The following is a 230,686-nucleotide window of genomic DNA, read 5'->3' on the forward strand; positions in this document are numbered from 1 at the left end:
CCAAAAGTAGTATATGTATGCGTATAGGTATAACTGTTATTAGTTGAAGTTGCAGTCTCTACAATGTCTTCGGTTAGTAAGTTGTTTAAAGCAAAATTTAAAGCATAGCTGTTTTCAGAATTAATTGTTAGTAAAATATCCCTATTAGCTATGTTCTTAAAAGGACCATTCTTACTGTCATAGGTGTATGTTGAGTTGTAGACGCCTCCTTCATCAAAGCTTACTATATTACCATTGTTGACTGTATGTTTATCAGGAGTGCCATTAGTATATGATGTTGTAATTACTGAGTTATTAGCATTGTAAGTTACAGTATAATCATAAACTCCTATGCCTACTATATTCGTTGAAATTGTTGCTATTCTTTCTTGAGCATCATAAGTGTAAGACTCTAAAATCCCCGGGTTTGGTGAGTCATAGTAATTAATTTCAGTTAACTTATTATCCTCATAGATATAATCTGTATAGTAGCCATCTGAAGATTCTTCTTTTATAAGTGTCATACCACTATAAGTATAGTGTAAAGTTTCAGTGGCGCCATTAGAATAGGCTATATCTACTTTAGTTGTTAGAATATTATTTGATGTATCAGGTGAACTTGATTCATCGTCAGAATTACTTTCACAAGACATTAATGATACTGATAAAAGAACAAATGTGTAAAATACTTTTTGCATAAATTAAAATTATTATTGATTAAATGGATTTTTTGAAAGGCAAACTTAGTTGTTTAGTTTTTTAATTGAATATTTTTAATACAGTTTTTTATAAAAAATCCTACGTTTATGTAGACTGCTTTGTTTTTAATAATGGTTACCGATGGTTTTACCAAGTTTGAAAGTGCTAAACAATTATGTAGTTATGTAGGTGTAACACCAACAATAAGAGAATCATGGAGCAGTGTAAGAGGTAAGAGTAGGATAAGTAAAGTTATAAGTAAGGTAGGTAATAAGAAGTTGAGGGATTTATTGTTTTTATGTGCTTTTTCAGCATGTAAACATAATAAAGCCTGTAGAGAATTGTAGCTAAAGGAAAAAGTAAGAAATTGGCATTAATTGCAGTGTCAAATAAGTTATTAAAACAAGCGTTTGCCATAGCGAAAATCGGATTGCCTTATGATGAAAATTTTGATTCTAAATTAAGTTAAAAAGACTTGTTTTTTAACTCAGTTCTTTGTTGTGCAACGTTTTTTATTTCTTTTTAAAGTCAAATCCTAAATTCAATTGCAACATTATTGGCCAAATATTTCCATTTCCATTTGTGTCAAAATAGTATTGAGGTCCAACGTCAAAAAGTAAGTGAAAATTCTTCCCGTATTTTCTTTGAACTCCCCAAGTTGGTCCAATTGCGAAATCAAAGTCTGATGTTCTGTTTACATTTTCAGTGATTGAATTTCCACGAGTTATAAATCTTAAAGAGACAAAGTTTCCAGAGTTATTTTCACTCGTTCTATTTTTGTTATTCCGCTTATTCAAATTGTAAAACCATTTTTCTTGAACATCTAAAAATGGGCTGATTATGTAAATAAATCCATTACCTTTAAAAGTCAAGTCAGGATATCCGCCACCATATCCGATTCCAAGCCCAGCAGAGAATGTTGAGTAAGTCCCAGTTGGTAATTCCAATTCAACTCCGGGATTTAAAAAATTCACTCTCCAAATTTTTTCCGTTGTAATATTGTTGTTTTCTTGAGCGTAGGTTAGTGTAAATATAAGTCCAAAGAGTAAAGTCAGTAAGTTTTTTTTCATTCTTTAAGTTTTTTTGATTTTTAAATGTTGTCAAGAATTCAATCAACAATTGTACCGTTCTTTGGGAAATGTTGCACAACGGTTACGTATAAGAATAGTGCGGTTTTGTGTCCGAGGATTTTCCGCAGGAAAATCGGAGAGACCAAATACGCACTATCCTTTAGATTTAGGATTAAACTTACGCATTATTTTTAGCATCGATGAAAAAGCAGTAAGTCGAGTATCTTTAAAGTTCACCATAAACAATTTAAGATATGAACACTCAATTACTGCCTCCTCTAAATTATACATAGGAATTGACATACACAAGCGAAGTTGGAAGATACATTGTAGTACAGACCTGTTTTCGGGAAAGACCTTTAGTATGTAACCTTGTCCCGAACAATTAAAAATCTATGTAGAGAAGTATTTTACAGATTATGAAGTAAGTACTGCTTATGAGGCAGGCTGTTGTGGCTATTATGCACATCGTAGTTTTAAGAGTTACGGGTAAACTCTTTAGTAGTAAACCCTGCAGATATACATCGCAAGGAGAAAGGAAGACATACTTTAGCAAGTGACCGGGTTATTATAACTTATAGTCATACAGATGCTGGTGACAATCAAGAATCGATCACAAATAGGATGTCGAGCAAGTTATATCAAAAAAAAATGGTTTAAGTGAAAATTAAAATATTAACCTTGAGGAATTGGGCTAGTGCTTTTCATAGGATACATTGTTGTGCTTAGTTTTTTATTATCCAAAACCTTTAAAATCAAATCCATTAGCTCCATTCTTTTCAAGCAATTTTATGTTTTCTTCAGTCGAAAAATGCATAAAAGGAGTTGATATTCCTTTAATCTTAAATAAAACGGGAAATTCAATATCCTTCAATATCACATTCCTATAGTCATATTTTTCGGATTCTTGATTCGGGATTGGTTCACTCGATTCTTTATCGATACAGTCTAGATAGTTATTTATATAAACAGCTGAGAAATTATTATTAACGTTCTCTTTGTTTTTTGAATCATATACAGTTATTGGATAAGTTTTGAAGTCCGTTGTCCCCAATTCTTTTAATATTTCGATTAATCTATTATGGAGTATTGGAATCATAAAATCAGATTTTGCCCAGTCCAAAGAGTCCAAATCTTTAAACTTACATTTAGAGGTCGTAAACTCCAAATTTATAGGTAATGATAGTTCAGAGCAGTTAATTATTTCATTTTGTATTTTCCTCCAGTTATATTCTTTAGAACCATCCAGCATGAATGAGATATGTTCGTCGTAATATTTTAGTTTTCCTCTCTTAGCTCTTGCTGTAAAGACTTTCATTTAATTTATTTATTAGGTGGCGTAATTAAGCACAACGTTTCGGCTATGGTTAGTGCGGGAATTAAAAGTAGTGAACTTTCGATTAAGCACTTAGCCAAAACTTTTTATTTTGTTTTAATTTTTCATTTTTTAAAGCCAAATCAAAAAGATTTGGCGGACATCATAAAAATACACTAAACTTTGGATTAAGGACTAAAACCCGTATTAACTATAGCCATTGTTACCCACTGGCTTTTTCTAATGGATTTCATACTCCAATCCTTTAAATTCTTTAGACATTTTTTCAATGAACTGACCTATGTTACCAACTCCCCAATTCCTCACGATATAATATTCATTTCCATTGTACATCAATTCAGGTTCTTTACTAACACGATATCTACCATATTTTTCCTCTGTTGCGGTCACTTTATTTAATGTTTTCAATAAATTGTGGTTGGCTGTTCTGTCTGATTTTAGAAACTCAATTGATTCTTCATTTATTAATCCATGTCTTTCCAATATCTTGACTGTTGAATATCCGATGTCAGATTTTCTGATTTTTTCAACTTCTAAAGTTCCGTTAAACTTTATTGAACATAAACTGCGGTCTTTATTACTTGTCGATAAGTTGTTTAATGCTTGGTTTGCACTATCTCTTGTGTCTTTTTCCTGCTCTGGGTCAGAACTGATTGCGTAAAGGGTAGCTAAAATTAGTTTTTGATTTTTTTTCCAGAATTTAGTCAATAAATTTCTCTCGTCACTTCCTAATGCCATAATTAAGCCTTGTTTATAAGTTTCTTCATCCTCGTCCAATGTCGGTTGACTCAAAGATTGAAGATATTCTTTGATTATAAATTGTGTCTTGTCAGTTATATTTCTGTTGAGTGCTGGCTCAAGAATAAAATCGACTACTGATTGATAGTTGATTTGAATATATTCATCACAACTACATTCGGGAAATTCCAAGTCCATTAATTCAAGACTGGGAATTGGTGTCAAAAACACATAAAGATTGATGTCATTTTCCTCTTTTTGACTCTCATAGTAATCAAAGTATTTTGTTGTTTGGTCACTATGTTCTTTAGTTCCCACTTTGTTTTCAACGATGAGCCTTAATTTTCTTTCTTTATCAAAATACTTGATGTCAGTTTCTAGATAAATATCAAGTCTCCCAACATTCTTTATGCTCCTTTCCGTTTCTGTATAGATGTTGTCCAATTCAAAATCCGAAATGATAATTGAATCGTAAAGTTCCTTGTGTTGGCTCAATTGCTTGTCCTTACTATAGATGACTAACAGTTCTAGAAGTTTTCTAATTGCAAAATCTCCTAGTAGATGACTTTCAGAATTGTTTAAAATCCAAGCAACAAATCCGCTGTGTGCTAGTTCTTTTCTACTTGCTCCAATTATTTCGGGTAGTGATTTTGAGCGGTAGTAATTTTCTAATTTACTGACGTTTTGGTCGTTGTTGAATTTTCGGATTTCTCTCCTAAGTTCTTCAATTGTAATATTGTCAAATTCACTCATTCAGTTCGTTTGGTGTTTGCTTGTGGGTAACGGTTTGTGTAAGGATAGTTGCGTGTTTGTGTGCGAGGATTTTCCGAAGGAAAATCAGAAGCTAGCAAACAAAGCAACTAACATTGATTAAGCACAAAATAGCAATTTTTTATATACAATGTTGTAGGTAGTTTTATTTAATTAATTTGCTAATATTTTTTAAATCCGAATCTTTAACGTTAAAAGATTTGTCTTCTGTCAAATAAATTATTTCACCAGTAATGCTATGAATCACAGAAAGTATTTTATAATCATTAAATTGAGTATACATAAAATAATAGAAGTCCTCTCCATCTAGAATTTTTGAATTTAATTCAATGTTTGAAATAACTCTATATTCATAATCATATTTCTTAAAAAGCTCTTCGTGAGTGACAATTTCTTTTAAATCCCTAGTGATAAAGCTATATTGTTTTAAAATCCAATCAGGTGCAAAAAGAGTTTGGTTATTCAGGTCTTTTAATTTTAATTTATTTTTAACACCATCTCTTACTTTAAAATTTTCACCTTTCAACAATTTTTTATTTAAAGCTTGAAAATAATTTCTAATATATCCTATGTTAAAATTATATGAGTCTGGTTCTTTTGTCATATCAAAATCAGCATTTCTTTTTTTCCAAAGTAATTTTGTTGCTCCGAATGCATTAATTCTGTATTTTATGCTAGGAGTGAAATAAATTTCTGCAACACGAAACGATTTTATTTTTATTTCATCTTTTTTATCCTTTTCTACATTTTGATAATAAAACATAGCAAATTTAAAATTGAGTCCCAATTTAATTATTTGCGTTGAAGTTCTCTGTGCTGGAGTTCCAAAATTAGTGGTTTTTGTTCGTTCTATTCCATGAACTCCATCTCCTTTAACTATTCGAATAATTGAATTACCAGCTGACACATATTCATATTTGTTTTTTTCATATTCATCTTGTGAAACAAATATAATTTCATTTAAGGTCCATATTTGTTGAATATTTTTTTGTACATCTTGGTAATCAAGTTGATTTGGAACAATGAAATAAGTAGTTGAGTTTTTAACTAAATCAAATTGACTTTCTTTAAGGCTAACCATATATGTATTATGAAGAGATCTACTTTGGCCTATATTAACTTGAGAATATAATTTTATAATTGATAAAAAGCTAAAGACTATTAGTATTGTTTTTTTCATTTCTTAGTTTAATTTTCTGTTAGTTCTAATTTTTTTGAGAATTACCTACAACAATAGAATAAACACACTAGTGTGTTTATTTTTACTATATATACACCCAAATATATGCAAATACTTACAAATTTAAAGAATTTTCTATTTGGTTTGTATTTGCTAAATTAGGTGCCTGAACTACACAACCTATATTATGTAAACTGTTGTGCAATATTATTTGAAAATGAAAAAACGCTTACTTTTATTAACACTTTGTATTTCCTTCTTCTCAAAGTATGGAAATGCCCAGATAAACGAGGACAAAATGGGAGCATGGTATATGTACTTCTTTAATACCACATTTAAAGAAAGTTCATGGGGTATTCAGGGCGATATTCAATACCGTAACTGGAATCTTGCCGGAGACCTTGAGCAATTATTGTTACGGGGTGGGATAACCTATAAACCCAAGGATGCCAATATTAAACTAACACTGGGTTATGGCAATATAACTACCGGAGGCTTTGGATCTGATAATTCAACAACTTCTGAAAGTAGAATTTACCAGGAAGCTCTGTTTCCGGTTAAATTTGGAAAGCGTTTCTATACCGCTCACCGGTTTCGCTATGAGCAAAGGTTTGTTGAGAATCAGGACTTCAGAACACGTTACAGGTACAACTTGTTTTTAAATATACCGTTGAACAAAGCAGCTATGGAAAAGAATACAGTCTACCTGGCGTTGTATAATGAGCTATTCATCAATGGGGAACGACATATTGGAAACGGTAATACCGTGGAAATTTTTGACCGGAACCGTTTCTATACGGCTTTAGGGTATATGATCAGAAAAGGACTAAAAGTTCAGCTCGGTATAATGAAGCAAAGTACAGATCATTGGAGTAAACACCAGTTACAATTAAGCCTGCATCACAAAATTTAATAGCACACTATAAACCTGAATAGAATAAAATAGGGGTTATGTCAGTCTTTGCTTATTGGTTAATATGTTGCCTATTAGTAAAAACTAATCTAAAGCATGCTTTGTAACAAACCATCTCCAGCCAATAATGATCATTTGGAATTTACTGGCCTTGGCTAGGTCCAACCTCTTTTTAGAATAGCTTGGTAAAATAGCTTTATTAACTTTTGCGAGGATCTTAAATAATTGCTTTTTCATAATGTTAAAATTACAATTAACATTTTGAAATGTACATTACCCAATCCTTATTTTCTTCATTAGGAAGAAAACCCAAAGATAGCTGCCTTATATTCTTTTAATTCGCCCTTAATATTTTGAGTTGTTAAGGTGTTTGAAAGTAATAATAGGATAAAGAAAACCAAAGGTTAATGTGTGGATTTGTTGAGTGATTAACAGGGATCTTATTTTTTGTAGCTGTACTGGTTTTAACCGGTAAAGGAATGATTTTAATTTGTTTTTGATAATTGTAAAACTTATTCTAGACTAAGTCTTACAATTTTTGAAGTTAAATAAGTGAAATGATGAATAAAATCAAATCGACTAAAAATTTGGCAAGTGTAATCATATTTTTTCGGGTTTTTAAAAGTTAGTAAACAGGTTTTTATTTCAATGTTTTTTGAAGATATATATTTACTAATATGCTTGCCAAATGTTTTAATGGATATTTATGAATTTGAATACTAATGTGTAAGTAAAAAGATAAAATTGGTTTCGGAATTTATGTGACTTTCTTTGTTTAAGTTTTATTTTTAAACTTAATAGGTTTGTTTTTGTTTTAAATTAAAACAATTGTAGGGGGTTTTTAAGCGGTTTTTTTAAAGTCAAGGGGCATTTTGTTTTTAAAACCCCATTTTTTTACAATTTCATCTTTTTCATGTATCATCTAGAAATAAAAAAAGCACCCTGAAAAAGAGTGCTTATAGTTTATTATGGTTGTTGGTTTATTTCTCTTTTTTTGTTTTTATGTCTATAACGCCATTTTTTCCTTTATCACCATATTTTTTTATAGCCGCATCACCTTTTAAGACATTTATAGATTCAATAGCTTCAGGAGAAAGTTCTTTTATGCCTTGTTTTGCTTCTTCACCATCAATAATATAAAGAGGTTCTTCATCATCATCAGATACTATAGTTATTTTATCACCTTTATGTTCTTTTTTTGCCTTTCTAATGACCATTTTTTGGGGAGTAGCTTCACCTTCTTCTTCTTTTATGATTATAATATCTTCCTCTTTACCCAGACCTTCTGTTTCTACAATAACCTCAATAGTATGCTCTTCATCATCATGCGAAATAATTTCAATCTCTTCTTCTGTATGGATATCGTGATTCTCGTCATCAGAATGAATAATGACTCTTCTGGCTTTCCCCGGTTTGATGATTCTATGCTCTCTTTTTTTGTCTTTAAATTCTACTACATAATCGCTTTTATGAGAAAGATGACTACCTGAACTACCTATGGTAATATTTTTACCATGATCTTTAAAGGTTATTTTTATAGGTTTTATAGCATCGTCTGAACTAATATTGTAATTAGCATTTGAGTGTTTAGAGTTTAAAGTGATTTTTATTGCAATAATTTCATCTTTATCATTGCGTTTAATCCCTTTAAATCTGGCAGTAATGCCTTTTTCTTTAAGTGTATTGACAATCTTATTTAATTCTGATTCAGTAAAGTTTTTAGCGATTATAAAGACTTCAATATCTCCTTTGTTTTCAACTGTCCTTAAATCATTAGAAGCACTTTGTTGTTCCATGTGCTCAGAACTACCTTCATGTGAATTTAATGCAACAGACGGATCTTCATAAAAAGGATCTTCAGGGTTAATAAAAATTTCTTTAGTGGCAAAGCTCATTATAAATAGCCCGAGTAACGGAAGTATTAATAAATACTTTAGCTGGTTTCTTTTTTTTGATTTTGATTTGTGTAACATAACGATTCGTTTTTTGATTAATGAATTGTAAAAATTATTGGTTAAAGCCAATTGATGAGTTGGCATACTTGTTTTCAATAAGGTATACTGGTAGCTCTTTTTACAGCTGGTTTTGCACTGCGCATTTTGATCAGCAATAAACTCCAGGTTTTGTTTTAAATCTTTGTTATAAAGCCACATAAACGGATTAAACCAAAGGACAATGCAAGCTAATTGAGTTAATAGAATATCAATAGAATGGTGTTGGTACGCATGTACCTTTTCATGAGTTAGTATTTGTTCCAACTCACTTTTATTAAATAAATCAGGATTGTAAACTATCCAATTAAAGAATGAGAACGGAGATGAAGCACTGCTGGTCTTGATATAGGTATAACGTCCTCTTTTGGTGCCTTGATTCTTAATCAATATAGTTAATAATGAAATTAGCTGAATCAAAAACTTACCTAAAAAGAGTATAACTCCGGCAATATAGATGTAAAATGCAATATCAATTAAGCTTATTGCTCCTCCGGTAGTTTGTGTAATAGCATTTGTAGTATCTAAAGGAAGGTTGTCAAACAAAATAGGAGAACGTTCAACATAAACAGGTATAACAATAAAAGGAATTAAAAATGCTGATATTAGACCTGCCAGTAAAAAGCTCCGGTTAGAGACAAAAAAGGTATCGCGTTGTAAAAACAGTTTATAGCATAAGTAAAAAATAACGACAACAGCACTGGCTTTTAATAAATATTCCATGGTTATTTGTTTTTTTCAATTAATGCAATAATTTCCTTTAGCTCTTCAACACTAATCTTTTCTTCCCTGGCAAAAAACGAGACTACATTTTTATAAGAATCGTTAAAATAATTACTAATGGCGGTATTCATAAACCCTTTTCTGTAAGCTTCTTTAGTAACAATAGGGAAGTACTGATGTGTTTTTCCGTATGCCGTATAACTCACATAGCCTTTGTCTTCTAAGTTTCTAATGATAGTAGAAAGCGTGTTATAATGTGGTTTGTCTTTTGTGATTTCATTAAGTACATCTTTAACAAAAGCCTTTTTTAGCTTCCATAAAATATGCATAATCTCCTCTTCTTTATTTGTTAGTTTTTCCATAAAATTCAGATAATTATTTTAGCGTTACCTTTATCCTGAAACGCCTTGTCTATCGGTTGACTGGGTTCAGGAACAGGTCGGGCTATACGTTTCAATCTTTTTTTATGTTCAACTTGATTCAATATCTCATCAAGATGTTATTAATAGGGTTAAATCGTAATTCTATTTAACTATAACCTGGTAAAAAAAGGATTTTCACTACTATCCCTAACGCGATTCAAACTTATAACTATTTTTGTAGTTATACAACTAAAATAATAGTTATTTAACTATATTTTAAGTTTTCAAAAAAACTTTTCACTTTTCACTTTTCACTTTTCACTTTCATTTATCTTCGCAAAAAAATAGTTATGAGTATAGTTTGGGTCATTTTGGGATTTATGTTATTGGTAGTAGGCGGGGAGTATTTGGTACGTTCTTCTGTAGCCTTATCATTTAAGTTCAATATCTCCAAAATGGTAATAGGGATGACGGTGGTGTCATTTGCTACTTCGGCACCAGAGCTATTGGTAAGTGTTCAGGCAGCCTTATCAGGGTCTCCTGCCATTGCAATAAATAACGTAATAGGCTCTAATATTGCAAATATAGGTTTGGTACTGGGTATTACAGCAATAGTAACTAACATAGAAGTAGATAAATCTTTTTATAGGCTTAACTGGCCGGTTATGATGATGTTTTCAATAGTGCTGTACTATTTTTTAAAAAATGACTTTTTATTTTCAGCATTTGAGGGAGGTATGGTGTTTACTGCGCTTCTGGTTTTTCTGGTTTTGGTTATGAGAACAGCAAAGAAAGATGCTGTCACAGATGAGGTAGATGACACCTTGTCTATAGTTTCTAATTTTAAAATAATTTTATGGTTGCTTATTGGTGCAACGGCGCTTTATTATGGTAGTGTGTGGCTGGTAGATGGTGCAAAGTCAATAGCACGGTCTGTTGGTGTGAGTGAAGCTGTAATAGGCGTGTCTTTAATTGCTATAGGAACAAGTGTTCCCGAATTGGCAGCATCAGTTATAGCAGCTGTAAAACAGGAAAAAGCCATTTCATTGGGTAATTTAATAGGATCAAATATTTTTAATATAGCATCGGTATTGGGAATAACGGCATTAATAAAACCAATGCCGGTTACTGATGAAGATATACTTTATAATGATATATTTTGGATGATTGGGTTTGCAGCTATTTTAATTCCACTCATGTTGCTTCCAAAACGATTTCAAATAAGTAGGTGGAAAGGTTTAATGTTGGTAATAGCTTATGGTGTATTTATATTTTTATTATTTACATCAAAGTAATTAAGATAAAAATATCAAAGTGGATAAAAATAAAAGGCTATCATTTTAAAATGATAGCCTTTTATTATGAACAAAAACTTGTTGCTGTTATTATTAAATATTTGCAGATTTAACAGTTTTAATAATTCTTGCAGCAATTTTATATGGATCACCGTTAGAAGCAGGTCTTCTGTCTTCTAACCATCCTTTATAACCTTTTTCTACAGTTGCAATTGGGATACGGATTGAAGCTCCTCTATCTGAAACACCAAAAGAGAACTGGTCAATAGACTGTGTTTCGTGCTCACCCGTTAAACGTTGATCGTTAAACTCACCGTAAACAGCAATGTGTTCTTTTACTACCGGACGGAAAGCTTCACAAATAGTATCGTATATCGCTTTATCACCACAAGTTCTTAATGTTGTGTTAGAGAAGTTAGCGTGCATACCAGAACCATTCCAGTCCATGTCTTTTCCTAGTGGTTTTGGGTGGTACTCAATATAGTATCCGTATTTTTCAGTTAAACGATCTAGTAAATATCTGGAAACCCATATTTCATCACCAGCTTTCTTAGCACCTTTAGCAAATAATTGGAATTCCCACTGTCCGCATGCAACCTCCTGGTTAATACCTTCAAAGTTTAAACCGGCAGCAATACATAAATCAGCGTGTTCTTCAACTAAATCTCTACCGTGAGTGTTTTTTCCACCAACAGAACAATAGTACTTACCTTGTGGAGCTGGATAACCACCTATAGGGAATCCTAAAGGTAATTCTGTTTTTGTATCCATTATAAAATACTCCTGCTCAAAACCAAACCAGAAATCATCATCTTCATCATCAATGGTAGCTCTACCATTTGATGCGTGAGGTGTTCCATCGGCATTCATAACTTCTGTCATTACTAAATAACCATTGATTCTATCTGGATCAGGGTAAATAGCAACAGGTACTAATAAACAGTCAGAAGATCCGCCTTCAGCTTGTTTTGTTGAAGACCCGTCAAAAGACCAGTTTTCTAATTCTTCTATAGTACCTTGAAAGTTTTCATGTTCTTCTACCTTGGTCTTACTTCTCAAATTTTGAGTTGGGTAGTACCCATCTAACCAAAGGTATTCTAATTTAATTTTTGCCATAATGAATATTTTATAATTGAAATATTGATAATAATGTCACAAATATAATTTTTTATGTATTTACTTTAAATTAATAGGGGGTCTTTTAATAAACAGATAACTTATTTTTATTCATACCCTATTTTTTTTGGGTTTATTTAAAAAAAAGTTGATTTTTTTATGTAAAAACTGCAAAAATGTTAACAAGAAATTTTTAAGTTGTAGGGTTTAATTGATAAAGCTGATTATTTTTGCTTAGTAATTCATTTTCAAATTGTTTTAAAGAATGTCAACATTAAGATTTCATGCCATAAAAGAATCTCTGGCTTATAAATCAGTGATTGTAGAAGAAAAAGAACGACGCTCTGATTTATTTGGTAAAAATGTATTTAATGAAAATACAATGCGTCAGTATTTGACTAAGGATGCTTTTATAGGGGTAATGAACGCTGTTCAATATGGTAAAAAAATAGATAGAAATATAGCAGATCAGGTGGCATCTTCTATGAAAGACTGGGCGTTGTCAAAAGGAGTTACGCATTATACGCATTGGTTTCAGCCTTTAACAGGAGCAACTGCCGAAAAACACGATGCTTTTTTTGAAACTATAGGGAATGGTATCTCTATAGAAAAATTTGGAGGAACACAATTAGTACAACAAGAACCGGATGCATCCAGCTTTCCAAGCGGAGGAATAAGAAATACTTTTGAAGCCAGAGGATATACGGCCTGGGACCCAACGTCTCCGGCATTTGTTTATAGAACTACGCTGTGTATTCCAACTATTTTTGTGGCCTATACCGGAGAAGCTTTAGATTATAAAACACCGCTTTTAAGAGCACTACATGCTGTTGATGATGCGGCCACTGCAGTGTGTAAATATTTTGATAAGAATGTTAAAAAAGTAACCTCGTCCCTAGGGTGGGAGCAAGAGTATTTTTTGGTTGATAAGATATTGGCTGTAAGTCGCCCGGATATTACATTGACCGGTCGTACGCTGTTGGGGCACTCCTCGGCAAAAGGACAGCAATTGGATGATCATTATTTTGGTTCAATACCAAATAGGGCATTAAATTTTATGCGGGAATTGGAAACAGAATGTATGCTTTTGGGGATTCCGGTAAAAACAAGGCATAATGAAGTAGCTCCAAATCAATTTGAGATAGCACCAATTTTTGAAGAAGCTAATTTAGCTGTTGATCATAATTCTTTATTAATGGATATTATGGGGCGTATAGCCTCTCGTCATAATTTTAAAGTGTTGTTCCATGAAAAACCGTTTGCAGGTGTCAACGGGTCCGGAAAACATAATAATTGGTCGCTTTCTACAGATACCGGAATTAATCTTTTAGCACCGGGAAAAACCCCAATGAGTAGCCTTCAGTTCTTAACATTCTTTATCAATACCATAAAGGCGGTTCAGCAACACGAAGCACTTTTGCGTGCAGCAATAGCTTCAGCCAGTAATGATCATAGGTTAGGAGCAAATGAGGCGCCTCCAGCTATTATTTCAGTGTTTATTGGAGAGCAGCTCACCAAAGTTTTAGAAGAACTTGAAGGGGTTACAAAAGGAAAATTATCACCTCAGGAGAAGACGGAATTAAAATTAAATGTAGTTGGTAAAATTCCCGATGTGTTATTAGATAATACAGACAGAAATAGAACATCGCCATTTGCTTTTACAGGCAATAAGTTTGAATTTAGAGCTGTAGGGTCTATGGCAAATTGTGGAAATGCCATGACAGTTTTAAATACTATTGTGGCAAAACAATTAACAGATTTTAAGGAAGAGGTTGATGTGCTAATAAATAAAAAGGATTTAAAGAAGGATGAGGCTATATTTAATGTATTGAGAGAATATATAAAGTCAACCAAGTCTATCTTATTTGACGGAAATGGCTATGATGAAGCCTGGGAAGTGGAAGCAAAAAAACGAGGGTTGAGTAATAACAAGACTACTCCTGAAGCTTTAAAAGCAAGAATCTCTAAAGAAAGTATAGCGCTTTTTAAGGACATGCAAGTTATGAGTGAAATTGAAGCCAAAGCGCGTTATGAGATTGAAATTGAAGCTTATATTAAACATATTCAGATAGAGAGTAGAGTACTTGGGGACATAGCCAGAAACCATATAGTTCCAACGGCCGTAAAATATCAGAATGTGTTAATAGAAAATGTAAGAGGGTTAAAAGAGATTTTTGAAGAAAAGCATTATAATGTATCAAAGGAACAAATCAATTTAATAGAAGACATTTCTAATCATATAGAAGGTATAAATGTTAATGTTACCAAAATGATTGAAGAACGAAAAAAAGCAAATGGTTTAAGAGATATAGAAAAGAAAGCAGAAGCCTATTGTAAAAAAGTAAAAAATCTGTTTGATGATATTCGCTACCATTGTGATAAATTAGAGCTTTTGGTTGATGATGAACTTTGGCCGTTAACAAAGTACAGAGAATTGCTATTTACAAGATAGTGTTTAAAACTTATTAAATCCTGCTTTAAAAAGCGGGGTTTTTTAATTCAAAAAAGTAAATTTGCAACACAAAATAACATTATGAGTCAAGAAGTTTCAAAACGATACGCACAACGGGGAGTTTCAGCATCAAAAGAGGATGTACATAACGCTATTAAAAATATAGATAAGGGATTATTTCCAAAGGCTTTCTGTAAAATAGTGCCGGATTATTTGACCAATGATGACCAGTATTGTTTGATCATGCATGCAGATGGTGCAGGTACAAAATCATCTTTAGCTTACATGTATTGGAAGGAAACCGGAGATATTTCAGTATGGAAAGGAATAGCACAAGATGCTTTGATAATGAATATTGATGATTTATTATGTGTGGGAGCTACTGATAATATTATGCTGTCTTCAACTATAGGGAGAAATAAAAATTTAATACCGGGAGAAGTACTTTCAGCTATTATAAATGGTACAGAAGAACTGCTTGAAGATTTAAGGGCATTTGGAGTAACTATTCATTCTACAGGAGGAGAAACAGCTGATGTTGGTGATTTGGTAAGGACAATAATTGTAGATTCTACGGTAACAGCCAGAATGAAAAGAAGCGATGTTATTGATAATGCCAATATAAAAGCGGGAGATGTTATTGTAGGCTTAGAAAGTTTTGGACAAGCCACCTATGAAAAAGAGTATAATGGCGGTATGGGAAGTAATGGGTTAACTTCTGCGCGTCATGATGTGTTTAATAAATATTTAGCAGAAAAATACCCAGAAAGTTTTGATGCCTCAGTACCTGAAGATCTTGTGTATTCCGGGGGAGTGAAATTAACAGATAAAGTAGAAGGAGCTCCAATAGATGCAGGTAAGTTGGTATTATCTCCAACACGGACATATGCTCCAATAATTAAAAAAATGCTATCAAAATACAGCAGTGATACCATCCATGGTATGGTGCATTGTTCGGGAGGAGCACAAACTAAAATTCTTCATTTTGTAGATGAATTTCATATTGTAAAAGATAATATGTTTCCCATTCCTCCATTGTTTAAATTGATACAGGAGCAATCCAAAACAGACTGGAAAGAAATGTATCAGGTTTTTAATTGTGGGCATAGAATGGAGCTGTATGTAAACCCGGAAATAGCTGAGGACATTATAGCAATTTCAAAAACGTTTAATGTTAATGCCCAGGTGATTGGTAGAGTAGAAGCATCAAAATCTAAAAAACTCACAATAAAATCAGAGTTTGGAGAGTTTAGCTATTAATATTTGATGTTTTTGTTAAAATGGAATACTTTTTGATGAATGAGGTAATTTGTAAAATAAATCTTTGTAACTAACCATGAGAACCTTCGTTTTACTACTACTTTGCTTTATTTTTAATTTTTCCTATGCACAACCAGACTGGCTTTTTCTAAAAGAGAAAGAAAAAAAGTATGTAGGGCCGCAATGGACACAGGAAAATAAAGCAGCTTTAGATTTGAGTGAAGCTGTTTTTGTGAACTGGAATGCAGGGGGTAGTAATTCAATATCAGGATTAGTAGATTTAAAGTCGTTATATAATTATAAAGACAAATTTTTTGTTTGGAATAATGATGTTCATGTGCGTTATGGTATAAACAAACAGGCAGAACGGGAAACCAGAAAAACAGAAGATCTATTTGAATTAAACTCTAATATGGGGTATAGGTCTGATGATAAGTCACATTGGTACTACATGGCAAGGCTTAATTTTAGAACCCAGTTTACAAATGGGTATAAATACCCGGATAAAGACAGTCCTATTTCTAAATTTATGGCACCGGGTTATGTCTTCTTTGGGGGAGGTATGGAGTATGGCAAGGATATTAAATCGTTATCATTTTATTTCTCGCCCATAACTTTAAAAGGGACCTTTGTTTTTGATGAAGACTTAGCTAATGCAGGAGCTTTTGGTGTTAAAGCTGCCGTTTATGATGAGGATGGTAATTTACTTGTACCTGGTGAACGGTTTAGAAAAGAGTTTGGAATGCTCCTTACAAACAGTTATGAAACAGAACTTGTTGAAAATATTAATGTGAAGCATAGGGTAAGTCTTTATTCAGATTACCTTAATAAATTTGGTAATGTTGATATTGACTGGAGTGTGGATTTTACTTTTAAAGTAAATAATTTTGTTAGAGCTACTTTTGGGTCTCATATACGATATGATGATGATGTAAAAACCAAGGTTCCGTCTGAAGATGTAGATGGGGAGTTTGACGAAGCAGGAGCAAAAGTCCAGTGGAGGCAGTTCCTGGGGATTGGCGTGGCCTTTGATTTTTGATTTTTTTCTTCAAAAAATTTGTTAACTTTTTTATGTTGATAAATTTTTAAATATCTGATATTTATATGATTAACTGTTTTTGCTTGTAAACTTTATGATTTTTGTCATGTTTTAAGTTGTACATTTGTTGTTTATTGAAGCTTCGTTATTACTCAAACCAGCTTAAACATTAATTAATCAATGAATGCAGAACTAATCAAGAAACCAACCAAAACTTTTACTCAGGAAGAAGCTTTTAATGCTTCACTTAACTATTTCAAAAATGATGACCTGGCCGCTCGTGTATGGTTAAATAAATACGCCCTTAAAGATTCAGAAGGAAATATTTATGAATTAACACCAAATGATATGCATCAACGTATTGCCAAAGCCATAGCAAGTGTTGAAGCCAAATATGCTAATCCATTATCAGAAGATGATATTTTTAGCTTAATAAAAGACTTTAAATATATTGTCCCCCAGGGGAGCCCAATGGCAGGTATCGGTAATCCGTTTCAAATAGCTTCACTATCTAATTGTTTTGTTATTGGCAATAATGGAGAGTCAGATTCCTATGGAGGCATTATGAAAATTGACCAGGAGCAAGTTCAGCTTATGAAGCGCCGTGGTGGTGTTGGTCATGACCTGTCACATATTCGCCCTAAAGGTTCTGCAGTAAAGAATTCAGCATTGACTTCAACAGGTATTGTGCCCTTTATGGAGCGCTATTCTAATTCTACAAGAGAAGTGGCGCAAGACGGACGAAGAGGGGCGCTAATGTTGTCAGTATCTATTAACCATCCGGACTCTGAAGATTTTATTAATGCAAAATTAGAGCAGGGAAAAGTTACCGGAGCTAATGTTTCGGTAAGAATTGATGACGACTTTATGAAAGCCGTAAAAGAAGGAGTTGATTATAAACAGAAATATCCAATTTTTAGTACAGAGCCTAAAGTAACTAAAACTATAGATGCTAATTCGCTTTGGAAGAAAATTGTTCATAATGCATGGAAATCAGCAGAACCCGGAATCTTGTTTTGGGATACCATTATAAATGAATCATTACCGGATTGCTATGCAGATTTGGGGTATAAAACAGTGTCAACAAATCCATGTGGAGAAATTCCTTTATGTCCCTATGACTCATGTAGGTTACTGGCCATTAACTTATTTTCCTATGTTGATGACCCATTTACCAAAAAAGCTAAATTCAATTTTAAATTATTTAAAAAGCATGTTGCTGTTGCACAGCGTATCATGGATGATATTATTGATTTAGAATTAGATAAGATTGATAATATCTTAAAAAAGATTGATGAAGATCCGGAAATGGGTGAGGTAAAAGCTACTGAACGTAATTTATGGCTCAATATAAAGCGTAAAGCTAAAGAAGGAAGAAGAACAGGCGTAGGTATTACGGCAGAAGGAGATATGTTGGCGGCCTTAGGCATTCAATACGGAAGTGATAAAGGCAATGCTTTTTCTTTAAAAGTTCATAAAACTATTGCCATTGAAGCTTATAGAGCTTCAGTACATCTGGCTAAAGAACGTGGAGCTTTTGGGATTTTTGATGCAGAACGCGAAAAAGATAACCCATTTATCCAGCGCTTGAAAGAAGCAGACAGTAAATTGTATTATGAAATGCTGGAGTATGGTAGGCGTAATATTGCCTTATTAACTATTGCTCCTACGGGAACTACAAGTTTAATGACACAAACTACCTCCGGTATTGAACCTGTGTTTATGCCGGTATATAAGCGTAGAAGAAAGGTAAATCCTAATGATAAAGAAGTTCGGATAGATTTTGTTGATGAAGTGGGTGATTCATGGGAAGAATATGTAGTATTTCATCATCGTTTTAAACAATGGATGGAAGTCAATGGTATTGATGCCTCTAAAAACTTTTCGCAGGAAGAAATTGATGATTTAATAAAGCAATCACCTTATTATAAGGCGACTTCAAATGATGTAGATTGGTTGAGTAAAGTGAGTATGCAGGGCGCTATTCAAAAGTGGGTAGACCATTCCATAAGCGTAACGATAAACCTTCCAAATGATGTCTCGGAAGCGTTGGTGGGTGAGTTGTATTTAAAAGCATGGGAAGTAGGGTGTAAAGGTGTTACGGTATATAGAGATGGTTCTCGTTCGGGTGTTTTAATATCAAATGATAAGAAGAAGGAAGATAAAAAAGATGATAAATTAACAGCATTCCCTACCAAGCGTCCACAAACCTTAGAAGCAGATGTAGTGCGTTTTCAAAATAACAAAGAAAAGTGGATAGCTTTTATTGGTTTGATTGATGAGAAACCTTATGAAGTGTTTACAGGTCTTGCAGATGATGAAGATGGTATTTTAATCCCGCGTTGGGTAAATAAAGGGTTGATTATTAAAAACCGTAATGAAGATGGTACGTCGCGTTATGATTTTCAATATAAAAATACCAGAGGTTATAAAACAACAATTGAAGGGCTTTCTCATAAATTTAATCCGGAGTTTTGGAATTATGCTAAACTCATATCCAGTACATTACGTCACGGGATGCCCATAGATAAGATTGTTGATTTAATAAACAGTTTACAATTAGACAGTGAATCTATAAACACTTGGAAAAATGGTGTTGGGCGTGCGTTAAAACGTTATGTTGCAGATGGTACTAAAGCTAAAGGGCAGCAATGTGATAATTGTAAGTCGGAAAATTTAATTTATCAGGAAGGGTGTTTAACTTGTAAAGACTGTGGGTCTTCAAAGTGCGGTTAACATCAAATCTGAAGATAAAAAAAAGGAAGCCAACCGGCTTCCTTTTTTATCTCATGCTTAAATATTTGTAGGTTTCCAATTCTTTTAGGTCTTTAATTAGCTTAGAATGTCCGCCCTTTATTAGATAGAGGTCATCAGACATATCAACAATGTGTTGGTACATGTGGTCTGTAATTATAATAACCTTTTGCTTTTGTTCAACGGTAATCAGAGCTTTTATGGTTTCAATATATAATGGAGCCAAATGAGAAAAGGGCTCATCCAGTAAAATAATTTCTCTGTCGCTTTTTAAAATAATATAGGTCTCTACTAAGCGGCGCTCACCACCGGAAAGTTTTCCGAATCTAAAATTCTTAAAGGGTTTAAAATGTTCAAAGTAAATAATAAAGTCGTACCAATTGAGGTCAAACAGTTTGAAGACCATGCTTAATTTCAATGATTTTGGAATGAAATTGTATTGAGGTAAATAAGCAACCAGTTTAGTTTGGTATAGTGATTTTAAAACAGGTTTATTATTAATCCTAATTAACTTGTATTTTGGTTTTAGGCTGCCAAATATAATGTTAAGTAAGCAGCTTTTTCCACAACCGTTACTTCCAAGTATTCCTGTAACTTTTCCGGTTTCTCCTTTTAAATAGATACCGTTTAATATGCATTTTTCCTTAAAGTAAAGTTCAACGTTGTCTATCTCTATGGTCATACAAACGCTTTCATGATGAGTAGGAAAGGTAAAGAAAAAATGATATCAATAATAAACACCAATGAAAATAATTTTAAAGTTGAAATGCCTAGGTTTTTATAAAAAATAAGTTTCCGTTTACCGTGGGTTTCATTCAATATATACCAAAGAAAAATAATTAAAAGTAATTTTACAAAGAGAATGGCAATGATATGGAATTTTACAAAAGAGAAAAATGTATTTATGCATATGGACCAAACAATAAATGGCCTGTAAAAAACAAATATGGAAAATAATTGTTGCATAAGTGTTTTATATAACGCTTCAAGTTTTAAATTATTTTTGAAATTGACTTATAAGGCCTACTTACAAGCATTGAAAATTCATAAATTATCGTATTTTTGGTTCCCAATTAAAAAAGGCAGATGTTAGAGAAATTACAAATAGTTAAGCAGCGTTTTGATGAGGTTAGTGATTTGATCATTCAACCGGATATTATTTCTGATCAAAGACGTTATGTGGAGCTAAACAGGGAATACAAGGACTTACGGGTTTTAATGGATAAGCGAGAACAGTATATTGAGCTTACCAATAATCTGACTGAAGCCGAAGAGATCATTGCAGATGGTAGTGATGCTGAAATGGTGGAAATGGCCAAAATGCAATATGAGGAGGCTAAAGAAGGTATTCCTAAATTAGAAGAGGAAATAAAAGTACTATTAATACCAAAGGACCCGGAAGATGCTAAAAATGCAGTGGTAGAATTAAGAGCGGGAACAGGAGGAGATGAAGCTAGTATTTTTGCAGGAGATTTGTTTAGAATGTACACAAAATATTGTGAAGGTAGAGGTTGGCGAGTAGACACAGTTGATTTTAGTGAAGGAACCAATGGCGGATTCAAAGAGATTCAATTTGAAGTTTCTGGCGATGATGTTTATGGAACCTTGAAGTTTGAAGCGGGTGTGCATCGTGTTCAACGCGTACCGCAAACAGAAACTCAGGGTCGGGTACATACCAGTGCAGCAACGGTTATGGTATTTCCGGAAGCTGAAGAGTTTGATGTGGAAATCAATCCAAAAGATGTAAGAATAGATTTTTTCTGTTCTTCCGGCCCGGGAGGACAGTCTGTGAATACAACGTATTCAGCTGTACGGTTGACCCATATTCCAACAGGATTGGTGGCACAATGTCAAGATCAGAAATCGCAGCATAAGAATAAAGAAAAGGCCTTTAAAGTATTGCGTTCACGCTTATATGATATGGAGTTGGCTAAAAAGCAGGAGGAAGATGCTGCAAAGCGAGGTAGTATGGTGTCATCAGGAGATAGAAGTGCTAAAATTAGAACTTACAATTATCCGCAAGGACGTGTTACCGATCATAGAATAGGCTTGACACTTTATGATTTACAAAATATTGTAAACGGAGATATTCAAAAAATTATTGATGAATTGCAATTAGCCGAAAATACGGAGAAACTAAAGGCTAATAGTGATGAGATATAAAAGTTAAAAGGTGACTACAAACCAGCTTATTCAAGAAATAAAGAAAAAGAAATCCTTTTTGTGTATTGGATTGGATGTGGATTTAAATAAAATTCCTGAACATCTTTTGCAGGAAGATGATCCTATATTTGCTTTTAATAAAGCTATTATAGATGCCACGCACCATTTATGTGTAGCCTACAAACCCAATACGGCATTTTATGAAGCTTATGGCATAAGAGGATGGAAAGCTTTGGAAAAGACTATCAGGTATTTGAATGAAAAGCATCCGGATATTTTTACTATTGCAGATGCGAAACGAGGTGATATTGGTAATACCAGTACCATGTATGCTAAGGCATTTTTTGAAGACCTGGCTTTTGATTCCGTAACGGTAGCGCCATATATGGGAAAAGACTCGGTAGAACCATTTTTGGCTTTTGAAAATAAGCATACGATACTTTTAGCATTAACCTCAAACCAAGGTGCTTTTGATTTTCAAACTAAAACCGTTGATGGTAGAGAGGTCTATAAGCAGGTGTTAGAAACATCAAAATCCTGGAAGAATTCTGAAAATTTGATGTACGTTGTTGGAGCAACAAAAGCAGAGTATTTAGCAGATATAAGAACTATAATTCCGGATAGTTTTTTACTGGTGCCTGGTGTTGGAGCGCAAGGAGGAAACCTGCAGGAGGTCTGTAAATATGGAATGACTGAAAACATTGGGTTATTAATTAATTCATCAAGAGGTATTATTTATGCTTCCAACGGACCGGATTTTGCTAAAGCAGCAACCCAAAAAGCTCAAGAACTTCAAAAAGATATGGAGATTCAATTGAAAGGCATTTAGAGGAACCATAAAAATGATAGCTAAGGAAGCCCATTCTTATGACCTTCAAAGATCAACTTAACAGAAGCATTTATTTAAAAGGCGTTCCTAAGCGCATTGTCTCATTAGTACCTAGTCAAACCGAGTTACTTTGTGATTTGGGGCTGAAAGGCTCATTAGTGGGAATAACCAAGTTTTGTGTACATCCTTGTGACGTAAAAGCAGAAACGACTGTGGTAGGAGGGACAAAACAAATACATTTAGATAAGCTTAAAGCGCTCCGGCCAGATATCATTTTATGTAATAAAGAAGAAAATACTAAAGCCATTGTAAAGGCTTGTGAGTTAATTTCTGTAGTACATGTATCCGATATACTTTCTATTAATGACAGTTTAGAGTTAATTGGCCAGTATGGAGAGATTTTTAACAAAGAAAGAAAGGCTGCAGTTCTAATAGATACTATTAAAAATGAAATTGAAGAATTTCAAAACTTTATTAAAAATAAACCGGTGCTGAAGGTGGCTTATTTTATTTGGAGAAGTCCTTGGATGGTTGCAGCCAATAGCACATTTATAAATTATTTACTGGAACTGAATAGGTTTGAAAATATATACAAGGATAAAGAGCGTTATCCTGAAATTGAATTTAAGGCCTTAGATTCGGGAAAAAAAGTAGATCTGGTTTTATTGTCTTCAGAACCTTTTCCTTTTAAGGAATCACACAAAAAAGAAATAAAACAATACTACCCTAATGCCACAATAGTATTAGCAGACGGAGAAATGTTTTCCTGGTTTGGCTCCAGACTTTTAAAAGCATTTAAATATTTTAAAATGCTCCGATTAAATCTTTAGGCAATTTAACAAACAATTATTTAAAGAAGAAAAGTAATATTTAAGCCTGGTAAAAATAATTAATAAGAGAAGCCAATACCTTTTTTTACAAGTTCTAAGTATTTGGATTTATTAAAACTATACAAATAAGGGGCTTTATTAGCCGCTCCTGTTAATTGTTTTTCCAAACGAATAAATATATCAAGTTTTAACATTTTTCTTTGAAAATTACTGCGTTCTAATTTTTTATTCAAAAAGGCTTCATATAATCTTTGAAGATCCTGCATTGTAAACTTATTCGGAAGCAGAGAAATTCCAATCGGTAAATAATTTAACTGAATGGCAATATGTTTTAAACATGTATTAATAATATGATTGTGATCATATATTAATACAGGCAACTCATTAACAGAAACCCATTCGCATGTATCACTCAAAACATCTGGTATTGGTTTTGCTTTTTTAATATCAACCAGAGCAAAGTATCCCGTAGTAATAAATCGCTGTTCTAACCACTTGGCAAGTCTTGGATGTTCTTTTATTGTATTTTTTTCAAAGGACTCGACTTCCTTAGGAATATTTTGGTTAAGTAATTCCCGACGATTCTTATTTCCAAAGGTGTGAAATTGATTTAAAAACACATTGTCTAATCCAGATCTGTCTTTTAAAATACGATGCGCAGCTTTATCCATATCTTCATTTTTTAAAATGAAACCACCGGGTAAGGCCCACAGATCAATAGTTTTCCATTTGAGGAGTAATATTTTTAAAAGCTGATCTTCATAACCAAATATGACACAGTCTATAGAATTCCCAGGAATTAAATAATCAACAATACTGTCATTATAAAGACTCATTGAATTTTTTTTATTCATAGCATAAAACTAATGTTTTTCAAGTTTAATGTGGTATTAAATATACGGTTTTTTTATTAATGTGTGAAATTAACACATTAAAAATTGGTTAATTAATATTTTTTATTTACTATTGTATCATATTAACACAATAGGATGAAGAAAATTTTAAAAATAACCGGAATTGTACTGATTGGTATTTTAATACTATTGGTAATAATTGGAAGTGTATTTCTAATTAAAGCATCAAATTTTTCTAAGAAAAACATGAGTCTTTTAGGTAATGAGGCACCATTGATTAAGAAAGATGGAATTGGTTTTAGAGATTTAAATAAGAATGGACAACTCGATGTTTATGAAGATGTAAATGCAACTTTGGAGGATAGGGTTGATGATTTGATAAGCCAAATGAGTATAGAAGAAAAAGCAGGAACCCTTTTTGTTACCATGATTGGGGCAACTCCAAAAGGAGAACCTGTTGAGGGGCCAATATTGTCTACTGATATGCTGAGTGTGGCTATGTCTCTTATGCTGCCTACAAATTCAGAAATGATTGCAAAAAAGAAAATGAACAGTTTTAATATAATAAGTTCATTAGAAGCTAATTTGATGGCAAAATATAATAATGCTATTCAAAAAATGGCTGAACGTACCCGGCTTGGAATTCCAATAACTATTGCAACAGACCCAAGACACGGTACAGAAAATAATCCCGGAGCTTCTATATATACGCCCTCTTTTTCACAATGGCCAAGTTCATTGGGTTTAGCCGCAACAAGAGATACGGTTTTAGTACGTGAATTTGGTGATATCGCCAGGCAAGAATATCTGTCTGTTGGAATCCGGTTAGCATTACATCCTATGGCAGATCTAGCCACTGAACCACGTTGGGGAAGAAATAATGGAACTTTTGGAGAAGATGCTAACCTGTCTGCAATTATGACAAAGGCATATGTTTTGGGTTTTCAGGGAGATTCATTAGGGAAGACCAGCGTGGCATGTATGACAAAACATTTTTCCGGTGGTGGCCCTCAAAAAGACGGAGAAGATCCTCATTTCCCTTATGGAAAAGAACAAATATATCCTGGTGATAATTTTGATTATCATGTAATCCCCTTTACAGAAGGTGCTTTTAAGGCAAAGACAGCTCAGATTATGCCGTATTATGGGATTCCTATGGAGCAAACTGACGAGAATGTTGCGTTTGCGTTTAATAAATCGATTATAACGAAATTTCTTAGAGACTCTTTAAATTTTCAAGGGGTTGTATGTACAGATTGGAACTTAATTAGTGATAGTAAATTGGGAGAAGCCCGTGCTTGGGGAGTTGAAAATTTAACTCCAAAGCAACGTATGAAAAAAGTGTTAGATGCAGGCTGTGACCAATTTGGAGGTGAAAACAACCCCGAATTAATTGTAGAGTTGGTAAAAGAAGGTGCGCTTAGTGAAGAACGTATAGATGTTTCTGTTAAAAGAGTATTGCATGATAAATTTAAATTGGGATTGTTTGATAATCCCTATGTGAGCGAAAATAAAGCTTTGAAGATTGCAGGAAGCAAAACATTCAGAGATAAAGGAAAAGTAGCGCAACAAAAATCGGTTGTTCTGTTAAAGAACAAATCATTATTACCTTTAAAAAAAGGAGTTAAGATTTATGCCGAAGGATTAACTAATCCTAAAGTATTAATGGGCTATGGTTCATTAGTAAAAAGACCTGAAAAGGCAGATGTGATTTTAACTCGAATTCGTACCCCTTTTGACCCCAGATCAGAATATTTTCTTGAAGGATTCTTTCACCAGGGGAGGTTATATTATGATGAGGAAGAGAAAAAAGAATTATTAGAATTAATAACCCAAAAACCCGCTATAGTAGTAGTCAATTTAGAACGTCCTGCCATTTTAACCGAAATAGAAAAGGAAAGCAGTGCCCTTTTAGCCGAGTTTGGAGTGACCGATGAAATATTGGTAGAACTGCTTTTTGGAAAAGTAGCACCTACAGGTAAAATGCCTTTTGAATTACCATCTTCGTGGGAGGCTGTACAAAAACAATTGGAAGACCTGCCTTATGATTCTGAAAACCCATTATACTCCTTTGGGCATGGTTTAACTTATAAATAGAAGGTCTTTATAATTAATCAAATATTACTAATCAATAAACTAACTAAACAAATAACTTATGAAACTAATAAGCACAATTAGACATTGCTCTGTTAAAAAACTACCAAGAGTCTATTTGAAACTACAATTCACAGTATTACTACTAGTGGTAGTGCAAATACATGCCATTACTAACACATCTGCTATATATTCCTATCTATATCTTGTAGAAAGTACCTCTGAAATAAATGAGTTCAGCCAGCAAAATAGTATTTCAGGGACGGCTAAAGATAGTAATGGGGAGCCTTTGATAGGTGTAAATATTATTATTGAAGGAACAAGCAATGGAACGACGACAGATTTTGACGGGAATTTTGAGCTAAATAACATAGATGGTGCTAATATAACTTTAGTTGTATCATATACCGGGTATTCTACTATTAGGCAAGTAGTTGATTTTACAACTACTAATAGTCATGTACTCAATATGGTTCTAAAAGAAGAAATTATGTCGTTGGATGAAGTTGTTTTAACAGGTACAGCAAATCCAAGAAAAAAGATTGAATCCAGTGTAGCCATTACTACCATGAATGCTGTACAAATGGAGCAAAGAGTTGCCCGTAATAATGCCGATTTATTAAAAGCAGTCCCTGGCCTTTGGGTAGAAAGTACCGGAGGGGACGGGCCTGCAAATGTTTGGGTAAGAGGATTTCCGCAGGCTGGAGGTTACGGATTTGTAGGCTTAATGGAAGATGGCCTGCCGGTTTTTCAATCAGGGTATAATTCCATGCCGTCGCCAGATCAGTTTTATAAAACAGATCTTACTTTGAAAAATGTTGAAGCAATTAGAGGAGGAACTGCACCAATTGTTATGCAGGGCGCTTCAGGTGCCGTTATAAATAATATTTCTTGAGAAGGAACAAATACTTTTAACGGAGATGTAAAACTATCGTATAACCCTAATAAAAACATGAAGCGTATTGATATGGATTTTGGGGGACCAATAAGCGAAAATTTAAATTATAATATTGGAGGTTTTTACAGAGATGATAAAGGAATTTACGGATATGATTATTCAGTAAACAAAGGAGGGCAAATAAAAGGGAATTTGGTAAAACATTTTGAAAAAGGCTTTTTAAAAGTATACGGGAAGTTTATAAACGACCGTGTTAATTGGAATTTGCCCTCTCCATATATATTTAACAAAGATGGAAGCCTGGGAGAAATTCCCGGTTTTGACTTAAAGACCGGAGGAAATGCTATTGCAAAAGATGATGTTAATTATAGTTACACATTACCTGGCGGGCAAACTATAAACAGAGATCTAAAGGATGGGTTTTATACTGAATTGGCCTCTTTTGGTTTAGAGTTTAAATATGATTTAGGAAACAATTGGAGACTTAACAATAAGTTTAGAATTGATGTCATTACTCATAATAGTGATTTTGATCTCTCCACAGACGTTAGCGAATTAGATCCTTCCAGATCATATTACTATACAGATGGAAGTGCAGTAGATAATGTTGCAAATCTTAATGGAAATGGGCTTTCACAAGGAATATTTTTATCTGCTAATGATAATGAATATGACAATTTAATAAACCGTCTGGAATTTGTGAAAAAATCGGAAAGGAACGCACTTACAATTGGTTTTGAATACTTTAAGTTTAAACTAAAAACATTTAGTTCGTCGGCATTGAGCTCAAAAGAAGTAACGCAGTCACCAAGAATTTTAGTCGCAGATAATCCTGGTTCCGGAATTACATCATTGGCGTTGTTTGACCCCACTGGAGTTTCAGATGCTTATGGGGATGAAGATACATTTTCTATGTATTTATCAGATGAAATAAAGGTGTCAGATGAATTTAGAATAGATCTGGGCTTCCGTTTTGATAATAAATCACTTAAAGGAGCAAGGGCCATAAAAGAAGGAGGGTCTGTTATTACAGGGGGTAATGGCTATACTTTAGGAGCATTTGACCCATTTGATGATAAAGGGAGTAATTGGGCAGCCAGTGTAGGTTTTAACTATAAATTGAACAAAACCACAGCGTTATTTGCCAGAGGGAGCCGGGGGTACAGCGGCATAAAACTAGGTGACTATACCAATGATGGTGTTGACATTGATGCATTAAAGGAGGTTGAAGATCGTTTAATTTATCAAGGAGAAATAGGTCTAAAATATGGAGCTAGTAGTTTTGCGTTGTTCACATCATTATTATATGCATCTGTTGATAATGCATCAAGCCAAATTTTTATTCCTGCAGTAAGTGGCGGATTAATTCCTCAAAATGTTTTTTTCTCTACCAGAACCATCTCTGCTGAGATTGAAGCACAGTATAAGCTTTCTGATAATTGGTTGCTTAAATTAATTTCTACATATCAAGATGCGGAATACACAGACTTTAATTTTGTTGCAAATCCAGGAACCATTGTAGAGGGACAAGCATTTGATTGGTCAGGGAATGTTGCAGAACGCGCACCAAAGATCACAGGAGACCTTACAGTGTCTTATAACAGTAAAAAGTTTAATGCATTTATGAGTTACCGTTACTATGGAAGCCGTTGGTCAACACCGGCTAATAATGTTAAAATAAAAGAATTTGGAGAAGTGTATTGTGGAGCAGGGTATAATTTGTCTAAAAAGTTAAGTGCCAATATTAATATAGCGAATTTGTTTAATAAAGTGGCTTTGACGGCAGGTAATACCAGGGGAGATCAATTTGCTGATATTGATGCTTCAGATGGAAAACCTAGAATAGGAAGAAGGAACTTCCCATTTTCATTATTTACAAGCTTGAAGTATAATTTCGGCAAATAATTTTTAATTAAAAAACATAAGCCCTCACTGAGTAGATATGAATTGAAAGAAGATTTATATCTGCTGAGGGTAATGTAAAAGAAAATGAAAAAGCATTAAAAACACTTCTTAAAATATGGAATGTATTTATTAAAAGTTTAGGTTATATAATTGCTATTGTTATAGTTATTGCTCTGTGCTTCTTTTATATTTGGATTCCGTTTAAAGTAAATGCATACAAACCTGCAACTCCTACTCACTTAACACACAAGTTATCCTATTTAAAATCTCTTAAGAAGAAAGGATCTAAGCGACCTAATATTATCATTATTTTGTTTGATGATTTAGGTTATGGAGATTTGAGTTGTTATGGTAACCAACTTATTGAAACACCCTGTATAGACAGTATTGCCAGTCATAGTGTGAAAATGACTAATTTTTATTCAAGTTCGCCAGTCTGTACACCTTCAAGAGTAGGGTTGCTAACAGGAAGATTACCTTTAAGAGCAAAGGCAGGAGACCATGTTTATATGCCGGAAGGTCATGTGGGATCAAAATTTAGAAAATTTATGGGGAAAGCAAATGAATTGCCAAGAGATGAAATACTTCTTCCTGAAATTTTTAAGGCAGCCGGATACCAAACGGGGATGCTAGGCAAATGGCATTTAGGAGATGTTAAAGGGCATTTACCCAATGATTTTGGTTTTGATTCATATTATGGTGTTAGATATAGTAATGATATGCTACCACTTCATATTTATAGAAATGAAGTTATTGAAGAAGAAGATAAAACTAAATTAGTAAGTGGGGCTTCTTCTTATTTTGATCCGGAATCTCCATTGAAAATAGCAGGGATTGATCAAACACAGTTAACTGAAAAGTACACTAAGGAAGCTGTTAAGTTTATATCAAAGCATAAGGATAAGCCTTTTTTCCTGTATTTTGCTCATTCATTTCCACATGTGCCACATTTTGCATCAAAAAATAATTCAGGACAATCAAGAGGAGGGTTATATGGAGATGTTGTTGAAGATTTAGATAGGAGTGTACAGACCGTAATGGAGGCTATAGCAGATAATGGGCTTGAAGAGAATACCTTGGTATTCATAACCAGTGATAATGGGGCTGATTATAATGGAAGTTCAGGAGGTCTAAGAGGGAGAAAAACCCAAAGCTATGATGGAGGTCAAAAGGTCCCAATGATAGTCAGCTGGAAGAATAATCTACCAAGAGGTTTGGTTACTGGAGAAATGTCTATGAATATAGATGTATTTCCAACAATACTCAACTTACTTGATCTTCCGTTACCTAAAGACCGTGAAATAGATGGAAAAGATATCATGCCGGTTTTGAAAGGCAAAAATTCTCCGCATCAAGAGCTATATTACACGAGTGCATGGACTGGAGAAGTAAAAGGAATTAGAAATAAAAGCTATAAATATCATACAGGAGGCTTTAATGCTGTTCCAGTATTTAAAGGCTTTGGAATGGTGCAAACCGTGAAACCACAATTGAGTGATATGTTATTAGATAATGAATCTCATAATTTAATAAAAAAATATCCTGCTATAGCCAAGAAAATGAAAGAGAAGTTAGATCGGAAAACAGAAGCGTTAAAATTGAACCCAAGAGGATGGATTGGGAAATAAGATATTGTGTGTGATGATGATACATACATAGCATGCCGTAGTTTTACGTGCTACATGCTTACTTTATCAAATCATATAAAGGTGAATGAAAAAAGCATAAGAAGATGGCTTCCAATACTACATTTATACCTGTAGACGGAGATTATATTTGAGGTTTGGATTTAGATTTAATAGGCGTTGTTTAAATCTTCAGAATAATCAACTTTTGTAGTATCATCTACAAAGTTTGTGATTCTGTTTTCCAATTCTTTTAAACTTAAAAGTTTGCTTAGGTTGGGCTTAATTTTTCCAACTCTACAAAATTGAGTGTTCATAACGTTCTTTTTCTTTATATAAAGTACGGGTAAATACCTTATTTAGATGTCATTAAAAGGTTAAAAAATGATAAATTTATATGGTAACTACGGCTACCTCTCTGTGTAAATATTTTAATCCATTAAGCTTGTTAAGTAATTTCATAGCCTGATACTCTAAAATATCACTTAAGGCAGCATCTATTTGCCTGAAATTATAAGCTTGCTCTATGAGTTGCTTATACTTTACTTTAATTTTGTTTTGTTGAATTTTTATATGTGTATCCATATCATTGATTTTTATATATAAAATACGTGGGAACTCTGGCTTACAGACTTCAACAAAAGGTTAAAAAAATGATAAAAAATTAAATAACAGATTTGAGCTGTTCTCTGTATAGGTATTTAAATCTATTAAGTTTATCCAGTAGTTTAATGGCGTTATACTCAGAAATATCGCTTAGAGCAGAATCTGTTTGACGAAAATTATAAGCCTGTTCAATAAGGGATTTATATTTCTTACTGAGTAAGTCATGGTTGTTTTTTATGTCGTCAATTCTTTCCATTTATGACTGATAAACAAGTATTTAAATATACATTTTTTATTTGAATTTTTAAAACAAAATGCTAAGGAATTATATGGTTAGTAAGGCGTTTATTACTTTATTTTGATAATGTTATGTTAATCAGCATGAGAAATTTGTGAATTTTGTTAGCTTTAGATACTAACCAAACCGGATTTTATTATGAGGCAATTTTTGAACTTAATATTAATTTTATTCATTGTGTTTATTGGAAGTGCTCAAAATGATGATTGTAAATGTTGTACGGTAAAGCATGGCGAATTTGACTTTTGGATAGGAAAATGGACGGTTACAAAACCTGATGGTAGTTTGGCTGGAACCAATACCATTGATAAAATTCAAGGGCAATGTATTTTAAGAGAAAATTGGGTAAGTGCACAAGGCCATTATACCGGTACCAGTAATAATTTTTATAACAGTTCCTCCCGGCAATGGGAACAAATTTGGATTGATAATCAGGGCGGAAATTTACATCTAAAAGGAAATAGAAAAGGCAACCAAATGATACTAAAAACGGCTGTCTCAAAGAATAAAGATGGAAACCCATATTTTCATAAGGTTACATGGACTTTAAATAATGACGGTTCAGTGCGTCAATATTGGGAAACAATCACCAATGACACAGAAGTAACGGTAGCTTTTGATGGCTTATATAAAAAGACCGAATAACAGATGTTTTTTTATCTCTATTAATCCTGTAAAGCAAAGACCTTTTGTAATAACTCGGTTGTCCTTGAGGATAGTTTCGTTCTGATTTCTTTTTCTTCAACGGCAATCATGGTATACACCCCTTTTAAAGCTTCATCCGTTACATAATCTGTTAGATCAGGATTAACCTTGTTTGTAAAAGGAATACTGTTGTATTTGTTAATTAAGTTGGTCCAAATTTTATCGGCACCAACTTTATTGAAAGAACCTTTAATAACAGGATTAAACTTATTGTAAAGCGCTGTCTGTGTTTTTGAGGTTAAGTACTGTGTTGCCGCATCATCATCTCCAATTAAAATGTTTTTAGCATCAGAAAAGGTGATACCCTTAACGGCATCAATAAAAATAGGAGTTGCTTCTTTTACGGCATCTTCAGCGGCTCTGTTAAGAGCTTTTAAACCTTCATCGGCTAAGCTTTCTAAACCAATATCTCTTAAAGCTTTGTCTACTTTGCGTAGCTCTTCCGGTAATAAGATTTTTACCAAATCGTTCTTATAAAAGCCATCGGCTTGGGTAAGTTTGCTTACTTGTTTTTCAATTCCAAAATCCAGAGCTTGTCTTAACCCGGAGGCAATTTCATCATTACCAATAGCTATGCCTCCTTGAGGTAGTTGGTTAACAACTTGTTGTAATTCTGCACATGAGCTAAGGCTAAAAATTAAGAATAAGGTAAAAAGTTTACGGACCATAGGTATTGGGTTTTAGGTTTATCAAATGTATTATTCGTCTATTAAGACACGAAACAAATTGTGGTTGTCACAATATTAAGTATATTAATTTGTTCTTCAGGGTTAATATTAAGTGAAAATTACGGTTTTATTATTGTATACCATCACTTTTCTGTCGGCATGTAGTTTAACAGCATTGGCTAATACGACTTTCTCCAGATCTCGTCCCTTTGTAATTAAATCTGTGATCTCATGAGCATGGGAAACACGAGTTACGTCTTGTTCTATTATTGGACCGGCATCAAGTTCTTCTGTGACATAATGGCTTGTAGCTCCTATAATTTTCACACCACGTTTGTACGCAGAATGATAAGGCTTTGCACCAACAAAAGCCGGTAAAAATGAATGGTGAATATTTATAATTTTATTAGGGTATTCACTAATCAGTTTTTCTGAAACAATTTGCATGTACCTTGCCAGAACAACAAAATCTATTTGATGTTCTTTTAACAACTGTAACTGCTTGTTTTCTGCTTCCTGTTTGGTGTCTTTAGTCACCGGAATATGATAAAACGGAATATTGAAACTATCGGCAATAGATTTTAAATCATTATGGTTACTGATAATAAATGGAATTTCTAAATTAAGCTCTCCTGAATTATATCTGCCAAGTAAATCATACAAACAATGATCGTATTTAGAAATGAACAAGGCCATTTTTGGTTTTTTTTCTGAGGAATAGACCCGCCATTTCATATTGAATTTTTCGGCTAAATCACTTTTAAACATCGCTTTAAAAGCGTTGGTTGAAAATGACTCAGATTGAAATTCACTTTCTAAACGCATAAAAAAGATATTCTGCTCTCTGTCAACGTACTGGTCTATGTAAACAATATTCCCCCCCTCTTTAGCAATGAAATTGGTGATAGAGGCTATAATGTTTGGTTGGTCTTTACAGTGTATAAGTATTGTAATTTTATTCATAAGAATATGATAACTTTAATCGCTCAAAATTAGCTTAAAAAAGTCTAAGACGGGATCTTGATAATAATTTTAGATAATCATAAGTAAATGATTTATTTTTTTGAATATTTCGTAAATTGCAATGCAAAATCTGAATAATATTTACGAATGATACAACAAAAACCTTATAAGTCTGAGCATAAAGTTCGCATAGTTACCGCAGCTTCACTTTTTGACGGTCATGATGCTTCAATAAACATTATGAGGCGTATTATACAGGCAACAGGGGTAGAAGTGATTCATTTAGGACATGATAGAAGCGTTGAAGAGGTCGTAAATACAGCTATTCAGGAAGATGTGAATGCCATTTGCCTGACTTCATATCAAGGGGGGCATAACGAGTATTTTAAATATATGTTTGACCTTTTAAAAGAAAAAGGAGCAGAGCATATTAAAATTTTTGGTGGTGGTGGTGGCGTCATTCTTCCCTCAGAGATTAAAGACTTAATGGATTATGGCATTGCACGAATTTATTCACCAGATGATGGTCGTGAAATGGGGCTTCAAGGGATGATCAATGATTTGATAAAGCAAGCTGACTTTGCTATTGGCAATGCATTAGATGTTGATTTGGTTGATTTGAAAAATCAGGATTTCGGTAAAATAGCCCGGGTGATTTCTTCAGCTGAAAATTTTCCGCAAGTTGCTAAGGAAACTTTAGAAAAAATCCATATTAAAAACAAAAACTCAAATACGCCGGTATTGGGTATCACCGGAACTGGCGGAGCAGGTAAGTCCAGTTTGGTAGATGAATTGGTTAGGCGGTTTTTAGTTGACTTTCCTAAGAAAACGATAGGTATTATTTCTGTTGATCCTTCAAAAAGAAAAACTGGAGGTGCTTTGCTAGGAGATAGGATTAGAATGAATGCTATTAATTCTCCCAGAGTGTATATGCGAAGCCTGGCAACACGTCAGTCTAACTTGGCCCTTTCAAAGCATGTTAATGAAGCTATAGAGGTTTTAAAGGCAGCTGAATTTGATCTTATAATCTTGGAAACTTCCGGCATTGGACAGTCTGATACTGAAATTATCGAACATTCTAATGTGTCACTTTATGTTATGACCCCTGAGTTTGGTGCAGCTACGCAATTGGAAAAAATTGATATGCTTGATTTTGCGGATTTAGTAGCCATTAACAAATTTGATAAAAGAGGCGCGTTAGATGCCTTGCGTGATGTAAGAAAGCAATACATGCGTAATAATAACCTTTGGGATGTGCCCCAGGATCAATTGCCAGTGTTTGGTACTATAGCTTCTCAATTTAATGACTCAGGAATGAACATGCTTTATAGGGCGGTTATGAATAAGTTAGATGAAATGCCTGAGATTGATTTAAAATCAAGTTTTTCCGGTTCTAATGAAATGAGTGAAAAGATTTTTGTTATTCCTCCTTCCAGGTCCAGATATTTATCAGAAATAGCAGAAAATAACAGAACCTATGATAAAAAAGCCAAAAGCCAGATTGAAGTTGCACAAAAACTTTATGGTATATATAAAACGATTTGCCTAGTTGTTGATATTCCAAAAGAAGATGAACACATCTATTTAGGGGAATCTGGGTTAGGTCAAGATGAGATTTTGAAACAGGTTAAGGATGACAGAAAGCCATTTTTAAGCCTTCTCCTTTCAGAATTTGACCAGATGAAAAAGCGTTTGAAACCAGGTAATTGGGACATTATTACAGTGTGGAATGAAAAAGTTGAGAGGTATAAAAACCCTATTTATACATTTAAAGTCAGAGATAAAGAAATAAAAATAGATACACATACGGAGTCTTTATCACATACACAAATCCCTAAAGTTGCTTTACCTAAATATGAAGCCTGGGGAGATATTCTCAAGTGGAGTCTTCAGGAAAATGTACCTGGTGAGTTCCCATTTACATCGGGGCTGTATCCTTTTAAAAGAACAGGAGAAGATCCAGCCAGAATGTTCGCCGGTGAAGGTGGGCCGGAACGCACTAATAAGCGATTTCATTATGTAAGTACCGGTTTGCCGGCAAAACGATTATCTACAGCCTTTGACAGTGTGACCCTTTATGGTAACGATCCGGATTACCGTCCTGATATATATGGTAAAATTGGAAATGCTGGTGTGTCTATTTGTTGTTTAGATGATGCAAAAAAGTTGTATTCCGGTTTTAATTTGGCAGATGTTATGACATCGGTTAGTATGACCATAAATGGCCCGGCTCCCATGCTATTAGGGTTCTTTATGAATGCAGCTATTGATCAGCAATGTGAAATTTACATTAAAGAAAATAACTTAGAAAAAACCGTAGAAACAAAAATAGAAGAAATTTATAAGGGCAAAAAAAGACCACAATACCAAGGTAAATTACCGGAAGGGAATGACGGCTTGGGGTTAATGCTTTTGGGTGTTACGGGAGATCAGGTATTGCCTGAACAGGTTTATGAAAATATTAAGGAAAAAACGTTAACCCAGGTTAGAGGTACAGTACAGGCTGATATTTTAAAAGAAGATCAGGCACAAAATACCTGTATATTTTCAACAGAATTTGCCTTGCGTTTAATGGGAGATATACAGGCGTATTTTATTGAAAACAACGTTAGGAATTTTTATTCGGTATCCATTTCAGGGTACCATATAGCAGAAGCTGGAGCCAATCCGGTTACGCAATTGGCATTAACTTTATCAAACGGATTTACTTATGTTGAATATTATTTGAGCAGAGGTATGGATATTAATAAATTTGGTCCTAACCTGTCTTTCTTCTTCTCAAATGGTATTGATCCGGAATATGCTGTTATTGGACGTGTAGCTCGTAAAATTTGGGCTAAGGCAATGAAATATAAGTATGGAGCCAATGATAGAGCCCAAATGTTGAAGTATCATATTCAAACATCGGGACGTAGCCTGCATGCTCAGGAGATTGATTTTAATGATATTCGTACTACACTTCAAGCACTATACGCTATTTACGATAATTGTAACTCATTACATACTAATGCTTATGATGAGGCCATTACTACACCAACAGAAGAATCTGTACGCCGGGCGATGGCTATTCAGCTTATTATTAATAAAGAATTAGGACTAACAAAAAATGAAAACCCTACTCAAGGTTCATTTATTATTGAAGAACTAACTGATCTGGTTGAAGAAGCGGTATTATTGGAGTTTGATAGGATTACAGACAGGGGAGGTGTATTAGGGGCAATGGAAACTATGTACCAGCGTAGTAAGATCCAGGAAGAAAGTCTGTATTATGAAACCTTAAAGCATAATGGTAAGTTTCCTATTGTTGGCGTGAATACGTTTTTAAGTAGTAAAGGCTCTCCAACGGTTTTGCCTGCTGAAGTTATTAGAGCCACAGAAGAAGAAAAACAATTACAGATCAACACCTTAAAACAACTTCATGAGCATAACAATACAGAAGGGCTGTTGAAGCAATTACAGAATAAGGCTGTTAATAATGAGAATATCTTTGAATCATTAATGGAAGTGTGTAAAGTCTGTTCTTTAGGTCAAATTACCAAGGCTTTATTTGAGGTAGGTGGGCAATACAGGCGGAATATGTAAATTGGTTATTCAAGTTTATTAAACATAAAACGTTCTCTTTTAGGGTTTTGATGGTGTTTTATCTTGTTTTTTTACAAAATAAAACACCTTATAGACGTATATATCCCATTAAACTAGTTTTTTTTACCATTTTTTTAATTCAGGGAATCTAGGTGTAAATTGATATAAGGCAAGGCGATAATTTGGCATTGCTTATCCCAAAAATTAAAAATTTAGACCTATGAAAACAAAGCTCAAGTACAAGTTTAAAAGAAAGTCTAAGAACTATTTAGACTGGCTGGTAAATACGGTTAAATCTGAAAAGTATTATTTATCAGAAGGATGTATAATTAATATAAAGACCGGTTTATTAATGTAGTAAATGAACTGGATAAATAGCAAGTTAACCTCAAGACTTTATAATGTGCCTTGGGGTTTTTTTATACATGGATTCTAAAAATTTAGCTATTGATTTTTATAAGGTTAGCATCCAGGAACTTTGAAGCTTTTTGAACTTCTTTAGTTCGCTTCTTAGAATAGGTAAAAAATCTTTACCATTACTATTAGAACGCTCTAATCTATAGGAGTTTTTGTAAAGCCTATTGGTTAAACGTTTTAAAGATGCAATGTGTTTATACTTTCTTTCAGAATGGCGTTCTAATTCAGCATTTAAAATTTCCGGGGCAAGCGAAACAGATTGCTGTACTATGTCTCCTGAAAAATAAATATTATTATCTTCAGAGCCATCTGGTTTTAAGGGGGCTAAGTCATTACTTAGGTACAGGGAAATGTTTTGCGATAATGCAAAAATCTCCAGTGCTTTTTGATAAATCGGTAATTCCGATAGGTTTGATGGGGTATTAGTTAACATGTTATTTTTCTCTAAGCAATTTATTCAAAATTACACACAAGAGATGAAACTCAACTTTTGATTTTAAAGTAATATTGTATATTTGCTTTAAAAAGTAAGTATTTAATGTTAAAATTCTTTTAAATGAGCGTTGATGCCCTTAATGTTAAGATTTTGAAGTGTTTACAGCAAAATGCTAAGCTCTCTAATGCTGAAATTGGAAGGCAGGTAGGCATAAGTTCCCCTGCCGTATCAGAGCGTATAAAAAAAATGGAAGATATGGGGATTATAGAAGGTTATAAGGCTATTGTGTCTCCGTTTGAAATTGGATATCAATTAAAAGCAATCATCACTTTAAGAGCTTTTATGGGAAAACTAAAACCTTTTTTAGAAAAGGTTAAAACCTATGATGAGGTAATAAATTGTTATAGAATTACCGGAGATGAGAATATAGTTATGGAGGTGGTACTAAAAAATCAAAAGCATCTAGAGACATTCATTGACCAGCTCATAACTTATGGTGAATCAAAAACTCAAATTGTATTATCCAGAGTCGTTAAGCAAAAGGAAGTGATTCCTATTAAATAAAGTTGTTTTTTTATTGAAAAACTACCCCCAACCAGTTATCAGTACTCTCCATGATTAATGGATTCGCCATGGCGGATTTTTTCGGTTTTTACCGGCGTGATATATAATGATGTGATTTCCATCAAGGTCATACAAATGTGCTTCGCGCCATAACCAGGACTTATCTTCAGGTAATTGGTTGAACACAATACCTTTTTTTTGTAACTCAGCAACATAATCGTCTAAATTTTCTTCTTCAAAATAAATAGTGATGCCATGGCCTTCTGCCAGGTTTTCAACTTTATGGATAGAAAATGTAGCATCGCCATTAGGGCATTCAAACCTAACGTATCTGGGCAGAGCATCAACAATTAAGTGTAATCCTAAGTTTTTATAAAAGGCCGTTGCTTTTGCAACATCTAATGACGGTATGGTGATTTGGTTTAAATTCATATTAGTTTAAATTTTCAATATGTTCAGCAATTAATTTAGCGTGTATTCTGGAATTCTCAATAAACCATTTATGTGTTTCTTTACCGCCACATATTACACCTGCAAGGTATAGTCCCTTTATATTAGATTCCATAGTGTCTTTGTTATATTCAGGACTGTGTTTTCCTTCCTGTGATAATTGGATGCCACTATTTTTTAATAATTCAAAATCAGGTAGGTACCCTGTAAGTGCAATTACATAATCATTTGGTAATGTTTTAATGTCATCAGCAGTTTTAATAATGACCTGATTTTTGGTGATCTCAATAATTTCAGAATTAAAATAAGCTTTTATACTACCTTCTTCAATACGATTAATAATATCTGGCCTTACCCAATACTTTACCCGTTCTCCAATTTGTTCTCCACGAACAACCATGGTAACTCTTCCTCCTTTTCTATAAATTTCCAAAGCAGCGTCAACAGCAGAATTACTGGCGCCTACAATAACAATATCCTGTAAAGTATAATTGTGAGCTTCTTTATAATAATGAGTGACTTTGTTTAAATGTTCTCCGGGTACATTTAAAAGCTTTGGGATGTCATAAAACCCTGTACTGATAATGACTTGATTTGATTGGTAATTGGATTTATTTGTGGAGATTATAAAATGTCCATGTTCCTTTTTTACAGAATTTACAGATTCATACAAATTAATATTTAATTGGTTTGATAAAACAACCCGTCTATAGTATTCTAAAGCCTCATCTCTATTAGGTTTAGGGTTGTTACTAATAAAGGGAATGTCATCTATCTCTAATTTTTCAGAAGTAGAAAAAAAAGTCATGTTTTTTGGGTAATTGAATAAGGAATTTGTTAACGTTCCTTTTTCAATTACCACATAATTCCAATTTCTTTTCTTACACTCTAAAGCACAGGCTATTCCTATGGGGCCGCCTCCAATAATGACTATATCCGTTTTTTCTATTTTCAAAGTATGATTTTTTTATGCTTCAATTTCTTTTTAGCGTTTAAGTATTGGCTTAAGAGAAACAGCAAAAATACACAAAGTGCCGCTAGTAAGGTAATGATGAACCATGTGTTATCAAAACCTAAATAATCGACCATTCTCATACCGGTATTATGGCCAAATATATGAGCTATAGAAAAGGCCATAGTGTACAATGCCATATACTCACCTTGATTTCCTTTTTTTGCTCTATCCATAGCAAATGCATTAGAAAAAGGAAAAGCAATCATTTCTCCAAACGTCATTAATAGCATACCAATAATTAAAATGCCACTCCAGGATGTAAGATTTAATATAAAAAAACTTAGACCTGTAAGTCCTGCACCAAATAGCATTAAACCAGATTTTGTAAATCTTGTGTTTTCCAGCCATTTAATTAAGGGCATTTCAAAAACAAAAATCAGAAAACCGTTCATTCCTAAAATGATACCAATATCCAGTTCGCTTAAATGATGAACATCTTTATAATATAATGGCATTGTTGAAAAATATTGTAGAAACACCACGCCAAAAAGTACCATAGCCAACAGAAAAATTAAAAACGCTTTATCTCCATAAGCCGATTTAGGATTTTTATTAATAACTTCATCCAGAGTTTTTGCCTTTTTAGGGTTTAAAACATTAATTAAAACTAAGGTTGCCAAAATACAAGTAATGCCATCTACCCAAAATAATCCGCCATAACCTAGTGTTGTGATAATAATTCCACCAATAGCAGGACCGGCAGAGAATCCCAGATTAATAGCTAATCGTATTAAGGTTACTGATCGTGTTTTGTTCTGTGGTTTACTATAGGCACTTAAAGCCACAAACATTGCAGGACGAAAACTATCAGCAACTAGCATAACCATAAAGATGCCAAAACAAAATGCTGCAAAGGAGGTTAAAAATTGCAAAACTATAAATAGAATTCCAGTTAAAACAAGACTGTAGCTCATAACCTTGTAATAGCCAATCTTATCCGTTAGTTTACCACCTAACCAGGACCCAACCACAGAACCGAGCCCAAACATACTCATTATCCATCCCACATCACTTAAAGTAAAGTCAAGGCTTTTTGTTAAATAGAGCGATAAAAAAGGAATTACCATGGTTCCTGCTCTATTTATAAGTGTTATTAATGCCAGCCACCATACCTCAAGAGATAGACCTTTAAAAGTGTTCAGGTAATTGTTGAATAACGTTTTCATTTGTTCTTATTTTACAATTTCAATTCTTATTTCGCACACTAAATTTTAATTCAAAGTTAAATTTGACCAAAAACAAAAAGTCCGACTTCTCAGTCGGACTTTTACATATTGTAATATATTATATTCATATCACCACAATACATAATAAGCCCAACTTCTTGTCTTTAAACAAGAGGTCCATTGCTTTCTATAAATTGTGACGTTATGACGCATTTTTATTTGTTTTGAAGTTCCAAAACTAGGCAAAATTTTTGGAAGTTGTACTTTTAGAATGCAAAAATTTAGAATTTAAATTTTTAGAAAAAGTTTTTATAGTATCAACTATACCTTATTTTAATATCTTCGCTTTGTAAAGTATGCGACTTTTTATTTGGTAGGTAAGGGGAAAGGTATGATGTAACAGTTTAGAACTTACTGTTTACCATTTAAGCTTGGAAAATAAATTGTAAAACAATGAAAATTAAATTTTTAGCCCTGTTTCTCATGATGTTTGTTTTGGCCTGTGGTCAGGATAAAAGGCCGCTAAAAGGCGAAACAGAATTTCAAAGGCAACTTAATGCGGAATATAAAGATGCTACAACATCTCCTTTAAAAAAGGAAGATAGAAAACATTTTGAAGGTTTAGATTTTTTTAAGTTTGATTCTATTTATGTGGTAAAAGCGACCTTAAAGCGTACTCCGGATTCTGAATGGTTTAAAATGAAGACCACAACTGATAGGGTTTCAGAAGAACGTATTTACGGGGTACTGTCTTTTACTTTAAAAGGGGAACAACACCAGCTAAACATTTATCAGGGTAAAGAGCTAATAACCCAAGAGGGGTTTGAAGACTATCTGTTTTTACCCTTTCTGGATGAAACTAATGGAATAGAAAGCTATGGAGGTGGCCGTTATATTGATGCTAAAATACCGGAAGGTAATATTATGATAATTGATTTTAACAAAGCTTATAACCCATATTGCGCTTATAATGATAAGTACTCATGTCCAATTGTACCCAGAGAAAATTATTTGAAAACCAAAATTGAGGCTGGAGTTAAAGTGTTTGATAAGCATTAGTTTAGAGTATCTGATTTATTATTTTTTACGGCATATAATTCCCAGAATAGTCCAAATATCAATAGGACTATAACAAATAGTTCTGAAAGCTGTGCGGTAGTGATCTTTTTATCACTTATTCCGTTATTTAGTAAATCCCGTATGTCAAGCCCTAAAAGGACTAACGCACCAAGTAAAATTAATATTAAGATTAGTTTTCTTTGTTTCTTAATAAAAGTCATAACTTTTTTTCTCATAGGTTATATTATATAAGCAAGGTAGAAATTACGTAGGTTAAAAAAATTACCATATGGTAACTTTTGTAGGTTTTTTTTTAGTTCAATTTATAGATATTAGGTACTTCTTTTTTGTTGCTAATTTTTCAATTGTAACATAGTATATAAAACAATTTAAGGGGCCAAGTTTTATATTTTATAACGAAGACTGTTCTTACAAATTGTGCTTAGGTATAATTATTTCAATAATTAAAAAAAGATGCGATTTTATATACAAGTTTTTATAAATGAATTAGAAATAAACAAACGAAGGTTTGTAGGGTTTTACTTAAAATATAAAATAGTGTTGTACTTCTGTTTTCTGATTTTGTCTTAAAAAACAAGAAGCTATTTTACTAAATACATTCCTGCAAAAACTGCAAGAAAGCCGATAATAAAACTGGCAATAGTGTAAATAGCAAAACTTAAAAAATCACCGGATTTTAAAAACACATGATTTTCATAAGCAAAAGTAGAAAAGGTTGTAAAACCGCCACAAAACCCTGTTGCTAAAAGCAGGGTATGGTTTGGAGTAAGCGCATCATTTTTTGCTGCAAAGCCCAAAATAATACCAATAAGTAAACTCCCTAATATATTAGCAGCAAAGGTGCCATAAGGAATGCCAGTTTCGCTACTATTAAGAAACTTACCAATAATATACCTCAAAACACTTCCAAACCCTCCACCAATGAAGACTAATGCTAATTGCTTCATATTATTTTATAGCAATATATATTTCTGTAACCCAACCTGCAGGATTAGGTGTCTTCATAGGATCTGTTAAATAGGTTTCAAGCATAGGAGCATTTTCTGCAATTTCTAAACCATTTTCAGGTATATATTTCATAGCAGTTTCCCAGGCTTCTTTTAAATTTTCATAATGACCATTTAAAGTTGTTTTAAGTGCTTTAAATGGTTTTAGCTGGCCGGTTAAAATTTCCGGATCAGATGATATGATTTTTTCAGTAGTAGGCACACAACAAGAAAACATTGCGGCATTATTTTCTTCATCCCATTTGTGATAGTATACATATGGAGCTCCTGCCATTTTAATATTATTGTTCATAGCATATGCACCAACTTTGGGTAACATATCTTGCATTTTATTAGCCAGATCAGATATTTTACAAGATGTAGTGTTGTAAATATAAAAACCGCCGCCATGCTGTGTTATACCATTAACATTTACGCTATACTTTTTCATGTCAACAGTTACAATACTGTCAAGTTTGAAAAGTCCCCTATCAAAATCAGGAGACGTATTTTCTTCAACGGAACCGGCAAAAGTAGTATACATTTTAGTCATAAAATCTTGTTTGCCTTTCATTCCCCAAGTGACTTTAGTGCCTTCATCTGTTTGTTCAAAAGCCCAATCAATATCAGATTCAGATTCAAAAGGTTTAATAAACTGAATGCGCTGTGCAATAGATTTATCAATTTCAATAGCAGAGGTTGTCATCTTACCTTCTCCAAGAATTTCTCCATTCCAGGAATAATAGCCATTTATACCAGAAGTTTTTTCTCCGTAGGTCAATTTTGCATTAGGTTCTTGCTCAATCCATGGTGAAAACCTTGGCCAGTTTTTAAAATCATTTACCTGATTAAATACTAATGAAGCAGGCGCTTTAATTACACGGCTTCTGGAAAAATTAAATTCATTTGGCTGAACGGCAATATAAATTGCCATACCTATTATAGCTATCAGTAATAAGAATAAAATATACTTAAACGCCTTCATTGTTTTGGTTTTGTAAAATTTTATAAATCAAAGATAGTCAATTTTATATTTTGATTGATAAATTATTACATTTGCACAATTATTAATGAGTATTTAATAGTTAAATTGTTGTTTTTCGTTTTAATTAATAATAACAATAATGTTTTTGACTAAATTTTTATAAGTAATTGAAATATATTTTAAATCCTATGAGACTAAAATCTATCTTAAGTTTAATACTAATTGGCAGTTTTTTATTGGCATGTAACAATGATAAAGCTAAAAAAATCAGTGAAAATCCAGTAAAAGAAATTCCTGCTTCTTTTAATTATAATGTAGAACAATTTGCAGATATCAAAATATTACGATATCAAATTCCCGGATGGGAAAAGTTAACATTAAAAGAGCAAAAACTGGTATACTACTTAACTCAAGCGGGATTATCCGGTAGAGATATTATGTGGGATCAAAATTACAGGTATAACCTCAAAATTAGAGAAGCTTTGGAAAATGTTTACACTAATTTCAAAGGCGATAAAACGTCTAATAATTGGAAAGCTTTTGAGGTATACTTGAAGCGTGTCTGGTTTAGTAACGGAATACACCACCATTATTCAAACGATAAATTAAAGCCAGAGTTTTCTTCAGAGTATTTGAAAGGATTATTAGCAGAGACCAATACTTCCTTAGAAGGTGAAGCTTTTGACGTTATTTTTAATGATGAAGATGCTAAGAAAGTTAATCTGGCTAAGGGAATTGATAATGTACTGTTGTCTGCAGTAAATTTTTATGGAGTTGATGTTACGAATAAAGATGTAGAGGCATTTTACAAAACAAAGATATCTCCTGACCCTGAAAAACCGTTATCGTTTGGTTTAAACTCTCAACTAGTAAAAGTAGATGGAGAGTTAAAGGAGCGAGTGTATAAATCAGGTGGGTTATATGGATCAGCCATTGATGAAATTGTAAAGTGGTTAGAGCTTGCTAAAAGTGTTGCTGAAAATAAAGAGCAAGGCGAAGCTTTAGGTTTATTAATAGACTATTATAATACAGGCGACTTACAAACCTGGGATGATTATAATGTAGCCTGGACTGCTGCCACAGAAGGAAATATTGATTACATCAATAGTTTTATTGAAGTCTACAATGATCCTGTTGGATATAGAGGGTCTTACGAATCTATTATACAGGTAAAAGATTTTGATATGTCACAAAAAATGGCTGTATTGTCTGAGAACGCACAATGGTTTGAAGATAATTCACCATTAATGGATGAGCATAAAAAGAAAAATGTAGTTGGTGTAACGTATAAAGTTGTTAATGTAGCCGGCGAAGCCGGAGACGCCTCACCAAGTACTCCAATTGGTGTTAACTTACCTAATGCGAATTGGATACGTGCCGCTGTAGGTAGTAAATCAGTTTCTTTAGGAAATATAACAAATGCCTATAATAATGCAGGAAGCACCGGGCGTTTAAAAGAGTTTGTTCATGATGATGAAGAATTAGAACTGGAAGAAAAACATGGACAGTTGGCTGATAAATTACATACGGCTTTACATGAAGTTGTTGGCCATGCATCGGGACAGTTAAACCCTGGTGTAGGGGAAACAAAAGAAACGTTGAAAAATTACGCCTCAACTTTAGAAGAGGGGCGCGCAGATTTAGTAGCTTTATACTACCTGTATGATACAAAACTCCAGGAATTAGGATTGGTTAAAGATTGGGAAGCTGTAGGTAAAGCCGCCTATGATGGGTATATCCGCAACGGTTTGATGATGCAATTAATTAGATTGAATTTAGGAGATGACGTAGAGGAAGCTCATATGCGAAACAGGCAATGGATCTCGGCTTGGGTTTTTGAGAAGGGGCAGGCTGATAATGTTATTGAAAAAGTAAATAGAGATGGAAAAACCTATTTTAACATAAAGGATTATGTTAAACTTCGTGAGCTTTTTGGACAATTATTACGTGAAACTCAACGTATAAAATCAGAAGGTGACTTTGTAGCTGTTGAAGCTTTAGTAGAGGGGTATGGTGTGAAAGTTGATCAACAAATTCACGCTGAGGTTTTAGAGCGTAATAAGCAGTTTAAATCTGCACCTTATAGTGGTTTTGTTAACCCCGTTTTAGTTGCTGAAAAAAATGAACAAGGAGAAATAATTAGTGTAAAAGTTACTCAACCGGATACATTTCCCGGTCAAATGTTGGATTATAGTACAAACTATAATTTTTTACCAGAGGTTAACTAGCACCCCAAAAATACATCGGATAAAGAAGCAGAACTCTAAATTATTTAGGGGTCTGTTTTTTTATTCACACTAAAAGCTAGTAAAATTAGGTTAACCACTATTAGAACACTAATGATAAATAGGATTTTCATGTTAGTTTAGATTTGATTAATAGCTATTCAATAGATGCAATTAACTATTAAAGGTTGCGTCCATTAGACTGTTTATTTATATAACAGTTTAATATTAGTTTTTCCCAGTGCTAGAATAAAAAACAATCAGTTCATTCTCAATAGCATATGAGTTATTTGAAGAAAAATTTAATAGCGGAAATGAATAAAATGAAGGCTATAAAGGCAATGAGTATCCATATACTCCCTTTATAAAAGCGTTTATGAAGTTTTAAATCTTTGCGATAAGTGTAGGCTATAACTATGGCAAAGCCTACAAAAAATAAAACTCCAAAAATGATTTGACCTTTACTAAACATATGGTTACTTTTATGCAAATTTAATGAAATAGGAAGAGATGAAAAACAAAATAGAGGCTGTTAAAGCTTTTCATACTGCATTTAAAATCGGACATAGAGAAAACCCTAAGGCAGACTTAGGCTTAGCAAAGAATATGCTGCGTTATAAATTAATGCGTGAAGAAAATGAAGAATATCTTGAGGCAGCTAATAATAATGATTTGGTTGAGGTTGCTGATGCCCTCGGAGATATGTTATACATTTTGTGCGGTACTATAATTGAGCATGGTATGCAATATAAAATTGAAGAGGTTTTTGATGAGATACAACGAAGTAATATGAGTAAATTAGGTGATAATGGGGAACCTATTTACCGTGAAGATGGGAAGGTGTTAAAAGGTCCAAATTACTTTAAACCTAACATTGAAGCTATTTTAAAAAAGTAATGATATAGTCTTCTATAATAATAAGGAGATAATAAAAAAGAGGAGCTATAGCTCCTCTTTTTTATATGATAGTTTTTTTACTATTTTAATTCATAACGCCACCCAAAAGGATCTTCGGCTTTATTGGTTTGTATGTCAGTAATACGTTTTTTCAAATATTCAGCATAGGTCTTATCAAGTTTAGGCAACTCATAATCTGTATCCTTATAACCAAACCCTGAAATAGGTGATACTACAGCCGCAGTTCCCGCACCAAACATTTCTTTTAAAGTTCCATTTTTTGCAGCTTCAACAACTTCACTAACCGTAATTTTTCTAACCTCTACCGGAATGTTTTCTGTTTTAGCAAGCTCAATAATACTTTTTCTTGTAATACCATCTAATATTCTATCACTGGTTGGCCCAGTAATTAATGTATCGTTAATTCTAACAAAAATATTCATGGCACCAGCTTCTTCAATATACTCATGGGTATTATCATCGGTCCAGATAACCTGTTGGTACCCTTTTTCAATAGCGAGTTGAGTAGGATAAAATTGCCCTGCATAATTACCGCCAGCTTTAGCAAAGCCAACACCGCCATTTGCAGAACGTGAATATTTTTCTTCTATCAATACTTTTACATCGCCAGCAAAATAAGCACCGGATGGCGCTGTACATATAATAAATTTATATTCATCTGCAGGAGAGGCATGAAACCCATTTCCTGAAGCAAATACAAAAGGTCTTATATATAATGAACTGCCCTCATTAGTTGGAATCCAATCTTTATCCACTTCAAGTAAAGCTTTTAGACCGTCCATAAAATAATTTTCAGGAAGTTCAGGAATAGCCAAACGTTTAGATGAAATGTTTAAGCGTTTAAAATTATCCACGGGTCTAAACAACCAAACATTCTTATCAGAATCTTTATAGGCTTTCATACCTTCAAAGACCGATTGCCCATAGTGGAAAATTTTTGCAGATGGATCTAAAGTAATTGGCGCATAAGGCACAACCTTTGGCGCTTCCCATTTACCATCTTTAAAATTACATTCTAGCATGTGATCAGAAAAAACATGCCCGAATTTTAAATTGTCAAAATCTACATCATTGATTTTTGTAGTTTTTGCACGTATAACCTCAATGTCTTTGATTATAGCATTCATCTCTAGTTCTTTTAGCATACAAATTTATAAAAATCATTCTCAAAAAATGGTATATTTACATAAATACATTAAAATTCAAATTTTTAAATTATGAAGTCCGTAATCCTACTGTTATTCTGCGTTTTAACCTTAAGTGCGTGTAAAAATAAAAGTCAGGAAATAAAAGATTTAACAGGCAAGGTTGAAAATGTAGCGTACAAATCGTTTGGGGAAAAAATTAATACTGACGATGTTATTACAGGACGTGTAATGGTAACAAAGTATAAGGTGATGAAAGTAGGGGATAGTACGCCCTCCAAATTAATAGCAAAAGTAAATGATGTTTGCCAGGCGAAAGGGTGCTGGATGCGATTGGCTATTGATGATGAGCAGGAGGTTATGGTGAAGTTTAAGGATTATGGTTTTTTTGTACCTAAAGATATCAAGGGAAAACAGGTAATAGTTAGTGGAAAGGCATATATCAAAGAAGTTTCGGTAGATGAACAAAGGCATTATGCTGAAGATGCAGGACAATCAAAAGAAGAAATAGCAAAAATTATGCAACCAAAACAAACATTTTCTTTTGAAGCTGATGGTGTTTTAGTAGCTCAATAACCAGGTTTGAAAAGAGAGATTATCATAACTTCAGACGGTTCTTCTACCATTCATTTACCGGACTGGAATGAGCAATATCATTCTAAGCATGGTGCTATTCAGGAAGCTTATCATGTGTTTATAAAGCATGGTCTTTATCACTTTTTAGAGACTGTTTTAATTTCTGAACCATCTGAAGAACACCCAAAAGCAACAATCCTTGAAATAGGTTTTGGAACGGGTTTAAATGCTTTTATTACCTTATTAGAATCCGAAAAAATAAATAAAAAAATAGACTATACAGGAGTAGAAGGGTATCCTGTGCTGATGGATGAAGTTAAACAACTAAATTATTCATCAGAGCTTCAGACTGATAAAAGTGAGTTGTTTTTTCATAAAATTCATAGTATACCCTGGGAAGAGAAAAATGAAATCACGGGACAATTTACATTGACGAAACAAAAGAAGTTTTTTAGTGAAATAGATGATGAATCTAAATATCACATTATATATTTTGATGCATTTGGAGCTAGGGTACAACCAGAACTGTGGACCGAAGCTGTTTTTGAAAAAATGTATAATGCATTAAAACCGGGTGGTATTTTAGTTACTTACTCAGCTAAAGGTAGTGTTCGTCGTGCTATGTTGTCTGTAGGGTTTGCTGTTGAAAAACTTCCCGGGCCGCCTGGAAAAAGAGAAATGTTGCGCGCACAAAAGTAAGAGTTAATCTGTCTAATATTAGTGTTTTAAGTAATTGTAGTAGCCTGTGCCTTAAGATTTATTTTTTTAATGATAGTCTAAATTTAATATAGAACACATAGTTATTTGTTTTGGTATTTTTTATTTGTTAAACCTAATATAAAACTCTAGTAAACAGGAGCCTGGTTTTGTAAATTTATAGAAAAAAGAAATGCGTGTTTTAATAACAGGAGCTACTGGATTGATTGGACAGGAAATTGTGAGGCTCTGTCACGAAAATGATATGCGGGTCAATTATTTGACTACCAATAAATCTAAAATTAAAAGTTCCGAAAATTACCAGGGGTTTTATTGGAATCCAAAATTAAGAGACATTGATACTAATTGTTTTAATGGTGTTGACGCTATTATTCATTTAGCCGGGGCTACAGCTTCAAAACGATGGACACCTAATTATAAACATAAGATTTTACAAAGTAGAATTGATTCTACAGAGTTACTAATAAATGCATTAAAAGGAGAATCACATACTATAAAGCAGGTTGTTTCAGCCAGTGCTATTGGTATTTATCCGGATTCATTAGTTAATTATTATGATCCTACTTTTAAAGAAACCAGTAGTTCTTTTTTAGGACAGGTAGTAAAGGTTTGGGAACATACAGTCGATGGTTTTTCAAAACTAAGTATTTCGGTTTCAAAAATTAGAATTGGTCTGGTTTTGGCAAAAAAAGGAGGTGCATTGCAGGAAATTATAAAACCTATTAAGTTTGGCTTAGGTGCTAATTTTGGCAACGGTAAGCAGTGGCAATCATGGATACATATCAATGATTTAGCACATATGTTTATACATGTTTTACAGCATAATTTAAGCGGAATTTATAACGGAGTAGCACCAAATCCGGTAACTAATAAAGAATTGATAAAAACCGTAGCGCAAACTTTGCATAAGCCTTTGTTTATGCCTAATATTCCTAGAATTTTAATGAAAATGATTTTAGGAGAGATGCATATTTTACTATTTGAAAGCCAGCGTGTGAGTTCAAAAAAAATAGAGGACAAAGGGTTTTATTTTCAATATAATTATATTGATCCGGCTTTAAATGACTTATTACAGCAATAGGGGGTATTAAATTTAACGCTTCTTTTATGTATTAATTTTTAAGAGCCTTAATTCGGGTTTTTATGGTGCTACATATTTTTCTCAAAATCAAAACTAAACTCATTGGAACGTACATGTTCACTCTTCATTATAGTCTTTATTTTTTCTATAACCTCAGGGTACTTTTCTGAAACATCATTTTGTTCCTTATGATCAATTGCAAGATTGTATAATTCAATATGAGCATTTGGATTATTTTTCATTTTCAAACGTACACCTTTCCAATCTCCCCAACGTACAGCTTGCTTTCCTCCCTGTTCATGGAATTCCCAGTATAAGAAATCATGGCTTTTTTGTTTTTCCCCTTTTAATTCCGGTAAAAATGATATTCCATCAAGATTGTCAGGTTTGTCAATTTTTGCAAGTTCACAAGCAGTCGGTAAAAAATCCCAAAATGCAGAAACATGATTTGAAATACTTTTTGGTTTAATTACGCTTGGCCAATAGGCAATCATAGGAATACGTATACCGCCTTCATATAAGTCACGTTTATAGCCTCTTAATCCTTTATTGCTATTAAAAAAAACCGGATCAGCTCCACCTTCCCGGTGTGGTCCGTTATCAGAAGTAAATATTAGAATTGTATTTTCAGCAATACCCAGTGCTTCTAATTTTGTTCGAATGTCTCCTACTTGCTGATCAAGTAAACTTACCATAGCGGCAAAGGCCGTATGCGGTTCTTTTTGAGAGGCATATCCTCCATTTTTATAACCTCTGCCATTATCAGTACCCACAAAAGCCTTCTCAGGGCTAAAGTCTGATCGAAATCTCTTCATATAGTATTCTGGTGCAGCAAGCTCAGCATGAGGAATAATTGAAGCGTAGTACATAAAGAATCTATTATCTTTATTCATTTCAATAAATGAGAGTACCTCTTGATGAATTAGGTCAGGAGCATACATGTCCGTTTGCCTTAATGCATTACCTTCAAGCATGACTTTGGTTTGATTATTCCAGAGGTGGTAAGGATAATAGTTGTGTCCTAATCTTTGACAGTTATACCCGTAAAACTTATCAAAACCTTGCTTGTTTGGATCACCCTCGGAACCTGGGGATCCGAGGCCCCATTTTCCAAAGACCCCAGTTGTATATCCATTATTTTTTAACAATTCAGCAACAGTAACTATTGAAGAGTCTAATGGATATTGCCCCTCTGGTTTAACTTCTTTATTTCCCCGAATAAAAGTATGTCCTGTGTGCTGGCCGGTCATCAACGATGATCGTGATGGAGCACAAACCGTTGAACCTGAATAATGTTGTGTAAATAAAATGCCATCTTCTGCCAGCTTATCAATATTAGGTGTTTGAAATTTACTCTGCCCCATAAGGCTCAAATCCCCATATCCTAAATCATCTGCTAGTATATAAATAATATTAGGCTTTTTAATGTTATCAGATTGTTTTTGGGCATTGCAAGCACTCAAAATAAATCCTGTAAGAATAATAAGTATGTTTTTCATGTTTTAGTTTTCAAATTCACTATTTACCTCTTTTGGAATAGGTGCATTTGTCTCTTTCCACCATGTCTCAAGATAATTCATCATTTCTAATGCTTTCTCAGGTTGTTTTTGTGCCAGATTGTTTTTTTCTCCTATATCATCTGTTAAATTATAAAGTTCAACTCCATCGTCTTCAAAATAATAATGCAGTTTCCATATTCCATGCCTTACAACCGAACCAGGACGTGTTCTAAATAAGGGATCTCGATTTTCATTATCATGAGCATTGTATGCCTGTAGATAGATAGGGAAATGCCAAAATAATGGACGATCAAATTGATCTACTTCTTCCTCTAAAATTGGCGACAAATCAATGCCGTCAAAATTTGAATGAGACTTTTGAACACCCGCATAGTTTAAAATAGTTGGAAACAAATCCAAATTAGTTATGGGTATATCATTTTTAGAATTTGCTTTTATTTTGTTTTTCATGACAAAGAAGAACGGCTCTCTAATCCCCCCTTCATAATAACTCCCCTTACCCGCTCTTAAAGGACGTTGTTTTGTAATACGGTATAAACCGCCATTATCTGAAGTGAAAATAATTAATGTATTGTCAAAAAGATCTAGTTTTTTTAATTTAGAAACTAATAATCCTATGTTTCTATCCAAATTTTCTACCATAGTGGCATATTCAGGATTATCTTGACCATTCCAAGCAGGTTTAGCTTCATATTTTTTGAGTAATTTTTTTACAGGATGTATTGGAGTGTGAACCGCATAAGGAGAGTAGTAAAGAAAGAATGGAGATTGAACATTATCAATAAACTCTAAAGTTTTCTCCATAATTAAGTCGGTTAGGTATTGGTCTTTATCATTGTCACCTTCAATAGTTACATTTTTATAAGGGGGATAATAGCTACTGGGGTGGCCATGATGACTCCCCCCAATATTTTTATCAAACCCATATTCTAAAGGGTTTTTACTTAAATGCCATTTACCGGAATGACAAGTTACATACCCATTTTGACTTAATACCTGCGGAATAATCTCATGTTCCTTAGATAATGTTTTTGTATTCTTAATAGGAATGAGTTTTCTATGCTTAGATTTACCTCTTGCAGAAGAACCAACGGTGTAAATACCGTGACGAGGCGTCCATTTTCCAGTCATTAGACAGGCTCTACTCGGAGCACAATTTGATGAAGCTGCATAGCCATTAGTGAACCTCATACCTAAACTAGCCAGATTATCAATATTTGGTGTTTCATAATACTCACTTCCCATAAATCCTACATCTCTCCAACCCATATCATCAATATTAATAAGAATTATATTGGGCTTGCTATTTTGTGCAGGCACATTGCAGGAATAACAAAAGAAAAAAACGAAAATGAATAGAGGAATCTGATATATAATCTGATATATAAAATGTTTCATCAACTAAAATTTAATTAAAGAGAAAGACGTATGGTTTTTATGATGTTCGTAAGTTTTGGTGTGTAGCACAAGAGAACGATTAAAGTCATAAAAAAGCCTTCTTAATTCTTATAAAAGAAGGCCCTAATACTTGGCTTATCTATAATTTAAGATTTTGAAGCTTTAATCGATATTTTTAATTCAATATCATTATTAATAAACTTATCACCCAAGTTATCAAAAAATGATTTAGAACCATACCGTACATCCCATTTAGATCTGTCAATAGAGAATGGCTCGCTGGTTAGAGCAATTTTACCATTATTTTGGGTGACAGAAACAGGAAAAGTAATATCATTTTTTATGGCTTTGATGATTAGATTTCCGGATAAGGTGGTTTTGCCATTTAATTTCTCTGAACCTGTAATAGTAAAAGTAGCGTTAGGGTGTGCTTCTACGTTAAAAAAATCAGGGCTTTTTAAATGTCCCTGTAGTTTTGCGTTCTTTTTGTCGTCTGCCGGTATATCCTTCACAACTATAGAAGTCATATCAATATTGAAAGAGCCACCAACAATATTGCCATTTGCAATTTCCAATGTACCATTTTCAATGGCTACAGTGCCGTGGTGGGTTCCTGTAGGTTTTGAACCTTTCCACTCAATAATGGATTCAGTTGCAATTGCAGTATAAGTTTCTGGGTTAATAGGTTTTTCAGTATTATCCGGCGTTGTTGCTTCAATAGTAGTTGCCTCACGGGCTTTGTCTTTGCATGCGGTAATTGAAACAATCAAGACCATTACAAGTAAAATGTATTTTAAGTTCCTTTTCATGGTTTTCGTTTTTAATATTCCTATGGCTAATTTACATAATTTGTTTCATGAAGCAGTGTGGAAGCTAAACAAAAGTTTTTATAAAAAAAATAGTGACATTATGACATTTTAACAATAATGGCAGTACTTTTGCCAACTAAATTTAAAGATTGCAAAAATTGAATTTACGATGAGTAAAAAAGATAAGACAAACGATATAGAAAACGAACAAATGGATGCTGTACAAAATGAAGCTGTTGAAGTAGAGGAGCAAACGGCTGAGGAGAAGCTTCAAGATGAATTAAAGCAGGAAAAGGATAAGTTTTTACGTTTATTTGCGGAGTTTGAAAATTATAAAAGACGTACTTCTAAAGAACGTATTGAATTGTTTTCAACGGCCAGTGAAGGGGTGATGAAAACGTTATTACCTGTTCTTGACGATTTTGAGCGCGCATTAAACCATATAGAAGAAGATAAAGAAGCCGAAGAATTACGCAAAGGTGTACTTTTAATTTATCAAAAACTGATAGGTACATTAGAGAAAGAAGGCTTAAAAGCAATGGAAGTTGAAAAAGGAATTGCTTTTGATGCTGACAGACATGAAGCTATTACCCAAATTCCGGCTCCTAATGACGAATTAAAAGGAAAAATTATTGATGTTGTTGAAAAAGGGTATGTTCTGGGAGAAAAGATAATTCGTTTTCCAAAAGTAGTGATAGGTCAATAAAAATAAGATATGGCTAAGAGAGATTATTATGAGGTTTTAGGTGTAAGCAAAGGGGCAAGTGCTTCAGAAATTAAAAAAGCTTACCGCAAAAAAGCTATAGAGTTTCACCCTGATAAGAACCCGGATGACAAGGAGGCTGAAGCTAAATTTAAAGAAGCTGCTGAAGCCTATGAGGTTTTAAGTGATGATAACAAAAAAGCACGTTATGACCAATTTGGTCATCAAGCCTTTGAAAACGGCGGAGGCGGTTTTGGTGGAGGCGGCATGAATATGGATGACATATTCAGCCAGTTTGGTGATATTTTCGGTGGTGGTTTTGGTGGTGGATTCTCCGGTTTTGGAGGAGGAGGCCAACGACGAACCAAAGGAAGTAATCTGCGTATTCGGGTTAAACTGACTTTAGAAGAAATTGCAAATGGTGTTGAGAAGAAAGTTAAAGTAAAACGCAAAACACAAGCTCCGGGAACGACCTATAAAACCTGTTCTACTTGTAATGGTAGTGGACAAGTTACCAGAATAGCCAATACTATTCTAGGTAGAATGCAAACATCTGCACCTTGTAATGTCTGTGGAGGAGCAGGTCAAACTATAGATAAAAAACCTGCTGATGCTGATGCCCAAGGTTTAAAAATTAGTGAGGAGACCGTATCCATAAAAATACCGGCAGGAGTAGTGGATGGTATGCAACTTAAAGTTTCAGGAAAAGGTAATGAAGCTCCGGGAAATGGTATTTCCGGTGATTTGATTGTGGTTATTGAAGAGGCTGAACATGATAAGCTACAACGGGAAGGAGACAATCTGCATTATGATTTATATGTAAGTTTCCCTGAGGCTGTATTGGGAACATCTAAAGAGATTGATACCGTAACCGGTAAAGTGCGTATAAAAGTAGAGGCAGGGGTTCAATCCGGTAAAATTTTACGTTTACGCGGAAAAGGTATTCCGAGTATAAACGGGTATGGTAAAGGTGATTTATTAGTTCATGTTAATGTGTGGACTCCAAAAACACTTAATAAGCAGCAGAAAGCGTTTTTTGAATCCATGCAGGAGGATGATCATTTCACGCCAAAACCAGAGAGTTCAGACAAATCTTTCTTTGAAAAGGTTAAAGATATGTTTTCATAAAAAAGAAGCTTTAAAAATTAAAAATCCGCATATTATGCGGATTTTTTTGTTTAAAAAGGGAAGATATCCAATAGTTTTGCCATTAGTATTGAAAAAAAAACTATATTTGAATATCACTAATTTTTAGTGATAATTTTTCTTTTTCATAGCAATTTTTTTCCCATCCTTAAATTTTTAAGGGTGGGTTTTGTTTTTAGTAAGGTTTACTAAAACAAAAGTTATTTAAAAAGATTAACCTTAAATTATACTAAAAGCATTAAATAGCTCTACATAACATTTAATATATTTACCATTCAAAAAAACACCTATGAGTAATCTGCTAGAGGTTAAAAATGTCTCTAAAAATTTTGGAAATTTTAAAGCACTAAACAACGTGTCGCTTTCGGTGCCTAAGGGAAGTATTTTTGGGCTACTCGGACCAAATGGAGCAGGGAAAACAACGTTAATACGAGTTATTAATCAAATAACCATGCCCGATTCTGGTACAGTACTTTTGGATGGTGAATTACTCAAAGAAAAACACATTCGGGATATAGGGTACTTACCTGAAGAAAGAGGACTTTATAAATCAATGAAAGTAGGTGAACAAGCTTTATATCTAGCTCAATTAAAAGGATTGAGCAAAGCCGAAGCCAAAACCCGGTTAAAGTACTGGTTTGAGCGTTTAGAAATTGGAGATTGGTGGAATAAGAAAATTCAAGAGCTTTCAAAAGGAATGGCTCAGAAAATACAATTTGTGGTTACCGTTTTACATCAGCCCAAGCTACTTATTTTTGATGAACCTTTTTCAGGCTTTGATCCTATAAACGCTAATTTAATTAAAGATGAAATTTTGCGTTTACGGGAACAGGGGGCTACCGTAATTTTTTCAACTCACCGTATGGAATCTGTTGAAGAGTTATGTGATGATATAGCGCTTATCAATAAATCAAATAAAATTCTTGAAGGTAAATTAGTAGATGTAAAGCGTCAATACAAAATTAACACCTATGAGGTTGGAATTAGAGCAAACAGCCATAACGTTTTAAAGCAGGAATTATCTGAAAAATTTAGCGTGTCCAATGCTAATTTTAAAACATTAGAAGGCGAGCTCAAATTAAATATTCAACTTCAGCAAAACGAAACCCCAAATAATTTATTGACTTATTTAACCTCAAAGGGGGAGGTGTCCCATTTTGTAGAGCTCATTCCAAGTGTAAACGATATTTTTATTCAAACGGTAAAGGATAATTAATTTATGAATCATCTACCTCTTATTATAAAAAGAGAATATTTAACTAAGGTTAAAAATAAGTCTTTCATAATCATGACTTTTTTAAGCCCACTGATTTTTATTGCACTTATAGCAGTTGTAGCTTATTTGTCGCAATTAAATAATGATAAAGTTAGGGTAATAACTATTTTGGATGAAACCAAACAGATCCAAGATGTTTTTAAGAACTCAGAGCATACTACCTATAATATTCTTGAAAACATGTCGCTTGATGAGGCCATAGTTTTAGTAAAAGAAATTGAGGCTACAGGATTACTTTATATTAAAAAAGAAAAAGCAAGTGATTTTGATTTTGAAACAATGACATTTTATTCTCAGGACTCTCCATCATTGAGTTTAATATCAAGTATGGAAAATAAAATAGAAAAGCAATTGACCAGTGTCAAGTTGAAAGAAAATGGTGTTGATGTTACCATGATAGATGCATCAAAGGTTACTGTTAATATAGCTCAAGAGAGCTTTGAAGGAGAAAAAACGTCTAAAGTAGATAGTGTGGCCAAACTAGCCTTTGGCATTGCTGCGGGGTATCTATTATTCATGTTTATCATAATTTATGGTAATATGATTATGCGTAGTGTTATTGAGGAAAAAACTAGTAGAATAATCGAGGTCATTATTTCTTCAGTAAAACCCGTACAGCTTATGTTAGGTAAAATTATAGGAACATCGTTGGCGGGTATTACTCAATTTATAATATGGATGGTTTTTGGAGGTTTTTTAATGACTGTAATATCATTGATTGTAGGGGTAGATTTATTTAATTCCACAACACCACAACAAGAACTCGTACAGTTAGCTGTAGAAGGGGAGGATTTTAATTTTTATTTCGAGACCGGGAAGCGGGCATTAAACAGCATGCCTCTAATTAATCTTATATTAGCTTTTATTTTATTTTTTATAGGCGGGTATTTAATGTATAGCTCCCTTTATGCAGCTATAGGAGCAGCAGTAGATAATGAAACAGATACACAACAGTTTATGATGCCCATTATAATGCCATTGATTTTGGCCGTTTATATTGGTATATTCACTGTTATTGAAGATCCGCATGGAACGGTATCTACTGTATTTTCATTTATACCATTAACTTCACCTGTGGTTATGCTAATGCGTATTCCTTTTGGGGTTCCAATATGGCAACAGCTATTGTCCTTATTGATATTGGTTGGATCTTTTATGCTTACCGTATGGTTTGCAGCTAAAATATACCGTGTAGGTATTTTAATGTATGGGAAAAAGCCCAGTTATAAAGACTTGATTAAATGGATAAAATATTAAAATGCAAAGCGTAACAGATAAAATAGAGAAAGAAGTTGAAAAGGTAAATGAAGCCATTACAGAAAGTACGGTGTGGGAAAAGATTGTTGATTTTCTGGAATATAAAATAATCAACTTTACATATGGTACCGGAGAAGAGGCACATATTGTTGTGCTAAAAGTAAAGTATGCATTGCTTGTAGCTTTGGTATTAATAGGCACAACTTATGTTTTGAGATGGGTAAAGCATTTGATTACTAAACACATGCCAAAAGAAGATAAGGCTAAATTTACTACGGTGTTTTCTTTTACCAGGTGGTTAATATATCTAATAGTAATACTTGTTGTTTTTGATTCCATAGGGATAAATGTAACAGCAATATTTGCAGCTTCAGCAGCTTTATTAATAGGTATTGGCCTGGCTTTACAAACTCTGTTTCAAGATATCATTTCCGGGATATTCATACTTGTAGACCAATCGGTTCATGTAGGAGATATTATAGAAATTGACGGTAAAGTAGGTCGTGTAGAAGAAATAAAATTAAGAACAACAAGAGCAGTTACTATAGATAATAAAGTATTGGTCATTCCTAACCATTTGTATTTGGAAAATATGCTGTTTAACTGGACTCAAAACGGAACAACAACCAGAGAGTCAGTACATGTTGGTGTGGCATATGGGAGTGATGTACAATTAGTAAAAAAGCTATTAATTCAAGCAGCAAGTACCCATCCCGATATTTTGAATTCACCGGAACCTTCAGTTGTGTTTACTGATTTTGGAGATAGTGCTTTAAATTTTAAGGTTGTATTTACTATTAATGACAGTTTTGCTGCCCAGTTTCCTAAAAGTGATCTAAGGTTTGAAATTGACAGGTTATTTAGGGAAAACAATATTAGTATTCCATTTCCCCAAAGAGATATTCACATTATCCAAAAGCCGGAATAAAAATTAGGTTAGCTATTAAAACTATCCAAAATATGATAAAACAAAAGCTCAGATTGACATTGGTGTTAGGTCTGTTTTTTGTTTTTCATTTTGCTCAAGCTCAATTAACCGACCTAGCCCGGTTAGAATATTCGCTAATTCCAAAAAGCAATTCTAATGATAGATATAGTAGGGTTAGGGCGCTTTTTAATTACCCCACTAAAATTAAAGCACATAATTATTTAATTGTTGGGGCAGCATATAATCTTGTTTTGCTTAGACTGGAAGATAATTATCCTTTTGATACAACAGGTTTAGATAGAATCCATGTTATAGATTTAAATATAGGGTATACGTTTAAATGGAATGATAAATGGCGTTTTGGTGTAAAAGTAAACCCCAGAATAGCATCAACCCTAACAAAAGATTTAACTTCTGATGACTATTTTATGAACGGTGGTTTGTATTTTGTAAGCGATAGAACAAAAGACTTAAATATTAAACGGCCATATCGCTTAATTTTAGGCTTAACCTATAATGCAACCACGGGCTTACCTTTTCCGTTACCTTTTGTGAGTTATTATAGAGAAATAAATAAAAACTGGAGTTTCAATGCGGGTATTCCAAAATCTAATTTAAAATATAAATTTAATTCGCATAATAATTTGCAAGCCTTTATAGGACTTGATGGATATATGGCACATTTGCAGGAACCAATAGTTGCAAATGGACAAAATGTAAATTATATTTCACTATCCGTACTAATTGGTGGATTTGGGTATGAATATTGCTTTACTAAACATTTAGTAGCTTATATGTATACCGGATATACCTTAAGGTTGAATAATGTATTACGAAATAAAAATAGAGAAGAAGTTTTTAAGTTAGACGATTTAGATGCGTTTTACTTGAGAACAGGGCTTAAATTTAAAATATAATTATGTCAAAGATTTTAGTAATAGAAGACGAAGCAGCAATAAGACGTGTGCTTGTAAAAATTCTTTCAGAAGAGAATGACACCTATCAGGTTGAAGAGGCCGAAGATGGGTTATTAGGAATAGAAAAAATAAAAAATGACGATTATGATTTGGTGTTATGTGATATCAAAATGCCAAAAATGGACGGCGTTGAAGTGTTAGAAGCGGTCAAAAAAATAAAGCCGGAAATACCAATTGTCATGATTTCCGGACATGGTGATCTGGATACAGCTGTTAATACTATGCGTTTGGGAGCTTTTGACTATATATCTAAGCCACCGGATTTAAACAGACTTTTAAACACAGTAAGAAATGCTCTAGACAAAAAAGAATTGGTTGTAGAAAACAAAATTCTTAAAAGAAAAGTGAGCAAAAAATATGAGATGATAGGAGAAAGCAAAGCTATTTCTCAAATAAAAGATATCATTGATAAAGTAGCACCAACAGATGCCAGGGTTTTAATCACAGGGCCCAATGGTACAGGTAAAGAGCTTGTTGCACATTGGTTACATGAAAAAAGTAGTAGAGCCAAAGGAAATTTAATAGAGGTAAATTGTGCGGCAATACCATCAGAGCTGATAGAGAGTGAATTATTTGGCCATGTTAAAGGCGCTTTTACAAGTGCTAACAAAGACAGAGCGGGCAAATTTGAAGCTGCTAATGGCGGAACAATTTTCCTAGATGAAATTGGAGACATGAGCTTATCTGCTCAGGCAAAAGTGCTAAGGGCACTTCAGGAAAATAGAATTCAGCGTGTGGGAAGTGATAAAGACATTAAAGTAGACGTAAGAGTTGTTGCAGCGACTAACAAAAATTTAAAAAAAGAAATAGAAGAGGGGAGATTTCGAGAAGACCTGTATCATAGACTTGCAGTTATATTAGTTAAAGTTCCGGCTTTAAATGATAGGAGAGATGATATTCCTTTGTTAGTTAATCATTTTTCAAAAAAAATAGCAGACGAGCAAGGTATAGCAAAAAAAGCGTTCTCAGGCAAAGCTATAAAGTTATTGCAGGAATATGATTGGACAGGTAATATTAGAGAACTTCGCAATGTTGTTGAGCGATTAATAATTCTTGGAGGAAAAGAAGTTAGCGAACAAGATGTAAAATTATTTGCTAGTAAGTAAAATAAGAGGCTGTCTAAAAAATGATTCATTTTGTCATTCAGAGCATTGCTTGAATGAAAGTATACTTTCAAGAGGGCACCCTGCGAAACAGATAAGAATCTTATTGTTTTAAAAATTAGTGAGTATAATTCCAGGAGAATCTTTATTTTCATTCAGAATGATATTTTTTAGACAGCCTCTTCATTATTAATTACATTTATTTAACTCAGATAGATAACTGGAAGCAAGAAGTTTCAAGTTATTGGTAAAGTGGCTTTTGATATCATCAATACTTTTAGAAGATAAACCTTCATTTGATTGAATCTCTTTAAAAACCTGATGATTACAACCACAAACCTTTAGGGTTTCATTATACGTGCTAATATGGTTTGTCAATACATGTTCGTAAGAAAGTATGAGATTTTTCTTTTTGAGAAGTAGTGCTTTTTCTTTTTGTTCAGCCAATTTACTTTTTATTTGAGCTTCCTTTAACCTTAATGCTTCCTGCTGTTGCCTTAGTTTCAATTGCTCTTTTTGTAAATCAGAGAGCTCACTATCGTTAGAAAGGGCAGATGTTTCTAATGTTGTTGAACTTACGGTTTCGCTATTAAAATTATTAAAAGCGCATTTATCAATTTCAATAACACTTTCTTTAGCAACTTCCCTACCGCGTTTTACAAAAAAACGGCCGTCTTCAAAAGTATCGGCGCCTTCAACTTTAGATAAGAATTCGATACCTTTATCAGTCAGGTCTAAAGCCGTTTTACAATTACAGGAACCTAATGCTGTTTTTGCTAGTTTGAATGATTCAACTGAGCGATTAGCATAATATTTTAAATGACTTATGTTATTAGCATCATAAGCATCTTTAACATGAGAGTAAGCATTAACTAAATACGAATTGGCATCATCACAATTGGTCTGCCCGTACATAACTAAAGCATTAAATAAAAAGAATAATAAGTAATAGTTTTTCATAAAATTGGGGGTTAAGAACATAAATAGGTGTAACGAATGTATTAAAAACATTAAACTTTCCGGTGCTGTTCATCGAAATTATGGATTTACTATATTTATGGAATAATATAATTTTAAAAGGAAAAGCATGCAAATAGAACATTACAAAGTCACCTCAAGCATATCACTCAAAAATTCAAAGACTAAAGAAGTCATAGACAATGCTGAGAAAGAATTAAAAGTAGTTAGAAAAAAGTTAGGAAAGCTTCAGGATACGCTTTATGCTCATGGAAAGTATGCTGTACTGGTTTGTTTGCAGGGTATGGATACAGCAGGAAAAGACAGTTTGGTACGAGAGGTCTTTAAAGATTTTAATGTCAGAGGTGTTGTTGTACATAGTTTTAAGGTACCAACAGAGTTGGAATTAAAACATGACTATTTATGGAGGCATTATATCGCACTGCCAGCACGAGGCAAATTTGGAGTTTTTAATAGAACCCATTATGAAAATGTATTGGTAACACGTGTACACCCTGAATATATTATGGGTGAAAATATTCCATCCGTAAACTCAGTTGAAGCCATTAATGACACATTTTGGGATCAGCGTTTTGATCAAATAAATAATTTTGAAAAACACATAGCGGAGAATGGGACACTTATCTTTAAGTTCTTTTTAAACATTTCAAAAGAAGAGCAAAAAAACAGGTTATTTCGCCGTTTGAATAAGCCGGAAAAGCATTGGAAATTCTCTCCGGAAGATTTAAAAGAGCGTAAACTTTGGGAGGCTTACCAATTCTGTTATGAAGATGCTATAAACAGAACATCAAAACCACATGCGCCATGGTATGCCATACCTGCAGATGATAAGCCTTCAGCACGTTACATCGTTGCAAAGATCATTTATGATACACTTAAAACATATTCAGATATTCAGGAACCAGAACTTGATGATGCTATAAAGGCAAACATAGAACAGTATAAGGAACAACTTAATAATGAATAGTTTTTGGGCGTTTAAACACGCTTTCCATTATATCTTTTTTTAGTGCCTCAAAAAAGGATGCCATTGCAATCGTTAACGCATTAGTATCATATATCTTAACACAAATTTATGTTTAGGTTGGATATTCAACTCTAAAGAAATAGTATATTTAGATCAAAAATTAATATATGAAAATTATAAAGCCTGCGCTTATTTTATGTTCAGTTTTAATGGTTTTAAATGTAAAAGCCCAATCAGATGAAAAGGTGTTTAAAACCATTTATACCCAATCATTGACCAATGGTAAAAGTTATGATTGGTTAGATCATTTATCAAACCAAATAGGAAGTAGGTTGTCAGGCTCATTAGGAGCGGCAAAAGCGGTTGTTTATACCAAAGAAGAATTAGAAAAACTAGGTTTAGATAAAGTCTGGTTACAATCAGTCATGGTACCCAGATGGATAAGAGGAACAAAGGAATATGCCTTTATAGAATCAGAACCGGGAAAAACTACAACTGTTAATATTTGTGCTTTGGGAGGCTCTATTGCTACTCCGGCATTGGGGATAAAAGCTAATGTTATTGAAGTGAAAAATTTTGAGGAACTGGAGGCTTATGGACGAGAAAAAATAGAAGGGAAGATAGTGTTCTATAACCGCCCTATGCAAGCAGATTTAATCAGCACTTTTGAAGCTTATGGAGGGTGTGTGAACCAACGGTATAAAGGAGCAGCTGAAGCTATAAAATATGGCGCTGTTGGTGTTATAGTGCGTTCTATGAATTTAAGATTAGATGATTTTCCACACACAGGAAGTATGACGTATGACAATATACCGGTTGAAAAAAGAATTCCTTCAGCAGCAATAAGCACTAATGATGCCGAGTTGTTAAGTACCATGCTAAAACTCAATAAAGACATAAAGTTTTATTTTAAACAAAGCTGTAAGCAGCTTAAAGACGTACAATCGTATAATGTTATTGGAGAGATTACAGGGAGCGAGTTCCCCAATGAATATATGGTAGTTGGCGGACATTTAGATTCCTGGGATTTAGGAGACGGGTCTCATGATGATGGGGCAGGAGTAGTACAATCTATGGATGTATTAAGGCTTTTGAAAGAATCTGGGATAAAACCTAAGCGTAGTATTAGAGTAGTATTGTTCATGAATGAAGAAAACGGTTTAAGAGGAGGTAAAAAATATGCAGAAGAAGCCAAACGCAAAGGAGAGAATCATGTATTTGCTTTAGAAAGTGATGCAGGAGGATTTACACCAAGAGGTTTTAGTTTTGATTGCAGTGAAGCCAGTTTTAACCAGATACTAAGTTGGCAGCATCTATTTAAACCTTATTTAATACATTATTTTGAAAAAGGAGGAACCGGAGCTGATGTTGGACCTTTAAAAACAAATTCAAATGTATTGGCAGGCCTAAGGCCAGATAGTCAGCGTTATTTTGATCACCATCATGCCAGTAACGATACGTTTGACGCTGTTAACAAAAGAGAGCTTGAACTAGGGGCAGCAACTATGACAGCTTTAGTCTATTTGTTTGATAAATACGGTGTGAACCCTATTGCTAATAAGGATAAGATAAAAAAATGATCAACGATGGATTGGAATGATAGGCTGAAACGGTATGATGAATTAATCGCCAAATGCCCCAGGTTTAAAAGAAAAGGTAAAACTATGCCATATACATCAGCTAATGGCTATATGTTTTCGTTGTTAAATAAAGCAGGAGAGATAGGTATAAGGTTTTCCAAAGACGTACAGGAAAAATACATTAAAGAGTTTCAATCATCAATATATAAATCTTATGGGGCTGTAATGAAAGGTTATGTCCTAATACCAGACCATATGCTAGAAGATATAGATGCTATAACAAAATACTTAAATGAAAGTTATGATTATGTCATGACTCTAGAACCTAAATAAATGAAAAAACTAATTATAATTTATACAGTATTATTATCCACAATAGTCATGGCACAAAAAGAAGAACACTTGCCTTATTATAAAATTCCTGAATACCCGGAAACCTATACAGCAGGAACAGTAGCTGCCAGAATGGTAGATGGCTTAGGGTTTAGATATTATTGGGCCACAGAAGGTTTAACAGAAGAGGATTTGATATATAAAGCCAGTGAATCAGGAAGGACCAGTGCAGAAACCATAGAGCATCTTTATGGCCTGTCAAAGTTTATAAGAAATAATGTTTTAAAAACAGACAAAGATGACACTAAGGAAACATTAAGTTTTGAAAATAAACGAAAACAAACCTTATTGAACTTTAAAGTAGTGGCTGATGTCCTAAGAAATACTGACAAACCATTAAACCTAGAGGATACAGAAGTACCTTTTTGGAATATGATAAATGGCCCTATAGCAGATGCATTATGGCATTGCGGCCAGGTGGTTATGCTCAGGCGGGCTTCGGGTAACCCGTTTAATTCAAAAGTATCCGTATTCCAGGGAAGATTAAGAGAATAGTTTACATATAGCTTAACCACCACTTATCTTTGTTAGTTGCTTTATAAATCATATACTTTTTACTAGGGAAGAAAAGTATGATAATAAGACCAATCCAAACTAGGTATACTATAAATAACGAATAACCATAGTCAATAAGTTTAGCATTTATAAACACATCCTGAGTTAGAATCATATCCCTCCAATTTCCTCCAAAAATTAATATACCAAGGATAGCCAGAATGTGTAAAACTAAAACATGCAGGAAATAGTAGAATAAAGGAACCCGTCCAAAAACAATAAAGAAATCGGTTATTCTGTTTTTAATGTTTTCAATAGCGTATAAAAATAACAAAGCAGGCCCCATAGTTATTAAAAGGTAAACAAAGGAAGGTGGGTACTTAGTTACACTAAAAAATGATAAAATGGTTTTTGTATTGGTGTCTTGTGCAGTCCATGGTACTAAATCACCGTATATATTCAACCCCCGGAGTATAAAAAACAGAACAGTTGCAGATATTCCTATACCCAATAAAATTTGTTTTCTTTTAATAACATTATATCCTTTTTTATAAATTGTACCAAGACAATACCCTAGTATAATAAGTCCAAACCAGGGAATAATAGGGTAAGCAAAGGCGTACATGGTGTTTTCAATAACCAGAAATTGCTGTTGGTGTAATATATACCAAATAATAGATTTTGTACTGGTGCCCTGCATTACAATACCGTCCAATACATTATGACCGGCAATTAATATTAACCCCAATGGAATGAGAACCTTTACGGGTAAATAAACAGCAACTGATAATAATATCATACACAAACCAATGGCCCAAATAACCTGAAGAATTATAAAACTGTATGAGATATCAAATTTCCAGACAAAATTATTGACTACAAATGCCAAAAAGATTAACCAAATACCTCTGGTTAGTAAGAATTTAAATAGGGCAGGTTTGTTTTTTTTGCTTCCATATAAGTACGCTGAAGTACCGGCAAGACATATAAAAACCGGAGCACAATAATGTGTAATAAACCGTGTGAAAAATAAAAAAGGTGTGGTGGTTTCTAAATTGGTAGGGTCAGAAAAAAAAGATCCATAATGAAAATAATCTCTTGTATGATCCAAGGCCATAATTACCATGACTACCCCTCTTAATATATCAATGGATTCAATTCGAGTTGATTTAATCATGATGATTGTCTTTCTAATTCAAGTTTCATAAAAAGACTTAGGGGAATAATATATAATATTAAATAAAACATTAGGGATTAACAAATATTTGGAAAAATACTCATCAAACAAACTTGAATATTGAAAGGTTATTGCTGTATATTGGACATCTTTTGTTGTTGCTTAACAGTGAGTGTACTTCCGTCATGACTCCATCCCGGAGGAGCAAATGCATACATGAATTTGTGATACCAGTTTTTTGATTTTTTCATATCGTTCCAAATATCTTTATATTCATGTGTCAATACTACCAATGGGTTGTATGAATTTGGAGCATGAGTAACACCGTATTTTATATCAATATCTTTGTCTAGTTCTTTCCAGGTTCCAAAGATTTTATCAAAAACATTTAAGAAGCCTCCATGATTTTTATCCATATACTCAATGTTTTGAGCATGATGTACTTGATGCATGGTATGCGTATTAAATATTTTTTCGAAAATGCCTAGTTTAGGTATAAAAATACTATGTAATTGAAATTGCCAGAGGGCTTCAATGCCCAAGCAAACTACAAGCATTTCCGGGGGAAAACCAAGGGCAGGAATCCACATGTAAAAAAAAGGTTTGTAAAAAATAGTAAACCAACCATTTCTAACAGCAGTACCTAAATTAAAATTATCTGAAGAGTGATGAACGATATGTGCTGCCCAAAGAAAACGTACATTATGATTTAGTCTATGAAACCAGTAGTAGCTAAAGTCATCAAGTAATTGACAGATTATCCATATATACCAGGCATACCCAAAAGATTTCCATCCCATTATATTGGTGCGTATGCCATCAATTTCGGGGTTGAATACTTCATAAACAAAATTAAAAAGAACTATGGCTGCAATAGTTTTAGTGAGCGGTGCAATAATTGTTGAACCAATTCCCATTGTTAGGCTTGTGGCTAAATCTTTCCAATTGTATAAATCCTTTTTTTCTTTATTGTGCTTACTGTATGTTAATTCTAGAAGTATTAAAGCAAGAAAACAAGGAATACCATATACTAATGGGTTAGTAAAATTCATTAAATATTATATTTGCCGTCAAAAATAGAAGGTATTTAATATTAAACGCTATCTATTCTATATTAATTAAAATAAAAAGTCCTCTTTCTGGAATAGAACCTTAAAGAGAACTTATTTTGTATGAATAAGGGTTTTTATTTTGTCAGAACAGCTTTCTTTTTTGGAGAAAAATCTAATTCGACTTGATTTCTAATGATATCGTCAAAAGTTTCACGTTGTCTAATAACATGAGCTTTATTATTATGCCATAAAACTTCAGCTGGTCTAAATCTTGAATTGTAATTACTAGCCATAGAGAAACAATACGCACCGGCATTTTTAAAACATAATATATCGCCTTCATTGATTTCATTAATGCGTCTATTATTTCCAAACGTATCGGTTTCACAGATATAACCTACAACAGTATAAAAACGTTCTCTTCCCTTTGGGTTTGAAATATTTACAATATCATGATGAGATCCATAAAACATAGGGCGTATTAAATGGTTAAAGCCAGAGTCTACTTGTGCAAAAACTGTTGAAGTGGTTTGTTTTACCGCATTTACTTTGGTTAAAAAACTTCCGGATTCACTTACTAAGAATTTACCAGGTTCAAAGGCTAAGGTTAAATCTTTACCATATTCTTTGCAAAATGCATTAAATCTGGAGGATAGTTTTTTACCCAACTCCTCAATATTTGTTTCTATATCCCCCGCCTTATAAGGTACTTTAAACCCGGAACCAAAGTCAATAAAATCTAAGTTTTTGAATTGTTTTGCGGTCTCAAATAAGATCTCACTGGCATACAAAAAGACTTCAATATCTAAAATATCACTACCGGTATGCATATGGATTCCATTGATAGTCATTTGAGTATTCTCAACAATTCTCAGAATATGTGGAATTTGATGAATAGAAATTCCAAATTTAGAATCAATATGTCCTACAGAAATGTTAGCATTCCCACCGGCCATAACATGTGGGTTTATACGAATACACACTGGAACTTTTGGGTGTTTAGTACCAAACTGTTCTAATATTGATAGATTGTCAATATTTATTTTAACACCTAATTTTGCAGCTTCTTCTATTTCATCTAACGAAACGCCATTAGGCGTGAATATGATTTGGTCCGGAGAAAAACCAGCTGCCAGTCCAAGTTGTACTTCTTGAATAGAAACTGTATCAATACCAGAACCCAGTGATTTAAATAATTTTAATATAGAAATATTTGACAATGCTTTAACAGCGTAATTAATTTTTAATTTTTTTACACTATTAAACGCATTAGTAAGTCTTTTGTACTGAGATTCAATTTTTTCAGCATCATAAACATAAACCGGGCTTCCAAAATCTTGTGCAATTTTCAGCAATTGATTTTCCAACATAACTTTCAAATTTTTGTCAAAGATATTTCTTTGTGGCATATAAAAAAGTAAAGCTTAAAATATTATACAAAATAAACATTATGTTAATTATTTAACAAACTAAATTTCTTATCTAAATGTTTAAAAGTTTTCATAATTAAATATTAGGGTAAGTAAAGGCTATTATTTACATTTGTGCTTCTTAATTTATTTAGCATATTATGAATTTACACGAATATCAAGGTAAAGAAATATTGAGCAGTTTTGGTGTACGGATACAAAGAGGTATAGTAGCACAAAATGCACAGGAAGCAGTTACTGCTGCAAAGCAACTAACAAATGAAACCGGAACAAGCTGGCATGTCATTAAAGCACAAGTTCACGCTGGTGGACGTGGAAAAGGTGGAGGTGTTAAGCTTGCCAAAAACTTGCAGGAAGTTGAAGAATTAGCAGGACAGATAATAGGTATGGATTTGGTCACGCCTCAAACTTCTGCTGCAGGTAAACGTGTACATCAAGTATTAGTTGCTGAGGATGTTTACTACCCGGGAGAAAGTGAAACCAGTGAATTCTATATGTCAGTTTTACTAAATAGAGGAACAGGGCGTAATATGATTATGTATTCTACAGAAGGTGGAATGGATATTGAAACTGTTGCAGAAGAAACTCCTCACTTGATATTTACTGAAGAAGTTGATCCTGCTGTTGGACTATTGCCTTTTCAGGCCAGACGTGTCGCCTTTAATTTAGGATTATCAGGTTTAGCATTTAAAGAGATGACAAAGTTTGTAACGGCTTTATATACTGCTTATGTAAAATCGGACTCTTCTTTATTTGAGATCAATCCTGTTTTAAAAACCAGTGATGATAAGATCATGGCAGTTGATGCTAAAGTTACTATTGATGATAATGCACTATATAGACATAAAAACTATGTTGACCTACGTGATGTTCGTGAAGAAAGTGCTATTGAAGTAGAGGCCGGAGAGCTTGGATTGAACTATGTTGATCTTGATGGAAATGTTGGATGTATGGTTAATGGCGCCGGATTAGCTATGGCAACCATGGATTTAATAAAACAAGCAGGTGGAGAACCAGCTAACTTTTTAGATGTTGGTGGAACTGCTGATGCGGCTCGTGTTGAAGCGGCTTTTAAAATCATATTAAAAGATCCGGCAGTTAAAGCTATATTGATTAATATATTTGGAGGTATTGTTCGTTGTGACCGCGTTGCTCAAGGCGTTATTGATGCTTATAAGAATATGGGAAATATCAATGTTCCAATTATTGTACGTTTACAAGGAACCAATGCTGATATTGCTAAGGAGTTGATTGATAATTCAGGACTAGCTGTTTTAAGTGCTACTGAATTTCAAGAAGCAGCAGATAAGGTACAACAGGTGCTTATTTAGACCTAAATATTAGTTATATAAAATAGAAAAGAGCAACTTTTTATGGGTTGCTCTTTTTTTGTACTTTATTTTTTGGAGGCATTGGCCCACGTAAGTGAATCACTAGTCCGTTTAAAAAGTTCCTAAGAATTTGATCTCCACATTCCATATACTTTGGATGGTCTTCTCTTCTAAAAAAAGCTCCGAGTTCACTTTTTGAAATTCTAAAATCAACAAGGGCTAAAATTTTTACAATATCATCATCACGTAGCTTTAATGCAACGCGTAACTTTTTAAGAATATCATTATTTGTCATAAAGATTTTAATAGGCTTTTTTAGGGTTGCATTTCATCGATTTACTTGAAAGCACACTCCATTATTAGCGTTTTTACCATTTTGTAAAGATACCCTAATTAACGCGTTTAAAAAAAAAGGTTTCTATGAGTATGAAAAATAATTAAAACCCTTTGTAAATCAATGGCTTATAGGGGTTTGCCTTTTGAGGTTATATAATAAATCAAAATGATAAAATGCAATTTTTTAAGTTGAATAAATTGTAACCTTTGATGAATTAAATAAAATTAACGATTAACGACGCGCTAGTTTTCGATAAGTGACATTATATCTACGATTATTAAAAGAGGCTTCTCCGTAACTTTATATTGTTAATAATTAATCCCTGTTAGACAATGATTAATAGAGTTGAAAAATTGAGTCTTTTATCTGAAATGATAGCGTTTGCTAAATATGATAAGGACATAAGAAGAATAGAATACAATTTTTTACTTGGAGTAGCAAAACAATTAGATATTTCACGCGAAGATTTTGAGTATTTAGTAGAGCATCCTGTTTCTTACACGCATTTAAAGTCGCATAGTGAACGTATTGTTCAGTTTCATAGATTAGTATTATTGATGAATATTGAGCAGGAATTTGAAGAAGATAATAATTCTAAAGGTGTTATTAAGTTATATAATTTTGGTTTGAGAATGGGATTAAGCCATGAATCCATAACCAAGGTACTGTATTTAATGGAGAGTTTTCCTAATAAAATAGTACCACCAGATGTGTTGATTGACATATTTAAAACACAGTATAACTAAAATCTCTGCTACATGTGTTTTTATATGTTACCTTAATTAGTAAATAGGAAAGCTAAAGGGTTATACTTTTAGCTTTTCTAGTTTATTTTGGTAACTTTTAATTTCATCACGTAGTTTTGCTGCTACTATAAAATCTAAGGCTTTTGCGGCTTCTTCCATAAGCTTTCTTTTTTCTCGTATTTTCTTTTCCAATTCAGGTTTATTCAAATACTCACTTTCAGGTTCTGCAGCTCTTGCCGCTTCAAGTTCATAGCTATAGGTGCTTACAGAATTTTTAGATAAAGCATTATCCAAACTTTTATTTAAAGGTTGGGGTTTGATATTGTTTTCTGTGTTATAAGCAATTTGTTTTTCACGCCTGTAGTTTGTCTCATCTATAGTTTTTTGCATACTGTTGGTGATTTTATCAGCATACATTATAGCCTTACCGTTTAAGTTTCTTGCGGCTCTACCTACGGTTTGAGTCAGCGATCGTGTAGAACGCAAAAAGCCCTCTTTGTCAGCATCCAGTATAGCCACAAGAGAGACTTCAGGTAAATCTAAGCCTTCACGAAGCAAGTTAACACCAACTAATACATCAAACAGTCCTTTACGTAAATCTTGCATAATTTCTACACGTTCTAAAGTGTCTACATCACTATGTATATACCTGCATCGTATTTGAATTCTATCCAGATATTTAGTTAGTTCTTCAGCCATTCGCTTGGTTAACGTAGTGACTAATGTGCGTTCATCTTTTTCAATACGTTGTTGAATTTCCTCTATCAAGTCATCAATTTGATTTAAACTGGGGCGAACATCTATAATAGGGTCTAATAATCCTGTAGGGCGTATAATTTGTTCTATATAAATACCATCCGATTTTTCTAATTCATAGTCCGCCGGCGTTGCACTAACATAAATGACCTGATTTTGTAAAGCTTCAAATTCTTCAAATTTTAAGGGACGGTTATCCATGGCAGCCGGGAGCCTGAAACCATATTCAACCAAATTCTCTTTCCTGCTTCTATCTCCACCATACATAGCATGGACTTGTGAAATTGTTACATGGCTTTCGTCTACAACCATTAAAAAATCATCAGGGAAATAATCCAGTAAACAGAATGGGCGTGTACCTGCGGCTCTTCCGTCTAAATACCTTGAATAGTTTTCAATTCCGGAACAATAGCCCAATTCACGAATCATTTCAAGGTCAAATTCAGTACGCTCTTTTAACCGTTTGGCCTCTAAATGTTTTCCGATATCTTTAAAATAATCATGTTGTTTTACCAGATCATCCTGAATGTCCTTTATGGCATTTTGTAAAACTTCCGGAGAGGTCACAAACATGTTTGCCGGATAAATATTTAATCTGTCATATTTTTCTATAACCTTATTGGTTTGAATATTGAAAGATTCTATATCTTCTATCTCATCACCAAAAAAATGAATTCTAAACGCATCATCTGCATAGCTTGGAAAGATATCAACAGTATCTCCTTTTATTCGGAAATTTCCATGATTAAATTCACCTTCTGTTCTTGAATATAAACTCTGAACCAGTTGATGCAATAATTTGGTTCTTGAAATTTCCTGATCTCGCTTAATTGTGATAACATTTTTTTGAAATTCAACAGGGTTTCCTATACCGTATAAGCAAGATACCGATGCAACTACTAACACATCCCGTCTCCCCGAAAGTAAAGAGGATGTCGTACTTAGTCGCATTTTTTCTATTTCTTCATTGATAGATAAATCTTTTTCAATGTATACACCGGAAACAGGAATATAAGCTTCGGGTTGGTAATAATCATAATAAGACACAAAATACTCAATAGCATTGTTTGGGAAAAATTGCTTAAACTCAGAGTATAACTGAGCGGCCAGTGTTTTATTATGGGCTAAAACCAGAGTAGGGCGTTGTACTTCTTCAATAACATTAGCTACGGTAAATGTTTTACCTGAACCGGTTACACCAAGTAAAGTTTGATATTTCTCATTGGAAGTTATACCATCAACAAGTTGTTTTATGGCTTGTGGCTGGTCCCCTGTTGGGCTGAACTCTGATTCAATTTTAAACTGCATGTGATTCTAAACGCCTTAAGTATTCAAAGTGTCTAAATTAGTTAAAGTTGATGGGATTAGAAATTTAAGTATTGAAAAATTTAACCTACCTTTTTAATGCGAAATGTCCGGAAAATGTTCTACCGTCTTCAAGCACAACCCTAAACCAATAATCATCTGAAGGCATTCTTGTACCATTGAATGTGCCGTCCCAACCTTCTGATTGCACTTGTAATTGCTTTAAGAGTTTTCCATAGCGATCATATATTAAAATAACACTATTGGGCTGTACATGTTCACTTAAACCTTTTATTTTCCAATAGTCGTTATAACCATCTCCATTAGGAGTGAAATATTTGGCATGCCCAATAACGGAGATGTCCAGAGAAGCTACACCACAGATTTTGTCTTTCACAAAGATGGTGTAAAACCCAGGGGCTACATTGTTAAAAAATGGTTCATCCTGGTATATAATAAAATTAGAATCTTCTCCTTTTAAAGCATACTCATATTCTCCTTGCCCCAGGTTACTGGGATCTATGGTTACAGAATTCGTTTCTTTTAAATCCACAATAGTTACGTCATCATGAGTAATATTTGCTAATTCTGAAGCATCAACAAAAACCGTATTTGTTCTTGAACAACCTGTGCCATCTTTTTTTGTAAGCGTTACGGTATATGTTCCCGGTTTTGATACTGTTATTTCCGAGTCAGCAGATTCAAATTGATCTGTAATAGTTCCGTCTAAACTTGTCCATAACCACTCATAATCAAAAGATTCAGTTATGTTGGTTTCATCCGGATCCAGAACTATTGAGAATGTTGGATCTGATGAACATACTATTCTGGGCGTTTCAATGGTAAATTCTGGTAATGGATTTACTTTTAACTCTATGGAGGTATTAGCAATACAAGTCAGGTTTTTAGGGTTTCTAACTTCAACTTGTATAATCTGATCTTTGGAATTGAGTATACCTGGTAACGTTTGACTTTCGGTAACAGGATTGCCATCTTCATCAGTATAACTGTAAAAGATGTCCATGGTTCCCATTTGAGAGCCTAAAATAGTACTGGTGAAAGTTGAGGTGTCAAATGGATAAAAACCGTCGTTGTCAGTATCACCCGCATCACCATCACAGACTTCCTGAATAGAAATGGAATTAGCAATTATAGGTTGTTGGTTCACTACAAAACTTATCACCGTAGGGTCGGAACAAGGACCATCAGGAGCAGAGGTAACGTTGTTTGTAACCACAACCGTAATATCCTGGCTTTCTGTCAGGAATGGATTTGGTAAAGGGCTTGGTAGCGGATCTCCATGCTCATCAAAATAGGTAATAGTAACATCTGCCGGGTTTTGACCTCCTAAAATTGTCGTTTCAATTTGAGAGGTGTCAAAGGGATGATTTATAACAGAATCACTGGTGTCATGATCACATTGTGCAGCTATAGTTACCGGGTTAGCTATAGGCAATGCTTCCACATTAAGTAAAACATGAGCTCCTAAACCTAAACAGTCATTGGTTATATCACTGTCTATTCTTACGTATATGAACTGTGATCCGGGATATCCAATGTTTCTATAATTAGAAATATTAGTGATCTCATTTTTTTCAGCCAGAGCATCTGCTTCATTTCTGTAATATTTTGGCAGTAAATTTTGACCTGGAAGTATATTTAAAATGTCAGATGTCACACTACTGAAATCAAAAGTAGCTATCCCATCTCGGTTATCATTATTAGCAGTATCATTGCCATCAATATCTAAAAAATCATCACATTGATTAAATGTTGCTAAAAACGTAGAAGGTATTATTGTGGTTGAAACATTGAGCTGAATTTCTGATACGGAGGCACAGCCAAATGATGATTCAATTCTGGCCCAAACCATATCAGAACTTACGGTCCTGTTAATAAAAGTAGTCGGATCACTGATGTAGTCAGAACTTATTATGTCTCCTGAAATGGCTGCTGCCTGTGTTAAAAAATAGGTGAAAGTTTCGTTAGCAGCATTAGAGGATATTTCATTATTGGCTTCAGTTAGATTGAAAGGACTATAACCTAAAGTAGTTAGATCATCATCATCACACTGTATTAATGTTACAGGAGAATTTACAATAGGCAATGGATTAATAGTTAATTGAGCATTATCTGAATAGATACCACAACTATTACCTGTGCGGTCTAGTTTTACACGATATAGATATCCGTTAAATGATAAAGGAACATTATTAATGGTTAAATATTGAGAAGTTGCCCCGGAGTAAGTTGCATCATCAGATAATACAGACCAATTTATTCCATCTGTACTTAATTCCCATTGATAGGTTTCTGCTTCAGGGGATTCAACTGAAATTATAGCGCCAGAAGCTTCGCAAACCGGGGTGTCTGCTGGTTGTGTAGTTATGGTAATTGGAGCAATAATTATAAAGTTATTGTTTGGTAGCACGGTATAACCATCTGTAGCACCAGCACCTGTAACCAAACCATTAGGATCTACATCAACGGGTGTTGGTGTGTTTCCTAACAGCCCATTGCCATTTAAATCAGTAAAGCCGGCTTCAATGACATCATTACAACCGTCACCGTCACTATCTAAATCTAAATATGAGAAGATACCATCATTGTCTGTATCATCTGGTGTATAGTTTATAAGATTACTGTCAGGAGCTGTTTCAGCCCGGTCTGTCCAGCCGTTGACACCAAAAACAGGACCATCATCAGTACCTAAGGTGCCTGTGTCTGATAAGACACTAAACATTGGATCTGCTTCATTTATATCAAAAATACCATCATTATCACTATCCAGGTCGTAAAAATCTAATACCCCATCATTATCCGTGTCAATTGGAAGGTTTGTAATATCATACACATCATCAAGCCCATTTAAGTCGGCATCTATACCAGACAGTATCACCAAAGCGCCTTGATTTTCTATAAAATCCGGAATACCATCATTATCACTATCTAAATCGAGTTCATCTTTAATACCATCTGAATCATTATCATTTTCAAAGCAGGTAAGAGAAATGATACCGTTAAAAGTGGATGTGTCCGTAGTATTGGCCAGTTTATGGGTAAATGTAAATCCATCTATTTGATTCGCCAAAAACTGATATGGTGTATTTCCTGAAGGGGATGGGTTTACTCTGAACCTGATTTCAGAACCGGAGATCATATTGACCCCGGTTTCAAATATACCGTCAAAATTTGAATCTACTAATAACCGGTTGTCTGGGTCAATAAGGGTAATGTTTTTATTTGCAGGAAAAACACTCACAATAAAGTATTCGTCTGCAGTAATAGTATGTGGAGTAACTGTTTCTTCTTCAAGTTTTATATTCGAAGATTGTGAGAAATTGAGGTTGTATTTCCCTTCACCATCTGTGGCCGGAACAACTGTACTGGTAAAACTTCCTTGGCTGGTTCCGGAAAATGTATTGGTGCCTCCAGAGCTGCTACTTTGAGTATAATTACCAGAAATTAAAGCTGCATTTGTAGAGCTGTCCTGAAAAGTTATTTCATGTGTGTTACTACCTCCTAATGGGTCAATTACAGATAAATCAATGATTGCATCTCCCTTTGATTCCGTACAATTTAAAATACCATCATTGTCGTTATCAATATCAATATTATCAATAATACCATCATTATCCGTATCATCAGGGCAAATACTAACAGGTATTATTGCAGATTCCAGTCGGTCCAGCGTACAGGTAATTATCCCTACTAATTTGTATCTAGCAGGAATAGTTGGTGTAATTGAGGGCACATTAGAAGCTAATAATTGGAACCCTGATCCATTATCATAAAACCATTCATAACTATCAAAATTTTGTGCATTTGCCGCCTCAAGTGTGACATTAGGAATACAATTACCTAAAGTAGCAAATTGAGCATCAAAATTAATTTCAGGAGCAGAGGGAAATCCGGAATAAAAACTACCAGAGGTAGCGGCATTATTTTCATTAAAATAGGCTACATATAGTTCGTCATCCCCCTGTACAGAGACATGGCCTGTTAAGCCGTTAATTTTATAAGTTATATAATTAGGATTACCACTTACTGTACTAGGGCCAATGGTTGAAAAACTGGTAAGCGGTAAATTATTAATTGTAACATTAGCACCCACTTTTGTAACTATAGTGACCCCTCCTGAATAAAGAATGTTTCCTACACGATCTATATTAGCTATATTATCAATGTTTCCTCTGGTTTCACAACTCAATGGCGGAACAAAAAACATACCTTGATTAGCTTCACTATTATTAGCACCAACACCCTGATAAGCAAAAACATCTTCAGAAGTTTCTACATACATATTGCCATTTGAGTTATAGGCATTGCCTTCAATAAGATGATATTCACCGGCATTGATAGTGGCAACAGGTGCATTTCCATTAATACTTATGGAGGTGTTATCCGTATGCCCTACAATGAGTACATTTTCCCAATCATTACTTCCTCCTCCTTTTACAAAAATATATTCCCGGCCTACTTTTGAGAGGTCAGCAATTTGATCAATACCATAATCTCTTCCACCTCCGTTATGAAAACTACCATTTGTTGAGCCACAGTTAACAGCTATCGGCTTATTTGACAGAACCAAACTACCTATTAAACCATCTCTGTTAATTGGTGTGTCAAAACTATTGGTTGCAATGGTATAGCTTTCTCCTTTATTTAGAGTGACTGAAATAGGAGTGGTTCCCGTATAGTTTTTTATAATAAGTCCGGTAGGGAGATTGCTAAAATCAACCTGGGTATTATCTTCGGAGGCCATCACAGAGACAAAATTCAGGTAATTGATTTGTGGGTTCTCATTGGTAAAAGAACCTACTCTAAATATGGTTCCCAACGCAGATATTCCTTTACTTACTAAAGCACCGGCCTGGGCGCCTCCGGCATTCATTCTAATGGATACATAAATGGGAGCTTCAGCTTCGATAATATATCCTTTGTCATTAGTAACCTGGCTGGTTTGATTAGAAGCCATAAAGAGTTGTCCGTTTCCAAATCCAATAGGTTCTACTTGTGGGTTTGTATTAGACACAACTCCTGTGATTGTAATGGGTTGTCCAACCGGAATTATAGTGTATCCTACATTAACATTGCTTGGCGTTGAAATATAAATATATTGATCTTCCGGATTAGCATTACCTATTTCTGCATTAGTTAGTGGTGGGATATAGTGTGTTTTACTCAATTGAGCAAAGGACGCATACCAGATAAAGGTAAAACATATAAAAAGTAATGGTCTTAAACGGATGGAAACACGCATTTTAATAATTAGTGGTCTTGAATTAGTCTATTTAGGATATATAAAAACTAAAAATATACATTTTACGCATATTAGACTTAACAAAAGATAAAAGGTTTACTGCTTTTTTGCTAAAATGATAAAAAAAACTGCTAAAATGTGTTGTTTTTATCGTTTTAGTGCAAAGTGACCTCTAATATCAAACTCATTGCCATTTTGAACAATTTTTGCCAGATACCAATAATCATCCGATGGCATGTTTTGACCGTTATAAGTACCATCCCAACCTGCTGAATTGTGAGGTAAGGTCTTTAGTAACTTTCCATATCTGTTATAAATGTAGATTACGGTTCCCGGTAATTGAGCCGCATCAACAAGATGCCATGTATCATATACGGCATCATTATTTGGAGTAAAAAATTTCGGGATATCAAAGACAAAAACATTTTTTGAAACATCCATACAACCATTTATGTCTCTAACCGTGACCGTGTGACTGCCAAAAGTTACATTTTCAAATATATTTGATGTTTGGGGAGCTCCATCATCTAAAACATAAACATAACGACCTATTCTGTTTTGGTTAATCTCTACGGTTATGCTATTAGGGTCACTAAAATCTACGGTTGAAGTGAAGTCTATCTCAGCCTCTTCTGATGCTATAACTTTAAAATGATGTGTGTTAGCGCAATTGCCAGAAATATAAGGTCTTGTTATTGTGATCCATAGATCCAAAGATCCTGTAATTAAGTCAGATGGTTGTATTATAATGGCAGGTGTTGTTTCACCGGTAGACCACTGATAAGTATCTCCGGGGAACCCTGTTTCCACATTTATACCTATGGGTTCATTATTACATAATGGAACAGTTTCTTCAATAGGAATTTTGGGAAGTGGTTTTATATTAAGAGCAAATTGAGTGATACTATAACAACCTGTGTCATTGTCTTCTATACGAACAAATATTATTTCTCCATCACTGCCTTCATATAGATTATTTAATGGGCTTTGTACATCCCTGGCATTCTCAACAGTTGTATAATAGGTTAACGTGTACTGGCTAGGTGCTTGAGTACCCAGAATAATATTATCATTTTCAGTTAGGTTAAACTCAAGGGTATCTGTTTCATCAGTGTTATTATCACAGTAAAATAACCCCGGAGGCGTATTTGCAATTGGATTTGGATTTATTTGTAGGTTGAATGAACTTGTAATATGGCATCCCGTGTTAATATCTGAAACTCTGACATAAAATACATGATTAGAAGCAGTATAGTTAAATATAGGGTTTAAAGGAGCAATGTTATCTTCGGCATTAGCAGGACTTGAATGGTATGAAATATTTACTAAAGAAGTATCATCTACAATCCTATTGTTTACTGATGTCAGATCAAAGGTATCAGTGTCATTATCACAAATAGGAATCGTACCAACAGTATTTAGTGGTGGCGGTAAATTTACTACAAGTTCCAGAGGGATAATGGTAAAGCATCTGGTTAATGTATTAGCTACTTTTATATAGACTGTTTTATTGTCTGAGATAAAAGAAGAAGGCGTTGTGATTTCATTTGAATTGTCTAGCCCGTCATCTTGATTAATATCAGATAGACTTTCAAAATAATTGGTAATCAGGTTGCTTTGTACCCGATCTAAGATCTGAAAATCAGCAGTTTCCAAATTGAAAGTGCCAATTCCTGAATAGTCCGGGGAACATGCTGTTAATGGGGCTGAAACCTCAGTAACATCAGGTGTAGCAATAATATTTATACCCAGTTCTTCTACGACATGACATTGTGAATCTGAGCTTTCTATCCTGATATAAATGGTTTGCGGGTTTGTAGCATTGGTATATGAAGTAGGTAACGGGTTGTCATTATTATCAGCGTTATCAAATGTTCGGTGAAATGAGATGTTTAAAACATCACCGGTTAATCCTTGTCTTATTTCATTGGCTTTTTCATCTAAATTGAATTCATGTTTACCATCGTTGCTATCATCATCACATATTAGATAATCATCAAAAGCATTATAAATGGGATCAGGAGAAACCTGTAAAATAAATGATGTGGTACCATAACAGGAAGCATCAGTAATATTTTCAACCCGAACATAGATGGTTTGCGGGCTTGATATGTTTTGATAGATATTGTTTTTATCAATGGCGTTTAATAAGTTTCCGTTAAGTGCATCAGGTTCATCAACAAAATAATAGACTTCTTTGCCTGTTTGTCCGTCTAGTATTTCGGCATCTTTATCAGCTAAAATGAAATCGGCAACACTGACTCCGGAAGGTTCACAAATTTGAAAGTTACTTATGTCTGGAAAAACAGGTTCTGTATTGATAATGGTTTCAAAAGGAACTATAGCATAACAGCCTGTTCCGCTTGCAATGTCTTCAACCCGAACATAAATAGTTTGGGTGTTAGTATTATAAGCATTTCTTTCAGTTTCCGGAATTTCATTGGTTTTATTATCTGCATCATCAAATGATGTAAAGAAATCAATATCAAGGCCTGCTGTACTGGTAACAATGTTGCTTATTTGATTGTTTAGGTTTACAATGGCAAATCCGTCAGCGGTTCCATCATAATTATCACATATAATAATATCTGGAGGAATGGTTGTTGTTGGAGCAGTAAGGACCTCAATTTTGAACTCATTAACAGTAGAACAACTTTGGGCACCGTTACTGGTAATACGGGCATAAAGCGTTTCTACAGGAGTTGTATTGGCATAAAATCGGGGTAATTGGTTAGATGTATTATTAATAGTAGCATCCGCATCATTATCAAAATAAGTTACAGTAAAGTTAGGATTACCGCCGGTTATGGTTTCATCCAGAGATTCCAGATCAATGCTTGTTATACCATCATCATCATCATCACAGTAAGGTATTGTTGTATTAGGGAATAATAGTATTGGGTTTATTAGTAAAGTCACTTCAGTATCTTCCACACATTCACCATCGTCTATACGTATATATAATGTTCTGGGGCTGGTTGTTGAAAAAGGTTGGGACTTATCAAGGATGATCCCGTTGGTTCTATCTTCCTCTGATTCGTAAAAGGTTACGTTTATAGGGTTTGGCAAACCATTTACCGTGTCCAAATCATTGGCAATGGAATTTTCTACAGTATTTAAGTTAAAATTTAAAGCATTAGTACTGTTTTCATCATTATCGCATAATGCAAAATCGCCGGTATCAGTTCCTGTTAATAACAGGTTGGTATGTATTTCAAAAGGAGCCACAGAAGCACATCCTGTAACATCATCTTCAATTCTTAAATAGAGAGTTGCTGAACCCGGCTCCTGGACAGCATTAGTATATTCATAGTTAGTTTCATCTGCAATTGGGTTTTCATTATTTACGGCATCATTATAGCTAATATGAAAGGTTGTTGAAACCCCCGTTAAACCATTAAGAATGGGGACTACGACTTCTGTTAGATCAAAAAAAGCATTGCCATCTAAATCATTATCACAGGCATTGAGGTATTGGGTATCACTACTTACTTGAGGGCTGATATCAATATTAATATTTAGGATTGTACTTGCGTTTACACAACCTGTATTGGTATTGACAACTCTGACATATACGAAATCTGTTCTTGAACGTGAATTTATATAAGGGGAGGGTAGCGGGTTATTGCCTGTTGTAACATCAAGCGCATTATCGTGATAGGTTACAAAAAGGCTAGTGTCTCCTCCGGTTATTTCATCATTTTTTTGCGTTAGGTCAATTATAGCAAAACCGTCAGGGTTATCATCGCCATCACAAACATCTAATGTTGTTGGTGGGGTTATATTTGGAATAGGGTTAACCACCAGATTGAAACTGGTATAAGCAAAACAATTACTGTCTAAATCCTGAACTCTAACAAAGATGGGTAACGGACTTGAAGGGTTATTTATTGGTGTAGTTATTGGGTTGGTATTGCTTCGGGCTTCTGCATCTGAATAATGATAGCTATAATCATAAGGAGGGGAAAATGGAATATTAGGAATAAGTTCTGAGTCTTTTGTAGTTAGGTCAAATATATTTCCTCCGGGATTATCACATAATTCATAGTCTGATATGGGAGCCATGGGTTCTTCTGTATTGAGTATTACTGTAATTTCATCATCTTCAACACAATTTGTTCCATTAACGGGAACCGAAACCTCTACTTTGTATGTACCATCCTGTACAGCGGTGTAAGTTGGGCTTGTAGCTCCTGTAATTAAACTGTTGTTTCTATACCAGGCATAGGAAGCCAGGTTATTTTGGATATTTGCATTGAGGTCAACGGAACCGGCACATGTTGAAATATCCGGACCTAGATCTAAAACCCTAAAACTATCACCTTCAATAAAAACGGCAGAATCAAAAGTGCCGTCTGTTTGATCAGCTATAATCAATTTTATATGATACGTCACATTGGGTTGTATGGTTCCGGAAGCCGATAAAACCGTTGTTCTACCATTATAGTTGGTGTCTCCTATATTATAACCATCAAAATACTGTTCATTTTGGGCAGCACATACTCCAAAAATTTCGTCATGAATGGTATTTGTATTTACAGGGGTAGTGGTGCCCGGTACAATGGCAATATTCTGATAAGGATCCGCAGTTCCGGCTTCTTTTATTAGAAATACAAAACCATCAGAAAATTGACATGGATTAATGCCAAAATACTCTTCTGAAGCTAATAAATAATTAAACTGAAACTGGTTTGATATGGATATAAAATCAAATTCTATAGCTGTGGCATTAACATAACTGTTGGAAGACCCTAAGGCAGCTTCCAGGTCAGGATCTGAACCCCAGGTATTAGAGCCTTCACTAAGAGTTGGGGTGGTTAACGCATTTCCTCCGGAAGTAGCTCCTCCGGTTGATAGCATTATCCCTCTTTCAAATGGGAAATTTGATCCATTTCTTTCAAAATAGGCATAGCTTGAAAAACCACTGGAATTACCATTAACAGGAGAACTGATATTACTAATGTCAACACAGCCATCTACAAGGTTATCCTGTATTAAAGACGGTAAGTCAACAGAATCATCTATTGAAATTTGTTGAGAAAACACAAGGTTATCACAGCAAAATAAAGTGAATATAATGAAGCAAACGAATCTCATCGTTCTGTAGGTTTATCAGTTTGGTTTATAGGCAAAAAAACAATCCTTAACATAAGGACTATTTTAAACGAAAATTAGATATTATTTGGATGAAACACAAAAAATATCGGCTAAAAACGATTTAATCAGTTCTTGAGCTTTAGTTTATCAATGAAAAATGTCCTTTAAAAACCCGCCCATCTTGCAGAGTTACTGAAAACCAGTAATCATCACTGGGCAATTTTAGTCCGTTTAATCGCCCGTTCCAACCTTCTTCCAATGGGCTAAGTTCCTTGATTAATTTACCAAACCTGTTAAAAATTAGAATTTTAGTATTGGGTTGAAAGGCATTAGATACACCGTAAACTTGCCAGGTATCATGATATCCGTCACCGTTAGGCGTAAAGAATTTTGGAAACCCAATAACAGATACCGTATTACTAACTACCCCGCAATCATTTTTTATATCTTTTACGAAAACGGTATAAAATCCGGGAAATACATTTTCAAAAATAGTACTATCCTGATAAGGTGTTGTTATATTACTGGAATTATTGACTAATCTGTATTGATAAATACCTTCCCCTGAAACCAGTACAGTAATTGTATTGTTTTCTGAAGCGTCATGAATTTGTATGTTTTCAAACATTGCGGGGCCTGAGTTCTCTATTGTAACGGTTCTTATTTTAGAGCAGCCAAAAGTATTGGTTGCCGTCACAATATATTTACCAGATTTATTTACTTCAATTTCGTAGGTATCTTGTCCGTCTGACCATTTATAGTTGTAGTCGCTGGGAACACCATTTAATACTCCGGAGTCTATAGTGATTGGGACAGGGAAGTTATTTATGCAGTAATATTTTAAATCTTCAGTTACGATATCTGGTAATTTGTTTACCGTTAGTGCAATTTCGCTAATACCATAGCAATTATTTGCATTTTCAACACGAGCATAAATAGTCTGGTTATATGGTGTTGTATTTGTAAAATAATCTCCTAGATTGTTTTTTTCTGTCAATGCGTCATTATAAGTTTCAAAATAAGATATATCCAAGCCGTTTGGTAAACCTTCAACTATTTGGCTACTTGCATTCTTGAGATTGAATTCATAAAACCCATCTTCAGTACCATCATCATCACAACTTATCAGGAAAGCATCTTTTGAATCCGTTACACTTACTCTTAGAGTCAGCTCAGAAAAACTATAACAATTAGTAAGGTCATCAATGATTTTGGCATAGATAGTTTGAGGGTTTTCAGTATTTTGAAAGGACTCGCCATTTATTTCATCCGTTCTTTCAATATTGCGATAAAATTCAGCAGAAGTACCTAATGCTCCTCCACTTAGCTCAATAAGTGCCTCGTTTAAATTGAATATGGTTATACCGTCATAAATACCATCATCGTCACATTGTAATAGTGTATAATCAACGGCATTAGGGTTTTTATTATATTGAACTATGGCTTCTCCTTCAATAGCACAATCACCGTTATTTGGATTAATATAAAGTTGATAATATCCGGGCTCAGTGATTTCCAATTCATGACTGGTCTCTCCCAGAGTTACTTTATCTTTCGTCCAGGTGTAGGTTGCTCCGGTTATTTTGTCAGCAGAAAGGAAATAGGTGTCTCCGTCACATAATGCTAAATTCCTATTACTACTTCCATTTTTAATAATATCAATTTTTGTATTAAAAAAAGATGAAATAAAAGGAGGTAAACCTTGTGATGACAATTTTGGAGATAAATCTATGGCATTATGAGTATAGTTACAGCCCAATCCAATTTGGTTGGGGTTATTTATTACTCCAAGAAAAGATGAGCCTTGTAAGTAGGTTATACTTAGAGCTCTATAGATTTTTCCATTAGGCCCTAATTGTAAAGCACCTCTATATAATTCCCTATTATCAATGACTATTGCTGATGCATTAATATTTGAAGCTGTAAGGTTGTATTGGGTTAATTTTGATTTGTGATTTGAAGGAATATTATTTTCTTCCGGGTTTTGGGAATCAAAGAAATCATTTGATGAATGTACGTAGAGCAATTTATTGTCCGGCGAAAACTCAATACCGTAGGGTATATTGTTAGGTCCAGGAATATTAATCTTAAAAGGGTTGCTTACTGTGCCAGTTCCAGGATCAAAATCATATAAAAATAAGCCATCAGTAGCGTTGGCACAAGCCATTCTTTTTCCATTAGGCGATAGTTTTAAATACCCTCTTTGATCAAACACACTATTTGAAAAAGGAGATTTAACAGCGTTTGAAACAACTCCGGTTTCATTAACTTCAAAGGCGTGAAAGGTATCAAAAACGTTTATGTCTCCATTTTCAGAAGCAAATGAAAGCACCCAAATAGATTCACTAATACAATCTTTAACTACTGCAGCTATTTTTTCTGAGCAATCTGCTAAAAGATTAATGTTTTTACTGGTTATAGCCCCTAAACCTCCGTCTAATGTTAGGTCTACAACAGAATAGTTTAATCCGTAATGTTCTTGTTGAAAAGTATAATCGTCTACTGTAAAAATATAAAAGATATTATCATCAGCTGGTTTTGGTACAATGATAGCTGATTGCGTACTTGATGGATCGCCTAATAAACCAAATCCATTAGTCATTACAGTATGGTTTTTATTCCATACAGTTATCCCGTCCGTATAGAATAACAAATTCCCGGTATCATCAGATATAGAAGCACACCCTTCAATAGTGTTTAGCCTACCATTATTAAGAGGAGTAACAGTATCACTGGTTGAATTGAATTGTAGCCCACTATTAAATCCAAAATACCAATTAGCAGCCTGATTTTGGGCACCAGTATTTAAGTAAATTAAGTATAAAACTAAAATTACGAGTTTTTTCATCTTTTTATAGCAAGGCTATCAAAGATATTATAAATCACGCTTTTTTAATAGTCTGTACGATAAAAATATAAATAAAGCCGTCCAGCATAGTACAATTATGATTTCATAGCCATGGGCCCCATAGTCATAAGCTAAATTTGCTTTATCGGGGAATTTGCTCATAGCAATACGCTGAAAGGGTTGATCAATAAGTTTATACATAGATTTTAGTGGAAAGAAATTTTGAATCTTTTCAGCGATGTCAGCATTAAACTTCCAGGTAATAAGCCCAAATATTATCCATTCTAAAATATACAGAATAAAAAGAAAGGCTAAGGCAAATGCTGATCGTTTTACCAGCATACCAAAAAATAAACATAAACTAAAGAATGCCGTTAATTTTACAAAATAGGCAAGGAGAAATTCTGTCTCTCTAAAAATGATAGAAGCTTCGGTATAACTGGAATAATATAAGCCTATACAGAATGAAATTAAGCTTATTAATACTGTAGATGCCAAAGAAAAGAATACGATGGTATAGAATTTTGATAATATAAATTCCTTTTTACTTAGGCCATCAATGAGGTTTTGTTTTATGGTTTTGTTACTGTATTCATTTCCTATCATACTTACTACCACAATAGCAAAGAAAAATTTAAATTGTGAGGCAAAAAAGGTAGTTAAATGCCAAATAACCGGAAAATTAAAAATTCCCAATTCACCTAATTCTAATGTGAAAAAACCAAATACATTGATCTTTAATGAAGACAATAGTATGACAAAAAAGGGTAAAATAAAGGATACAAATATTAATATTTTGCTTGTCCGATTAAGTAAAAGCTTTTGTAGTTCTAAGTTTAAAAGTCTTAACATTAGGATGGGTTTTGATCGAGTTAGTTATTGTCAGTTAGTTGTAAGAATTGTTCTTCTAAACTTTCTTTACGTTGTACTAAATGTGTGAGAATAATATTGTTTTTAAAGAGGTGCTTGTTAAAATCTTCAGATTTCATGGGTTCATTCAAGAATGCTGTTACTAAATGGTCTTGTACCTTGATTTTACCAAAGGACTTATGGTGTTCTAATAATTGAATTAATTCAGGTTCCTGATTCGATCTTAATTCAAAAAAACCATGGCTTGAAATCATCTCATCTACTCTTCCTGAATATAACTTTACGCCTTTTCTTAGCACTACAACATGAGAGCAAACCTTTTCAACTTCATCCAATAAATGTGAGGCTAACAAAATGGTAGTGCCTTTAGATGCTATTTGTTTAATAATTTCTCTGATTTGATGAATTCCTTGAGGGTCTAATCCGTTGGTAGGCTCGTCAAGAATCAATATTTCCGGATTATTTAACAGGGCAGAGGCTATAGCTAACCGTTGCTTCATCCCTAGGGAATATGTTTTGAATTTGCTGTCTTTCCTTTCCAGTAATCCAACAATTTCAAGCTTTTCATCTATGTTGCTAAAATCTACCCCCTTAATTTTACAGACCAACTTTAAGTTTTGTGTTGCGGTCATATAAGGATAGAAGTTTGGACGTTCAATAATAGCTCCTACCTTTTTTAGGGCATCATGGGTACTTATATTACCATCAAACCATTGAAAATCCCCCTCTGTTTTATTAACAACATTTAAAACTATGCCTAAGGTTGTAGATTTTCCGCTACCGTTAGGGCCTAAAATGCCATAAACGTTTCCTTTATTTATGGTAAAAGACAGATCTTTAACAGCAGTTAGGTATCCAAATTTTTTAGTAAGATTGTTAATTGTAAGTATAGGTTCCAAGCTATAGAGTTTTAATACTATTATAAAAATAGCATAGGTTAGTTATGAAGGTATGACGAGAGTGATTGGTTTTTGTTACAGCTTTAGTAATAAAAGCGTTAAATTTGGATAAGAATTGAACCTATGCAAGATTTAAAAATATCAAAGAGAAAGCCATCTTATCCTATTACATTAAAGTTGCACAATTACCTGTCTGAATATAACAGGAATATAAAGATTCCTATATTTTATGATGACTTGTTACGCTTTCAGGGTTCTATTGTGGTATATGACAAAGACGAAAATGATACATTATGGATCAGGGTGTATTATAATGAGTTTGAGCGAGAAGAAATAGAATTATCTTTAAAGAAAGTATATGCTATTTTTCATTCTGACGGGAACGAAAATATTTTACCCTTTTTAAGTGTAGATGCCATTGATTATTGCACTTTTGGGAATTCCAAACCTTTCAGAATAAAAATCAGAAACATTTTAAATGATAACTCAACCTATTTCTATATCAAAACGGCAGATGCCTCCAGAATTTATGGTTTGGAATTAGAACACATGTTGTCACCACATAATTTGAATTTTTTGGTGTATAAAAACACACTTATAGAAGAACATATTGTTGGTATTCCTGGGGATGAATTTATTAAAAATATGTTACCAAATTGTAGCAAACCTGAAAAGGCTCAGATAGCCAAAGAGTTTGTTAAGTTTAATGAGCGTTGTATGATACGGCTTTTAGGGGATATGAGATCTTATAATTATGTTATTGTACCTACTCATGACTTTGATAAAGTTGTATACAAAATCAGAGCTATAGATTTTGATCAACAAAGTTATGAGGGTAAGTTTAATATTTACAGGCCTCAATTTTTTAAAGAAAATTATGAAATGGTTCAATTGGTATCTAAGAGTATCCAAAAACTATCTATAGACCAATATAAAACAGAGGAGCGTTCTATTTTGGTAAAACGTTTAAAGAGTTTTAATGATAGGGTTATTAAATTAATAGATTGTATGGAGGCTGATGTGATTTCAAAAAAGGAACATGTGGAATTATTAAAAATGACTATTTTTAATTACACGCACGATGTTAACTTTAAGCGCAGTAAAAGTATGGGGCAAATTCTAAAACATGCTTTAGAATTTTTAATGCGTAATTATGAAAATGTAAATATTGAAAATTTAAAGTGAAAAGTGGCTAATTCCAATTTTCATCAAAATCTAGAGTATCATAGTCGTCTATATCTAAACCCTCTTCAAGTTCACCAAAGTCGTCCTCGGCGTCTGCTTCAAATAATTTATCAGGAGCAGTATCAGGAACCTGTCCCTGTACAAACATTAAGTTAGGGTAATCATGACCTTCAGTTTCATCAACAATCTCAGCCAACTCAACATAAAACGTCCACATACTTAAAAAATCATAAATATATATAAGTTTGGTTTGAGCTTCATGAACAACACTGTCTAAGGAGGTTTCATTCATCAAGCGTGCCGAGGCATCTTCACTTAAGTCAAATAAAGAAATTTCTTCGCCTTGTTCCCAGGCATCGTTACTAATATAGAACGAAGCCATTTCAGTACCATCAAAACCAAAAGACTGAGTGATTATATTGTGTAAATCTTCAAGAGTATCTGTTTCTCTAATTTCTAGATCACGAAAAATATCTTCCTCGGTATCATTATCTAAAATAACTCTAAACCTGTAAACCATGAGTTGAATAAATTGCGTTACAAAGGTAACTTTTTTTATGTTATTTTGTAAAGCGATGTAATGTAAATGTCATAGCACTTAGTAAGAAAAACGCACCAACTTGATGTGCTATACCCAGCCATAGGGGTACTTGCAATAAAATAGTAAATACGCCAAGCATAAATTGCACCAGGACCAAAATTAATAGCGCATTGACTCCCTTTTGTTGGTAAGACGTTAGAGAAATCCTTCTCGATCTTTTCCAGATTATGAATATAGAAAGCACCACCAGAAAGGCTATGATTCTATGTATAAATTGAATACCACTGGGGTTTTCTATTATATTTTTATAAAAAGGATCTAAAATGTAAACCGATGAATGTATAAATTTCCCTTCGTTCATCATTGGCCAATGGTTATGGAGTAAACCGGCTTTTAAGCCTGCAACAAAAGCCCCGTAAATGATTTGTATAATTAAAATGCCGTAACTGACCAGAATAAGATTCCTAAAGGAGGTGTTTACCGGCTTTTTGTTTGGGAATTTTAAATCTAAGGCTACCCATAAGGTTGCCGCAAAGGTGAGGAATGCTGTGGTTAAATGTGCAGCCAGTCTGTAATGACTAACATCTGGCCTGTCTACCAAACCACTTTTTACCATATACCAGCCCAAAAAGCCTTGAAACCCACCCAGAACTAACAAGATCAGACACTTTTTTATGGTACTTCCAGTGAGTTGCTTTCTAATTAAAAAGTAGATAAATGGAATGATAAAAATTAAGCCTATGGCTCGTCCTATAACCCTGTGTAGCCATTCCCAAAAATAAATACTTTTGAAGTCCTCTAAAGTAAAATGATTATGTAATTTTTGATATTCGGGGTATTGTTTATATAAATCAAATGCTTCCTGCCATTCCTGTTCTCCTATGGGAGGAATTGTCCCGGTAATTAATTTATAATTTGATATGGATAATCCGGAGTCTGTTAAACGGGTAATACCTCCAACGATGACCATTATAAAAATTAAGAAACACCCGGTTAGCAACCAATACATTACATTTTTGTTATCCTTTTTCATTTAATTCTTTTTTAAAGCAAAGACTATTGCTTATCCCTTGGTATTGGCCATAATTGGGAATGACTTTATAATTCATTTTTTTGTAAAAGGATACAGCTTCGAGTTGTCTTTTTCCGGTTTCAAGAACGCATGATTTATATAACAGTTCCTGGGCCCAATGTTCTAATTCTTTTATAATTTGTGATGCTATACCCTTACCACGAAGCTCAACAACCGTATACATACGCTTAATTTCTACCGTTTCTGTATTAAATTTTTTAAAAGCACCACATCCTGCGGGAATATTATTATAATAAGCTACAACAACGTGTTTTAAAACATCTATATTGTTATATTGGTTATAAAATTCATGCTCATCTCCATCAGTGACTTTTAGATAATCATTTAATGACTGTACCAGTTTAATAAAATCTTGATGATCAGAATTGGTTCTTATTAATTTAATCATGCTCTTGACTTAGTTTAAGTCCCAATTGTTTTCCCTTTTTTAGCATCAACTGATAAGCAGCATCATATTCATTGGGGATTTCTCCTTCCAGTATAGCTTCTTTTATGGCTTCCTTAATAAGACCTATTTCACGTGATGGTTTTAAATTAAATGTTGTAATAATTTCTTCTCCGGAGATAGGTGGCTGGAAATTCCTAATACGGTCACGTTCTTCAACCTCAACTATTTTATCTCGAACTATTTTGAAGTTGTGATGGTATTTTTTAAACCTTTTTGGGTTTTTTGTAGTGATATCAGCTTCGCAAAGTGTCATTAAATCATCAACATAATCACCTGCATCAAATACCAAACGTCTTACGGCCGAATCAGTAGCAATATCCTGAGCAAGCACAATAGGCCTAGAGCTCATCAAAACCATTTTTTGAACAAACTTCATTTTATCATTTAATGGCATTTTTAACCGTTTAAAAAGCTTGTAGACCATTTTAGACCCTACAAATTCATGCCCGTGAAATGTCCAACCTACAGTTTTGTTAAACTTTTTTGTAGGCGCTTTGCCAATGTCGTGTAATAACGCGGCCCACCTTAACCAAAGATTATTAGTGTTCTTAGCTATGTTGTCCACAACCTCCAGGGTGTGATAAAAGTTATCTTTATGGCGTTGCCCTTCAACTTCATCAATGCCTTTTAATGCCATTAATTCCGGTAAAATATACTTTAAAAGTCCTGTTTTTTCTAATAATAAGAAACCAATGGATGGTTTTTTGCTTTCCAGAATCTTATTAAGTTCGGTAACAATGCGCTCGTTGGTTATAATTTTTATACGGGCACTGTTATTGGTAATAGCCTGAAGGGACTTTTCCTCAATAGTAAAGTTTAGTTGTGTGGCAAATCTAATGGCCCGGAGCATTCTTAAAGGATCGTCACTATAAGTAATATCAGGGTTTAAAGGTGTTCTTATAATTTTGTTTCCCAGGTCCTTGACGCCGTTAAAAGGATCTAACAAATCACCAAAATTAGCAGTACTTAAATTTAAGGCCAGAGCATTAATAGTAAAATCTCTACGGTTCTGGTCATCTTCTAAAGTACCATTTTCAACAGCCGGATTCCTGCTGTCTTCACGGTAAGATTCTTTTCTGGCTCCAACAAATTCAATTTCAATATCGTTATGCCTAAGCATGGCTGTACCATAGGTTTTGAAAATCTGTACTTTAGGTTTGTTTGGTAGATTTCCTGCAACCTGCTTGGCTAGTTTAATGCCACCCCCTATAGCCACCACATCAATATCTTTGGCATTGCCACGTTTTAAAATAAAATCACGCACAAAACCTCCAATTACAAAAGATTCCATTTGAAGCTCTTTTGCAGATTGAGAAATAATTTTGAATATAGAGTGTTGTAATGCTTCTTTATAATTCATTAACACGATTTAAGGTTTTAGGCCCTAATAACTTTTACAATGCCATTGTTGCTCAATTTGATGATTGACGATGGTTTTGAGCAGATTTTTTCGTGGTGCAAATTTACAATATAGTCTACACCTTTTAAAACCTCAGGAACTATTTCTTTATAAGATTTGGGAGTTGGTTGTCCACTTATATTTGCAGAAGTTGATACTATAGCACCGTTAAACTTTCTGGATAGCCAATAACAAAACTCATCATCGGGAATTCTAATAGCTATAGTACCGTCATCGGCTATTAAATTTTGAGCTAAATTTTGAGCGTCATCATAAATTATGGTAGTAGGCTTGTCTGTCACCTCAACAATATTCCTGGCAGCTTCAGGGATTTGTTTGATGTATTTTTTTAACATTCTGTCATCAGCTACCAAACAGATTAAAGCTTTACTGTCTATTCTTTGTTTTAAGGCATAGACTTTTTTAACGGCTTCGGGGTTTGTGGCATCACAACCTATACCCCAAACCGTATCAGTGGGGTAGAGTATAAGTCCGCCTTGTTTTAGTACCTTAAGGGCATTGTTTACTTCTTCGTTTATCATAAATTCAAGTAGTCAGAAACATTGCCTGTAAATTTAAGCTTATAGTTTGAATTCCTATACTCCGCATTTACTTTATTTGAAATTGTTAGTTATAACGAATCTCTAAATCGTTTGTGAATTCTATATTTTCTGTAAGGAGACAATTTTCTTTTTTTAGGAACTCCAAATTTACTAATGTATTGCTCAATGGCTTCAATCATCCTTATTGATGATTTTCCATCTTCATATGGGTGATAGTTTTCAATAATAAATGCTCTTTCTTTTTTAAAAGAATCCTGTGTTAGATTTTCATGAACTTTATCAATAAGAGAATCAGAATTATTAATATCCTCCCAGTATTTATGTTCAGCTATATTATTAAAAGTTAATACAGGCTTATTTAATAGTAAGAATTCATATACAACAGATGAAGTGTCGCTAATCATTAAGTCTGAAATGACTAAGAATTTTGTGATGTTATTTTCTTCCTGATAAATAATATTGTTATACTGCGTTGCTAAATTCTTATAATGGCTAATTAATTCTTCATCCATTAATGGATGAAATTTAATCAGAATTAAATAATCTTGATTTATAGCAAGTTTGGCTATTTCATTTTTTAAAATTTCTGCACTGGTAAGGTATGGTGTGAAAGTTGGAGCGTAAAGTAAAATTTGCTTTGCATTGTGTTTAGAGAGTAAATCTTCTTTTTCATTCTTTAACAGGTCTCGTGTTTTATATAATTGATCCAGTTTAGACCAGCCGGTTTCCATAACTTCAAAATTCTTATGTACGGCTTTAAACGCTTTAAATCGTTCTGTGAAATAAGGCCCCTGAGTTAAATAAAGATCAAAATAATGACGAATTCTAAAGTGTGATTTTTTTTCTCCTGCCAAACCGTGAAAAATTTGAACTTTTACGCCTTTTAAATAATGTGGTACTTCATTACCAGGAACTATAATTGCATCACTGGGGTATTTTTTTAATTTTTTAAGAGAAGTTATATAAGAGTCCTTTTTAAAGGGGAAAGAGTCTACCAGCTTTTCTCTTAAAAACCAAATAAATTCATATTCCTTTTTTAGTGCTATTTCTCTTATTGGTTCAATTATCCCAAAAGCATAAGTGTTTTGGCAAAAAAAAATGAGTTTCACTATTCTTTAATTATTAAATTAGTTTATTGACACATTCTAAGTCTTCTTTAAAGTCAATTTCCATGCAGTTATACTCAGAAACATCTATAGCTTCAATTTTTAAATTGTTTTCTGAAATAGCCATTTCTAAACCTTTTTCAAAATAATCATTATCATCACATTTTTTTAAATGCTCTATAAAAATGTTAATATCTTGGGAAGAAATAAAATTGATACCAACAGCTTCCCCTAAGCCGTTTTTTACAACTTTAGATAGTTCATCAATATACCCGTTTTTGAGTGTGTATTTTACCTCTTCCTCTCCAACTTTACTGGTATTAACAGACACAAAAGATTTATCTTCATTTATATTGTTCTCAAAAAGATTTAAGATATTTTGATCAAAGACTACGTCTCCATTAAGCCATAATACAGATTCATTCTTACATTTGGTTAGAGCCTTTAAAAGGCTTTTCGATGTATTAGTTCTGTCAAAAAATGGATTATAAATGTAAGTGATATCCGGAAAGCGTTCCATGATCAAATCCTTTTTAAAACCAACAACAGTCAGAATGTCATCAATACTAAACTTTGATACTAAATTCTCTATTTGCATTTTCATAATGCTTTTTTCATTTTTCAAGGGAGTCAAAGGTTTGGGAAAGGGGTTTCCTAATCTTGATCCTATTCCAGCTGCTAATATTACGATTTTCATTATAGTGTAGAGTTAAAAAACAATGTTAGTGAATTAATAATTATAAATATTTTATTGTAAGACATCTTTATAGACTTGCAAATATTGTTTAGCGCTAATATCCCAATCAAAACTATTTGCTCTGTCAGTATATGCTTTGATATATTCATCTTTTTGGGCAAGGTATTTATGCATGCCCTGTTCAAAAACCTCAGACATATATTGGGGATCAAAGTTTTTCCAGTAAAATGCGAATTTACCTCCAATTTCCGGAAGAGAGGTATTGTTTGATAAAAAAACAGGTTTTCCAAACCGCATGGCTTCCATTGGGGGAATGCCAAAGCCTTCTCTTAAGGAGGGAAAGACAAAAGCACTACAGTGTTTTAGATAGTATTGTTTATCCAGATCGCTAATCTTTCCTGTAATAATAACTCTATTGGTAAGGTTTAACTTTTTAATAGTGTTTGCTAATTTGTTTTGTGCATAATCAGTTTTATTATTTCCGGCTATAATTAAATTAAAATCAGGTAAATACTCTAACATTTGAACCAGCGCATGAAAATTTTTCCGTTCGGTAAATTCACCAATACTAAATAAAAAAGGCCGCTTACTAGTTAAAGCTGGCTTATAGTCTGGAGGTAATGTTATTTCTCTAATAGGATTTCCATTATAAATAATATATTCGGGTACATTTGGAACTTCAAAATGCTGATGCGTAGATACTTTTGCAAAATTTGAGATATATGTAATGGCCGAACTTCTTTTAAGTTTATTTTTAAACCTTAAAAACCGCTCCTGATCATCTGGATTTTCTTCAACAAAATTCACATCATGAACCGTTAATACATATGGGATATTGTAGTAGGGCTCTATTTTGGTATTTTGATTCAAACTGTGCCACAGATCATATTTTTTTCGAACGCCAAGCTGTTTATACCTCCTAAAAGAATGATACTTTTTATAATTAAAATACGTTCCGAACTCTGACTTTAGATCTTTTATGTTTTTAGCATGTAGTGTAATATCTAAATCAGATGGGATATTGATGTTGTATAGCCCTTTGATTATGTGGTAGTTGAATTGCCCGAATCCAAAATACGGGTTCTTAATATTATGAGATTCTAAGAAAATATTGGGCATAATCCTTTTTGCAAAGTAACTAATAATTATAATTTAAATGCTACTTTTTTAATGATTTTAATAGACCATTTCTACTTAAATCAATTTTAGTAAAGACCTTTTTTGGGTTTGATCAAAAATAGTAATATACATCCACGCTAAACAATTATCTTTGGCTTTAATTAATATTTAAGATTGCTTTTCATGATAAATGTAACCAAATCCTTCTTGCCCTCTCAAGAGGAGTATCAAGCACATTTAAAATCCTCATGGGATAAGGTTTGGGTTACAAACCGAGGAGAATTAGTAAAATCCCTGGAGAATCAAATTAAAAGTAAATTCAATATTTCAAATATGATTGCAACTACCAATGGTACATTACCATTACAAATTGCAATTAAAGCCCTACAATTAAAAGGCGAAATTATTACCACACCATTTAGTTATATTGCTACAGCCTCAAGCATAGTTTGGGAGGGTTGTACGCCTGTTTTTGTAGATATTGATGAGGCTACGTTTAATATTGATGCTTCTAAAATAGAGGCACAGATAACAGATAAAACCACTGGAATTATTGCTACTCATGTATTTGGAAACCCTTGTAATATTACCGCCATTAAAAATATTGCTAATAAATATAAGCTTAAAGTTATTTATGATGCTGCACATGCTTTCGGTGTGAGTTATAAAGAACAATCTATATTTGAGTATGGAGATGTAAGTACCTGCAGTTTTCATGCTACTAAAATTTTCCATACCGGGGAGGGTGGAGCTATGTTTACTAGAAATAAGATGTTGCATGATATATTGTCTTATCATCATAATTTTGGTCATAATGGCCCTGAGAATTTTCATGGTTTAGGAATCAATGCCAAAATGAGTGAGTTTCAGGCAGCAATGGGGTTAACCATATTGCCTTATTTTGATAAAATTTTTGATAGAAGACAGCTTCTATATAATAGGTATTTAAGCCATCTATCTAAAAGTAAGAATTTAATTTTTCAAAAAATAAAGAAGCATGTTATCTATAATTATGCTTATATGCCTGTAGTTTTTAAAAATGAAAAGCAAATACATATGGTCAAGAAGGCCTTAAATAAAGCCGATATTTTTCCCAGGCGTTATTTTTACCCTGCTTTAAATACAGTAAACTATTTAAGTGGTCAAAAAATGCCCATTGCTGAATCTATAGCTGAGCGTATCTTGTGTTTACCGTTGTATTATGACTTGACCGAAGGTCAGGTAGATGTTATTTGTGAGATAATACTAAAAAATACCTAGTATGGGAAAAACTTTAAAATATGGCAATTTAAAGGAAGCTGAAGACTTTTCAACAAATGATTTATATGAGTTTATAAGTAGTCAAGAACATTATTTTGAACCTAATCTAAGTTATAAGGTTAACTTAAGGGATTATGCAGAAAAATTATCTAATTTGGCTACAGTTAATATTTGTTTTTATGAAAGTAAAATAGTTGGGGTTTGTGCGTTTTATTGTACTCCTGATATTTATGATTATGGATTTTTGAGTTTTTTATCTGTTGAATCCACTTATAGAAACAGAGGTATTGCAAAGAAAATGGTACAAGATATGATAGAACATTGTAGACATTTTGGTATGAAAACCTTAAAGTCCTCTACCTGGAAGAGTAGCAAGGCTATGAGGATGTATATGAATTTAGGTTTTAAGGCCACTTATAGTTTAAAAGATGAAAGTGTTCTTTTAGATTTAGAACTATAATGCTATCTGAACTAATTATAGAGTTTCCATAAAATTATATAATCTTACTTCATGAATATACTTTTAACCAGTGCAGGCAGAAGATCCTATTTAGTAGAATATTTTAAAGAAGCAGTACAAGGGAAAGGATATGTTATTGCAGCGAATAGTATTGCAGATACCCCGGCAATGCGTGCAGCAGATAAATCGTTTGTGTTGCCTTTTGTTTATGAAGAAAATTATTTAGATGCCTTGTTAGACATTTGTAAGAAAGAAAGAGTAGATTTTTTATTTTCCTTACATGATTTAGAAGGGCCAATTTTATCTCAGAATAAATTAAAAATTGAAGCCTTAAATGTAAACGTCGTAGTTCCTAATCCTGAGATTATAAATTTATGTTTAGATAAATTTAGTACCTATAAGTTTTTAGTAAAACATAATATTAATACGCCAAAAACCTGGTTGAAACCAAGTGATATAAAAACTAAGCACTTCCCTTTAATAGTTAAACCAAGGTTTGGATTTGGATCAATAAACCATTTATTTGTTAATGGTAGGACAGAATTAAACTTTGCTTTTCAGTATTTAGAGTCTAGAAAAAACCATAAGTTGCTTGATTATTTAGGAGTTAATGAAGAAGAGTCTGCTACAATAATTCAAGAGGTTATAGATAGTGATGAATATGGGATAGAAATTTTAAATGATTATCAAGGCAATTATGTAGCTCAATTTCAAAAAATGAAATTGGGGATGCGTGCAGGGGAAACTGACAGTGCAAAAATAATTAAGAATGTTTTACTATCAGAGTTAGGCGTTTTAATATCAAAAACAGTAAAGCATATAGGGATGTTAGATTGTGATGTTTTTTTTAAAAACAAAGTTCCTTATGTTTTAGAAATGAACCCTAGATTTGGGGGGCAATATCCTTTTAGTCATATGGCAGGGGCTAATGTACCAGAGGTGTTAATTTCCAATTTTAAAAAACAAGTTAGGTTTCCAGAAGTAGACACTATTTTTGTAAAAGATATAACTATAGTAAAATATGAATAATGTAGTCTTGAGTATTTGTTGCACCTCCTACAACCATGAACATTATATAAAGAAAGCGCTTGATAGTTTTTTAATGCAAAAAACTACGTTTCCTATTGAAATTTTGATACATGATGATGCTTCCACTGATAGATCTGTTGAAATTATTCAGGATTATGCTAAAAAAGATAGTAGAATAAAAACAATACTTCAAACAGAGAACCAGTATTCACAAAATAAAAAACCTTTTGGGAATTTTTTGTTTCCTATGGCTCAAGGAAAATATATAGCCGTTTGTGATGGTGACGATTATTGGATAGACCCTCTTAAACTTCAAAAGCAAGTTGATTTTTTAGAATCTAACAGAGATTATGTAGTAGCTTGGACAAATTATAAGATGTTTAATGGAATAGATTTTTCTGAAAATTATTTTGGTTTTAAAAACCCATATAGAATAATTGATTTTGACACCATTTTTACACCCTATTGTACCCATACGTCAACAATTGTATTTAAGAGGTCAGCCCTAAACTTAAATAAAATTTCAAATTTTAAACACTACAAGGATAATACCTTGTATGCTTTAATTTTAGAAAGCGGAAAGGGTGTCTTTATGGATTTTGTTGGTGCTGTATATAGAATAAATGAAGGCGGTGTATATGCTTTAAAATCTGATTATTTTAAAAATCATTCTTCATATTTAAATATAAAGGAAATCATAGAGCTTATTCCTGGGGCCAATACAAAAAATATGAGAAAGGTACGTAGATCTTTAGGAAATGCCACTGCCTTTGAAGTACTAAAATTAAAACAAAACGGGGAACCGGTCACTGATGCTCAGATTGACTTCATGAATGATTACTTTAAAAATGCCGATTTAAGAACACAACTAAAATACCTGAAAAGAAGGTGTTTAAAAAAGGCACCTCAGAAATAAAACCAGTTTATCTAAAGCAGGAATATATTTAAAGTAACCGGAGTCTTTTTTTAGATATCTTAAAAATGCTAAATCAGGATGGCTTGAGTTTCTTATGGTTCTGATAATAGTCCTGTTTATATGGGCTTCAAATAGGTCCTGATTGTAGTATTTTGTTTTTAAATTTTTTGACTTTAATGCTTTTGATGCTTCAATGGTAGATTTAATAATTGTTGTATTTAGTTTTCGTCTAAGCGATACTGAGTTTAAATAAAAATCAATATGAGGGTCTTTTTCCGATATTCCCAAATGTGTTAATTGTCTTTTTTTAATGAGGACTTCGGCCTTTTTTAGATTTTTTGCTTTGGTTTGGCTAATGTTATTGGGATGCCACCTGTATCTTAATAATGATTCGGGAATATTGTAAAATTGAGTAATTCCAATCAATTGGCTCCACAGGCCATAATCTTCAGCAGGAACAAATTGGTCTTCAAAGACTAAGTATCCTAAAATGTCTTTTTTGAGCATTACTGTAGAATTACCAATACCGCAACTTGTTAAAAACTGGACCTTTAAAGCATCATGGTTTATACTGTGTTTTATGATCTTCTCTTTTTTATCACCAAAAATAGTAAACCAGGTTCCGCACAGTCCTATTTCAGGGTTTTGCTCTAACACATTGATCTGCTTTTCAAAACGGGTAGGCAAGGCTATATCGTCGGCATCCTGAAGAGCCACATATTTGGTGGTTGCAAGCTTTATACCCTCATTGCGTAAATGTGCAGGTCCGTGATTTGTTGTTTTATGAATGACTTCAACCCGCTTGTCTTTTTTTAGGTAATTATTTAAAATGTCGAGGGTGCTATCATTAGAGTTGTCATTTAAAACTAGGAGCTTAAAATCTGCAAAGCTTTGATTCAAAATACTGTCTATAGATTCGGCTAAATATTTTTCGCCATTGTAAACAGGCATTATAACAGTAATTAATGACATAATTTAGTTTTAATTCTGGCAAAAGTAAGTATTTATTTAGCTTAACCTTATATTTGTAAACCTATAATTTCTACCATGAAAAAAATTCACATTGGTTTTTTATTATCATATGATTATGAGAAATTAAAAACTTCTATACCTCCGGTATATAAAGAAGCTGACGCCATTTTTATAGCTATGGATGAGCAACAACTTACTTGGTCCGGAAACAGGTTTGAAATTGATCCTGACTTTTTTGACTGGTTAGAAGCTTTTGATACAGATAAAAAAATTAGCATTTATAAAGATAACTTTTATATACCGGAATTGTCTGCCATACAAAATGACACCAGAGAACGTCATTTGTTATCAAAAAAAATGGGTATTGGTAATTGGCTGGTTCAAATAGATTCTGATGAGATTTTTATTGATTTTTCAAGCTTTATTTCTTCTTTAAGAAAGTATGATCATTATCTTGATTCTCCTGAGAAAAAGCCTATACAGTTTGCCGGTTTTTTAATTAATATTTATAAATATGTAAATGACGGCCTGTTATATATAGATAAACCGGCACCTACCAAGGTACTTTTGGCTACTAACTATCCCAATTATAAAGTGGCAAGAAAGACTAAGGAGAGAATCGTTTATATTAATAATATTTTACTTCATGAATGTCTGTCCAGAACTGAAGAAGAATTAAGATTTAAACTTAATAATTGGGGACATAATGTAGATGTAAATGAAGGCTTTTTTGAAAAATGGAAAATGGCAAACCAACATAATTATACTACTCTTAAAGATTTGTTTTATATGGAACCAGAAAAATGGAAAAAACTGGGTTTTTTTAAATCAAGAGATCTGGAAGAAATCAAAGAGTTAATAGCAAAAAAAAATAATTTAAATTTATCGACAATCTATTTATTCCGTAAAAATTTTGGCCAATGGTTTAAGCATTTCAAATTGGTAAAAGGGAAGCGGTCACATGGTTTTGAAAGTTATTTTAATTAAATTTCCAAGATAATAGTTTACTTGTATAAAAATATATATGAATGAAATTAACTAATAAAGTTTTAATTACTTTATCTAGAACAACAAGAAAGTTACCTTACCATCGTAGACTAAACCAAATATATAAACATTTTAATAGACTACTGTTGGCCTTAGGGGCAGAACCTGTTGTTGAAGCCAAAATGCAAGATGGTACAACTCTCCTTGTTGATTTGAGCACTAAGACAGAGAGAATATCTTTCTATACGGGTAAATATGACCCTGAATTAATAGCTATAGTTCAATCACTCTATAACCCCGATACCTGTTTTTTAGATGTTGGTGCTAATATTGGGTTTTATTCGGTTTCTATGGGTAATTTTATTAGATCAAAAAAGGGATCAGGTAAAGTTGTGGCTTTTGAACCCTTTGAAGGGAACTATTTGAGATTTTTTAATAATTTAAAGATTAATGAACTTTTAGGAATTTGTGATGCCAATAAGTTTGGACTCTCTAATAAATGTGAGGATACTGAGATTACCTTACGAGAAGACTTTAAACATGGTTCCAGCACCGGAAACGCAGCTATTCGCACTAGCGAAGCTATGGATAAGGGTTTTAAAGTATCCCCAATAAAACTAAGAATATTGGATAATGTTTGGCAGGAAAAATATAGTGATTATAATAAAATTGATATTATAAAAATGGATATTGAAGGGCATGAAGATTTTTGCCTTGCCGGAGGAAAAGAAACCATAAAAGAAAATAGACCTATCATACTCATGGAGGTTAATAAACCGTATTATAACGCCAGGCAGGTTAAGTTGGATGAATTGTTTTTTCCTCTTATTCCTGAGAATTATAATATTTATGGAAGAAATGGTACAAGCTGGCGCCTTATTAAATCTTTAGAGGATTGTAAGACCATTGATAATGTATTTTTGGTTCCTGTTGAAAGACTAGGTTTAAAGGGGTATGAGGTTTTTGAAAATTAAATAGTAATCATTTAAATGAACAAACCAATTAGCTCAACATTAATTATATCTACCTATAATTGGCATGAAGCACTGGAGCTGGTTTTAATGAGTGTAAAAAATCAAGAAGAGTATCCAGCTGAGGTTATTATTGCCGATGATGGTTCAACTATTAAAACTCAGGAAACTGTAGCACGGTTTCAAGATAAGTTTCCGGTTCCGTTGGTACATGTTTGGCATAAAGATGATGGGTTTACAAAGGCAATTATTTTAAATAAAGCTATTGCCAAAGCCAAAGGAGATTATATTATCCAGGCCGACGGCGATTGCATTTTGCATCCTGCTTTTGTAAAGGATCATTTGAACTTTGCAGAAGAAAATACGTATTTATACGGAAGCCGTGTAAATATTCAAGAGAACCATTTGGAAAAGCTGTTTGGCAAAAAGCAGGTACGGTTTTCAGCATTTTCTCAAGGGATTAAAAAAAGAACCCGTGCATTGTATATCCCGTTTTTGGGTAATTTTTATAAAAAGAAAAACGCTTTTTCAAAAAAGTATAGAGGCTGCAATACCTCATATTTTAAAAAGGATTTTATAGCAGTAAATGGTTATAATGAGGAGTTTAAAGGATGGGGTAGAGAAGACTCTGAACTGGCCCTACGTTTTCATAATTACGGAATTGCAAGTCGCAGATTAAGGTATGGAGGTATAGTTTATCACATATATCATAAAGAAAAGCCCAAAGATGGCCTACATAAGAATAATAAAATAGAGCAAACCACCATAGATAAAAAAGTGGTTTGGTGTAAAAACGGAATTGATAAATATTTAAGTGAAAAGTCATAAAACCATACATAAGGATTTTTTTAAGCATAGCACATTTTTTGATGATATCATCAAAAATTTTGATGTTAAAGGAGAAGATTTTGGGAATCAGGATAGAAATTCCTTAAAATTATTTCAATTAAAGAATGTTACGGTTAATGTAAAGTCTTTTCGGGTGCCAAATTTTATAAATCAAATAGCTTATAGGTTTTTTAGGAAGAGTAAGGCTCAACGCTCTTACGAATATGCAAACCGGTTAAAGGATTTAAATATTGGTACGCCACAACCCATGGGATATTACGAGTTTAAAACACCTTTTTTGTTTAAAAAAAGCTATTATATTAGTGAGCAGTTACATTGTGAATTAACCTATAGAGAACTAACTACAGACTTTGAAATCCCAAATTACGAAGCTATTCTCAGGGCATTTACAAGGTTTACTTATCAATTGCATGAACATGGCGTGCATTTTTTGGATCATTCTCCTGGTAATACCTTAATTCAACTCAATAATGGAGATTATAAGTTTTATTTGGTAGATTTAAACCGTATGGAGTTTAAGCCGTTAGACTTTAATACGCGGATCAAAAACTTTGCACGGTTAACTACCCATAAATCCATGGTAGAAGTGATGAGTGATGAATATGCTAAATGTTATGGAGAAGATTATAACAAGGTTTTTGATTTAATGTGGACTCAGACCCAGGCATTTCAGGAAAAATACCATAGGAAAAGAAGACTAAAAAAGCGATTGAAGTTCTGGAGGTCAACCCAATAGTTTTTTAAGCTCTTTATACCTGAAGTAAACTCCATAAGCACTTAAATAACATATACTAAACCCTTCTTTGCCATCTAAAAATCCAAGCCTTAAAAAGTAGTTTACCATGAATTTGTAGAACGGCCTAAAACAAAAATGGAAAATATTTGGCTTTACACCTTTTTTTGAAAGCTCAAGAGCCTTAAGTGATGCATAGTGTTCCATTTTACGTTTATAATGTTCAGCACTATCAAAACAATAATGTATCATATTATGTTTTAAGAGTTTGCTGTCCCCAGATATTTTAGGCATTTCGTGGACTATTTTGTCTTCAATATATTTAACACAATCTTTTTTAAATAGCCTATAGGTTGTATCCGTTTGAAAACCACTAAACCGGATTCTTTTTTTATTAAAGAAAAAGAGCCGTTTAACCATAAACGCAGCAATATTTTTTGGATTCTCAATTTCAGAGATGATTTCGTTTTTTAACTCAGGTGTAAGGCGTTCATCAGCATCAATAAATAAAACCCAATTAAAGCTAGCTTGTTCCAGTGCAAAATTCCTTTGGTCGGCAAAATTTTTAAACTCACGGCAAATGGTTTTTACATGCTCTAACTTTGATAATTTTTCAAGAGTTCCATCTGTGCTAAAGGAATCTATAACAATGATCTCATCAGCAAAACTTACATTATCAATCACTTCTTCAATATGATTGACTTCATTATAAGTAATCATTAAAGCCGATATTTTTTTGGATTGTGCCAACAACGTTATATAGTCAGATAAGTTTAATTAAGTTCTTTTTTTACTTTTTGGAGCGCAGAAGCTATTATTTGATGCATATCGTAATATTTATATTCTGCTAACCTGCCTCCAAAGATAACATTAGACTCTTGTTGCGCCATAATTTTATATTGCTGATATTTTTCCTGATTTTTTGAATTGTTAATAGGATAGTAGGCTTCTTTTTTAGTTGTCCATTGTTCCGGAAATTCTTTGGTGATAACCGTATGTGCCTGTTTGCCAAATTCAAAGTGTTTATGTTCTATAATTCTGGTATATGGGACTTCAGCATCATTGTAATTTACTACGGCATTACCTTGATAGTTCTCCTTTTCAAGCCTTGTGTTTTCAAAGCGTAGAGATCTGTATTCTAAATTTCCAAACTTATAATTATAAAACTCATCAATCTTACCAGTAAATACTATTTTATCAGCTTGTTGACTGAAAGCATTTTTGTTTTCAAAAAAATCAACGTTGGTTTTTACTTCAATACCTTCAAGTAAACCATCTATAATTTTGTTGTATCCGCCAATAGGAATGCCTTGATATTTATCATTAAAATAATTGTTGTTAAAAGTATAACGTACAGGTAGTCTTTTTATAATAAAAGCCGGAAGTTCAGTAGCTTTTTTGCCCCATTGTTTTTCTGTATATTCTTTAATTAGGGTCTCATAAACGTCCTTTCCAATTAAAGATAAGGCTTGCTCTTCCAGATTTTTCGGATCTTCACAACCGTATGTTTTTATCTGACGTTCTATAATAGACTTTGCTTCTTCAGGGGTTTTTGTTCCCCATAACTGGTAAAATGTATTCATATTGAACGGGAGGTTGTACAATTTACCTTTTGATATGGAGACGGGAGAGTTTATATAGTTGTTAAATTCCGCAAATTGATTAACATAATCCCAAATATGTTTATCGTTAGTATGAAATATATGAGCACCGTATTTATGTATGTTAATACCGTCAACATTTTCACAATATACATTGCCTCCTAAATGAGGGCGTTTGTCAATAACCAAACATTTTTTTCCTTTTTTTGTGGCCTCATGCGCAAATACACATCCAAATAGTCCTGCTCCTACAACTAAATAATCATACTTTTGCATACATTTATATTTTTAACAAAACTAGGATATAAATCTCCTAAAAAAAACTTTTCAGGCTAATGTATTATATTTCCAGAAATTATAAATCTCTTTTTAACGCTGCAGGAAAAGCTAAGACTGATTGTGAGATTTCTTTAGAGCATTTAGGATTTAAAAATTTAGGGTTTAAACAGTCATCAATACCAAGTTCTGCTCTAGGAACGATTAAAAACTTTTTTGGTATCTCTATAGCTCTGTTGCGGTTGCCCTTTAAGTCCGTTTTATGTACACAATATCCTAATAATAAATTTAGAAAGTTAATCGTGTTTGGGGCCAAATTAAAACGCTGTAAAATTATAACCATTGTACATGATGTAAGGAGTTTAAAGGGACGGGTTAAAGATGTAAAGGCTGAGTTATCTAAAATTATTTGTTCAGATGTAATCATTGTACATAACGAGTCTATGAAAACATGGTTTCTGGAACAAGGGACAAAGATTCCCATAGTGGTCTTGGGTATATTTGATTATGTTTCAGATAAAAAACCAATACAAAATGAAGCGATTAGTGAAGAGAAGGTTTATAGAATAGCTTATGCCGGAGGATTTGGAGCTGGCAAGAATGCATATATTTTTGATTTTGATAAGATAGATAATAGTGCTTATAATTTAAAATTATATGGTATTGGATTTGATTCCAATAAGCGAAAGGTGAGTGAAGAGGAGTCTGTTATTTTTTATGAAGGTGCTTTTCCATCTGATCAGATAGCGTATAAAATTGAAGCCGATTTTGGATTGGTATGGGATGGCATATCTATAGAAACTTGTAGCGGGCAACTAGGAGAATACTTAAAATATAATAACCCTCATAAAACATCTTTATACCTTTTATGTGGGCTCCCTGTAATAGTTTGGAATAAAGCAGCAATAGCACCTTTTATTATTGAAAATAATATAGGTGTTGGAGTTGCTAATCTGGCAGATTTAAATACCATTTTAAAAAACCTGAAAAAAGAAGATTACAAGCAAATGAAAACTAATGTTTTAAAGGTTCAGGAGCAATTGATGTATGGGAAATTTGTAGAAACAGCAGTTAAAACAGCTTTTGGAAAGATGAAAAATTGAACCTTATGTTTTGTTTAAAAAAGCTTTTAAACTATCAATAAATAATTCAGGTTTGAATGTTTTGTATAGTTTAAAAGCTTCTTTTTTATATGTTTTTTCCGGTTTAGTATAAATTTCCGGTTTAAAGTCTTTTAAGTGTACGCTAACATTGTTCTTATTTTCAAATAAGTTCCAGGTGGTTTTATCAATCCATGGAGAAAAAACAGAAAATGTTTTTATGTTTAGAGCCTTTGCCATATTTATAGCACCGCCTTCATTGCCAATAAGAGCATTACAATGATAGGTTATGGCCAGGAATTCACGCAGGTTTTCTCCAAATACATCAAAAAAGATATGCTTTTGTGTTTCAGGTTTGCACAATTCATAAATGGCTTTGGCTTCTTTACCTTGTTTAGGAATATAATTGAACAGGATTTGGCATTCTGCTTTCTCTAAAACAATGGAGTCAATAAGAGTAGCCATATAAGGGGCAGGGTAGGTTTTATTTTTACCGCTTCCTAAGACACTGATCATGTATAGAGGTTTATTTAGAGATATACCATGATTTTCTAAAAAACGCTTTGCACTTAAAATTTCATCTTGAATTAAATAGATCTTGGGAGCAATATTTTGAACATTAATATTAAGAGGTTCCAATAATTGCATTCTATGTATTATAGCCAAATGGTCCTTGATACCATCCGGTTTTAGCCTTTTTATGTTATGATGATATAAAAAGGATGTATAATATTTATAATATGAAATTTTGGTTTTAGCCTTTGAAAAACTACTGATTATATTACTAGATAACTTTGAGTAAACATCTATGACAATATCATATTGTTTTACTTTTATGTGTTTCGCAAATTTTAATAAGGCTTTTTTACTGGTTTCTTCGTTTTTAGTAAAGAAAACAAAATTGTTTATAAAAGGGTTGTTTTTAACAACAGGGAAGGTATGCTCATTAATAAGATAATCCAATTGAGCTTTAGGATATTTTTGGCGAAGTGCCTCAAACAGAATACTGCTTGTTAGCACATCGCCAATCATTTTTTGTTGAATAACAAGAATTTTCACTTACTATACAGCTACATCATGCTCACGAAGCGCATCGTTAAGCGATGTTTTTTTATTGGTACTTTCTTTACGCTTTCCAATAATTAAAGCACAAGGTACATTATAGGTTCCGGAAGGAAACTCTTTAGAGTAACTTCCCGGGATAACCACAGAACGGGCAGGCACAACACCTCTACGTTCAACAGGTTCATCACCGGTTACATCAATAATTTTTGTACTCATTGTCAGAGTAACACCGGCACCTAAAACAGCTTCGGTTTCAACACGAACGCCTTCAACAACAATACAGCGGCTTCCTATAAAAGCATTATCTTCAATAATTACGGGAGCAGCTTGTAATGGTTCTAAAACACCACCTATACCAACACCACCAGATAAGTGCACATTTTTGCCAATTTGGGCACAACTGCCAACAGTAGCCCATGTATCAACCATAGTACCCTCATCTACATAAGCACCAATATTAACATAACTGGGCATTAATATAGTACCACTGGAAATATAAGCACCGTGCCTAGCTACAGCATGAGGCACCACACGGATTCCTTTTTCTGCATAACCGGTCTTTAACGGAATTTTATCATGAAATTCTAAAGGGCCAGCTTCAATAGTTTCCATTTTTTGTATTGGAAAGTATAAAACAACGGCTTTTTTTACCCACTCGTTAACCTGCCAACCTCCTTCTATAGGTTCAGCGACTCTAAGTTCTCCCTTATCTAATAAATCTACTACGCTTCTTATAGCTGAAGTAGTACTTTCTTCGTTTAATAGCGCTCTGTTATCCCATGCGCTTTCTATGATCTGTTGTAATGCTTTCATTGAAATTTAAATTTTGAACAAATATACTAGCTATGATTTAAATAGCTGATTAAATGAACATAATTATAGACCAATTTATTTGAGATTTCTTCAATTTTAGGGTGGCTTTTAATGGAAAGAAATGTGCGTTTTATCTTTTAATCCTATTCAAAATTAGACGAAATGCATTTTTTTACGTATTTCATCGATGAAAAATACTGTTAAACTATTTGTCGATAAAAAAACGTAGCTTCTCTAGTAATCGAGAATACTGAGTTATACAACTATTTTTTTACGACTTAGCCTTCATCTGGATATATATTTGAACCATCAAACAATGACAAACAGATGAAAACAAATTTTTACATATTATTAGTTTTATTACTTTCTTTCTCTTTTGGAAATGCTCAAAGTACAGAATTAACTGTAGAAGTTGAGACTACTAAAACTGTTTCTGTTTCTAATGAAGATGATAATATGACTGTTACAGTTGCTACTGAAGCTAATACTGTAAAAGAGAATGAGTCATTATTGATTGATACTGCAAAACTTAAAGAAACTCTTGCTCGTACTAATAGTGATATCAGGATTTATTTAAACCGTAAGAGAAAAGCTGGTAATATTAGTTTTGTATTCCCAAAGATTAATAAAGCTGTTAAGGCTTAATTCAAATATTAATAATTTAAGGTTAAACTAAAGGTTGTCCGAATGGGCAACCTTTTTTGTTTTAATATGCTATTTTTGTAAAAAGATAATATGGCTCGCATTTTAGCAATAGATTTTGGTACTAAAAGAACAGGGATAGCAGTTACTGATGAGCTACAAATTATTGCATCAGGATTAACTACCGTAAGTACTAAGGATTTATTACCGTTTTTAAAAGACTATTTAAAAAAGGAGGTTGTAGAATTATTTATAATTGGAGAGCCAAAGCAGATGAATAACACGGTTTCAGAAAGTGAAACACATATAATCCCCTTTATTAAAAAATTAGAGAAAGCTTTTCCCGGTATTCCGATTAAGCGTGTTGATGAGCGTTTTACCTCAAAGATGGCTTTTCAGACTATGATAGATAGCGGTTTGAAAAAAAATCAACGCAAGAATAAAGCATTAGTGGATGAGATTAGTGCAACGTTAATTCTTCAAAGCTATTTATATTCTAAATAAAGAAAACATCCAAGAGAATATTTTGTATTAAACTTAAGGCATAAATTATAAGAATTGTATTTTTGCAAACTAATATAAGCATCACATGATTTTACCTATTGTAGCCTACGGCGACCCTGTTTTAAAAAAGAAAGCTAAAGATATCACTAAAGATTACCCTAATTTTGAAGAGCTTCTGAAAAACATGTTTGAAACCATGTACAATGCTTATGGTGTAGGATTGGCAGCGCCTCAAATAGGTTTGCCTATAAGAATATTTTTAGTGGATACTTCTCCTTTTTCAGAAGATGAGGGATTATCCGAAGAAGAAAAGGAAGCTTTAAGTGGATTTAAGCAGGTTTTTATTAATGCCAGAATTATTGAAGAAGAAGGCGATGAATGGGCTTTTAATGAAGGCTGTTTGAGTATTCCGGATGTGAGAGAGGATGTTTTTAGAAAACCTCAAATTACCATTGAATACCTTGATGAAAACTTTAAAGCTCATGCCAAAACTTTTAATGGGTTGATTGCTAGGGTTATTCAGCATGAATATGACCATATTGAAGGGGTTTTGTTTACAGATAAGCTTTCCAGTTTAAAGAAACGTCTGATTAAAAGTAGGCTTACAAATATCTCCAAAGGAAAGATAAATGTGGATTACAGAATGCGCTTTCCAAATCAAAAAAAGAGACGATAATATTTGCAATACATCATTAAACAAATGATATTTGCGCCTTTCAAAAAAGATAATTTATGAGTTTAGATAAAGTTATAGCTATTTCAGGAAAACCAGGATTATATAAGTTAATTACTCAAACGCGTGGTGGTTTTGTGGCAGAGTCGTTAATCGATAATAAACGTTTGTCTGTAAGTGTACAAAACAATGTAAGCGTGTTAAGTGAAATAGCTATTTACACGTTGACCGAAGAAGTGCCTTTAAAACAAGTTTTTGAAAATATTAAGAAAAAAGAAGACGGAGGGATTACTTCTGTAAAACCTAAAGATAGTAAAGATAAGTTAGAGGAGTACTTCTTTGATGTATTGCCCGATTATGATGAAGATAGAGTATATGCCAGTGATATTAAAAAAGTGATCCAGTGGTATAACTTATTGCATAAGCATGATATGTTAAATGGATTAACTGATGATGAAGATCATGCTGAAGCTATAGATGAAGAAGAATAAACAGTAAAAAGCAAATTAAGCAAACCTCCTTATTTAGGAGGTTTTTTTATGTCTTTTTTGTAAGTATCAAGGGTGTTTTTCGACATTATAACTTAAACAAAACAACTATTTTTATGAAGTCTCTTTGGTTTTTTGATGATGTTAATCTATTCAAAATACTTTGCCCGCATAAGTTTAAAGCTTATAAAGCAAACCATGATTTTGATGCTTATAAAAAGAAAGATTATATCTATTTTGAGGATGATTCGGCTAATAAGGTGTATTTAATAGAAAAAGGAAAAGTTAAAATTGGTTATTATAGCGAAGAAGGCGATGAAGTGGTTAAGGCTATTTTAACACGTGGAGAATTATTTGGAGAAACAGCTATTTTAGGAGAATCTAAAAGAAAAGAATTTGCACAATCTATAGATAATAGTACTAGTATTTGCCCGGTAGGGGTAGACACTATGCATGATTTAATGAGAAATAATCAAACGTTTAGTTTAAAGATCTATAAGGTCATTGGGTTTAAATTGAGAAAATTGGAAAGACGCTTACAACTGCTTTTATTTAAAGATGCCAAAACACGTTTACTGGAATTTCTTGACGAATTATGCGCTGACTATGGTTATGATTGTGAAAAAACCGGAGATAAGGTTATTCAGCATCCATATACACAAAAAGATATTGCCTCTTTAATAGGAACATCAAGACCAACTTTAAACATCCTTTTAAATGAATTAAAAGAGGAAAACATCATTGAATTCAACAGAAAAGAAATAAGAATTTATAAAAATATTGCATAATGTTAGGTAGCTAACATTTTAAAATAATTGTGAGATATATTTTTGAAGTATTAAAATACTTAAAAAAAATACCATGATTAAAAAAATGTTTTTAGCAATCTTAGCAATAAGTGTTTTTGCTAGTTCTTGTAGTAATGATGATGATAATAACGCTCCTAACTTAGCCAGTATAAATTTAGATTTAGCTGGACTGGAAGCTTTGGGAGATGATTATGTTTATGAAGGATGGATTATTGTAGACGGATCACCTGTGTCAACAGGAACGTTTACCTCTGTTACATTCCCACAATCTTTTACAGTTGATGCCACACAATTGGCAGCGGCTACCAAGTTTGTATTATCCATTGAACCGACAAACGATCCGGATCCTGCACCTGCAGATACTAAAATTCTTGCAGGCGACTTTTCTGGAAACAGTGCCAATGTAAATTCTTCTGCAATTGTAGCAGATTTTAGTGCTGCTTCAGGTAAATATATTCTGGCTACACCTACAGATGATGATATGGACAATGAAGAGAGCGGTGTGTGGTTTATAGATAATTCCGGAGGTGATCCTGTTGCAGGATTAGATCTGCCTGAGCTATCTGCAGGCTGGAAGTACGAAGGCTGGGTCGTTTTTGATGGCACACCGGTAACAACAGGTACATTTACGGATGTTAATATGGCTGATGACAATGCTTCTACGTCACCGTATAAAGGTGCTGAAAGAGATGGTCCCGGTTATCCAGGTGAAGATTATGTAATGGGGACTGCAGCAGGAGTGGATTTTCCTACAGATTTAAAAGAAAGAACTATTGTAATTTCTGTAGAACCTAGTCCGGATAATAGTCCGGCTCCATTTACCTTGAAGCCTTTGGCTCATATGGTTCCTGATAATGCCGAAAACCATATGGCAATTTCTATGGGAACCGGTCCGGTAGTTGGACTGTCCGGAACGGTAACAAGATAACGGTTAATGTTTATTAAATTTGAGGCATGGTTTCATTATGAAATCATGCCTTTTAATGTTTAATGAAAATGTTTAAATCCAGAATAAAGCATATTATTTTTTTAGTCATAGTAGCATTGCTGTTAATTCCTCAAACTAGACTCCCCATACAAGTAGCATTAAATAGGGGATTGGCTTTATTTAGTCCATCAAAGATTGATAAATCAAAACAGCGTGTTTTAACAAGTTATAATTGGAATCTACAAGGAGTAAATAGAGAGATATTTAATTTTGAAGCAACAAAAGAGCAGGTAGTATTGGTTAATTTTTGGGCTACCTGGTGTCCGCCTTGTATTGCAGAAATGCCAGGTCTAGAAGCTCTTTATAAAGACTATAAAGATCGTATGGTGTTTGTCTTTGTTTCCAATGAAGACCATGGAGTAACCACTAAATTTTTATGTGAAAAGGGGTATGACTTTAACTCCTATGTACCATTAACTCAATATCCGGAAGTTTTTGATGTGTCCAGCATTCCAAGAACATTTTTAATTGATAAAAAAGGACGTATTATAATGGACAAAACAGGAGCAGCAAATTGGAACAGTAATACCGTAAGGCAAACCATTGAAGGACTGTTGAATGATTAATAACTAGAGCGTTTTTAAAAAAGCCTTAATAAAACTCCAGGAAAACAGAGACCACATAATTTTTAACTCTTCAAAAAAATTAGAGTCTTCATCTAAAAACCTAAACATGGTTTGAACTGAATTCTTATTATAAAACTGTTGAAATATCCATTCACCTTTATGGTTTTCGTCTTTCAGAACTTTAATAAAAATGGTATCGTAAAATTTAAATCGATGCTTAAATAAGTTACTTGAAGGTTGCTTATTTGACTTTAAATTATTTATAATTTTGGCTACTTTTTTCTCAGTATGTTTAAAAGAATATCCTGTGGAACCTTTAACCCATCCGCCACCGGTTCCAATTTTGGTTATACGTTTTGTATTGTAATTCCTAAAAGGGAAATTGGTCATAGGTATTTGCCCCGTTTCGGTATCAATAATTGAGTAATTCTCAATGTTCAGATAATCTTTTACATAAGTGTCTATATAAGAATCATATGTTTGACTATCTACCGTTAGCGCCGTAAAATAAGTAAATTCAACTAAGGCCTCATTTTTTGAAAAGGGTAGGACATAGGTGAAAGAGGTCTGTTTACCATCTTTTAGCCGATAGTCCATCATTGTTATTGTGTGTTCATCAAAAGTATCGGTTTCAGTTTTAATAACCCAACCTTTAAAATGCTGAAGAATAGAAATATGGTGATTAGAATTCAATGAAAATGTCTCAGGAACTCTGCTGTCAAAAACATGAGCAGCCGTGTAAGAATTCTTGTTGGTTTTTACAATAATGATATCGTTTTTTTCAGCTGTAGATTCTACATGCTCAACTATAAACGTTATATTCCTTTTTCCTTGAAGGATTTCTTTAGAGGTTTTGTAAAAATCTATGGATCGTATCGTTTTATAAGAATAGGGGGCAAGTTTTAAATTGATATGTTTTTTAGAAGTTACTATGGAAGCTTTGCGCCATGTATGCTTGGCTATATCATCCCATTGTGACCTACCGGTTTCCCAAAAACTCCAGGTTTTATCATTCTTGTTTTTTTCGGAAGAATCTATCAAAGCAATTAATTTATCATCAAAAAAAGAATCAGAGGCCATTTTCATAGCCAGTTGAAAACCTGCTAATCCATTTCCTATAATAACATAATCAAAATGGAAATTATCTGTCATAAGTCACTATAAAAGCTATTTCTTGAAATATTTAAATGGAACGAATAACATACCAAAGCATTCACCATCTTCTTTTCCTAAATGCTTATGATGAATTTTATGGGCACGCCTAACACCTCGCGCATACCAATTGTTAGTATTTCTAAAGAGTTTAAAACGCTGATGTATAAAAATATCATGTACTAAAAAATAAGATAACCCATAGGCAAAAATACCAACTCCTATAGGTAAACCTTCCCAGAAATCAGCAAACTTCCAAAGTAAGAAGAAACCAATACTAACTATGGCATAAAAAATAAAAAATGCATCGTTACGCTCAAACCAACTGTTGTGGTCTTTATGATGGTGATCTTTATGTAAACTCCACAGGATACCATGCATAATATATTTATGGGTAAACCAGGCCATAAACTCCATGGCGCAATAAGTACCCAAAAAAATCAATATCCAAAATAGAGTTTGCATAATCAAAATATTACAATAAATTTAATTGATATTTTACATAGCTGCGCATCAAAAGTTCAATTTTTTTAGGGTTTGAAACCCTGATCCTGGAATCCTTTATTTTTAATGCGGGTGTTTTTTTTAATTTTTTAAGGAGCTGCCTGTAATACCTATAAGCCATAAAAACTCCAAATTTAGCTTCTATAGGCAGTTTTTTTATACCACTTAAGCCTTTTTCAAAATCAGTTTCAATGTCATCAATAATCTCCTGTTTTGAAGTCTCATCCAAATTTTTCAAGTCAGTATTAGGAAAGTATGTTCTGTTCAATCCTTCAAAATCGGCTTTTAAATCTCTTAGAAAGTTTACCTTTTGAAAAGCTGAGCCCAAAGCCATGGCGGTATCTTTAAGTTCATTATATTTATCTTGGTTACCTTTAACAAATACTTTTAAGCACATCAGGCCAACAACATCAGCAGATCCGTAAATATATGTATTATACTCTTCTTGTGTAAGGTAATTAGTTTTATGTAAATCCAAACGCATACTATTCATAAAAGCATCTACTAAAGCTTTATCTAAGTTGTACTTATAATACGTGTGTTGAAAAGCATTTAAAATGGGGTTTAAGCTTATTTTATGTTGCAATGCTAATTCTAGGTCTTCTGAAAATCTATTAAATAGGGCTTCTTTATTGTAATCATGAAATGAATCTACAATTTCATCAGCAGCACGTACAAAGCCATAAATATTGTAAATATCATTTCGTATAGACTTGTATAACATTTTGGTAGCTAATGAAAAAGATGTACTGTAAACCTTTGTTACAATTTTACTACACTTGTATGATACAGTATCAAATAATGGCTTCATAGGTTTGAGTTTACTTAACAAAATTCATTTTAAACTAATATATTCTGATGTTTTGCAACTAAATTAGCAGCTAGTTTACCCGATATTAAGGAAGGGGGAACCCCAGGGCCCGGAACGGTTAACTGTCCAGTAAAAAACAAGTTTTTTACTGTTTTACTTTTCAATTTAGGCCTTAAAAACGCAGTTTGCATAAGGGTGTTTGCCATGCCGTAAGCATTACCTTTATAGGAATTATAATCTTTTATAAAATCTTTAACACAAAAGCTTTCCTTAAATAGGATATGACCTCTGACACTTTGAGAAGTTAAATTTTCAAAACGGGTAATAATTTTTTCAAAAAAGTCATCTCTTAAGTCCGGAGTGTCTTCCAAACCGGGAGCCAGTGGAATTAAAAAGATACCAGCTTCTTTTTCTTTAGGAGCTACACTGGAATCTGTTTTACTTGGAAAGCTGGCATAAAATAGAGGATTCTCAGGCCATTTAGGAGTATCATAAATGGCTTCAGCATGACTTTCAAAGTCAACATCAAAAAACAAAGTATGGTGATTAACACGTTTTAATGGCTTATCAAAACCAACGTAAAATAACAGTGCAGAAGGTGCAAACGTTTTTTTTGACCAATAAGTTTCAGAATATTGTCTGTGTTTTTTGTCTAATAAGGTTTCAGTATGATGATAATCAGCACCGCTTAGAACAATATCTGATAAATATATTTCTCCGTTAGAAATAAGACCTTTGGCTTTACCGTTATCAACAATGATCTTTTCAATATTTGATTCGGTTTTAATTTTTACGCCAAGATCTTTAGCCAAACTTTCCATGGCCAATATAACTTGGTACATCCCTTTTTGAGGATGAAAAGTACCCAGGCCAAAGTCGGCATAATTCATAAAGCTGTAAAAGGAAGGGGTATTACTTGGTTTAGCACCTAAGAACAATACCGGGAATTCAAGGATTTTTATTAGCCGTTCATTTTTAAATTCTTTTCGAACCTCTCTTTTTATGGTGCTAAAAAATTGATTGATATTTTTTATAGTTGCCGGAGTAATCAATTCTAAAGGAGATATTCCAGGATTATATACCAAGTTTTTTATAGCAATATCATAATTGTTTTTGGCATCTGTTATAAACTTATTTAACGTTTTAGAACTTCCGGGTTCCTCATTTTCAAAAGCTTTTGCAATCTTTTCAAGTGTATCTTCAATGGTTATGTAATCATCTTTTCCAAAATAAACACTATATGCCGGGTTTAACTTGTCTAACGTATAATAATCTGAAGAACACTTACCAAAATCAGAAAAAAAACGTTCAAACACATCAGGCATCCAATACCATGTCGGACCAATATCAAAGGTAAAACCATCTCTAATAAGTTGCCTGGCACGTCCACCAATGGTTTTGTTCTTTTCAAAAACGCTAACATCAAATCCGTCTTTAGCTAAATAACATGAGGCTGCTAATGAAGAAAACCCTGACCCTATTATATTAACTGTTGTTTTCATTTTGTTTAACAAATATATAAAAAAGTTAAACAATATGAAAGTATCTAAAACGCTTTAACTAAATTTTCTATAGATTTAAAAACACTAACTTTTTCAGGAATCTTATCAAGGACAACATCTTCAAACTTTTTACCCAGTAGGAATAGTTTAGTATTGTTCTTATTTAAAAGCAATTCGTTGAATGATTTTATGTATCCGGGTATATCATCTGGTTTGGGGTTGATTGTGAAGTAGGAAATAAAAGTGATTTCGTCAAAAAACTCCAATAAATCAGATAAACTTTCCATGGGAACGCTTTCTCCAAGAAAAATAGTATGATATCCTCTGCTTCTTAGTTCATAATTTATAAAAAGAAGCCCAATATCATGAATTTCATTGTCAGGCAAAAATAGTATAAACGTTTTTGAGATCGGCTTGGGTTCCAATAGTTGTAAGCGCTCTATGTTTAACAGTATTTTTTGCTTTATATGAATTGATAAAAAATGCTCATGAGCCGGAGTAATGGTATTAGTTTGCCATAAAAGCCCAATTTCATTTAATAAAGGAAGAAATACTGAATAGAAAATCTCACTAAATGTCTTATTTTCCAAAAGGTTATTATAAGTACTGTAAAAAAGCACTTGATCAAAGTTGATCATAGCCATTTTAAAAGCATTGATAGCATGGTCTTCTACTTTTGCTCTCGATGCAATTTCTCTGACTTTAATTGGGATTTCTTCTTCTTTTAGTCTTGCTATTTTGGAAATTTTAAGCCCATTATTATTCAAGTATGATATATTTAGAAGCTTTTGGAAGCTAACCAAACTATAATTTCTAATATTTGTATCACTTCTGTTGGGGCTAAGTAAATTATAACGTTTTTCCCATATCCTAATGGTGTGAGCTTTAATACCCGTAAGATTCTCCAGATCTTTTATGCTAAAGTTAATCTTAATGTTGTTCATTAAAATTTAAATTTTGTTAAACAAAAATACAGATAATTATCAAACCTGCAATAAAAATTATAATTAAGCCTTCAATTTTTTAGAATGTAAAGCATATGATTTCACCAGTTTATTTTAAAACAGCCTGTAATTGATATGTATTGAATTGATAAAAAATTATATAGAAATATGTTTTTATTTAGCATGTATCGTTTATAAATAGGTTATTTTTATGCGTTCTTATTTTTATAAAATTTCAGATTAATAGGTGAAGAGATTAAATATTGCATTTACGGGCTTTGTTATAATAGCGCTATTTTTTTCATGCGGAAAGAAAAAAACAAATTATGTTTCGGTTTCAAATCCAACAGAGGATGTTTTTACTTCGACAAAAGACATACCGGATAATCATTTTTTAGGAGATCAAAAGTGTAAAGAGTGCCATACCAGTGAATTCAAAACATGGGAGGGATCTCATCATGATAAGGCCATGCAGGAAGTTTCAGATTCTACTGTTTTAGGCAATTTTGATAATGCAAAATTTAAGAGCCAGGGTGTTACCTCTCATTTTTTTAAAAAGGACAAGGATTATTATGTAAATACAGAAGGGCCGGATGGAAAGAATCATGACTATAAGGTAGAATATGTTTTTGGAATTAAGCCTTTACAACAATATATAGTTAAATTTCCTAATGGTCATTATCAATGTTTAAGAACGGCCTGGGATACGGAAAAAAAGAAATGGTTTGATCTATATCCGGACTTTAAGGTGGTGCATTCTGAATGGTTACACTGGTCCAGAGGTGGGCTGAACTGGAATACTATGTGTTCAGACTGCCACTCTACCAATGTGAGAAAGAATTATGATAAAGCCTCTCATAGTTATGATACCAAATATACTTTAATAAATGTAAGTTGTGAGGCTTGTCATGGCCCGGGAAAAACCCATGTGGAGCGTGTAAATACCTTAGGAGAAGGTTATAAAGTTTCTGATGACTTAAAAATGACGGTAGGAACAGATTCAAAAGATTTAGTAGATCAATGTGCCAGATGTCATATGAGACGGGAGCACATAACGTCAAGTTTCAATTTTGAAGGGACCATGTTGGATCATTATTTTCCACAATTACTTGAGCAAAATTTATATCATGCAGACGGGCAAATATTAGACGAAGTCTATGTTTATGGATCTTTTGTTCAAAGTAAGATGTATCATAATGGTGTGGCATGTACAGATTGCCATAATCCACATTCATTAGAACTTAAGTTTAAAGGGAATAACTTATGTGCCCAATGTCATGTCCCTGAAACTTATGATACGCCTTCTCATCATTTTCATGAAAAGGGCACTCAAAGCGCTCAATGTATTAATTGCCATATGACAGGTAAGCACTATATGGGTAACGATTTTAGACGAGACCATAGTTTTAGAATTCCGCGTCCCGATTTGAGTCTAAAATACGGAACACCAAATGCATGTACACAATGTCATGAAGATAAAGATGATGCTTGGGCTTCAGAGCAATTTGAAAAATTATATGGTAAACCGAAAAACAAACATTTTTCAGAGTTACTGGCACCAGGAATGGCAGGAACAGAAAATGGATTGGATGCCTTATTGGAATTAGCTCATGATACCATCTACCCGGAAATTGCAAGAGCCTCAGCGGTAAAAAATATGAGTAACTATATTACTCCAGCTAATATTAACACATTAATTAGTTTTCTGGATGATGACTCTCCTTTGGTTAGAGGAGCTACCCTGGATGTTCTGGGTGGGACAGAATCTAAAGATTATTTAAATTACTATATGCCCTTACTAAAGGATAAAAAACGGACTGTTAGAATTAAAGCCTTTTTTGCCTTAGCATCATTAGATGAGATTCAAATCCCTGAAGCATATAAAGAGGCTTATAAAAAAGTTGAAAAAGAGTTTAATACAAGTTTGATTGCTACTTCTGATTTTGTTGGAGGACGAATAAAAGAAGCAAACTATCATTTGAAAAAAGGCAATTTAGCAGCTGCTATTGCAGGCTATGAAAGTGCTTTGGAAATTGATAATATTAATAATATGGCACGAACCAATTTGGCTAATTTGTATTATAGAAACGGAGATTTTAAAAAAGCAGAAGATGCGTTTAAAACTATTATAGAGCAAGAACCAGAATTTGGGCAGACCTATTACTCTTACGCTTTACTGTTAGGAGAACAGAATAGACATGAGGAGGCCATAACCCAAATGGAATTGGCTATAAAATATGTGCCTGATAATATTAGATTTTATTACAATTTGAGTCTCTTATATGATAAAGCGAATAACTTTAAGAAGGCAGAAGAAACTGCGATTAAAGGTTTAAAAATAGCTCCTCAAAATGATAACTTATTATATGTTTTAGCATATATCTATTCTAAAACAAATCAACTGCAGAAAGCTATAAACATTTCGGAAAACCTGGTGAACTTGTATCCTAATAATCAAAGTTATGTGAATTTTTACAACCAGTTAAGAGTGCAGCTTAACCAAACGCAATAAACAATAAAATCAGGTACAATCATTAACTATAAGCAATAAATACCATAAATAGAAAACATGGCATATTGGGTTAAAGCTATCCTTTTTTAGTTCTACTATTTTTCAATAAAAGGTTATATATACAAGAAATCTTTAAAAATAACCCAATTGGGTTTTTACCATATCCCTATATTTTCGCCCAATAGGTATTTTATGCCCTTTAATTTCAACCTCAACAGGAGAAAAAGACTCTATATAGTCAATAGAAACAATAAATGACCTATGTACTCTCAGGAATTTTTTGTTTGGTAGGGATTCGTGAATGGCTGAAATGCGCTTATAAGCAATAACTTCTCTGTCTATAATCTTTACTTTTACATAGTTTTTCAGGCTCTCTATGTACAAAATATCTTTTAAATAAATTTTTTGCATCTTTTTTTCTATTTTGAGGTAAATAAACTTTTCTTGTTCAATATCGGGAGCCTCACTTAATTTAAGAGCAGAACCTTCATCAGGTTTTATTTGTTTATATACTTTATTAATAGCCTTTAAAAAGCGGGAAAATTCAATAGGCTTAACTAAATAATCAATAACATCTAAGTTATAGGCTTCAAGGGCGTGATCACTATAAGCTGTAGTGAAAACAACCATAGGGGACAATGGTAAACCTTTTAAAAATTCAGTACCTTTTAATTCAGGCATATGTATATCCAGAAAAATTAAGTCAATATGATGTTGTAGTAAAATATTAAATGCCTCATGCGCACTGCTACAGGTTGCTACCAGATCTAAAGATTCAATTCTGGAAATAAAAGTCTCTATGACATCGCGGGCCAATGGTTCATCATCAACAATAATACATTTTAAATTTCCTTTAAACATTACGCTTTTAGATTTAGTTTTAGTGTGACCTCAAAAGAGAGATCTTCATCAATTATATCAATAGAATAGTTGTTAGGGTATAACAAATCCAATCTCTTTTTTACATTGGTAAACCCAAACCCTGTTTTGGAGTTGTCATTTTTTTTAACTTTTCTTTTTTCGTTAGAAGTATTCAAAATAAGTACATTGTCTTTTACCAATATACTTATAACAATCCAGGAAATCTTGTTATTAACAGTACCATGCTTAAAAGCATTTTCTACAAATGGAATGAGTATAAAAGGAGGGATTTCATAGGCTTTATCTATTTCATGAATAAAACTTATATTATTACCATTCTCCAATCTCAATTTTTCGAGGTCAATATAATTTTTTAAATACGATATTTCTTTTGATAAAAGTACTTTTGGGCCATTGGCCTCATATAGCATATAGCGCATTAATCCAGACAACCTTAAAACGGCATCTTCAGCTGAATTTGACTTTTTAATAATTAATGAATACAAGTTATTTAAAGTGTTGAATAGGAAATGGGGGTGGACCTGATTTCTAAGTTGGGTGAGTTCCATTTTAAACTGTTCCTTTTCAAGGATCAAAGTCCTTTTTTGCCCATCATAATAAAACCTTGAAAAAACTACCAACAGAGGAATAATTGCCGCTCGGTTTACATCAAACATGGTATTGGTTAAGTCAATTAAGGAGTAGTTGTTATAGTCATTCCAACCTGGAAAAAATTCTGGACGGACATAGTACCACATCATAGGCCTTTGGATAAAAAACGTAATGATGGTAAGAAGAGATACATAGCTTAATACAAAAAGAGCAAGGTTCTTTTTTAAATAGATTTTAGGTATCAACACATATAAAGAAATATAAACCAGTAAAAGTCTTGACGGTAAACTATAGAGCTGAACAACAATTGACTTAATGTAATCTTGATCATGGGTCCCCCAAATATATCCAAAGAAAAAGCTAAAGGCTATCCAATAAATAATATGTTTAAAAGCTCTATGTTTTAGTATGCTATTGTTGGTATAATTAAACATGCAAAAGATTTGATCTGGAATAAGTATTAAAGTTGCAAAATATTTAATGTTTTAACAAAAAATATGACAGATAACCACTTGTAATACATAAACAGCATTTAATAAAACCTTAAAGTAGTTTATGAGGTAAAAATGCTTTTTGCAATTATAATATTATTATAAACTGTTTTCTGTCCAGTTTAAACGTTGTTTGTTTTACCGGTTTTACCCCATTTCCCCTTTTTTATATTATTGCCTCTAAATCAATATGAGGACGGTTTATACGATTCCAATATTGATACTAAACTAACTTAAACTATATGTGTATGAAGACAAATCAACTTAAAAAAGTACTAATTTTCATGATGCTTTTGGTTACTATTACTACCAGCGCTCAAATAACTGTTAAAGGGGTGGTCACTGAGAAGACCGGTAATCTTCCTTTACCTGGGGTTAATGTAGTGGTAAAAGGTTCTAATACAGGAGCGGTTACGGATTTTGAGGGCAATTATACCATTGAAGCCAATAATGGAGGTGTTTTAATCTTTTCATATTTAGGATATAAGCAGCAGGAAGTTCGGGTTGAGAACTCTGTTATCAATATCGTTATGGAAGAGGATGCATCCCAGCTTAATGAGGTTGTAGTGATTGGATATGGGAGCACTACTGTAAAAGATGCTACCGGAGCTATAGAAAAAGTAGATTCAAAGGAGTTTAATGCGGGAGCCATTACATCGCCAGAGCAATTGATTACAGGGAAAACAGCCGGTGTAAATGTTATTCCTCCCGGTGGATTGCCCGGCCAGGGGGCAACCATAAGAATTAGAGGAGGTAACTCATCCCTGTCTGCAAATAACAACCCTTTAATTGTAATAGATGGTGTGCCGGTAGATCAGGGTTCCTCAGGAGGCGGTTCAGCTGCACTAAATTCAATTAATCCAAATGATATAGAGAGCTTTGTGGTTTTAAAAGACGCATCATCTACAGCCATTTATGGATCAAGGGCTTCAGCAGGTGTCATTTTAATAACTACCAAAAGTGGAAATACCAATTCGCCGCTGAAAATTCAGTTAAGTACTAATGGATCAATAGGAGAAGTAAGAAGAACTACTAATGTGTTAAATGCTGATCAGTATAGAGAGGTTGCAGCAAACAGTCAAAATGCATCTTTAATACTGCCGTTATTGGGTAGTGAAAATACCAACTGGCAAGATCAGATTTTTCAAAAAGCGTTAGGAACAGATTCTAACTTAACGCTAACAAAGGGGTTTGAGAATTCATCATTTAGGGCTTCAGTAGGATATACGGTTCAAGAGGGCATAATAAAGACGTCCAAATTTGAAAGATCGTCGGCATCGTTAAATTTTAAGCAGTATCTATTAGATAGAGCCTTATCAATAGAAACGAATATCCGAGGCGCTTTAACACAGAATAATTATCCAAATGGAGGTGCACTTGGTACTGCCGCCCAATTTGATCCAACCCAACCGATTTATAGTGGAAATGACGAATATGGTGGATTTTGGGAATGGTTACAGCCGAACGGAGACCCTGAATCATTAGCACCAAGAAACCCTTTAGGCCTTTTGGAACAAACTACAAATGTAGCAGATACAGAGCGTGCCATAGGAAATGTTAAACTAGATTATAATGCGCCGTTTTTAGAAGGGTTGAATGCCAACTTAAATGTGGGATTTGATTATAATGAAGTTAATGGAATAACAAAAACACCAGGAACGTCGGCAGCAGGTTTTTTATCTCAGGGAAGCGTAGGCACTTACGGCAGTATAAGAAGAAGTGTATTGGCTGATTTTTTCTTGAACTACAAAAAAGATATAGAATCTATTAAAAGTAAAATTGAATTAATGGCAGGTCACTCCTTTCAAAAGTTTTTTAGATCAAACTACAATACAAATATGCCTACAGTAGGAGCACCAATAGATAATAGTTTTGCAACACACAATGCTATTGAATCTTATGTGAGCAGGTTTAGATATTCATATAATAGTAAGTATCTTTTAAATTTCACCTATCGTAGAGATGGATCGTCCAGATTCAGTAACGACAATAGGTGGGGCGATTTTTATTCAGGAGCCTTAGCCTGGAATATTTTTGAGGAAAATTTTCTCAAAAATTCAAATACCATTTCCAATTTAAAATTACGCTTGGGATATGGTCAAACCGGACAACAAGAAATAGGAATTGACTTTGGGTATCTACCGGTATATGTAAACGGAGCAGATAATCAGCAATACCAGTTAGGCAATACCTTTTATAATACAGTTAGACCAGAGGGTTATGATGCCAATATTAAATGGGAGGAATCTGAAACCTATAATGTTGGTTTGGATTATGGTTTTTTTAATGGCAATATTTCGGGGAGTATTGAATACTTTACTAGAAAAACGTCAGATGTACTGAACTTAATCCCTATACCTTCAGGAACCAATCTAACCAATCAGTTAATAACAAATATTGGAGACTTGGAAAATGAAGGTATTGAGTTTACACTAGGAGCTAATGTATTTGCCAAAGAAAATTTTAGTTGGAATGTAAATTTCAACATGTCCTACCTAACTAATAAAATATTAAAGCTGAACGTTGTGGACGATCCTAGTTTTATAGGAGTTCCAACTGGGTTTATTTCAGGAGCAATAGGTAATTCTATTCAAATCCATAGAGTTGGCGAAGCTCAAAGTGCCTTTTTAGCATTCAAGCAGGTATATGGAGAAGATGGCAGGCCAATAGAAGGGGTTTATGAAGATATAAATGGAGATGGAGCTATTGATAATGGAGACCTTTATATAAAGGAAAATCCGGCAGCTGATTTCTTATTTGGTCTTTCTTCATATGCCAATTATAAAAACTGGGATTTAAATTTTACCCTTAGAGCCAGCGTTGGTAACTATGTTTATAATAATGTGGCGTCTTCAACAGGTAATGAATTTGGACTACATTCTTTAAATACAAACAGAAACGTACATGCATCTATACTGGATACCGGATTTAGAAATAATCAATTGTTATCAGATTATTATATTCAGGATGCTTCCTTTTTAAAGATGGATAACTTGTCACTGGGTTACAATTTCAAAAATATAATGCCTTCGGCAATTGATCTAAGAATACAAATGACCATTCAAAATGTATTTACCATGACTAATTATGATGGCATTGACCCGGAGATTTCAGGAGGAATTGATAATAATTTCTTTCCAAGACCAAGAACATTTCTTTTAGGGGTTAACATGAATTTTTAAAAAAAGAAGAAAATGAAAAACATAAAAAATAAATTAAAATTTAGGTTGAAGTTAGTGGCTCTTTTATCTGTCTTTTTTATCACGTCTTGTGAAAAGGAACTAGACTTACAGCCACTGAGTTCACAAACTTCAGATATTACGTTTCAAAATGAAGATGCTTATAAGCAGTTTTTAGCAAAAATCTATGGAGGGTTTTCTTTAACAGGCCAGGATACCAGTGGGAGTTTTGATGATATAGCTGGAATAGATGGAAATTTTTCCAATTACTTGAGGTTACTGTTTACCATTCAGGAATTATCAACCGATGAAGCCATAATAGCCTGGAATGATCAAACTATACATGATATTCATAACCATGTTTGGACTTCAGGAGATGCCTTTATAACGGCTACTTATGCCAGAATCTATTTTCAGGTAGGTTTGATAAATCAGTTTTTAAGGGAAACAGAAGAAAGTGTTCTAGACAGTAGAGGTGTTGGTGCTGAGCTAAAAAAAGACATTTCAGGTTTTAGGGATGAAGCAAGGTTCCTAAGAGCGTTTAGCTATTGGCATGGTTTGGATATGTTTGGTGATTTAGCTTTAGTAGATGAAAATGATATTGTAGGCGCCTTTTTTCCGGAACAAACTTCTAAAGAAGAGGTCTTTGATTATTTAGAATCCGAATTATTGGATATTGAATCCAGGTTACCAAATCCGCGTCAAAATGAATACGGAAGAGCAGATAAAGGATACGTTTGGATGCTATTGGCTAAATTATATTTAAATGCAGAGGTATATACAGGAGCAGAAAGATATGCAGACGCATTTGAGTATACCAGTAAAGTTATTAACGGTGGCTATACATTAGTACCAAACTATAACTATCTGTTTCTAGCTGATAATGATAGAAATGGAGCAGAGAATGAAATTATTTACCCTTTTCTTTTTGATGGTCTTGCTAACGGTTCTTTTGGAGGAACTACTTACCTGGTACATGCTGCTATTGGGGGAGATATGGATCCCTCTGTTTTTGGTGTCAATGGTGGCTGGGGAGGCTTAAGAACCACAAGTGTTTTTGTAGATAAATGGAGTGATATTACCGGAGCTACAGATTCCAGAGCTATGATGCATACAAGTGGTCAAACATTGGAAATAGATAATCCATTTGATTTTACACAAGGCTATGCTATAACAAAATATAGAAATGTAGATGTTAATGGCAATATAGGATCTGATCCATCAGGAAATAATGTAGATGTTAATTTCCCGGTGTTTAGGCTGGCAGATGCCTATTTAATGTATGCAGAGATAGTCCTGAGAGGCGGTGGCGGAGATATGGATACAGCCGTGGGGTATATAAATGAACTTAGAGAAAGAGCCTATGGCAATTCCAGTGGGAATGTCTCTATAGCAGATCTTGACCTTGAATTCATATTAGATGAACGATCCAGAGAGTTGTACTGGGAAAACCACAGAAGAACAGATCTTATTCGTTTTAACCAGTTTAGTGAAAATGGTATTTGGCCCTGGAAGGGCAATATAGCAGCCGGAAAAACAACTGAAAGTTATAGAGACCTTTACCCTGTACCAAGTGCAGAGCTAAATGCAAACCCTAATCTAATTCAAAATGAAGGGTACTAATTATTGTGTAAACTAAAAGAGACATAAATCATGAAATACATATTAAACAAGATTTTATTACTACTAGGAATAAGTATAATTGTTGTGTCTTGCACAGACAATTCAGAGTTATCAATTTTAAATGCATCCGCTTCCACAGGAGCAGCAGTGTTTTCTGAAACAGATTTGATTTTAAGCCAAAGTAATGAAAATGAATTAGCATTAACTATTAGTTTTCAGGAACCCGATTTTGGATACAATGCAGGGTCAATAGGCTATCAGCTATTGTTTGATTTAGAAACTAATTTTGATGCCCCGGAAATTATTGATGGAGGTACTAGTTTTGCGGTTGATTTGACACATGCTGAATTAAATAAAATCTTACTCAATTTAGGTGCAGAACCAGATGTTGCCATTCAATTATCTGTAAAGATTGAGACCGTTTTATCTACAGATACGAGTTTGTTTTCTGAAATAAGTGCATTAACCGTTACACCATATTCGGCTGATTTAGACCTAACTTCAAGATGGGGACTTGTAGGTAGTGCAACCGTTAACGGGTGGAATGGACCGGATATGCCTTTCTATAAATCTACAGATGGCAGTTTAGAAAGCGGAACTTTTGTGGCCTATGTGACATTAATTGATGGGGCAATAAAAATAAGGGCTGATAATGATTGGACGATTAACTATGGAGATAATGAACTGGACAATATATTAGAAGCAGGAGGTACAGATATTGCAATTACAGCAGGAACCTATAAAATTATTTTTAATGAAAATTCACTAACATATTCTGTTGAAGCTTATTCATGGGGGCTTGTTGGAAGTGCAACGCCTAATGGCTGGGATGGCCCAGATGTCCAATTTAATTATAACCCTTTAAAAGACAATTGGAATACTGAAGCTACATTGGTAGATGGGGCCATTAAGATTAGATTTAATAACGAATGGGTTACTGCATATGGAGATGCTGAACCTGATGGAATATTAGATACATCAGCCAATAATGATATAAATGTTTCAGCTGGTAATTATTTTATAACATTTAGTCCTGAGACCTTAGAGTATAGTATTGAAGGACTATAGAGATATAGAGTTGAAAATATTTATGGGTTGTCAATGTATTATAGAAGATGAAATTATAGATAATATTCATGTGAGAAGTGAATAATGAGTAAGTTTTGATACTTATTTTGATAATGAGGGAGAGTCTGTATATCTGTAATACTACGTTTTCAGTCTCTCCTGAGTTATTAATCTATTCTAATGTTTGGTTTGATTAAAATAAACTTGATTACCACGATGGTTTTAAAAAATTAATAGGAGATAAATTTACACTTATACTAAATGAGATTTATAATATTGACATTGATATTATTCCCTATAATAATGCAGCCTCAGGAGGCTAATTATTATAAAGAAACGGAGTTTTTAAGAGAAAAAGCTCTAAACCCCGATAGCTATATCCTTGAAAAATTTAAATACTATGATGTACTACTCCTTGGGGAGGATCACGCAGTAAAGAACAACTTAGATTTTATAAAACAGCTCATACCGGATTTATATAATTCAGGAGTTTACAACCTGGGAATGGAGTTTGGAGCTTATGAAAAGCAAAGTGAATTGGATACATTGGTAACCGGACATCAATATAATGATCAAATAGCAAGAGACTTAATGTTTTTTTACAATGTTGGCTGGGCCTTTAAAGAATACACAGATTTTTATAAGGCGGTATGGAACTTTAACCAAACCTTACCACAAACTGCTAAAAAATTTAGAATCATAAATATAAGTTATCAATATGATTGGACTGCTTATAGCGGGTCTCGACTTGATATGAGCGGTGTATTTCATAAAGGTGAAGTAAATGAGTTTAGGGAAAAAGTAATTAAAAAGGAAGTTTTAGATAAGGGAGAGAAAGCACTCGTATTGGTTGGTGTGCCTCATGCATTTACTAAATATTCTCAGGCAACTACCCAAGATAATGATTGTACTTTTAAATTTGAGAGTTTGGGAAATCGTCTTTATAAGAAGTATCCGGATAAAGTGTTTTCAATATTTTTACATGGGCCATTATATAATAAGCAAAATAAAACACCCTTTTTTTTATCGCCGGCCAACGGACAAACAGAAGCTATTTTTAAATTAATGTCCTATGCTCCAATGGGGTTTGATTTGGATAATAATCCTATAGGAAAATTAAGAGATGACAGCATGTTTAGCGTATGCTACGACAATTTTACTATAGGACAATTATTTGATGGCTATATTTTTTTAGTGCCTTTTAATAAAATGGAAGACTGTAAAATTGACCAGGATTTTTTTAAAGGAAAAGAATGGCCTGAAATCAAAAAGCAAATACCAGATCCGTATTGGCATGAACCATTTTACTCTAAACAGCAATACTGGGAAGACATCACCTCTAAGGTAAATATTAAAACCAGATATAAGAGTATTATAAGTAAACCCAACCTTACTTTAAAATATGGTAAAATAGATCGACTAAAAGACTTTCAATCTAAGTTTATAGATTCTAGAAATGTAGATTTATGGCTACCTCCGGGATATAATCCAAAACTAAAATATTCAGTATTGTATATGCATGACGGGCAAATGTTATTTGATGCTACCAATACCTGGAATAACCAAGAATGGATGATTGATGAGACCTTTTCAAAATTAATGAGCAATGGTGTGATAAAGAATACCATAGTTGTTGGCATATGGAATAATGGCAAATTCAGGCATTCAGAGTACTTTCCTCAAAAACCAATTGAATTGTTAGATGAAAAAATTAAGAAAACATTAATTGAAACAGATCTGCAAGGAAAAGCCCAATCTGATAATTATTTGAGATTTATTGTAGAAGAGCTTAAGCCTTACATAGATTCCAATTATTCAACATTTACAAATAAGGAAGATACGTTTGTAGCTGGCTCAAGTATGGGCGGATTGATTTCTATGTATGCGCTTTGTGAGTATCCGGAAATATTTGGTGGAGCTGCATGCCTTTCTACACATTGGGTAGGAGATGTTAATATAAAAGGAGATAAAATTCCACTGGCTTTTAATACTTACATGTCTAAAAACTTACCATCATACAAGGATCACAAAATCTATTTTGATTATGGAACAGAGGGATTGGATAGCTTATATAAAGAATGGCAATTACGTATTGATAAAACGATGAGTAAAAAGGGCTATTCAAGTAAAAATTGGATATCAAAAGAGTTTAAAGGTAAGGAGCATTCTGAAGAAGCATGGAGTGAGCGCTTTCATATTCCAATGGAATTTTTATTAAAAGCTAAATAAAGAAACTAGTATGATTACAATTAGAAAAATAATGATCCAGACACTTTGCTCGTTGTTGTTTTTAAACGGTATTGGTCAGGAATCAAAGCGCATTCATATTGGAACAGAATATATAATAAAATCTAAAGTTCTTAATGAGGATAGAGCCTATATAGTGGGGCTTCCTGCATCCTATGATTCTACCAAGAATTCATATCCTGTTATGGTAATAACAGATGGAGATTACAGGTTTGTTTATTCATCTGGTATAATGGAGTTTTTAAGTAAACAAAACAAAATACCGGAAACTATACTTGTTGCCATCAAGAATATTGATAGAAATAGAGATTTAATTCCAACACATTTAGATTCACATAGTGCAAGTGGAGGGGGAGGGAACTTTCTGGACTTTATAGAAAAAGAACTATTGCCTGAAATTGATTCTAAATATAGAACCAATAAGTACAGGGTTTTGACTGGACATTCCTTTGGAGGATTGTTTTCGGGTTTCGCATATTTAAATAACAGCTCGTTTAGCGGGTATGTGGCTACAGATCCAGCCTTTGCCTGGGACAGTCAATATATTGTTAATGAAATAAGTCAAGAAAAGATAGAACCTATAAAAGATAAAAGAATTTATATCTCCAGTGCAGATAATTATGCGAGAAATAAGAAGGGGGTAACTATGATGAGGAACTCACAAGAGTTGTTCTTTTCAAAATTAAAAAATTCGGGCGTTTCACACTCTAATGTAAAGTTACAATATTTTGAAAATGAAAATCACGGTACATCGGCCTATATAAGCGCATATTATGGGTTTTTATTTGTTTTTGAAAATTTTATGCCTGAAAATATTTATAACAAATCTGCTGCTGAGATTTCAGAGCACTATAAGGAGTTATCTAATAAAACAGATTGTATTTTTTTACCACCAGATCATTTAATTAGAAAAATTGCTGATTATAATTATAAAACCAAGAAGGATGCATATGCTGCTATTGAATTGCTTAAAATGAATGCTTCAAATTACCCATTATCAATAAATTATGAGAAATTGGGAGATTTGTTTAAGAGTATATCAAACCATGAAGAAGCGTTGTTTTACTATGAATTATCATTAGACTTAAATTCTAATGATAGCAAAAAAATAATGAAAAAGATTGAAGAAATACGCAATAAGTAAACACAGTAATGATGAATAATTTTCAACCCATACATTTATATAAAAAATCAGTCCAAATAGTCTTTCTATTAGTCTTTATTCCAATCTTTGGACAAGAAGGATTAGGTCTGTTCTTAAATAGTTCAGAGCATACTATTATGTCTGAAACTTTAAATGAAAAAAGAAAATATATAGTAAGTCTTCCCAATTCTTATAACTCAGGAATCACTAATTATCCGGTAATGTTAGTCCTTGATGGTGATTATCATGTTCATTCTGCAAGCACAACGTTAGAGGTCATGAGTAAGGAAGGGCAAATACCTGAAATGATTATTGTAGCAGTGGTAACAGATGAGAACAGAACCAGAGACCTCACACCAACAAAATCTTTAATTGGGTATGACAGAAAGGATAATTCCAAATGGCAAAAAAACAGTGGTGGCGGTAAACAATTTCTGGAATTTATAGAAACGGAGTTGTTTCCTGAAATAGCTAAAAACTTCAGAACTAAAAATTATAATATTTTTGTTGGTCACTCTTTGGGGGGACTAAGCGCAGCAGAATCTTATTTGACTAGTACGCTATTTAATGCTTACATAGCTATTGATCCTGCATTGTTTTGGGATGATAATTATATTATCGAAAAAATAAATTCCCTAAGTTTAAGACTAACAGAAAAAAAACGTTTCTATTTTTCAGGGGCAAGTAATTATAATGACACAACCCAAAAGATTGATAGAATGAGAACAAGTCACGAGCTTTTTTATGCTTCTTTAAAAAACGCCGGAATGTCATCTCAAAATGTAAAATTTCAAATTTTAGAAAATGAAGACCATAACAGTGCGCCTTTGGTTAGTTTATATTATGGGCTGAAGTTCATTTTTAAAGGTTTTACAATGGAAAGCATCCACTCAAAAACCATAGATGATATAGTAGCACATTATAATAAACTATCAAATAATTTAGGAGTGAGTTTTTTGCCACCAGAAAATGTTATTAATAATGTTGCGTGGTCTAGATTTAATTCTAACCATCACGACGAAGCATTTGAATTTTTTAAGATGAATGTAAAAAACTATCCTTTATCCCATATGGTTCATGAAATGATTGGATATGCCTATAATAATTCAGGGCGTTCAAAAGAAGCTATTACACACTTCAAAAAATCTGTTGGACTTAATAAAAACCAAAATGAAGTAAAGCGAATTAATGAATTGATAGACCGTCTGGAAAAGCAAAAATAATTGCATTAATAGTACCGAAAGCAAATTCAGAATATTGCAATTCTATTATTTCAAAGTAGAGATCAAGCCGTTTTAGAAAGTATTAATGCCCTATTATTAAACCTAATAGAATACTAGCTTCTGTTAACTAAACTAAAATTATATAAATGAAAGTTCGAATTATTTTTTACATATCAATTGTTTTAGGCCTTTGTGCTCATGGACAAGTGGAAACTAAAATAATACATTCAACAGCTTCTAAAAATGTCAGTGTTTTTAATGAAAGTTTTAAAATACCGCAATTAAATAGAAAACGTCGAATTTGGGTATATCTACCACCAAATTATGAGTTGTCTTCAAAAAAGTACCCTGTATTATACTTGCATGATGGGCAAAATATTTTTGATGATGTAACAGCTTATGATGGTGAATGGGCAATTGATGAAACGTTAAACAAGTTGAGTAAAAGTGTAGGTTTAAATCTTATAGTTGTAGGGATTGATAATGGTGGTGATACAAGAATGAGTGAGTATTCGCCTTGGGAAAATAGTCAGTATGGTAAAGCTGAGGGAGATTCTTATTTAGAATTTATTGTTAAGACTTTAAAACCAGAAATAGATAAAACTTATAGAACAAAGGTTTCTGCTAAAAACACCGGTATCATGGGGAGTTCTATGGGAGGACTTATTTCTCATTATGCTGGATTGAAATATCCTAAGGTTTTTGGCAAAGTAGGTGTGTTTTCACCCTCTTTTTGGTATTCAGATGAGAGTTTTAATTTCACCGAAAAGCATGCAAAGTTAAAGCATGTAAAAATGTATTATTTGGTAGGCACTAAAGAAGGAGGAAATATGGAAGGCGATATGATAAAAATGATTGACTTAATGAAAGCAAATAAATTTAGGAAAAGCAACTTATTTGAGAAAGTGGTACAAGGCGCAACTCATAGTGAGGCGTTTTGGAAAAGTGAATTTGAAAGTGCAGTAAAGTGGTTGTTCAATAAATAAGAATCATTTTTAAAACCAAATGGTCAAATTATGCTTTACAAAAAAGAAATTATAAGTCTACTTGTTTTTATAACACTAGGGTTTAACGGTTGGAGTCAACAACAAAATTTTGACTCAAAGATATATTTGGAGAATGAACTGGTTAAAATTGTTTTTGATGAGACCTATGGCAGTTTAACTTATTTAGAATTAAAAGAAATAGGTTGGCGTATTGGAAAAAGAAAAGAACTCGCACAATCTTTTAAATTATATGTGCCTACTCAGGATAGGCGGGATAATGCGGTGATTGGAAAAAACAACATGCTTTTAGACTATGAGGTTTTAGAGCATAAGGTTATATTTAAATGGAAAAAACTTAATAGTACTGATAAAAATGATTTAGATATATCATTTACAGGGGTAGTTGAGTTGACTGACGAAGGCTTGGTTTTTTCAGCTTCTTGTACTAATAATTCAGATTTAACCATTGAAGCTATTTCTTGGCCTTATTTCGGAGATTTTACTTTACCAAAGTCGTCCATAAGTACAGATTGGATTAGTTTTGGATATGGAGGAAATCTGGATAAAAGTCCAATATTTCCATATTTTTCAGCAAATCATGGTTATTATGGAGTAGATAATCCTATTAAAACCAGTAATACACAATATAGCCACTTTGGTTTAATTCAATCCTTAAATCAAGGCATCTATTTAGGGTATCATGATACATTAGATGAGCATCTAGTTGACTACACTTTTGAATTAAAACCAGGGTATGAATATAACGAAGGCGCCTGGACAGATTTTGGAAAAGTTTCTTCATTAGATACCATTGGAAACCAACCGGTAAATTTTGAATTTTATTGTACGCATTTCCCATATATTAACCCAAAGGAAAAGGGTAAGCTTAAACCAATTGCCTTTTACCCCTATAAGGGAAGTTGGCATAAAGGCGCAGATTTTTATAAAAGCTGGAGGGCAGAATGGACTAATAACTTGTCCTTACCTAAATGGGCATCAAAAGTACACTCGTGGCAACAAATACATATAAATTCGGCAGAAGACAGGCCTGTTTTTCAATACAAGGACTTGATAGATTATTGTAAAGAGTGTGCAGAAAATAAAGTGTCAGCAATTCAGCTTACAGGCTGGACCCTTGGAGGTCAGGACCGTTCAAATCCATCACATGATATAGATCCGTTATTAGGAACTTATACAGAACTTAAAAACTCAATAAAGCAATGTAAAGATTTGGGAGTAAAGGTTGTTCTTTTTAATAAATATACCTGGGCTGATGAGAGTCAGGATTGGTTTAAATCAGAGCTTATAAATTATGCAGTTAAAGACCCTTTTGGCAATTATAGAGTATATGATGGATATCAGTACCAAACACCTATGCAGCTAGCTGATATAAACACTAGACGATTGATACCTATGTGCCCATTATCTGAAGATTGGATAGAAATTGCAGTTGATGAATTTATCAAAAGTTTAGATTTAGGAGCAGATGGTATGCTTTGGGATGAAAACCAACATCATGGCGGTGCATTTTATTGTTTTGATAAAAATCATGGACATCAGGTTCCTGCAAATATTTTACCGGGCGATAAATTAATTGAAGATCGTTTTTGGGAGGTCATACAAAAAAGAAATCCAGATTATTTAATGGTAGGAGAGAGTAATCGAGACTTACAATTTCAAAGCTACCATATGTCCTATTTTAGAATTGGAAATCATTATACGGGCTTACACAGATATGTGGCACCAGAGCAAAAAATGATGATTGCAGTTACTGGGTATAATGACAGAAACATATTAAATAGAGCCTTGATGAATAATTATATCATCAGTTACGAACCTAGAAATTTTAAAGGTAAACTAAGAGAATACCCTTTGACTCTAGAATATGGAAAACAAATAGATGCGCTTAGAAGAACCTATAAAGCGTATCTATGGGATGGTATTTACATGGATACCTTGGGTGCTATAGTAACAGAAAATAACAATCGATATGCCAACTATTCAGTGTTTGAAAACAGTATTAATGGAAAAAAGGCTGTAGTGATTATAAACCCTGATTATTTCAACGTTAAGAAGTTTCACGTTCAAGTAAGTAACCTGAATGGTGAACTATTTTATGTAGACCCAGAAAATCAAAGAGAGAAAAAGTATAATGGTTTAATTGAAGTGCAACCACTTTCAGTAGTGGTACTCATTGAAAAGTGAAGACGATACGTATGTCAAATTCAGAAAAAAAAGAGGACGCAAAATCAGCTCAAGACTTTCGGAATTTAGGAAGTAAACTTGTACTTGGTATGCATTTAATTCACGATACTATTGGAATTGCTCTGAACATGGAATTACAGAAACAATCTGAAATATTGATCATAGGAGGTGGAGGGGGGAAAGAGCTAAGCACACTTTCCAAATATTCAAAAGAGTGGCAATTTACGGTAGTAGATCCGTCAGAAAAAATGATTCAATTGGCAGGCTATTGGGTAGAAAAAGAACAAATTGGTGATAGAACGAAATTACTCAAAGGCTATCTGGAAGATTTTCATTTAAGAAAGGCTTCTTTTAATGCCATAACATGTATTGCGGTGCTTCATTATTTAGACAGGAATGGACGGCAAAATATTTTTAAAGCAGTTAAAAAGCTTTTAAAACCAAAAGGAGTGTTTGTGTGGACCGTGGCGGTAAAACCTGAAACGAGTCAGGAATTGAATTATTTAAAAAGGCTATATTTTCAATTTCCCAGACAAAATGGTGTTGATGTAAGCGTGATTAATAGTATGAAAGATTCAATACAACAAAAATATAAACTAATGACTTCAGATGAGGAACTGGAAATGATTAAGTCTATTGGTTTTAATAACAGAATTGAGATAGGTTCAACTACCTTATTTAAGACTTACATATTTAGAAACAACAACTAGCAATTCAAATTATTTTAATTAAAAACATACTAACAATGAATATAAATTTTAAAAATAAGTTTATAGTCTTACCGGCAATTATATTCCTGATAACAACTGTATCTTTTGTAGGTTTTAGAATACCTGTATCAGAAAAAACAAATAAGGAGGTTATGATTTCAACTTTGAAAACTGAACCGATTATTGAGGCTAATGAAGATATCATTGTGGATAGAAATGGAAATATTTATGTTTGTGGAGGCTGGAGATCTCCTAAATCATTATTTAAAATTGAAGATGAAAATGTGGTGGTTGAGGTTTCTCAAGAAATGAATACTGCACTTTCAATTACAGAAGATGAAAAAGGGAATTTATATATAACGGATAAAGAAAAATTAGTTAAGATTACTTCAAATGGAAAATCGAGTATATTAGTGAATGAACGAGTTGGCGGGGGTATTATTTCTGATAAAATAGGCGATTTGTATACCGTTGATTTTGATACTCAAATAATGAAGAAGATTTCTCCAAATGGAACTGTTGAAAATTTTGTTACCAGTAAATTATTTAACGGGCCAACAGGAATTACATATAATAAAAGTAGAGATGAAATATACGTTGGTAATTGGAATGATGGTAAAATTCTTTTAGTTAAGAAGGATAGAAGTGTTTCTGAAATCATAGATATAAGCGGCGAGATAGGAAGAATGGCTTTTGGAAACAATAAAATATATGTAACCTCTAATAGTGAACATTTAATTTATGAAATTTCTTTAACTGGTGACATCACAAAAACAATAGGTATGGGGGGTAAGGGAGAAATAGACGGTTCTGGATCAATAGCTACTTTTTCAAACCCTAATGGTATAGGCATTTCATATGATGCTAAGGTTTTATATATATCAAGTAGAACCGGGGGAATTAGAAAGATATCACTATAGTTGATAAATTAAATGCGGCTTAAGAGCTCGTACTATTTTGTGAAAAAATATAATAACTATCAGGCAAATAGAGAACGGGATATATCTTATCTAATTCTTCATAACTTTTAGAGAGATGGATTTCCAGAATTCAATCTTCATTTAGTATTTCTCAATGGATTGTTATGGTATATCATGGTGATAGCGTTTTGAGAATAACCTGAAAAACTCAATAAGATTAAGCCGACTAGAAGATTGTACTTCATAGGTCGCGTTTTTGTTTTTATTAAGTTTGATACTTAACGCTTAAATAAGAAAATCGATGATATTGAAATGATTTCAAATCAAATGACATGTACTTACCGATTCCCTGACTTTGCATTAAATTTGAAAAGAACAATTTCAATATCTTCATCATTTAGTACAATAAAATTCCTTTTAAAATTTGAGATAGAATATTTTAAAGTGTAAAAGCTTTTTATTTTAGGAGGATTATTTATAATCCAAGTTAGAATTTTAGTATTTGGAAAGTTCTCTTTCATAAAAGCGTAATTTTCAACATTGGATGATATAAAATTTATACTTGTTGAATTTATTATTTTATACTGAATGATCAAGTCATCGTTTTTAAACCTTGAGATGTTAGAAGGTAAATAATAAGATGTTTTGAATCCTTTTTTAGAGAATTCATCTAAAAAAAGAGGATTCGTCGATTCAACAACGATATTTTCAAAATTAATATTTAATACGCTTACTATTGAGTCTAGTTTTTTAGCAGATTGTCGAAAATTAGATTCATTTAGGTTTTTAAAATCAAGCCATACACCAAAATCATTATAATTTTTTTTAGATTTAAAAAAATCAAATAAAGTCAAATCAATAGATTTAGCAGGAGGGTGATTAACATCAAAATTATTGCTTGAAGAACTAAATACAAGGTCAAGTTCAACTCCTGAGAAGACATTTTGAGCTTCCTGATATTTTTCAATACTATTTACTCGATGAGCCCATACCTTTGACGGAAACAAATATCTAAAAACACTCATCTGAAAGTCTAGTACTAAATAGAGTATTGTTAACAATAATATTAATGAGATTATTGTTAATTTATTTTTCTTCTTTGAAGAGAATATCATAATCTATATTATTTAAAATAATTCTTTTTTTTGGAACAAACTTTTTGTTTAAAATACTTTTAGAAGGTTCAAATTCATTAAAGCTAATGTTTGAAAGGTCACTTAAAGTATGTAATAAATCTTCTGATGAATATTTACGAGATGTATCATATATAAATTTATTTTCTTCAATTTTAAATTTTTCTGATTGCCAAAGAATAAATGGAATATCATACATTGGTTTTGTTCCTTTAGTCTCTGTATGACAAGCAATGTCTATAGTTTCATATACATCTTCCCCATGGTCTGAAAAAAATAAGGCATAAGATTTTGAATTGGTCTTCTTAAGTTGATTAATTATATGTCTTATAATAAAGTCATTATATAAATTAGCGTTATCATATTCATTTATTGTTTTATAAGCTTTCTCATGATTGAAATTTGTAACTGGTTTTGATTTAAATTTCTGAAAAGAAACTGGGTACCTATCTGAATATGGCCCATGAGTTCCCATTAGATGAATAATTATGAATTTTTTATCATTTGATTGTTTTAATATACTTTGGAAAGGCTTTAGGATATTTTCATCACTAGACTTATTACTTATGTTTACGAAAATTTGTTCATCACAATTATTTGATATAATCGTAGCCGTTGTTTCATCAATTCCCATTGGTTTCTGATTTGATAACCAGTATGTTTTGAAACCAGCTTTATTAAATAATTGAATTAAAGTTCCATCATATTTTCTACTTGGTGAATTATGTGTTGCTAAAGTTAAAACCTTTTCTAAAGAAGTTATTGTATGCGTATGAGGAGAAATAACATCTTTAAATATAATTAATTCATCTTTAATTTTATTCAACTTGGGATTAGTGTCTCTATAATAATCATATAATTGCATATGAGACCTAGTTGTTGATTCTCCAATAATTAAAACATATATTTCTTTTTTGGATTTAGAGGAATGTTTTACCTCAGAAAAATCTCCTCCTAATTTATTTAATGTAACCTCATTAAGTTTTCTTTTATCTTTTTTATATTCAACTACAGCTCTATAAAAAATATGAGGAAATGTTTCTGACCTAATTTTATAAAATGATAACGATATAAAAACGATTAATGAACAAATAAGTTTAGACTTATATTTCATATGATGCTTCGTATTGTAAAGTAAAAAAAAAGTACTTGTTAATAAAGCCAATAGCAACAAGACAAAAATAAGTATTATGTTAAAGTCAATGTACATTGATAAAAACTCAGATATTTCATTAGAGTTAGAATCAAAAATTATAAAGAAAGTAGATGATTTTAAATGATCGTTAAATAAATAAAAGTGGCTTATTTGAATAAATATTATAAAATTGAACAGACATGCTCCTATGATTTCTAAAAAAATATTTAACTTTTTGTAATTGAATAGATTAGAAAACAATATAATTATTATGGCCAAAATAAAATTACCATAAAACCTATAAAAATAAAAATCATTGCTATGAATAATGATAGATAATAGAATAGGAAACCAAAAACTTATTTTATATAATATTTTTTGAAAAATTTTATTATTAAACATTGTCTTTTTTAGATTAATAAAATTTTATTAGGTTAGTTGAGTTAGCCATTAAATACAACTATATCATGTAAGAATAGCGTAGTTTTGTGAGATAGTTTATCCGTAGGGAAATTAGATCTGACAAAAAAGCACTAGTCTTTGATTAAGCACCTAATTTAGCATTATTTTTTACAATGTTGTAAACGATATTTTAATTTTTGGTTTTATTTTTTATATACCATGAGGGGGCCTAAAAACATAATTAAGGAACTCATTGTCCATAAATGATGGCCTAAATCATACCCAGATATTTCTTTATAGTGTCCAACTTCATTTTTATCATGATTTCATCAAAAAACAAAAATGACAAACATATCAAAAATGCTATTCCGTTAAATATTCAAGCTGATTTTTTAAGAGTGCACACGAGAAGATTCGAACTTCCACATCCTAAACGGATACTGGCCCCTCAAGCCAGCGCGTCTACCAATTCCGCCACGTGTGCCTTTTTCAGGCGCAAATATACTGAAGTTTTTAATATAGATAAATTTGTTTTTAGGTTTTAAAAAAAGAAAGTTTAAATTAATGAATATCTCCCCCTACCATTAAACCACTTGGTACGTTTTCCGGTATGGTTTTATCAAAACTGTCGTCATTCAGGGTATTAAGAAATGATATAATTAAAGCCATGTCTTTTACTTTAACCGTTAGTTTCTTTGCTAATGAATCTATCTTATTTACAGGAACATTTGGGTTTCTTGTTCTGTTAAAGGAGAGATCTTCATAAAACTCCAATACTTTTTCTAAAGTAGGTAGGGTGCCATTATGCATATATGGTGCAGTAAATCGTAAATTTCGTAATGTTGGTGTCCTAAATTCAAATTGTTGATTAAGCCCGTCGTCAACATTATCCAGTTTGTCATTTTCCGGAACGCTGAGTACATGCATGCTATAGTCAGAAAACATAGGCCCATTATGACAGTTTATGCATCCTACGTTTTGAAACAATTCAAACCCCTCTTTTTCAGAAAGCGATATAGCATTTTTGTTTCCTCTTATATACTGGTCAAAGCGCGCATTTTTTGAGACTAATGTTCTTTCAAAAGCAGCAATAGCCTTTCCTATATTCTCAATACTTATATGTGGGGTTTCTTTAAAAACCTGTTTAAATAAATGGTCATATTCAGGAATAGCCTGCAGCCTGGATATAACTTCATCTAAAATTTCAGCTTCAGAATAATTTAAACCACGCATTTCTTCAAGTGCTTTTATAGGTTCAATAGCCTGATTTTCTAAACTAACTACTCTGGAATCCCAAAACATAGGCGCCTTTTTAGGAGTGTAATTGTTAAGCGTATCTATACCATTAAAGGCAGTGTTTAATATAGTATGTGCGTTTCGCTTAACAAAAGGGATAGTATTTGGTAATTTAAAAGTACGTTTGCTAGCAAATCCTTTACCGTTTACACCTATTGAAATATCTCTAAATTCAGAGTAACCATTTTTAGGATGATGGCATGTGGCACAGGCTACATCTTTATTTCCAGATAGGATAGGGTCAAAAAAAAGTAAGCGCCCCAGGTTAATTTTTCCACTGGAGGGCTTGTTATCAAAGGGTGTTTTAACGGTCTGAGGTAAAGCTGTAATACTTTTAGTTATTGCTACAGTTTTAGGGTTGTTTTCATTAGTGTTTTTACAGCTTTCCGAAAAACAAAACAAGGTAAAAAGTGCAATTAAAATTACTCTCTTCATAATTAATTTCCTGAAGCCTTGTTTTTAAAAGTATCAAAATCTGAAATAGCTTCAGTCTTTGGAAAATGGTTATTATCCATATCAGTATCTGCAAACTCAAAGTTTGGATCTAAATTAACCTTAACAACTTCTTTTTCTTTAATAAAGGTTTCTTGTATTTCATATTCGTTTCTTCTCCAAACCTGAGCTGGTAAAGTATCAATTTCAGAAGTGCCATCAGCAAATACCCATTCAACGCTAACAGGCATAACAAGCCCTCCAATATTTTTTATGGTGACTTCATAGATGTTTTTACCTGAGAGTTGCTTACGTATTTCAGGCTCATTTAATCGTGATAGAAATCCACCATAAGCCTTATCGGGAGTAGAGGTCATGCTAATAAACTCGGGACCGCTTGAAAAATCGTTTTCCCGGGCTGTAGCACTTTTTTCGCTGGCTTCTATCTTTACTTTTGAAGACCGTTTTTGCTCTTCTATATTACTGTTCTTTTCATGAACCTTAAACCATTTCACATGAGTTAGTTCCATATCCACATGATCTGTAGTAAAAAACCAACCTCTATAAAACCAGTTCAGATCAGTAGCCGTAGCGTCTTCCAGGGTTCTAAATAAATCAGCAGGATTTGGATGCTTATATTTCCAGCGGTTTGCATATTCTTTAAATGCTTCATCAAAAAGTTCTTTTCCAATAATAGAGTTTCTTAGCATTTGTAAGCCTACTGTGGGTTTTAGATAAAAGTTAGCGCCAAACTGGTTAAATAATTCATTATCAGATGTGGTCATTATAGGCCTTAATATGTTTTTATCACCGCTCATAAAGGGCACAATACTTTTGGGCGTAACGCTGTTAAAATCCGGATAGCGTTCAGCTACGGTCCTTTGGTGTAAAAATGTATTCAACCCTTCATCCATCCACATCCATTTGCGTTCGTCTGAACTTACAATCATAGGAAACCAATTATGGCCGACTTCATGTATAATAGTGCCAATCATGCCTTGTTTAGCAGCATTACTGATTTTTCCGTTTTTTGGGCGCCCACCATTAAAACTAATCATAGGAAATTCCATGCCTATGTTAGAGGTGTTTACTGAAATACATACGGGGTAAGGGTAATCAAAAGTGGCTTCTGAGTATACTTCTAAAGCATGCATAATGGCTTTGGTAGATTCTTCCTGCCAAACTGGTAAACCTTCTTTGGGATAAAATGACATGGCCATTACTGTATTAGAAGGTAATTTAACAGCTTGTGCGTCCCACATGAACTTTCTTGAAGAAGCAAATGCAAAATCTCTTACATTTTTTGCACTGAACTTCCAGGTTTTTTGTTTTTTTGATTTTTGCTTTTCATTGTCTTCGGCTTCTTCCTGATTTATAATCATAACGGGCTTATCAAAAGATTTCTTTGCTTTGTTTAATCTTTTGATTTGGGTTTTGGTTAAAACAGATTCTGTATTTTGAAGTACCCCAGTAGACGCAACTATATGATCTTCGGGAACCGTAATTTCAACATTATAATCACCAAATTCCAGAGCAAATTCTCCAAGTTTTTGAAATTGTTGATTTTGCCAGCCTTCGGTATCATTATAGACGGCCATTCTGGGAAACCAATGCGCAATAAGGTAAACTGTATTATCATCTTCAGGGAAATATTCATAACCTTCTCTGGATAGTAAAAACAAACTCCTGTCGGTAATAGGGTAGGACCAGGCAATTTGTAGTGTTATGCTTTCACCGGATTTTAGCATATTATTTAGCTTAACCTTCATCATGGTATTATTAACCATAGTTCTAAGATCTTTGTTTTGACCATCTTTGACATATTTAATGGAATAACCGGCAGGGAAATTCATAGCCCTGGTAAGAAACTGCATTTGTCTGGTAGTCATGGAATCTTTGACTCTGTTATTTATAGAACCAAAATCTTCATTTCCTTTTTTATTTACATTTTGCTCAAGTTGAATCCAAACATAACTTAAGTCATCCGGAGAATTATTATAATAGGTTATGGTTTCTTCACCAGTTAATGTATTATCTGCTTCTTGAAGTGTTGCTTTTATTTTATAATCTGCACGCTGTTGCCAATAAGCACTGCCGGGAGCTCCACTGGCATTGCGGTAAGGGCTTGGAGGAGCTATTAAATTATCAATAGGTTCAAATTTACCTTGCCAAGGCTGGTTTTGAGCATTCACCATTGTAAATGAAAGCAGCATTACAGCGAAAAAAAGGATCCGTTGCATATTTTTAGTTATTTGAATTAGTCAGGCACAATATAGCAAATATTAAGCTGTATTTGTTGTAAAATATGCAATTAGATTACCTAATAATTAAACTTATGTAAAAAGGTGTGATTGATAAGTTTTATTGTTGTTAAAAGCCAATGGGTTCAGTACATTTGCAACCCAAATATAAATATTATGGCAAAAGAGAATACTTTAACATTTGATGTGTTAATAGAAATACCAAAAGGAAGTAGAAATAAATACGAATATGATTTTACGTTAAACAAAATTCGATTTGACAGAACGTTGTTTTCATCAATGATGTATCCTGGAGATTACGGATTTGTACCAGAAACATTAGCCTTAGATCAGGATCCGTTAGATGTATTAGTATTATCTACTGAACCATCATATCCTATGGTAGTTATGGAAGTTAGACCTATTGGGGTTTTTCACATGACAGATGAAAAAGGACCAGATGAAAAAATAATTTGTGTTCCGGTTTCAGATCCTGTTTGGAGACATAGAAATGACATCTCTGATTTAAACCCACATAGATTAAAGGAAATAGAACACTTCTTTCAGGTTTATAAAGATCTGGAAGAGAAAAAAGTAGATGTAGGAGGATGGGGAAATGCTGAGGAAGCAAGAAAGATTTACCATGAATGTGTTAAGCGTTATGAGGAGAGCGAACATAAAAAAAAGCGCACTTTCACTATCTAAATTAGTATTAAAATAAAGCAGAAAACAAAAAACCATCCTAAAAATTTAGGATGGTTTTTTGTTTTCTGCATGATAATATTAATCAATAAAAGGCATAAGTACTGTACTATATATTTTCATTTGAAAACACAAGAAAAAACTAACATATATCATAGTATTAAAAATATTATAATTTAAGAGTGGTTTAAATGCACAATCTTTAATTAATTGAGGTTTTTTTTATCACTTATATTTTCCTATTTTTAGCCCCGTTAAAAATAAATGAATTAATAATTAACTGACTTGAATATGGAATTAATAGTAAAGTTTTTACCGCTTTTTGGTGTTTTAGCCTTGGCGTTTGTATTTATTAAAAGTGCCTGGGTCACCAAACAAGATCAAGGTGATGAAAAAATGAAAAGAATTGCAAAAAACATTGCAGATGGCGCGATGTCTTTTCTAAAAGCAGAATACAAAATCCTTTCTGTATTTGTAATAGCGGTTGCCGTTTTATTATATTTTAAAGGAAGTTCAGAAGCAGGTTCAAACGGTATGGTTGCTGTTTCGTTTATTGTAGGAGCTATCTGTTCTGCATTAGCAGGTTTTATAGGAATGAAAGTAGCTACTAAAGCAAATGTTAGAACCACAAGTGCAGCTAGAACATCTTTAGGAAAAGCCTTAGAAGTTGCCTTTGCCGGTGGCGCAGTAATGGGGCTAGGGGTAGTTGGTCTTGGTGTTTTAGGACTTAGCGGACTATTTATGATTTACAGTGGACAAGGTTGGGGAATCAATGAAGTACTTAATGTGCTTTCCGGGTTTTCTCTTGGAGCCTCTTCAATAGCTTTATTTGCTCGTGTTGGTGGAGGTATTTATACAAAAGCGGCCGATGTTGGAGCTGATTTAGTAGGTAAAGTTGAAGCCGGTATACCAGAAGATCACCCTTTAAACCCTGCAACAATTGCAGATAATGTAGGTGATAATGTAGGTGATGTTGCCGGTATGGGAGCAGATTTATTTGAATCTTATGTGGGGTCTATAATTGGTACTATGGTATTAGGAGCTTTAATAAGTACTCAGGATTTTAACGGACTGGGAGCAGTTTACCTGCCTTTGGTGTTAGCAGCTGTGGGTATCATTATGTCCATAATTGGTACGTTCTTTGTCAGAGTAAAGGATGGCGGGTCTCCGCATAAAGCCTTAAACCTGGGAGAATTTGGATCAGCAGGTTTGATGGTTGTAGCATCCTATTTTATTATACAGGCTTTTATTCCTGAAACCTATACCTTTAAAGGGATTGATTATACTTCAATGGGAGTGTTTTGGGCAACTATTGCAGGATTAGTAGCAGGTTTGCTTGTTGGAAAAGTAACAGAATATTATACAGGAACCGGAACAAAACCGGTTAATTCAATTGTAAGACAATCAGAAACCGGAGCCGCAACCAATATTATTGCAGGTTTAGGTATTGGAATGATGTCAACAATGATTCCTATTATATTAATAGCAGCAGCTATTTTAGTATCGCACCATTTTGCTGGATTATATGGTATAGCAATTGCAGCTGTAGGTATGCTTGCAAATACAGGAATTCAGTTAGCTGTTGATGCTTACGGACCGATTTCTGATAACGCCGGAGGTATTGCTGAAATGGCAGAGTTACCAAGTGAAGTTCGTGAAAGAACTGATAAGTTAGATGCTGTTGGAAATACTACCGCTGCTATTGGTAAAGGATTTGCAATTGCTTCTGCAGCGTTAACCGCATTAGCACTATTTGCAGCTTTTATGGAAACAGCAGGTGTAAAGGCCATTGATGTATCTAAGCCGGATATTATGGCTGGATTATTAGTAGGAGGTATGCTACCATTTGTATTTTCGGCTTTATCTATGAATGCAGTGGGACGAGCGGCTATGGCTATGATTGAAGAGGTAAGAAGACAGTTTAGAGATATCCCGGCATTAAAAGCAGCTCTTGACGTTATGCGTAAATATGATTCTGATATGTCAAAAGCTTCTGAAGCAGATAGAAAAATATTTGATGCTGCTGATGGTGTGGCAGAATATGATAAATGTGTTGCTATTTCTACACAGGCTTCTATTAAAGAAATGGTATTGCCAGGTTTATTGGCCATAGCTGTTCCTGTAGCTGTAGGATTTATCGGAGGTGCTGAAATGTTAGGAGGTTTATTGGCAGGGGTTACCACTTGTGGGGTTCTTATGGCAATTTTCCAGTCAAACGCCGGTGGAGCTTGGGATAATGCTAAGAAAACCATTGAAGAACAAGGAAGAAAAGGAACTGACGCTCACAAGGCAGCAGTTGTTGGTGATACCGTTGGAGATCCGTTTAAAGATACTTCCGGACCATCATTGAATATCTTATTAAAGTTAATGTCAGTTGTAGCTTTGGTTATTGCGCCTAGTTTAGTAGATACTGATGCAGTATCAGCTTATGTTAATGGTGGAGAAGATACTGAGCAGGTTGCTGTCTCTAAAGAGGTAAAAGTTGAGATGAATACAAATGACGATGGTACAGTAAAAGCAGTAAAAACTACTGTAACTACAGAAAACGGAGAAGTTTCAACTACTTACGAAACATTTAGTGGATCAGAAGCAGAAGTTAAAGCACAAATTGAAGCTTCAAATGAAGTGACTAAAAGCTTTACAACTTCAATTCATAAACAAAAAGATGATTGTTAAAAACAATTAGAAAGATTTGTTGATATAAAAAAACCACACTTTTAAGTGTGGTTTTTTTATGCTTTTAATATTTACTATTACAATTCTCCTGTATTTTTTAATTAAAAAAGTGATGCTCTGGAGTGTGTAATGGTTATATTATAATTTAGGATTAAAATAAACCGTTAATTTCGGCATCTATAGTATTTATAACATATCCCAGGTCTTCCGGTTTATCAACAAAGTTTAGATTATCTACATCAATAATTAAAAGTTTCCCTTTGTTGTAACCATGTATCCAGGCTTCGTAGCGTTCGTTCAATCGACTTAAATAATCAATACTGATTGAATTTTCATATTCGCGTCCACGTTTGTGAATTTGGGATACCAGGTTAGGAATAGAGCTTCTTAAATAGATTAAAAGGTCAGGACCTTGAACCAAAGATTCCATGAGTTCAAAAAGAGCTTTGTAATTTTCAAAATCACGATTTGTCATAAGCCCCATAGCATGTAAGTTAGGCGCAAAAATGTGAGCATCTTCATAAATGGTTCTATCTTGGATGATATCTTTTCCACTTTGACGAATTTGTAAAACCTGACGAAATCTGCTGTTTAAAAAGTATACTTGCAAATTAAAACTCCAACGTTCCATTTGGTTATAAAAATCATCTAAATAGGGGTTGTCAACCACATCTTCTAGTTGAGCTTCCCATTTATAATGTTTTGCCAATAATTTGGTCAGCGTAGTTTTACCAGCCCCAATATTTCCTGCAACAGCAATATGCATAGCTTAATTTATTTTTAATTGGTATTGTTGTAAGGTTTCATCGTTGTAAATATACAAGGTTTCATTGGTTACAAAAAACGCATTTATCAATAAATTTGGTGTTTTTATAGGCAGGATAGTATCACTGTTTTTCTTTAAATAGAATAAAGAGTTTTCCTTTTTAAAAAAAATGTTTTCATTGCTTTCTGCTAAAGCTGTGTAGCCATTATTTTCAACTTTTTTTATCAAACGTCCAAAATAATTGTACATATATAAATACTTTTCTGTAAGTAGCCAACAATAGTTGTAATTGCTTTTTACATCCAAAACGGAGCTTTGAATAGGAACGGTTTGGGTTCTTGATGTTCTTGTTTTGTAATCAAACAATTCTAATTGCTGAGAATCCTGATTAAAAATCCAAATGGTATTATCATGACCGGTTGAAATAGTTGTAATGTTTCTATAAGGAGCGATTAGGTTAAAGTCTATTTTAAATATTTCAGCTAATCTATTATCAAGAATTATAACCGTATTGAAGTCTTTATAAAACAGGTTGATCTTTAGCGGATTGAATGCATTTACCGAATGTAGCTCACCAAGTTGCAGATTATTGTAAGTTATGGTTTTAGAAACATTTTTCTTGTAAAACACATCATTTTTTATATAATAAGCCGTTCCAAAATTATCAACCGCAATTAAAGTTTCGGCTTTTAAGGTTGTTTTATTTATAAAAGTGACCTCTGCAGATTCTTGGGCAAAGATTGACATCGAAAACACTAGTAAAATGTATAATTGATTTTTCATTGGAATTTGAAAAATACAAAAATCAAACCATTTTTAACAAATTAACTTGTAACCAAAACCTCGTACATTAATAATTTGTATCGTATCATCCTGAGCCAGTTTTTTTCTGAGCTTGCTAATAAACACATCCATGCTCCGTGCATTAAAAAAATCATCACAGCCCCATAATTTGTTTAAAATAAGAGAACGGTCTAAAACTTGATTTTTATTTTTAAATAAATGAAACAGCAAATGAGCCTCACGATGTGTAAGTTGGGTGGTTTCACCTTCAATGTATTGCAAGGTCTGTTTTGGAAAATTAAAAAGATACTTTCCAATTTGGAAAGTATCAGAGGTTTTTTGCAGTTTAGTACGGTTTAATAAGTTGTTGATTCTAACAATTAGTTCTTCCATACTAAATGGTTTTTTCAAATAATCATTACCGCCAATTGTAAAACCCTCAACAACATCTCTGGTTTGTGATTTTGCTGTTAAAAAAATAATAGGGACAGTTTCATCAATACCTCTGATGTCTTTGGCCAGTGTAAATCCGTCTTTGATGGGCATCATAACATCTAGGATCAAAAGTTTCGGAGAAGTTTCTTTATAAACTTCAAGTGCTTTTTCGCCATTTTCACACAATAAAACTTTAAAGTTTCTGGTCTCTAAGCTTTCTTTTATAATGAGCCCTAACGCAGGTTCATCTTCGGCCAAAAGTATTGTGGTAGGGTTATCCATTTGGTACTGTAATTATAAATGTGGTTTTATCTTTTTTTAAATCTAACTGTATAAAACCACCATGTTTTTCGATTATTTTTTTGGTATAGTATAACCCAATTCCAAACCCCTTAATGTCATGTTTATTCCCGGTAGGGACTCGATAAAACTTTTCAAAAATTTGTTCTTTATGAGATTTGTTAAGCGTATTTCCATTATCATTGATACTAATAGTAAATGAAGTACTATTTTGAGTTAAACCAACATCAACGGTATTTCCTCCATATTTCATTGCATTATCTAAAAGATTATTCACCGCATTCTCAAAATGAAAAACATCAATACAGGCATTAACAGGGTTTGAAGGTAAGCTTAGATTAATACTTTTCGTTTTGATTTGTAACGTATATTTTTCTACCAAAACTTTAATTAATTCAATGATATTAGCTTCTTCTTTGTTGAGTTTTATATTGTCACTATCTAAGGTAGCCGTTTCTAATAATTTTTCTACCATAGTGTTTAATTTAGATAATTGGTCATTTGACATATCTAAATAACGCTCCGTTTTTTCTTTGTTATCAATCACATTAAAGTTTTTAATACTTTCAATAGCAACACCTATGGTAGCAATAGGTGTTTTAAATTCATGTGTAATATTACTGATCAAGTCGTTTTTTACTTCGGCTAATTGCTTCTGGTGTTTGATAATCTTTAAAAGATAAAACAGACAGCTTATCACAGCTAAAACGAGTAATATGGAAATTAAAATGCTTAATAGTATGCGTTTTAAGATGATTTGAGTGTCATTGGTAAAATGAATTTTTAGTTCACTTTGTCTTGGAAGAAAAGGAGATTTAGATGTAACCACTAAAGAAGACTCATCTATGTATGTTTGGTTTATTTTCAGAACTTTATTAGAAATATTTTTAAAAGATAGTCCATAGTCTATGTTTAATTGCTTTCTGCTAAAATCCAGTTGTAAAATACTGTCTATCTTATCCAATTTTAAAGAATCACTTACCATAGAAATGATTACTTTGGAAGTGAGTCTTCTAAAGTGTTTTATGTCTAAAGGTTCAGATACAGAGTCTGTTAATTTTTTAAAGATGATCTTGTTTTTTTTCCAATGGTTTAGAAAATTCTTTGTTAGGCCCTTTTCATTGATGGTATCTGTTTTTGATTGTTCTAAGCTGGAGAGGTCTCCATTTGTTATGAGTTTTAAAGAGTCTATACCGGTAGGGGCATTTGAAAACAGTTTTAAACTGTGAACAATACTATCCAATTTATGCCGGTTAGTTATGATATGACTCTCATTAGGAGCATCAAAAGTAAGTGCCAGTGTTTTTGCTTCAATCAAATTAGCAAAATAAGTTTCAACGGCATTGTCCAGGCTAAGTTGAACATCATTCACTAATTGTTTTTTATTACTAATATAGTTTTTGTAGTTCCAATACACCTGAATGATAACGGTACTAAAAACAACAAATACAATAAAGTATAAGATCCACCTGTATTTTTGATTGTTCATAAATCAAAAGTAAAGGTTAATACCATATAAAACCAAACCGCTTAACACTCGTTAACACTCGTTAACTGTTTTATTATAAAACATGTGTCATTTTTGTAATGTCAAACAGTAAATCAATCAAAAATGAAACAGTTATTAATTATGGTTTTTGCCTTAAATATTTTTAGCGGGGCACTAGCACAGGATTTTCAAGGTATAGCTACTTATAAAACAAAACGCAGATTAGATGTTAAGCTTGATAGCACACAAATGAATTCTGAAATGCATCAGCGTATGATAGCCATGTTAAAAAAACGATTTGAAAAAACATACATTTTATCATTTAACAGGGAAGCTTCCATTTATAAAGAAGACGAAGTGTTAGAAGCACCACAAACGGGAGGTATACGTATGATGGTTATATCGTCTCAAGGCTCAGATATTTTATATAAAAATATTAAAGAACACAGGTATACATCTCAAAATGAGGTTATAGGGAAGATCTTTTTAATAAAGGACGAGCTTAAAAAGTTAGATTGGACATTAACATCTGAAGTTAAAAATATAGGTGACTATACGTGTTATAAAGCAACTACAAAACGTATGGTTGCCATTGTAGAAAACAGAATGCGTATTAATGGAGATAGAGATATGTATGATGATACAGATGAAGAACCTCAAATGAAGGAAGTTGAAGTTATGGCCTGGTATACACCGCAAATCCCTGTGAGTAGTGGCCCTGCCAGGTACTATGGGCTGCCAGGATTAATTCTGGAAGTCAATGATGGAGAAGAAACCATTGTATGTAGTAAAATAGTGTTAAACCCGGATAAAAAGGTCGCTATTAAAGAACCGCACAAAGGCAAAGAAATTAACCAGGAGGATTTTGAAACTATAGTTGAAAAGAAAATGGAAGAACAACGAAATAGATTTCAGAATAATAGAAATCAGAATGGCAATCATTTGCAGTTTAGAATAGGCGGTTAATTTTAAGACGAATTTAACTTTTGGCTATTAAACGTAAGAAAATTTTAATGGTCTAAAATAAAGCTATAGCTTTATTTTTTAATCAAACCATATTACTGATGAATATCAAAGATCTTAAAATCTCAGTTTCCTTTTTTCTTTGCATAATTTCGTTTTCTTTATTTGCCCAATCGGATTTTCAGGGTAAGGCTTATTATCAAACTAAAACGACTGTTGATATGAGCAATTTTGGAGGCGGACAAATGAGTGAAGAACGCAAAAAACAAATTGCGGCCCGTATGAAAAGTGCTTTGGAGAAGAATTATATCCTAACATTTAATCAATCTGAGTCCATGTACAAAGAAGAAGAGCAGTTAGATACACCAAGACAGGGAGGCGGTGTGCGAGTTGGTATGATGAATACAACAGGAGGTGATCAGTATAAAAATGTGAAAACACAGCAGGTATTACAACAACAAGAATTGTTTGGTAAACAATTTTTAATTAAGGACAGTTTGCAACAACTGGATTGGAAGCTTACAGGAGAAACTAAAAATATTGGAAAATATACCTGCTTCAAAGCTGTAGCTTTAAAGAAAAAAACAGGTTTTGATTTTAGTAGTTTTGGTAGAAGAAATAACAATCAAAAGCCAAAGGATTCAGCTCAAACAAAGGTAGATGAGAGTAGCGAAAAGACACCAACCCCTCCAGTTCCGGACATTATAGTTACAGCCTGGTATACACCTCAAATCCCTGTAAATCAAGGCCCGGATGTATATTGGGGACTTCCGGGATTAATATTGGAAATTAGTGCAGACAGAACTACAATGCTTTGTTCAAAAATAGTACTCAACCCTAATGATAAAGATAAAATAAAGGCCCCCTCAAAGGGAAAAGAGGTTACACAAAAGGAATATGACGACCTGGTAAAAGTAAAAATGGAGGAGATGCGTGAAATGTTCAGAAGAAGAGGTGGACGTGGAGGCGGAGGAAGGCGATAAAATAAATCTTTCAATCAAAATTATATTTAATGAAAAAACTTACCTTTTGTATGCTACTGTTGGTGGCTTACTCCACTTATGCTCAAGTAAAACTTGAAGGTGTTGTAAAGGACAGCATTGGTGCCCCTTTAGAGTTGGCCAATGTTATTGCAATAAATAAAGACACTCAAAAATTGGATGCTTATGGTATAACCAATTCTGATGGACGATATAAGCTGTCTGTTGAAAAAAATACAGATTATAAAATTCAGGTAAGCTACATTGGTACCAAAACAGCACAGGTTGAATTAAAAACTACGGATGTAGATATTATTAAGGATTTTACATTGTATTATGACAATGCTTTGGATGAAATTGAGTTAGTCTATGAAATGCCGGTAAGTGTAAAAGGTGATACCATAGTTTATAATGCAGATTCGTTTACTTCGGGTACAGAACGTAAGTTGGGAGATGTCCTAAACAAATTACCTGGCGTAGAGGTTAATGATGATGGCGAAATTGAAGTTGAAGGCAAAACGGTTGGTAAAGTTATGGTTGAAGGTAAAGATTTTTTTGATGGAGATTCCAAATTGGCTACCAAAAATATTCCGGCAAATGCTGTTGATAAAGTAGAGGTTTTAAAGAATTTTTCAGAAGTAGGACAATTAAGTGGTGTGACCAATAACCAGGACAATATTGCCATAAACATTAAGCTTAAAGAAGGAAAAAAGAATTTTTGGTTTGGTAATATTACAGGAGGCGCAGGTTCTTCTGAGGATAACACCCTTTATTTGGCACAGCCTAAATTGTTTTATTATAGCCCGGAGTATAGTATAAATCTGATTGGAGATTTAAACAATATAGGGGAGATTGCTTTTAGCCGCAGAGATTATTTTAATTTTACCGGTGGATTCAGAAGTCCAAGTAGGAGCAGTGGTACCAATATTGATCTGGGAAGTAATAATTTAGGCTTTTTGACCCTTCAGAATAACAGGGCTAAAGATATAAATACCAAATTTGGAGCAGCCAATTTTAGTTACTCTCCTAAAAAAACCTTGGATTTAAGTGGTTTTGCTATTTTTTCTAGTAGCAGGACCCAGTTACAGGAAAACAGAGCAGTTAGGTATACCAATCCGGATTTAGGTATACCGGATGAGTTAACAGAAAGCAACACATTGCAACGCAGTGATCTGGCCATGTTTAAGTTTAGTACCAAATACAAGCCAAATACCAATAATCAGTTAGATTATGATGTATTGGCAAGAACTTCAAAAGAATCTCAAGATCAATTATTTCTCTCTTCAGTCAACGGTAATATTAACGAGTTTGAAAACGCCAAACCTTACAGTATTAATCAAAACCTGAATTATTATTATACCTTAGATAATACCAATATTTTTGCGCTTGAAGTTCAACATTTATTACAGGATGAAGATCCGTTTTATAATGCATTTCTGGAAGATAAGGCCAATTATGATGATGTGGCTTCGGAGGTTGGTTTTGATGAGATGCAATTGGCTTATGATATTGCTCAGGAAAAACGTGTAAAATCTAATCAAGTGGATGCTAAGCTTGACTACTGGAATATTTTAAGTAAAAAGAGCGATCTTAATTATACTTTGGGAACCATCTACAGCAGACAGGACTTTGATTCCAACATTTTTCAATATTTGGATGATGATACGGTATTTGAACCTACACCTGATTTTAATGATGGATTAGCTACTAATGACATAGGTTATACCTTTAGTGATGTCTACTTAGGGTTGCACTACAGATTAAGGTCAGGAATTTTCACATTTACACCAGGTGTTTCCGGACATGCATACAGTGCCAAGAACACACAGTTTAATGAAAAATATACAGATAATTTTTTCAGGCTATTGCCGGATTTTAACATGCGCATGCAGCTAAAAAATAGTGAACAAATTATTTTTAACTATAGGATGCAAACCCGGTTCACTGATGTCAATCAATTAGCCAGGGGGCTGGTGATGAATAATTATCGTTCCTTCTTTTCCGGTAATCCTGAATTAGAAAGTGCCCTGTCCCATAATTTAAACTTATCTTATTTTAGTTTTAACATGTTTAATTATACCAATGTTAGAGCAAGATTGAGTTATACTAAAACTATTGATAGAATCAGAACACGCTCACAATTTGTACCAGGCGGAGTGGTGCGGGTTAGTACGCCTTTTAATTCTGATCTGGCCGATGAAAGCGCCAGTGCCAATGCTAGTGTAGATAAGACCATTGGGAAGTTTAGGGGAACATTAAGCGGAAATGTAAGTTATAATAAGTTTAATCAATTTGTTAATGGCGAGTCTTCAATCAATGAGAATTATGCACAAAACTATAGAGCTCGGGTAAGAACTAATTTTAGGGAAGCGCCTAATTTTGAATTAGGCTACCGTTATTCTATTCAGGATAATGACCAGGGAGCCAGCAGAACCAAATTTTTTACAAAAGCACCTTCTATTGAGTTTGATGCTTTGATATTTAATTCGTTTACTTTTAAAACAAACTACTCTTATAATAATTTTAGTGATGAGGACAAGACTTTAAATACGTTTGAATTCTGGGATGCTTCCTTATCTTATAGAAAAAATAAGGATAGTAAATGGGAATATGAGGTTAAAGGCACTAATTTACTTAATACTAAAACGCAAAATACAAGTAGCTCCAATAACATATCTGTAAGTGTCACAGAATATTACATTCAACCACGCTATTTAACGTTTAGAATTCGTTATGAGTTATAAAAATGTAGCACATTTTATTTTGCAGAATTAATAAACAATAATATATTTGCCATCGGTTTTGGGGAGATACTCAAGCGGCCAACGAGGGCAGACTGTAAATCTGCTGACTATGTCTTCGCAGGTTCGAATCCTGCTCTCCCCACTTCAATTTAAAAAGTCTGCATTTGCAGACTTTTTTGTTTTAAAACTACTAGTTTGTTTGTAGATAAGTTTGTTAATTAAATCATATAGCCTTATTGATCAAGATTTTTTACAGGCTTTAAAAAATAAAACCCAATCCAGCTTCAAAAGTATGATTGATATGGTTAGGGCCTGTTAAGTTAAAATTTGTTCTATGCTGGTAATTTGCTTTTAAGACAATATGTTCTGTGGTGTTGAAATTGATACCAAATGTCCAAATACTTAAATTGTTTTCAGCCCTGGGAAACTGTTCCAGGTTGGGTGATATTTTGTAATGCGTGTTTAATCTTTCATATCTGGAAAACAGGCTAAGTTTCATTTCCTGATTATTATGGAAAAATGATGAGCCGGGCCTGACTGTTTTATTTTTTCGCAGATAAGGTAAAATATCACAGCCTAATTCAAATAGGTAGCCATAAACATCTTTGCCAAGTACTTGTCCGTAACCGGTATCATCAACGGTTTGCGTATAAATTTTATCTGTATCACTTAGCTGACCATAAGTTCCCACACTAACAAATCTAAAATTGCGCCAATCGTATTTAGCAAAGGCTGTTCCCAGTTTAATATTCCCCTTTATATCTTCTTGTTGATTATTAGAGTTTATCGTGGCACCTTGTCCTGATGCTCCAAAATACCCGGATGCAGATAGTACAAGATTATTAATGCCTGAATAGTTTATCTGGGGATTGATTGAAATTGATTTTGGGGTATCAAATCGTATTTCTCTTCCTTGTCGTATCCACGTTGAACCCAGAAAATGTTGACTGTTCAAACCTTGAGAAAACCCTAAAGCATAACTCCAGTCAGGAGATAAATTACCATATAGCATAATACCAAATTCTATCCATGTTGATGGAACAATTAAGCGTTCAACGTCAGACCTGTTAACAGAATAAAACATTATGGGTTCATCATTATTATTTACATAACCTATGGTTAATGGATAGAACCCAATACGTGCTTTTAAATAATCTTTATAGAGATAATCAATGAAAGCTTCAAAAACAAACTCTAAATGAGATTCTTCATTTTTGTAATGGATATATTCAAATTGAATCTCAGAGTTCCAAATTAACTTATCGGTAAGCCGATATCCAAAAAAAGTGGCATACCTGTAGAGGCCGGAATAATATAACTCTAAATCACCAATGCTTGTGTCAACTTCTCCCTGAGAGGGTACAAAGTTGAACTCACCAAAGCCACTTATAGAATATCTTTTGTCTGAAAAGAATATTTTAGATGCCGCTAATGCCAAACCTGGTTGTTGCTGGTACTTTTGTGAATCTGTCACTTGAGTAGAATCCAGCTTTTTTTCTCCTTGTGCATGAAGATAACTAGCATATAATAGTATAACTAACAGTAGTTTTGATCGCATCTCTTGAGTTTATGTGATAACAATTAACAGTTTAATTTCAAAAATAGTAAGTTTAAAGTATAAAATTATTTTTATTATTAAAGGTGTTTTACTTTTAGATTTTGTTCTGTTAATTTTAAAATTAACAATTTAAAGCTACTTTTAACAAATTCAATATAAATTGTCATGATTAAAAAGAAATTAAATCTTTGTTTGCTTCTACTTTTTAATACCATAGTATTTGCCCAAAACGTTGAAAAACAACCCTCTTCAAGTAAAGCTAAGTGGTATGATATGGTATCGTTAGGAGGGTATATGCAAGCTAGATATAATGACCTTTATAAAACCAACCCGGATATGGAAAGCCCTCAGGGAGATAGAACTTATGGTGGTTATCATGGTTTTTCTTTGCGAAGAATGCGGTTGAAAATTACAGGCCAAATTCACCCAAGGGTCTTTTTTTATTTACAGGCAGATTTTGCTTCAGATGGAAAGAACTTAGGGCAGTTAAGAGATGCCTATTTTGATTATAATCTGGATGAGTTAGGGACATTTAAATTAAGGGGAGGGCAAAGTAAAATTCCTTTAGGATTTGAAAACCTACAGTCTTCTCAAAACAGAATAGGGTTGGATAGAAACGATCCGCTAAATAGCGCCGTTAAAGATGAACGTGATTTAGGTATTGGATTGCATTGGGCTACTTTAGATAAAAGAGCATTATTTAGAGAATTGATTGAAAAAGGTTTAAAAGGGAGTGGAGATTATGGCATGACGTATTTGATGCTTTATAATGGACAAAAAGCAAATACTCTGGTGCCTGATGTTAGTAAATTAAAGCATATAGCTTTACGTTTTACGTATCCATTAAAGTTAAATTCCGGCCAGATCATAGAAGGAGGTGTAAGTGCTTATACTGGTGAATATGTTACTACAGAGGTTAGCGAAGGTGTTAAGCATAGGAATAGTGATGGGATAACTACAGATATAGATGCAAAAGGGTTGCAATATAGAGATCAACGAGTAGCAGCACATTTTGTATACTACCCGCAGCCTTTTGGGTTTCAAATGGAATATAATATGGGAGAAGGGCCTGAATATGCCTATGATGTTAACAATGTGCTGGCACCACATTCAATTGGTATAGAAAAACTTCAAGGCGGGTATGCTCAATTCATGTATATGATTAGAAAAGGAGAGCAGATCATAACTCCTTTTACAAGGTATATGCAGTATAAAGGTGGGAAAAAGTTTGAATTGGATGCCAGGCGATATGATATAAAAGAGTTAGAAATTGGTGTTGAGTGGCAAATCAATAAAGCATTTGAACTTACGGCCAATTATACGATTGCAGATAGGAGGTATGAAGATGCATTAGCTCCTATTAATAGACAAAAAGGTCAATTGATCCGGTTACAAATACAGGTGAATTATTAGCAAGGCTTTTATTTACGCTTTGTGTAACAGAGTTTATGCCTTCTTTTGCTTGTTTATTTCGTCTTGTAATTGACGTCTTACCTTTTGCTCTCGCTCTAAAGCGTTTCTGCGGTGCTCATCAAACTCTTCTTCAATCTCTGCCAGATTCTTTTTAGCAGCTATAGTAATGGTATTACTGTTTTTAAACTTATAGACGAATAAAAGGAGTAATACCAATAGGGCACCTATTATAGACCACATCAAAACATTATAATTAGTTTTACTCATTTGTGCTCCAAATAAGGCCATATTGTTTTTTTCTGAATTGGTCTTATCTAAATCTGTTTGGGTATTTGACAGATTAGTTTTTAAATCGGCAATTTCTTTGGCTTGGTTTTCTACTACAGCACGTGTTTCTGCCAAGTCATTATGTACTGCTTTAAGCGAATCTAAAGTATGGGCTTTAAGCGTATATAGCCAATTCTTTTTTACAACCTTATATTCCTGATATTTATTGGATTTTCTGATAACAAATTCAAATTGATTATCAATTGTACCACTATTTAATGACAGCTTATCATCTTCAGGTTGCGTTTGCGAAAATGAGGTTGATGTTAATATGAAGGTAAATGCTATAAAAAATAAAGTTTTGATAGAATTCATTTTCAGGCGAATTTAATTGGTTATAACTGGTTTGCGAATTTATAAAATATTGTTAATTATACGATTATAATTAACTAAAAAGCCTCAATTATTGAGGCTTTTATATATACGGTTTAAATTCTGATTTAGATTATCATATTTTAATAATAAGTATAACGCCTTACTTTGGCTATATATTTAGCAAGCCTGATGACCTGATGACTATAACCATATTCATTATCATACCAAATATAAAGTATAATATTCTTACCGTCTTTACGTACAATAGTAGCTTTACTATCATAAATAGAAGGTGCTGAACTACCTATAATATCACTGGATACCAATTCATCGCTTAATTCAAACTTTATTTGTTCCACTAAATCACCTTCCAGAGCGTATTTCTTTAAAATGGTGTTAACGCCATTTAAAGAGGTTTTATTTTTTAGCTCTAAGTTTAAAATAGCTAATGATCCGTTTGGTACCGGAACACGAATGGCGTTAGAGGTTAACTTGCCTTCTAAACTTGGTAAAGCTTTGGCTACGGCACTTCCGGCACCGGTTTCGGTAATAACCATATTCAATCCGGCTGCACGGCCTCTACGGTATTTTTTATGGAAATTGTCAACAAGGTTTTGATCGTTAGTATAAGCGTGTATGGTTTCCAGGTGCCCGTTTTTTACTCCAAAAGAATCCTCAATTACTTTTAAAATAGGGGTAATGGCATTGGTAGTACATGATGCTGCTGAAAATATATCAAGAGTATCAGGGTTATAATTGGTGTGATTAACGCCGTGTACTATATTTGGAACCTCTTTTCCTGGCGCTGTTAATAATACTTTCTCTACGCCTTTAGACTTCAGGTGTTTTCCTAAAGCTTTTTTATCTCTAAAAGCTCCGGTATTATCAATAACCAATGCATTATTAATACCAAATTGTGTATAATCTATGTCTTCAGGTGTATTAGCCGAAATTATTTTTACTGTAGTACCATTAACAATTAAAGCACTGTTTTTAACATCAATAGAAACTGTACCTGGAAAATCACCGTGAACGGAATCATTACGCAATAATGCAGCACGTTTTTCAAGAGTTTTTTCATCAATTAGACCTCTGGTTACTATAGCTCTCAAACGCAATTGGCTGCCTTTTCCCATGCGTACCATAAGTTCGCGGGCAACTAAGCGTCCTATTCTGCCAAAACCATATAAAATAACATCTTTAGGTTGAATCTCTCCATTTTTATTAGCATCTTTTAGCTTTCTGGCTATAAAAGCAGTAGCGTTATTATGCTGATTGTCTTCAAGATGCATTTCATAAGTAAGCTTACCTATGTCTAATTTGGCAGGAGGAATGTCCAGTGATTTAATGGCCTGAGCTATTTCCACTGTATCAAAAATTGAAATTGGCTTTTGAACAAATTTCCCGGCATAATTGTGCAGGTTTAAAATCTGGCTTACATTTCTATCAATCAATTGATTTCTAAAAAGCACCAGCTCAATAGATTTGTCGTACCAAAGGTCGCTTACAATTTTTATAAATTCAACGGTAGCTTTTCTGCGGTCTGCTTGAAAAGCCAATTCTTTTTCATAAGTTTTGTCAGAACTCATAGCTAATAATTTATGTTTATAAGTTTTGGCAAAAATACCATATTTCAAACGTTTTCGTAAGCTATTTTATTAAAAAAATATCCCCATAAAATTCAACGAATTTTATGGGGATAAAAACCATGATTTTAAAATGTTTTATCTAAAGTTGTAACGCTCTTTTTCTCCGTTAGAATTTATAAGTTCTATTCTTAAATATTCAGAAGCCGATTCACTGTTTAGCACGTCTTGTACATCTTCAACCGAGTTAACTTTAACACCGTTTATAGCCGTGACAATACAGCCTTCTTCAACACCATTTTTCTTCCAATAGTCAGCATATTCATTATTAAGCTGAACAATTTTTACACCATAGTCAGCGCTGTATTTTTTTAGATCGGCAGGTTTGGTATCTTTTATTCGTCCTATTAAAGGCATAGTGAATGTATCATTTTTAGCCAGGGTAACGTTTACCGTTCTTATAGTTCCATCTCTTGATAATTTTAAGCTCACCACATCATCAGGGCGTTTTGAGCTTATATGTCCGGTTAAATCAGAGAACTTTGATATTTTAATATTATCAATTTCTTTAATAATATCACCTTTTTCAAGACCGGCTTTATCCGCACCGGAACCATTTACAACATTAGCAATATAAACACCTTCTGTATCATTAACCCCAATTTCTTCTGCCATAACACTATTTAAAGCTCCGCCTTCAATACCCAAAATACCATTTTGAACATTACCGTATTCCATAATATCTTCAATGACTTTTTTAGCAATATTACTGGGAACAGCAAAAGAATAGCCTATATAAGACCCTGTTTGCGAAGATATAGCTGTATTTATTCCGACTAATTCGCCGTTAGTGTTTACCAGTGCACCTCCTGAATTACCAGGGTTTACTGCCGCATCAGTTTGTATGAATGATTGCTTGCTAATTCCCGATAGATCTCTGGATTTTGCACTTATAATACCTGCCGTTACCGTAGAGGTTAAGTTAAAAGGATTACCAACGGCCAGGACCCATTCACCAATTTTTGCAGTGTCAGAATCAGCAAAAACAACGTATGGTAATTCTTCATCGGCATCAATTTTTAAAAGGGCAATATCTGTTTTAGGGTCAGTACCAACCAATTCAGCCGTATATGTTTTATTGTTATTCAGGGTCACTGAAAGTTCCTGAGCGTTATTAATCACATGATTATTGGTAATAATATATCCATTAGAATTAATTATAACTCCAGATCCTGTACCTACTTGAGTACGAGGCGTTGATCTGCCATAAAAGAAATCCTGAAAGGTCATTTGTCCGGAACTTAGTGTTACATTTTTTACATGTACCACAGCATTTACTGTGTTTTCAGCAGCTATCGTGAAATCCGGAGCTTCATTTGCCCTAGTCAGCGTGTTTAAATTGCTGGTTGGCAAAAAAGCCGGACTGGCTTCAGCCGTTATTACCACTTGTTTATCTTTTTCTAAAAATAGCTTGTAGGCTCCTAAGGTAAAAATGCCACCTAATGCCGAAACCAGTACTAATGTTATTATCTTCTTCATAGATTTTCGTTTAAGTTTTATTTATTAACATTAAAATTAAATATTTATTGAGTTTCAAAATCAACTTTAACGACGATTTAACAATCAATAAAACGGTTTAATATTTATATATTTGTGCCATATTATGCAACATACTTTTTATAAATATCAAGGAACAGGGAACGATTTTGTGATGATTGATAATCGTCAACAAAATTTCGACAAAAATAATACCAAACGGATAGCTTTTTTATGTGACAGACGTTTTGGCATAGGAGCAGATGGGCTAATCTTATTGGAAGATCACCCGGATTATGATTTTAAGATGGTATATTACAATTCTGATGGTAATCAAAGTTCCATGTGTGGAAACGGCGGACGTTGTTTGGTGGCTTTTGCCAGGCAATTAGGGGTTATCACAGAAAAGGCTGTTTTTGAGGCCATAGACGGACTGCATTATGCGAATATTGAAGGTGATATTGTTACGCTTCAAATGCAGGATGTAAATGCGGTAGAGAAGTATGATACTCATGTGTTTTTGGATACCGGATCCCCACATCATGTGCAATTTGAAGATCATATTCAAACCTTTGATATTAAAACAGAAGGAGCAAGAATCAGGTATGGGGCACCCTATAATGAAGCAGGAAGTAATGTGAATTTTGTAAAGAAATTAACTGATGATACCTTTAGAGTACGAACTTATGAACGCGGGGTGGAAGATGAAACTTTGTCATGTGGAACCGGTGTAACAGCCGTTGCAATAGCTATGCATGCTCTAGGAGAAACTCAAAAAACTAAAGTGAATCTTAATGTAGAAGGAGGAGCGTTACAAGTTTGTTTTGATGTGCAGAACAGTTCATATAGCAATGTTTGGCTTATAGGTGCTGCAAAATTTGTTTTTGAAGGTGTGATATGATTACGCTCAAAGGAGATACCGTTTTTTTACGAGCTTTAGAACCTGAAGATTTAGATTTTATTCATGAGGTTGAAAATGATGAGTCTATCTGGGAAATAAGCGCTACACAAACACCGTATTCAAAATTTTTAATAAAGCAATATTTAGAAAATGCCCATAAGGATATCTTTGAGGTAAAGCAATTAAGACTAGTGGTTTCAAATTATGAAGAAGTAGTTTTGGGTATGATAGATTTATTTGACTTTGACTTTAAAAATAAAAAGGCCGGTGTTGGAATTTTGATCAAAGAACCTGATGACAGGTTAAAAGGATATGGAAGAGAAGCTTTAAAATTACTTGTGGATTACAGTTTTATGCATTTGGATTTGCATCAATTATATTGTAATATTTCAGAGGAAAATGAAGCAAGTATAAAATTGTTTACAAAACAGGGATTCAAAAAAATTGGATTGAAAAAAGATTGGAACTATGTAAACGGTTCTTTTAAAAACGAATATTTATTTCAGCTAATCAATAATTAAATGTATATAAAAAAGATACTTCTGGCTATTGCAGTTATAGGGCTTATTGTGGCTGCTTTTTTTGCTAATTTTGTTTATAAGGCTATGCTGAAGCCTAACACAGCTTTTAATAATGAGTCTGCCTATATTTTTATACCCAGCAGTGCTAACTATCAAGAGGTAAGAGTTCAGTTAGAGTCTTTGTTAGAAGATATAGAATCTTTTGATGATCTGGCAGAACAAAAGAAGTATATAAATAATGTAAAAGCCGGGCGTTTTGAGATAAGGAAAGGAATGACCAATAATGATATTATCAATTCCATTAGAAGTAAAAACCTACCTATAAAGCTGTCTTTTAACAACCAGGAGACCCTTGAGAAACTGGCCGGAAGAGTAGCAAGGCAAATAGAAGCAGATAGTTTGTCTTTGTTGGAGGCCATGAAAGATAAATCGTTTTTATCGGATAACAATTTTAATGGAGCTACAGCTTTAGGGATGTATATTCCTAACAGTTATGAGTTTTTCTGGAATACCTCTGCCCAAACATTTAGAAGCAGAATGTTGAAGGAGTACAAGCGGTTTTGGAATGCATCCAGATTGGAAAAAGCAAAAGCCCTTGGTTTGTCACCTAATGAAGTGATAGCATTAGCGTCTATAGTTCATGAAGAGTCAAAACAAGCCTCAGAACAACCAAGAATTGCTGGGGTGTATCTGAATAGAATAAGAATTGGTATGCCCCTGCAGGCGGACCCTACACTTAAATTTGCGGCCTATCAGTTGCCTAAATATAAGAATACAGTTATAAAACGTGTTTTAAACGTACATAAAGAAATAGATTCTCCCTATAACACCTATAAGAACCAGGGGTTGCCTCCGGGGCTTATTGCCATGCCGGATATTTCTGCTATTAATGCAGTATTAAACTATGAAAAGCACAAATACTTATATTTTGCAGCCGATGCTAAACGTTTTGGGTTTCATAAATTTGCAAAATCATTATCACAGCATAATGTAAATGCCAGGGAATACCAACGGTATTTATCAGCTCAAGGTATTAATAAGTAGTGAAGCGTAACGTTGTTAATCATATAGTTTTATTAGTTTTATTACCACTATGCTCTTTTTCCCAATCTAAACTAAATGCTTTTTTAACACCCAGCGATACGCTTAATAAACCAAGGCGTAATGCTGTAGTGATAAGCGAAGTTTCATTAGCTACTATTTCACTTATTGGGTTAAATCAACTATGGTATGCTGATTATGACCGTTCAAAGTTTCACACTATTAATGATAATAAAGAATGGTTGCAAATGGATAAGTTTGGCCATGCTTTTACATCTTATCAAATAGGTAAGCATGGTGCTCAGTTATTAGATTGGAGTGGTGTAAGAAAAAAAGATCAATTATTATATGGGGCAACTTTAGGGTTTACTTTTTTAACCGCCGTAGAAGTGTTAGACGGGTACTCCAAAGAGTGGGGGTTTTCATGGGGTGATGTTATGGCAAATGCAGCAGGAACAGGCCTGTATATTGGCCAGGAATTGCTGTGGGAAGAGCAGAGGCTTGCTTTAAAGTACTCTTTTCATCAAACTAAATACGCAAAAATACAACCTGATAAACTAGGAGAATCGTTTTTAGAGCAGGTTTTAAAGGATTATAACGGACAAACGTACTGGCTGAGTGCTAATCTGCATGCTTTTTTTAAGGAAAGTAAGATCCCCAGATGGCTAAATATTGCTGTTGGTCATAGTGTGAGTGGTGTGATAGGGAATGGTAAAGATGTTGACAATCAGTTGTTAACAAATATTTCAACATACCGTAAATACTATTTAAGTTTTGATGTAAATTTAAGTGCTATTAAAACAAAATCTCGATTACTGTCAACTATTTTTGATGTATTTAATATGATAAAAGTACCATTTCCAGCTCTTGAATTTAGTAAAAAGGGCAGTGTATTTCATCTATTCTACTACTAAAAAACACACATAATCGATAAATTTTGAAGTTATCAAAAAAATTCATAATTTTGCACGCTCAAATTTCAAGGGGTGTTTGTTATTTAAAACACGCTGAAAAAATTTAAAATTATGGTAAGAAATATTGCAAGTTACGTAACACTTACGCTTACAATATTAACACTATTGTATGTTTCGTTTAATTCAAATGAAACTATTGATTTAAGCAGATACTCAACAGAAGGGTTAGACTTAAATTACACAGTAAGTATTGACCCGGATGAGAACGATGATCTTCAGGCGTCAAATAATTCAGATTTTGTTTACTCACCTTATTTAGGAAAATCATTTATTGGCTTTAAAGAAGCTTTGGCTTTTAAAGAATCAGGTGGTAATTATTTTTCGGTAAACACGTATGGATACTTAGGAAAATACCAGTTTGGTGCCAGTACACTTAAGTTGATTGGTATTCATAACCCTGATAGCTTTTTAAAAGATCCGGAGTTACAAGAAAAGGCATTTATAGCTAATGCAGCTCGTAATAAGTGGATTTTAAGACGAGATATTAAGAATTTTGTAGGAAAACGCATTAATGGTGTTATTGTAACTGAATCCGGAATTTTAGCGGCAGCGCATTTGGCAGGCCCCGGTAGTGTTAAAAAATATTTAAGGAGTTATGGTCTGGATAATTTCGCTGATGGTTATGGTACAACTATTTATCATTATATGAAACGTTTTTCGGGCTATGACACATCTTTTGTAGAGCCGGATCAAAAGGCGAAAGCAATTTAAGAGCAATTAGCTTTTATGAATAATAAAAATGGTAGGCCTTTTATGAAGGTCTACCTTATTCTTTTTCCATTGATGTGCGGTTTGAGTTTTAATAAATTCTGAAGGCAAAGTAATGTCACAGGCTACGCAAACGTTAGTGTTGTTCTCAAGAACGCCAGATAAATCCTCTAGCATTTTATTATTCCTGTAAGGTGTCTCAATAAATATTTGAGATTGATTGCGCTCAAACGATAAACGTTCCAAGCGCTTAATTTCATTTTTGCGTTCACTTTTATCAATAGGAAGGTAACCATTAAAAGCAAAGCTCTGCCCGTTCATACCGGAACTCATAATAGCCATTAATATAGAGGAGGGGCCAACAAGCGGTACAACTTTTATATTTTTTTCATGGGCAATTTTCACAATATCGGCCCCAGGGTCGGCAACACCAGGGCAACCGGCTTCAGAGAGTAGGCCTACATTGGTGCCTTTTAAGCAAGGGGCCAGAAAATCAGGTAATTCATTTTCGTTTGTAAATTTATTTAGAACAAAAATATGCAATGAAGGCTGAGGTTTTTCAGGGCAAATTCGCTTTATAAAGCGCCTTGCTGTTTTTTCGTTCTCTACAATAAAGGTGTTGGTTGTCTCAATAGTTTGTTTTACTGAAATAGGTAAAACCTCTAAAGGGTTATTGTCTCCTAAAGTTGTGGGTATTAAAAACAGTTTACCTTGAGGTATCATGGGGTTTATTTAAGTGAGTCAGCAATTATGGAACAAGCTGCATCAAGCATATTATAAACGTTTTCAAATCCATTATCGCCACCATAATAAGGGTCGGGAACATCGTAATCCTGGTCTGGGTAAACAACATTTAATATCATTTTAACCTTTGATACATCTTGATTGTTTCTTGCTAAAGTTGTGACATTGTTGTAATTTGATTCATCCATAACATAAATTAAATCAAACCGATCAAAATCAGAAACCTTAAATTGTCTTCCTTTTAAATTAGAGATATTTAATCCGTGTTTTTTAGCGACAGCTATAGAGCGTTTGTCAGGTGGATTTCCTACATGATAATTAGCTGTACCTGCGGAGTCAACAAAAAAAGAATCATCCGGAAGTTTTGATTTTAAAATACCTTCAGCTAATGGAGAACGACAAATATTTCCCAAACATACCATCAGAATTTTTGTCATGATGCTAGTGGTTTTTATATAGAAAGTTTTTTAGTAATATCCTCAACATATTTTCTAAATTGTTTGTCTGTTGAAGATAGATTGTCTACAGTTTTGCAGGCATGAAGCACAGTGGCGTGATCACGTTTTCCTATTTGAGATCCTATACTGGCAAGTGAAGCTTTTGTGAATTTTTTAGCAAAAAACATAGCTAACTGGCGTGCCTGAACAATATGGCGTTTTCTGGTTTTTGATTGTAGCGTATCAACATCCATTTGAAAATAGTCTGAAACTACTTTTTGAATGTAATCTATTGAAACTTCGCGTTTTGTGTTTTTTACAAATTTTTCAACAATGATTCTGGCTAGGTCAATGGTGATTTCTTTTTTATTGAAAGAAGATTGAGCAATTAAAGAAATGATTGCGCCTTCTAACTCTCTAACATTAGTTTTAATGTTTTTAGCCACATATTCAATAATATCTTCAGGCATTTCAACACCATCACGATACAATTTGTTTTTTAGAATAGATACCCTGGTTTCAAAATCGGGGTTTTGCAATTCTGCTGATAGTCCCCATTTAAAACGAGATAATAAACGTTGTTCTATATCTTGCATATCAACCGGAGCTTTATCACTGGTTAATATAACTTGTTTGCCACTTTGATGTAAATGATTAAAAATATGGAAGAATACATCTTGAGTACCGGCTTTGCCAGATAAGAATTGTACATCATCAATAATCAGGACATCTATAATTTGATAGAAATGAATAAAATCATTCCTGTTGTTTTTCTTTACGGCGTCAATATATTGTTGAGTGAATTTTTCTGCAGAAATATACAGAACTGTTTTTTCGGGATACTTATCTTTTATATCAACTCCAATAGCATGTGCTAAATGGGTTTTTCCAAGTCCAACGCCCCCAAAAATCAAAAGCGGGTTAAAAGAGGTGCCTCCTGGTTTTGCGGCAACAGCTAATCCTGCACTACGTGCCAGTCGGTTTGAGTCTCCTTCCAGAAAATTCTCAAAGCTATAATTTGGATTTAATTGAGATTCAATTTTCACATTTCTAATGCCTGGAATAACAAACGGATTTCTTAGTTCCGGACTTTTATTGTTGAAAGGAATATCAACATCCTGTGACTTTACAGCAGTTCTGTTAGAACTCGGAATTTTTTCTGTAAAAGGCTGTTTGTTGCCATACGTGTTTTCCATTTTTATGATGTAAACAAGTTTGGCAGTTTCTCCTAATTCCTTTGTGAGTGATACTTTAAGAATCTTTACATAATGCTCTTCCAGCCATTCGTAAAAGAACTTACTTGGTACCTGAATGCTTAATGCGTTGTCAGAAAGTTTAACAGCAATAATGGGTTCAAACCAAGTTTTATACGCTTGCGGTTGAATGTTATCCTTTATGAATTCTAGACAATTATTCCATACCGATTGCGCAGTTACACTCATTTTTAGATTATATAGGTTTTTAGTTAGTTAGAATATATACGAAAATGACTTTCGTATCCCCTCTTAATATCGAGGCAAATATGTGAACAAAAATCTTAAAAAAAAAATGAATTACTATTGAATTTTTAGATTTTTTTTCTCATGTTTAACCTCTAGCCGAAACTACAAAAAAATATTCAATAATTCTCATGAAAATCGATGAAATACAAATAAGAGTGAGATATGGGGAAACTGACCAGATGGGAGTAGTGTATCATGGCAACTACCCGTTATACCTTGAAATGGGACGTATTGAATGGCTCAGGAAACTAGGAATATCGTATAAAAAAATGGAAGATAACGGAGTGATGTTACCTGTAATTTCATTGAGTTTAAACTATAAAAAATCAGCAGGTTATGATGATGTAATTAATGTAAAAACTCAACTAAAGAAAAGACCCTCAGCAAAAATTGAATTTGACTATGAAATAACCAATGAAAAAGGAGAGGTTTTAACCACTGCTAATACGGTTTTAGTTTTTGTGGATATGAAAACAAATAAACCAACAAGACCTCCTCAATATATCCTAGATGCTATTGATAGCTAAATTTTAGATTGATTTTATGTTTATTTTATATAAGCTATTAAAGATTTCAAAAATAGATTGTGCTTCTTTTTTTCTTACGGAAATTGTAATTTGACAATCCATTTCTAATGCCTGATTAATAATAATAAGTTGCTTTTCTTTAATAACTCGCATAACCCTATTCATATTTTGATAATCAAAGGAGAGTAGGTAGTTTACGTTAATTGTTTTTTCAATAATATAAGATGATTCTAACGCCATTTGAGCGGCTGTTCTGTAAGCATTTATCAGGCCGCCTACTCCAAGTTTAACACCGCCAAAATACCTAACAACTACTATTAGGATGTTGGTGAGTTCAAAAGATTGTATTTGCCCATAAATAGGCATTCCTGCTGAATTACTTGGTTCTCCGTCGTCATTGACTCTAAAGGAGATGGATTCTGTTCCTAATTGATAGGCGTAGCACCAATGTCTTGCAGCATGGTGCTTCTTTTTTAGAGATTCCAGATGGGCTTTAACATCATCTTGTGTTAATACAGAAAATGCATAGCCAAAAAATTTACTGTTCTTGTCTTTAAATAATACAGGCTCTGGAGACGCTTCTATAGTTTTATATGTATCCTTATTGATCAAATGAGCTTAAAATAAATGTGATTTGACCTTAAAAAGGTTGATAATATCTTCGGTGTCTGGATGAATATGCCAGGTGTTGATATTTAAGGAGTTTGCACTTTTAATATTATCCTGATTATCATCAATAAACAAGCACTCGTTGGCAATGAGTTTATTGGTATTTAGTACAAACTCAAAAATGTTATAATTAGGCTTTATTAAATTTATTTCATGAGATAAGTAAAATTTATCAAAACATGATTTAAATGTTTTATAAAATGGAACTTGTTGTTTGATCCAATCTATATGAAGCTCATTGGTATTGCTGAGCAGGATAAGTTTAAATTTTCCGGTTGTTTTTAATTCTTGCAGGAATTTCAGGCGATATTCGGGAAAATCTTTTAGCATGTAATTCCAGATATCGATGAGTTGATCTTTAGAAAATTCAGGAAAATTACTCAAGTAGAATTCAAGGAATTCATCCGTAGATATTAGTCCTTGCTCATAGAAGCTATTGTAGGCCTGCATTTCTTCAGAAAAAGAGTCAATATTGAAAGCTTCTAAAGCATGTTGATGCGCACCTTTAATGTCAAGGTTTATAAATACATTTCCAAAATCAAAAATGATGGTTTTAATCATTTGAATAGATTTTAAGAGTGTCAGTGACGATTTTTTGTTCAGAGGTTAGTGTTCCGGAAAATACAGGAGCTTTGATTCCGGATTTAAATACAGACTGCCCTGTAAAAACCCGGGCTTCATCCCACAGGTTTTCATCAATAAAAGTTTGAAGTGTTCTTGTGCCTCCTTCAATGATGACTGAATTTATATCATTGTTAAATAAAATACTACAGATTTGTTGAGCTATACTTTTTGAAAAATCAATGTCTTTGTTGGTAATTGAGATTGTTTTGGAATCGCGATTAAAAATATTGAAGGATTGAGATAACTTGTTCTCTTTATCAATCACTATCCTAACAGGGTTTTCTCCTGTCCAGTGTCTTGATGTCAAACTGGGATTGTCTTCTAAAACGGTATTTGTACCTACCAAAATGGCTTGTTCTTCGGTACGCCATTTATGTGTTAATTGCCTTGAAAACCTATTGGTTATCCAAACGGGTTTTTGCTCATCCTTAGCTTTTGGGGCAATAAATCCATTAAAAGTTTGTGCCCATTTTAAAATAACATACGGGCGCTTTTTATTATGAAATGTAAAAAAGCGTTTATGATGTTTTTTGCATTCATCTTCTAGAATGCCAACGGTAACATGACAACCAGAGTCTTTAAGCTTCTTTATGCCTTTGCCAGAAACTTGTATATTATCATCAATGCAACCTATAACTACATTTGGAATTTTATGAAGACTAATTAAATCACTACATGGAGGCGTTTTTCCAAAATGAGAACAAGGCTCTAATGTGACATAGATGGTAGATTCTTTTAAAAGATTTTTGTTTTTAACTGAGTTAATAGCATTGACTTCGGCATGGTTTTTACCATACGCACTAGTAAATCCTTCCCCTATAATTTTATCTTGATAAACTATAACGCAACCAACCATAGGGTTGGGCCTGGTAGAGCCTAAACCGTTCTTAGCTATTTCTAGACAACGTTTTATGTAAAAGGAATGTTGGTGCAATACTAGATTTTAATTTTTATATTTTCTGTTTTGTCAATTTCATAATCGTATGAGAACCCTAAAAACAGGTACTTGATGTCACCTTTATATTGGACTTTGACACTCTTACTAAATAAACTGCCTACTAAGCTTCCTATATTTTTATTACTGAATAAGCTGTCTGTTGGGATTTTTGTCTTTAGAGGAATTGAAAATTCATTTTTTGCAGGAACATCGAAACTTTCAGTTGATATCTGGGCAACTTCGTTATCATTGATATAAACTTTAATCTCATCTGTTTTTAGTGTGCCACCAAGGTCGTTTGGATTCATAAAATAGGCATCAGCACCAAAAGTGATATATTTTGAATTGGATTCTAAAACTTTTATGTTTTCTAATCCCACAAATTGAGGCTTTTCGGTTACAGTGCAACTCCACATACTAAGGAGTAATGTTAATAAGATTATAAACTTTTTCATAATATTTTTTTTTGATTTAATGTATCTTCACTAATTCAAAAACGCTATTTTAAAGTGAGTAAAGATACTATAGTTATTCGAGAAATTGAACCTCAGGATAATGCTCAATTGGAACAAGTAATCAGGGAGTGCTTTTATGAATTCAAAATTCCCTTGGAAGGTACGGCATATTCTGATTCAGAAACGCCAAGAATGTATGAGTCTTATCAAAATAATAACGATATTTATTATGTTATTGCACAGGGAGATGAAGTGCTTGGAGGAGGAGGCGTTAAACCACTGAAAGGTTTTGAAGAAACTATTTGTGAAATTCAAAAAATGTATTTCTCTCCTAAAGTAAGAGGAAAAGGTTACGGTAGAGCACTATTTGAAAAGTGTATGCAAGCAGCTAAAGATTTAGGGTATAAACAATGTTATTTGGAATCTGCTTCACAGCTTAAGGCTGCAATTCATATTTATGAAAGTTACAACTTTAAACATTTAGAAAATGCTTTGGGACATACAGGCCATTATTCGTGCGGTGTATGGATGATAAAAGATTTATGAGACTAAAAGACATTCAAAATACATTTCATAAGGATTTAAAAACAATTTATCCGATAGAAGAGATTGATAGTTTCTTCTATTTGTTAATAGCGTCTTTTTATAAGGTATCTAGGCTTCAATTGGCAATGAATGCTGAAGCATCAGTAGAAAGTCCTCAATTGATTTTAAATGCTTTAGAACAATTGAAGCAACAAAAGCCAATTCAATATATTTTAGGGGAAACAGCGTTTTTTGGTTTAGCGTTTAAAGTTAACAAGCATGTTTTAATACCCAGACCGGAAACTGAAGAGTTGGTAGAATGGATTTTAAGTAGCGCAGACCCCGATAAACAAATTAATATTTTAGATGTGGGCACCGGAAGTGGTTGTATAGCAATAGCATTGGCTAAGCATTTGCCCAATGCTAAGGTTTATGCTCTTGATGTTAGTAAGGACGCTTTAAGTGTTGCAAAAGAAAATGCCAGCCTGCATGGTGTTAATGTAAAGTTTATAGAAGCGGATGTTTTGAATCTTGATCATATTGAACATTTAAAGTTTGATATTATAGTATCTAACCCGCCATATGTCCGTGAACGGGAAAAACGATTTATGGCATCAAATGTTTTGGAAAACGAACCGCATTTGGCATTATTTGTAAAAGATGATAATGCATTGTTGTTTTATGAGGCTATTGTGAAATTTGCTGTTACAGGCTTGGTTGAGCAAGGTGCTTTGTATTTTGAAATCAATGAGTACCTTGGAAAAGATATGATTTTATTATTAAAACAGAATACCTTTGATAAGGTAGAATTAAAACAGGATATCTTTAAAAAAGATAGAATGATAAAAGGAATAAAGCTAAAGTGATGAGTGTTGAGCAAAAAATAAAAGAATTACGAGATGAGTTACGTGAGCACAATTATAAGTATTATGTGCTTGATGAAGCAACAATTTCAGATTATGATTTTGATCTAAAACTAAAGGAACTTCAAAACCTCGAAACAAAATATCCTGAGTTTTTTGATGCTAACTCTCCAACACAGCGTGTGGGGGGAGAGGTGACCAAAAATTTTGAAACTATTGTTCATGAACATCGTATGTATTCTTTAGATAATTCATATTCAAAAGAAGATTTACAGGATTGGGAGACCCGAATTAAAAAACTGGTAGATGGAGAGATTCAATATGCCTGTGAATTGAAGTATGATGGCGCGTCTATTAGCCTGACCTATGAACATGGAAATTTGATAAAGGCAGTTACCAGAGGAGATGGGTTTCAAGGCGATAATGTAACGGCTAACATTAAGACTATTAAATCTGTGCCTCTGCAATTAAAAGGTGATTTCCCGCCAAAGTTTGATATTAGAGGAGAGATTGTGTTGCCTTTTGATGGTTTTAAAAAAATGAATGAAGCCCGTATAGAGCTTGGAGAAGAACCTTATAGAAATCCAAGGAATACGGCTTCAGGAAGCTTGAAATTACAAGATAGTGTAGAGGTTGCTAAACGACCTTTAGAATGCTTGCTTTATAACTTAAAGGGAACAAAATTAGGAATAACTACCCAGTTTGAAAGTTTGGAAAAAGCCAGGAAATGGGGGTTTAAAGTGCCCGAAGCAGCAAAATTAGCAGGTTCTATTGATGAGGTTTTGGAATTTGTAGAATATTGGGATGTTCACAGGCATGATTTGCCATATGAAACAGATGGGGTTGTTATAAAAGTTAATAATTTACAACAACAGGAAGAGTTAGGGTATACAGCAAAGGCGCCACGTTGGGCCATGGCTTATAAGTTTAAAGCAGAACAGGTTTCAACAACGCTTAATAGCATTACGTATCAGGTGGGGAGAACCGGGGCGATTACTCCGGTTGCTAATTTGGAACCGGTAGAATTGGCAGGAACTATAGTAAAACGAGCCTCCCTTCATAACGCAGACCAAATAGAAAAGCTTGATATACGAGTAGGAGATGTAGTATATGTTGAAAAAGGAGGGGAAATCATTCCTAAGATTCTTGGAGTAGATTTAACAAAACGACCAGTAGATTCAAAGCCTACAGAATATATAGCATTTTGCCCGGAATGTCATACAGAATTGATAAGGGAAGAAGGGGAAGCCCAACATTATTGTCCAAACTATAATGGGTGTAATCCTCAAATAATTGGAAGAATTCAGCATTATATATCTCGTAAAGCTATGGATATAGATGGACTTGGCGGAGAGACTGTGGCGCTTTTAGTGAATGAAGGCTTGATTTATAATTATTCAGACCTATATGAGTTGTCTAAAGAACAGATTGTTCCTTTAGAGCGTATGGCAGAGAAAAGTGCAGAGAACTTAATTAACGGTATTAGAGAATCTAAGAACATTCCGTTTGAACGTGTATTGTATGCTTTAGGGATTCGTTATGTAGGAGAAACCGTGGCTAAAAAGTTGGCTAAACATTATAAGAGTATTGATACCATAATAAAGGCTTCAACTGAAGATTTGGTTAATGTTGACGAAATAGGTATTAAGATTGCCGAAAGTGTAAATGCGTTTTTTACTTCAGAAGCAAATAATTATATAGTAGACCGTTTAAAGCAATTTGGGGTCCAGTTAGAAATATCTGCTGAACAGCTGGAAGGCCAAACAGAACTACTTAAGGGGGATACTATAGTTGTATCAGGTGTCTTTGAATATGTTTCAAGAAATGAACTTAAAAAACTGATTGAAGACAATGGAGGCAAGGTGAGTAGTTCTATTTCTTCAAAAACAAGCTACATTGTTGCCGGAGCTAATATGGGACCCAGCAAGAAAGATAAAGCAGAAAAGTTAGGTGTTCTTTTAATTAAAGAAAGTGAATTCCTTCAAAAAATCAATTATTTTTAAAATTTTATCGATAAAATGTAATTTTTTAACGATTAATTGTAAAAAATAATTATATTTGGCCATTAACCAGAATTACTTGTTATGCCCAAATCTAAAGTCTTGGCTGGTATCGTTGTAGTGTTGTACATACTTTTTGTTGTTTTTGAGTTTAGCAATAATAATGATGTGGCAATATTTTTTAATGCGTTGTTAATACCGGTTATAACAATTTGTTATATTTTAAGCATAAAGAGAAAGAATATATTTTTTCTATTGTTTTTAATATGTTACTCTATATCAGATATATTAGGAGCAACCACTCATTATATGTTGTATTATGTTTTTAATCACGAGGACTATCAGATATATTATGAATATGATTATTATGTTGGAAATATACTATATATCTTATCCTATTTATTTCTACTCATAAGAGTTTTGAATACTATTTCTTTGCATCATGTTATTAGAAACTTTAAGATCCACATATTAGTTTTGTCCGGTTTGAATGTTTATCTAATTTATGTATTGCTAATTATTGTGGAACCTAATTTAGAATATAAAAATGAATATTATATAGAATTGATTTACAATATTGTGACGTTACTTTTATTATCAAGTGCCTTGTTAAATTACATTTATAGAGATAATAAAAAATCATTATATCTATTTTTAGGTTCTTTATTTATTGTGTTTTCAGAAGTGCTGGATGTGGCTTATATCTATATTGATCAAAAAAGCTTACTAAGTGTTTTAGCTGCAACTTTGGCTATGGGAGCATTCTATTTTTATTATAAGCAAACAACATTCTCTGATAAGTTATATAATAATGATGAGCAATACATGGTACTTTAGTGATCTTTTATTCGCTTTTTAAGAAGGGTATCTCTTTTCTGTAAATAAATAAAATAATAGCAGACATTATAAATGTAATACATGCAGTTATAAATAATAAGCCTCCATCATTTTTAACCTCAATCCCTATTTGAGTCAGATGCATAAAAATAGCGCCGCCAATAATTCCTATAGTTAAAGAAGCCCCAATCCATACCGTTTTGGGCATCAGTATTAGAATCCCGGCAATCAATTCAAAAACCCCAATCATAATTCTACCATAAGGTTCAAGCCCGGCCTTTTGAAAGATATAGACACTGTCAGGGTGTGCTGAAAATTTGAAGCGTAGGGTTTGAATCAGGATGACTGCAACAATAATTCTCAGGGCTAATGGGATATATTTTTTCATGGTTTGGTTTTTATTTCCTTGTTAGACGAGTAAATAGAGGAAACTTTTCATAAAAGCGTAAAACTATTAGATAAAAGGTAGGTATTTGTTACGTTTTATCGATAAAAGGTGTTTTTTTAACGTTATAATTAAATTAAATCTTATGTTTGGTAAGACCTAACTTATGTTATTATTATGAAAAATTGGAATTTATGTAGTTTCAATACTATAATATTTGCTATACTTTTTTTTCTGCTTTTAGCAAATGTTTTTAGTGTTTTAATGGGAGATAAATCATTTATTGAGTATATAAATGTATTAACTATACCGTTATTTTTAATTTTCTCGATACTGAAATATAAACCTGATAATGTTTCGTTTATTTTTTTCTTGCTTTTTGCATTTTTAAATGATATTTCCGGCATTATCTTTCAGGGCCTCCATACCTTTTATGCAACTAACATATTTTTCATTGCTGCATGCACTCAATTGTTGATCATAGTATTACAAAACATTGATCTAAATCGTGTTAGGAAGTCAATTAAAGCATATTTATTAATGATGTTTCTTATTTCTATTTTCTTTTTAAGCTTGATTTATGAAACTATTGAAGTTGTCTTGCTGAATCAAATCACAGTAATTTTATTTATGGTAAAATCTTTGGTTTTAATAGTATTAGGTTTATTGTCTTTTGGGGTGTATTTGAGTGTGCAGAATAAGAAATCAATATGGTTTTTGACTGGCGTAGTGTGCTTGGGGTTTTCTGCAATATTTGATTATTTCAATATTTATTTCTTAAATGAATGGCGGTTTTTTATGGGGCATAAATTGCTATATGTAACCGGTATATATTTTGCCTTTAAATATGATATCAGTAATAATAGTATGACAACTATTAGAAATGCAGACCAAGACAGCTTTCAAAATAATATTTGGGCTTAAATAAACTATACAATAATGGATGTTCCGTTAGCGGATTTGTTTTTGTTGTAATCAAAATAAAAGTCTATTTTTCCCAAGTAAATACCATAACATCCAACCTGATTTACTAACATGTTTTTACCTTCTGAGTTTTTAACAATAGTTGGCTTGGGTAAGAACGTATGAGTATGTCCCCCAATTATTAAATCAATATCTTTAGTCGCTTTAGCAAGGTTTAAATCACTTATTCTTTCAGGGTTGTTTTTGTAATTATAGCCTAAATGAGACAAACAAATTACAAGATCACAGGCTTCATCTGTTTTTAGAACCCTGCTCATATCTTGAGAAATTTCAATAGGATCCAGGTATTTTGTTTCCTTATACATTGTAGGATCAACCAAACCGCTTAATTTTATGCCTAAACCAAATACACCTATTTTAATACCGTCTTTAATAAATATCTTATAGGGTTTTGTATGTGTATCCATGATGGTATTTGAAAAGTCATAGTTAGCTGAAATAAATTCAAATTCAGCATGAGGTAATTGGGCATATAAACCGTCAATTCCATTATCAAAATCATGGTTACCAATGGTGGCAGCATCGTATTTTAATTTACTCATAAGTTTGAATTCCAATTCACCTCCATAATAATTAAAATAGGGAGTGCCTTGAAAAATATCTCCAGCGTCTAACAATAAGGTGTTAGGGTTGTTTTTCCTGAAGGACTCAATTAAACTGGCTCGTCTTGCAACCCCGCCTTTATTGGCATTTCTACCGTCATTAGGCCCAAAGGCATCAATATGGCTATGTACATCATTAGTGTGTAGTATAGTGATTTTTTTAGTCTTTGTGGTAGTAAATGACTGTAAGCCTACAGAGCCAATAGCTGTTAAGGCTGTAGCAGCTGTTGTTTGCTGAATAAATTTTCTACGCTTCATCTGTGTTCAATTTTAATCTAATGTGTTTAGGTTATGCTTTTATTGATTTTTTTGAATAAATCTGTCATCTATTACCGGACTTAAGGTATCTACTTTTTTAAAATTATCTATTAAAGCATTTCTTATTTTATAATCTAAAACATAGAGGCTGTCATTAGGTTGAAAAAAGCTCATATTGTCTCCACCATTATATAAATAATCATTAGTAGCAACATAATAAGTTTTAGTTTGATCAATGGGCTTCCCTTTAATTTTGGCTTCAATGATATCATAGTTGTCATCAATAATCAATTTTAGTTTTGATATGGGATGTGCTCTTTTTGCTTGACTTAAATAATGTGTTAGCCCGTTTATTTGAGACCCTTTCAGAGCAACAACAACAATACTGTTTTCAAAAGGCATGAGCTGATAAGCAGTTCTGGCTGAAATATTACCCTGGGGTAGAATAGAACGAATACCTCCATGATTTAAAAGTACCATATCAATATCAAATCCTGTTCTTTTTTTAAAAACAGGATTGGCTTCTTCGTAAACTATATCAGCCATAAGGTTTCCAATTGCCGTATTAAATGTTCCTTCTGTTTTTGAATACGTTTCAGCAGAATAAGCAAGGACGCTATCTAAATCTTTATCAATGTGAGCTTTATAAGGCTTGATAAAATCTTCAATTTCTGAGCTGGAAGGGAGGCTATCGTTAATTGTAATTCTGCTTCCTTCTATTTTAGTTAAATGTGATTTTTGGTTCTTACAATTGAAAAAAACTAAAAAATATAACAAAAAAAATAAATGTGTAAACCTCATATACAAAACTAATTATTTGAATGTACTTTTGCTACCTTTGCGCAAAGGATAAAGATAAATGATTTTAAAGGGTTTTAAAGAAAAATCTAATAAAAAGTACTTAAACAAATTGTTGTCAGAAAGACAAGTTAATGTTAGTAATGGTGCAATTAAAAGTTTAGGAATTATCCTCAATATTGATGAAGTCAATGATTTAGAAATATTTAAGAGTTTGGCTGAGGTATTAAAAGTCAGACCTGGTAAATTAAAAATCATAACTTTTTCAGAACATATACAAGAAGACTTAAATTCATGGGATGCTTGTTATCACCCAAAGGATTTTGGTTGGAATGGGGCTATAAAAAACGTTGAATTACAATCTGTTTTAAGTACAGAGTTTGATGTTTTAGTTAGTTATTATAAAAAGGATATATTAGAATTAAAATTGCTTACGGCATTGTCAAAAGGACAATTTAAGATTGGAATTTTGCAAACTGATGAGCGATTGAATGATTTAATAATAAAAACCAGTTTAAAGCAGTTTGACCTGTTTAAGGCAGAGGCCTTTAAATATTTAAGTATATTAAATAAAATAGATAATAATGAGTAAGTTTCTAGGAACCGGGGTAGCGTTGATAACACCATTTAATTCAGATTCAAGCATAAATCATGAAGCCTTGGCCAATATTGTGAATTTTAATATAGATAACGGAACAGATTATCTGGTAATTTGCGGTACTACAGGAGAAAGTGTCACACTTACTAAAGAGGAGAAAAAAGAAGTTGTGGCTACCATATCTAAAGCTAGTAATGGAAGAGTGCCTTTGGTTTTAGGAATTGGCGGAAATAATACAGCGCTTATAATAGATGAAATTAAATCAACAGATTTAAGCAATATAGATGCTATTTTATCAGTATCTCCCTATTACAGTAAACCTACTCAGGAAGGCCTTTATCAGCATTTCAAAGCTATAGCCGAAGCTTCTCCTGTTGATGTTATTTTGTATAATGTACCGGGAAGAACATCAAAAAATATGGAACCCGAAACAACATTAAGGCTGGCAAACAATTTTGATAATATTATTGGAGTTAAAGAAGCCGGAAACAATATATCTCAATATTACGAGTTGATTAAGAATAAACCGGATGATTTTTTGATTATCTCCGGTGATGATGACCTGGCTTTAGGAGCTGTTTTAGCTGGAGGAGCAGGCGTTATTTCTGTAATTGGCCAGGCATTTCCCAAAGAGTTTTCAAATATGATTCGATTAGGGTTGAAAGGAAATGCTAAAGAGGCTTATAAATTGCATTTTAAGCTTATGGATATAATAGGGTATATTTTTGAAGAGAATAACCCGGCAGGAATTAAGGCGGTTTTTGAGGCGCTGAATTTATGCGAAGATACCGTTAGACTACCGTTAGTACCCGCCTCTAATTCATTAAAGAGTAAAATAAGTAGTTTTGTAGAAAACTTTTAGTTTGGGTAAAAAAATAAAAGATCCGGGAATAGGCAATTCGTCAGCACAATTGGCTAAACGAATGATTAATAACAATGGATCTTTTAATGTTATTCACATAAATAAGTCTAGGCGATTTTCTGAAGCTTATAATTATTTGGTAAATATCTCCTGGTGGCGGTTTTTTACACTGGCTTTTTTGTCTTATGTCATAGCCAATATAGGATTTGCTTTAATTTATCTGTTTATTGGTGTAGGACAAATTACAACTTCAACAGGGCATGTCCTAAAGGATTTTTTTAATGCCTTTTTCTTTTCATCACAAACCTTTACCACATTGGGCTATGGTGCTATGTCACCAAATGGAATTGAAAGCGGAATTGTTTCCTCAATAGAAGCGTTTGTAGGTTTGATGTTTTTTGCGTTTACAACAGGTTTACTTTACGGACGTTTTTCAAAACCCAGAGCAGCAATTAGATTTAGCAAGCATTTGGTTTTAAGAGATTTTGGTGAGAATAAGGCCATTATGTTTAGAATTGAAAACAACAGAAAGAGTACAATGATAAATCCTGAAGTATCAGTAACATTGACACTTTCAAAAAAGAACGACAAGGGTGAATATGCAAATAATTTTTATTCCCTTAAATTGGAAAGAAGTAATATAAGCTATTTACCTACAACATGGACCATAGTTCATGAGGTTGATAAAGGAACGCCCTTATTTGGTTTATCTGAAAATGAGTTGATAAAACAAAGAGGAGAATTAATCGTTATGGTTAGTTATTATGATGAATCGTTTAATCAGGTGGTACATCAAATGTATTCTTATTTACTTAATGAGATCAAGCTGAATTACAAATTTGTAAAAGCATATTATTACAATGATAAAGGAGAAATGATTCTGGATCATAAACTTTTTGATTGTATAGAATCGTTAAAAAGTTAAATATAACTTAAACCTTATTTTTACTAGGTTTCAAGAATTACTTTAGCTTGAAATAATATTTTTAAAATCCATATTAATAACTTAATTTTGCATCCTGTTTAAAAATCTATGAATAAATTTATATATATATTAATAGCTTTTATTGTTTTAAGTAGTTGTAGCGAATATCAAAAGGTTTTAAAGTCTACTGATATTGGAACAAAATTTAAACTGGGAGAAGCTTTATATAATGAGGGGAAATATGCTAAGGCTAATAAGCTTTTTGCTCAAATAGTACCAAACTATAGAGGGAAGCCCCAAGCAGAAAAATTAATGTTCCTGTATTCTAAGTCGTTTTATGAAATGAGAGACTACTATGTTGCAGGGTATCAGTTTGAGCGTTTTGCATCTAGTTATCCAAAGAGTGAAAAATTGGAGGAAGCTTCTTTTTTAAGTGTAAAGAGTTATTATATGTTATCTCCTTCTTATAGCAAGGATCAAAAAGAAACAAAAGAAGCAGTAGAAAAGCTACAGGAGTTTATAGATTTATTTCCAGAATCCCAACATTTAGATGAAGCTAATACTTTAATGAAAGAATTAGTTTATAAACTGGAAAAAAAGGCTTTTGAAATTGCTAAACAGTATAATACCATATCTGAGTATCAGGCATCTATAAGGTCTTTTGACAACTTTGCTTTTGAATTTCCAGGTTCTGTTTTAAAAGAAGATGCTTTGTTTTACAGATTGGATTCTGCTTATAAGCTAGCGGTTAATAGTGTAGAAATAAAGAAAAGAGAACGTTTGGAACAAGCGAAAGAATATTATACTGCATTTAAAAAAGCATTTACTGATTCAAAATATCTGGATGATATTGAAGATATGGCAGTTGTTATTGATGAAGAATTGAAAGGGTATAACAGCCCAAAAAGTTAAATAATAAGTGAAAATGGATTTAAAAAAAACCAATGCTCCGGTTAATACGGTAACGTATGACAGAAATCAAATAGATGAGCCAACAGAGAACATCTATGAGTCAATTTCTATCATTGCCAGACGTGCAGAACAAATTAACACAGAGATTAAAAAAGAACTTATTGATAAGTTAGAAGAATTTGCTACTTACAATGATAGTCTTGAAGAGATCTTTGAAAATAAAGAGCAAATTGAGGTTTCTAAGTTTTATGAAAAATTACCTAAGCCTCATGCATTAGCTGTTCAGGAATGGCTAACAGATAAGATTTATTTTAGAAATACTGAGGAAGATTCTCAGGAATAATTTCTCTTATGAGTATATTAAGCGGCAAGAACATACTGTTAGGTATTACGGGTGGTATTGCCGCTTATAAAACAGCTTCATTAGTAAGGTTGTTTATAAAATCCGGCGCCAACGTAAAAGTGGTTATGACGCCCTCTTCTAAAGATTTTATTACACCACTTACCTTATCAACACTTTCCAAAAACCCAGTATATTCCTCATTTACAAATGAAGAAGATGATAATGCTATATGGAATAACCATGTAGATTTGGGGTTGTGGGCAGATATTTTTATTATAGCCCCGGCAACGGCAAATACCATGTCAAAAATGGCCAATGGTGTTTGTGATAATTTGTTGTTAGCTACTTATTTGTCAGCTAAATGTCCCGTGTATTTTGCGCCAGCAATGGATTTGGATATGTATAAACATTCTTCAACATTGCAATCATTTGAAAAATTGAATGCATTTGGAAATACTATGATCCCAGCAACCAGTGGCGAGTTGGCAAGCGGATTAGTAGGAGAGGGAAGAATGGCTGAGCCTGAAGACATTATTACATTTATAGAAAGTGATATTCTAGGAAAATTACCATTACGAGGAAAAAAAGTCCTGATTACTGCAGGGCCAACATATGAGGCTATAGACCCGGTTCGTTTTATAGGCAATCATTCCAGTGGAAAAATGGGATTTGAAATAGCTAAAGCAGCAGCCAACTTTGGAGCAGAGGTTGTTTTAGTAACAGGGCCAACGTATCAAAAGATAAACCATAGTTTAATTAGGGTTATTCCGGTAACCAGTGCGCAAGAGATGTATCAAGAGGTACATACTTATTTTGAAACTACTGATATAGCTATACTTTCAGCAGCAGTTGCAGATTATAAGCCTAAAGAAGTTGCTGATCAGAAAATAAAAAAGAAGTCTTCAGCGTTAACCTTAGAGTTGGAGAAAACAAAAGATATTTTAGCATCACTGGGTGAAATTAAAAAGCATCAGTATTTGGTAGGCTTTGCCTTAGAGACCAATAATGAGCTTGAAAACGCAAAAGGAAAATTAAAAAGAAAGAATTTAAATTTAATTGTATTAAATTCGTTAAACGATAAAGGGGCAGGATTTAAAAGTGATACTAATAAAGTCACTTTGATTGATGATTCGGGAGAAATTATTGAGTTTAAATTAAAATCTAAGGGAGAAGTAGCCATAGATTTATTGAGTAAAATTATATCACAAGTCAATGCGTAAGATTTTAACTTTATTGATATTATGCGTTACAATTAATAGTTTTTCGCAGGAGTTGAATTGTAATGTTGTTGTAAATGCACAACAAACAGGTAATGAAAACTTTCCCATTTTCAAGACTTTGGAAAAACAGGTAACCGAGTTTATCAATAATACAAAATGGACTAACAAAACTTTTAAAACACAGGAACGCATAAATTGCAGTATGGTATTGAACGTGAGTGATTATAGTGGTGAATCGTTTAAAGCCACTTTACAAGTGCAGTCATCCCGTCCAATTTATGGTTCTTCATTCAGTACACCGGTGTATAATTTTAACGATAAAGATTTTACATTTAGGTATTTAGAATTTCAGAATTTAATTTATAATCCTACGCAGTTTGAATCTAATTTAATTTCTGTTTTGGCCTATCATGTTTATATGATTTTGGCTTTAGATGCCGATACATTTTCTGAAAAAGGAGGGGATGAGTATTATAAGCAAGCTCAAATAATTACTAATTATTCGCAGCAGGGTAATTTTAAAGGCTGGAAATTAGAAGACGGGTTGCAAAGTAGATTTGCACTTATAGACAATGTATTATCTCCAACCTTTAAAGAATACAGAGAAGTGCTATATGATTATCATAGAAAAGGATTGGATGTAATGAGTCACAATGTAAAAGAAGGGAAGGAGGAAATAACTAGTTCTTTAAAGAAATTCCTACCCATGAATAACCGTAGGCCTAATTCATTTATATTACGGACATTCTTTGATGCAAAGTCTGATGAAATAGAGCAAATATTTTCAGGAGGCCCTAATGTAAATATTGCCAGTGTTAAAGACGCTTTACAAAAAGTTGCCCCCATGTACAATAGTAAATGGCAAAATATTAAGTTTTAAAACGCTCTTGTTTTAAAAGGCTTTTGCTATATTTATTTTCAAAATTAAAACCTATTTAATAGTCTTGTTAACCTCACTTTCAATAAAAAATTACGCCTTAATAGATAAACTTCATGTGGATTTCAACGATGGTTTTTCAATAATAACAGGAGAAACAGGAGCAGGTAAGTCTATTTTACTTGGAGGGTTATCATTAATTTTAGGGAAACGGGCAGATTTAAGTAGCTTAAAGGATAAAACCGATAAGTGTATTATAGAAGCCGTTTTTGATGTTACAAACTATAAGTTGAAATCGCTGTTTGATTCTGAAGACTTAGATTATGAAGACCAAACCATTATTCGTAGAGAGATATTGCCTTCCGGAAAATCAAGAGCTTTTGTAAATGATTCACCAGTAAACCTTGCCAGTCTTCAGTTATTGGGCGAACGTTTAATAGATGTTCATTCGCAGCATCAAACACTTCAGTTAACAAGCAATGAGTTTCAGTTTCAGGTTATTGACGCTTTAGCTCATAACGGTGTAAAACTGCAGGAATTTCAAAAAGAGCTAAAAAGCTATAAAAAGCTGGAAAAAGAGTTAATAGAGCTTTTAGACGCTAAGACTGAAGCAATAAAGGAGCATGACTATAATTCATTTTTATTGAATGAGTTAGTAGAAGCAAATTTAGTAGAAGGTGAGCTTGAGGCCTTGGAGGATGAGTATGAAGCCTTAAATAATGTTGAGAATATAAAAGAGGCTCTTTCAGAAGGGTATCAAATATTAGAGGATGAACAGATAGGAGTGATAGCAGGATTAACGTCATTAAAAAACGCATTTCAAAAGCTGTCGGGTTATTCCTCTAAGTATGAAGAACTATTTGATAGAGCTTGTAGTAGTTTAATTGAAATGGACGACTTATTTGGAGAGGTACATAATATACAAGAAGGTTTAGAAGCTGACCCGGCCAGGTTAGAAGCTGTTAACTCAAAGTTAAAAGTACTTCACGATTTAATGCAAAAACATGTAACATCAGATGTTTCAGAGTTAATAGCTATTAAAAATCAACTAGAAAACAAGATTTCGGTTACAGAAAATTTGGATGCTTCTATTGCAGATACGCAAAATAAAATTGTAATAAAAGAAAGCGAACTGGAATCTCTTGCCAAAGAGATTCATGAAAACCGTATTGAAGTTATCCCGCAATTAAAGCTCCAATTAGAGACTGTTTTAAATGATTTAGGGATGCCCAATGCCCAGTTTAAAATACATATAGAATATAGTGAGTCTTTTTATGCTAATGGAAAAGATGAGCTAACTTTTTTGTTTTCAGCAAATAAGGGAGGCCATTTTAATGAATTGAAAAAAGCTGCATCAGGAGGGGAATTATCAAGAATCATGCTGGCAATTAAATCAGTTTTGGCAAATTATGTACAATTACCAACCATCATGTTTGATGAGATAGATACAGGGGTTTCCGGTGAGATTTCAAATAAAATGGGAGATATTATGCTGCAAATGAGCAAAACAATGCAGGTGTTTTCCATAACACATTTGCCGCAGATTGCAGCTAAAGGGCATTCGCATTTTAAAGTGTATAAAAAAGATGTTGATAACAAAACCCAAACTAATTTGATAAGACTAAATCAAGAAGAACGTATTGTAGAAATTGCACAAATGTTAGGAGGTAAGGAAATCTCTAGCTCAGCCATAGCCCATGCCAAAGAGTTACTCAATTAATTAGTATCTTTGTGGGCTGAAATATTAAATAAACCAACATACAAACATATAAATCAATAGATATGTACAACTTATTAAAAGGGAAAAAAGGAATCATTTTTGGAGCATTAGACTCAAATTCAATAGCTTGGAAAACAGCAGAACGTGTTCATGAGGAAGGCGGACAATTTGTGTTAACCAATGCACCGGTAGCAATGCGAATGGGACAAATAAATGAGCTTGCAGAAAAAACGGGATCTGAAATTATTCCGGCTGATGCCACATCACTTGAAGATTTGCAAAATTTGGTTGATAAATCTATGGAAATTTTAGGTGGTAAAATTGATTTTGTTCTACACTCTATAGGGATGTCCATAAATGTTAGAAAAGGAAAACATTATACGGACCAAAATTACGCATGGACACAGAAAGGAACTGATGTTTCAGCAATGTCTTTTCATAAGGTAATGCAGGTGCTTTACAAATCAGATGCAATGAATGAGTGGGGAAGTATTGTTGCTTTGAGCTATATGGCGGCACAACGTGTATTTCCGGATTATAATGATATGGCTGATAATAAAGCCTATTTAGAGAGTATTGCACGTAGTTTTGGGTACTTCTTTGGAAGGGATAAAAATGTAAGAGTGAATACTATTTCGCAATCTCCAACGCCAACCACAGCAGGTAGTGGTGTTAAAGGATTTGATGGATTTATTGCTTATGCAGATAAAATGTCACCATTGGGGAATGCTACAGCATTGGATTGTGCTAATTATACAGTGTCCTTATTTAGCGATTTAACAAAGCGTGTTACTTTGCAAAACTTATATAATGACGGTGGATTTAGTAATATGGGAGTTAGTGATGCGGTTATGTCAACCTTTATGGGAGAGGAATAAAATAAAGTTTAGATATAGAAAAAGAGCCACCAAAAACGGTGGCTTTTTTGTTACATTTGTGTTATGTCATTACAATTTTCTTTTATAATTCCGGTATATAACCGCCCCGATGAAATTCAAGAGCTTTTACAAAGTTTTGAAGCGTTAGAGGGTAAAACCCTGTTTGAAATTGTAATTATTGAAGATGGGTCAACACATACATCAAAGGCTGTAGTTGATCGTTTTAAAGATACTCTGAAGATATCGTATTTTTTCAAGGAAAACTCTGGGCCTGGAGATTCCAGAAATTATGGTATGCGTCATGCAGAAGGCAACTATTTTATAATTTTAGATTCTGACTGTATTTTGCCAAAGCAGTATTTACAAAAAGTAGAAAAGAGCTTAAAAACGGACTATGTTGATTGTTTTGGAGGACCGGATGCGGCACATGAATCATTTACAAACCTTCAAAAAGCTATAAACTTTACTATGACCTCTTTTATAACCACAGGAGGGATTAGAGGGAATAAAAATAGTGTAGACAAATTTCAACCCAGAAGCTTCAACATGGGGCTTTCAAAAAAAGCCTTTGAAGATTCACAAGGTTTTGGACGTATTCATCCGGGAGAAGATCCGGATTTGTCCATAAGGCTTTGGAATTTAGGATATAAAACTAAGTTAATACCAGAAGCGTTTGTATTTCATAAACGCAGAATTTCCTGGAATACCTTTTATAAACAGGTTCATAAATTTGGTTTAGTTCGCCCCATTTTAAATAAATGGCACCCCACAACCAAAAAGCTCACATACTGGTTTCCCTCTCTATTTAGTTTAGGGTTGTTACTGGCCATCTTACTTTGGGGTTTTAATATTAAATGGTTAATTTTTTGTTATGCACTGTACTTTTTAATAGCCTTTGTTTTAGCGTGGTTAAGCTCAAAGCGTATTGTGGTTGCTGCATTAGCAATACTGGCTATCTTAGTGCAGTTTTTTGGATACGGGTATGGATTTTTAAAATCAACATATATTATTTTGGTATTGAATAAAAAACCGGAAGCATATTTCCCTAAGCTCTTTTTTAATTCACTATGATTAAAAAATTAAAATCTAAAATACTGACATCAATCAGGAACAAAAGAATAAATGTATTTGTTTTATTCTTGCTGTCTGCATTTATTATTTTGATTTTTACCAAACTTTCAAAACAATACACCAACACTATAGCTTTTGAAATAGAGAAGCAAAATGTGCCACAAAAATATGTGATTTTAAACGATAGTACTCAGTTACATATTACTTTAAAGACACACGGCTTTAAATGGTTGAGATATTATTTCACAACTCCAAAAATCAAAATAGACTTTACAAAAGATATTTATGAAGAAGATCATGTGTTTGTATATAATAAATCAAAATCATACCTAAACAATACCCAATTTGATAAAGAGGTTGAACTCCTTAGTTTATCGCCTGAAAAGCTGATATTCAGATATGGTATTAACCAGGTGAAAAAACTGCCTGTTAAATTGCATACTAATATTGATTTTAGTCATGGTTATAATAATTCAACACCAATTATAACTGAACCAGATTCTATAGTAGTTGTAGGCCCCAATATATTAGTTTCTGAATTAGACGGTTTGGAAACGGAAGAATTGGTGTTAAATGATGTGAGAGTAGATTTAAATGAAAAGGTTAAACTTAAGTTGCCCAAAAATAAAGCGGATTTAAAATTTTCTGTAGAAGAAGTTTCAGTAAAAGCAAAGGTTGAAAGGTTTACTGAAGGTACTTTAAAAATACCGGTGACTTTAATAAATGCCCCGAAAAAAGCAGAAATAAAGTATTTCCCAAAGCAGGTCAGTGTGTCTTATTATGTGAGTTTATCAGAGTTTAATACTATTACAAGCAAAGATTTTAAAGTAATTTGTGATTATAATAAGACTAATAAGAACCAATCGTTTCTAATACCGGAATTAGTGAAAGCACCTGTTGGAGTCAAAAACATCAAAATTGGTCAAAAACGTATAGAATTTATAGTTATAAAATGATGATAGTAGGTCTTACCGGTGGGATAGGTAGTGGAAAAACTACTGTAGCAAAGCTTTTTGAAAGTTATGGTGTACCAGTCTATATTGCTGATGAAGAGGCCAAAAAGCTTATGACTAATTCTAAGGTCATTAAAAGAAAGCTTATCCATTTATTTGATAGTCAAGCGTATATTGATGATGTATTAAATAAACCTTATATTGCCAATATCATCTTTAATAATAAAGCATATTTACAAAAGATGAATGCTATTGTACATCCAAAGGTTGCAAGGCATTTTGAAAAATGGGTTTTAAAACAAAAGGCTCCATATATAATTAAAGAGGTAGCTATTCTATTTGAAAATGGAGGTTACAAAGCTTGTGATTCAGTTATAACCGTAGTTGCTCCAAAGGAAGTTAGGATAAAACGTTTGTTAGAGAGAGACCATACAACAGTTGAAAAAATTGAAGCTATTATGAGTAATCAATGGACAGATGAGCAAAAAGTTAAACATTCCAATTATGTAATCAACAACCTTTCTTTTGAAGACACTGAGCAGCAAGTGTATAAAATTCATCAACAAATAATGGAAAAATTTAAAATTTAACATTTTTGTTAACGTAAGGTTAAAACAGAAGTGAGCTAAATGTTAAAATGTTAATTTTGAATGATGAGCAAGAGAAAATTCATCTTACTAATAATTCTAATGAGCTTATCGCTTATTGGTATTATTTCTATTCAGGCGTATTATATAAATGATTCGGTAAATAATGAAAAGGAGCGGTTTAAGTTTAATGTAGTTACAGTATTAAACTATGTTTCAAATACTATTGAAGACAACGAGTCGGAAAAGTATTTTGCTGAATATTTAAAACTTGATAAGGAAGAAAAATCAGATGAAGAGGCGGTTTCACAACTGCTCATTTACAGAAAAAACAACAGTACAAAAGAGACGCTTATATATAAGAGTAATGTGCTGCAACAGGATTATAAATTATCATCTTCGCTCTTTGACATTGGTTTAGATAGTCTTGATATCACAAATATAATTGGTAATTCAAGTACGGAGATTTTTAGTGATATTGAATCTTCAGAAAAGGATTTAAAAAGTCCAATTTCCAAAATTATTAGAAGCGGAACAATTGATGAAGCTCAAAAATTAACTTTTGAGAAAAATTTTAAAGAGGTTTTCAAAAGAAAACCTGTACATAAGCGTGTTTCAGAAAAGGAAATAAGAGAATTACTGTCAGAACGCCTTAAAAAATACAGCATAGATATTGATTTTGAATTTGCTGTTTATGATAAGGATTTATTAACAAAAGTTCATAGTGATAATTTTGAGAACATCTCAAAATCTACTTTTGGAGTATCTTTATTTAGAGATGAAAATAACCGTAGCCTATATAAGCTCTTAGTTAATTTTCCTGATGACAGGTCGTTCATTCTTTCCGGTATTATTGGAATGATTATGCTATCTGTTATTTTTACGTCTATAATAATTCTTGCATTTGCAAGCGCATTATTTCAACTGGTTAAGCAACGTAAAATCTCTCAAATAAAAACGGATTTTATCAATAATATGACCCATGAGTTTAAGACACCAATAGCTACTATTAATTTAGCTTTAGATGCTATTAGAAACCCAAAGGTTATCAATGATAATGAAAAGGTGGTGAGATACCTTTCTATGATTAAGGAAGAAAATAAAAGAATGCATGCGCAGGTTGAAAATGTATTGAGAATATCTAAATTAGAGAAGAATGAATTAAACATTAGTAAAGACAGGGTCAAACTGCATGATTTGATTGAAGATGCAATTACCCATGTAGGATTAATTGTTGAAAATAGAAATGGATATATAAAAACATTTCTAAATGCAGATAAATCATCTGTCTTAGCCAATGAAACACATTTTACCAATGTTATTGTAAATATGTTGGATAATGCTATAAAGTATTCTCCGGATGAACCAAAAATTGAAGTGTATACAGAAAATGTAGGCACTAATATTATATTAAAAGTAAAAGATTATGGTAGTGGCATGAGTAAAGCTGCTGCCAAAAGGGTGTTTGAAAAGTTTTATAGAGAACACACAGGAAATATTCATAACGTAAAAGGCCACGGTTTAGGACTGGCTTATGTTAAAAGAATTGTAGAAGACCATCAAGGTCATGTATCAGTAGAATCAGAAAAAGACAAAGGAAGTACATTTATTATAAAGCTTCCGCTAATATCATAACTATGGAAGAACATAAAAAACGAATATTATTGGTTGAAGACGATCCTAATTTTGGAACCGTTCTTAAAGATTATTTAATGATGAATGATTACGAAGTAACCCATGCTAAAAACGGTATGGAAGGGTTTGAAAAATTCAAGAAAGACGACTTTGATTTATGCATTCTTGATGTTATGATGCCTTATAAAGATGGGTTTACTTTAGCTAAAGAGATAAGGGAAAAGAATACAGATGTACCTATTATCTTTTTAACAGCCAAAACTATGAAAGAAGATGTTCTAAAAGGGTATAAAGTAGGTGCTGATGATTATTTAAATAAGCCTTTTGATAGCGAAGTACTGTTAATGAAAATTAAGGCTATCATTCAAAGAAAGGCTACAGAGACTATCTCTGACAGTAAACAATTTGAGTTTAAGATTGGACGTTTTGATTTAAACTCAAAACTACGCTTTTTAAAGTTTGATGGAGGTGAACCAGTTAAATTATCACCTAAAGAAAATGAATTATTGCGTTTACTGGCTTTACACGAAAATGATTTGATGCCACGAGAATTGGCATTGACAAAGATATGGCGTGATGATAATTATTTTACCTCACGTAGCATGGATGTATATATAGCCAAATTGCGTAAATATTTGAAATTGGATGAAAAAGTAGAAATACTAAACATTCATGGAGAAGGCTTTAGGTTAGTAATAAATAGTTAGAATAGTTTATTATTATATAAAAATCCGGTGGTTATTTAGCGTCTAAATAACCACCGGATTTTTTGTGTCATATTGAAGCGTTTATTGGGAAAAAGATTCAGTATTTGTTGAGGTCATCCATAGGAAAAGCTTGTTGATATATAGCTTCATTAATGGTATTATTTTCGGAAGAGTCGTAATCAACCAGTATTTTCCATAGACTATCCTCTTTTTTTAAAATAACATGAAACTTTCCGTAATAGACTTTTTTATTATGGCTGTCAGGATGTTGTGTTAATTTATAAATACCACGTTCAGAAGCTTTTCCATCTTTAACTATACGCTCTAAAAACCTAAATGAAATAGTTTGATCTATTGGTTTACCTTTCCAACGCTGTTCATAGCCTTCTATATAAGAGATTTTATCTCTAACGGTTTTATAATCGCCTCCAATACGTATCAGGCCTTCGCTATGCAAATCACTAAACAATTTATAATCTAAAGTTTCAAAAGCTTTAGTGAAATTACTCCAAACCTGTATGTTGATATCTTGTAAGTCTTTTTTATTTTGCGTAAATACAGATAAGCTTAAAAAAGATAATAATAAGGTGATGGTAAATGGTTTCATGTCAATCTTTTAAAATAAAAAGATATGAAATAATTTATATGCGTTCTGTTAACCAATTCTTAAACTCATAAAAGTTTTGTGGAGCTACACCATGGCCAACAGGAAATTCAGTGTACTGATTTTTAACATTTAGGTTATTCAAAAAATCAGGAGTTTGCCTGGCCCAACCTACAGGAATTACTTGATCTACACTACCGTGAGAACAGTAAAAATCTAGATTGGAGTAATCTTTATGTACAATATCATCCGGAAAAATATCACGAACAATATAACCACTCAACGCGACTACATTCTTGACTTTTTCAGGATAGGTTAAAGCTACAGCATAACTTAAAATGCTACCTTGACTAAACCCTAATAGAGATACATTATCTTTATTGACGGGGTATGTGGCTACAACCTCGTCTATAAACGTTGAAATTAAATCCCTTGATTGTATGGCTTGTGCATTATCATTCCACTTGCCCCGCTCTGCATCAAAATTAATGGCATACCAGGCATTACCATAAGGCTGCATGGGGTAGGGAGCCTTTACCGAAATGATGAAAAGCGTTTCAGGTAGTTCTGAAGCGAATGAAAACAAATCGTTTTCATCACTACCATAACCATGCATCATAATTAATAACGGTGCATTTTCAGTAAGTGTAGATTCACGAATAATATGATCTAAAGAAAGGGAAGTGATTAGCATTTATTTTCCAAGATTTGCAAAAAGTGTTTGATATAAAGTACCAACTAAAGGAACGGGTTGAGCTTTTCTTCCAATGGCATTAGATAGGCCATAGATGATAAGTGTGAAAAAAAAGATATATATAGAAGCTCTTAGCATGAAAATATCAAAGTTTCTTGTGATAGATAAATTTACTATGATAAAGGTAAGCCAAAGTCCAAGGGATTGCCTGATATGAAAACTGGCAAAGGGGCTTTTATTTTCGTTGTTCAGATAGTAAGCTATAATAACCCCAAAAATGGTGATATAACTTATAATGGCATTTTTACGTCCCGTTTCAATATCCTGTTCCGTCATCGTTATAAATTTATAGAAACCTTATTATTTGAGATAATGCCATAGACCTGTCCTTTTAAGGCCTCATTTTCAAAAATGGCATTTTTTGATTTTGAAAGAACATGTTCTTTTGAAAACACAAATTTTGAACTAGGGTTGAAAAGTGTCATGTTTGCAATGTTTCCAATATTTAATGGTACAACGTCTAACCCAAATCTGGCTTTACCCTTTGTTAATATATCAACGGTTTTCTTTGTTGTGAAGATATTTTGTAAGGCTCCAAAAGCACTTTCTAAGCCAATAGTTCCGTAATCAGCATGATCAAATTCCACTTTTTTCTGCTCTATATCAATGGGGGTATGGTCAGAGGTTACCATGTCAATAGTCCCGTCTTTGACCCCTTCAATTAAGGCCTCAACATCAGATTGTGTCCGTAATGGCGGTAAAACTTTATAATGTGTATTAAACTCCGTCAACACCTTGTCGGTAAAATATAAATTGTGAATGGCAACACTACAGGTTACATTCAGTTTTTTCTTTTTGGCTTCCCTGATCAGGTTAAGAGAAGTAGCGGTTGAAATAGTAGGAATGTGTAGCTTTCCACCGGTATATTCCAGTAAAAACAGATCTCTGGCTACTTGCAGTTCTTCGGCTAAGGCAGGATTGCCTTTTAAGCCTAATCTTGTACTGGTAATATTTTCATTCATTACACCATTGCCTGCAATCTTATTTTCCTGAGGAAATGAACAAACCAACCCATTAAAATTACCTGCATACTGCAAAGCAATTTTCATGAGGTTTGGGTTTGATATAGGCTTTTTGTAATCGTAAAAAGCTACAGCTCCGGCTGTACTCATATCATAAAGTTCGGCCAGATCTTCTCCCTTACTTTTAATGGTCAAAGCACCAATAGGTAAAAGTGTTACTATATGGTTGTTTGATTTTGAATTAACAAAGGTGATATCTGAATTAGAGTCTAAAACAGGGTTAGTATTTGCATTTAAAGCAACAGCTGTAAAACCTGAAGCTGCTGCGGTTTTGAGCCCGTTTTCAATGGTTTCACGTTCTTCAAAACCTGGCTCTCCAAAACTCACACTACTATCAAACCAACCTTGAGAAACATGAAGGTTTTCTAATTTAACTTCCTTGTAATTCTTAGAATTTTTAATGTTACCGGCAATCTTAGTAATCATACCATTTTCAATTAATAAATCTTGAGTGGAATTGTGAAATTCGCTTTTCGGATCTATTATGGTGGCAGATTTTACAAGTATGTTCATTTAAAGAATTTTAAGATGAGCATTTCAATTATCAATAACGCTAGTGCAAAAATAACAAACCATTTCCATAGGGCATTAACTTTTGTATCACTTTTTATAGCATCAAAGACTTTGGTTATTGAATTGCTAACGGTTATATTTTTAGATTCTGTTATATTTCTGTAAGCCAAATTACTTTCATGCTTTGAGTAATTATAGCTAATATTTTTAATAACCTCATTTTTATTCATAACAGCGTATATACCAGAAATTGAAGGTTCTTCAGAAGTACTAACCACTACTTTATTATTAAAATATTGCTGTTTAGGAATAATATTAACAGTATTTTTTGAAAGCGATAAAACAGCATCCTGCTGCATCAGAGTTTCAATATCATATGTATTTTCTTTTCCAATAGTGTAATATAATTCAGGGATTTTAAAACTCTGTTTCGCAATATTGTACAGGGTTGGTACAATTAACGGTGAGTTTTTAAAGTTTGAATTATCTTTATTTAAGGCCGATGTAAATAGATATACATATTTATTTTGACTCAAAAAAGGCTTGCCATCTTCAAACTGTAAAACGGATGAGGAATTATTTGAATTTAACTCATAAAAGCTATTTACTTTAGGGTATTGAAAGTTTTTTACCTGTTTCTCAAAAACCCCTGAATTGTACAAAGGGTGCGCATAATTAATGGTTGTGATTCGTTTTTCAAAAGACATTAAATCTCTAAAACCAGCACGGTAATTAGTTAAAAGCCGATTATAGGATGAAATATTAATGGTTTTAGAAGGAATTATTATGAGTGCACCTCCCTGTAAAGTATATTGCTTTAAAGCAGAAGTTAAAGCAATTGGTATATTATCTATTTCGTTTAAGATGATTAAATGCTGGTTATCAATAAGATTATAGTTTAATTGATTTTCGGGTATTGCAGAATAATTAAACTCTTTTTCTGTATAAATATGTTTTAGAAATGAATCATCAGTAGCATTGATGCTTAAAACATTGATTTTTGATATAGCATTTATGTTGAAATAAAGGGTGTTATCAAATTGTAAGCTAGTATCATCAATTGTGATCTTTCCATTTATAACCTGATTAGTAGGAAGTGAAAACGTAGTAACAACTTGTTTATTAATGTCAACAGCAGTTTTAGCTATTAAATTTTCTCCATTAAAAAGTGATACCGGTAAATTTTCAACTGCAATACCACTATTCTTTAGTATGACGTTTAATTCAATTGAAGTTGGAGATGTTTCAGAGACATAAGCGCTATCAATTGCAATATTATTGTTATTTACAGCCTTTAGTTTTACTAAACTTAAATTGGTAAGGGAATCTGCAGTAGGTGTAAAGTTTGTTTCATCCAGTTGAAAATCTGAAATAAAGATCAAATTTTTCAATGAGCCTTTCTTATTACTAAAAAATGTTTTAGACCTCAATAAAGCAGTCTGACTTGTAAGTTTATTTGATGCATAGTCCAGTTTTAACAGATCATTTTTAATAGCATTAATAGTGGTATTTTTAAAAATACTATTGTTAGTTACTAAAGTAATAGTCTCTTCATTTGGTATATTGGAAATTAGATCTTGTATAGCGCGTTTTAAAAGGATTCCCCGCTCTCCTTTAGCCTGCATACTAAAGGAATTATCCAGATAAATTACCGTTTCTTTTTCAATTTTAAACGCCTTTGATTTTGAAATAAAAGGTTGGGCAAAAGCCAAAATTAATGCGGTTAAAAGTAATAATCTGGTGCATAAAATTAGCCACTTTTTTATTTGAGAACTTTTTCTGGTTTGAATAGTGGCTTCTTTTAAAAAGGCAACGTTGGTAAACGCTACTTTCTTAAATTTCCGTAAATGAAATAAGTGAACAATTATAGGAATGAGCAGTAAAAATAAAGCGTAAAGAAGTTCTGGATGTTTAAACTGCATGTTTTGTTAAGATTAATCAAACCTACATAATTTTTTTCATTAACAAAAGAAAAAATAATCGGTCATAGGAGACATATTTTGGGTGTTGAAATAGGTTTGAATTTCCTTTTGTGCTTGCGGGTTAGCAACAGTTACAATACTTTGTGGTTGTTTGATTTCTTCTAAAAATGTAAATGGTTTCAATTTTTGGTTGTAAATATCCTTTCCTATTTTTTTAGGGTTATCACAAATCCATTCAAAAGGAACGTTTTTTTCAATTAGTTTCTTGACAATGGTTTTTCCTTTAAACCCTGCTCCCCATATAACAAGTGGCCTTGAATTATCAAAATCCAGCTCTAAAAAATAATGTAATTTGATATCCAGAAAAGTATTTTCTGCATAATTGCTGTGAGTTCGGGAAGTACGTGTTTGATAATCACGCCAATAATGCAAGATGGTATTACAAGGTATTATTTGATAACCCGCTTTATAAAACCTAAAGGTTAGATCGTAATCTTCAGGGTAACGGTTTGGGTCAAAAGCACCACAAGCAATTAAATCTTCTCTGTGTAACATCCAACAAGGGGATGCAATAACACATTCTTTATAAATTTCAGAATAGTTGCTTCCGGTTTTAGTAAGTCGATTTAGCCAGTCTTCATACTTTTTGTAGCCGTCACTTATACCATTTTTTGAGAAGTAAGACACCAACCCGGTAGATACATGGTGTTTACCGGATTCCAATAAATTGTTCAATAAAATTTCCAGCTTGTTTTCGGGCATGACATCATCACTGTCCATGCGTGTAATATAATAGCCGTTACTGGTTTTGAAAGCGAGCTGTAAGGCATCAATAATACCACTTCCCGAGTTTTTTATAAGTACAATTCTATCATCCTTTTGCGCAAATGTATTAACAATATTATAGCTATTATCAGAAGAATGGTCATCAACAATTATGATTTCCCAGTGTATGTAAGATTGATTTAAGATGGATTCTAAACAATCTGAAATAAATGCTTCTGTATCTTTAAATGGAATTAAGATGCTTATAAGTGGGGTTTTCATGCTGCGAATTTAACAAAACCTTAAGAATGCTCCACGTAACATAGTAGTATTTTGCACGTCATTTATGAAACTAAAATTAGAATCGATGAATAAAAGAATTTTGGCCGTTTTTTTTACGGGAATGTTATTAGCTGGTTGTAGCTCTACAAAAGGCACTAAAAATGATTTAGCAGTAAACTCACCAATTGAAACTTCAATAAACCTGGTAGATATTGATGAAGATAGAGTTCCGGTTACCATTAACCCCGGGCGTTTTACAGCCCCAACAGTAACCTATAGATTGCCAAAAGTAATTCAAGGAACGTATTCTGTTAGTGATTTTGGTAAGTATATAGATGACTTTAAGGCTCTTGACTACCAAGGGAATGAAATGACAGTGAATAAGATTGATACCAATAGCTGGACAATTTCAAATGCCAAAGAATTAGATAAAATTATTTATCTGGTTAATGATACTTATGATATTGAAAAAGCGGGGGGTATTGGAAAAGATACGCCATTTTCGCCTTCAGGTACCAATATAGATCCCAATAATTATGTCCTGAATTTGCATGGCTTTATTGGTTATTTTGATTCTTTAAAAAACAACCAATATAAATTGGATATAACGGCACCTGCTGATTTTGTACGTTCTTCAGCTTTGCAAACGGTTGATACAAAAACCAGTGAAGATGGGAAATATATAACAACAAGTTATTATGCACCCAGATACTTTGATATTACTGATAACCCTATGATGTATGGGGATTTGGATGTAGAAGAGTTTCAGGTTGGAGACATAAAAATTGTATTGAGTGTATATTCTCCAAACAAAATACATTCTGCAAAGTCTCTTAAAGAAACCGTTTTTACCATGATGGAAGCCCAAAAAGCTTATTTGGGGGATATTAATGCTACGCCAAGGTATGATATTTATTTATACCTGTCAGAAGGAAAGGAAGACTCTCCAAAGGGGTTTGGAGCTTTAGAGCATCATACCTCTACCGTGGTGGTTTTTCCTGAGTCTATGCCGGCTGATGCTTTGGCCAGTAGTATGATAGATGTGGTTTCTCACGAGTTTTTTCATATAGTAACACCATTAAGTGTACACTCAGAGGATATTCATTATTTTGATTATAATAACCCAACATTCTCAAAACATTTATGGATGTATGAAGGGGTTACCGAATATTTTGCAACCTTATTCCAGGTAGATAGAGGCTTAGTAGAGGAATCTGAATTCTATAATAAAATAATGGAAAAAATAGGAGGTTCAAAGCGTATGAATGATGCTATGAGTTTTACTATTATGAGTGAAAATGTATTAAAGGACCCCTATAAAGATCAGTACTTGAATGTTTACCAAAAAGGGGCATTGATTGGTATGTGTATAGATATTTTGATGCGTGAAGAGAGTAATGGACATAGAGGCATTTTATCTTTAATGAAAGAATTGTCCAATAAATATGGAAAAAATAAACCTTTTGAAGACGATAAATTGATAGATGAAATTGTAGCTATGACTTACCCGTCTTTGGGAGAGTTTTTCAATACACATGTTATTGGTGATATACCAATTGATTACAATAAATTTTTTGAGAAAGTAGGTTTAGAAATTGGAGAGGGTAAGGTAGAAACTAATTACATTTTAATGAATGGCGCTCCTATAGTTAGTGGTGACCCACAAAAGGGAACCATCTTTTTTACCGATAAAGTTTTGGAAAATAGTTTTTGGGAAGAACAAGGGGCGCAACCTAACGATGTTATAAAGACTATTGACGGAACCGATTTAACTATGGTGAATGCAAATACATTGTTGCAACAGGTCTTTAGTTGGAAACCAGGGAAAGACATTGAAGTTAAGCTGGACAGGAATGGAGAAGAGGTTGTGATAAAAACTACAACAACAAAAACATATACTATTGGTAACGGAATAATGGAAAAGGCTGATGCTACAGATGCTCAAAAAGCATTACGTGAAGCCTGGTTAAGAGGTTAACGGTTTTTAGAATTACGGATTTTTAAGATTAAACGATTGATAAACTACCGGTTTATCAATCGTTTTTTATTATGGTATATCTTTTCTTGAATAACCTTGTCTCGGTAACTTTAAGAGTGTTAATACTTATGCTTAGTAACAGTGTATTGAGTTCAGCTTTAAAAAAACACTGTTCAATACTACCATACTTTCAGCAAGTAGTATATTGAAAAAGAATTAAGGCTCTTATTCTTTCAAATATTTGGCAGCTTTTCCCTGACTTAATGAGTTATTGATGAATTCGCGTAAATCATCATTAGCAGAAATTAAATCATCATGCCTTAAATACATCATATGCCCACTTCTATAGCCTTTAAAAGTAAAACGATCTTTCATTTTTCCACTGGGATCTACTTGCCACATGGTATATTTAGCACCAAAATAAGTAGTGGCGCCGTCATAATACCCAGACTGTATTAATACTTTTAAATAAGGGTTTTGTGCCATGGCTTGTCTTAATCCGTCCCGAGTATTGTCATTTCTTCTATCCCAAGGGTGAACATCACCAAACATATTGTACTTCACATCTGTTTTAAAGTTCAAATGTTTTTTTATGTAATAATTAATAGCAGGAGTAAAAGAATGTAACCAGGAGGTGAGCTCCGGATTAAAATCAGGTTTGCTTCCTGATTCGCTTTTGTCAATACCTAAATATCTTGAGTCTAAACGGCCAATAGTATGTCCGGTTTTATCCCGTAATAATTCTTTCCAAAAGAATGCTGTTGGAATGTTTAAGTTATTTTGTAAAATAGTTTTTTTGCTAAGCCCCGAATAATAGGCCATTTTACCAGCAACATTCTGCTTTTCATTTTCTGGAATAAACCCACCCTGAGCAATAGCCGGCATAACTGTTTTAATAGTGTAATCTTCAACTTCAGGTAAAATGTCTAATAGATCTTTCTCCTGTAAATCTGGAGGCAATGCTTTTTGATACCATGCAGCGGCAGTGAAGTAAGGTAAATTTAATGCAGAATATACGGGTTGACTGGTACTGTATAGTTTGTAATCGGCTGGAGATACCAAAATCACACCGTTCAAATACATCCACTGTTTGTTTTGTAATTCATTTGCCAGTCCCATAACACGGGTACCTCCGTAGCTTTCTCCTATGATGTATTTTGGAGATTCCCATCTGTCTTTCCTGGAAACAAAGGTATTTATCCATTCAGCTAAATATTTAATATCAGCATTAATTCCAAAAAAGGTTTCACGCTTTGGTAACTCTCCTTCTTTATTAGGAATCATTCTTGAATATCCTGTGTTTACAGGGTTTACATAAACAATATCTGCTACATCAAGAATAGAGTTGGGATTGTCCTTAACCCCGTAAGGTTGGATCGGGTAGCCCTCATTATCTATCTTTAGTACTTTGGGGCCCGTATATGCAATGTGCATCCATACTGATGCAGAACCCGGGCCACCGTTAAATGAAATGACTAACGGTCTATCAGCTTTATTCTTAATATTACTGCGTTCATAATAGGTATAAAATAAAGTGGCTATAGGCGCTCCCTTTTTATTCCAAACAGGTTGTGTTCCTGTGGTTGCAGTATATGATATAGCTTTATTTTTAATAGTAGCACTGTGGCTGGTAACAATCACAGTGTCTGTTGGAATTTTTAAGTTTTGAGAAAAAACAAAAATGGAGGTAAGAGAGAATGCTAAAATTAAACAGTTTTTCATATTTATTTGATGTATTTTTTTCAATGATTTAAAGATAAAGAAAACAAATGTTAAAACCCTTCAAAAACGCCTAAACCAAACAATGCAAAATCATATTTAACTGGGTCATTTGGGTCGAGACTTCCTAAGGCCTTATCTAGTTCAGATAAAGCTTTAGCATCATTTTGTTTGCGTTTCAGTAAACCTAATTTTCTTGCCACATTGCCTGAATGCACATCTAATGGACATGAAAGCTGATTGGGTTTAAGGCTTTTCCAAATGCCAAAATCAACACCGGCATGGTCTTGTCTTACCATCCAGCGCAAAAACATATTAATGCGTTTTGCTGCTGAGTTTTTCAGAGGATCACTAATATGTTTTTGAGTACGTTGTAAATGTGCAACTTCAAAGAAAACAGATTTGAATTTGGAAATAGCTGTTTGAAGCGAGTCTTTATGAGCATATTTAGCAAAAACAGATTCAAGCCCATTGTAATTTGTGTAAATGTGCTGTAATGATTTGACAAATTGTATGCAATCATGACCATTAAACGTACGGTGCACAAAAGGGGCTAATTTATCCAGGTCGGATGCTTTGTGGTTAATTATAAAGTCGTAGGGGGAATCATCAAGTAAATGCATTAATTTATGAGCATTATTAATAATACTTTTTCTATTCCCCCAGGCAATGGTTGCCGTTAAAAAGCCAGCAATTTCTATATCCTCTTTTTTATTAAATCTATGAGGTATTTGTATTGGGTCGCTTTGAATAAATTTTGGGTTATTGTATTGAATAACCTTAGTATCCAGAAATTCCTTTAATTCGGTTTGGTCCAAAAGATTTGTGCTATAAAAAGTTTATGTAAAAATACTAATTATCATCTGTTTTAAATTGTATTAATTATACCAAATCTTAACTAGACAACAAATAAAAACATCGATGAATGGTTAAAAATAACGCTGAAAAGTAAAAAATGCTATAAAAATGACTTGGAATTATAATGAAAACTGTTATTTAGTAAATAAAAACATTTTTTATGAAAAAAATTATAGCCCCAATTTTTGCTCTTTTTATGCTAGCATGTCAAGATAACGATGCTAAAGTCTATGAAGAACCTACAGCAGAAATAGAAACCTTAAACGAATATGCATTAGCCAATCAAATTTTTCAGGATATTGGAAACAATGGCGGAGATGCCATTTTAAATGCTGAAAATTCAACAATTGCAAAAACAAGTGATTCTAAAAGTGGACCTGTTATAACGGTTGAACCATTTGATCTTTCTACATTTCCAAAAACGACAACAGTAGATTTTAAAGATGGAACACTTTGTAAAGACGGTATAACACGTAGTGGGATAATTACTATAGTTTCTACAGGTTGGTACAGGCAAGAAGAAAGTGAGCATACCACTACATTTGATGATTATTATCACGAAGATTATAAAGTTGAAGGGACGCACCTTGTTAGGAATTTAGGAACAGATCAAGACAATAATCCACGTTATAGTGTCACTATAAATAATGGAAAGATTAGTGCCAATAATGGTGCTGCTATTAATTATACTGAAGATTCATTCAGAACATGGATAGCCGGTTCAGATACGCCATTAAACATCTGGGACGATGAGTATTTATTAGAAGGCGAGCAGTCTGGAATAAGCTCTAAAGGAATAGGGTATGCATTGACTATTGAAGAGCCATTACATTTTGTATTGTTGCCAAGGAACATCAAATCTGGTATTCTTGATTTAGATATTGGTGAAGTTAATGACATAAAATTGAATTATAATAATTCAACAGTAACTATTCTGGGTGTAACTTATATTTGGAATTAATAAACATTATTAAAAAATCATACAAAAGCTATTCTCTGAATAGCTTTTTGTGTTTTTAGTACTTAGCACAAAAACCAATGAGAGGTATACTTATTATTTATTATCATCAAATATCACTTGTTTTACATTCATACTTGTACGGTCTTTTCCGCTGACATCAAATAAGGCTATAAACTCGTCTCCGTTTTTTAAATATTCTTCATTAAAACTTGAAATAGAGTCTGTGTCAGTAAAATATTCAATAGCTGCTGTGGCACCAAAACCATGATTTGAGAAAAACATAAAATTAGTAGTATCATTATCTCCATGAAGTTTAGCAACTAAGACATGCTCATGACTATGTCCATTAGATTTTAACGTTACTATGGTATCAATACCTTTTTTAGCATCTTTATAAACCACATTTCTCCCTTCATTATAAGATGCATTTCTTCCGTCAAAATATTCAATATCATCATCATGTTCCGGCGTTTTATTTTGATCTATTAATTTAATGCGTTTTGATTTTAAATTAAAAAAATCAACAAAAGCATTGTCGTACCTTAAAGGGCCCAGGTAAATTGAGTTTTGCTCTTTTAGTTGTTGTAAAGTTAGGTTGTGGAACTTATGAATTTTAAATTCCTTCTGATGTTTTTGAAAATGCCTGGATAAATTATTAACGGAATAGGCACTTAGAAAATTAACGTAAACATTTCTCCCGGGAGCGTAATCCTCCATTAATTTTGGATGTTTTTCTACTTCTTTATAAAACTCGGCAGCAGAGTTTATCTCATAGTCTCTATGCCACCCAATCTTGTTAAATAAAGTAGGACCATAGTACCCAAAAATATCATATAAATACAACGTGGTTTCTTTGTTATTTTTAAAAAAAGTGTGCCATACAGGATCCTTATAGCTTAGTTTTGCATAGGCATAAAGCCCTATAACCAGTAAAGCTAGAATGGAGGAATATATATAGAGTTTTTTCTTTAAGGAATATTTAGGTTTGAGTTTTTGTTTTTTATGAAAACTTACTCCATATTGGCCTCGTTTTATTTCAATAAATATGTCATCCTCAACGCCTTCACCTTCAAAATATTTTTTGAGTTTATTTCTTAAGTGGTAAATATTGACTCTTACTGTAGCTTCACTTTTTTCAGGTTCATATTGAGAACCAAATAATTCAATTCCAATGTCTGTAGCATTTAAGTTTTTATTATTAATTGAAGATTCAATTAAATATTTCAACAAAACATTACTTGTGGTTGACTTAGAAAACGTTTTGCTATTCAATAATAGGTCTAAAACTCTAAGTTTATCAGCTTCTGAAATCATTTAGATTTGAATTTGCACGGTAAAGAAAAGAAAAAATATCAACAAAAACGAATACCTGTATCTTATCTGTTTTTAACCGTTAAAACAACCATTAAAGGACGTTAAAAGTTTAAAAAGGATTTCTGTTTTGTTAAATTTGAGAAGTTGTTGTCTTGTAATTCAAGCAGCACTATAATAACCAGACTAAGTAATTCTAAATGATAAATTAAACTATGAAGAAAAGTGTTTTAAGCGTATTGACTTTTTTTGTCCTGGCGCTAATGCTAAGTGCTCAGGGAAAAACCATTCAGTTATTTAATGGTAAGAACCTAAAAGGTTGGGAAGTATTAAACGGTACTGCTGAATATAAGGTGGTTGATAATGAAATTGTAGGAACCTCAAAGATGGGAACACCAAATACATTTCTTGCAACGAAAAAAGAGTATACCAATTTTATTCTGGAATATGAAATATTTTTGGGGAGGGGTTTGAATTCTGGCGTTCAGATTAGAAGCCATAGTACTCCTGAATATCATAACGGACGTGTTCATGGATTGCAAGTTGAAGCAGATGATTCCCCCAGAAAGTGGTTTGGAGGGCTATACGATGAAGCCAGAAAAGGGTGGCGATACCCACTGGAATATAACCCCAAAGTAAAAACAGCCTATAAGCAAGGTCAATGGAATAAGATAAAAGTTATTGCTTCCGGTAACCGGATTGCGACTTGGGTAAACGGGATTAATTGTACCAATCTGTATGAGGAAAGTGTTGAAACAGGCTTTATTGGGTTGCAAGTTCATGGTATAGGAAAAAGCAAAGATAAAGCTGGTAAAACCATTAAATGGCGAAATATTGAACTTACAGAGGTTCCGGATGATTATGAATTTAAGACCACGGCACCTGCAATTAATTATGCGTTGAATACTTTATCGCAGGAAGAGCAAGCAAACGGTTGGAAATTACTTTGGGATGGAACAACAACAAAAGGTTGGCGCGGTGCTAAGCGTGATGATTTCCCGGATAAAGGTTGGAGTGTCAAGGATGGTATTTTAACAGTGCATGCTTCCGGTGGGGGAGAATCAGAACATGGAGGGGATATTGTTACCACTAAGCCTTTTAGGAATTTCATTTTAGAAGTAGATTTTAAATTTACAGAAGGAGCCAATAGCGGTATTAAGTATTTTGTAGATACAAATTTAAATAAGGGGACAGGATCAGCTATAGGTTGTGAATTTCAAATTTTAGATGATAAAAACCATAAGGATGCCAAAAAAGGGGTTGATGGTAATCGTACATTATCATCACTTTATGATTTGATCAGAGGAGACGCCCAGGAATATATTCCGTCTTTGTACACCAAAAAATATGTAAATAAAGGCGGATGGAACAGAGCTCGTATAGTGGTTAACGGTCAAAAGGTGCAACATTTTTTAAATGGTTGTAAAATGGTTGAATATGTAAGAGGGACACAACAATGGAGAGCTTTGGTTAAATATAGTAAATATAAGGATTGGCCAAATTTTGGTGAAGCAGAAGAAGGACTGATACTCTTGCAGGATCACGGCGATGAGGTACATTTTAAAAACATTAAAATTAAAGAGCTGGACTAACCACTAACTAAAAAAATATTAAAATGACAACACGTAGAAATTTTATAAAAAGTACAGCAATGGGAGCTGCCGGAGTTACTTTATTGACATCAGCCAATTCTTATGCAAGCATACTGGGAGCCAATGACAATGTTAACTTTGCAATTATAGGTTGTGGGGGGCGCGCTCACGGATTGGCAAAAGCTATAGGGACATCAAAACAGGGCAAAATAGTTGCCGTTTGTGATGTAGATGCTAATCGTTTAAGTAAATTCAAAGCGTATTGTAAAAAGGAAATTGGAAACAGTCCAAAAACGGAGAGCGATTTTAGAAAGCTATTAGAAGATAAAAATATTAACGCTATAGTTGTAGCTACACCAGAGCATTGGCATGCTCCAATGGCTATTATGGGCATGCAGGCTGGTAAACATGTGTATGTTGAAAAACCATGTAGTCACAATCCGCATGAAAATGAACTGTTGGTAGACGTTCAAAGAAAGTACGGAAAGGTTTGCCAAATGGGTAATCAGCAGCGCTCTTCCAGAACATCAGCTCAGGCAATTAAAGATATAAGAGAAGGTATAATAGGAGATGTTTATGCAGCAAAAGCGGTATATACCAATGACAGAAAAAGCATTGGTGTTGGTAAAGAAGTCCCTGTGCCAGAATATCTTGATTGGGACTTGTGGCAGGGGCCTGCCCCAAGAGAAGCTTACAGGGACAATGTACACCCTTATAACTGGCACTGGTTCAGGGCTTGGGGAACGGGCGAAATTCACAATAATGGTACGCATGAAATTGATATTTGCCGTTGGGCTTTAGGTGTAGATTATCCATCACGGGTTGTATCTGCAGGAGGAAGGCTGCATTATAAAGATGATTGGGAATTTTTTGATACGCAGATGGTGAGTTATGAGTTTGAAGGTGGTAAGACATTAACCTGGGATGGAAGAAGTTGTAATGCTTTTAAATCTATAGGAGGAAGGGGTGCTCTTATTCATGGAACAGAAGGGAGTATACATTTAGATAGATCTAAATATGTGCTTTATGATTTAAAGGGGAAAGAGTTAAAAAGAGAATTTGAAAACCAAAAAAAGGAGTCTAAAGCTAATAAAACATCAGATACTGTAGGTTTTGACGGCTTGACTGTGAAGCATATGCAGAACTTTATAGATGCTATTTTAGAAGGTACCAAGCTGAATTCTCCAATTACAGAGGCCGCTATTTCTACACAGCTATGCCATTTGGGTAATATAGCTCAAGATCTAAAGGAAAGTTTAAATGTAGATGCAAAAACAGGCCGTGTTTTAAATAATAAAGGCGCTGAAATGTTATGGAAACGAGATTATGAAAAAGGGTGGGAGCCTAAATTGTAATTGATTTTTAATTTTGAAGAAGCCGCCTGAAAAGATCCGTTCTGAATTTAATCAAAGAAGAGGCTCTTTTTCAGGCTGTTTTTTTATTGTTTGATACTTTTACTTGTCCTGTATTATTAACTATTTAAGATACTGAAAATAGGTTCAGAACGGTGTAATTGTGTTTAACCTTGTTTAATCCATATTTAGGCTAATCAACAATCTTGCCGTCAACCATGGTTAACTTTCTGTCCGCCATATTGGCTAAATCTGAATTATGAGTAACAATAACAAAAGTTTGTCCATACTCATCACGTAATTTAAAAAAGAGGTTGTGCAGGTTTTCAGCAGATTCGCTATCAAGGTTTCCGGAGGGCTCGTCAGCAAAAATCAAACCGGGATTATTGATAAGAGCACGAGCTACGGCAACACGTTGTTGTTCGCCACCAGAAAGCTCATTGGGTTTGTGGTGATACCTGTCAGTCAAACCTAAGAAATCTAAAAGTTCTTTAGCTCTTTGTTCTGCTTCTGCTTTTTTGGTACCTTTTATAAAAGCAGGCAGACATACATTTTCAATAGCTGAAAATTCAGGGAGTAGTTGATGAAACTGAAAAATAAATCCAATGTGTTCATTTCTAAATTTTGCCAGGGCCCTATCTTTAAGAGCATTGATGTTTGCGTTGTTTATGCTTAACTCAAAATCTTCTTTTGATGAAGCCTTGTCCAGGGTACCTAATATTTGAAGTAGGGTTGTTTTACCAGCTCCGGATGCACCAACTATAGAAACAATTTCGCCTTTTTTAATATGGATATCTACGCCCTTTAATACCTGTAAATTACCATAATATTTATGGATGTTTTTTGCTTGAATCATTTTTTTAATTAATGAGCTGTGAAATTACCACTTTATACTGTGATGTACAATTATGATTTTGTCTTAGTCCTAAGAGTGTTTTTAATGTCATTATAATCAATGAAATAAACTAGTCTGAGAGAAAAAGTATTCCTTTTTTCCTGATCAAATAAATGGCCAAGGCTTTCAAGGTAATCATCCTTTGAGTTATTGGATTGATTAAAAATTTGGTTTCTGTAGAGGGCTGTTAGCATACTACCGGGAGCAAACTGCCAGGAATAGCTCAGATCCAGGTTCCAGGTGTTAAAATTAACGTCCGGATTAAAATCAGGGTCACTACCTATAGTATACTTTGTATGGGTGTTTGATACTGATAAGGATCCATCATGCTCTAAATTATAGACGTGGTTATCATAGGTTACTGTACTCAAATAGTTTCTAAAACTTAAAGTAAGGGCATTAAATGGGTTAAAATTATAACTCCCGGATATACTAGCTTCGGTTTCAATTAATTCTCTTTGACCAAAAATAATATTGTCATCTACATCCTGCCCGTTAATGTAGCCCCGGTCTGCAGTATAATCATCATATTCAAATCCTAAGACTAATAAAAATTTATCATTAAATTTAAAACGCGGATTAAATCCAAACCACCAATTGTTGAAATTATCTCTTGCTTTTTCAAAAATTAAACCATATCCAAAATTGGCGCTTAAAGCAAAGAAGTTATTAAAGTTTGAAGATAGCCAAATGTTACCCTCAGTATAATTTTTTGTTGTAAAAAAGCTGTCAAAGCCATTTCTTGGCTCAAAGTAATCATGCCGTTTACCAATATTCCAGTTCACATTAAAACCAAAAGTATGTAGTTTTTTATTGGTTGCCCGATAAGCAATTCCGGTATTGGCTCCGGTAAATGTGTTTGGACTTGCCAGTTGCCTATAATTAAACCAGGCATTAATGCGGTAATTGTTTAATCGTTTTGTAGGTTCAAAAATCCGATAGCTGATATCTGCACTATAATTACTATAGTTGTTTCTAAAAAGGATGCCTAAATCATTAATATCGTAATGCTCATCAGCGTAGTTATATTCAACACTGTAACGTACTTTACCACTGTTTTTACCTGCGCCAATCATAGCACTGTATCCTGTGGATTTATCAGGAGCATTATTAAAGGTGCTCATTTTAACTTCGCCAAAGGTGCCATAAGTATTTTTTTTATTCATGATGTCAAACAGCAGCCCTGAAACGTTTGAGTCTTTAAAACTTCCATTTCTTGTAACATTGGTGTTGATAAGTGTTACTGAAGAGTTTTTGTTAAATTGTTGATCCAAAACCATAATATTATAATTGGCCAATGGCTCCACTACAACTTTTTTTCTTGTTGTTTCTGTATTTTCAAAAGGAAGGTTTTGATTGATTTGTTTCACCTTTTCTATAGTGGCATATGTTTTTTCAGTAATAGCATTAAAAAAGCCTATGCCCAAACCTTTTTTGGTTCTTCCTGATATTTTAATAGCATTAATCAGTTGTACTTTTTCCGGATAATCAATTATTTCTTCATCATCTTCAAGTTCCGGGGTATAGGTTGGAGCGTTCCCAACCCGTCTGGAATAAAACAGATTGCCCTTGTTAAATAGGTCTACACCCTCTGTAAAGAATTGGCGTTGTTCAGAAAACCGTTGTTCAAAAGGGCCAAGGTTTAGCTCTACATTATCGAATCCGGCCTGGCTAAAATCAGGAATTAATGTAGCATCCAGGGTAAAGCTTTCGGTTATACCATATTTGAGGTCTAAGCCGGCTGCAAAATCTGTTTCGGTTTCACCGGCATAATTACTTACCAAACCGGAAGCATAGGGGTAAAAACTTAACCGGGTAGGCGGTTTAATGTTTTGTAATCCTTTTAATTCTGCGTTGTATAAGCCAAAATTATCCTTGGTAACATCAATGGCGTTCCAGGTAAATTGTGCTCTTGTTTTTCTATAGTGACGGTGAAATTGGATGCCCCAGGTAGGATCTTCCTGTTGCGTAAAACGCAGGCATCTGTATGGTATTTTTACTTCAACAACCCAGCCGTCTTCAACTATTTTTACAGCACTGTCCCAAACGGCGTTCCAACCAAAATCCTCACCTATGTTAGGACTTTCAATAGCATCTGCCTGTGTACCTGAGCTAAATACAAAAAATTCAGTGTTGTTTTGTGCATCATTATTGGGATTAAAAATAATACCAAAAAAATCTGATTGCCCAAAATTATCCCGTTGTGTAAACTGACGTAAGATATCGTCAGGGTTATCATATAAATACGCAGCAATATAAATAGCCTTATCATCATAGGTCATTTTTATTTCAGACCTTTTGCTATGTTCCGGATTTTTACCAACATCAGGCCTAAACTGAATAAAATCTGTGGCGATTTGTAAATTATCCCAGGTACTTTCATTTAAAATACCATCAATGGTTGGAGGGTGTTCAGTTCTTGTTATTTGATAAACCTTTTTAGTTTGAGCTTCAAAATGTAAGGATATGCAAAACAATAGTATTAAAATTGTTAATTGCTTCATGATCTTGATTTGATTGATGATTGGGGCTCTTTATTTTAACTGATATTACAAAGCTAATTTTGAGAAATTCTATAATTGCCAATAAAACGTTAAATGTTAATTGATTTTTCTTAAATAATGCAGTAAAACTTATTTTGACTACCTTTAAATTTAAAACATAAAGAAATACTAAAAAGCATGCCATATAAAAGTTTTGAAGAATATAATATGCAGGTTACTGATGATGTTAAAGACCGGTATAAGAACATTATAACAGATTTAGGAGAAGATACCAATCGGGATGGTCTTTTAAAAACACCTGAACGTGCAGCAAAGGCCATGCAATTTTTAACACAAGGCTATGAGCAGGATCCTGTTGAAATTCTTAAAGGCGCTATGTTTAAAGAGTCGTATAATGAAATGGTCATAGTTAAAGACATTGAATTGTACTCCTTATGTGAACATCATATTTTACCTTTTTTTGGTAAAGCCCATATAGCATACATCCCAAATGGATATATTGTTGGTTTGAGCAAACTTCCCAGAATAGTAGATGTTTTTGCCAGGCGGTTACAAGTGCAGGAACGCTTAACAGAACAAGTTTTAGATTGTATAAATGATACTTTAAAACCTCAAGGTGTAGCCGTTGTTATTGAAGCTTCACATATGTGTATGATGATGCGTGGTGTACAAAAACAAAATTCTGTAACTACAACTTCCGGGTTTAGGGGGCAGTTTGAAAAGATAGAAACCAGAAATGAGTTTTTAAAGCTTATAGGAAAGTGACGTATTACAAGTTTTGGTATATTTCTTGTTTATAGAGAGGTATTAAATAACACTTGATGAATAAATACACAAAATTATTAATAGGTATTGTATTAGATGCCATAGGATGTATTTCCTATTTTATCCCTGGAATTGGGGAGTTTGGAGACGTAATTTGGGCTCCAATTGCCGGATGGTTAATGACTAAGTTATATAAAGGGAAATCCGGGAAAATAGCCGGTATTATAGCCTTTGTTGAAGAAGCGGTCCCTGGATTGGACATTATTCCAACCTTTACCTTAATGTGGTTGTATACTTATGTTTTAAAAAAGGAGTAGTATTAAAGATTATCTGAATTTTTTTATACCATAAAACTGCTTTTACTTCTTCGGTTTTATAAACTCATTTTGCCATCATTAATATTCATTCCCATCTTTCCAATTAAATTAGGCACAGAAGTACTTCCTATATGCTCAATTTTAGGGCTGAAATCTACAAGGATGTTATTTAGTTTGGTTACTATTTGTTGAAAATGAGCGGGCCATTTCGGATTGTAATCTTCAATAGCGATTTTCATTATTAGCCTCTTTAATTTTTTGTTTTCTCAACTGTGTATAGCTTTGTTAGTTTAGCGAATATTAATATGAGGCTTCACTCCAATTGTTATTAAACGAAGATAGTTGGAACTTTTAACAAAATCAAGTTAGTTAAATGAATGAAAGCCATGAAAAACACTTGAAACCATTGTTAACAAGTTGCGATCAAATAACTAAAAAACATTTCTTAAATAACTATTTTAATTTTGTAAATTTGCCTGCGTTTAAAAGCGCAACATGTCAACTACAACAAAATACGTATTTGTAACCGGAGGAGTTACATCATCTTTAGGAAAAGGTATTATAGCAGCTTCACTTGCTAAATTATTGCAGGCTCAAGGTTATAGAGTTACTATTCAAAAATTAGACCCTTATATTAATGTTGATCCGGGAACATTAAATCCGTATGAACATGGAGAATGTTACGTTACTGAAGATGGAGCAGAGACTGATCTGGACCTGGGACACTATGAGCGTTTTTTAAACAGACCAACTAGTCAGGCCAATAACGTCACCACTGGTAGAATCTATCAAAGTGTTATTGAAAAAGAACGCCGAGGTGAATTTTTAGGAAAAACAGTTCAGGTAGTTCCGCATATCACAGACGAGATTAAAGAACGGGTTCAGATTTTAGGAAAATCCGGTGATTATGATATTGTAATTACAGAAATAGGGGGGACTGTTGGTGATATTGAATCCTTACCATATGTTGAGGCAGTACGGCAGTTACGTTGGGATTTAGGAGAAAATAATGGTATAGTTATTCACTTAACATTAGTACCCTACTTATCGGCTGCAGGTGAATTAAAAACAAAACCCACCCAACATAGTGTAAAGACCTTGATGGAAAGTGGAGTACAGGCAGATATTTTAGTTTGTAGAACAGAGCATAATTTACCTAAGGAGCTGAGACGTAAACTGGCATTGTTTTGTAATGTAAAAGAAGATTCGGTTATCCAGTCTATTGACGCTTCTACTATTTATGATGTACCTAACTTAATGCTGACTGAAGGTTTAGATAAAGTTGTACTTGAAAAGTTGGGACTTGAATGCTCCACGCCTAATATAGAAAGATGGAATCAGTTTGTACATCGTCATAAAAATCCAAAAACCGAGGTAACCATTGGTTTGATAGGTAAATATGTAGAGTTACAGGATTCGTACAAATCTATACTGGAAGCTTTTATTCATGCTGGTGCAGAAAATGAGGTAAAAGTAAATGTAGAGTCTATACATTCTGAATATATAAACCGCGATAATGTTAAATTAAAACTAGGGCATTTAGATGGTGTTTTGGTCGCTCCCGGATTTGGAGAACGCGGTATAGACGGTAAAATTGACGCTGTGCAGTATGTGCGTGAAAACAATATTCCGTTTTTAGGAATTTGTTTAGGTATGCAAATGGCTGTTATTGAGTTTGCCAGAAATGTACTGGGGGTTTCTGATGCGGCTTCTACAGAAATGAATGCTAAAACAGCTAATCCCGTTATTGATTTAATGGAGGATCAAAAAAACATTACAGATAAAGGCGGTACCATGCGTCTGGGGGCCTGGGCTTGTGATCTAAAATTAGGAAGTATTGTACGTAACATATATAAAACCGAAAGTATTGCAGAACGTCATAGACACCGTTATGAATTTAACAGTGACTATAAAGATCAGATGGAAAAGGCAGGTATGTTAGCTACAGGGTTAAACCCCGATACCGGTTTGGTAGAAATAGTTGAAATACCGGAACATCCTTGGTTTGTTGGTGTACAGTATCATCCGGAATATAAAAGTACAGTGGCTAACCCGCATCCGTTATTTGTAGCTTTTGTAAGCGCAGCGTTAAAATATAGTAAAGGAAGAAAAAGTGCCACTATGGCATAAAATCAATATTGGATAGCTTATTGATAAGTTATTGACATTCCTGCTTAAGCGGGAATCTTTTTAATAGACACTAATAGAATTCATGGAAGAAAAAAAATTAGATATTAATTCGATTATAGGATTTGTTCTTATTTTCGGGATTTTAGCCTATATGCTATGGCAGAATCAGCCAACACCAGAAGAACTTGAGGCTCAAGAAAAAGCTAAGCAAGAACAGGTAGAGGCAGAACAAAAAGATAAAGTACAGGAGCAAACTTTAGACGTTGCAACAACAGATTATGCTACCGGTTCAGGTGCAGATTCATTACAGCAAGTTCAACTCAGAAATAAATTAGGGGCTTTTGCTTATTCAGCAATTAATTCATCAAACAAAGAAACCGTTGTTGAAAGTGATTTGTTAGAACTTACATTTAGCAACAAAGGCGGATATCTTTCAGAAGTAAGGTTAAAGCAATTTGTTGATTATGATTCAATTCCTATCTATTTGGTAAAAGATGATAATGCCTCTTTTAATATTAATTTTGGAACTACAGATAGCAGAATTTTAAATACTAAGGACTTGCCATTTATTCCTTCGGTTACTAAAAATGGTGATGTTACGGTAGTTTCTATGAAGCTTAAAGTATCTGAAAGTAAATTTTTAGAGTATCGTTACGAGTTAAAGGAAGGCGATTACATGTTGGATTTCACGATTCGTTCACAAGGTTTAAGTGATGTCATCAATAACTCGCAAGAGATAAACCTGGACTGGAAATTAAAAGGGTTCCGTCACGCAAAGAGTATTTCATATGAAAACAGGTATACGGATATTCATTATGAGTACGGAGGAGGAAAAGATGACTATACAGGAGCCAGAGATGCAGATAAAGATATTAAAGACGTTACCTGGATAGGGTTCAAACAGCACTTCTTTTCATCAGTATTATTAACGGATAAAGCTTTTAAAACAGCTCATATTAAAGCTGAGAACTTAGTTAAAGATGAAACGATTGATACCGTTTACACCAAAACTTTTGCAGCAAAAATGCCTTTAGAATTACAAGGAGGTGAGCTTAGTGAATCTATGAATTGGTACTATGGTCCGAGTGATTTTAAAGTTTTAAATGCCTATGGCAGAAATCTGGACGAATTAGTGCCATTTGGCTGGGGTATTTTTGGATGGATTAACCGCTATGTTTTTATGCCGTTATTTGGCTTCTTAGGAGGTTTTATGCCCTATGGAATTGCTATTGTAGTAATGACTATATTGGTGAAAATACTGTTATCATTTGTTCAGTATAAGCAATTCTTGTCTCAGGCCAAAATGAAAATTTTAAAACCTGAGCTGGATGCCATCCGAGAAAAACATAAGAATAACAAGATGAAAGCGCAACAAGAGACTATGGCGCTACAGACCAAAGCAGGAGCTAGTCCGATGGCAGGTTGTTTACCGGCTTTGATACAATTACCGGTATTCTATGCGTTATTCCAATTTTTTCCATCAGCTTTTGATCTAAGACAAAAGTCATTCCTTTGGGCCGATGACTTATCATCTTATGATACTATTGCAAACATACCATTTAACATACCATTTTATGGTAATCATGTAAGTTTGTTTCCTATTTTGGCATCAATAGCCATATTCTTTTATATGCGATTGACTACCGGACAGAATATGAGTGCTCAACCACAGCAGGAAGGGATGCCGGATATGGCAAAAATGATGAAATATATGATGTATTTCTCTCCAATCATGATGCTGTTTTTCTTTAATAATTATGCTTCTGGTTTGAGTTTATATTATTTCATTTCAAACCTAATTAGTATAGGTATTATATTGGTTATTAAGAATTATATTCTTGATGAGGACAAGATTCATGCTGATATACAAGAGAAGAAAAAGAAACCAAAAAAGCAGAATAGGTTTCAGAAGAAAATGGCCGAAATGATGGAGCAGGCCGAAAAACAAAAACAAGCACAACAAAAACGTAAGTAGTAACTTATATTTTAATAAAAAGGCTGCCAAAAGAATTGTTTTGGCAGCTTTTTTGTTACAAGAAATTTAAAATATCAACGTTAATAATTAGTAACTTCCGCGAAAGCGTTATTAATACTATAAAAAAATGGAAAGAGTCTTTTGTTTTTTAACCTGTTTACTTTTTAGTGGTTTTCTTTTTGCTCAGGATATTAATCAATTAGATACAGATAACAAGCGCCATGGTGTTTGGAAAAAATATTTTGAAAATACTAAAATACTGCGGTATGAAGGGCAATTTGAACATGGTAAAGAAGTGGGCATGTTTAAGTTTTATAAAAACATAAGAAATAAACCGGTTTTAACGGCTACCAAGATTTTTAATAAAGACAATCCAATTGCACAGGTCAGATTTTTAGCATCCAATGGTAAGGTGATAAGTGAAGGCCAGATGGATGGTAGAACCTATATAGGAACCTGGAAGTATTATCAAAAGAACTCTGATGAATTAATGACATTAGAACATTACAATACCCAGGGAGAACTTTCAGGAGAACGCATAGTGTATTACTCAAATAAACAAATAGCAGAGAAACAAAATTATAAGAATGGAAAATTAGAAGGGCCATCAATTATATATTCCAATAAAAATGTGATTTTAAAAGAATATATTTATGTTGCAGGTGAACTACATGGTATGGCAAAGTTTTATAACTCTAAAGGAGAGCTGTTATCTGAAGGGGTATACAAAAGAGGAAAAAAAGACGGTGTCTGGAAATATTATGAGGGTGGTAAATTAGTTAAAGAAGAGGATTTCACCTATATTCCAAAATATATAAAAAAAGCTCCTTAATTTCTTAAGGAGCCCTTCATCATAGACAATCTCTTGAGAGAATAGAAATGTCTACAAATCAACAAACCAAACTAATATTAATTCATTAGATCCGGTATAGCTACTTTATTTATGACATGGATAACACCATTTCCGGCTTGCACGTCAACAGCAATAATACCTATATCAGAGTTTCCTGAGCCATCTGTTAAATCAGCTATATTTGAATTAGATCCCGGTAAAGTAACCGTTAAATTATCACCTTCTAAACTTGGAGCTGTAGTGTCTCCGGGGTTATTTAAGTCAGCCGAAGCTACATTTAGTCCACCCATAACATGATGCAATAATATATTTGTCAGAACAGCTTCGTCTGACGGAATTGTGATGGCTGAAAAAGCATCATTTGTCGGAGCAAATACAGTGAATGGGTCTGCTCCGGAACCGTTTGTATTTGAAAGTACAGAAACAAAGTCTGTTGCTGGGGTTAATGTTGTTAAAGCGGTTACCAGTGTTGAAAACGTTGGATCGGCTACAGCAAAAGTGACAACAGTTGGAATATCAATAACGGCATCAACGGCATGTATGACACCATTTGAGGCTATGATGTCCGGGAGGGTAACATTTGACATGCCATTTAAAGTAACGCCGCTATCTGTATTTATATATAGGCTTAAATTTTTATTAGTATCACTATAAGTAGCCGCAGTATTAACATAGCTATTTGTTAAGCCGGATGACACAGCCGTGGCATCAACCACTACATGATTAGATAAGATAGCATCTAAAGGGTTACTATTGGGGTTGGTGAATGCAATGAAGGCATCATTGGTTGGAGCAAAAACTGTAAAGTCCCCCGGCGTTGATAATAAATCAGTAAATGTTGTGTTTCCACCAGTTGTTAATGCTCCCACTAAGCTTGTAAGGTTTGGATTTGCTACGGCATGGTCAACAATATTGGGTAGGCCTATTACAGCATCAACTATGTGAATGACTCCATTTGTAGCCTCTTTATCAGCCATACTTACTTTTGATATCCCATTAAAGCTTACGCCATTGGAGGTATCAAAGAATAAGCTCATTTTATTACCTCCGGCACCAGTAGCTTCTGTAGAGGTATAACCAGAGCCTAAACCTGTTAAATCAGCAGCCATCAAAGGTGTACCCACAATAACATGATTTAATAATACCTGAGAGAGTACAGCCGTATCAATGTCTTCTATGCTGTTCCAATTTGGATTACTGTCTAATAAAGCTTGGAAGGCATTGTTATCTGGTGCAAGAATGGTAAATGGACCGGGATCGCTTAAAACATTAAGCAGATCTCCGTCTGCGGCTTGTAAAGCAGCCACTAAATTTGATAAATTCGGTGATGCCAGAGCGAGTTCAACAATGTTAAGCGGTGTTGCTATAGGTAGATTATTGTCATCATCATTATTACATGATATCAACAAGAATAAGCTCATAAAAACAACCGATGCGTTTTGGAATAATTTTGATGTTTTCATCTCGATTTTTTTGAAGTTACATATTTTGTTTAACAAAAATAATAAAAAAATAAACAAAATTTAATATTTTGTTTAAAATTTATTTAAAAAAGATAAACATTATAAATTTTTAGGTACTTTATTATAAAAAGCTATAGCGTAAAAAATCTTGCAATTATATGTATCTTTGTGGACTAATTTTTTAAGATGAAACGAGTAGTAATTGGTCTTTCAGGAGGAGTTGATTCCAGTGTAGCAGCATATTTGTTAAAGCAACAGGGGTATGACGTTATAGGGTTATTTATGAAGAACTGGCATGATGATTCAGTCACTATTTCAAATGAATGCCCTTGGCTGGATGATAGTAATGATGCTATGTTAGTTGCAGAAAAACTGGGAATTCCATTTCAAACGGTAGATTTAAGTGAACAGTACAAAGAGCGTATTGTAGATTACATGTTCCATGAATATGAAAAAGGACGTACCCCAAACCCTGATGTGCTTTGTAACAGAGAAATAAAGTTTGATGTTTTTATGAATATTGCTTTAGAGCTTGGCGCAGATTATGTGGCTACCGGACATTATTGCAGAAAAGGAACTGTTGTAAAGGAAGGAAAACCTGTTTATCAATTGTTAGCCGGGGTAGACGGTAATAAAGATCAATCTTATTTTTTATGTCAGCTTTCACAAGAACAATTGGCAAAATCATTATTTCCAATTGGTGAATTAACCAAGCCGGAAGTACGTGATATAGCAACAAAACTTGATTTGGTAACCGCAGAGAAGAAGGATTCTCAAGGTTTATGTTTTATTGGCAAAGTTAAACTGCCGGATTTCCTTCAACAGCAACTAAAGCCTAAAGAAGGAATTATAGTTGAAGTACCAAAAGAACAGGGCATTTTTATTGAGGGTGAAACCGAATTTAATTCAGAAGAAGACAAACTCAGATACTTATCAAGAAAGATCAACTATAGGGCAGATCATGGTAAAATAGTTGGTAAACATCAGGGAGCTCATTACTTTACAAAAGGTCAGCGAAAAGGTTTGGCTGTAGGTGGTACTGCTGAGCCTTTGTTTGTTATTGATACCAACGTTGAGGAGAATGTTATTTACACAGGGCAAGGTAAAGAACATCCTGGCTTACTTAAAAAAGCATTATTTGTTTCCAACGAAGAATTGCATTGGATTCGTGAAGATTTACGCTTGAAGACCGATGAAACTATGGAGGTTAAAGCAAGAATAAGGTATAGGCAACCCTTAGAGAAAGCTAAATTGTATAAAGTGGATTCGGGGTTGTATGTTGAATTTGAAAATTATCAGTCTGCCATAACAGAAGGGCAGTTTGTGGCCTGGTATATTGATGATGAGCTTATAGGTTCAGGAGTGATTTCGTAACTTAGCAATAAAAATTCTAAGTTATGAAGAAAGGATTACTTATTGTACTACTTTTTTTTTCGTGTTTAAATGCCTTAGCCCAGGAAGATGCCTGGGTATATTTGTTGGATAAAAAAGATGTAACAGCTTCAATTGCAAATCCTATTAGTATTCTTTCACAAAAGGCCATTAATAGAAAAGCATTACATAATATCCCCATTGATGAGCGTGATGTTCCCGTAGATGAAGATTATATAGCTCAACTTAAAAGTTCAACAGGTATCACGGTAAAAGCTAAATCAAAATGGTTTAATGCCGTACATGTTAGGGGAAGTATAGTTAATATTCAAGCTTTAGATGACTTAAGTTTTGTCAGTCATATTGAGTTTGCTGATAAAGATTTGAATACCAGTAAGACATCAAAGGAAAAATTGAATTCAAAATTTGAAAGTGTATTCACCGACTTTAACTATGGAAATGCTTTCAATCAAATAGATATGTTGAATGGGCATATTTTACATCAGGAGAATTATACAGGAGCAGGGATGACTGTTGCAGTCCTGGATGCCGGTTTTCCAAATGTAAACATCATGTCTGCCTTTGAAAGGTTACGTAGTACAAATAACTTGTTGGGAAGTTATGATTTTGTAAATAGAGAGGAAGACGTTTATACCAATAATACCAGTAACCATGGAACCCTGGTGCTAAGTACCATGGCCGGGTTTATTCAAGATCAGTTTGTGGGGACTGCTCCAGATGCCGGCTATTTTTTGTTTATCACAGAAGATGCTACTTCAGAAACACCTGTAGAAGAAAGTTATTGGGTTGAAGCAGCAGAACGTGCTGATAGCTTAGGTGTTGATGTTATTAATACATCTTTAGGTTATACCACTTATGATAATCCTAACTATAGTTATTCACCTTCAGATATGAATGGCAACACCGCCTATATTACAAAAGGGGCAAATATTGCGTTTGAGAAGGGGATGCTTTTAGTGACTTCAGCAGGAAATTCAGGAAATGATAGCTGGCAAATTGTGGGAGCTCCTGCCGATGCATCTGGGGTTTTAAGTATTGGAGCCGTAAATGCTAACGGGGCTTATGCTTTCTTTAGTTCAAAAGGGAGTGCAGCCCAACCTAATCAAAAACCGGATGTAGTAGCGCAAGGATTGGCAAGCTATGTTATTACCGAAAATAATACTACTGCAACTTCAAACGGAACGTCCTTTAGCTCACCAATTATGGCAGGGGCTGTAACTTGTTTATGGCAGGCATTACCAGATAAAAATAATGAAGAGATTATGCAATTAGTAAGAGAGTATGCGTCTCAATATGAAAATCCGGATAATTTTTTGGGTTATGGTATTCCTGATTTTGAAAAGGCTTTAAATGCAGGTTTGGGTTTTGGGAATGTCCCTGAAGATACTGAAGAATTAATTGTATTTCCCAGTCCAACAACGGGGAAACTTTATATATCAGGATTTATTGATAGCTCAGGCTTGGCAAAATTATATCTATTTGATATTTGGGGTAAAAAAATTAGTGAGTTTGATTTGAACCGTGAAACAGATGATAATATAGATCTGTCTTTTTTATCATCGGGTTTATATATACTAAATACCGGAGAAAACAAAACCTTCAAAATTGTGAAACAATAATATGCCCAATAGAATTACAAAACTTTTCAATATCAAATACCCCATAATTCAGGCAGGTATGGTTTGGAATAGTGGATGGCGGTTAGCTTCAGCATCAAGTAACTCAGGAATTTTAGGCCTTATAGGAGCCGGGTCCATGTATCCGGAAGTGTTACGCGAACACATTCAGAAATGTAAAAAAGCTACCGACCAACCTTTTGGAATTAATGTGCCCATGCTTTATCCAAATATTCAAGATATTATGAACATTATTGTGGATGAAGGCGTTAAAATTGTGTTTACCTCGGCCGGAAACCCAAAAACATGGACCTCATGGTTACAGGAAAGAGGAATCATTGTAGTGCACGTAGTAAGTAGTCTAAAGTTTGCGCTAAAAGCTCAAGGTGCCGGTGTTGATGCCATTGTGGCTGAAGGTTTTGAAGCAGGAGGGCATAACGGGAGAGATGAAACTACCACACTAACCCTAATTCCTATGGTAAAAGAACAAATAGAGGTGCCTCTTATAGCAGCGGGTGGGATTGCTACGGGAAGGGGAATGTTGGCAACCATGATTTTGGGAGCTGAAGGCGTGCAAATTGGCAGTCGGTTTGTAGCGAGTGAAGAAAGCTCAGCTCATGAAGCATTTAAGCAAGCTGTTATTGATGCTAAAGAAGGAGATACCCAGTTAACCTTAAAAGAGTTAGCACCGGTTAGGTTGATTAAAAATACGTTTTACAACCAGGTTCAGGATTTGTATAAAACCGGACCAACGGTACAGCAATTAAAAGATTTACTTGGAAGAGCACGCGCTAAAAAAGGAATGTTTGAAGGTGACCTGGAAAACGGAGAACTGGAAATTGGCCAAATTTCCGGCTTAATACATGATGTTAAACCTGTAGCCAAAATAGTTGAGGATATCATAAATGAATTTGAAACAGCTAAAAAAGACTCAATTTTATCACTGTAAAATTTTTGTTTTTTAGGTATTGAAAAGAATATATAATGTTATAAAACAAAAAAGGAGGAAAGTTACTTTCCTCCTTAATGTTTTGAAACTTTGAGCAATAATTTTAATCCCTAATAAATGATAGCTAAATGTTTCTGATGATTTTGCTATATAGTCTTAATGAGATAGCTCATTTACGAGCTAAGCAAATGTAAGAAATTAAAACACTCTGAATTAAAGAAAACATAAAGATTTATTAACATGTGTTAATAAGTCTAATTGTTGCAATTATTTTTCCAAATTCCCACTAAATAAAGCTTATTTTTATCACATGCAATTAACTGCCTATACCAAAGAATTTAAATACAATTTGCAGTTGGCAGCACCTGTAATGTTAGGGATGCTGGGCCACACGTTTGTTAGTTTTATAGATAACATAATGGTTGGACAATTAGGAACTGCTGAGTTGGCAGCTGTTTCTTTAGGTAATAGCTTTATGTTTGTTGCCATGTCCTTAGGAATTGGTTTTTCTACTGCAATCACACCTTTGGTGGCCGAAGCCGATGCAGCTAATGACTTTATACAAGGAAAATCATCATTTAAACATGGATTATTTTTATGTACAATAATTGGAGTACTTCTTTTTTTAATGGTATTTTTTGCAAAGCCTTTAATGTACTTCATGCAACAGCCAAAGGAAGTAGTTGAACTCGCAATTCCGTATTTAGATCTGGTTGCTGTATCATTAATTCCACTGGTTATATTTCAGGCATTTAAGCAATTTAGTGATGGGCTATCTATGACTAAATATCCTATGTACGCTACACTTTTGGGTAATGTAGTAAATGTGATATTAAACTATGTATTGATTTTTGGAAAGTTTGGATTTCCCGAACTAGGTATTGTAGGAGCTGCATACGGAACATTGGCATCCCGAGTTATAATGATATGGTACTTATGGTTTTTACTTAAAAGCAAGGACAAGTCAAAAGCCTATGTAACCCATATAAAGTTTTTTGTACTCAATAAATTAATGCTTAGAAAGCTCCTTAATTTGGGAGCTCCCAGTGCTATGCAAATGTTTTTTGAAGTCGCTATTTTTACAGCAGCCATTTGGCTGAGCGGGCTATTGGGTAAAAACCCACAGGCTGCAAATCAAATTGCTTTGAATTTGAGTTCTATGACATTTATGGTCGCAACCGGTTTAAGTGTGGCCGCCATGATAAGGGTAGGAAATCAAAAAGGATTAAAAGCGTATCATGAGTTACGCAGAATTGCATTTTCACTCTTTGTATTAGGTACTTTATTTGCAATTGGTTTTGCGTTACTTTTCTTTGCTTTTCATAGTCAATTGCCCAAAATTTATGTAGATTTTGACGATGTTGAGAACTTTATAGATAATAGAGAAGTGGTAGGTATAGCATCAAAGTTATTGGTAGCAGCTGCTATTTTTCAAATAAGTGATAGTATACAGGTTTTGGTACTAGGGGCTTTAAGAGGGCTTCAGGACGTTAAAATACCAACAATTATTACATTCATTTCTTATTGGTTGGTAGGCTTTCCTATTAGTTGGTTTTTAGGCAAAGCACATGCCTATGGGAGTTTTGGTATTTGGTTGGGGTTGTTAGCCGGTTTAACAACGGCCGCGATTTTGTTATATATCCGATTTAATTATTTAACAAGGCGGTTAATTAAAGAACAAGTTTAAAAGATATTATATCATTTCAGAATTTAACAGATTATGAATTTATGGATGCTTCAATTTTAAGTAGTACAAATATCAAAACTTATAAAGGAAGTAGCCTTATATTTGTTGAAGGAGAAAAGGAACGCGTCTATGTTTCGGATACAGAGGAAATTGAATCGGATTACTCAAATATTTCCGACAGATGGCTAACCAAAGTTTGTTTTGTAATTAATGAGGAAGATAAAAAAATGATACAAGAGAAAAAGTTTGATAAAGTGCTTTTTAAGATTAAAAAGAAAACTTTACCAATGGCTAAATATGATTAAATAACATATAAAAATCTAAAAATGACACTTCCAAAATTTATACTAGGAGATAATACAGATCACCCCAACGCTATTTATGTTATACATACAGAGTTCCCAAGATTCATAATTAACCTTGAGAATGATGAGGTAGAATGGTTTGAGGATTTTGAAGCTGAAGATCAAAAAGAATTAGAGGCAGAAACAGAACTTGCTATAAAATTGGCCACAGATTTTTATGATAGCGAAATTGCTAAATACCAAGAATAACCGGCTTATACATGATGGAACAACTTTTAGAATACGATACTCAACTATTTTTGTTTTTGAACAATTTAGGGGCGCCATTTTGGGATGGACTATGGCTTGTTATTACTGATAAATTAACGTTTATTCCATTATATGCTGTATTGCTCTATTTACTTTATAGAAAATATGGATTAAAATCTTTATTGGTTTTTGTAGTTGTAGTTGCATTAATGATAACGTTTACAGACCAGATAACCAACGTTTTTAAACGGGGGTTTCAAAGACCAAGGCCATGCGGGGAAGTAGATTTAATTGATCAAATGCGTTTTATTGCTGTGCGCTGTGGTAAGTATGGTTTCTTTTCCGGACATTCTTCAAATTCAATGGCGGCAGCGGTTTTTGCCGGTTTAATGTTAAGGCCTTATTTTAAAAACCTAATTTTCATTTTACTGTTTTGGAGTGCTGTTGTTGCTTACAGTAGAATTTATGTAGGTGTTCATTATCCTTTGGATATAGTATGCGGGCTTACTTTTGGAGCTATTTCCGGGTACTTATTTTATAGTTTAGGAAAATATGCGCTTAAACGTTTTATGACACCTTAAGCCTATTGTAATTTCAGTAAGTAATCAGCAGCTGCAAAAGGTGTGGTTTGATTAGTTTCAATACGTTTTAATTGCTTTTTTAATTCTTTTTTGATTTTAGGCGTATTGAAAAAATCAGTTTTCAATTGTGCTTCTATAGTTTGAATGAGCCAATATTTGTTTTGCTCATTTCGTTTTAAATCGAAATAGTTGTTTTGAGACGTGATTTTTATATAATCTTGTATGAGCTTCCAGATAGCATCTATTCCTTCATTTTTTATAGCACTGCAAATAGAAACTTTAGGCTGCCAATTTGATGATCTTTGCGGATAAAGATCAAGTGCTCTGCTAAATTCAATCTGAGCAAGTTTTGCTCTTTTTAAATTATCACCATCAGCCTTATTGATAGCAATAACATCTGCCATTTCAATAATACCGCGCTTTATGCCTTGCAGCTCATCTCCGGCTCCGGCTAATTTTAAAAGTAAAAAGAAGTCTACCATACTATGTACAATAGTTTCGTTTTGCCCAACCCCAACAGTCTCAATAATAATGATATCAAAACCTGCAGCTTCACATAGAATAATAGTCTCTCGGGTTTTCCTGGCCACACCGCCTAATGAATCTCCTGATGCTGATGGCCTTATAAAAGCATTTTTATCTTTTACCAGATCTTCCATTCTGGTCTTATCTCCTAATATACTCCCCTTGGTTACGCTACTACTGGGATCAATGGCTAAAACCGCAACACGTTTGCCTTTTGACAGTAAATATTTGCCTAAGGCTTCAATAAAGGTGCTCTTTCCAACTCCGGGAACCCCGGTAATCCCAATTCTAACAGACCTATTGGCATAAGGCAGGCAGCCTTTTAAAATAGTATGGGCTTGTTGTAAATGTTTAGGATTTTTACTTTCTACTAATGTTATTGCCCGGCTTAAGGCCGTTATGTTTTTGT

At 33.4% G+C, this 230,686-nt stretch carries 205 protein-coding genes, 2 tRNA genes and 1 pseudogene (2 of these 208 running past the window's edge); 113 read left to right on the forward strand and 95 right to left on the reverse strand.

The genetic code is table 11. The features are described 5' to 3' along the window. Window positions 1–677: the 5' portion of a hypothetical protein gene (locus tag VOI54_RS10845; RefSeq protein WP_326282809.1), read on the reverse strand. Its footprint begins 73 nt before the window's first position; 677 of the gene's 750 nt are visible here — the first part of the coding sequence; it begins with the start codon at window positions 675–677; the stop codon falls past the left edge of the window. A gap of 114 nt (window positions 678–791) precedes the next feature. Here VOI54_RS10845 and VOI54_RS10850 point away from each other — a divergent pair. Continuing rightward, a pseudogene (locus VOI54_RS10850) lies at window positions 792–1,147 on the forward strand (transposase); the annotation flags it as partial. A gap of 43 nt (window positions 1,148–1,190) precedes the next feature. Here VOI54_RS10850 and VOI54_RS10855 read toward each other — a convergent pair. The 4 genes from VOI54_RS10855 to VOI54_RS10870 form a co-directional block, all read right to left on the reverse strand. Then, window positions 1,191–1,748 (reverse strand): hypothetical protein, encoded by a 558-nt coding sequence (locus VOI54_RS10855; protein ID WP_326282810.1) that lies wholly within the window; start codon window positions 1,746–1,748, stop codon window positions 1,191–1,193. Between the two features lie 736 nt (window positions 1,749–2,484). After that, window positions 2,485–3,066, reverse strand: a complete 582-nt coding sequence (locus VOI54_RS10860) for a hypothetical protein (protein WP_326282811.1) — start codon at window positions 3,064–3,066, stop codon at window positions 2,485–2,487. 237 nt (window positions 3,067–3,303) lie between these two features. Beyond that, window positions 3,304–4,575 carry a PDDEXK-like family protein gene (locus VOI54_RS10865; protein ID WP_326282812.1) on the reverse strand — a complete coding sequence of 424 codons (1,272 nt, stop codon included), beginning with the start codon at window positions 4,573–4,575 and terminating at the stop codon, window positions 3,304–3,306. Window positions 4,576–4,738: 163 nt separating this feature from the next. Beyond that, window positions 4,739–5,773 (reverse strand): hypothetical protein, encoded by a 1,035-nt coding sequence (locus VOI54_RS10870; protein ID WP_326282813.1) that lies wholly within the window; start codon window positions 5,771–5,773, stop codon window positions 4,739–4,741. Window positions 5,774–5,990: 217 nt separating this feature from the next. Here VOI54_RS10870 and VOI54_RS10875 point away from each other — a divergent pair, with 217 nt between their 5' ends. Next, window positions 5,991–6,686, forward strand: a complete 696-nt coding sequence (locus VOI54_RS10875; protein ID WP_326282814.1) for a DUF2490 domain-containing protein — start codon at window positions 5,991–5,993, stop codon at window positions 6,684–6,686. Window positions 6,687–6,770: 84 nt separating this feature from the next. Here VOI54_RS10875 and VOI54_RS10880 read toward each other — a convergent pair whose 3' ends face one another. The 3 genes from VOI54_RS10880 to VOI54_RS10890 form a co-directional block, all read right to left on the reverse strand. Further along, window positions 6,771–6,923, reverse strand: coding sequence for an SsrA-binding protein (locus tag VOI54_RS10880; RefSeq protein ID WP_326282815.1), 153 nt, complete (start codon window positions 6,921–6,923; stop codon window positions 6,771–6,773). Between the two features lie 743 nt (window positions 6,924–7,666). Then, window positions 7,667–9,400: a M56 family metallopeptidase gene (locus VOI54_RS10885; protein ID WP_326282816.1), complete on the reverse strand. Its 1,734-nt coding sequence runs from the start codon at window positions 9,398–9,400 to the stop codon at window positions 7,667–7,669. Window positions 9,401–9,402: 2 nt separating this feature from the next. Next, the gene (locus tag VOI54_RS10890) at window positions 9,403–9,762 is read right to left on the reverse strand and encodes a BlaI/MecI/CopY family transcriptional regulator (RefSeq protein ID WP_326282817.1); all 360 of its coding nucleotides are present in this window, start codon (window positions 9,760–9,762) and stop codon (window positions 9,403–9,405) included. A 350-nt stretch (window positions 9,763–10,112) separates the two neighbouring features. Here VOI54_RS10890 and VOI54_RS10895 point away from each other — a divergent pair, with 350 nt between their 5' ends. Beyond that, entirely contained in the window at window positions 10,113–11,057 is a 945-nt protein-coding gene (locus VOI54_RS10895; protein WP_326282818.1) for a calcium/sodium antiporter, read from the forward strand. A 93-nt stretch (window positions 11,058–11,150) separates the two neighbouring features. Here VOI54_RS10895 and VOI54_RS10900 read toward each other — a convergent pair whose 3' ends face one another. Then, window positions 11,151–12,173, reverse strand: a complete 1,023-nt coding sequence (locus VOI54_RS10900) for a glutamine synthetase beta-grasp domain-containing protein (protein WP_326282819.1) — start codon at window positions 12,171–12,173, stop codon at window positions 11,151–11,153. A gap of 265 nt (window positions 12,174–12,438) precedes the next feature. Between VOI54_RS10900 and VOI54_RS10905 the strand changes: the two genes are divergently transcribed. From VOI54_RS10905 to VOI54_RS10920, 4 genes are all read left to right on the forward strand, one after another. After that, complete coding sequence (locus VOI54_RS10905; protein ID WP_326282820.1) at window positions 12,439–14,625, forward strand: glutamine synthetase III family protein; 2,187 nt, start codon at window positions 12,439–12,441, stop codon at window positions 14,623–14,625. 81 nt (window positions 14,626–14,706) lie between these two features. Further along, the gene (locus VOI54_RS10910; protein WP_326282821.1) at window positions 14,707–15,885 is read left to right on the forward strand and encodes an AIR synthase related protein; all 1,179 of its coding nucleotides are present in this window, start codon (window positions 14,707–14,709) and stop codon (window positions 15,883–15,885) included. Window positions 15,886–15,961: 76 nt separating this feature from the next. Continuing rightward, window positions 15,962–16,924 carry a DUF3078 domain-containing protein gene (locus tag VOI54_RS10915; RefSeq protein WP_326282822.1) on the forward strand — a complete coding sequence of 321 codons (963 nt, stop codon included), beginning with the start codon at window positions 15,962–15,964 and terminating at the stop codon, window positions 16,922–16,924. Window positions 16,925–17,104: 180 nt separating this feature from the next. Then, window positions 17,105–19,660, forward strand: a complete 2,556-nt coding sequence (locus tag VOI54_RS10920) for an adenosylcobalamin-dependent ribonucleoside-diphosphate reductase (RefSeq protein WP_326282823.1) — start codon at window positions 17,105–17,107, stop codon at window positions 19,658–19,660. 46 nt (window positions 19,661–19,706) lie between these two features. Here VOI54_RS10920 and VOI54_RS10925 read toward each other — a convergent pair whose 3' ends face one another. Next, a complete protein-coding gene (locus VOI54_RS10925; protein WP_326282824.1) occupies window positions 19,707–20,360 on the reverse strand; it encodes an ATP-binding cassette domain-containing protein in 654 nt (217 codons plus the stop codon). 404 nt (window positions 20,361–20,764) lie between these two features. Here VOI54_RS10925 and prfA point away from each other — a divergent pair, with 404 nt between their 5' ends. From prfA to VOI54_RS10940, 3 genes are read left to right on the forward strand one after another with little or no spacing between them, the layout of a single operon-like run. Next, on the forward strand, window positions 20,765–21,841 hold the full coding sequence (prfA, locus tag VOI54_RS10930) for a peptide chain release factor 1 (RefSeq protein WP_326282825.1): 1,077 nt from the start codon (window positions 20,765–20,767) through the stop codon (window positions 21,839–21,841). 10 nt (window positions 21,842–21,851) lie between these two features. Then, the gene (pyrF, locus tag VOI54_RS10935) at window positions 21,852–22,670 is read left to right on the forward strand and encodes an orotidine-5'-phosphate decarboxylase (RefSeq protein WP_326282826.1); all 819 of its coding nucleotides are present in this window, start codon (window positions 21,852–21,854) and stop codon (window positions 22,668–22,670) included. Window positions 22,671–22,708: 38 nt separating this feature from the next. Continuing rightward, complete coding sequence (locus tag VOI54_RS10940; protein WP_326282827.1) at window positions 22,709–23,500, forward strand: ABC transporter substrate-binding protein; 792 nt, start codon at window positions 22,709–22,711, stop codon at window positions 23,498–23,500. A 59-nt stretch (window positions 23,501–23,559) separates the two neighbouring features. On the opposite strand, the gene VOI54_RS10945 is transcribed toward VOI54_RS10940, so the two are convergent. Beyond that, window positions 23,560–24,336: an NUDIX hydrolase gene (locus VOI54_RS10945; RefSeq protein ID WP_326282828.1), complete on the reverse strand. Its 777-nt coding sequence runs from the start codon at window positions 24,334–24,336 to the stop codon at window positions 23,560–23,562. Window positions 24,337–24,489: 153 nt separating this feature from the next. Between VOI54_RS10945 and VOI54_RS10950 the strand changes: the two genes are divergently transcribed. The 4 genes from VOI54_RS10950 to VOI54_RS10965 all read left to right on the forward strand — a co-directional run bounded on the left by VOI54_RS10950 (window position 24,490) and on the right by VOI54_RS10965 (window position 30,879). Then, window positions 24,490–26,451 (forward strand): glycoside hydrolase family 3 protein, encoded by a 1,962-nt coding sequence (locus VOI54_RS10950; RefSeq protein ID WP_326282829.1) that lies wholly within the window; start codon window positions 24,490–24,492, stop codon window positions 26,449–26,451. Between the two features lie 58 nt (window positions 26,452–26,509). Next, window positions 26,510–27,343: a Plug domain-containing protein gene (locus VOI54_RS10955; RefSeq protein WP_326282830.1), complete on the forward strand. Its 834-nt coding sequence runs from the start codon at window positions 26,510–26,512 to the stop codon at window positions 27,341–27,343. Window positions 27,344–27,400: 57 nt separating this feature from the next. Beyond that, a complete protein-coding gene (locus VOI54_RS10960; protein ID WP_326282831.1) occupies window positions 27,401–29,251 on the forward strand; it encodes a TonB-dependent receptor domain-containing protein in 1,851 nt (616 codons plus the stop codon). Between the two features lie 305 nt (window positions 29,252–29,556). Continuing rightward, on the forward strand, window positions 29,557–30,879 hold the full coding sequence (locus VOI54_RS10965; RefSeq protein WP_326283157.1) for a sulfatase-like hydrolase/transferase: 1,323 nt from the start codon (window positions 29,557–29,559) through the stop codon (window positions 30,877–30,879). Between the two features lie 167 nt (window positions 30,880–31,046). Here VOI54_RS10965 and VOI54_RS10970 read toward each other — a convergent pair whose 3' ends face one another. The 3 genes from VOI54_RS10970 to VOI54_RS10980 all read right to left on the reverse strand — a co-directional run bounded on the left by VOI54_RS10970 (window position 31,047) and on the right by VOI54_RS10980 (window position 31,738). After that, complete coding sequence (locus VOI54_RS10970) at window positions 31,047–31,193, reverse strand: hypothetical protein (protein ID WP_326282832.1); 147 nt, start codon at window positions 31,191–31,193, stop codon at window positions 31,047–31,049. A gap of 76 nt (window positions 31,194–31,269) precedes the next feature. Next, complete coding sequence (locus VOI54_RS10975) at window positions 31,270–31,461, reverse strand: Lacal_2735 family protein (RefSeq protein ID WP_326282833.1); 192 nt, start codon at window positions 31,459–31,461, stop codon at window positions 31,270–31,272. A gap of 79 nt (window positions 31,462–31,540) precedes the next feature. Next, entirely contained in the window at window positions 31,541–31,738 is a 198-nt protein-coding gene (locus VOI54_RS10980) for a Lacal_2735 family protein (protein ID WP_326282834.1), read from the reverse strand. Window positions 31,739–31,918: 180 nt separating this feature from the next. Here VOI54_RS10980 and VOI54_RS10985 point away from each other — a divergent pair, with 180 nt between their 5' ends. Then, window positions 31,919–32,425: a hypothetical protein gene (locus VOI54_RS10985; protein WP_326282835.1), complete on the forward strand. Its 507-nt coding sequence runs from the start codon at window positions 31,919–31,921 to the stop codon at window positions 32,423–32,425. 20 nt (window positions 32,426–32,445) lie between these two features. Here VOI54_RS10985 and VOI54_RS10990 read toward each other — a convergent pair whose 3' ends face one another. Together VOI54_RS10990 and purU are read right to left on the reverse strand one after the other, a co-directional pair. Next, window positions 32,446–33,153, reverse strand: a complete 708-nt coding sequence (locus VOI54_RS10990; RefSeq protein ID WP_326282836.1) for a DUF4197 domain-containing protein — start codon at window positions 33,151–33,153, stop codon at window positions 32,446–32,448. Window positions 33,154–33,261: 108 nt separating this feature from the next. Beyond that, complete coding sequence (purU, locus tag VOI54_RS10995) at window positions 33,262–34,116, reverse strand: formyltetrahydrofolate deformylase (protein WP_326282837.1); 855 nt, start codon at window positions 34,114–34,116, stop codon at window positions 33,262–33,264. A gap of 147 nt (window positions 34,117–34,263) precedes the next feature. On the opposite strand from purU, the gene VOI54_RS11000 reads away from it, so the two are divergent. Together VOI54_RS11000 and VOI54_RS11005 are read left to right on the forward strand one after the other, a co-directional pair. Continuing rightward, the gene (locus VOI54_RS11000) at window positions 34,264–37,698 is read left to right on the forward strand and encodes a methylmalonyl-CoA mutase family protein (RefSeq protein ID WP_326282838.1); all 3,435 of its coding nucleotides are present in this window, start codon (window positions 34,264–34,266) and stop codon (window positions 37,696–37,698) included. Window positions 37,699–37,918: 220 nt separating this feature from the next. After that, a complete protein-coding gene (locus VOI54_RS11005) occupies window positions 37,919–38,056 on the forward strand; it encodes a hypothetical protein (RefSeq protein WP_326282839.1) in 138 nt (45 codons plus the stop codon). Between the two features lie 96 nt (window positions 38,057–38,152). On the opposite strand, the gene VOI54_RS11010 is transcribed toward VOI54_RS11005, so the two are convergent. Then, the gene (locus VOI54_RS11010) at window positions 38,153–38,548 is read right to left on the reverse strand and encodes a hypothetical protein (protein ID WP_326282840.1); all 396 of its coding nucleotides are present in this window, start codon (window positions 38,546–38,548) and stop codon (window positions 38,153–38,155) included. A gap of 123 nt (window positions 38,549–38,671) precedes the next feature. On the opposite strand from VOI54_RS11010, the gene VOI54_RS11015 reads away from it, so the two are divergent. Continuing rightward, a complete protein-coding gene (locus VOI54_RS11015) occupies window positions 38,672–39,115 on the forward strand; it encodes an Lrp/AsnC family transcriptional regulator (protein ID WP_326282841.1) in 444 nt (147 codons plus the stop codon). Between the two features lie 54 nt (window positions 39,116–39,169). On the opposite strand, the gene VOI54_RS11020 is transcribed toward VOI54_RS11015, so the two are convergent. Genes VOI54_RS11020 through VOI54_RS11030 form a run of 3 tightly spaced genes read right to left on the reverse strand, consistent with a single transcriptional unit; the run spans window position 39,170 to window position 41,746 of the window. Next, a complete protein-coding gene (locus tag VOI54_RS11020) occupies window positions 39,170–39,547 on the reverse strand; it encodes a VOC family protein (RefSeq protein ID WP_326282842.1) in 378 nt (125 codons plus the stop codon). Between the two features lies 1 nt (window position 39,548). After that, a complete protein-coding gene (locus tag VOI54_RS11025; protein ID WP_326282843.1) occupies window positions 39,549–40,520 on the reverse strand; it encodes a YpdA family putative bacillithiol disulfide reductase in 972 nt (323 codons plus the stop codon). Next, the gene (locus VOI54_RS11030) at window positions 40,517–41,746 is read right to left on the reverse strand and encodes an MFS transporter (protein WP_326282844.1); all 1,230 of its coding nucleotides are present in this window, start codon (window positions 41,744–41,746) and stop codon (window positions 40,517–40,519) included. The genes VOI54_RS11025 and VOI54_RS11030 overlap by 4 nt, the downstream gene beginning before the upstream one ends. Window positions 41,747–42,199: 453 nt before the next feature. On the opposite strand from VOI54_RS11030, the gene VOI54_RS11035 reads away from it, so the two are divergent. Next, window positions 42,200–42,805: a DUF1684 domain-containing protein gene (locus tag VOI54_RS11035; protein WP_326282845.1), complete on the forward strand. Its 606-nt coding sequence runs from the start codon at window positions 42,200–42,202 to the stop codon at window positions 42,803–42,805. Here the strand turns inward: VOI54_RS11035 and VOI54_RS11040 are convergent. From VOI54_RS11040 to VOI54_RS11050, 3 genes are all read right to left on the reverse strand, one after another. Further along, complete coding sequence (locus VOI54_RS11040; RefSeq protein WP_326282846.1) at window positions 42,802–43,041, reverse strand: hypothetical protein; 240 nt, start codon at window positions 43,039–43,041, stop codon at window positions 42,802–42,804. The genes VOI54_RS11035 and VOI54_RS11040 overlap by 4 nt on opposite strands. Before the next feature lie 366 nt (window positions 43,042–43,407). Continuing rightward, window positions 43,408–43,773 carry a fluoride efflux transporter CrcB gene (gene crcB / locus VOI54_RS11045; protein ID WP_326282847.1) on the reverse strand — a complete coding sequence of 122 codons (366 nt, stop codon included), beginning with the start codon at window positions 43,771–43,773 and terminating at the stop codon, window positions 43,408–43,410. 1 nt (window position 43,774) lies between these two features. Next, on the reverse strand, window positions 43,775–44,797 hold the full coding sequence (locus tag VOI54_RS11050; RefSeq protein ID WP_326282848.1) for an SRPBCC family protein: 1,023 nt from the start codon (window positions 44,795–44,797) through the stop codon (window positions 43,775–43,777). Between the two features lie 188 nt (window positions 44,798–44,985). Between VOI54_RS11050 and VOI54_RS11055 the strand changes: the two genes are divergently transcribed. Next, window positions 44,986–47,025: a dipeptidyl-peptidase 3 family protein gene (locus tag VOI54_RS11055; RefSeq protein ID WP_326282849.1), complete on the forward strand. Its 2,040-nt coding sequence runs from the start codon at window positions 44,986–44,988 to the stop codon at window positions 47,023–47,025. 507 nt (window positions 47,026–47,532) lie between these two features. Then, complete coding sequence (locus VOI54_RS11060) at window positions 47,533–47,919, forward strand: pyrophosphohydrolase domain-containing protein (protein ID WP_326282850.1); 387 nt, start codon at window positions 47,533–47,535, stop codon at window positions 47,917–47,919. An 80-nt stretch (window positions 47,920–47,999) separates the two neighbouring features. Here VOI54_RS11060 and VOI54_RS11065 read toward each other — a convergent pair whose 3' ends face one another. Further along, window positions 48,000–49,067 carry a branched-chain amino acid aminotransferase gene (locus VOI54_RS11065; protein WP_326282851.1) on the reverse strand — a complete coding sequence of 356 codons (1,068 nt, stop codon included), beginning with the start codon at window positions 49,065–49,067 and terminating at the stop codon, window positions 48,000–48,002. Between the two features lie 90 nt (window positions 49,068–49,157). Between VOI54_RS11065 and VOI54_RS11070 the strand changes: the two genes are divergently transcribed. From VOI54_RS11070 to VOI54_RS11080, 3 genes are all read left to right on the forward strand, one after another. After that, window positions 49,158–49,661, forward strand: coding sequence for a DUF4920 domain-containing protein (locus VOI54_RS11070; protein ID WP_326282852.1), 504 nt, complete (start codon window positions 49,158–49,160; stop codon window positions 49,659–49,661). A gap of 6 nt (window positions 49,662–49,667) precedes the next feature. After that, complete coding sequence (mnmC2, locus tag VOI54_RS11075; protein ID WP_326282853.1) at window positions 49,668–50,360, forward strand: tRNA (5-methylaminomethyl-2-thiouridine)(34)-methyltransferase MnmC2; 693 nt, start codon at window positions 49,668–49,670, stop codon at window positions 50,358–50,360. 190 nt (window positions 50,361–50,550) lie between these two features. Beyond that, entirely contained in the window at window positions 50,551–51,459 is a 909-nt protein-coding gene (locus tag VOI54_RS11080; RefSeq protein WP_326282854.1) for a TIGR01777 family oxidoreductase, read from the forward strand. 68 nt (window positions 51,460–51,527) lie between these two features. On the opposite strand, the gene VOI54_RS11085 is transcribed toward VOI54_RS11080, so the two are convergent. The 3 genes from VOI54_RS11085 to VOI54_RS11095 all read right to left on the reverse strand — a co-directional run bounded on the left by VOI54_RS11085 (window position 51,528) and on the right by VOI54_RS11095 (window position 55,186). Next, window positions 51,528–52,958 (reverse strand): arylsulfatase, encoded by a 1,431-nt coding sequence (locus VOI54_RS11085; RefSeq protein WP_326282855.1) that lies wholly within the window; start codon window positions 52,956–52,958, stop codon window positions 51,528–51,530. Window positions 52,959–52,961: 3 nt separating this feature from the next. Further along, on the reverse strand, window positions 52,962–54,377 hold the full coding sequence (locus VOI54_RS11090; RefSeq protein ID WP_326282856.1) for a sulfatase: 1,416 nt from the start codon (window positions 54,375–54,377) through the stop codon (window positions 52,962–52,964). A gap of 146 nt (window positions 54,378–54,523) precedes the next feature. Continuing rightward, window positions 54,524–55,186: a YceI family protein gene (locus VOI54_RS11095; protein WP_326282857.1), complete on the reverse strand. Its 663-nt coding sequence runs from the start codon at window positions 55,184–55,186 to the stop codon at window positions 54,524–54,526. 169 nt (window positions 55,187–55,355) lie between these two features. Between VOI54_RS11095 and VOI54_RS11100 the strand changes: the two genes are divergently transcribed. From VOI54_RS11100 to VOI54_RS11130, 7 genes are all read left to right on the forward strand, one after another. Beyond that, entirely contained in the window at window positions 55,356–55,892 is a 537-nt protein-coding gene (locus VOI54_RS11100; protein WP_326282858.1) for a nucleotide exchange factor GrpE, read from the forward strand. A gap of 9 nt (window positions 55,893–55,901) precedes the next feature. Next, complete coding sequence (gene dnaJ / locus VOI54_RS11105) at window positions 55,902–57,017, forward strand: molecular chaperone DnaJ (RefSeq protein ID WP_326282859.1); 1,116 nt, start codon at window positions 55,902–55,904, stop codon at window positions 57,015–57,017. Between the two features lie 307 nt (window positions 57,018–57,324). Then, complete coding sequence (locus VOI54_RS11110) at window positions 57,325–58,251, forward strand: ABC transporter ATP-binding protein (RefSeq protein WP_326282860.1); 927 nt, start codon at window positions 57,325–57,327, stop codon at window positions 58,249–58,251. Window positions 58,252–58,254: 3 nt separating this feature from the next. Further along, a complete protein-coding gene (locus VOI54_RS11115; RefSeq protein WP_326282861.1) occupies window positions 58,255–59,568 on the forward strand; it encodes an ABC transporter permease in 1,314 nt (437 codons plus the stop codon). Window position 59,569: 1 nt separating this feature from the next. Beyond that, complete coding sequence (locus VOI54_RS11120) at window positions 59,570–60,496, forward strand: mechanosensitive ion channel family protein (protein WP_326282862.1); 927 nt, start codon at window positions 59,570–59,572, stop codon at window positions 60,494–60,496. A gap of 32 nt (window positions 60,497–60,528) precedes the next feature. Further along, on the forward strand, window positions 60,529–61,413 hold the full coding sequence (locus VOI54_RS11125; RefSeq protein WP_326282863.1) for a DUF6268 family outer membrane beta-barrel protein: 885 nt from the start codon (window positions 60,529–60,531) through the stop codon (window positions 61,411–61,413). 2 nt (window positions 61,414–61,415) lie between these two features. Beyond that, on the forward strand, window positions 61,416–62,579 hold the full coding sequence (locus VOI54_RS11130; protein WP_326282864.1) for a sigma-54-dependent transcriptional regulator: 1,164 nt from the start codon (window positions 61,416–61,418) through the stop codon (window positions 62,577–62,579). A gap of 186 nt (window positions 62,580–62,765) precedes the next feature. On the opposite strand, the gene VOI54_RS11135 is transcribed toward VOI54_RS11130, so the two are convergent. Continuing rightward, the gene (locus tag VOI54_RS11135) at window positions 62,766–63,536 is read right to left on the reverse strand and encodes a hypothetical protein (protein WP_326282865.1); all 771 of its coding nucleotides are present in this window, start codon (window positions 63,534–63,536) and stop codon (window positions 62,766–62,768) included. 127 nt (window positions 63,537–63,663) lie between these two features. Here VOI54_RS11135 and VOI54_RS11140 point away from each other — a divergent pair, with 127 nt between their 5' ends. From VOI54_RS11140 to VOI54_RS11155, 4 genes are all read left to right on the forward strand, one after another. Further along, complete coding sequence (locus VOI54_RS11140) at window positions 63,664–64,521, forward strand: PPK2 family polyphosphate kinase (protein WP_326282866.1); 858 nt, start codon at window positions 63,664–63,666, stop codon at window positions 64,519–64,521. A gap of 167 nt (window positions 64,522–64,688) precedes the next feature. Then, complete coding sequence (locus tag VOI54_RS11145; RefSeq protein ID WP_326282867.1) at window positions 64,689–66,101, forward strand: M20/M25/M40 family metallo-hydrolase; 1,413 nt, start codon at window positions 64,689–64,691, stop codon at window positions 66,099–66,101. 84 nt (window positions 66,102–66,185) lie between these two features. Beyond that, window positions 66,186–66,434 carry a hypothetical protein gene (locus VOI54_RS11150; protein WP_326282868.1) on the forward strand — a complete coding sequence of 83 codons (249 nt, stop codon included), beginning with the start codon at window positions 66,186–66,188 and terminating at the stop codon, window positions 66,432–66,434. After that, window positions 66,435–66,989: a DinB family protein gene (locus VOI54_RS11155; protein WP_326282869.1), complete on the forward strand. Its 555-nt coding sequence runs from the start codon at window positions 66,435–66,437 to the stop codon at window positions 66,987–66,989. It abuts the gene before it with no gap. Window position 66,990: 1 nt separating this feature from the next. On the opposite strand, the gene VOI54_RS11160 is transcribed toward VOI54_RS11155, so the two are convergent. The 3 genes from VOI54_RS11160 to lysA all read right to left on the reverse strand — a co-directional run bounded on the left by VOI54_RS11160 (window position 66,991) and on the right by lysA (window position 70,588). Beyond that, on the reverse strand, window positions 66,991–68,166 hold the full coding sequence (locus VOI54_RS11160; RefSeq protein ID WP_326282870.1) for an acetyltransferase domain-containing protein: 1,176 nt from the start codon (window positions 68,164–68,166) through the stop codon (window positions 66,991–66,993). Window positions 68,167–68,294: 128 nt separating this feature from the next. Beyond that, on the reverse strand, window positions 68,295–69,218 hold the full coding sequence (locus VOI54_RS11165) for a sterol desaturase family protein (protein ID WP_326282871.1): 924 nt from the start codon (window positions 69,216–69,218) through the stop codon (window positions 68,295–68,297). A gap of 134 nt (window positions 69,219–69,352) precedes the next feature. Next, on the reverse strand, window positions 69,353–70,588 hold the full coding sequence (lysA, locus tag VOI54_RS11170; RefSeq protein ID WP_326282872.1) for a diaminopimelate decarboxylase: 1,236 nt from the start codon (window positions 70,586–70,588) through the stop codon (window positions 69,353–69,355). A gap of 200 nt (window positions 70,589–70,788) precedes the next feature. Between lysA and sucC the strand changes: the two genes are divergently transcribed. Further along, window positions 70,789–71,979, forward strand: coding sequence for an ADP-forming succinate--CoA ligase subunit beta (gene sucC, locus VOI54_RS11175; RefSeq protein ID WP_326282873.1), 1,191 nt, complete (start codon window positions 70,789–70,791; stop codon window positions 71,977–71,979). A gap of 40 nt (window positions 71,980–72,019) precedes the next feature. Here the strand turns inward: sucC and VOI54_RS11180 are convergent, their stop codons facing one another. After that, window positions 72,020–72,274, reverse strand: coding sequence for a DUF1456 family protein (locus tag VOI54_RS11180; protein WP_326282874.1), 255 nt, complete (start codon window positions 72,272–72,274; stop codon window positions 72,020–72,022). A gap of 374 nt (window positions 72,275–72,648) precedes the next feature. On the opposite strand from VOI54_RS11180, the gene VOI54_RS11185 reads away from it, so the two are divergent. Continuing rightward, entirely contained in the window at window positions 72,649–73,062 is a 414-nt protein-coding gene (locus VOI54_RS11185; protein WP_326282875.1) for a TerB family tellurite resistance protein, read from the forward strand. A 60-nt stretch (window positions 73,063–73,122) separates the two neighbouring features. On the opposite strand, the gene uvrB is transcribed toward VOI54_RS11185, so the two are convergent. The 6 genes from uvrB to VOI54_RS11215 all read right to left on the reverse strand — a co-directional run bounded on the left by uvrB (window position 73,123) and on the right by VOI54_RS11215 (window position 90,100). Continuing rightward, on the reverse strand, window positions 73,123–75,126 hold the full coding sequence (uvrB, locus tag VOI54_RS11190) for an excinuclease ABC subunit UvrB (protein WP_326282876.1): 2,004 nt from the start codon (window positions 75,124–75,126) through the stop codon (window positions 73,123–73,125). 85 nt (window positions 75,127–75,211) lie between these two features. Continuing rightward, complete coding sequence (locus tag VOI54_RS11195; protein ID WP_326282877.1) at window positions 75,212–80,386, reverse strand: FIDD domain-containing protein; 5,175 nt, start codon at window positions 80,384–80,386, stop codon at window positions 75,212–75,214. Window positions 80,387–80,533: 147 nt separating this feature from the next. Then, entirely contained in the window at window positions 80,534–85,432 is a 4,899-nt protein-coding gene (locus VOI54_RS11200) for an FIDD domain-containing protein (RefSeq protein ID WP_326282878.1), read from the reverse strand. A gap of 190 nt (window positions 85,433–85,622) precedes the next feature. Further along, window positions 85,623–88,331 carry an FIDD domain-containing protein gene (locus VOI54_RS11205; protein WP_326282879.1) on the reverse strand — a complete coding sequence of 903 codons (2,709 nt, stop codon included), beginning with the start codon at window positions 88,329–88,331 and terminating at the stop codon, window positions 85,623–85,625. Window positions 88,332–88,358: 27 nt separating this feature from the next. After that, window positions 88,359–89,183 (reverse strand): ABC transporter permease, encoded by an 825-nt coding sequence (locus VOI54_RS11210; protein WP_326282880.1) that lies wholly within the window; start codon window positions 89,181–89,183, stop codon window positions 88,359–88,361. 20 nt (window positions 89,184–89,203) lie between these two features. Then, complete coding sequence (locus VOI54_RS11215) at window positions 89,204–90,100, reverse strand: ABC transporter ATP-binding protein (RefSeq protein WP_326282881.1); 897 nt, start codon at window positions 90,098–90,100, stop codon at window positions 89,204–89,206. Window positions 90,101–90,223: 123 nt separating this feature from the next. On the opposite strand from VOI54_RS11215, the gene VOI54_RS11220 reads away from it, so the two are divergent. Continuing rightward, a complete protein-coding gene (locus VOI54_RS11220; protein WP_326282882.1) occupies window positions 90,224–91,285 on the forward strand; it encodes a hypothetical protein in 1,062 nt (353 codons plus the stop codon). A gap of 7 nt (window positions 91,286–91,292) precedes the next feature. Here VOI54_RS11220 and VOI54_RS11225 read toward each other — a convergent pair whose 3' ends face one another. The 8 genes from VOI54_RS11225 to VOI54_RS11260 form a co-directional block, all read right to left on the reverse strand. After that, entirely contained in the window at window positions 91,293–91,805 is a 513-nt protein-coding gene (locus tag VOI54_RS11225; RefSeq protein WP_326282883.1) for an IS1096 element passenger TnpR family protein, read from the reverse strand. A 40-nt stretch (window positions 91,806–91,845) separates the two neighbouring features. Then, on the reverse strand, window positions 91,846–92,859 hold the full coding sequence (locus VOI54_RS11230) for a COX15/CtaA family protein (protein WP_326282884.1): 1,014 nt from the start codon (window positions 92,857–92,859) through the stop codon (window positions 91,846–91,848). Beyond that, on the reverse strand, window positions 92,846–93,307 hold the full coding sequence (locus tag VOI54_RS11235; protein ID WP_326282885.1) for a GNAT family N-acetyltransferase: 462 nt from the start codon (window positions 93,305–93,307) through the stop codon (window positions 92,846–92,848). Before VOI54_RS11235 ends, VOI54_RS11230 begins: the two co-directional genes overlap by 14 nt. Continuing rightward, window positions 93,300–94,727, reverse strand: a complete 1,428-nt coding sequence (locus tag VOI54_RS11240; RefSeq protein WP_326282886.1) for a CCA tRNA nucleotidyltransferase — start codon at window positions 94,725–94,727, stop codon at window positions 93,300–93,302. Before VOI54_RS11240 ends, VOI54_RS11235 begins: the two co-directional genes overlap by 8 nt. Window positions 94,728–94,744: 17 nt before the next feature. Beyond that, entirely contained in the window at window positions 94,745–95,308 is a 564-nt protein-coding gene (locus VOI54_RS11245) for an L-threonylcarbamoyladenylate synthase (protein WP_326282887.1), read from the reverse strand. An 89-nt stretch (window positions 95,309–95,397) separates the two neighbouring features. Further along, window positions 95,398–96,438, reverse strand: a complete 1,041-nt coding sequence (locus VOI54_RS11250) for a CDP-glycerol glycerophosphotransferase family protein (protein WP_326282888.1) — start codon at window positions 96,436–96,438, stop codon at window positions 95,398–95,400. A 13-nt stretch (window positions 96,439–96,451) separates the two neighbouring features. Beyond that, window positions 96,452–97,132 carry a phosphocholine cytidylyltransferase family protein gene (locus VOI54_RS11255; RefSeq protein WP_326282889.1) on the reverse strand — a complete coding sequence of 227 codons (681 nt, stop codon included), beginning with the start codon at window positions 97,130–97,132 and terminating at the stop codon, window positions 96,452–96,454. A 51-nt stretch (window positions 97,133–97,183) separates the two neighbouring features. Further along, window positions 97,184–98,251 carry a glycosyltransferase family 4 protein gene (locus tag VOI54_RS11260; protein ID WP_326282890.1) on the reverse strand — a complete coding sequence of 356 codons (1,068 nt, stop codon included), beginning with the start codon at window positions 98,249–98,251 and terminating at the stop codon, window positions 97,184–97,186. 183 nt (window positions 98,252–98,434) lie between these two features. Here VOI54_RS11260 and VOI54_RS11265 point away from each other — a divergent pair, with 183 nt between their 5' ends. Genes VOI54_RS11265 through VOI54_RS11280 form a run of 4 tightly spaced genes read left to right on the forward strand, consistent with a single transcriptional unit; the run spans window position 98,435 to window position 101,916 of the window. Further along, a complete protein-coding gene (locus tag VOI54_RS11265) occupies window positions 98,435–99,511 on the forward strand; it encodes a DegT/DnrJ/EryC1/StrS family aminotransferase (protein WP_326282891.1) in 1,077 nt (358 codons plus the stop codon). 1 nt (window position 99,512) lies between these two features. Continuing rightward, window positions 99,513–99,971, forward strand: a complete 459-nt coding sequence (locus tag VOI54_RS11270; protein ID WP_326282892.1) for a GNAT family N-acetyltransferase — start codon at window positions 99,513–99,515, stop codon at window positions 99,969–99,971. A gap of 51 nt (window positions 99,972–100,022) precedes the next feature. Further along, window positions 100,023–101,000: an ATP-grasp domain-containing protein gene (locus VOI54_RS11275; protein WP_326282893.1), complete on the forward strand. Its 978-nt coding sequence runs from the start codon at window positions 100,023–100,025 to the stop codon at window positions 100,998–101,000. Beyond that, window positions 100,993–101,916 carry a glycosyltransferase family 2 protein gene (locus VOI54_RS11280; RefSeq protein ID WP_326282894.1) on the forward strand — a complete coding sequence of 308 codons (924 nt, stop codon included), beginning with the start codon at window positions 100,993–100,995 and terminating at the stop codon, window positions 101,914–101,916. The genes VOI54_RS11275 and VOI54_RS11280 overlap by 8 nt, the downstream gene beginning before the upstream one ends. Here the strand turns inward: VOI54_RS11280 and VOI54_RS11285 are convergent. Continuing rightward, complete coding sequence (locus VOI54_RS11285) at window positions 101,893–102,888, reverse strand: glycosyltransferase family 2 protein (protein WP_326282895.1); 996 nt, start codon at window positions 102,886–102,888, stop codon at window positions 101,893–101,895. The two genes, VOI54_RS11280 and VOI54_RS11285, sit on opposite strands and share 24 nt — an antisense overlap. Before the next feature lie 75 nt (window positions 102,889–102,963). On the opposite strand from VOI54_RS11285, the gene VOI54_RS11290 reads away from it, so the two are divergent. The 4 genes from VOI54_RS11290 to VOI54_RS11305 are packed head-to-tail and all read left to right on the forward strand — an operon-like array spanning window position 102,964 to window position 106,431. Beyond that, window positions 102,964–103,875, forward strand: coding sequence for a hypothetical protein (locus tag VOI54_RS11290; protein WP_326282896.1), 912 nt, complete (start codon window positions 102,964–102,966; stop codon window positions 103,873–103,875). Between the two features lie 41 nt (window positions 103,876–103,916). After that, the gene (locus VOI54_RS11295) at window positions 103,917–104,849 is read left to right on the forward strand and encodes an FkbM family methyltransferase (protein WP_326282897.1); all 933 of its coding nucleotides are present in this window, start codon (window positions 103,917–103,919) and stop codon (window positions 104,847–104,849) included. A gap of 15 nt (window positions 104,850–104,864) precedes the next feature. Beyond that, complete coding sequence (locus VOI54_RS11300; protein ID WP_326282898.1) at window positions 104,865–105,674, forward strand: glycosyltransferase family 2 protein; 810 nt, start codon at window positions 104,865–104,867, stop codon at window positions 105,672–105,674. Then, window positions 105,661–106,431 carry a lipopolysaccharide kinase InaA family protein gene (locus VOI54_RS11305; RefSeq protein WP_326282899.1) on the forward strand — a complete coding sequence of 257 codons (771 nt, stop codon included), beginning with the start codon at window positions 105,661–105,663 and terminating at the stop codon, window positions 106,429–106,431. Before VOI54_RS11300 ends, VOI54_RS11305 begins: the two co-directional genes overlap by 14 nt. On the opposite strand, the gene VOI54_RS11310 is transcribed toward VOI54_RS11305, so the two are convergent. Together VOI54_RS11310 and glf are read right to left on the reverse strand one after the other, a co-directional pair. Continuing rightward, window positions 106,420–107,148, reverse strand: a complete 729-nt coding sequence (locus tag VOI54_RS11310; protein WP_326282900.1) for a glycosyltransferase family 2 protein — start codon at window positions 107,146–107,148, stop codon at window positions 106,420–106,422. The two genes, VOI54_RS11305 and VOI54_RS11310, sit on opposite strands and share 12 nt — an antisense overlap. A gap of 53 nt (window positions 107,149–107,201) precedes the next feature. Next, window positions 107,202–108,305, reverse strand: a complete 1,104-nt coding sequence (glf, locus tag VOI54_RS11315; RefSeq protein ID WP_326282901.1) for a UDP-galactopyranose mutase — start codon at window positions 108,303–108,305, stop codon at window positions 107,202–107,204. A gap of 59 nt (window positions 108,306–108,364) precedes the next feature. Here glf and VOI54_RS11320 point away from each other — a divergent pair, with 59 nt between their 5' ends. Beyond that, entirely contained in the window at window positions 108,365–109,408 is a 1,044-nt protein-coding gene (locus VOI54_RS11320) for a glycosyltransferase (protein ID WP_326282902.1), read from the forward strand. 3 nt (window positions 109,409–109,411) lie between these two features. Here the strand turns inward: VOI54_RS11320 and VOI54_RS11325 are convergent, their stop codons facing one another. Next, a complete protein-coding gene (locus VOI54_RS11325) occupies window positions 109,412–110,464 on the reverse strand; it encodes a glycosyltransferase family 9 protein (protein ID WP_326282903.1) in 1,053 nt (350 codons plus the stop codon). A 3-nt stretch (window positions 110,465–110,467) separates the two neighbouring features. Beyond that, complete coding sequence (locus tag VOI54_RS11330; RefSeq protein WP_326282904.1) at window positions 110,468–111,283, reverse strand: 2,3,4,5-tetrahydropyridine-2,6-dicarboxylate N-succinyltransferase; 816 nt, start codon at window positions 111,281–111,283, stop codon at window positions 110,468–110,470. 327 nt (window positions 111,284–111,610) lie between these two features. Here VOI54_RS11330 and VOI54_RS11335 point away from each other — a divergent pair, with 327 nt between their 5' ends. From VOI54_RS11335 to VOI54_RS11365, 7 genes are all read left to right on the forward strand, one after another. Further along, window positions 111,611–111,928 (forward strand): hypothetical protein, encoded by a 318-nt coding sequence (locus tag VOI54_RS11335; protein WP_326282905.1) that lies wholly within the window; start codon window positions 111,611–111,613, stop codon window positions 111,926–111,928. A 90-nt stretch (window positions 111,929–112,018) separates the two neighbouring features. Next, window positions 112,019–112,429: a Holliday junction resolvase RuvX gene (gene ruvX, locus VOI54_RS11340; protein WP_326282906.1), complete on the forward strand. Its 411-nt coding sequence runs from the start codon at window positions 112,019–112,021 to the stop codon at window positions 112,427–112,429. Window positions 112,430–112,514: 85 nt separating this feature from the next. Beyond that, the gene (gene def / locus VOI54_RS11345) at window positions 112,515–113,105 is read left to right on the forward strand and encodes a peptide deformylase (protein WP_326282907.1); all 591 of its coding nucleotides are present in this window, start codon (window positions 112,515–112,517) and stop codon (window positions 113,103–113,105) included. Window positions 113,106–113,161: 56 nt separating this feature from the next. Next, window positions 113,162–113,593, forward strand: a complete 432-nt coding sequence (locus VOI54_RS11350; protein WP_326282908.1) for a DUF5606 family protein — start codon at window positions 113,162–113,164, stop codon at window positions 113,591–113,593. A 113-nt stretch (window positions 113,594–113,706) separates the two neighbouring features. Further along, the gene (locus tag VOI54_RS11355) at window positions 113,707–114,378 is read left to right on the forward strand and encodes a Crp/Fnr family transcriptional regulator (RefSeq protein ID WP_326282909.1); all 672 of its coding nucleotides are present in this window, start codon (window positions 113,707–113,709) and stop codon (window positions 114,376–114,378) included. 73 nt (window positions 114,379–114,451) lie between these two features. Further along, window positions 114,452–115,327 (forward strand): anti-sigma factor, encoded by an 876-nt coding sequence (locus tag VOI54_RS11360; RefSeq protein WP_326282910.1) that lies wholly within the window; start codon window positions 114,452–114,454, stop codon window positions 115,325–115,327. A gap of 68 nt (window positions 115,328–115,395) precedes the next feature. Then, window positions 115,396–115,953, forward strand: coding sequence for a TlpA family protein disulfide reductase (locus tag VOI54_RS11365; protein ID WP_326282911.1), 558 nt, complete (start codon window positions 115,396–115,398; stop codon window positions 115,951–115,953). A 3-nt stretch (window positions 115,954–115,956) separates the two neighbouring features. On the opposite strand, the gene VOI54_RS11370 is transcribed toward VOI54_RS11365, so the two are convergent. The 5 genes from VOI54_RS11370 to VOI54_RS11390 are packed head-to-tail and all read right to left on the reverse strand — an operon-like array spanning window position 115,957 to window position 120,866. Beyond that, a complete protein-coding gene (locus VOI54_RS11370) occupies window positions 115,957–117,105 on the reverse strand; it encodes a lycopene cyclase family protein (protein ID WP_326282912.1) in 1,149 nt (382 codons plus the stop codon). Between the two features lie 15 nt (window positions 117,106–117,120). Continuing rightward, on the reverse strand, window positions 117,121–117,570 hold the full coding sequence (locus VOI54_RS11375) for a sterol desaturase family protein (RefSeq protein WP_326282913.1): 450 nt from the start codon (window positions 117,568–117,570) through the stop codon (window positions 117,121–117,123). Between the two features lie 10 nt (window positions 117,571–117,580). Beyond that, window positions 117,581–118,420, reverse strand: coding sequence for a phytoene/squalene synthase family protein (locus tag VOI54_RS11380; RefSeq protein ID WP_326282914.1), 840 nt, complete (start codon window positions 118,418–118,420; stop codon window positions 117,581–117,583). Window positions 118,421–118,449: 29 nt separating this feature from the next. Beyond that, complete coding sequence (gene crtID, locus VOI54_RS11385; protein WP_326282915.1) at window positions 118,450–119,922, reverse strand: bifunctional phytoene desaturase/3,4-desaturase; 1,473 nt, start codon at window positions 119,920–119,922, stop codon at window positions 118,450–118,452. A 44-nt stretch (window positions 119,923–119,966) separates the two neighbouring features. Then, window positions 119,967–120,866, reverse strand: a complete 900-nt coding sequence (locus VOI54_RS11390) for a MerR family transcriptional regulator (RefSeq protein ID WP_326282916.1) — start codon at window positions 120,864–120,866, stop codon at window positions 119,967–119,969. Window positions 120,867–121,113: 247 nt separating this feature from the next. On the opposite strand from VOI54_RS11390, the gene VOI54_RS11395 reads away from it, so the two are divergent. Continuing rightward, complete coding sequence (locus VOI54_RS11395) at window positions 121,114–123,378, forward strand: tetratricopeptide repeat protein (protein WP_326282917.1); 2,265 nt, start codon at window positions 121,114–121,116, stop codon at window positions 123,376–123,378. A 132-nt stretch (window positions 123,379–123,510) separates the two neighbouring features. On the opposite strand, the gene VOI54_RS11400 is transcribed toward VOI54_RS11395, so the two are convergent. Together VOI54_RS11400 and VOI54_RS11405 are read right to left on the reverse strand one after the other, a co-directional pair. Further along, the gene (locus tag VOI54_RS11400) at window positions 123,511–124,239 is read right to left on the reverse strand and encodes a LytR/AlgR family response regulator transcription factor (protein WP_326282918.1); all 729 of its coding nucleotides are present in this window, start codon (window positions 124,237–124,239) and stop codon (window positions 123,511–123,513) included. Then, entirely contained in the window at window positions 124,239–125,285 is a 1,047-nt protein-coding gene (locus VOI54_RS11405) for a sensor histidine kinase (protein WP_326282919.1), read from the reverse strand. The genes VOI54_RS11400 and VOI54_RS11405 overlap by 1 nt, the downstream gene beginning before the upstream one ends. A gap of 305 nt (window positions 125,286–125,590) precedes the next feature. On the opposite strand from VOI54_RS11405, the gene VOI54_RS11410 reads away from it, so the two are divergent. From VOI54_RS11410 to VOI54_RS11455, 10 genes are all read left to right on the forward strand, one after another. Next, window positions 125,591–128,524, forward strand: coding sequence for a SusC/RagA family TonB-linked outer membrane protein (locus VOI54_RS11410; protein WP_326282920.1), 2,934 nt, complete (start codon window positions 125,591–125,593; stop codon window positions 128,522–128,524). Between the two features lie 12 nt (window positions 128,525–128,536). After that, the gene (locus VOI54_RS11415; protein ID WP_326282921.1) at window positions 128,537–130,144 is read left to right on the forward strand and encodes a RagB/SusD family nutrient uptake outer membrane protein; all 1,608 of its coding nucleotides are present in this window, start codon (window positions 128,537–128,539) and stop codon (window positions 130,142–130,144) included. A 30-nt stretch (window positions 130,145–130,174) separates the two neighbouring features. Beyond that, window positions 130,175–131,212 carry a SusE domain-containing protein gene (locus VOI54_RS11420; RefSeq protein ID WP_326282922.1) on the forward strand — a complete coding sequence of 346 codons (1,038 nt, stop codon included), beginning with the start codon at window positions 130,175–130,177 and terminating at the stop codon, window positions 131,210–131,212. Window positions 131,213–131,473: 261 nt separating this feature from the next. Next, complete coding sequence (locus tag VOI54_RS11425; RefSeq protein ID WP_326282923.1) at window positions 131,474–133,441, forward strand: alpha/beta hydrolase; 1,968 nt, start codon at window positions 131,474–131,476, stop codon at window positions 133,439–133,441. A 10-nt stretch (window positions 133,442–133,451) separates the two neighbouring features. Beyond that, a complete protein-coding gene (locus VOI54_RS11430) occupies window positions 133,452–134,603 on the forward strand; it encodes an alpha/beta hydrolase (RefSeq protein WP_326282924.1) in 1,152 nt (383 codons plus the stop codon). Between the two features lie 11 nt (window positions 134,604–134,614). After that, a complete protein-coding gene (locus VOI54_RS11435) occupies window positions 134,615–135,826 on the forward strand; it encodes an alpha/beta hydrolase-fold protein (RefSeq protein WP_326282925.1) in 1,212 nt (403 codons plus the stop codon). A gap of 146 nt (window positions 135,827–135,972) precedes the next feature. Then, complete coding sequence (locus VOI54_RS11440; protein WP_326282926.1) at window positions 135,973–136,812, forward strand: alpha/beta hydrolase; 840 nt, start codon at window positions 135,973–135,975, stop codon at window positions 136,810–136,812. Between the two features lie 30 nt (window positions 136,813–136,842). After that, a complete protein-coding gene (locus tag VOI54_RS11445) occupies window positions 136,843–139,017 on the forward strand; it encodes a DUF6259 domain-containing protein (protein ID WP_326282927.1) in 2,175 nt (724 codons plus the stop codon). A gap of 11 nt (window positions 139,018–139,028) precedes the next feature. Further along, entirely contained in the window at window positions 139,029–139,727 is a 699-nt protein-coding gene (locus VOI54_RS11450) for a class I SAM-dependent methyltransferase (protein ID WP_326282928.1), read from the forward strand. Window positions 139,728–139,762: 35 nt separating this feature from the next. Next, window positions 139,763–140,647, forward strand: a complete 885-nt coding sequence (locus VOI54_RS11455) for an NHL repeat-containing protein (RefSeq protein WP_326282929.1) — start codon at window positions 139,763–139,765, stop codon at window positions 140,645–140,647. 338 nt (window positions 140,648–140,985) lie between these two features. Here VOI54_RS11455 and VOI54_RS11460 read toward each other — a convergent pair whose 3' ends face one another. From VOI54_RS11460 to VOI54_RS11480, 5 genes are all read right to left on the reverse strand, one after another. Further along, entirely contained in the window at window positions 140,986–141,762 is a 777-nt protein-coding gene (locus VOI54_RS11460) for an FAM151A/B family protein (RefSeq protein WP_326283161.1), read from the reverse strand. Further along, entirely contained in the window at window positions 141,734–142,894 is a 1,161-nt protein-coding gene (locus VOI54_RS11465) for a sulfatase-like hydrolase/transferase (RefSeq protein WP_326282930.1), read from the reverse strand. Before VOI54_RS11465 ends, VOI54_RS11460 begins: the two co-directional genes overlap by 29 nt. Window positions 142,895–143,716: 822 nt before the next feature. Further along, window positions 143,717–143,801: transfer RNA gene (locus tag VOI54_RS11470), tRNA-Leu, on the reverse strand. Window positions 143,802–143,878: 77 nt separating this feature from the next. After that, the gene (locus VOI54_RS11475) at window positions 143,879–145,048 is read right to left on the reverse strand and encodes a cytochrome-c peroxidase (RefSeq protein WP_326282931.1); all 1,170 of its coding nucleotides are present in this window, start codon (window positions 145,046–145,048) and stop codon (window positions 143,879–143,881) included. A gap of 2 nt (window positions 145,049–145,050) precedes the next feature. Beyond that, window positions 145,051–147,285: a M1 family metallopeptidase gene (locus VOI54_RS11480; protein ID WP_326282932.1), complete on the reverse strand. Its 2,235-nt coding sequence runs from the start codon at window positions 147,283–147,285 to the stop codon at window positions 145,051–145,053. A gap of 177 nt (window positions 147,286–147,462) precedes the next feature. On the opposite strand from VOI54_RS11480, the gene VOI54_RS11485 reads away from it, so the two are divergent. Continuing rightward, window positions 147,463–147,990 carry an inorganic diphosphatase gene (locus VOI54_RS11485; RefSeq protein ID WP_326282933.1) on the forward strand — a complete coding sequence of 176 codons (528 nt, stop codon included), beginning with the start codon at window positions 147,463–147,465 and terminating at the stop codon, window positions 147,988–147,990. Between the two features lie 288 nt (window positions 147,991–148,278). Next, window positions 148,279–150,663: a sodium-translocating pyrophosphatase gene (locus tag VOI54_RS11490; RefSeq protein ID WP_326282934.1), complete on the forward strand. Its 2,385-nt coding sequence runs from the start codon at window positions 148,279–148,281 to the stop codon at window positions 150,661–150,663. Window positions 150,664–150,814: 151 nt separating this feature from the next. Here VOI54_RS11490 and VOI54_RS11495 read toward each other — a convergent pair whose 3' ends face one another. From VOI54_RS11495 to VOI54_RS11510, 4 genes are read right to left on the reverse strand one after another with little or no spacing between them, the layout of a single operon-like run. Beyond that, the gene (locus VOI54_RS11495) at window positions 150,815–151,429 is read right to left on the reverse strand and encodes a deoxynucleoside kinase (RefSeq protein ID WP_326282935.1); all 615 of its coding nucleotides are present in this window, start codon (window positions 151,427–151,429) and stop codon (window positions 150,815–150,817) included. Between the two features lie 3 nt (window positions 151,430–151,432). Next, entirely contained in the window at window positions 151,433–152,212 is a 780-nt protein-coding gene (locus VOI54_RS11500; protein WP_326282936.1) for a hypothetical protein, read from the reverse strand. A gap of 33 nt (window positions 152,213–152,245) precedes the next feature. Then, window positions 152,246–152,929 (reverse strand): response regulator transcription factor, encoded by a 684-nt coding sequence (locus VOI54_RS11505; protein WP_326282937.1) that lies wholly within the window; start codon window positions 152,927–152,929, stop codon window positions 152,246–152,248. Further along, on the reverse strand, window positions 152,922–154,436 hold the full coding sequence (locus VOI54_RS11510) for a sensor histidine kinase (protein ID WP_326282938.1): 1,515 nt from the start codon (window positions 154,434–154,436) through the stop codon (window positions 152,922–152,924). Before VOI54_RS11510 ends, VOI54_RS11505 begins: the two co-directional genes overlap by 8 nt. A 123-nt stretch (window positions 154,437–154,559) precedes the next feature. Between VOI54_RS11510 and VOI54_RS11515 the strand changes: the two genes are divergently transcribed. The 4 genes from VOI54_RS11515 to VOI54_RS11530 all read left to right on the forward strand — a co-directional run bounded on the left by VOI54_RS11515 (window position 154,560) and on the right by VOI54_RS11530 (window position 159,265). Further along, window positions 154,560–155,402, forward strand: a complete 843-nt coding sequence (locus tag VOI54_RS11515; protein ID WP_326282939.1) for a GLPGLI family protein — start codon at window positions 154,560–154,562, stop codon at window positions 155,400–155,402. Between the two features lie 98 nt (window positions 155,403–155,500). Further along, entirely contained in the window at window positions 155,501–156,382 is an 882-nt protein-coding gene (locus tag VOI54_RS11520; RefSeq protein ID WP_326282940.1) for a GLPGLI family protein, read from the forward strand. A 29-nt stretch (window positions 156,383–156,411) separates the two neighbouring features. Continuing rightward, window positions 156,412–159,123 carry a carboxypeptidase regulatory-like domain-containing protein gene (locus tag VOI54_RS11525; protein ID WP_326282941.1) on the forward strand — a complete coding sequence of 904 codons (2,712 nt, stop codon included), beginning with the start codon at window positions 156,412–156,414 and terminating at the stop codon, window positions 159,121–159,123. A 60-nt stretch (window positions 159,124–159,183) separates the two neighbouring features. Then, window positions 159,184–159,265: transfer RNA gene (locus VOI54_RS11530), tRNA-Tyr, on the forward strand. 117 nt (window positions 159,266–159,382) lie between these two features. On the opposite strand, the gene VOI54_RS11535 is transcribed toward VOI54_RS11530, so the two are convergent. Continuing rightward, window positions 159,383–160,681, reverse strand: coding sequence for a porin (locus VOI54_RS11535; RefSeq protein ID WP_326282942.1), 1,299 nt, complete (start codon window positions 160,679–160,681; stop codon window positions 159,383–159,385). Window positions 160,682–160,846: 165 nt separating this feature from the next. Between VOI54_RS11535 and VOI54_RS11540 the strand changes: the two genes are divergently transcribed. Next, on the forward strand, window positions 160,847–162,094 hold the full coding sequence (locus VOI54_RS11540; RefSeq protein WP_326282943.1) for a porin: 1,248 nt from the start codon (window positions 160,847–160,849) through the stop codon (window positions 162,092–162,094). 33 nt (window positions 162,095–162,127) lie between these two features. Here VOI54_RS11540 and VOI54_RS11545 read toward each other — a convergent pair whose 3' ends face one another. The 3 genes from VOI54_RS11545 to VOI54_RS11555 all read right to left on the reverse strand — a co-directional run bounded on the left by VOI54_RS11545 (window position 162,128) and on the right by VOI54_RS11555 (window position 165,861). Continuing rightward, on the reverse strand, window positions 162,128–162,736 hold the full coding sequence (locus tag VOI54_RS11545; RefSeq protein WP_326282944.1) for a tRNA (guanine-N1)-methyltransferase: 609 nt from the start codon (window positions 162,734–162,736) through the stop codon (window positions 162,128–162,130). 140 nt (window positions 162,737–162,876) lie between these two features. Next, complete coding sequence (locus VOI54_RS11550) at window positions 162,877–164,325, reverse strand: glyceraldehyde-3-phosphate dehydrogenase (protein WP_326282945.1); 1,449 nt, start codon at window positions 164,323–164,325, stop codon at window positions 162,877–162,879. Window positions 164,326–164,460: 135 nt separating this feature from the next. After that, window positions 164,461–165,861 (reverse strand): trypsin-like peptidase domain-containing protein, encoded by a 1,401-nt coding sequence (locus VOI54_RS11555; RefSeq protein ID WP_326282946.1) that lies wholly within the window; start codon window positions 165,859–165,861, stop codon window positions 164,461–164,463. Window positions 165,862–165,985: 124 nt separating this feature from the next. Here VOI54_RS11555 and dapF point away from each other — a divergent pair, with 124 nt between their 5' ends. The 5 genes from dapF (at window position 165,986) to VOI54_RS11580 (ending at window position 170,006) form a co-directional block, all read left to right on the forward strand. Continuing rightward, window positions 165,986–166,759 carry a diaminopimelate epimerase gene (gene dapF / locus VOI54_RS11560; RefSeq protein ID WP_326282947.1) on the forward strand — a complete coding sequence of 258 codons (774 nt, stop codon included), beginning with the start codon at window positions 165,986–165,988 and terminating at the stop codon, window positions 166,757–166,759. Then, entirely contained in the window at window positions 166,756–167,280 is a 525-nt protein-coding gene (locus VOI54_RS11565) for a GNAT family N-acetyltransferase (protein ID WP_326282948.1), read from the forward strand. Before dapF ends, VOI54_RS11565 begins: the two co-directional genes overlap by 4 nt. Further along, on the forward strand, window positions 167,281–168,324 hold the full coding sequence (gene mltG / locus VOI54_RS11570) for an endolytic transglycosylase MltG (RefSeq protein WP_326282949.1): 1,044 nt from the start codon (window positions 167,281–167,283) through the stop codon (window positions 168,322–168,324). Then, window positions 168,324–169,235, forward strand: a complete 912-nt coding sequence (locus VOI54_RS11575; RefSeq protein ID WP_326282950.1) for a DUF2279 domain-containing protein — start codon at window positions 168,324–168,326, stop codon at window positions 169,233–169,235. The genes mltG and VOI54_RS11575 overlap by 1 nt, the downstream gene beginning before the upstream one ends. A gap of 111 nt (window positions 169,236–169,346) precedes the next feature. Next, a complete protein-coding gene (locus VOI54_RS11580; RefSeq protein ID WP_326282951.1) occupies window positions 169,347–170,006 on the forward strand; it encodes a lysozyme family protein in 660 nt (219 codons plus the stop codon). Window positions 170,007–170,012: 6 nt separating this feature from the next. Here the strand turns inward: VOI54_RS11580 and VOI54_RS11585 are convergent, their stop codons facing one another. The 3 genes from VOI54_RS11585 to dnaA are packed head-to-tail and all read right to left on the reverse strand — an operon-like array spanning window position 170,013 to window position 172,626. Next, entirely contained in the window at window positions 170,013–170,726 is a 714-nt protein-coding gene (locus VOI54_RS11585) for an SAM-dependent methyltransferase (protein ID WP_326282952.1), read from the reverse strand. 5 nt (window positions 170,727–170,731) lie between these two features. Continuing rightward, a complete protein-coding gene (locus VOI54_RS11590; RefSeq protein ID WP_326282953.1) occupies window positions 170,732–171,184 on the reverse strand; it encodes a low molecular weight protein-tyrosine-phosphatase in 453 nt (150 codons plus the stop codon). A 14-nt stretch (window positions 171,185–171,198) separates the two neighbouring features. Further along, on the reverse strand, window positions 171,199–172,626 hold the full coding sequence (gene dnaA / locus VOI54_RS11595) for a chromosomal replication initiator protein DnaA (RefSeq protein ID WP_326282954.1): 1,428 nt from the start codon (window positions 172,624–172,626) through the stop codon (window positions 171,199–171,201). A gap of 188 nt (window positions 172,627–172,814) precedes the next feature. On the opposite strand from dnaA, the gene VOI54_RS11600 reads away from it, so the two are divergent. Beyond that, the gene (locus VOI54_RS11600) at window positions 172,815–173,213 is read left to right on the forward strand and encodes an acyl-CoA thioesterase (protein ID WP_326282955.1); all 399 of its coding nucleotides are present in this window, start codon (window positions 172,815–172,817) and stop codon (window positions 173,211–173,213) included. Between the two features lie 3 nt (window positions 173,214–173,216). On the opposite strand, the gene VOI54_RS11605 is transcribed toward VOI54_RS11600, so the two are convergent. Genes VOI54_RS11605 through VOI54_RS11620 form a run of 4 tightly spaced genes read right to left on the reverse strand, consistent with a single transcriptional unit; the run spans window position 173,217 to window position 175,898 of the window. Beyond that, window positions 173,217–173,825, reverse strand: coding sequence for an IMPACT family protein (locus VOI54_RS11605; RefSeq protein ID WP_326282956.1), 609 nt, complete (start codon window positions 173,823–173,825; stop codon window positions 173,217–173,219). A gap of 6 nt (window positions 173,826–173,831) precedes the next feature. Further along, window positions 173,832–174,443 (reverse strand): HAD family hydrolase, encoded by a 612-nt coding sequence (locus VOI54_RS11610; RefSeq protein WP_326282957.1) that lies wholly within the window; start codon window positions 174,441–174,443, stop codon window positions 173,832–173,834. Continuing rightward, window positions 174,436–175,440, reverse strand: a complete 1,005-nt coding sequence (gene ribD, locus VOI54_RS11615) for a bifunctional diaminohydroxyphosphoribosylaminopyrimidine deaminase/5-amino-6-(5-phosphoribosylamino)uracil reductase RibD (RefSeq protein WP_326282958.1) — start codon at window positions 175,438–175,440, stop codon at window positions 174,436–174,438. The genes VOI54_RS11610 and ribD overlap by 8 nt, the downstream gene beginning before the upstream one ends. A gap of 2 nt (window positions 175,441–175,442) precedes the next feature. Continuing rightward, window positions 175,443–175,898, reverse strand: coding sequence for a hypothetical protein (locus VOI54_RS11620; RefSeq protein WP_326282959.1), 456 nt, complete (start codon window positions 175,896–175,898; stop codon window positions 175,443–175,445). Window positions 175,899–175,952: 54 nt separating this feature from the next. On the opposite strand from VOI54_RS11620, the gene VOI54_RS11625 reads away from it, so the two are divergent. The 4 genes from VOI54_RS11625 to VOI54_RS11640 all read left to right on the forward strand — a co-directional run bounded on the left by VOI54_RS11625 (window position 175,953) and on the right by VOI54_RS11640 (window position 180,123). Next, complete coding sequence (locus VOI54_RS11625) at window positions 175,953–176,444, forward strand: GNAT family N-acetyltransferase (RefSeq protein ID WP_326282960.1); 492 nt, start codon at window positions 175,953–175,955, stop codon at window positions 176,442–176,444. After that, the gene (gene prmC / locus VOI54_RS11630; RefSeq protein WP_326282961.1) at window positions 176,441–177,289 is read left to right on the forward strand and encodes a peptide chain release factor N(5)-glutamine methyltransferase; all 849 of its coding nucleotides are present in this window, start codon (window positions 176,441–176,443) and stop codon (window positions 177,287–177,289) included. The genes VOI54_RS11625 and prmC overlap by 4 nt, the downstream gene beginning before the upstream one ends. Then, a complete protein-coding gene (gene ligA / locus VOI54_RS11635) occupies window positions 177,289–179,289 on the forward strand; it encodes an NAD-dependent DNA ligase LigA (RefSeq protein WP_326282962.1) in 2,001 nt (666 codons plus the stop codon). Before prmC ends, ligA begins: the two co-directional genes overlap by 1 nt. 81 nt (window positions 179,290–179,370) lie before the next feature. Continuing rightward, window positions 179,371–180,123, forward strand: coding sequence for a hypothetical protein (locus VOI54_RS11640; RefSeq protein WP_326282963.1), 753 nt, complete (start codon window positions 179,371–179,373; stop codon window positions 180,121–180,123). A gap of 7 nt (window positions 180,124–180,130) precedes the next feature. Here VOI54_RS11640 and VOI54_RS11645 read toward each other — a convergent pair whose 3' ends face one another. Then, entirely contained in the window at window positions 180,131–180,511 is a 381-nt protein-coding gene (locus tag VOI54_RS11645; RefSeq protein ID WP_326282964.1) for a DoxX family membrane protein, read from the reverse strand. A gap of 537 nt (window positions 180,512–181,048) precedes the next feature. Here VOI54_RS11645 and VOI54_RS11650 point away from each other — a divergent pair. Further along, a complete protein-coding gene (locus VOI54_RS11650; protein ID WP_326282965.1) occupies window positions 181,049–181,432 on the forward strand; it encodes a hypothetical protein in 384 nt (127 codons plus the stop codon). Window positions 181,433–181,437: 5 nt separating this feature from the next. Here the strand turns inward: VOI54_RS11650 and VOI54_RS11655 are convergent, their stop codons facing one another. Next, a complete protein-coding gene (locus VOI54_RS11655; RefSeq protein ID WP_326282966.1) occupies window positions 181,438–182,352 on the reverse strand; it encodes a metallophosphatase in 915 nt (304 codons plus the stop codon). A 39-nt stretch (window positions 182,353–182,391) separates the two neighbouring features. Continuing rightward, on the reverse strand, window positions 182,392–183,129 hold the full coding sequence (locus tag VOI54_RS11660; RefSeq protein ID WP_326282967.1) for a 5'-nucleotidase C-terminal domain-containing protein: 738 nt from the start codon (window positions 183,127–183,129) through the stop codon (window positions 182,392–182,394). A gap of 82 nt (window positions 183,130–183,211) precedes the next feature. Between VOI54_RS11660 and VOI54_RS11665 the strand changes: the two genes are divergently transcribed. The 14 genes from VOI54_RS11665 to VOI54_RS11730 all read left to right on the forward strand — a co-directional run bounded on the left by VOI54_RS11665 (window position 183,212) and on the right by VOI54_RS11730 (window position 196,438). Then, a complete protein-coding gene (locus VOI54_RS11665) occupies window positions 183,212–183,742 on the forward strand; it encodes a DUF6913 domain-containing protein (protein WP_326282968.1) in 531 nt (176 codons plus the stop codon). Next, window positions 183,735–184,610: a 4-hydroxy-tetrahydrodipicolinate synthase gene (gene dapA, locus VOI54_RS11670; protein ID WP_326282969.1), complete on the forward strand. Its 876-nt coding sequence runs from the start codon at window positions 183,735–183,737 to the stop codon at window positions 184,608–184,610. Before VOI54_RS11665 ends, dapA begins: the two co-directional genes overlap by 8 nt. A 1-nt stretch (window position 184,611) precedes the next feature. After that, a complete protein-coding gene (locus VOI54_RS11675) occupies window positions 184,612–185,535 on the forward strand; it encodes an ion channel (protein ID WP_326282970.1) in 924 nt (307 codons plus the stop codon). Between the two features lie 108 nt (window positions 185,536–185,643). Then, a complete protein-coding gene (locus tag VOI54_RS11680; RefSeq protein ID WP_326282971.1) occupies window positions 185,644–186,447 on the forward strand; it encodes an outer membrane protein assembly factor BamD in 804 nt (267 codons plus the stop codon). A gap of 13 nt (window positions 186,448–186,460) precedes the next feature. Beyond that, complete coding sequence (locus VOI54_RS11685; protein ID WP_072401516.1) at window positions 186,461–186,790, forward strand: DNA-directed RNA polymerase subunit omega; 330 nt, start codon at window positions 186,461–186,463, stop codon at window positions 186,788–186,790. A gap of 8 nt (window positions 186,791–186,798) precedes the next feature. Beyond that, a complete protein-coding gene (gene coaBC, locus VOI54_RS11690) occupies window positions 186,799–188,010 on the forward strand; it encodes a bifunctional phosphopantothenoylcysteine decarboxylase/phosphopantothenate--cysteine ligase CoaBC (protein ID WP_326282972.1) in 1,212 nt (403 codons plus the stop codon). Continuing rightward, the gene (porD, locus tag VOI54_RS11695) at window positions 188,003–188,890 is read left to right on the forward strand and encodes a type IX secretion system protein PorD (RefSeq protein ID WP_326282973.1); all 888 of its coding nucleotides are present in this window, start codon (window positions 188,003–188,005) and stop codon (window positions 188,888–188,890) included. The genes coaBC and porD overlap by 8 nt, the downstream gene beginning before the upstream one ends. 64 nt (window positions 188,891–188,954) lie before the next feature. Next, window positions 188,955–190,607: a DNA repair protein RecN gene (gene recN / locus VOI54_RS11700; protein ID WP_326282974.1), complete on the forward strand. Its 1,653-nt coding sequence runs from the start codon at window positions 188,955–188,957 to the stop codon at window positions 190,605–190,607. Between the two features lie 62 nt (window positions 190,608–190,669). Continuing rightward, entirely contained in the window at window positions 190,670–191,485 is an 816-nt protein-coding gene (locus VOI54_RS11705; RefSeq protein WP_326282975.1) for an enoyl-ACP reductase FabI, read from the forward strand. 63 nt (window positions 191,486–191,548) lie between these two features. Further along, window positions 191,549–192,556: a glycosyltransferase family 2 protein gene (locus tag VOI54_RS11710; protein ID WP_326282976.1), complete on the forward strand. Its 1,008-nt coding sequence runs from the start codon at window positions 191,549–191,551 to the stop codon at window positions 192,554–192,556. Then, a complete protein-coding gene (locus VOI54_RS11715) occupies window positions 192,553–193,512 on the forward strand; it encodes a YbbR-like domain-containing protein (RefSeq protein WP_326282977.1) in 960 nt (319 codons plus the stop codon). The genes VOI54_RS11710 and VOI54_RS11715 overlap by 4 nt, the downstream gene beginning before the upstream one ends. Then, the gene (coaE, locus tag VOI54_RS11720) at window positions 193,509–194,099 is read left to right on the forward strand and encodes a dephospho-CoA kinase (RefSeq protein ID WP_326282978.1); all 591 of its coding nucleotides are present in this window, start codon (window positions 193,509–193,511) and stop codon (window positions 194,097–194,099) included. Before VOI54_RS11715 ends, coaE begins: the two co-directional genes overlap by 4 nt. 63 nt (window positions 194,100–194,162) lie before the next feature. Continuing rightward, on the forward strand, window positions 194,163–195,731 hold the full coding sequence (locus VOI54_RS11725; protein WP_326283158.1) for a sensor histidine kinase: 1,569 nt from the start codon (window positions 194,163–194,165) through the stop codon (window positions 195,729–195,731). Between the two features lie 2 nt (window positions 195,732–195,733). Further along, complete coding sequence (locus tag VOI54_RS11730) at window positions 195,734–196,438, forward strand: response regulator transcription factor (RefSeq protein WP_326282979.1); 705 nt, start codon at window positions 195,734–195,736, stop codon at window positions 196,436–196,438. Window positions 196,439–196,535: 97 nt separating this feature from the next. On the opposite strand, the gene VOI54_RS11735 is transcribed toward VOI54_RS11730, so the two are convergent. The 6 genes from VOI54_RS11735 to VOI54_RS11760 are packed head-to-tail and all read right to left on the reverse strand — an operon-like array spanning window position 196,536 to window position 202,300. Continuing rightward, a complete protein-coding gene (locus VOI54_RS11735) occupies window positions 196,536–197,045 on the reverse strand; it encodes a nuclear transport factor 2 family protein (protein WP_326282980.1) in 510 nt (169 codons plus the stop codon). 34 nt (window positions 197,046–197,079) lie between these two features. Then, window positions 197,080–197,736, reverse strand: coding sequence for an alpha/beta hydrolase (locus tag VOI54_RS11740; RefSeq protein ID WP_326282981.1), 657 nt, complete (start codon window positions 197,734–197,736; stop codon window positions 197,080–197,082). Beyond that, window positions 197,737–198,072 carry a hypothetical protein gene (locus VOI54_RS11745; protein WP_326282982.1) on the reverse strand — a complete coding sequence of 112 codons (336 nt, stop codon included), beginning with the start codon at window positions 198,070–198,072 and terminating at the stop codon, window positions 197,737–197,739. It lies immediately after the preceding gene. Between the two features lie 2 nt (window positions 198,073–198,074). Then, a complete protein-coding gene (locus VOI54_RS11750; protein WP_326282983.1) occupies window positions 198,075–199,331 on the reverse strand; it encodes a dihydroorotase in 1,257 nt (418 codons plus the stop codon). Then, on the reverse strand, window positions 199,328–201,253 hold the full coding sequence (locus VOI54_RS11755; RefSeq protein WP_326282984.1) for a BatA domain-containing protein: 1,926 nt from the start codon (window positions 201,251–201,253) through the stop codon (window positions 199,328–199,330). The genes VOI54_RS11750 and VOI54_RS11755 overlap by 4 nt, the downstream gene beginning before the upstream one ends. 39 nt (window positions 201,254–201,292) lie before the next feature. Next, the gene (locus VOI54_RS11760) at window positions 201,293–202,300 is read right to left on the reverse strand and encodes a glycosyltransferase family 2 protein (RefSeq protein WP_326282985.1); all 1,008 of its coding nucleotides are present in this window, start codon (window positions 202,298–202,300) and stop codon (window positions 201,293–201,295) included. A gap of 85 nt (window positions 202,301–202,385) precedes the next feature. Here VOI54_RS11760 and VOI54_RS11765 point away from each other — a divergent pair, with 85 nt between their 5' ends. Next, the gene (locus tag VOI54_RS11765; protein WP_326282986.1) at window positions 202,386–204,278 is read left to right on the forward strand and encodes a M61 family metallopeptidase; all 1,893 of its coding nucleotides are present in this window, start codon (window positions 202,386–202,388) and stop codon (window positions 204,276–204,278) included. 225 nt (window positions 204,279–204,503) lie between these two features. Here VOI54_RS11765 and VOI54_RS11770 read toward each other — a convergent pair whose 3' ends face one another. Next, on the reverse strand, window positions 204,504–206,000 hold the full coding sequence (locus tag VOI54_RS11770) for a S10 family peptidase (protein WP_326282987.1): 1,497 nt from the start codon (window positions 205,998–206,000) through the stop codon (window positions 204,504–204,506). Window positions 206,001–206,050: 50 nt separating this feature from the next. Further along, window positions 206,051–206,815 (reverse strand): TIGR02757 family protein, encoded by a 765-nt coding sequence (locus VOI54_RS11775; RefSeq protein ID WP_326282988.1) that lies wholly within the window; start codon window positions 206,813–206,815, stop codon window positions 206,051–206,053. 200 nt (window positions 206,816–207,015) lie between these two features. Here VOI54_RS11775 and VOI54_RS11780 point away from each other — a divergent pair, with 200 nt between their 5' ends. Further along, a complete protein-coding gene (locus VOI54_RS11780; RefSeq protein ID WP_326282989.1) occupies window positions 207,016–207,816 on the forward strand; it encodes a hypothetical protein in 801 nt (266 codons plus the stop codon). Between the two features lie 93 nt (window positions 207,817–207,909). Here VOI54_RS11780 and VOI54_RS11785 read toward each other — a convergent pair whose 3' ends face one another. Next, window positions 207,910–209,130: a hypothetical protein gene (locus VOI54_RS11785; RefSeq protein ID WP_326282990.1), complete on the reverse strand. Its 1,221-nt coding sequence runs from the start codon at window positions 209,128–209,130 to the stop codon at window positions 207,910–207,912. Window positions 209,131–209,342: 212 nt separating this feature from the next. On the opposite strand from VOI54_RS11785, the gene VOI54_RS11790 reads away from it, so the two are divergent. Both VOI54_RS11790 and VOI54_RS11795 read left to right on the forward strand, forming a co-directional pair. Continuing rightward, window positions 209,343–210,719 carry a 3-keto-disaccharide hydrolase gene (locus tag VOI54_RS11790; RefSeq protein ID WP_326282991.1) on the forward strand — a complete coding sequence of 459 codons (1,377 nt, stop codon included), beginning with the start codon at window positions 209,343–209,345 and terminating at the stop codon, window positions 210,717–210,719. Window positions 210,720–210,742: 23 nt separating this feature from the next. Continuing rightward, complete coding sequence (locus tag VOI54_RS11795) at window positions 210,743–212,074, forward strand: Gfo/Idh/MocA family protein (protein ID WP_326282992.1); 1,332 nt, start codon at window positions 210,743–210,745, stop codon at window positions 212,072–212,074. A 190-nt stretch (window positions 212,075–212,264) separates the two neighbouring features. Here the strand turns inward: VOI54_RS11795 and VOI54_RS11800 are convergent, their stop codons facing one another. Then, window positions 212,265–212,927: an ABC transporter ATP-binding protein gene (locus tag VOI54_RS11800; RefSeq protein WP_326282993.1), complete on the reverse strand. Its 663-nt coding sequence runs from the start codon at window positions 212,925–212,927 to the stop codon at window positions 212,265–212,267. A gap of 50 nt (window positions 212,928–212,977) precedes the next feature. Continuing rightward, window positions 212,978–215,470 carry a DUF5916 domain-containing protein gene (locus VOI54_RS11805; RefSeq protein WP_326282994.1) on the reverse strand — a complete coding sequence of 831 codons (2,493 nt, stop codon included), beginning with the start codon at window positions 215,468–215,470 and terminating at the stop codon, window positions 212,978–212,980. A gap of 177 nt (window positions 215,471–215,647) precedes the next feature. Between VOI54_RS11805 and folE the strand changes: the two genes are divergently transcribed. Further along, window positions 215,648–216,235: a GTP cyclohydrolase I FolE gene (gene folE / locus VOI54_RS11810; RefSeq protein WP_326282995.1), complete on the forward strand. Its 588-nt coding sequence runs from the start codon at window positions 215,648–215,650 to the stop codon at window positions 216,233–216,235. 56 nt (window positions 216,236–216,291) lie between these two features. Further along, window positions 216,292–216,552, forward strand: coding sequence for a hypothetical protein (locus tag VOI54_RS11815; protein ID WP_326282996.1), 261 nt, complete (start codon window positions 216,292–216,294; stop codon window positions 216,550–216,552). Between the two features lie 56 nt (window positions 216,553–216,608). On the opposite strand, the gene VOI54_RS11820 is transcribed toward VOI54_RS11815, so the two are convergent. Next, the gene (locus VOI54_RS11820; protein ID WP_326282997.1) at window positions 216,609–216,791 is read right to left on the reverse strand and encodes a GrpB family protein; all 183 of its coding nucleotides are present in this window, start codon (window positions 216,789–216,791) and stop codon (window positions 216,609–216,611) included. A gap of 256 nt (window positions 216,792–217,047) precedes the next feature. Between VOI54_RS11820 and pyrG the strand changes: the two genes are divergently transcribed. From pyrG to VOI54_RS11835, 3 genes are all read left to right on the forward strand, one after another. Further along, entirely contained in the window at window positions 217,048–218,682 is a 1,635-nt protein-coding gene (gene pyrG / locus VOI54_RS11825; RefSeq protein WP_326282998.1) for a CTP synthase, read from the forward strand. Between the two features lie 82 nt (window positions 218,683–218,764). Then, on the forward strand, window positions 218,765–220,657 hold the full coding sequence (gene yidC / locus VOI54_RS11830) for a membrane protein insertase YidC (protein WP_326282999.1): 1,893 nt from the start codon (window positions 218,765–218,767) through the stop codon (window positions 220,655–220,657). A 127-nt stretch (window positions 220,658–220,784) separates the two neighbouring features. After that, window positions 220,785–221,489: a toxin-antitoxin system YwqK family antitoxin gene (locus tag VOI54_RS11835; RefSeq protein ID WP_326283000.1), complete on the forward strand. Its 705-nt coding sequence runs from the start codon at window positions 220,785–220,787 to the stop codon at window positions 221,487–221,489. A gap of 77 nt (window positions 221,490–221,566) precedes the next feature. Here VOI54_RS11835 and VOI54_RS11840 read toward each other — a convergent pair whose 3' ends face one another. Then, entirely contained in the window at window positions 221,567–222,973 is a 1,407-nt protein-coding gene (locus VOI54_RS11840; RefSeq protein ID WP_326283001.1) for a fasciclin domain-containing protein, read from the reverse strand. A gap of 186 nt (window positions 222,974–223,159) precedes the next feature. On the opposite strand from VOI54_RS11840, the gene mnmA reads away from it, so the two are divergent. From mnmA to VOI54_RS11875, 7 genes are all read left to right on the forward strand, one after another. Next, on the forward strand, window positions 223,160–224,347 hold the full coding sequence (gene mnmA, locus VOI54_RS11845) for a tRNA 2-thiouridine(34) synthase MnmA (protein ID WP_326283002.1): 1,188 nt from the start codon (window positions 223,160–223,162) through the stop codon (window positions 224,345–224,347). Window positions 224,348–224,370: 23 nt separating this feature from the next. Then, complete coding sequence (locus tag VOI54_RS11850) at window positions 224,371–225,984, forward strand: S8 family serine peptidase (RefSeq protein WP_326283003.1); 1,614 nt, start codon at window positions 224,371–224,373, stop codon at window positions 225,982–225,984. Window position 225,985: 1 nt separating this feature from the next. Then, a complete protein-coding gene (locus VOI54_RS11855) occupies window positions 225,986–226,930 on the forward strand; it encodes an NAD(P)H-dependent flavin oxidoreductase (RefSeq protein ID WP_326283004.1) in 945 nt (314 codons plus the stop codon). 310 nt (window positions 226,931–227,240) lie between these two features. Further along, on the forward strand, window positions 227,241–228,617 hold the full coding sequence (locus VOI54_RS11860; RefSeq protein WP_326283005.1) for an MATE family efflux transporter: 1,377 nt from the start codon (window positions 227,241–227,243) through the stop codon (window positions 228,615–228,617). Window positions 228,618–228,658: 41 nt separating this feature from the next. Further along, window positions 228,659–228,922 (forward strand): hypothetical protein, encoded by a 264-nt coding sequence (locus tag VOI54_RS11865; RefSeq protein WP_326283006.1) that lies wholly within the window; start codon window positions 228,659–228,661, stop codon window positions 228,920–228,922. A 21-nt stretch (window positions 228,923–228,943) separates the two neighbouring features. Continuing rightward, window positions 228,944–229,171: a DUF8828 family protein gene (locus VOI54_RS11870; RefSeq protein ID WP_326283007.1), complete on the forward strand. Its 228-nt coding sequence runs from the start codon at window positions 228,944–228,946 to the stop codon at window positions 229,169–229,171. An 11-nt stretch (window positions 229,172–229,182) separates the two neighbouring features. Continuing rightward, window positions 229,183–229,752, forward strand: a complete 570-nt coding sequence (locus tag VOI54_RS11875) for a phosphatase PAP2 family protein (protein WP_326283008.1) — start codon at window positions 229,183–229,185, stop codon at window positions 229,750–229,752. Window positions 229,753–229,754: 2 nt separating this feature from the next. On the opposite strand, the gene meaB is transcribed toward VOI54_RS11875, so the two are convergent. After that, window positions 229,755–230,686, reverse strand: the 3' portion of a protein-coding gene (meaB, locus tag VOI54_RS11880; RefSeq protein WP_326283009.1) for a methylmalonyl Co-A mutase-associated GTPase MeaB. It continues 142 nt past the right edge of the window; the window shows 932 of its 1,074 coding nt (coding positions 143–1,074); its start codon lies beyond the right edge, outside the window; it ends in the stop codon at window positions 229,755–229,757.

Origin of the sequence: Alterotamlana spongicola (genome assembly GCF_035818475.1) — a bacterium.
Lineage (GTDB): Bacteria > Bacteroidota > Bacteroidia > Flavobacteriales > Flavobacteriaceae > Cognatitamlana.

Coding starts and splice junctions, on each gene's coding strand:
- VOI54_RS10890 (WP_326282817.1), bottom strand. CDS start 9,762: ATGGAAAAACTAACAAATAAAGAAGAGGAGATTATGCATATTTTATGG.
- VOI54_RS11540 (WP_326282943.1), top strand. CDS start 160,847: ATGATTAAAAAGAAATTAAATCTTTGTTTGCTTCTACTTTTTAATACC.
- dnaA (WP_326282954.1), bottom strand. CDS start 172,626: ATGAGTGTAACTGCGCAATCGGTATGGAATAATTGTCTAGAATTCATA.
- VOI54_RS11555 (WP_326282946.1), bottom strand. CDS start 165,861: ATGAAGAAGATAATAACATTAGTACTGGTTTCGGCATTAGGTGGCATT.
- VOI54_RS11600 (WP_326282955.1), top strand. CDS start 172,815: ATGAAAATCGATGAAATACAAATAAGAGTGAGATATGGGGAAACTGAC.
- VOI54_RS11180 (WP_326282874.1), bottom strand. CDS start 72,274: ATGACAAATAATGATATTCTTAAAAAGTTACGCGTTGCATTAAAGCTA.
- VOI54_RS11420 (WP_326282922.1), top strand. CDS start 130,175: ATGAAATACATATTAAACAAGATTTTATTACTACTAGGAATAAGTATA.
- VOI54_RS11645 (WP_326282964.1), bottom strand. CDS start 180,511: ATGAAAAAATATATCCCATTAGCCCTGAGAATTATTGTTGCAGTCATC.
- lysA (WP_326282872.1), bottom strand. CDS start 70,588: ATGTTGGAAAATCAATTGCTGAAAATTGCACAAGATTTTGGAAGCCCG.
- VOI54_RS10915 (WP_326282822.1), top strand. CDS start 15,962: ATGAGAACCTTCGTTTTACTACTACTTTGCTTTATTTTTAATTTTTCC.
- VOI54_RS11220 (WP_326282882.1), top strand. CDS start 90,224: ATGCAAGATTTAAAAATATCAAAGAGAAAGCCATCTTATCCTATTACA.
- uvrB (WP_326282876.1), bottom strand. CDS start 75,126: ATGCAGTTTAAAATTGAATCAGAGTTCAGCCCAACAGGGGACCAGCCA.
- VOI54_RS10950 (WP_326282829.1), top strand. CDS start 24,490: ATGAAGAAAATTTTAAAAATAACCGGAATTGTACTGATTGGTATTTTA.
- VOI54_RS11750 (WP_326282983.1), bottom strand. CDS start 199,331: ATGAACATACTTGTAAAATCTGCCACCATAATAGATCCGAAAAGCGAA.
- VOI54_RS11650 (WP_326282965.1), top strand. CDS start 181,049: ATGATGTTTCTTATTTCTATTTTCTTTTTAAGCTTGATTTATGAAACT.
- sucC (WP_326282873.1), top strand. CDS start 70,789: ATGAATTTACACGAATATCAAGGTAAAGAAATATTGAGCAGTTTTGGT.
- VOI54_RS11795 (WP_326282992.1), top strand. CDS start 210,743: ATGACAACACGTAGAAATTTTATAAAAAGTACAGCAATGGGAGCTGCC.
- VOI54_RS11370 (WP_326282912.1), bottom strand. CDS start 117,105: ATGACAGATAATTTCCATTTTGATTATGTTATTATAGGAAATGGATTA.
- VOI54_RS11580 (WP_326282951.1), top strand. CDS start 169,347: ATGGTAAGAAATATTGCAAGTTACGTAACACTTACGCTTACAATATTA.
- VOI54_RS11010 (WP_326282840.1), bottom strand. CDS start 38,548: ATGTTAACTAATACCCCATCAAACCTATCGGAATTACCGATTTATCAA.
- VOI54_RS11485 (WP_326282933.1), top strand. CDS start 147,463: ATGGCAAAAGAGAATACTTTAACATTTGATGTGTTAATAGAAATACCA.
- VOI54_RS11805 (WP_326282994.1), bottom strand. CDS start 215,470: ATGAAGCAATTAACAATTTTAATACTATTGTTTTGCATATCCTTACAT.
- VOI54_RS11460 (WP_326283161.1), bottom strand. CDS start 141,762: ATGATATTCTCTTCAAAGAAGAAAAATAAATTAACAATAATCTCATTA.
- purU (WP_326282837.1), bottom strand. CDS start 34,116: ATGAATAAAATTACAATACTTATACACTGTAAAGACCAACCAAACATT.
- porD (WP_326282973.1), top strand. CDS start 188,003: ATGCGTAAGATTTTAACTTTATTGATATTATGCGTTACAATTAATAGT.
- VOI54_RS11730 (WP_326282979.1), top strand. CDS start 195,734: ATGGAAGAACATAAAAAACGAATATTATTGGTTGAAGACGATCCTAAT.
- VOI54_RS11510 (WP_326282938.1), bottom strand. CDS start 154,436: ATGAACAATCAAAAATACAGGTGGATCTTATACTTTATTGTATTTGTT.
- VOI54_RS11125 (WP_326282863.1), top strand. CDS start 60,529: ATGATAAAACAAAAGCTCAGATTGACATTGGTGTTAGGTCTGTTTTTT.
- VOI54_RS11030 (WP_326282844.1), bottom strand. CDS start 41,746: ATGAAAACGTTATTCAACAATTACCTGAACACTTTTAAAGGTCTATCT.
- VOI54_RS11480 (WP_326282932.1), bottom strand. CDS start 147,285: ATGCAACGGATCCTTTTTTTCGCTGTAATGCTGCTTTCATTTACAATG.
- VOI54_RS11210 (WP_326282880.1), bottom strand. CDS start 89,183: ATGTTAAGACTTTTAAACTTAGAACTACAAAAGCTTTTACTTAATCGG.
- coaE (WP_326282978.1), top strand. CDS start 193,509: ATGATGATAGTAGGTCTTACCGGTGGGATAGGTAGTGGAAAAACTACT.
- VOI54_RS11545 (WP_326282944.1), bottom strand. CDS start 162,736: ATGAATTCTATCAAAACTTTATTTTTTATAGCATTTACCTTCATATTA.
- VOI54_RS11550 (WP_326282945.1), bottom strand. CDS start 164,325: ATGAGTTCTGACAAAACTTATGAAAAAGAATTGGCTTTTCAAGCAGAC.
- dnaJ (WP_326282859.1), top strand. CDS start 55,902: ATGGCTAAGAGAGATTATTATGAGGTTTTAGGTGTAAGCAAAGGGGCA.
- VOI54_RS11525 (WP_326282941.1), top strand. CDS start 156,412: ATGAAAAAACTTACCTTTTGTATGCTACTGTTGGTGGCTTACTCCACT.
- VOI54_RS11520 (WP_326282940.1), top strand. CDS start 155,501: ATGAATATCAAAGATCTTAAAATCTCAGTTTCCTTTTTTCTTTGCATA.
- VOI54_RS10975 (WP_326282833.1), bottom strand. CDS start 31,461: ATGGATACACATATAAAAATTCAACAAAACAAAATTAAAGTAAAGTAT.
- VOI54_RS11195 (WP_326282877.1), bottom strand. CDS start 80,386: ATGCGTGTTTCCATCCGTTTAAGACCATTACTTTTTATATGTTTTACC.
- VOI54_RS11355 (WP_326282909.1), top strand. CDS start 113,707: ATGAAGTCTCTTTGGTTTTTTGATGATGTTAATCTATTCAAAATACTT.
- VOI54_RS11815 (WP_326282996.1), top strand. CDS start 216,292: ATGAATAAATACACAAAATTATTAATAGGTATTGTATTAGATGCCATA.
- VOI54_RS11435 (WP_326282925.1), top strand. CDS start 134,615: ATGAATAATTTTCAACCCATACATTTATATAAAAAATCAGTCCAAATA.
- VOI54_RS11500 (WP_326282936.1), bottom strand. CDS start 152,212: ATGAAAAATCAATTATACATTTTACTAGTGTTTTCGATGTCAATCTTT.
- VOI54_RS11110 (WP_326282860.1), top strand. CDS start 57,325: ATGAGTAATCTGCTAGAGGTTAAAAATGTCTCTAAAAATTTTGGAAAT.
- pyrG (WP_326282998.1), top strand. CDS start 217,048: ATGTCAACTACAACAAAATACGTATTTGTAACCGGAGGAGTTACATCA.
- VOI54_RS10925 (WP_326282824.1), bottom strand. CDS start 20,360: ATGACCATAGAGATAGACAACGTTGAACTTTACTTTAAGGAAAAATGC.
- yidC (WP_326282999.1), top strand. CDS start 218,765: ATGGAAGAAAAAAAATTAGATATTAATTCGATTATAGGATTTGTTCTT.
- VOI54_RS11005 (WP_326282839.1), top strand. CDS start 37,919: ATGAAAACAAAGCTCAAGTACAAGTTTAAAAGAAAGTCTAAGAACTAT.
- VOI54_RS11060 (WP_326282850.1), top strand. CDS start 47,533: ATGAAAAACAAAATAGAGGCTGTTAAAGCTTTTCATACTGCATTTAAA.
- glf (WP_326282901.1), bottom strand. CDS start 108,305: ATGCAAAAGTATGATTATTTAGTTGTAGGAGCAGGACTATTTGGATGT.
- VOI54_RS11050 (WP_326282848.1), bottom strand. CDS start 44,797: ATGAAGGCGTTTAAGTATATTTTATTCTTATTACTGATAGCTATAATA.
- VOI54_RS11495 (WP_326282935.1), bottom strand. CDS start 151,429: ATGCATATTGCTGTTGCAGGAAATATTGGGGCTGGTAAAACTACGCTG.
- VOI54_RS10910 (WP_326282821.1), top strand. CDS start 14,707: ATGAGTCAAGAAGTTTCAAAACGATACGCACAACGGGGAGTTTCAGCA.
- VOI54_RS10860 (WP_326282811.1), bottom strand. CDS start 3,066: ATGAAAGTCTTTACAGCAAGAGCTAAGAGAGGAAAACTAAAATATTAC.
- VOI54_RS11765 (WP_326282986.1), top strand. CDS start 202,386: ATGAATAAAAGAATTTTGGCCGTTTTTTTTACGGGAATGTTATTAGCT.
- VOI54_RS11585 (WP_326282952.1), bottom strand. CDS start 170,726: ATGATACCTCAAGGTAAACTGTTTTTAATACCCACAACTTTAGGAGAC.
- VOI54_RS11160 (WP_326282870.1), bottom strand. CDS start 68,166: ATGATTAAATCAACTCGAATTGAATCCATTGATATATTAAGAGGGGTA.
- VOI54_RS11360 (WP_326282910.1), top strand. CDS start 114,452: ATGATTAAAAAAATGTTTTTAGCAATCTTAGCAATAAGTGTTTTTGCT.
- VOI54_RS11070 (WP_326282852.1), top strand. CDS start 49,158: ATGAAGTCCGTAATCCTACTGTTATTCTGCGTTTTAACCTTAAGTGCG.
- ligA (WP_326282962.1), top strand. CDS start 177,289: ATGAGTGTTGAGCAAAAAATAAAAGAATTACGAGATGAGTTACGTGAG.
- VOI54_RS11000 (WP_326282838.1), top strand. CDS start 34,264: ATGATACAACAAAAACCTTATAAGTCTGAGCATAAAGTTCGCATAGTT.
- crtID (WP_326282915.1), bottom strand. CDS start 119,922: ATGAAAACAACAGTTAATATAATAGGGTCAGGGTTTTCTTCATTAGCA.
- VOI54_RS11715 (WP_326282977.1), top strand. CDS start 192,553: ATGATTAAAAAATTAAAATCTAAAATACTGACATCAATCAGGAACAAA.
- VOI54_RS11035 (WP_326282845.1), top strand. CDS start 42,200: ATGAAAATTAAATTTTTAGCCCTGTTTCTCATGATGTTTGTTTTGGCC.
- VOI54_RS11230 (WP_326282884.1), bottom strand. CDS start 92,859: ATGAAAAAGGATAACAAAAATGTAATGTATTGGTTGCTAACCGGGTGT.
- VOI54_RS11150 (WP_326282868.1), top strand. CDS start 66,186: ATGCCATATACATCAGCTAATGGCTATATGTTTTCGTTGTTAAATAAA.
- VOI54_RS11735 (WP_326282980.1), bottom strand. CDS start 197,045: ATGAAACCATTTACCATCACCTTATTATTATCTTTTTTAAGCTTATCT.
- VOI54_RS11400 (WP_326282918.1), bottom strand. CDS start 124,239: ATGTTTAAAGGAAATTTAAAATGTATTATTGTTGATGATGAACCATTG.
- VOI54_RS11300 (WP_326282898.1), top strand. CDS start 104,865: ATGAACAAACCAATTAGCTCAACATTAATTATATCTACCTATAATTGG.
- VOI54_RS11205 (WP_326282879.1), bottom strand. CDS start 88,331: ATGAAAAAACTCGTAATTTTAGTTTTATACTTAATTTACTTAAATACT.
- VOI54_RS11245 (WP_326282887.1), bottom strand. CDS start 95,308: ATGATAAACGAAGAAGTAAACAATGCCCTTAAGGTACTAAAACAAGGC.
- VOI54_RS11085 (WP_326282855.1), bottom strand. CDS start 52,958: ATGAAAAACATACTTATTATTCTTACAGGATTTATTTTGAGTGCTTGC.
- VOI54_RS10870 (WP_326282813.1), bottom strand. CDS start 5,773: ATGAAAAAAACAATACTAATAGTCTTTAGCTTTTTATCAATTATAAAA.
- VOI54_RS11515 (WP_326282939.1), top strand. CDS start 154,560: ATGAAACAGTTATTAATTATGGTTTTTGCCTTAAATATTTTTAGCGGG.
- VOI54_RS11655 (WP_326282966.1), bottom strand. CDS start 182,352: ATGAAGCGTAGAAAATTTATTCAGCAAACAACAGCTGCTACAGCCTTA.
- VOI54_RS11330 (WP_326282904.1), bottom strand. CDS start 111,283: ATGAAAGCATTACAACAGATCATAGAAAGCGCATGGGATAACAGAGCG.
- VOI54_RS11725 (WP_326283158.1), top strand. CDS start 194,163: ATGAGCAAGAGAAAATTCATCTTACTAATAATTCTAATGAGCTTATCG.
- VOI54_RS10880 (WP_326282815.1), bottom strand. CDS start 6,923: ATGAAAAAGCAATTATTTAAGATCCTCGCAAAAGTTAATAAAGCTATT.
- VOI54_RS11065 (WP_326282851.1), bottom strand. CDS start 49,067: ATGAATGCTATAATCAAAGACATTGAGGTTATACGTGCAAAAACTACA.
- VOI54_RS10945 (WP_326282828.1), bottom strand. CDS start 24,336: ATGAGTCTTTATAATGACAGTATTGTTGATTATTTAATTCCTGGGAAT.
- VOI54_RS11445 (WP_326282927.1), top strand. CDS start 136,843: ATGCTTTACAAAAAAGAAATTATAAGTCTACTTGTTTTTATAACACTA.
- VOI54_RS11015 (WP_326282841.1), top strand. CDS start 38,672: ATGAGCGTTGATGCCCTTAATGTTAAGATTTTGAAGTGTTTACAGCAA.
- VOI54_RS11475 (WP_326282931.1), bottom strand. CDS start 145,048: ATGAAGAGAGTAATTTTAATTGCACTTTTTACCTTGTTTTGTTTTTCG.
- VOI54_RS11320 (WP_326282902.1), top strand. CDS start 108,365: ATGTATTATATTTCCAGAAATTATAAATCTCTTTTTAACGCTGCAGGA.
- VOI54_RS11265 (WP_326282891.1), top strand. CDS start 98,435: ATGATAAATGTAACCAAATCCTTCTTGCCCTCTCAAGAGGAGTATCAA.
- VOI54_RS11640 (WP_326282963.1), top strand. CDS start 179,371: ATGCCCAAATCTAAAGTCTTGGCTGGTATCGTTGTAGTGTTGTACATA.
- VOI54_RS11820 (WP_326282997.1), bottom strand. CDS start 216,791: ATGAAAATCGCTATTGAAGATTACAATCCGAAATGGCCCGCTCATTTT.
- dapA (WP_326282969.1), top strand. CDS start 183,735: ATGAGTAAGTTTCTAGGAACCGGGGTAGCGTTGATAACACCATTTAAT.
- VOI54_RS11380 (WP_326282914.1), bottom strand. CDS start 118,420: ATGAAGCCATTATTTGATACTGTATCATACAAGTGTAGTAAAATTGTA.
- VOI54_RS11455 (WP_326282929.1), top strand. CDS start 139,763: ATGAATATAAATTTTAAAAATAAGTTTATAGTCTTACCGGCAATTATA.
- VOI54_RS11835 (WP_326283000.1), top strand. CDS start 220,785: ATGGAAAGAGTCTTTTGTTTTTTAACCTGTTTACTTTTTAGTGGTTTT.
- VOI54_RS11565 (WP_326282948.1), top strand. CDS start 166,756: ATGATTACGCTCAAAGGAGATACCGTTTTTTTACGAGCTTTAGAACCT.
- VOI54_RS11020 (WP_326282842.1), bottom strand. CDS start 39,547: ATGAATTTAAACCAAATCACCATACCGTCATTAGATGTTGCAAAAGCA.
- VOI54_RS10990 (WP_326282836.1), bottom strand. CDS start 33,153: ATGGTCCGTAAACTTTTTACCTTATTCTTAATTTTTAGCCTTAGCTCA.
- VOI54_RS11270 (WP_326282892.1), top strand. CDS start 99,513: ATGGGAAAAACTTTAAAATATGGCAATTTAAAGGAAGCTGAAGACTTT.
- VOI54_RS10900 (WP_326282819.1), bottom strand. CDS start 12,173: ATGGCAAAAATTAAATTAGAATACCTTTGGTTAGATGGGTACTACCCA.
- VOI54_RS11295 (WP_326282897.1), top strand. CDS start 103,917: ATGAAATTAACTAATAAAGTTTTAATTACTTTATCTAGAACAACAAGA.
- VOI54_RS11365 (WP_326282911.1), top strand. CDS start 115,396: ATGTTTAAATCCAGAATAAAGCATATTATTTTTTTAGTCATAGTAGCA.
- VOI54_RS11840 (WP_326283001.1), bottom strand. CDS start 222,973: ATGAAAACATCAAAATTATTCCAAAACGCATCGGTTGTTTTTATGAGC.
- VOI54_RS10855 (WP_326282810.1), bottom strand. CDS start 1,748: ATGAAAAAAAACTTACTGACTTTACTCTTTGGACTTATATTTACACTA.
- def (WP_326282907.1), top strand. CDS start 112,515: ATGATTTTACCTATTGTAGCCTACGGCGACCCTGTTTTAAAAAAGAAA.
- VOI54_RS11165 (WP_326282871.1), bottom strand. CDS start 69,218: ATGAATTTTACTAACCCATTAGTATATGGTATTCCTTGTTTTCTTGCT.
- VOI54_RS11405 (WP_326282919.1), bottom strand. CDS start 125,285: ATGTTTAATTATACCAACAATAGCATACTAAAACATAGAGCTTTTAAA.
- crcB (WP_326282847.1), bottom strand. CDS start 43,773: ATGAAGCAATTAGCATTAGTCTTCATTGGTGGAGGGTTTGGAAGTGTT.
- VOI54_RS11785 (WP_326282990.1), bottom strand. CDS start 209,130: ATGATTTCAGAAGCTGATAAACTTAGAGTTTTAGACCTATTATTGAAT.
- VOI54_RS11855 (WP_326283004.1), top strand. CDS start 225,986: ATGCCCAATAGAATTACAAAACTTTTCAATATCAAATACCCCATAATT.
- VOI54_RS11255 (WP_326282889.1), bottom strand. CDS start 97,132: ATGAAAATCGTAATATTAGCAGCTGGAATAGGATCAAGATTAGGAAAC.
- coaBC (WP_326282972.1), top strand. CDS start 186,799: ATGAGTATATTAAGCGGCAAGAACATACTGTTAGGTATTACGGGTGGT.
- VOI54_RS10920 (WP_326282823.1), top strand. CDS start 17,105: ATGAATGCAGAACTAATCAAGAAACCAACCAAAACTTTTACTCAGGAA.
- VOI54_RS11505 (WP_326282937.1), bottom strand. CDS start 152,929: ATGGATAACCCTACCACAATACTTTTGGCCGAAGATGAACCTGCGTTA.
- VOI54_RS11620 (WP_326282959.1), bottom strand. CDS start 175,898: ATGAAAAAGTTTATAATCTTATTAACATTACTCCTTAGTATGTGGAGT.
- VOI54_RS11080 (WP_326282854.1), top strand. CDS start 50,551: ATGCGTGTTTTAATAACAGGAGCTACTGGATTGATTGGACAGGAAATT.
- VOI54_RS11120 (WP_326282862.1), top strand. CDS start 59,570: ATGCAAAGCGTAACAGATAAAATAGAGAAAGAAGTTGAAAAGGTAAAT.
- VOI54_RS11740 (WP_326282981.1), bottom strand. CDS start 197,736: ATGCTAATCACTTCCCTTTCTTTAGATCATATTATTCGTGAATCTACA.
- VOI54_RS11875 (WP_326283008.1), top strand. CDS start 229,183: ATGATGGAACAACTTTTAGAATACGATACTCAACTATTTTTGTTTTTG.
- VOI54_RS11155 (WP_326282869.1), top strand. CDS start 66,435: ATGAAAAAACTAATTATAATTTATACAGTATTATTATCCACAATAGTC.
- VOI54_RS11140 (WP_326282866.1), top strand. CDS start 63,664: ATGCAAATAGAACATTACAAAGTCACCTCAAGCATATCACTCAAAAAT.
- VOI54_RS10865 (WP_326282812.1), bottom strand. CDS start 4,575: ATGAGTGAATTTGACAATATTACAATTGAAGAACTTAGGAGAGAAATC.
- VOI54_RS11415 (WP_326282921.1), top strand. CDS start 128,537: ATGAAAAACATAAAAAATAAATTAAAATTTAGGTTGAAGTTAGTGGCT.
- VOI54_RS11745 (WP_326282982.1), bottom strand. CDS start 198,072: ATGACGGAACAGGATATTGAAACGGGACGTAAAAATGCCATTATAAGT.
- VOI54_RS11755 (WP_326282984.1), bottom strand. CDS start 201,253: ATGCAGTTTAAACATCCAGAACTTCTTTACGCTTTATTTTTACTGCTC.
- VOI54_RS10885 (WP_326282816.1), bottom strand. CDS start 9,400: ATGGAATATTTATTAAAAGCCAGTGCTGTTGTCGTTATTTTTTACTTA.
- VOI54_RS11350 (WP_326282908.1), top strand. CDS start 113,162: ATGAGTTTAGATAAAGTTATAGCTATTTCAGGAAAACCAGGATTATAT.
- VOI54_RS11680 (WP_326282971.1), top strand. CDS start 185,644: ATGAATAAATTTATATATATATTAATAGCTTTTATTGTTTTAAGTAGT.
- VOI54_RS11610 (WP_326282957.1), bottom strand. CDS start 174,443: ATGATTAAAACCATCATTTTTGATTTTGGAAATGTATTTATAAACCTT.
- VOI54_RS10980 (WP_326282834.1), bottom strand. CDS start 31,738: ATGGAAAGAATTGACGACATAAAAAACAACCATGACTTACTCAGTAAG.
- VOI54_RS10940 (WP_326282827.1), top strand. CDS start 22,709: ATGACCTTCAAAGATCAACTTAACAGAAGCATTTATTTAAAAGGCGTT.
- VOI54_RS11465 (WP_326282930.1), bottom strand. CDS start 142,894: ATGAAATATAAGTCTAAACTTATTTGTTCATTAATCGTTTTTATATCG.
- VOI54_RS11225 (WP_326282883.1), bottom strand. CDS start 91,805: ATGGTTTACAGGTTTAGAGTTATTTTAGATAATGATACCGAGGAAGAT.
- VOI54_RS11425 (WP_326282923.1), top strand. CDS start 131,474: ATGAGATTTATAATATTGACATTGATATTATTCCCTATAATAATGCAG.
- VOI54_RS11865 (WP_326283006.1), top strand. CDS start 228,659: ATGGATGCTTCAATTTTAAGTAGTACAAATATCAAAACTTATAAAGGA.
- VOI54_RS11860 (WP_326283005.1), top strand. CDS start 227,241: ATGCAATTAACTGCCTATACCAAAGAATTTAAATACAATTTGCAGTTG.
- mnmA (WP_326283002.1), top strand. CDS start 223,160: ATGAAACGAGTAGTAATTGGTCTTTCAGGAGGAGTTGATTCCAGTGTA.
- VOI54_RS11800 (WP_326282993.1), bottom strand. CDS start 212,927: ATGATTCAAGCAAAAAACATCCATAAATATTATGGTAATTTACAGGTA.
- prmC (WP_326282961.1), top strand. CDS start 176,441: ATGAGACTAAAAGACATTCAAAATACATTTCATAAGGATTTAAAAACA.
- VOI54_RS10955 (WP_326282830.1), top strand. CDS start 26,510: ATGAAACTAATAAGCACAATTAGACATTGCTCTGTTAAAAAACTACCA.
- prfA (WP_326282825.1), top strand. CDS start 20,765: ATGTTAGAGAAATTACAAATAGTTAAGCAGCGTTTTGATGAGGTTAGT.
- VOI54_RS11235 (WP_326282885.1), bottom strand. CDS start 93,307: ATGATTAAATTAATAAGAACCAATTCTGATCATCAAGATTTTATTAAA.
- VOI54_RS11260 (WP_326282890.1), bottom strand. CDS start 98,251: ATGCCCAATATTTTCTTAGAATCTCATAATATTAAGAACCCGTATTTT.
- VOI54_RS11100 (WP_326282858.1), top strand. CDS start 55,356: ATGAGTAAAAAAGATAAGACAAACGATATAGAAAACGAACAAATGGAT.
- VOI54_RS11850 (WP_326283003.1), top strand. CDS start 224,371: ATGAAGAAAGGATTACTTATTGTACTACTTTTTTTTTCGTGTTTAAAT.
- VOI54_RS11310 (WP_326282900.1), bottom strand. CDS start 107,148: ATGATTACTTATAATGAAGTCAATCATATTGAAGAAGTGATTGATAAT.
- VOI54_RS11135 (WP_326282865.1), bottom strand. CDS start 63,536: ATGAAAAACTATTACTTATTATTCTTTTTATTTAATGCTTTAGTTATG.
- VOI54_RS10875 (WP_326282814.1), top strand. CDS start 5,991: ATGAAAAAACGCTTACTTTTATTAACACTTTGTATTTCCTTCTTCTCA.
- VOI54_RS11115 (WP_326282861.1), top strand. CDS start 58,255: ATGAATCATCTACCTCTTATTATAAAAAGAGAATATTTAACTAAGGTT.
- VOI54_RS11450 (WP_326282928.1), top strand. CDS start 139,029: ATGTCAAATTCAGAAAAAAAAGAGGACGCAAAATCAGCTCAAGACTTT.
- VOI54_RS10970 (WP_326282832.1), bottom strand. CDS start 31,193: ATGAACACTCAATTTTGTAGAGTTGGAAAAATTAAGCCCAACCTAAGC.
- VOI54_RS11760 (WP_326282985.1), bottom strand. CDS start 202,300: ATGAAAACCCCACTTATAAGCATCTTAATTCCATTTAAAGATACAGAA.
- VOI54_RS11790 (WP_326282991.1), top strand. CDS start 209,343: ATGAAGAAAAGTGTTTTAAGCGTATTGACTTTTTTTGTCCTGGCGCTA.
- VOI54_RS11285 (WP_326282895.1), bottom strand. CDS start 102,888: ATGTCATTAATTACTGTTATAATGCCTGTTTACAATGGCGAAAAATAT.
- VOI54_RS11490 (WP_326282934.1), top strand. CDS start 148,279: ATGGAATTAATAGTAAAGTTTTTACCGCTTTTTGGTGTTTTAGCCTTG.
- VOI54_RS11130 (WP_326282864.1), top strand. CDS start 61,416: ATGTCAAAGATTTTAGTAATAGAAGACGAAGCAGCAATAAGACGTGTG.
- VOI54_RS11275 (WP_326282893.1), top strand. CDS start 100,023: ATGAATATACTTTTAACCAGTGCAGGCAGAAGATCCTATTTAGTAGAA.
- VOI54_RS11390 (WP_326282916.1), bottom strand. CDS start 120,866: ATGAACAACATTAAGATTAACTTTAGCATAAAAGATCTGGAGAATCTT.
- VOI54_RS11440 (WP_326282926.1), top strand. CDS start 135,973: ATGAAAGTTCGAATTATTTTTTACATATCAATTGTTTTAGGCCTTTGT.
- VOI54_RS11780 (WP_326282989.1), top strand. CDS start 207,016: ATGAAAAAAATTATAGCCCCAATTTTTGCTCTTTTTATGCTAGCATGT.
- VOI54_RS11185 (WP_326282875.1), top strand. CDS start 72,649: ATGATTAATAGAGTTGAAAAATTGAGTCTTTTATCTGAAATGATAGCG.
- VOI54_RS11280 (WP_326282894.1), top strand. CDS start 100,993: ATGAATAATGTAGTCTTGAGTATTTGTTGCACCTCCTACAACCATGAA.
- VOI54_RS11590 (WP_326282953.1), bottom strand. CDS start 171,184: ATGACAAAAATTCTGATGGTATGTTTGGGAAATATTTGTCGTTCTCCA.
- VOI54_RS11665 (WP_326282968.1), top strand. CDS start 183,212: ATGATTTTAAAGGGTTTTAAAGAAAAATCTAATAAAAAGTACTTAAAC.
- dapF (WP_326282947.1), top strand. CDS start 165,986: ATGCAACATACTTTTTATAAATATCAAGGAACAGGGAACGATTTTGTG.
- VOI54_RS10905 (WP_326282820.1), top strand. CDS start 12,439: ATGTCAACATTAAGATTTCATGCCATAAAAGAATCTCTGGCTTATAAA.
- VOI54_RS11430 (WP_326282924.1), top strand. CDS start 133,452: ATGATTACAATTAGAAAAATAATGATCCAGACACTTTGCTCGTTGTTG.
- VOI54_RS11535 (WP_326282942.1), bottom strand. CDS start 160,681: ATGCGATCAAAACTACTGTTAGTTATACTATTATATGCTAGTTATCTT.
- VOI54_RS11040 (WP_326282846.1), bottom strand. CDS start 43,041: ATGAGAAAAAAAGTTATGACTTTTATTAAGAAACAAAGAAAACTAATC.
- VOI54_RS10960 (WP_326282831.1), top strand. CDS start 27,401: ATGAAGCGTATTGATATGGATTTTGGGGGACCAATAAGCGAAAATTTA.
- VOI54_RS11290 (WP_326282896.1), top strand. CDS start 102,964: ATGAAAAAAATTCACATTGGTTTTTTATTATCATATGATTATGAGAAA.
- VOI54_RS11335 (WP_326282905.1), top strand. CDS start 111,611: ATGAAAACAAATTTTTACATATTATTAGTTTTATTACTTTCTTTCTCT.
- VOI54_RS11090 (WP_326282856.1), bottom strand. CDS start 54,377: ATGAAACATTTTATATATCAGATTATATATCAGATTCCTCTATTCATT.
- VOI54_RS10895 (WP_326282818.1), top strand. CDS start 10,113: ATGAGTATAGTTTGGGTCATTTTGGGATTTATGTTATTGGTAGTAGGC.
- mltG (WP_326282949.1), top strand. CDS start 167,281: ATGTATATAAAAAAGATACTTCTGGCTATTGCAGTTATAGGGCTTATT.
- VOI54_RS11240 (WP_326282886.1), bottom strand. CDS start 94,727: ATGAATTATAAAGAAGCATTACAACACTCTATATTCAAAATTATTTCT.
- VOI54_RS11870 (WP_326283007.1), top strand. CDS start 228,944: ATGACACTTCCAAAATTTATACTAGGAGATAATACAGATCACCCCAAC.
- VOI54_RS11375 (WP_326282913.1), bottom strand. CDS start 117,570: ATGCAAACTCTATTTTGGATATTGATTTTTTTGGGTACTTATTGCGCC.
- VOI54_RS10985 (WP_326282835.1), top strand. CDS start 31,919: ATGAGGCAATTTTTGAACTTAATATTAATTTTATTCATTGTGTTTATT.
- VOI54_RS11710 (WP_326282976.1), top strand. CDS start 191,549: ATGTCATTACAATTTTCTTTTATAATTCCGGTATATAACCGCCCCGAT.
- VOI54_RS11770 (WP_326282987.1), bottom strand. CDS start 206,000: ATGAAAAACTGTTTAATTTTAGCATTCTCTCTTACCTCCATTTTTGTT.
- folE (WP_326282995.1), top strand. CDS start 215,648: ATGCCATATAAAAGTTTTGAAGAATATAATATGCAGGTTACTGATGAT.
- VOI54_RS11705 (WP_326282975.1), top strand. CDS start 190,670: ATGTACAACTTATTAAAAGGGAAAAAAGGAATCATTTTTGGAGCATTA.
- VOI54_RS11410 (WP_326282920.1), top strand. CDS start 125,591: ATGAAGACAAATCAACTTAAAAAAGTACTAATTTTCATGATGCTTTTG.
- VOI54_RS11145 (WP_326282867.1), top strand. CDS start 64,689: ATGAAAATTATAAAGCCTGCGCTTATTTTATGTTCAGTTTTAATGGTT.
- VOI54_RS11685 (WP_072401516.1), top strand. CDS start 186,461: ATGGATTTAAAAAAAACCAATGCTCCGGTTAATACGGTAACGTATGAC.
- VOI54_RS11095 (WP_326282857.1), bottom strand. CDS start 55,186: ATGAAAAGGAACTTAAAATACATTTTACTTGTAATGGTCTTGATTGTT.
- VOI54_RS11055 (WP_326282849.1), top strand. CDS start 44,986: ATGAGACTAAAATCTATCTTAAGTTTAATACTAATTGGCAGTTTTTTA.
- ruvX (WP_326282906.1), top strand. CDS start 112,019: ATGGCTCGCATTTTAGCAATAGATTTTGGTACTAAAAGAACAGGGATA.